At 64.1% G+C, this 214276-nt stretch carries 218 protein-coding genes, 1 tRNA gene, 1 rRNA gene and 1 other RNA gene; 109 read left to right on the forward strand and 112 right to left on the reverse strand.

What is annotated here, in order from left to right; genetic code table 11:
• Together Q0603_RS12705 and Q0603_RS12710 are read right to left on the reverse strand one after the other, a co-directional pair.
• Positions 1-329: ribosomal RNA gene (locus Q0603_RS12705) — 16S ribosomal RNA — on the reverse strand; the annotation flags it as partial.
• Between the two features lie 444 nt (positions 330-773).
• On the reverse strand, positions 774-1070 hold the full coding sequence (locus tag Q0603_RS12710) for a hypothetical protein (protein WP_298726203.1): 297 nt from the start codon (positions 1068-1070) through the stop codon (positions 774-776).
• Positions 1071-1238: 168 nt separating this feature from the next.
• Between Q0603_RS12710 and Q0603_RS12715 the strand changes: the two genes are divergently transcribed.
• A complete protein-coding gene (locus Q0603_RS12715) occupies positions 1239-2615 on the forward strand; it encodes a peptidoglycan DD-metalloendopeptidase family protein (RefSeq protein WP_298726204.1) in 1377 nt (458 codons plus the stop codon).
• Positions 2616-2621: 6 nt separating this feature from the next.
• On the opposite strand, the gene gcvA (Q0603_RS12720) is transcribed toward Q0603_RS12715, so the two are convergent.
• Positions 2622-3542: a transcriptional regulator GcvA gene (gene gcvA, locus Q0603_RS12720; protein ID WP_298726206.1), complete on the reverse strand. Its 921-nt coding sequence runs from the start codon at positions 3540-3542 to the stop codon at positions 2622-2624.
• Between the two features lie 128 nt (positions 3543-3670).
• Here gcvA (Q0603_RS12720) and Q0603_RS12725 point away from each other — a divergent pair, with 128 nt between their 5' ends.
• Genes Q0603_RS12725 through Q0603_RS12735 form a run of 3 tightly spaced genes read left to right on the forward strand, consistent with a single transcriptional unit; the run spans position 3671 to position 6110 of the window.
• Complete coding sequence (locus Q0603_RS12725) at positions 3671-4144, forward strand: rhodanese-like domain-containing protein (protein ID WP_298726208.1); 474 nt, start codon at positions 3671-3673, stop codon at positions 4142-4144.
• Positions 4144-4749, forward strand: coding sequence for a glutathione S-transferase family protein (locus Q0603_RS12730; protein ID WP_298726210.1), 606 nt, complete (start codon positions 4144-4146; stop codon positions 4747-4749). Before Q0603_RS12725 ends, Q0603_RS12730 begins: the two co-directional genes overlap by 1 nt.
• A 59-nt stretch (positions 4750-4808) precedes the next feature.
• Positions 4809-6110, forward strand: a complete 1302-nt coding sequence (locus Q0603_RS12735; RefSeq protein WP_298726213.1) for a cystathionine gamma-synthase family protein — start codon at positions 4809-4811, stop codon at positions 6108-6110.
• A gap of 301 nt (positions 6111-6411) precedes the next feature.
• Here the strand turns inward: Q0603_RS12735 and clpB are convergent, their stop codons facing one another.
• The 3 genes from clpB to Q0603_RS12750 all read right to left on the reverse strand — a co-directional run bounded on the left by clpB (position 6412) and on the right by Q0603_RS12750 (position 10901).
• Positions 6412-9024 (reverse strand): ATP-dependent chaperone ClpB, encoded by a 2613-nt coding sequence (gene clpB / locus Q0603_RS12740; protein ID WP_298726215.1) that lies wholly within the window; start codon positions 9022-9024, stop codon positions 6412-6414.
• 555 nt (positions 9025-9579) lie between these two features.
• On the reverse strand, positions 9580-10458 hold the full coding sequence (locus Q0603_RS12745) for a pirin family protein (RefSeq protein WP_298726217.1): 879 nt from the start codon (positions 10456-10458) through the stop codon (positions 9580-9582).
• 50 nt (positions 10459-10508) lie between these two features.
• Positions 10509-10901: a nuclear transport factor 2 family protein gene (locus Q0603_RS12750; protein WP_298726219.1), complete on the reverse strand. Its 393-nt coding sequence runs from the start codon at positions 10899-10901 to the stop codon at positions 10509-10511.
• Positions 10902-11165: 264 nt separating this feature from the next.
• On the opposite strand from Q0603_RS12750, the gene Q0603_RS12755 reads away from it, so the two are divergent.
• From Q0603_RS12755 to Q0603_RS12780, 6 genes are all read left to right on the forward strand, one after another.
• Positions 11166-11558 (forward strand): hypothetical protein, encoded by a 393-nt coding sequence (locus Q0603_RS12755; protein ID WP_298726221.1) that lies wholly within the window; start codon positions 11166-11168, stop codon positions 11556-11558.
• A gap of 173 nt (positions 11559-11731) precedes the next feature.
• On the forward strand, positions 11732-12916 hold the full coding sequence (locus Q0603_RS12760; protein ID WP_298726224.1) for a glycosyltransferase: 1185 nt from the start codon (positions 11732-11734) through the stop codon (positions 12914-12916).
• 3 nt (positions 12917-12919) lie between these two features.
• On the forward strand, positions 12920-14866 hold the full coding sequence (gene asnB, locus Q0603_RS12765; RefSeq protein ID WP_298726226.1) for an asparagine synthase (glutamine-hydrolyzing): 1947 nt from the start codon (positions 12920-12922) through the stop codon (positions 14864-14866).
• A gap of 275 nt (positions 14867-15141) precedes the next feature.
• Positions 15142-15891 (forward strand): electron transfer flavoprotein subunit beta/FixA family protein, encoded by a 750-nt coding sequence (locus Q0603_RS12770; RefSeq protein ID WP_298726227.1) that lies wholly within the window; start codon positions 15142-15144, stop codon positions 15889-15891.
• Position 15892: 1 nt separating this feature from the next.
• Positions 15893-16828: an FAD-binding protein gene (locus Q0603_RS12775; protein WP_298726229.1), complete on the forward strand. Its 936-nt coding sequence runs from the start codon at positions 15893-15895 to the stop codon at positions 16826-16828.
• Between the two features lie 29 nt (positions 16829-16857).
• Positions 16858-17730 (forward strand): 3-hydroxybutyryl-CoA dehydrogenase, encoded by an 873-nt coding sequence (locus Q0603_RS12780; RefSeq protein ID WP_298726231.1) that lies wholly within the window; start codon positions 16858-16860, stop codon positions 17728-17730.
• Positions 17731-17819: 89 nt separating this feature from the next.
• Here Q0603_RS12780 and Q0603_RS12785 read toward each other — a convergent pair whose 3' ends face one another.
• Positions 17820-18371: a TlpA disulfide reductase family protein gene (locus Q0603_RS12785; protein WP_298726234.1), complete on the reverse strand. Its 552-nt coding sequence runs from the start codon at positions 18369-18371 to the stop codon at positions 17820-17822.
• Positions 18372-18384: 13 nt separating this feature from the next.
• Between Q0603_RS12785 and argH the strand changes: the two genes are divergently transcribed.
• From argH to Q0603_RS12810, 5 genes are read left to right on the forward strand one after another with little or no spacing between them, the layout of a single operon-like run.
• Positions 18385-19830, forward strand: a complete 1446-nt coding sequence (gene argH, locus Q0603_RS12790; protein ID WP_298726236.1) for an argininosuccinate lyase — start codon at positions 18385-18387, stop codon at positions 19828-19830.
• On the forward strand, positions 19820-19966 hold the full coding sequence (locus Q0603_RS12795; protein ID WP_298726238.1) for a hypothetical protein: 147 nt from the start codon (positions 19820-19822) through the stop codon (positions 19964-19966). Before argH ends, Q0603_RS12795 begins: the two co-directional genes overlap by 11 nt.
• A 19-nt stretch (positions 19967-19985) precedes the next feature.
• Complete coding sequence (gene lysA, locus Q0603_RS12800; RefSeq protein ID WP_366132673.1) at positions 19986-21278, forward strand: diaminopimelate decarboxylase; 1293 nt, start codon at positions 19986-19988, stop codon at positions 21276-21278.
• Positions 21254-23746, forward strand: a complete 2493-nt coding sequence (locus Q0603_RS12805; protein ID WP_298726240.1) for a TIGR02302 family protein — start codon at positions 21254-21256, stop codon at positions 23744-23746. Before lysA ends, Q0603_RS12805 begins: the two co-directional genes overlap by 25 nt.
• Positions 23747-23790: 44 nt before the next feature.
• Complete coding sequence (locus Q0603_RS12810) at positions 23791-24192, forward strand: VOC family protein (RefSeq protein WP_298726242.1); 402 nt, start codon at positions 23791-23793, stop codon at positions 24190-24192.
• Positions 24193-24213: 21 nt separating this feature from the next.
• Here the strand turns inward: Q0603_RS12810 and Q0603_RS12815 are convergent, their stop codons facing one another.
• On the reverse strand, positions 24214-24573 hold the full coding sequence (locus Q0603_RS12815) for a response regulator (protein ID WP_298726244.1): 360 nt from the start codon (positions 24571-24573) through the stop codon (positions 24214-24216).
• Positions 24574-24806: 233 nt separating this feature from the next.
• Positions 24807-25832: an MJ0042-type zinc finger domain-containing protein gene (locus Q0603_RS12820; RefSeq protein WP_298726246.1), complete on the reverse strand. Its 1026-nt coding sequence runs from the start codon at positions 25830-25832 to the stop codon at positions 24807-24809.
• A 64-nt stretch (positions 25833-25896) separates the two neighbouring features.
• On the opposite strand from Q0603_RS12820, the gene ftsE reads away from it, so the two are divergent.
• Genes ftsE through Q0603_RS12850 form a run of 6 tightly spaced genes read left to right on the forward strand, consistent with a single transcriptional unit; the run spans position 25897 to position 30378 of the window.
• Positions 25897-26565 carry a cell division ATP-binding protein FtsE gene (gene ftsE, locus Q0603_RS12825; RefSeq protein WP_298726248.1) on the forward strand — a complete coding sequence of 223 codons (669 nt, stop codon included), beginning with the start codon at positions 25897-25899 and terminating at the stop codon, positions 26563-26565.
• Positions 26562-27458, forward strand: coding sequence for an FtsX-like permease family protein (locus tag Q0603_RS12830; protein WP_298726250.1), 897 nt, complete (start codon positions 26562-26564; stop codon positions 27456-27458). Before ftsE ends, Q0603_RS12830 begins: the two co-directional genes overlap by 4 nt.
• Before the next feature lie 10 nt (positions 27459-27468).
• Positions 27469-28038, forward strand: coding sequence for an HAD-IIIA family hydrolase (locus Q0603_RS12835; protein ID WP_298726252.1), 570 nt, complete (start codon positions 27469-27471; stop codon positions 28036-28038).
• Complete coding sequence (locus Q0603_RS12840; protein ID WP_298726254.1) at positions 28038-28757, forward strand: YdcF family protein; 720 nt, start codon at positions 28038-28040, stop codon at positions 28755-28757. Before Q0603_RS12835 ends, Q0603_RS12840 begins: the two co-directional genes overlap by 1 nt.
• Positions 28754-29485: a lysophospholipid acyltransferase family protein gene (locus Q0603_RS12845; protein ID WP_298726255.1), complete on the forward strand. Its 732-nt coding sequence runs from the start codon at positions 28754-28756 to the stop codon at positions 29483-29485. Before Q0603_RS12840 ends, Q0603_RS12845 begins: the two co-directional genes overlap by 4 nt.
• Positions 29482-30378, forward strand: a complete 897-nt coding sequence (locus tag Q0603_RS12850) for a GNAT family N-acetyltransferase (RefSeq protein ID WP_298726257.1) — start codon at positions 29482-29484, stop codon at positions 30376-30378. The genes Q0603_RS12845 and Q0603_RS12850 overlap by 4 nt, the downstream gene beginning before the upstream one ends.
• A gap of 18 nt (positions 30379-30396) precedes the next feature.
• Here the strand turns inward: Q0603_RS12850 and Q0603_RS12855 are convergent, their stop codons facing one another.
• Positions 30397-31509: an NADH:flavin oxidoreductase/NADH oxidase gene (locus tag Q0603_RS12855; RefSeq protein WP_298726259.1), complete on the reverse strand. Its 1113-nt coding sequence runs from the start codon at positions 31507-31509 to the stop codon at positions 30397-30399.
• A gap of 348 nt (positions 31510-31857) precedes the next feature.
• On the opposite strand from Q0603_RS12855, the gene Q0603_RS12860 reads away from it, so the two are divergent.
• The 3 genes from Q0603_RS12860 (at position 31858) to Q0603_RS12870 (ending at position 36553) form a co-directional block, all read left to right on the forward strand.
• Complete coding sequence (locus tag Q0603_RS12860; protein ID WP_298726261.1) at positions 31858-34200, forward strand: adenosylcobalamin-dependent ribonucleoside-diphosphate reductase; 2343 nt, start codon at positions 31858-31860, stop codon at positions 34198-34200.
• A gap of 113 nt (positions 34201-34313) precedes the next feature.
• Entirely contained in the window at positions 34314-34988 is a 675-nt protein-coding gene (locus tag Q0603_RS12865) for an HAD-IA family hydrolase (protein WP_298726262.1), read from the forward strand.
• Positions 34985-36553, forward strand: coding sequence for a class I adenylate-forming enzyme family protein (locus Q0603_RS12870; RefSeq protein ID WP_298726264.1), 1569 nt, complete (start codon positions 34985-34987; stop codon positions 36551-36553). The genes Q0603_RS12865 and Q0603_RS12870 overlap by 4 nt, the downstream gene beginning before the upstream one ends.
• Positions 36554-36609: 56 nt before the next feature.
• On the opposite strand, the gene Q0603_RS12875 is transcribed toward Q0603_RS12870, so the two are convergent.
• On the reverse strand, positions 36610-37224 hold the full coding sequence (locus tag Q0603_RS12875; RefSeq protein ID WP_298726266.1) for a gamma-glutamylcyclotransferase: 615 nt from the start codon (positions 37222-37224) through the stop codon (positions 36610-36612).
• A 1-nt stretch (position 37225) separates the two neighbouring features.
• Positions 37226-38125, reverse strand: coding sequence for a DMT family transporter (locus Q0603_RS12880; RefSeq protein WP_298726268.1), 900 nt, complete (start codon positions 38123-38125; stop codon positions 37226-37228).
• A gap of 98 nt (positions 38126-38223) precedes the next feature.
• Here Q0603_RS12880 and Q0603_RS12885 point away from each other — a divergent pair, with 98 nt between their 5' ends.
• Positions 38224-39255 carry a DUF2125 domain-containing protein gene (locus tag Q0603_RS12885; RefSeq protein WP_298726270.1) on the forward strand — a complete coding sequence of 344 codons (1032 nt, stop codon included), beginning with the start codon at positions 38224-38226 and terminating at the stop codon, positions 39253-39255.
• Between the two features lie 21 nt (positions 39256-39276).
• On the opposite strand, the gene Q0603_RS12890 is transcribed toward Q0603_RS12885, so the two are convergent.
• From Q0603_RS12890 to pheA, 3 genes are read right to left on the reverse strand one after another with little or no spacing between them, the layout of a single operon-like run.
• Positions 39277-40206 carry a prephenate/arogenate dehydrogenase family protein gene (locus Q0603_RS12890; protein ID WP_298726274.1) on the reverse strand — a complete coding sequence of 310 codons (930 nt, stop codon included), beginning with the start codon at positions 40204-40206 and terminating at the stop codon, positions 39277-39279.
• Positions 40207-40211: 5 nt separating this feature from the next.
• Positions 40212-41303: a histidinol-phosphate transaminase gene (gene hisC, locus Q0603_RS12895; protein ID WP_298726276.1), complete on the reverse strand. Its 1092-nt coding sequence runs from the start codon at positions 41301-41303 to the stop codon at positions 40212-40214.
• Positions 41304-41333: 30 nt separating this feature from the next.
• Positions 41334-42197, reverse strand: a complete 864-nt coding sequence (gene pheA, locus Q0603_RS12900; RefSeq protein ID WP_298726278.1) for a chorismate mutase — start codon at positions 42195-42197, stop codon at positions 41334-41336.
• A gap of 184 nt (positions 42198-42381) precedes the next feature.
• On the opposite strand from pheA, the gene Q0603_RS12905 reads away from it, so the two are divergent.
• Together Q0603_RS12905 and metW are read left to right on the forward strand one after the other, a co-directional pair.
• Positions 42382-43557 (forward strand): homoserine O-acetyltransferase, encoded by a 1176-nt coding sequence (locus Q0603_RS12905; RefSeq protein WP_298726280.1) that lies wholly within the window; start codon positions 42382-42384, stop codon positions 43555-43557.
• Positions 43554-44213, forward strand: a complete 660-nt coding sequence (metW, locus tag Q0603_RS12910) for a methionine biosynthesis protein MetW (RefSeq protein ID WP_298726282.1) — start codon at positions 43554-43556, stop codon at positions 44211-44213. The genes Q0603_RS12905 and metW overlap by 4 nt, the downstream gene beginning before the upstream one ends.
• On the opposite strand, the gene Q0603_RS12915 is transcribed toward metW, so the two are convergent.
• Positions 44193-44945 carry a methyltransferase domain-containing protein gene (locus tag Q0603_RS12915; protein ID WP_298726283.1) on the reverse strand — a complete coding sequence of 251 codons (753 nt, stop codon included), beginning with the start codon at positions 44943-44945 and terminating at the stop codon, positions 44193-44195. The genes metW and Q0603_RS12915 overlap by 21 nt on opposite strands.
• A gap of 50 nt (positions 44946-44995) precedes the next feature.
• Here Q0603_RS12915 and gloB point away from each other — a divergent pair, with 50 nt between their 5' ends.
• Positions 44996-45769: a hydroxyacylglutathione hydrolase gene (gloB, locus tag Q0603_RS12920; RefSeq protein WP_298726285.1), complete on the forward strand. Its 774-nt coding sequence runs from the start codon at positions 44996-44998 to the stop codon at positions 45767-45769.
• Between the two features lie 7 nt (positions 45770-45776).
• Here gloB and recR read toward each other — a convergent pair whose 3' ends face one another.
• The 4 genes from recR to ffs all read right to left on the reverse strand — a co-directional run bounded on the left by recR (position 45777) and on the right by ffs (position 48655).
• Positions 45777-46370, reverse strand: a complete 594-nt coding sequence (gene recR, locus Q0603_RS12925; RefSeq protein ID WP_298726286.1) for a recombination mediator RecR — start codon at positions 46368-46370, stop codon at positions 45777-45779.
• 19 nt (positions 46371-46389) lie between these two features.
• The gene (locus tag Q0603_RS12930) at positions 46390-46713 is read right to left on the reverse strand and encodes a YbaB/EbfC family nucleoid-associated protein (RefSeq protein WP_298726288.1); all 324 of its coding nucleotides are present in this window, start codon (positions 46711-46713) and stop codon (positions 46390-46392) included.
• Between the two features lie 15 nt (positions 46714-46728).
• Positions 46729-48504 (reverse strand): DNA polymerase III subunit gamma/tau, encoded by a 1776-nt coding sequence (locus tag Q0603_RS12935; protein ID WP_298726290.1) that lies wholly within the window; start codon positions 48502-48504, stop codon positions 46729-46731.
• Between the two features lie 52 nt (positions 48505-48556).
• Positions 48557-48655: signal recognition particle sRNA small type (ffs, locus tag Q0603_RS12940), an RNA gene on the reverse strand.
• A gap of 192 nt (positions 48656-48847) precedes the next feature.
• On the opposite strand from ffs, the gene nudC reads away from it, so the two are divergent.
• Positions 48848-49849, forward strand: a complete 1002-nt coding sequence (gene nudC / locus Q0603_RS12945) for an NAD(+) diphosphatase (protein WP_298726292.1) — start codon at positions 48848-48850, stop codon at positions 49847-49849.
• Between the two features lie 69 nt (positions 49850-49918).
• On the opposite strand, the gene Q0603_RS12950 is transcribed toward nudC, so the two are convergent.
• The 4 genes from Q0603_RS12950 to meaB form a co-directional block, all read right to left on the reverse strand.
• Positions 49919-50317 (reverse strand): type II toxin-antitoxin system death-on-curing family toxin, encoded by a 399-nt coding sequence (locus Q0603_RS12950; RefSeq protein WP_298726294.1) that lies wholly within the window; start codon positions 50315-50317, stop codon positions 49919-49921.
• 15 nt (positions 50318-50332) lie between these two features.
• Entirely contained in the window at positions 50333-50557 is a 225-nt protein-coding gene (locus Q0603_RS12955) for an AbrB/MazE/SpoVT family DNA-binding domain-containing protein (protein ID WP_298726297.1), read from the reverse strand.
• A gap of 292 nt (positions 50558-50849) precedes the next feature.
• Positions 50850-51860 carry an alpha/beta fold hydrolase gene (locus Q0603_RS12960; RefSeq protein WP_298726299.1) on the reverse strand — a complete coding sequence of 337 codons (1011 nt, stop codon included), beginning with the start codon at positions 51858-51860 and terminating at the stop codon, positions 50850-50852.
• Between the two features lie 12 nt (positions 51861-51872).
• Positions 51873-52877, reverse strand: coding sequence for a methylmalonyl Co-A mutase-associated GTPase MeaB (gene meaB / locus Q0603_RS12965; RefSeq protein WP_298726300.1), 1005 nt, complete (start codon positions 52875-52877; stop codon positions 51873-51875).
• A 181-nt stretch (positions 52878-53058) separates the two neighbouring features.
• Here meaB and Q0603_RS12970 point away from each other — a divergent pair, with 181 nt between their 5' ends.
• The 7 genes from Q0603_RS12970 (at position 53059) to rplS (ending at position 58532) form a co-directional block, all read left to right on the forward strand.
• Complete coding sequence (locus Q0603_RS12970) at positions 53059-53592, forward strand: hypothetical protein (RefSeq protein WP_298726303.1); 534 nt, start codon at positions 53059-53061, stop codon at positions 53590-53592.
• A gap of 222 nt (positions 53593-53814) precedes the next feature.
• Positions 53815-54711 (forward strand): DUF3108 domain-containing protein, encoded by an 897-nt coding sequence (locus Q0603_RS12975; protein ID WP_298726305.1) that lies wholly within the window; start codon positions 53815-53817, stop codon positions 54709-54711.
• Positions 54712-55003: 292 nt separating this feature from the next.
• Positions 55004-56377, forward strand: a complete 1374-nt coding sequence (gene ffh, locus Q0603_RS12980) for a signal recognition particle protein (protein ID WP_298726307.1) — start codon at positions 55004-55006, stop codon at positions 56375-56377.
• A 60-nt stretch (positions 56378-56437) separates the two neighbouring features.
• Entirely contained in the window at positions 56438-56815 is a 378-nt protein-coding gene (rpsP, locus tag Q0603_RS12985; RefSeq protein ID WP_298726308.1) for a 30S ribosomal protein S16, read from the forward strand.
• Between the two features lie 8 nt (positions 56816-56823).
• Positions 56824-57378 (forward strand): ribosome maturation factor RimM, encoded by a 555-nt coding sequence (gene rimM, locus Q0603_RS12990; protein ID WP_298726310.1) that lies wholly within the window; start codon positions 56824-56826, stop codon positions 57376-57378.
• Positions 57375-58112, forward strand: coding sequence for a tRNA (guanosine(37)-N1)-methyltransferase TrmD (gene trmD / locus Q0603_RS12995; RefSeq protein ID WP_298726312.1), 738 nt, complete (start codon positions 57375-57377; stop codon positions 58110-58112). The genes rimM and trmD overlap by 4 nt, the downstream gene beginning before the upstream one ends.
• 36 nt (positions 58113-58148) lie before the next feature.
• Positions 58149-58532 carry a 50S ribosomal protein L19 gene (gene rplS, locus Q0603_RS13000; protein ID WP_298726314.1) on the forward strand — a complete coding sequence of 128 codons (384 nt, stop codon included), beginning with the start codon at positions 58149-58151 and terminating at the stop codon, positions 58530-58532.
• Between the two features lie 126 nt (positions 58533-58658).
• On the opposite strand, the gene Q0603_RS13005 is transcribed toward rplS, so the two are convergent.
• Complete coding sequence (locus Q0603_RS13005) at positions 58659-59321, reverse strand: hemerythrin domain-containing protein (protein WP_298726316.1); 663 nt, start codon at positions 59319-59321, stop codon at positions 58659-58661.
• A 25-nt stretch (positions 59322-59346) separates the two neighbouring features.
• Entirely contained in the window at positions 59347-60603 is a 1257-nt protein-coding gene (locus Q0603_RS13010; protein WP_298726317.1) for a hypothetical protein, read from the reverse strand.
• Positions 60604-60999: 396 nt separating this feature from the next.
• Between Q0603_RS13010 and Q0603_RS13015 the strand changes: the two genes are divergently transcribed.
• Together Q0603_RS13015 and Q0603_RS13020 are read left to right on the forward strand one after the other, a co-directional pair.
• The gene (locus Q0603_RS13015) at positions 61000-61650 is read left to right on the forward strand and encodes a glutathione S-transferase N-terminal domain-containing protein (RefSeq protein ID WP_298726320.1); all 651 of its coding nucleotides are present in this window, start codon (positions 61000-61002) and stop codon (positions 61648-61650) included.
• Between the two features lie 120 nt (positions 61651-61770).
• Positions 61771-62175, forward strand: coding sequence for a DoxX family protein (locus tag Q0603_RS13020; RefSeq protein WP_298726323.1), 405 nt, complete (start codon positions 61771-61773; stop codon positions 62173-62175).
• A gap of 52 nt (positions 62176-62227) precedes the next feature.
• Here the strand turns inward: Q0603_RS13020 and gcvA (Q0603_RS13025) are convergent, their stop codons facing one another.
• Positions 62228-63145 carry a transcriptional regulator GcvA gene (gcvA, locus tag Q0603_RS13025; RefSeq protein WP_298726325.1) on the reverse strand — a complete coding sequence of 306 codons (918 nt, stop codon included), beginning with the start codon at positions 63143-63145 and terminating at the stop codon, positions 62228-62230.
• A gap of 169 nt (positions 63146-63314) precedes the next feature.
• Here gcvA (Q0603_RS13025) and leuC point away from each other — a divergent pair, with 169 nt between their 5' ends.
• The 4 genes from leuC (at position 63315) to Q0603_RS13045 (ending at position 67378) form a co-directional block, all read left to right on the forward strand.
• Positions 63315-64727, forward strand: coding sequence for a 3-isopropylmalate dehydratase large subunit (leuC, locus tag Q0603_RS13030; protein WP_298726327.1), 1413 nt, complete (start codon positions 63315-63317; stop codon positions 64725-64727).
• Positions 64728-64744: 17 nt separating this feature from the next.
• Positions 64745-65374: a 3-isopropylmalate dehydratase small subunit gene (gene leuD, locus Q0603_RS13035; RefSeq protein WP_298726329.1), complete on the forward strand. Its 630-nt coding sequence runs from the start codon at positions 64745-64747 to the stop codon at positions 65372-65374.
• Between the two features lie 109 nt (positions 65375-65483).
• A complete protein-coding gene (gene leuB, locus Q0603_RS13040; RefSeq protein ID WP_298726330.1) occupies positions 65484-66596 on the forward strand; it encodes a 3-isopropylmalate dehydrogenase in 1113 nt (370 codons plus the stop codon).
• A gap of 149 nt (positions 66597-66745) precedes the next feature.
• Positions 66746-67378, forward strand: a complete 633-nt coding sequence (locus Q0603_RS13045; protein ID WP_298726331.1) for a glutathione S-transferase family protein — start codon at positions 66746-66748, stop codon at positions 67376-67378.
• Here Q0603_RS13045 and Q0603_RS13050 read toward each other — a convergent pair.
• A complete protein-coding gene (locus Q0603_RS13050; RefSeq protein ID WP_298726333.1) occupies positions 67375-67881 on the reverse strand; it encodes a 2'-5' RNA ligase family protein in 507 nt (168 codons plus the stop codon). The genes Q0603_RS13045 and Q0603_RS13050 overlap by 4 nt on opposite strands.
• A gap of 19 nt (positions 67882-67900) precedes the next feature.
• Here Q0603_RS13050 and Q0603_RS13055 point away from each other — a divergent pair, with 19 nt between their 5' ends.
• A complete protein-coding gene (locus Q0603_RS13055; protein ID WP_298726335.1) occupies positions 67901-68536 on the forward strand; it encodes a LysE family translocator in 636 nt (211 codons plus the stop codon).
• Here the strand turns inward: Q0603_RS13055 and Q0603_RS13060 are convergent.
• The 4 genes from Q0603_RS13060 to Q0603_RS13075 all read right to left on the reverse strand — a co-directional run bounded on the left by Q0603_RS13060 (position 68520) and on the right by Q0603_RS13075 (position 71214).
• The gene (locus tag Q0603_RS13060; protein WP_298726337.1) at positions 68520-69128 is read right to left on the reverse strand and encodes a 2-hydroxychromene-2-carboxylate isomerase; all 609 of its coding nucleotides are present in this window, start codon (positions 69126-69128) and stop codon (positions 68520-68522) included. The genes Q0603_RS13055 and Q0603_RS13060 overlap by 17 nt on opposite strands.
• 12 nt (positions 69129-69140) lie before the next feature.
• Complete coding sequence (locus Q0603_RS13065; protein ID WP_298726338.1) at positions 69141-70058, reverse strand: glutathione S-transferase family protein; 918 nt, start codon at positions 70056-70058, stop codon at positions 69141-69143.
• A 63-nt stretch (positions 70059-70121) separates the two neighbouring features.
• Positions 70122-70682, reverse strand: coding sequence for a TetR/AcrR family transcriptional regulator (locus Q0603_RS13070; RefSeq protein WP_298726340.1), 561 nt, complete (start codon positions 70680-70682; stop codon positions 70122-70124).
• 49 nt (positions 70683-70731) lie between these two features.
• The gene (locus tag Q0603_RS13075) at positions 70732-71214 is read right to left on the reverse strand and encodes a nuclear transport factor 2 family protein (RefSeq protein ID WP_298726342.1); all 483 of its coding nucleotides are present in this window, start codon (positions 71212-71214) and stop codon (positions 70732-70734) included.
• 376 nt (positions 71215-71590) lie between these two features.
• Between Q0603_RS13075 and Q0603_RS13080 the strand changes: the two genes are divergently transcribed.
• Positions 71591-72616 (forward strand): aspartate-semialdehyde dehydrogenase, encoded by a 1026-nt coding sequence (locus Q0603_RS13080; RefSeq protein WP_298726344.1) that lies wholly within the window; start codon positions 71591-71593, stop codon positions 72614-72616.
• Positions 72617-72695: 79 nt separating this feature from the next.
• Here Q0603_RS13080 and pdxY read toward each other — a convergent pair whose 3' ends face one another.
• Positions 72696-73550 carry a pyridoxal kinase gene (gene pdxY, locus Q0603_RS13085; RefSeq protein WP_298726346.1) on the reverse strand — a complete coding sequence of 285 codons (855 nt, stop codon included), beginning with the start codon at positions 73548-73550 and terminating at the stop codon, positions 72696-72698.
• A gap of 137 nt (positions 73551-73687) precedes the next feature.
• Here pdxY and Q0603_RS13090 point away from each other — a divergent pair, with 137 nt between their 5' ends.
• The 8 genes from Q0603_RS13090 (at position 73688) to Q0603_RS13125 (ending at position 82048) form a co-directional block, all read left to right on the forward strand.
• Positions 73688-74566 (forward strand): CoA ester lyase, encoded by an 879-nt coding sequence (locus Q0603_RS13090; protein ID WP_298726350.1) that lies wholly within the window; start codon positions 73688-73690, stop codon positions 74564-74566.
• 93 nt (positions 74567-74659) lie between these two features.
• On the forward strand, positions 74660-75718 hold the full coding sequence (locus Q0603_RS13095; protein ID WP_298726352.1) for a MaoC family dehydratase: 1059 nt from the start codon (positions 74660-74662) through the stop codon (positions 75716-75718).
• A gap of 90 nt (positions 75719-75808) precedes the next feature.
• On the forward strand, positions 75809-77056 hold the full coding sequence (locus Q0603_RS13100) for a GGDEF domain-containing protein (protein WP_298726354.1): 1248 nt from the start codon (positions 75809-75811) through the stop codon (positions 77054-77056).
• A gap of 179 nt (positions 77057-77235) precedes the next feature.
• The gene (gene sdhC, locus Q0603_RS13105) at positions 77236-77622 is read left to right on the forward strand and encodes a succinate dehydrogenase, cytochrome b556 subunit (protein WP_298726356.1); all 387 of its coding nucleotides are present in this window, start codon (positions 77236-77238) and stop codon (positions 77620-77622) included.
• Between the two features lie 8 nt (positions 77623-77630).
• Positions 77631-78029, forward strand: a complete 399-nt coding sequence (sdhD, locus tag Q0603_RS13110; RefSeq protein ID WP_298726358.1) for a succinate dehydrogenase, hydrophobic membrane anchor protein — start codon at positions 77631-77633, stop codon at positions 78027-78029.
• 3 nt (positions 78030-78032) lie between these two features.
• Positions 78033-79820: a succinate dehydrogenase flavoprotein subunit gene (gene sdhA, locus Q0603_RS13115; protein WP_298726360.1), complete on the forward strand. Its 1788-nt coding sequence runs from the start codon at positions 78033-78035 to the stop codon at positions 79818-79820.
• A gap of 27 nt (positions 79821-79847) precedes the next feature.
• The gene (locus Q0603_RS13120; RefSeq protein ID WP_298726362.1) at positions 79848-80639 is read left to right on the forward strand and encodes a succinate dehydrogenase iron-sulfur subunit; all 792 of its coding nucleotides are present in this window, start codon (positions 79848-79850) and stop codon (positions 80637-80639) included.
• Between the two features lie 59 nt (positions 80640-80698).
• The gene (locus Q0603_RS13125) at positions 80699-82048 is read left to right on the forward strand and encodes a pentapeptide repeat-containing protein (protein WP_298726364.1); all 1350 of its coding nucleotides are present in this window, start codon (positions 80699-80701) and stop codon (positions 82046-82048) included.
• A 53-nt stretch (positions 82049-82101) separates the two neighbouring features.
• On the opposite strand, the gene zapE is transcribed toward Q0603_RS13125, so the two are convergent.
• The 3 genes from zapE to Q0603_RS13140 form a co-directional block, all read right to left on the reverse strand.
• The gene (zapE, locus tag Q0603_RS13130; protein WP_298726366.1) at positions 82102-83232 is read right to left on the reverse strand and encodes a cell division protein ZapE; all 1131 of its coding nucleotides are present in this window, start codon (positions 83230-83232) and stop codon (positions 82102-82104) included.
• A gap of 68 nt (positions 83233-83300) precedes the next feature.
• On the reverse strand, positions 83301-84800 hold the full coding sequence (locus tag Q0603_RS13135; RefSeq protein ID WP_298726368.1) for a CoA-acylating methylmalonate-semialdehyde dehydrogenase: 1500 nt from the start codon (positions 84798-84800) through the stop codon (positions 83301-83303).
• A gap of 116 nt (positions 84801-84916) precedes the next feature.
• On the reverse strand, positions 84917-85975 hold the full coding sequence (locus Q0603_RS13140) for a nitronate monooxygenase (RefSeq protein WP_298726370.1): 1059 nt from the start codon (positions 85973-85975) through the stop codon (positions 84917-84919).
• 132 nt (positions 85976-86107) lie between these two features.
• Between Q0603_RS13140 and Q0603_RS13145 the strand changes: the two genes are divergently transcribed.
• Both Q0603_RS13145 and Q0603_RS13150 read left to right on the forward strand, forming a co-directional pair.
• Entirely contained in the window at positions 86108-86746 is a 639-nt protein-coding gene (locus tag Q0603_RS13145) for a TetR/AcrR family transcriptional regulator (protein WP_298726372.1), read from the forward strand.
• A gap of 26 nt (positions 86747-86772) precedes the next feature.
• Positions 86773-87249, forward strand: coding sequence for a DUF4442 domain-containing protein (locus Q0603_RS13150; protein ID WP_298726374.1), 477 nt, complete (start codon positions 86773-86775; stop codon positions 87247-87249).
• Between the two features lie 5 nt (positions 87250-87254).
• Here Q0603_RS13150 and Q0603_RS13155 read toward each other — a convergent pair whose 3' ends face one another.
• The 3 genes from Q0603_RS13155 to Q0603_RS13165 form a co-directional block, all read right to left on the reverse strand.
• On the reverse strand, positions 87255-87578 hold the full coding sequence (locus tag Q0603_RS13155; RefSeq protein WP_298726376.1) for a hypothetical protein: 324 nt from the start codon (positions 87576-87578) through the stop codon (positions 87255-87257).
• 26 nt (positions 87579-87604) lie between these two features.
• On the reverse strand, positions 87605-88372 hold the full coding sequence (locus Q0603_RS13160; protein WP_298726377.1) for a hypothetical protein: 768 nt from the start codon (positions 88370-88372) through the stop codon (positions 87605-87607).
• 218 nt (positions 88373-88590) lie between these two features.
• Positions 88591-89004: a four-helix bundle copper-binding protein gene (locus Q0603_RS13165; protein WP_298726379.1), complete on the reverse strand. Its 414-nt coding sequence runs from the start codon at positions 89002-89004 to the stop codon at positions 88591-88593.
• A 204-nt stretch (positions 89005-89208) separates the two neighbouring features.
• On the opposite strand from Q0603_RS13165, the gene Q0603_RS13170 reads away from it, so the two are divergent.
• Together Q0603_RS13170 and Q0603_RS13175 are read left to right on the forward strand one after the other, a co-directional pair.
• A complete protein-coding gene (locus tag Q0603_RS13170) occupies positions 89209-89901 on the forward strand; it encodes a DJ-1/PfpI family protein (RefSeq protein ID WP_298726381.1) in 693 nt (230 codons plus the stop codon).
• 112 nt (positions 89902-90013) lie between these two features.
• A complete protein-coding gene (locus Q0603_RS13175) occupies positions 90014-90574 on the forward strand; it encodes a DUF4142 domain-containing protein (protein WP_298726383.1) in 561 nt (186 codons plus the stop codon).
• 82 nt (positions 90575-90656) lie between these two features.
• Here the strand turns inward: Q0603_RS13175 and Q0603_RS13180 are convergent, their stop codons facing one another.
• The 3 genes from Q0603_RS13180 to Q0603_RS13190 form a co-directional block, all read right to left on the reverse strand.
• Positions 90657-91382: a CBS domain-containing protein gene (locus tag Q0603_RS13180; RefSeq protein ID WP_298726385.1), complete on the reverse strand. Its 726-nt coding sequence runs from the start codon at positions 91380-91382 to the stop codon at positions 90657-90659.
• Positions 91383-91456: 74 nt separating this feature from the next.
• Positions 91457-92344 (reverse strand): helix-turn-helix transcriptional regulator, encoded by an 888-nt coding sequence (locus Q0603_RS13185; protein ID WP_298726387.1) that lies wholly within the window; start codon positions 92342-92344, stop codon positions 91457-91459.
• Between the two features lie 27 nt (positions 92345-92371).
• Positions 92372-92794 carry a hypothetical protein gene (locus Q0603_RS13190; protein WP_298726389.1) on the reverse strand — a complete coding sequence of 141 codons (423 nt, stop codon included), beginning with the start codon at positions 92792-92794 and terminating at the stop codon, positions 92372-92374.
• A gap of 192 nt (positions 92795-92986) precedes the next feature.
• Between Q0603_RS13190 and cysG the strand changes: the two genes are divergently transcribed.
• From cysG to Q0603_RS13245, 11 genes are read left to right on the forward strand one after another with little or no spacing between them, the layout of a single operon-like run.
• Positions 92987-94402: a siroheme synthase CysG gene (gene cysG, locus Q0603_RS13195; protein ID WP_298726391.1), complete on the forward strand. Its 1416-nt coding sequence runs from the start codon at positions 92987-92989 to the stop codon at positions 94400-94402.
• Between the two features lie 11 nt (positions 94403-94413).
• Complete coding sequence (locus Q0603_RS13200; protein WP_298726393.1) at positions 94414-94713, forward strand: DUF2849 domain-containing protein; 300 nt, start codon at positions 94414-94416, stop codon at positions 94711-94713.
• Positions 94714-94725: 12 nt separating this feature from the next.
• Positions 94726-96384: a nitrite/sulfite reductase gene (locus Q0603_RS13205; RefSeq protein ID WP_298726395.1), complete on the forward strand. Its 1659-nt coding sequence runs from the start codon at positions 94726-94728 to the stop codon at positions 96382-96384.
• Positions 96371-96880, forward strand: coding sequence for a DUF934 domain-containing protein (locus Q0603_RS13210; protein WP_298726397.1), 510 nt, complete (start codon positions 96371-96373; stop codon positions 96878-96880). Before Q0603_RS13205 ends, Q0603_RS13210 begins: the two co-directional genes overlap by 14 nt.
• On the forward strand, positions 96877-97620 hold the full coding sequence (locus tag Q0603_RS13215) for a phosphoadenylyl-sulfate reductase (RefSeq protein WP_298726400.1): 744 nt from the start codon (positions 96877-96879) through the stop codon (positions 97618-97620). The genes Q0603_RS13210 and Q0603_RS13215 overlap by 4 nt, the downstream gene beginning before the upstream one ends.
• Positions 97621-97630: 10 nt before the next feature.
• Complete coding sequence (cysD, locus tag Q0603_RS13220) at positions 97631-98428, forward strand: sulfate adenylyltransferase subunit CysD (RefSeq protein ID WP_298726626.1); 798 nt, start codon at positions 97631-97633, stop codon at positions 98426-98428.
• A gap of 15 nt (positions 98429-98443) precedes the next feature.
• Positions 98444-100354 (forward strand): adenylyl-sulfate kinase, encoded by a 1911-nt coding sequence (gene cysC, locus Q0603_RS13225; RefSeq protein WP_298726402.1) that lies wholly within the window; start codon positions 98444-98446, stop codon positions 100352-100354.
• Between the two features lie 56 nt (positions 100355-100410).
• The gene (locus Q0603_RS13230; protein WP_298726404.1) at positions 100411-101427 is read left to right on the forward strand and encodes a sulfate ABC transporter substrate-binding protein; all 1017 of its coding nucleotides are present in this window, start codon (positions 100411-100413) and stop codon (positions 101425-101427) included.
• Entirely contained in the window at positions 101428-102285 is an 858-nt protein-coding gene (gene cysT / locus Q0603_RS13235; protein WP_298726406.1) for a sulfate ABC transporter permease subunit CysT, read from the forward strand.
• 1 nt (position 102286) lies between these two features.
• Positions 102287-103159 carry a sulfate ABC transporter permease subunit CysW gene (cysW, locus tag Q0603_RS13240; RefSeq protein WP_298726408.1) on the forward strand — a complete coding sequence of 291 codons (873 nt, stop codon included), beginning with the start codon at positions 102287-102289 and terminating at the stop codon, positions 103157-103159.
• A 6-nt stretch (positions 103160-103165) separates the two neighbouring features.
• Positions 103166-104215, forward strand: coding sequence for a sulfate/molybdate ABC transporter ATP-binding protein (locus Q0603_RS13245; protein WP_298726410.1), 1050 nt, complete (start codon positions 103166-103168; stop codon positions 104213-104215).
• A gap of 15 nt (positions 104216-104230) precedes the next feature.
• Here the strand turns inward: Q0603_RS13245 and hspQ are convergent, their stop codons facing one another.
• Together hspQ and Q0603_RS13255 are read right to left on the reverse strand one after the other, a co-directional pair.
• Positions 104231-104563, reverse strand: a complete 333-nt coding sequence (gene hspQ / locus Q0603_RS13250) for a heat shock protein HspQ (protein ID WP_298726412.1) — start codon at positions 104561-104563, stop codon at positions 104231-104233.
• A gap of 46 nt (positions 104564-104609) precedes the next feature.
• Entirely contained in the window at positions 104610-105362 is a 753-nt protein-coding gene (locus tag Q0603_RS13255; protein WP_298726414.1) for an SDR family NAD(P)-dependent oxidoreductase, read from the reverse strand.
• 103 nt (positions 105363-105465) lie between these two features.
• Here Q0603_RS13255 and Q0603_RS13260 point away from each other — a divergent pair, with 103 nt between their 5' ends.
• On the forward strand, positions 105466-106062 hold the full coding sequence (locus Q0603_RS13260; RefSeq protein WP_298726416.1) for a DUF924 family protein: 597 nt from the start codon (positions 105466-105468) through the stop codon (positions 106060-106062).
• Here Q0603_RS13260 and Q0603_RS13265 read toward each other — a convergent pair.
• Entirely contained in the window at positions 106037-106771 is a 735-nt protein-coding gene (locus Q0603_RS13265; RefSeq protein WP_298726419.1) for a winged helix-turn-helix transcriptional regulator, read from the reverse strand. The genes Q0603_RS13260 and Q0603_RS13265 overlap by 26 nt on opposite strands.
• Positions 106772-106973: 202 nt before the next feature.
• On the opposite strand from Q0603_RS13265, the gene Q0603_RS13270 reads away from it, so the two are divergent.
• Complete coding sequence (locus tag Q0603_RS13270) at positions 106974-108128, forward strand: acyl-CoA dehydrogenase family protein (RefSeq protein ID WP_298726421.1); 1155 nt, start codon at positions 106974-106976, stop codon at positions 108126-108128.
• A 40-nt stretch (positions 108129-108168) separates the two neighbouring features.
• Here Q0603_RS13270 and Q0603_RS13275 read toward each other — a convergent pair whose 3' ends face one another.
• Positions 108169-108786, reverse strand: coding sequence for a DNA-3-methyladenine glycosylase I (locus Q0603_RS13275; RefSeq protein WP_298726423.1), 618 nt, complete (start codon positions 108784-108786; stop codon positions 108169-108171).
• Positions 108787-108805: 19 nt separating this feature from the next.
• The gene (locus tag Q0603_RS13280) at positions 108806-109675 is read right to left on the reverse strand and encodes a folate-binding protein (RefSeq protein ID WP_298726424.1); all 870 of its coding nucleotides are present in this window, start codon (positions 109673-109675) and stop codon (positions 108806-108808) included.
• 110 nt (positions 109676-109785) lie between these two features.
• Between Q0603_RS13280 and Q0603_RS13285 the strand changes: the two genes are divergently transcribed.
• The 3 genes from Q0603_RS13285 to Q0603_RS13295 are packed head-to-tail and all read left to right on the forward strand — an operon-like array spanning position 109786 to position 112849.
• Entirely contained in the window at positions 109786-110745 is a 960-nt protein-coding gene (locus Q0603_RS13285; protein WP_298726426.1) for a glycosyltransferase family 9 protein, read from the forward strand.
• A gap of 3 nt (positions 110746-110748) precedes the next feature.
• Complete coding sequence (locus Q0603_RS13290) at positions 110749-111507, forward strand: glycosyltransferase family 2 protein (RefSeq protein WP_298726428.1); 759 nt, start codon at positions 110749-110751, stop codon at positions 111505-111507.
• Between the two features lie 4 nt (positions 111508-111511).
• Positions 111512-112849: a dihydroorotase gene (locus tag Q0603_RS13295; protein WP_298726430.1), complete on the forward strand. Its 1338-nt coding sequence runs from the start codon at positions 111512-111514 to the stop codon at positions 112847-112849.
• Between the two features lie 20 nt (positions 112850-112869).
• Here the strand turns inward: Q0603_RS13295 and Q0603_RS13300 are convergent, their stop codons facing one another.
• Together Q0603_RS13300 and Q0603_RS13305 are read right to left on the reverse strand one after the other, a co-directional pair.
• The gene (locus Q0603_RS13300; protein WP_298726433.1) at positions 112870-113436 is read right to left on the reverse strand and encodes an SIS domain-containing protein; all 567 of its coding nucleotides are present in this window, start codon (positions 113434-113436) and stop codon (positions 112870-112872) included.
• Positions 113437-113534: 98 nt separating this feature from the next.
• Complete coding sequence (locus tag Q0603_RS13305; protein WP_298726434.1) at positions 113535-113828, reverse strand: Usg family protein; 294 nt, start codon at positions 113826-113828, stop codon at positions 113535-113537.
• Between the two features lie 310 nt (positions 113829-114138).
• Here Q0603_RS13305 and Q0603_RS13310 point away from each other — a divergent pair, with 310 nt between their 5' ends.
• From Q0603_RS13310 to Q0603_RS13330, 5 genes are all read left to right on the forward strand, one after another.
• The gene (locus tag Q0603_RS13310; protein WP_298726436.1) at positions 114139-115305 is read left to right on the forward strand and encodes an acetyl-CoA acetyltransferase; all 1167 of its coding nucleotides are present in this window, start codon (positions 114139-114141) and stop codon (positions 115303-115305) included.
• A 123-nt stretch (positions 115306-115428) separates the two neighbouring features.
• Entirely contained in the window at positions 115429-116415 is a 987-nt protein-coding gene (locus Q0603_RS13315; protein ID WP_298726438.1) for an MDR family oxidoreductase, read from the forward strand.
• Positions 116416-116575: 160 nt separating this feature from the next.
• A complete protein-coding gene (locus Q0603_RS13320) occupies positions 116576-118408 on the forward strand; it encodes a feruloyl-CoA synthase (protein ID WP_298726440.1) in 1833 nt (610 codons plus the stop codon).
• Positions 118409-118478: 70 nt separating this feature from the next.
• On the forward strand, positions 118479-119039 hold the full coding sequence (locus Q0603_RS13325; protein ID WP_298726442.1) for a periplasmic heavy metal sensor: 561 nt from the start codon (positions 118479-118481) through the stop codon (positions 119037-119039).
• Positions 119040-119112: 73 nt separating this feature from the next.
• Entirely contained in the window at positions 119113-119763 is a 651-nt protein-coding gene (locus tag Q0603_RS13330) for a hemolysin III family protein (protein WP_298726444.1), read from the forward strand.
• 15 nt (positions 119764-119778) lie between these two features.
• Here Q0603_RS13330 and cysQ read toward each other — a convergent pair whose 3' ends face one another.
• Both cysQ and Q0603_RS13340 read right to left on the reverse strand, forming a co-directional pair.
• Positions 119779-120564 carry a 3'(2'),5'-bisphosphate nucleotidase CysQ gene (gene cysQ, locus Q0603_RS13335; protein ID WP_298726445.1) on the reverse strand — a complete coding sequence of 262 codons (786 nt, stop codon included), beginning with the start codon at positions 120562-120564 and terminating at the stop codon, positions 119779-119781.
• A gap of 7 nt (positions 120565-120571) precedes the next feature.
• A complete protein-coding gene (locus tag Q0603_RS13340; RefSeq protein WP_298726447.1) occupies positions 120572-120757 on the reverse strand; it encodes a DUF3553 domain-containing protein in 186 nt (61 codons plus the stop codon).
• A gap of 95 nt (positions 120758-120852) precedes the next feature.
• On the opposite strand from Q0603_RS13340, the gene Q0603_RS13345 reads away from it, so the two are divergent.
• Positions 120853-121470, forward strand: a complete 618-nt coding sequence (locus tag Q0603_RS13345; protein WP_298726450.1) for a histidine phosphotransferase family protein — start codon at positions 120853-120855, stop codon at positions 121468-121470.
• A gap of 60 nt (positions 121471-121530) precedes the next feature.
• Here Q0603_RS13345 and ctrA read toward each other — a convergent pair whose 3' ends face one another.
• Positions 121531-122247 carry a response regulator transcription factor CtrA gene (gene ctrA, locus Q0603_RS13350; RefSeq protein ID WP_298726452.1) on the reverse strand — a complete coding sequence of 239 codons (717 nt, stop codon included), beginning with the start codon at positions 122245-122247 and terminating at the stop codon, positions 121531-121533.
• Between the two features lie 212 nt (positions 122248-122459).
• Here ctrA and fliI point away from each other — a divergent pair, with 212 nt between their 5' ends.
• Together fliI and Q0603_RS13360 are read left to right on the forward strand one after the other, a co-directional pair.
• Positions 122460-123773 carry a flagellar protein export ATPase FliI gene (fliI, locus tag Q0603_RS13355; protein ID WP_298726454.1) on the forward strand — a complete coding sequence of 438 codons (1314 nt, stop codon included), beginning with the start codon at positions 122460-122462 and terminating at the stop codon, positions 123771-123773.
• A 13-nt stretch (positions 123774-123786) separates the two neighbouring features.
• The gene (locus Q0603_RS13360; RefSeq protein WP_298726456.1) at positions 123787-124224 is read left to right on the forward strand and encodes a flagellar FliJ family protein; all 438 of its coding nucleotides are present in this window, start codon (positions 123787-123789) and stop codon (positions 124222-124224) included.
• Positions 124225-124227: 3 nt separating this feature from the next.
• On the opposite strand, the gene Q0603_RS13365 is transcribed toward Q0603_RS13360, so the two are convergent.
• From Q0603_RS13365 to Q0603_RS13425, 13 genes are all read right to left on the reverse strand, one after another.
• On the reverse strand, positions 124228-125121 hold the full coding sequence (locus Q0603_RS13365) for a DMT family transporter (RefSeq protein ID WP_298726457.1): 894 nt from the start codon (positions 125119-125121) through the stop codon (positions 124228-124230).
• Between the two features lie 66 nt (positions 125122-125187).
• The gene (locus Q0603_RS13370) at positions 125188-126819 is read right to left on the reverse strand and encodes a hypothetical protein (protein ID WP_298726459.1); all 1632 of its coding nucleotides are present in this window, start codon (positions 126817-126819) and stop codon (positions 125188-125190) included.
• Between the two features lie 366 nt (positions 126820-127185).
• Entirely contained in the window at positions 127186-128016 is an 831-nt protein-coding gene (locus Q0603_RS13375) for a MinD/ParA family protein (protein ID WP_298726461.1), read from the reverse strand.
• Positions 128013-129086 (reverse strand): hypothetical protein, encoded by a 1074-nt coding sequence (locus Q0603_RS13380; protein WP_298726463.1) that lies wholly within the window; start codon positions 129084-129086, stop codon positions 128013-128015. The genes Q0603_RS13375 and Q0603_RS13380 overlap by 4 nt, the downstream gene beginning before the upstream one ends.
• A gap of 20 nt (positions 129087-129106) precedes the next feature.
• The gene (flhA, locus tag Q0603_RS13385) at positions 129107-131236 is read right to left on the reverse strand and encodes a flagellar biosynthesis protein FlhA (RefSeq protein WP_298726465.1); all 2130 of its coding nucleotides are present in this window, start codon (positions 131234-131236) and stop codon (positions 129107-129109) included.
• A gap of 33 nt (positions 131237-131269) precedes the next feature.
• Positions 131270-132643 (reverse strand): sigma-54 dependent transcriptional regulator, encoded by a 1374-nt coding sequence (locus tag Q0603_RS13390; RefSeq protein WP_298726467.1) that lies wholly within the window; start codon positions 132641-132643, stop codon positions 131270-131272.
• 39 nt (positions 132644-132682) lie between these two features.
• Entirely contained in the window at positions 132683-132967 is a 285-nt protein-coding gene (gene fliN, locus Q0603_RS13395; protein WP_298726628.1) for a flagellar motor switch protein FliN, read from the reverse strand.
• A gap of 98 nt (positions 132968-133065) precedes the next feature.
• Positions 133066-133719, reverse strand: a complete 654-nt coding sequence (locus tag Q0603_RS13400) for a FliH/SctL family protein (protein ID WP_298726469.1) — start codon at positions 133717-133719, stop codon at positions 133066-133068.
• 22 nt (positions 133720-133741) lie between these two features.
• Positions 133742-134758 (reverse strand): flagellar motor switch protein FliG, encoded by a 1017-nt coding sequence (gene fliG / locus Q0603_RS13405; protein WP_298726471.1) that lies wholly within the window; start codon positions 134756-134758, stop codon positions 133742-133744.
• Positions 134759-134781: 23 nt separating this feature from the next.
• Positions 134782-136428: a flagellar basal-body MS-ring/collar protein FliF gene (gene fliF / locus Q0603_RS13410; protein WP_298726472.1), complete on the reverse strand. Its 1647-nt coding sequence runs from the start codon at positions 136426-136428 to the stop codon at positions 134782-134784.
• Between the two features lie 176 nt (positions 136429-136604).
• Positions 136605-136931, reverse strand: a complete 327-nt coding sequence (locus Q0603_RS13415) for a DUF1153 domain-containing protein (protein ID WP_298726473.1) — start codon at positions 136929-136931, stop codon at positions 136605-136607.
• Positions 136932-137030: 99 nt separating this feature from the next.
• Complete coding sequence (locus tag Q0603_RS13420) at positions 137031-138131, reverse strand: FlgD immunoglobulin-like domain containing protein (RefSeq protein WP_298726475.1); 1101 nt, start codon at positions 138129-138131, stop codon at positions 137031-137033.
• Between the two features lie 20 nt (positions 138132-138151).
• Positions 138152-139900 (reverse strand): flagellar hook-length control protein FliK, encoded by a 1749-nt coding sequence (locus Q0603_RS13425; RefSeq protein WP_298726477.1) that lies wholly within the window; start codon positions 139898-139900, stop codon positions 138152-138154.
• 217 nt (positions 139901-140117) lie between these two features.
• Between Q0603_RS13425 and Q0603_RS13430 the strand changes: the two genes are divergently transcribed.
• Positions 140118-141887: a tetratricopeptide repeat protein gene (locus Q0603_RS13430; RefSeq protein WP_298726479.1), complete on the forward strand. Its 1770-nt coding sequence runs from the start codon at positions 140118-140120 to the stop codon at positions 141885-141887.
• Between the two features lie 9 nt (positions 141888-141896).
• On the opposite strand, the gene Q0603_RS13435 is transcribed toward Q0603_RS13430, so the two are convergent.
• The 3 genes from Q0603_RS13435 to Q0603_RS13445 all read right to left on the reverse strand — a co-directional run bounded on the left by Q0603_RS13435 (position 141897) and on the right by Q0603_RS13445 (position 143522).
• Positions 141897-142286, reverse strand: coding sequence for a response regulator (locus tag Q0603_RS13435; protein ID WP_298726481.1), 390 nt, complete (start codon positions 142284-142286; stop codon positions 141897-141899).
• A 143-nt stretch (positions 142287-142429) separates the two neighbouring features.
• The gene (locus tag Q0603_RS13440; protein WP_298726483.1) at positions 142430-143212 is read right to left on the reverse strand and encodes a class III extradiol ring-cleavage dioxygenase; all 783 of its coding nucleotides are present in this window, start codon (positions 143210-143212) and stop codon (positions 142430-142432) included.
• A gap of 67 nt (positions 143213-143279) precedes the next feature.
• A complete protein-coding gene (locus Q0603_RS13445) occupies positions 143280-143522 on the reverse strand; it encodes an RSP_7527 family protein (protein ID WP_298726485.1) in 243 nt (80 codons plus the stop codon).
• A gap of 110 nt (positions 143523-143632) precedes the next feature.
• On the opposite strand from Q0603_RS13445, the gene Q0603_RS13450 reads away from it, so the two are divergent.
• Positions 143633-144556 carry a LysR family transcriptional regulator gene (locus tag Q0603_RS13450; RefSeq protein ID WP_298726487.1) on the forward strand — a complete coding sequence of 308 codons (924 nt, stop codon included), beginning with the start codon at positions 143633-143635 and terminating at the stop codon, positions 144554-144556.
• A 54-nt stretch (positions 144557-144610) separates the two neighbouring features.
• On the opposite strand, the gene Q0603_RS13455 is transcribed toward Q0603_RS13450, so the two are convergent.
• From Q0603_RS13455 to Q0603_RS13465, 3 genes are read right to left on the reverse strand one after another with little or no spacing between them, the layout of a single operon-like run.
• Positions 144611-145642: a low specificity L-threonine aldolase gene (locus Q0603_RS13455; protein ID WP_298726489.1), complete on the reverse strand. Its 1032-nt coding sequence runs from the start codon at positions 145640-145642 to the stop codon at positions 144611-144613.
• 15 nt (positions 145643-145657) lie between these two features.
• Positions 145658-146107, reverse strand: coding sequence for a M67 family metallopeptidase (locus Q0603_RS13460; protein ID WP_298726491.1), 450 nt, complete (start codon positions 146105-146107; stop codon positions 145658-145660).
• Positions 146108-146109: 2 nt separating this feature from the next.
• Positions 146110-146457, reverse strand: a complete 348-nt coding sequence (locus Q0603_RS13465; RefSeq protein ID WP_298726493.1) for a hypothetical protein — start codon at positions 146455-146457, stop codon at positions 146110-146112.
• An 11-nt stretch (positions 146458-146468) separates the two neighbouring features.
• Here Q0603_RS13465 and Q0603_RS13470 point away from each other — a divergent pair, with 11 nt between their 5' ends.
• Both Q0603_RS13470 and rpoH read left to right on the forward strand, forming a co-directional pair.
• A complete protein-coding gene (locus tag Q0603_RS13470) occupies positions 146469-147482 on the forward strand; it encodes an RluA family pseudouridine synthase (RefSeq protein WP_298726495.1) in 1014 nt (337 codons plus the stop codon).
• Between the two features lie 315 nt (positions 147483-147797).
• A complete protein-coding gene (gene rpoH, locus Q0603_RS13475; RefSeq protein WP_298726496.1) occupies positions 147798-148694 on the forward strand; it encodes an RNA polymerase sigma factor RpoH in 897 nt (298 codons plus the stop codon).
• 83 nt (positions 148695-148777) lie between these two features.
• On the opposite strand, the gene Q0603_RS13480 is transcribed toward rpoH, so the two are convergent.
• The 9 genes from Q0603_RS13480 to mutM form a co-directional block, all read right to left on the reverse strand.
• Positions 148778-149227: a chemotaxis protein CheW gene (locus tag Q0603_RS13480; RefSeq protein WP_298726498.1), complete on the reverse strand. Its 450-nt coding sequence runs from the start codon at positions 149225-149227 to the stop codon at positions 148778-148780.
• 2 nt (positions 149228-149229) lie between these two features.
• Positions 149230-151047 carry a methyl-accepting chemotaxis protein gene (locus Q0603_RS13485; protein WP_298726500.1) on the reverse strand — a complete coding sequence of 606 codons (1818 nt, stop codon included), beginning with the start codon at positions 151045-151047 and terminating at the stop codon, positions 149230-149232.
• On the reverse strand, positions 151044-151286 hold the full coding sequence (locus Q0603_RS13490) for a hypothetical protein (protein WP_298726502.1): 243 nt from the start codon (positions 151284-151286) through the stop codon (positions 151044-151046). Before Q0603_RS13490 ends, Q0603_RS13485 begins: the two co-directional genes overlap by 4 nt.
• 371 nt (positions 151287-151657) lie before the next feature.
• Positions 151658-152350, reverse strand: a complete 693-nt coding sequence (locus tag Q0603_RS13495) for a hypothetical protein (RefSeq protein WP_298726504.1) — start codon at positions 152348-152350, stop codon at positions 151658-151660.
• 172 nt (positions 152351-152522) lie between these two features.
• Entirely contained in the window at positions 152523-153815 is a 1293-nt protein-coding gene (locus Q0603_RS13500; protein WP_298726506.1) for an adenylosuccinate synthase, read from the reverse strand.
• 84 nt (positions 153816-153899) lie between these two features.
• The gene (locus Q0603_RS13505; protein WP_298726508.1) at positions 153900-155066 is read right to left on the reverse strand and encodes an ATP phosphoribosyltransferase regulatory subunit; all 1167 of its coding nucleotides are present in this window, start codon (positions 155064-155066) and stop codon (positions 153900-153902) included.
• Between the two features lie 33 nt (positions 155067-155099).
• Positions 155100-155876 carry an enoyl-CoA hydratase gene (locus tag Q0603_RS13510; RefSeq protein ID WP_298726510.1) on the reverse strand — a complete coding sequence of 259 codons (777 nt, stop codon included), beginning with the start codon at positions 155874-155876 and terminating at the stop codon, positions 155100-155102.
• A 25-nt stretch (positions 155877-155901) separates the two neighbouring features.
• Complete coding sequence (locus Q0603_RS13515; protein WP_298726512.1) at positions 155902-156291, reverse strand: hypothetical protein; 390 nt, start codon at positions 156289-156291, stop codon at positions 155902-155904.
• 136 nt (positions 156292-156427) lie between these two features.
• The gene (gene mutM, locus Q0603_RS13520) at positions 156428-157252 is read right to left on the reverse strand and encodes a bifunctional DNA-formamidopyrimidine glycosylase/DNA-(apurinic or apyrimidinic site) lyase (RefSeq protein WP_298726514.1); all 825 of its coding nucleotides are present in this window, start codon (positions 157250-157252) and stop codon (positions 156428-156430) included.
• A 63-nt stretch (positions 157253-157315) separates the two neighbouring features.
• On the opposite strand from mutM, the gene ubiE reads away from it, so the two are divergent.
• Both ubiE and ubiB read left to right on the forward strand, forming a co-directional pair.
• Entirely contained in the window at positions 157316-158056 is a 741-nt protein-coding gene (gene ubiE, locus Q0603_RS13525; protein WP_298726516.1) for a bifunctional demethylmenaquinone methyltransferase/2-methoxy-6-polyprenyl-1,4-benzoquinol methylase UbiE, read from the forward strand.
• Positions 158057-158087: 31 nt separating this feature from the next.
• On the forward strand, positions 158088-159623 hold the full coding sequence (ubiB, locus tag Q0603_RS13530; protein WP_298726518.1) for a 2-polyprenylphenol 6-hydroxylase: 1536 nt from the start codon (positions 158088-158090) through the stop codon (positions 159621-159623).
• An 87-nt stretch (positions 159624-159710) separates the two neighbouring features.
• On the opposite strand, the gene Q0603_RS13535 is transcribed toward ubiB, so the two are convergent.
• From Q0603_RS13535 to Q0603_RS13545, 3 genes are all read right to left on the reverse strand, one after another.
• The gene (locus Q0603_RS13535) at positions 159711-160934 is read right to left on the reverse strand and encodes a porin (protein ID WP_298726520.1); all 1224 of its coding nucleotides are present in this window, start codon (positions 160932-160934) and stop codon (positions 159711-159713) included.
• A 309-nt stretch (positions 160935-161243) separates the two neighbouring features.
• Positions 161244-162446: a porin gene (locus Q0603_RS13540; protein ID WP_298726522.1), complete on the reverse strand. Its 1203-nt coding sequence runs from the start codon at positions 162444-162446 to the stop codon at positions 161244-161246.
• Between the two features lie 300 nt (positions 162447-162746).
• A complete protein-coding gene (locus Q0603_RS13545; protein WP_298726524.1) occupies positions 162747-163637 on the reverse strand; it encodes a methyltransferase domain-containing protein in 891 nt (296 codons plus the stop codon).
• Positions 163638-163757: 120 nt separating this feature from the next.
• On the opposite strand from Q0603_RS13545, the gene Q0603_RS13550 reads away from it, so the two are divergent.
• The 4 genes from Q0603_RS13550 to holA are packed head-to-tail and all read left to right on the forward strand — an operon-like array spanning position 163758 to position 168552.
• Positions 163758-164351: a DUF3576 domain-containing protein gene (locus Q0603_RS13550; protein WP_298726526.1), complete on the forward strand. Its 594-nt coding sequence runs from the start codon at positions 163758-163760 to the stop codon at positions 164349-164351.
• A 49-nt stretch (positions 164352-164400) separates the two neighbouring features.
• A complete protein-coding gene (gene leuS / locus Q0603_RS13555; RefSeq protein ID WP_298726527.1) occupies positions 164401-166968 on the forward strand; it encodes a leucine--tRNA ligase in 2568 nt (855 codons plus the stop codon).
• The gene (locus Q0603_RS13560) at positions 166955-167539 is read left to right on the forward strand and encodes a hypothetical protein (RefSeq protein WP_298726529.1); all 585 of its coding nucleotides are present in this window, start codon (positions 166955-166957) and stop codon (positions 167537-167539) included. The genes leuS and Q0603_RS13560 overlap by 14 nt, the downstream gene beginning before the upstream one ends.
• Positions 167536-168552 carry a DNA polymerase III subunit delta gene (gene holA, locus Q0603_RS13565; RefSeq protein WP_298726531.1) on the forward strand — a complete coding sequence of 339 codons (1017 nt, stop codon included), beginning with the start codon at positions 167536-167538 and terminating at the stop codon, positions 168550-168552. Before Q0603_RS13560 ends, holA begins: the two co-directional genes overlap by 4 nt.
• Here the strand turns inward: holA and Q0603_RS13570 are convergent.
• The gene (locus Q0603_RS13570; protein WP_298726533.1) at positions 168549-169583 is read right to left on the reverse strand and encodes a WD40 repeat domain-containing protein; all 1035 of its coding nucleotides are present in this window, start codon (positions 169581-169583) and stop codon (positions 168549-168551) included. The two genes, holA and Q0603_RS13570, sit on opposite strands and share 4 nt — an antisense overlap.
• A complete protein-coding gene (locus Q0603_RS13575) occupies positions 169576-170679 on the reverse strand; it encodes a GTP-binding protein (protein ID WP_298726535.1) in 1104 nt (367 codons plus the stop codon). Before Q0603_RS13575 ends, Q0603_RS13570 begins: the two co-directional genes overlap by 8 nt.
• A 92-nt stretch (positions 170680-170771) precedes the next feature.
• Between Q0603_RS13575 and Q0603_RS13580 the strand changes: the two genes are divergently transcribed.
• The 4 genes from Q0603_RS13580 to Q0603_RS13595 all read left to right on the forward strand — a co-directional run bounded on the left by Q0603_RS13580 (position 170772) and on the right by Q0603_RS13595 (position 173857).
• Positions 170772-171320 (forward strand): methylated-DNA--[protein]-cysteine S-methyltransferase, encoded by a 549-nt coding sequence (locus Q0603_RS13580; RefSeq protein WP_298726537.1) that lies wholly within the window; start codon positions 170772-170774, stop codon positions 171318-171320.
• A 94-nt stretch (positions 171321-171414) separates the two neighbouring features.
• Positions 171415-172116, forward strand: a complete 702-nt coding sequence (locus Q0603_RS13585; RefSeq protein ID WP_298726539.1) for a dienelactone hydrolase family protein — start codon at positions 171415-171417, stop codon at positions 172114-172116.
• A 50-nt stretch (positions 172117-172166) separates the two neighbouring features.
• Positions 172167-173141, forward strand: coding sequence for a quinone oxidoreductase (locus Q0603_RS13590; protein WP_298726541.1), 975 nt, complete (start codon positions 172167-172169; stop codon positions 173139-173141).
• 26 nt (positions 173142-173167) lie between these two features.
• On the forward strand, positions 173168-173857 hold the full coding sequence (locus tag Q0603_RS13595; RefSeq protein ID WP_298726543.1) for a DUF2470 domain-containing protein: 690 nt from the start codon (positions 173168-173170) through the stop codon (positions 173855-173857).
• A gap of 70 nt (positions 173858-173927) precedes the next feature.
• On the opposite strand, the gene Q0603_RS13600 is transcribed toward Q0603_RS13595, so the two are convergent.
• From Q0603_RS13600 to Q0603_RS13620, 5 genes are read right to left on the reverse strand one after another with little or no spacing between them, the layout of a single operon-like run.
• A complete protein-coding gene (locus Q0603_RS13600) occupies positions 173928-174728 on the reverse strand; it encodes a MetQ/NlpA family ABC transporter substrate-binding protein (RefSeq protein WP_298726545.1) in 801 nt (266 codons plus the stop codon).
• Between the two features lie 40 nt (positions 174729-174768).
• A complete protein-coding gene (locus tag Q0603_RS13605; protein WP_298726547.1) occupies positions 174769-175422 on the reverse strand; it encodes a methionine ABC transporter permease in 654 nt (217 codons plus the stop codon).
• Positions 175391-176449, reverse strand: coding sequence for a methionine ABC transporter ATP-binding protein (locus Q0603_RS13610; RefSeq protein ID WP_298726549.1), 1059 nt, complete (start codon positions 176447-176449; stop codon positions 175391-175393). Before Q0603_RS13610 ends, Q0603_RS13605 begins: the two co-directional genes overlap by 32 nt.
• Before the next feature lies 1 nt (position 176450).
• The gene (locus Q0603_RS13615) at positions 176451-176720 is read right to left on the reverse strand and encodes a hypothetical protein (protein WP_298726551.1); all 270 of its coding nucleotides are present in this window, start codon (positions 176718-176720) and stop codon (positions 176451-176453) included.
• 2 nt (positions 176721-176722) lie between these two features.
• On the reverse strand, positions 176723-176935 hold the full coding sequence (locus Q0603_RS13620; protein ID WP_298726553.1) for a hypothetical protein: 213 nt from the start codon (positions 176933-176935) through the stop codon (positions 176723-176725).
• 650 nt (positions 176936-177585) lie between these two features.
• Between Q0603_RS13620 and Q0603_RS13625 the strand changes: the two genes are divergently transcribed.
• Positions 177586-178050 (forward strand): PAS domain-containing protein, encoded by a 465-nt coding sequence (locus Q0603_RS13625; protein ID WP_298726555.1) that lies wholly within the window; start codon positions 177586-177588, stop codon positions 178048-178050.
• Between the two features lie 21 nt (positions 178051-178071).
• Here the strand turns inward: Q0603_RS13625 and Q0603_RS13630 are convergent, their stop codons facing one another.
• The 5 genes from Q0603_RS13630 to rho form a co-directional block, all read right to left on the reverse strand.
• The gene (locus tag Q0603_RS13630; protein ID WP_298726557.1) at positions 178072-178479 is read right to left on the reverse strand and encodes a DUF2000 family protein; all 408 of its coding nucleotides are present in this window, start codon (positions 178477-178479) and stop codon (positions 178072-178074) included.
• A 35-nt stretch (positions 178480-178514) separates the two neighbouring features.
• The gene (locus Q0603_RS13635) at positions 178515-179366 is read right to left on the reverse strand and encodes an AraC family transcriptional regulator (protein ID WP_298726559.1); all 852 of its coding nucleotides are present in this window, start codon (positions 179364-179366) and stop codon (positions 178515-178517) included.
• 52 nt (positions 179367-179418) lie between these two features.
• A complete protein-coding gene (sodC, locus tag Q0603_RS13640) occupies positions 179419-179958 on the reverse strand; it encodes a superoxide dismutase [Cu-Zn] SodC (RefSeq protein WP_298726561.1) in 540 nt (179 codons plus the stop codon).
• Between the two features lie 163 nt (positions 179959-180121).
• Positions 180122-181231 carry a copper-containing nitrite reductase gene (gene nirK, locus Q0603_RS13645; RefSeq protein ID WP_298726564.1) on the reverse strand — a complete coding sequence of 370 codons (1110 nt, stop codon included), beginning with the start codon at positions 181229-181231 and terminating at the stop codon, positions 180122-180124.
• A gap of 188 nt (positions 181232-181419) precedes the next feature.
• Complete coding sequence (rho, locus tag Q0603_RS13650; protein ID WP_298726566.1) at positions 181420-182742, reverse strand: transcription termination factor Rho; 1323 nt, start codon at positions 182740-182742, stop codon at positions 181420-181422.
• A gap of 574 nt (positions 182743-183316) precedes the next feature.
• Between rho and Q0603_RS13655 the strand changes: the two genes are divergently transcribed.
• From Q0603_RS13655 to Q0603_RS13670, 4 genes are all read left to right on the forward strand, one after another.
• Positions 183317-183736 carry a DUF2946 family protein gene (locus Q0603_RS13655; protein WP_298726568.1) on the forward strand — a complete coding sequence of 140 codons (420 nt, stop codon included), beginning with the start codon at positions 183317-183319 and terminating at the stop codon, positions 183734-183736.
• A gap of 43 nt (positions 183737-183779) precedes the next feature.
• Positions 183780-184364, forward strand: a complete 585-nt coding sequence (locus Q0603_RS13660) for a copper chaperone PCu(A)C (protein WP_298726570.1) — start codon at positions 183780-183782, stop codon at positions 184362-184364.
• A gap of 24 nt (positions 184365-184388) precedes the next feature.
• Positions 184389-186440, forward strand: a complete 2052-nt coding sequence (locus Q0603_RS13665; RefSeq protein ID WP_298726572.1) for a TonB-dependent receptor — start codon at positions 184389-184391, stop codon at positions 186438-186440.
• Between the two features lie 132 nt (positions 186441-186572).
• Complete coding sequence (locus Q0603_RS13670; RefSeq protein ID WP_298726574.1) at positions 186573-188306, forward strand: ABC transporter ATP-binding protein/permease; 1734 nt, start codon at positions 186573-186575, stop codon at positions 188304-188306.
• 27 nt (positions 188307-188333) lie between these two features.
• Here Q0603_RS13670 and htpX read toward each other — a convergent pair whose 3' ends face one another.
• Complete coding sequence (gene htpX / locus Q0603_RS13675; RefSeq protein ID WP_298726576.1) at positions 188334-189323, reverse strand: zinc metalloprotease HtpX; 990 nt, start codon at positions 189321-189323, stop codon at positions 188334-188336.
• 114 nt (positions 189324-189437) lie between these two features.
• On the opposite strand from htpX, the gene Q0603_RS13680 reads away from it, so the two are divergent.
• From Q0603_RS13680 to Q0603_RS13690, 3 genes are all read left to right on the forward strand, one after another.
• Complete coding sequence (locus Q0603_RS13680) at positions 189438-189665, forward strand: succinate dehydrogenase assembly factor 4 (RefSeq protein ID WP_298726577.1); 228 nt, start codon at positions 189438-189440, stop codon at positions 189663-189665.
• A gap of 134 nt (positions 189666-189799) precedes the next feature.
• Entirely contained in the window at positions 189800-191020 is a 1221-nt protein-coding gene (locus tag Q0603_RS13685; protein ID WP_298726579.1) for an argininosuccinate synthase, read from the forward strand.
• 262 nt (positions 191021-191282) lie between these two features.
• A complete protein-coding gene (locus tag Q0603_RS13690) occupies positions 191283-191501 on the forward strand; it encodes a hypothetical protein (protein ID WP_298726581.1) in 219 nt (72 codons plus the stop codon).
• Between the two features lie 41 nt (positions 191502-191542).
• Here Q0603_RS13690 and Q0603_RS13695 read toward each other — a convergent pair whose 3' ends face one another.
• From Q0603_RS13695 to Q0603_RS13715, 5 genes are all read right to left on the reverse strand, one after another.
• Positions 191543-192451, reverse strand: coding sequence for an RNA polymerase sigma-70 factor (locus Q0603_RS13695; RefSeq protein ID WP_298726583.1), 909 nt, complete (start codon positions 192449-192451; stop codon positions 191543-191545).
• A gap of 16 nt (positions 192452-192467) precedes the next feature.
• A complete protein-coding gene (locus Q0603_RS13700) occupies positions 192468-193013 on the reverse strand; it encodes a hypothetical protein (protein ID WP_298726585.1) in 546 nt (181 codons plus the stop codon).
• An 83-nt stretch (positions 193014-193096) separates the two neighbouring features.
• Entirely contained in the window at positions 193097-194389 is a 1293-nt protein-coding gene (locus tag Q0603_RS13705; protein ID WP_298726587.1) for a PepSY-associated TM helix domain-containing protein, read from the reverse strand.
• Between the two features lie 27 nt (positions 194390-194416).
• Positions 194417-195100, reverse strand: a complete 684-nt coding sequence (locus tag Q0603_RS13710) for a Fe2+-dependent dioxygenase (protein ID WP_298726589.1) — start codon at positions 195098-195100, stop codon at positions 194417-194419.
• A 99-nt stretch (positions 195101-195199) separates the two neighbouring features.
• Positions 195200-197392: a TonB-dependent siderophore receptor gene (locus Q0603_RS13715; RefSeq protein WP_298726591.1), complete on the reverse strand. Its 2193-nt coding sequence runs from the start codon at positions 197390-197392 to the stop codon at positions 195200-195202.
• 309 nt (positions 197393-197701) lie between these two features.
• Between Q0603_RS13715 and Q0603_RS13720 the strand changes: the two genes are divergently transcribed.
• From Q0603_RS13720 to Q0603_RS13730, 3 genes are read left to right on the forward strand one after another with little or no spacing between them, the layout of a single operon-like run.
• The gene (locus tag Q0603_RS13720) at positions 197702-198832 is read left to right on the forward strand and encodes an efflux RND transporter periplasmic adaptor subunit (protein ID WP_298726593.1); all 1131 of its coding nucleotides are present in this window, start codon (positions 197702-197704) and stop codon (positions 198830-198832) included.
• 13 nt (positions 198833-198845) lie between these two features.
• Positions 198846-200837, forward strand: a complete 1992-nt coding sequence (locus tag Q0603_RS13725; protein ID WP_298726595.1) for a MacB family efflux pump subunit — start codon at positions 198846-198848, stop codon at positions 200835-200837.
• A 6-nt stretch (positions 200838-200843) separates the two neighbouring features.
• Positions 200844-202331, forward strand: coding sequence for an efflux transporter outer membrane subunit (locus tag Q0603_RS13730; RefSeq protein ID WP_298726597.1), 1488 nt, complete (start codon positions 200844-200846; stop codon positions 202329-202331).
• 9 nt (positions 202332-202340) lie between these two features.
• Here Q0603_RS13730 and Q0603_RS13735 read toward each other — a convergent pair whose 3' ends face one another.
• The 8 genes from Q0603_RS13735 to Q0603_RS13770 form a co-directional block, all read right to left on the reverse strand.
• Complete coding sequence (locus tag Q0603_RS13735; protein ID WP_298726598.1) at positions 202341-203705, reverse strand: adenylate/guanylate cyclase domain-containing protein; 1365 nt, start codon at positions 203703-203705, stop codon at positions 202341-202343.
• A gap of 178 nt (positions 203706-203883) precedes the next feature.
• Positions 203884-204339 carry a hotdog domain-containing protein gene (locus Q0603_RS13740; RefSeq protein ID WP_298726600.1) on the reverse strand — a complete coding sequence of 152 codons (456 nt, stop codon included), beginning with the start codon at positions 204337-204339 and terminating at the stop codon, positions 203884-203886.
• 10 nt (positions 204340-204349) lie between these two features.
• The gene (locus tag Q0603_RS13745; protein ID WP_298726601.1) at positions 204350-205162 is read right to left on the reverse strand and encodes an amidohydrolase family protein; all 813 of its coding nucleotides are present in this window, start codon (positions 205160-205162) and stop codon (positions 204350-204352) included.
• A gap of 1 nt (position 205163) precedes the next feature.
• Positions 205164-206054, reverse strand: coding sequence for an alpha/beta fold hydrolase (locus Q0603_RS13750; protein ID WP_298726603.1), 891 nt, complete (start codon positions 206052-206054; stop codon positions 205164-205166).
• 78 nt (positions 206055-206132) lie between these two features.
• Entirely contained in the window at positions 206133-207077 is a 945-nt protein-coding gene (gene gcvA / locus Q0603_RS13755; protein WP_298726605.1) for a transcriptional regulator GcvA, read from the reverse strand.
• Between the two features lie 110 nt (positions 207078-207187).
• Positions 207188-208075 carry a bifunctional methylenetetrahydrofolate dehydrogenase/methenyltetrahydrofolate cyclohydrolase FolD gene (gene folD, locus Q0603_RS13760; RefSeq protein ID WP_298726607.1) on the reverse strand — a complete coding sequence of 296 codons (888 nt, stop codon included), beginning with the start codon at positions 208073-208075 and terminating at the stop codon, positions 207188-207190.
• A 5-nt stretch (positions 208076-208080) separates the two neighbouring features.
• The gene (locus Q0603_RS13765) at positions 208081-208416 is read right to left on the reverse strand and encodes a DUF167 family protein (protein WP_298726609.1); all 336 of its coding nucleotides are present in this window, start codon (positions 208414-208416) and stop codon (positions 208081-208083) included.
• A gap of 5 nt (positions 208417-208421) precedes the next feature.
• Positions 208422-208700 (reverse strand): YggT family protein, encoded by a 279-nt coding sequence (locus Q0603_RS13770; RefSeq protein WP_298726611.1) that lies wholly within the window; start codon positions 208698-208700, stop codon positions 208422-208424.
• A gap of 380 nt (positions 208701-209080) precedes the next feature.
• Here Q0603_RS13770 and Q0603_RS13775 point away from each other — a divergent pair.
• From Q0603_RS13775 to Q0603_RS13785, 3 genes are all read left to right on the forward strand, one after another.
• Positions 209081-209156: transfer RNA gene (locus Q0603_RS13775), tRNA-Ala, on the forward strand.
• 378 nt (positions 209157-209534) lie between these two features.
• On the forward strand, positions 209535-211070 hold the full coding sequence (locus Q0603_RS13780) for a hypothetical protein (protein WP_298726613.1): 1536 nt from the start codon (positions 209535-209537) through the stop codon (positions 211068-211070).
• Between the two features lie 128 nt (positions 211071-211198).
• Positions 211199-211657, forward strand: coding sequence for a MarR family transcriptional regulator (locus Q0603_RS13785; protein ID WP_298726615.1), 459 nt, complete (start codon positions 211199-211201; stop codon positions 211655-211657).
• A gap of 51 nt (positions 211658-211708) precedes the next feature.
• Here the strand turns inward: Q0603_RS13785 and vsr are convergent, their stop codons facing one another.
• The 3 genes from vsr to Q0603_RS13800 are packed head-to-tail and all read right to left on the reverse strand — an operon-like array spanning position 211709 to position 213953.
• Positions 211709-212122, reverse strand: coding sequence for a DNA mismatch endonuclease Vsr (vsr, locus tag Q0603_RS13790; protein ID WP_298726617.1), 414 nt, complete (start codon positions 212120-212122; stop codon positions 211709-211711).
• 10 nt (positions 212123-212132) lie between these two features.
• Positions 212133-212990, reverse strand: a complete 858-nt coding sequence (locus Q0603_RS13795; protein WP_298726620.1) for an NgoMIV family type II restriction endonuclease — start codon at positions 212988-212990, stop codon at positions 212133-212135.
• Positions 212991-213953, reverse strand: coding sequence for a DNA cytosine methyltransferase (locus Q0603_RS13800; RefSeq protein ID WP_298726622.1), 963 nt, complete (start codon positions 213951-213953; stop codon positions 212991-212993).
• A gap of 216 nt (positions 213954-214169) precedes the next feature.
• Between Q0603_RS13800 and Q0603_RS13805 the strand changes: the two genes are divergently transcribed.
• The coding region (locus tag Q0603_RS13805) for a transposase (RefSeq protein ID WP_298726629.1) at positions 214170-214276 on the forward strand (107 nt) is incomplete at its 3' end.

A 214276-nucleotide genomic window follows, 5' to 3' on the forward strand; every position in this document is an offset into this window, starting at 1 on the left:
TCCCCACTGCTGCCTCCCGTAGGAGTCTGGGCCGTGTCTCAGTCCCAGTGTGGCTGATCATCCTCTCAGACCAGCTAAGGATCGTCGCCTTGGTAGGCCATTACCCCACCAACTAGCTAATCCTACGCGGGCTACTCCTTCGGCGATAAATCTTTCATCCGTAGATCGTATCCGGTATTAGCACAAGTTTCCCTGTGTTATTCCGAACCGAAGGGCATATTCCCACGCGTTACTCACCCGTGCGCCACTCCCCTTGCGGGGCGTTCGACTTGCATGTGTTAGGCCTGCCGCCAGCGTTCGTTCTGAGCCAGGATCAAACTCTCAAGTTGACTTGAGAAATCCCGCTTACTCTAGACTTGGTTCTTCACAATCAGCCTTGCGGCTGGGGGTGTGAAAGAACCCGCATAGCGTCACCGATATCTTGCGATACCGATGCCTTACTATTCGATGCTTGAGCAAGCGAGTGTTGATCCCTGATCTCTAAGATCAGTGGATCGGCACCGCCGCCCACGCATCTCTTCCATCCGATTCACGATGTCCAACAACAAACCACACCAGCGTGTGGCAGCCGGGTCTCCCCGGTATCCCCGTCATCCACAGGGTTCGCACCCTTTAGAGACAGAAAAGACGCTGCCGTTCCTGTGTCCCGTACGCTACTCTTGGGACCACCGCCCGACCGCGTCGTGGGGCGGTTTATATTCAGATCACCCCTCCCCGTCAACGGCTTTTTTGAAAAATTTTTGGGGCCCTGCCTAATGGGGATAAGTATCGGTTTATCCACAAGATTTGGTAATCTCATTGCGCCATTTCAAGCTTGCGCGCAGCATTCGATACACATGCCGCGGCAAAAGCTTCGCCAGCAGCCGACATTTCCCGATGCGCCCGGGCAGGCTGGCAAAAAAATCTTCGCCGCCATCCGACTCAAGGGGCATCTTCAGGGCTATTCGACGCTCAAGAAAGACAGACTCCAGGCTTCCGATGACCGCCAGACGGCCCAACCCGCGCCAGACATATGGTCGCAGGCGCAACGGCCGATGAGCCGCCCTGACGGCATCGATGGCGCCGCTCAAGGCCCGGTTTTCCGGAAATTTCCTTGGCAAAATAGCGGGTTAGGTGGCGTTGGGGTTACGCTTTTTCTACCCGGTTGCGCTGCGATAATTTCTTGACCCCCGCGATTCTGCTGGGCGATAGTCTTCCCGCCCTTTGGGGGGCACCTTCGTTGGACGGGGGATTTTTGTTTGTCGAAGCGTAGCGATTCCAACCGCTTGGCCGCCAGCTCGGCCCTGCGGCCCGCAAAGATTCTACCGCTTGCCTTTGCGGCAGCCGGTTTGCTGGGCGGCGTGCTGATGCTGCAGATGAAGCAGCAGACGACCGAACCGGCGCAGAAGGCTGAAAAGGCGGTGGCGGAAGCTTTCCGCGTCGCGCCTACGCTCGAAGCCTTTGTCACGCAGCCCGATCTGTGGTGGCCGCAGGCCTTTGACGCCAGCGACCTCCTCCCCGCCAGAGTGCTCAAGAAGGTCGCAGTGGCGCCTGGCGACACGCTCATGCAATTGCTGACCGAAGCCGGCGCCGAGCCAAGCGAAAGCCAGGCGGCGATTTCCGCTTTGGGCGAGAAGTTCAATCCGCGCCGCTTGAAAGTCGGCCAGGAAATCACGCTGACATTCGAACGCAACGACGCCGACAGCTATCGCCTGTTCGAGCTGGCGCTGTCGCCCAGCATCGAGCGCGAAGTCTCCGTGGTGCGCAGCGACGACGGCTTCACCGCCAATGAAATCATCCGCGAATTCAACGTCGATCATGCGCGCGTTTCCGGCGAGATCGACGACAGCCTTTATAACGCGGGCCTCAATGCCGGCTTAAGCAACGGCCTGCTCGGCGAGTTCATCCGCATCTTCTCCTATGATGTCGACTTCCAGCGCGAGATCCAGCGCGGCGACCGCTTCGAGGTTTTCTTCGAGCGCCACTATGACGACAACGGCAACACGGTGAAGACCGGCCGCATTGCCGCTGCCTCGATAACGCTGTCGGGCCGCGAGCTGCGCTACTACTACTATCAGCCCTCTGACGGCGGCGATGCCGATTACTTCACGCCTGCCGGCCAGAGCGTGCGCAAGGCGCTGCTGCGCACGCCGATCGACGGCGCCAGGCTGACCTCAAAATTCGGCCTGCGCCGGCATCCGATCCTTGGCTACTCGCTGATGCATAAGGGCTCCGATTTCGGCGCGCCGACCGGCACGCCGATCCAGGCTGCCGGCGATGGCGTGGTCGAAGTCGCCGGCTGGAATGGCGGCTATGGCCAGTATGTGCGCATCAAGCACGCCAACGGCTATGCCACCGCCTATGCGCATATGAGCCGCATCGCCGTGAAGCCGGGCCAGCGCGTGCGCCAGGGCCAGGTGATCGGCAATGTCGGCACCACCGGGCGTTCCACTGGCCCGCATCTGCATTACGAAGTGATCGTCAACGGCAAGCAGGTCAATCCGGCAGGCATACGCTTCCCGTCGGGGCGCAAGCTGGAGGGCAAGGAACTCGCCCGCTTCCGCGAGCATATCGAGAAGATCGATGCCGAGATCCGCGGCACGCCGCAGCTCGCCATGCTCGGCAACGCCGAGTGATCACCGCTACTCGGCGTAGTCGTTGCCCGCGCTGGCCTGCTCCAGCAGCCAATCGACGAATGTCCTGACCAGAGGCCGGCGGAACTGCGCCGCCGGTGCCACGATGTGATAGGCCCAGTCGGCCTTCCACGACTGCTCGAACAGCCGCACCAGGCGGCCTTTTGCCAGATGCTCGCCCAGATGCGGCGCGCGGCCCAAGGCAACGCCCTGTCCGGCGACGGCGGCCGCAACCAGCACATTCGAGTCCGTGAAAAACAGGCCGCGCGATGCGGCCTTGGGATCGAGGCCCTCGCGCTCGAACCAGCTCTGCCAATGCATCCAGGGCTGGTTGGGCAAGGCATCGACATCGTGCAGCAGGATGTGATGCGCGAGATCCTCAAACCGGTTGAGCGGCTTGGTGCCATGAAGAAGCGCGGGGCTCGCCACCGGGAACAGCACTTCATCCAGCAGATGCACCGCTTCCAGGCCCTTCGTTGCGCCACGGCCGAAGCGGATCGCGATATCGACATCCTCGCGGGCGAAATCGACCAGATGGCGCGAGGTATCGAGCCGCAGGTCGATGCCGGGATAGCGGCGGCGGAAATCACTCAGGCGCGGCACCAGCCAGCCAGCCGCAAAAGAGGCCAGGGTCGTCACCGTCACCACGCCGCTGGCGCGGCCTTCCCTGACCTGCGCGGTCGCTGCCGCCAGACGATCCAGCCCGTCGCTTAAGCCCGGCAGATAGGCGCGGCCGGCCTCGGTGAGCTCCAGCCCGCGCGGCAGGCGGCGGAACAGCGGCAGCTTGAGCTGTGCCTCCAGCATCTTGACCTGCTGGCTCACAGCTGCCGGCGTGACGCCGAGCTCCGCGGCGGCAAGCGCAAAGCTGCCATGGCGGGCGGCGGCCTCGAAGGCGCGGAGCGAATTGAGCGGCGGCAGGCGGCGGCGCATGGGGGCAGTATGAAGGCTTAGATTTCCTAAGCCAATACCACAGAAACTCTGGTTTGATGCCAGGTTTCGATTAGGCAAAGCTGGCGCGCAACAAAAACCGCTCACAAAACCACCAGAAAGGATCAGCCATGCCCAGCCTTGTCGCCGCCGTCCCCGCCGCCGCCAGTGCCGAGGCGGTCCGCCATTTCGCCGCCAAGTTCACCTTCGAAACCGACTGCTGGGACGTGCATCACGCCCTGCAGAACGGGCTGCAGGATTTCGTGCTGCTCGACGTGCGCGGGCGGAATGCCTATGCCGAGGCCCATGTGCCGGGTGCGATCAGCCTGCCGCATGCCGACATCACCGCGGAGCGGATCGCGGCGCGCTGGCCTGCAGACACGCTGTTCGTCGTCTACTGCGCGGGGCCGCACTGCAATGGGGCCGACCGCGCCGCGCTGAAGCTGGCGTCGCTGGGCTATGCCGTGAAGATCATGATCGGCGGCATGACCGGCTGGGCCGATGAGGGTTTTGCCTTCGCGAAAGGCCGAGAGCCGGGCTCCGTGGACACGGTCTCTGTGGAGACAGCCTCTATAGGGACAGCCTCTATAGGGACAGCCGCCTGATGCTCACGCTTTACGACTATCTCGATTCCGGCAACGGCTATAAATGCCGCCTGCTGCTCGCCCAACTGGGCATTGCCTATGAGCGCGTGGAGATTGACATCGACAAGGGCGAGACGCGCAGGGCGGAGTTCCTCGCCAAGAATCCCAATGGCCGCATCCCGACCCTGAAGCTGGAGGATGGCACTTATCTCGCGGAATCGAACGCCATCCTCTGCTACCTCGCCGACGGCACCAAATATTGGCCGTCTGAGCGCAAGGAGAAAGCTCAGGTGCTGCAATGGCTGTTCTTCGAGCAATACAGCCACGAGCCCTATGTGGCGACGCCGCGCTACATCCTGCGCCATCTGGGGCGCAACCATCCGCGCATGGCCGAGCTGCCCGAGCGGCTGGAGCGCGGCCGCGCCGCGCTCGGCGTCATGGAGCGGCATCTGGCCGAAAACGACTTCTTCGCCGGCGGCCGCTACACGATCGCCGATATCGCCCTCTATGCCTACACGCACCGCGCCGATGAAGCCGACCTTGATCTGGCGCCTTTCCCGCGGATCAGGGCCTGGCTCGACCGCGTGGCGGCGCAGCCGGGCTATGTCCGCATGCTGCCGGACTGATTTGCTGCCCTCCTTGCGCCTCGCCCTATATTCCTCCTGATCCTGCATCAGGAGGAAACATGACCAAGCAGAACCCGAAGACACGCCAGACCCGAACCAGGGCCGGCCATCGCGACCTGCATCCGGAAACCCTGATGATGTCCTATGGCTATGACCCCTTCCTTTCGGAAGGCGCGGTCAAGCCGCCGGTCTTCCTTACCTCCACCTTCGCCTTCCATTCGGCCGAGGACGGCGCCGCCTTCTTCGACACGCTGTCCGGCCGCACCAAGCTGCCCCCCGGCGAGAAGGCAGGGCTGATCTACTCGCGCTTCAACCACCCGAATCTCGAGATTGTCGAGGACCGCCTCGCCCTGCTGGAAGGCGCCGAAGCCGCCGCCGTCTTCTCCAGCGGCATGGCAGCGATCAGCGCCTGCTTCCTCGCCTTCCTGCGCCCGGGCGATGCGGTGGTGCATTCCTCTCCGCTCTATGGCGGCACCGAAACCATGGTGCGCAAGATCCTGCCCGAATTCGGCATCGCCTCGAGCGAGTTCCATGACGGCCTCGATGCCGATGCGGTCCGCCGCGCCGCCGACCATGCCGCCGGGCGGGTGGGCATGATCTTCATCGAGACGCCGGCCAATCCGACCAACGCGATGGTCGATTTCGCCGCCGTGGTCGAAGTGGCCAACGAAATCGGCCAGCGGACCGGGCAGCGGCCATTGATCGTCTGCGACAATACGATGCTGGGGCCGGTCTTCCAGAAGCCCCTGCAGCAGGGCATCGACCTGGCCGCCTATTCGCTCACCAAATATGTCGGCGGCCATAGCGACCTGGTGGCCGGCAGCGTCGCCGGTCCGCGCGAACTGCTGACCAAAATCCGCACCATCCGCTCAGCCTTCGGCTCGCAGCTCGATCCGCATTCGAGCTGGATGATCGCCCGCTCGCTCGAAACGCTTGTGCTGCGCATGACCCGCGCCGCCGAGTCAGGCCGCAAGGTGGCCCAATGGCTGGCGGAGAATCCGCATGCGCCGGTCACCGTGCACCACCCGGAACTCAACAACGATCCGCGCTATGCCGCCGTCTACAAAAGGCAATGCACCGGGCCGGGCTCGACATTCTCGTTCACGCTCAACAATGCCAGCCGCCAGCAGGCCTTCAAGCTGATCAACGCGCTGCAGCTCTTCAAATCGGCGGTGTCGATGGGCGGCACGGAATCGCTGATCTGCCATCCGGCCTCGACCACGCATTCCAGCGTCGGCAAGGACGTGCTGGATACCTTGGGCGTCACCGAAGGCCTGATCCGCGTCTCGATCGGACTGGAGCATCCAGACGATTTGATCGACGACCTGGATCACGCGCTGAAGGAGGCGTTTGGGAAGTAACGGCACGCCTTTTCAATTTGGTCGGGCCACGGCTTGGTCGTGGCATCCACGCGCTCCTTTTTCAGCAGACGTGAAAAAGAAACGCATGGATGGCCCATGTAAAGCCGGTCATGACAAATCATGCGAACGAGAACAACCCCTCACTCGTCATGCCCGGGATTGACCCGAGCATCTTGCGCCAACCGGCACAAGATCCTCGGGTCAAGCCCGGGGAGGACGAAGATGGTACCGGCGACCAAAACGGCGGCCTGATATCGGCGCGGCGTGAGGGGGCGCCGCCGGTGCCGCCGTCTTACGCCCGCTACTCCGCGGCCAGGTCCACCTCGCGGCCCTGGATGATCAGGCCTTTGGGGCCGGCGGAGACGTTGACCGTGGTGCCGTCGGCGATCTGGCCTTCCAGGATCATGCTGGCGAGCGGGTTCTGCAGCGCGCGCTGGATTACCCGCTTCAGGGGCCGCGCGCCGTAGACCGGATCGTAGCCGGCATCGCCAAGCCAGTGCTTGGCAGCATCGTCCAGCTTGAGTTCGATCTTGCGGTCGGCCAAGAGCTTGCGCAGGCGGCCGAGCTGGATATCGACGATGCCGGTCATGTTCTCGCGGCTTAAGCGCCGGAATAGGATGATCTCGTCCAGGCGGTTGAGGAATTCCGGCCGGAAATTGGCGCGGACCACTTCCATCACCTGATGACGCACGGCTTCGTCCAGCTCATCGCCCTTGTAAGAGGCGAGATATTCGCTGCCCAGATTCGAGGTCAGGATGATCACCGTGTTGCGGAAATCCACCGTGCGGCCCTGTCCATCCGTAAGGCGCCCGTCATCGAGCACCTGCAGCAGCACGTTGAAGACATCCGGATGCGCCTTTTCGACCTCGTCGAACAGGATCACCTGATAGGGCCGGCGCCGCACCGCTTCGGTGAGCGCGCCACCCTCCTCATAGCCGACATAGCCCGGCGGCGCGCCGATCAGGCGGCTGACGGCATGCTTCTCCATGTATTCCGACATATCGATGCGCACCATCGCGGTATCGTCATCGAAGAGGAATTCTGCCAGCGCCTTGGTCAGCTCGGTCTTGCCGACGCCGGTCGGGCCGAGGAAGAGGAAGCTGCCGATCGGCCGGTTCGGATCCTGCAGGCCGGCACGCGCACGGCGCACCGCATTGGAAACCGCCACCAGGGCCTCGTCCTGGCCGACCACGCGGGTCGCCAGCTTCTGCTCCATGGTAAGCAGCTTCTCGCGCTCACCTGCGAGCATCTTGTCGACCGGGATGCCGGTCCAGCGCGACACCACGCCGGCGATGTCGTTATCGGTGACCGCCTCGCGCAGCATGGCCGGCTTCTGGCCATCGCCGGTGCCGCTCTTCTCGGCTTCCTTCAGCTTGCGCTCCAGATCGGGGATCACGCCATAGGACAGCTCGGACGCGCGGTTCCAGTCGGCCTTGCGCTGCGCCTGCTCCAGATCGAGGCGCGCCTGATCAAGTTGCTCCTTCAGCTTCTGCGCATCGCCAAGCTTGGCCTTCTCCGCCTGCCAGGCAGCGGTGAGCGCATTCGACTGCTCTTCCAGATCGGCGAGTTCCTTTTCCAGCTTGGCCAGCCGGTCCTTGGAGGCGTTGTCGGTTTCCTTCTTGAGCGCCTCGCGCTCGATCTTCAGCTGGATGATGCGGCGGTCGAGCTCATCCACCGCTTCCGGCTTGCTGTCGACTTCCATGCGCAGGCGCGAGGCCGCCTCGTCGACCAGGTCGATCGCCTTGTCGGGCAGGAAGCGGTCGGTGATGTAGCGGTTGGACAGCGTGGCGGCCGCAACGATGGCGCTGTCGGTGATGCGCACGCCATGGTGCATCTCGTACTTCTCTTTCAGGCCGCGCAGGATGGAGATGGTGTCCTCCACGCTCGGCTCGCCGACGAAGACCGCCTGGAAACGCCGCGCCAGCGCCGCATCCTTCTCGATGTATTTGCGATACTCGTCCAGCGTGGTGGCGCCGACGCAATGCAGCTCGCCGCGCGCAAGCGCCGGCTTGAGCAGGTTGGAGGCATCCATCGCGCCATCGGCCTTGCCGGCACCGACCAGCGTATGCAGCTCGTCGATGAACAGCACGATCTGGCCTTCGGCGGCGGTGACTTCGGCCAGCACCGCCTTCAGGCGCTCTTCGAATTCGCCGCGGAATTTCGCGCCGGCGATCATGGCACCGAGATCGAGCGCCATCAGGCGCTTGTCTTTCAGGCTTTCCGGCACGTCGCCCTTGGCGATGCGCAGCGCCAGGCCTTCGACGATGGCGGTCTTGCCCACGCCCGGTTCGCCGATCAGCACGGGATTGTTCTTGGTGCGCCGCGACAGCACCTGGATGGTGCGGCGGATTTCCTCGTCGCGGCCGATCACCGGATCGAGCTTGCCGCTTTCGGCCGCCTCGGTGAGGTCGCGGGCGTATTTCTTCAGCGCATCGTAGCCCTGCTCGGCAGAGGCCGTATCGGCCTTGCGGCCCTTGCGCATATCCTGGATCGCCTTTTCAAGCGATTGCGGCGTGACATTGGCGGCCTTCAGCGCATCGGCAGCCGGCGTGCCAGCCGACAGCGCGATCGCCTGCAACAGGCGCTCGGCGGCAACGAAACTGTCGCCCGCCTTCTCGCGCAGCTTCTCGGCGGTCTCAAAAAGGCGCGCCATTTCGGGCGCGAGATAAAGCTGCCCCGCGCCGGCGCCTTCCACCTTCGGAATCCGGGCCAGCGCTTCTTCGTTCCTGGCCTTGGCAGTCTCGGGCTGGCCGCCCGCAGCCCGCACAAGACCGGCGGCCATGCCTTCCGGATCGTCCAGCAGAACCTTCAGAAGATGTTCGGGCGAGAAGCGCTGATGGCCGCGGGCGAGCGCCATGGTCTGGGCTGCTTGCAGGAAACCGCGGGCGCGTTCGGTGTATTTTTCGAAATCCATGTCGAACTCCTTATTCGGCAGCCCTTTATGGAACGACCCCCGGCAGGCGGCAGATCGACGACGGGCCCCATGGCCGAAATGTGGGAAGCCCGCGGAGTTCTACAAGGGCAGGCACAGGGTTTTTCGGCACATTTGCATGCGCGTCATGCCATGACCTCGCCCTCCCGCCGCTGCGCGCCGGCCCCTCCCTCTGCCGCTGACGCAAGCGAGGGAAAGCTGACGTTGCAGCGGCTCCTTAACAGCGGGAGCGGGATCACGGATAGCCCGTCGTCACGCCCAGGCCTTTCGGTATCGGGGCCGGGCAGGCCGATGTCAGGGCAGATCGATGTCAGGGCAGATCGATGCCAGGGCAGATCGATGCCAGGGCAGATCGATGTTGGTGCGATCGAGATGTTGGTGCGATAGGGGCTGGCGCGGCCGGGGATGATGGGCTCGCGGGGCCATCGGCGGGCCATCGTGAAGTGGGCCTGCATATCTTGCTGCCGAAGCCATGCCTTCCCGGCCAAGAGAATGGGAACGCGACAGGCATTATAGGAATATAAACGCGATTTGCAGCTAGATCCGCAGATCACCCATCTTGCCGGTCTGGTAGTCCTGAATGGCCTGCAGGATTTCCTCGCGCGTATTCATCACGAAGGGGCCATGGGCGACGACGGGCTCGTTGAGCGGTTCGGCATGGCCGAACAGGATGACCGCGTCGGTGCCGGCCGCGATCTCCACGCTGTCGCCGTCATTGTTCAGTTCGACCAGGTGATGCGGCCTGGCCGGCTGGCCGCCGACCTCAGGCGCACCGCTGACGACATAGAGAAAGACGTTGCGGCCCGCGGCCACCGGCAGGGACAGGCGGCCGCCGGGCGCAAAGCGCAAGGTCGCCATGAAGAAATCGAGCAGCGGCTGGATCGGGCCCTTCTGCTCCTGCCAGCTGCCTGCAATCAGGTTGAGCGTGACCTTGCCGTCATCGGCTGCGATGGCGGGAATATCCTCGCCCTGCAGGCCGACATAACGCGGCGCAGTCATTTTCAGCCGGGCGGGAAGATTGACCCAGAGCTGGAGGATTTCCAGCGGGCCGCCGGAGCGCTTGAAGGCGGCGGACGAGAGTTCCGCATGGACGAGGCCGCGGCCCGCCGTCATCCATTGCACGCCGCCAGCCCGGATCACGCTTTCATGGCCGCCGGTATCGAGATGGGCGAGTTCGCCGTCCAGGATGAAAGTCACCGTCTCGAAGCCGCGATGGGGATGCGGGCCGAAAGGCAGGCCGCGATTGTTGGGCGGATAGACCTGCGGGCCGTGATGATTGAGGAAAAGAAAAGGATCGAGCTGATCGAGCGCCGGGCCGGGCAGCGGGCGGCGGGTGACAAGATCGCCGATATCGTCGCGATAGGCGGGATGCAGGCGTTTGATCGTGCGGGAGGGCATGGGCGTGGGCATCGGCATGGACATTGGCATGGACATTGGCATGGACATTGGCATGGACATGGACGGCGTCACCGCTTCAGGGCGGCGGCAAAGGCGGCGGTATCGGTATAGACCCGGTATTCGGCGATCCGGCCCCCTTCGATGCGGAAGGCGTTGGTCATGCTGGCAGCGATGTCGCGCTCGGTCGCCCGCGCCCGCCAGGCGCCGCGTCCGAGCACCACGATCCAGTCGCCCTCGGCAATCACCGCCTCCTGGACCACCTCGACGATCTCCAGATGCTCGCGCACCAGGGTGAGGAAGCGCTGGTACGCGGCAAAGCCACGATGCACGCCGCCCCAGGGCAGCAGGCCTGGCGGGCCGTAATAGCGCACGCAGATATCGGGCGTCAGCAGACGCTCCAGCGCGGTAAAGTCGCCGGCTTTCAGCGCGGCATAGTAGGACTCCAGTATCGCTTTGCCCAAGCCGGCCTCCTATCGTCGAGCCCTCAAGCCTTACGCTTAAGGAATCCATCGGTAAATAACCGCCGTCACAGGGCAGAGCGACTGGCGACGTGCGGACGGGCGACGTGCGGACGGGTGAAGTGCGGACCGGCGACGTGCGGACAGGCGACGTGCGGACAGGCGACGTGCAGACTGGGCGGAAGGTTGGGGCTGCCCGTCTGGGGGTGTTTTTCGCGGCCATTATCCGCTAGGGTCACCGCAGCCGGATTGTGCAAGGAATTCAAGTTGAAACGACTTTTTGCCATAGGCGTGTTGGCAATCCTCGGCGGCTGCAGCAGCTCGCCGCTCGACCCCTACTATGTAGGGCGCTGGACATCCGAGGACAGTAGAGACGACTACGCGATTTTACCGAATCTGCCCATGAGCGAGCCGTCGACCGGCCGCCCATACCTGCATGTCTGCTATAACAAGCTCTTTCATGATGAGATGAAGATTCAGAAACTCGTAGCCCAGAACTGCACCAACGGAGAGCTGGTCGACAACCGAAGCGATCTCTATACCTGCTCGCTGTCCGCCCCCATCCGTGCGACCTGGCGATGCGATAGTCTCAGCCGCGCTGCGAGTGAAGCCCGGCCTCTGTTGCGCGTTCCTCGGCTCTCTCGCGACATCTCCAAGTAGCACTATCCTCTTGTTGCATCCGCGTCCAAAGAGCCGCAACAGGAGAAACGCACTGGTTCGATGCATGCTCACCTGTCGTGTCGCTCAGTTCTGGAAGATACCGGCCTGCACTTGAGCACTGCATCACATCATGGCGCATTCAATCCGCTTGCGCCTAACAACTGCATGAGTTCATGACGATCAAGATTCTCCACGTGATCACAGGACTGGGCACAGGCGGGGCTGAGCGGATGCTGCAGAAGCTGGTCTGCGACCTGCGAGCGCGTGGCCATGAGAATCATATTGTGAGCCTCACCAGCATCGGGCCGATCGGACGGCAACTGATGAAGGTCGGCTTTAAAGTTGATGCGCTCGGCATGACCAGCGTCCTCCACCTGCCGGCAGCCATCACGCGGCTTGGCCGAATTCTGCGGCAAACGAAGCCGGATATTCTGCAGACATGGCTTTATCATGCCGATTTGACCGGCTGCCTGGCGCATTGGTGGAGCCGCTCGCCGGCAACCTTGATCTGGAATCTGCGTTGCTCTGACATGGAGCTTGGCAATTATGCCCTTTCAACGCGCCTTGCACGGCGCATGGCGATCTGGCTTTCACACCGCCCCTGGGCGATGATCACCAATTCAGTGGCGGGACAGCGCCACCACGCTGCCCTGGGCTACCGGCCGCCGCGCTGGGAATACATCCCGAACGGCTTCGATCTTTCCATCTACCGCCCCATGCCCGGCAGCCGGACCATACAGGATGAGATCGGCCTCCCATCCGACGCCTTCCTGGTCGGAATGGTGGCGCGCCATGACCCGATGAAGGATCACGAAGCATTCCTGCTGATGGCCAAGCTGGTGCTGACAAAGCGCCCGCAGACCCATTTCGTCCTTATCGGCAAGGGCTGCACCATCGAGACGCCGATCTTTGCCAAGGCCGCAGAGCAGCTCAAAGGCCATCTGCACCTGCTTGGCGAGCGCAGCGATATCGATCGCCTGCTGCCCAGCCTGGACCTTTTCGTGCTCAGTTCCGCCTATGGCGAGGGTTTTCCCAATGTCCTTGGTGAGGCACTGGCCTGCGGCCTGCCCTGCATTGCCACCGATGTCGGCGATACGGCAGCGATCCTTGGCGATTGCGGCATCTGCGTGCCACCGCGCGATCCAGCCCGCCTGGCGGACGCTGTCCTCACCCTCATTGATGCTCCGCCGTCCACGCTGCAAGAGCTCCGGCAGAAAGCCCGCCGCCGCGCCGAGGACCATTTTGCCCTGGAAGCCGTAGGTGATCGATATTGCCGGCTGTACCAGGAGGCGATTGGCGACACTTTCCAGCAGCCCCCGCCCTTCGGCGCAAATCCTTCTCCCGGTGGAGGCCTGTAGTTTATGTGCGGCATTGCCGGCATTCTGACCTGGCGGGGCCTGCCTGCCGATCTGCTGAGCCAACGGGTGAAGGCGATGACTGACGCCATCGCCTATCGCGGGCCGGATGCCGATACGCGCTGGGTCGATGCGCCGGCGGGACTGGCGCTGGGCCATCGCCGGCTGGCCATCGTCGATCTGACCGAGACCGGCGCCCAGCCGATGCACAGCGCCAACGAGCGCTTCGTCATCTGCTATAACGGCGAAATCTTCAATGCCGCCGAGGTGGCGCGCGATCTGCCCGAAATCAATTTCCGCGGCCATTCGGATACCGAAGTGCTGCTGCAAGCCTGCGCGGCCTGGGGCGTGGAAACAGCGATCAAACGCTTCATCGGCATGTTCGCCTTCGCGCTTTGGGACCGGCAGGAACGCTGCCTGTGGCTGGTGCGCGACCGGCTGGGCATCAAGCCGCTCTACTGGACGATCCAGGATACCGCAGAGGGCAGGACATTATTGTTCGGTTCGGAGCTGAAGGCGCTGACTGCTTATCCAGGCTGGCAGCCAAGGCTCGACCGCTCGGCGCTAGCTGAGTACCTGCGGCTGTCCTACGTGCCGGCACCGCATTCGATTTATGCCGGCGTGCGCAAGCTGTTGCCTGGTCATATCCTGCGCATCGGTCACGATGGCCGTGAAACACTGAGCTGCTTTTGGGATCTGCGCCAGATTGCCGCGCAAGGCCAGCGCAACCGCGATCAGCGCAGCGAGGCCGAGCAGAACGATGCATTGCATGATCTGCTCACCGATGCGGTCAAGCGCCGCATGATGGCAGATGTGCCACTTGGCGCATTTCTGTCCGGCGGCCTCGATTCATCGACCGTCGTGGCGCTGATGCAGGCGCAGTCGTCGCGGCCGATCAAAACCTTCTCCATCGGTTTTGACGAGGATGAATTCAGCGAAGCCCATCATGCAGCCGCTGTGGCCCGGCATCTGGGCACCGACCACACCAGCATGCTCGTCACGCCAAAGCAGGCGCATGCAGTAATCCCGCAACTGCCCGACATTTACGACGAGCCCTTTGCGGATTCGTCGCAGATTCCGACCTTCCTGGTATCGCAACTGGCTCGCCGCGAGGTCACCGTGGCGCTGTCGGGCGATGGCGGCGATGAGGTCTTTGCCGGTTACGTGCGCTATTGGGGCATCAGTCGGCTATGGCCATGGCTGGCCCCCTGGCCCCGGGGCCTGCGGGCGGCAGCCGGTCGGATGTTGCGCATGCTGTCGCCGGCAGAGTGGGAGAAGCTGCTTTCACCGCTGCCGCAGAACTCCAGGCCGCGCCAGCTTGGCGACAAGATCCATAAGGCGGCGACGATTCTTGCCGAGGCCGATGCGGATCGCATGTATGAGCGGCTGATCTCGCTCTGGCCCGATGCCGCGGCGATGGTGCGCGGCGCTGCGCCGGATGCACCATACGATGCGACGTTATCTTCCGATCTGCCCGAAGTCGTAGCGCGGCTGCGCTATCGCGACATGACAGGCTACCTGCCCGACGACATCCTGACGAAGGTCGACCGCGCGAGCATGGCCGTCTCACTGGAAGCGCGCGTGCCGCTGCTGGATCACCGCGTGGTGGAATTCGCCTGGACCTTGCCGCCGGACCGGCTGCTGAAAGGCGGCCAGGGCAAACGCATTTTGCGCAACGTGCTGTATCGTTACGTGCCGCGCGAGATGGTGGAGCGGCCCAAAACCGGCTTTGGCATTCCGCTCGGCGACTGGCTGCGCGGGCCGTTGCGCGACTGGGCGGAGGATCTGCTCTCAGAGCAGCGTCTGCGCGCGGATGGACTGATCGATCCAGCCCCCGTGCGGCAGCGCTGGCAGGATCATCTGAGCGGCCGCCGCAACGGCCAGCATGCCTTATGGACCGTTCTGATGCTCCAGGCCTGGCGGGCGCGCTGGCCCGGTGTCGCTTTGGATTGAACGCAGCAGACTGGACGCAGCAGGCTGGACGCAGCAGACTGAACGCAAGGGGTTGCCGCAGCGTTTTCCGCGACGCGTAAAAGGCGAATTCTCTTCAGCATTGCAGCACGTTACGGGGTGCTGACGAAGCGGAAACATCCGGTTGCGGTTCGTTGACAGCCTTACCTGCGGGTTATAGTGTGCAGCGCGAAAAAACGCAGGCGCCCGCCCGATCCGGGCCGCGGCCCGTTCGTTTGGCTAGCCGTTTCGCGAAGCAATCATAAGGTTGAAGGTCCATGAAGGTTCTGGTCGCGGTCAAGCGCGTGGTGGATTTCAACGTCAAGATCCGGGTCAAGCCGGATAAGACGGGTGTCGACCTCGCCAACGTGAAGATGTCGATGAATCCATTCGACGAAATCGCCGTCGAAGAGGCCGTGCGGCTGAAGGAAGCCGGCACCGCGAGCGAAGTCGTCGTCGTCTCGATCGGCCCGACGCAGGCGCAGGAGACGATCCGCACCGCGCTGGCGATGGGCGCCGACCGCGGCATCCTGGTGAAGACCGACGCCGAAGTGCAGCCGCTGGCCGTGGCCAAGATCCTGGCCAAGATCGCCGAGGCTGAGCAGCCGCAGCTTGTCATCGTCGGCAAGCAGGCGATCGACGACGACAGCAATCAGACCGGCCAGATGCTGGCCGCGCTGATGAACTGGCCGCAGGGCACCTTCGCCAACAAGGTGACGCTGGCCGACGGCAAGGCGACCGTGGTGCGCGAAGTCGACGGCGGCCTTGAGACCGTGGAACTGAAGCTGCCGGCGGTGGTGACCACCGACCTGCGCCTGAACGAGCCGCGCTATGCCAGCCTGCCGAACATCATGAAGGCGAAGAAGAAGCCGATTGACGAAAAGACCCCGGAGGATCTGGGCGTCGATATCGCGCCGCGCCTGAAGACTCTGTCCGTCGACGAGCCGCCGAAGCGCTCCGCCGGCATCAAGGTGCCCGATGTGGCGACCCTGGTGCAGAAGCTGAAGACCGAAGCGGGAGTGATCTGATATGAGCTGCCTCGTCATTGCCGAACACGACAACGCCTCGCTGAAGGCTCCGACGCTGAACACCGTCACCGCCGCCACCAAGATCGGCGGCGAGGTGCATGTGCTGGTTGCCGGCGAGAACTGCGGCCCCGCCGCCGAAGCCGCCGCCAAGATCGCTGGCGTGGCCAAGGTCATCCAGGTGGAAGCGCCGCATTATGCCCATGGCCTGGCCGAGGCGCTGGCGCCGCTGGTGGCCGGTCTGGCCAAGAACTACAAGGCCGTGCTGGCGCCTGAGACGACCTCGGGCAAGAACGTGATGCCGCGCGTCGCCGCCCTGCTCGACGTCATGCAGATCTCGGGCATCATCGAAGTGAAATCGGAAGATACCTTCGTGCGTCCGATCTATGCCGGCAACGCCATGGCGACCGTGCAGTCGACCGACCCGATCAAGGTGATCACCGTGCGCGCCACCGGCTTCCAGGCCGCCGCCGCGGAAGGCGGCTCTGCCGCCATCGAGAAGGGTGAAGCCGCTGCCGATCCGGGCCTGTCGAAGTTCATCGGCCAGGAACTGCAGAAGTCCGACCGTCCGGAACTGACCTCGGCCAAGATCGTCATCTCCGGCGGCCGCGGCATGGGCTCGGGCGAGAATTTCAAGCTGATCGAAGCCGTCGCCGACAAGCTCGGTGCCGCCGTCGGCGCCAGCCGCGCTGCGGTCGATGCCGGCTTCGTCCCGAATGACTATCAGGTCGGCCAGACCGGCAAGATCGTCGCACCGCAGCTTTACATCGCCGTCGGCATCTCCGGCGCGATCCAGCATCTGGCTGGCATGAAGGACAGCAAGGTGATCGTCGCCATCAACAAGGACGAAGAGGCGCCGATCTTCCAGGTCGCCGATTACGGCCTGGTCGGCGATCTGTTCAAGATCCTGCCGGAACTCGAAGCCGAGCTGTCGAAGTAAGCGTGTAGGCCATAGAGGACCCGTACCGCATGATCAAGACCATTGGGGTGATCGGCGCCGGCCAGATGGGCAATGGCATTGCCCATGTCTGCGCGCTGGCCGGCTATGATGTCCTGCTGCAGGATATCAACCCGGAGCAGCTCAAGAAGGCCATCGAGACGATCACCACCAACCTGCATCGCCAGGTGGCACGCGGCAAGATCACCGAAGCCGACAGCGCGAAGGCGCTGTCGCTGATTCGGACGACGACCGACATCAAGGATTTCGCCCAGACCGATTTCGTGGTCGAGGCGGCGACCGAGAATGAAGGCGTCAAGAAGAAGATCTTCGCCGATCTCTGCCCGGTGCTGAAGCCCGAGGCGCTGCTGGCCACCAACACCTCGTCGATCTCGGTGACCCGGCTGGCCTCGGCCACCGACCGGCCCGAAAAGTTCATGGGCATGCACTTCATGAACCCGGTGCCGGTGATGCAGCTGGTGGAGCTGATCCGCGGCATCGCCACCGATGAGGAAACCTTCCGCCAGGTGCGCGAACTGACCCTGAAGCTGGGCAAGACTCCGGCCAATTCGGAAGACTTCCCGGCCTTCATCGTCAACCGCATCCTGCTGCCGATGATCAACGAGGCGATCTACACCCTCTATGAGGGCGTCGGCTCGGTGGAAGCGATCGACACGGCCATGAAGCTGGGCGCCAACCACCCGATGGGCCCGCTGCAGCTGGCCGACTTCATCGGTCTGGACACCTGCCTGTCGATCATGCAGGTGCTGTATGAGGGCCTGGCCGACAGCAAGTACCGCCCCTGCCCGCTGCTGGTGAAGTATGTCGAGGCCGGCTGGCTTGGCCGCAAGACCAATCGCGGCTTCTACGATTACCGCGGCGAGCATCCAACACCGACGCGCTGAGCGGGACGGCGATCCGAATGCAAAGGGGCCACACGGCCCCTTTTCTTTTGCCTCTACTTCTTCTTTTGCCTCTATTGCCCTGCTGGCCGTTATTTTTCAGCGATCAGGGCGTCGATCAGCTTCAGCGCATCCGCCTGGTCCCATTCCGCCGCGCCATAAAGGCGCGCCACCTCCCGGCCCTGGCGGTCGATCAGGATGGTGGCGGGCAGCCCCGCGGCGCCCCAGGTCCGGCCGGATTTCATGGTGGGATCGAGATAGGGCGTGAGCGTGGTGGCGCCGATCTCGGTGAGGAATTTCTCGACCTTGGCGCGGCCACCGCGATCCTGCGCCACGGCAACGACCTGGAAATCCGCGCCGCCGCGCTGCGCCTGCAGGCGATCCAGCGCCGGCATCTCCTCCCGGCAGGGCACGCACCAGGTGGCCCACAGATTGAGCAGCACGATCTTGCCACGGAAGGCCTCCAGCGTGACCGGCGCGTCCTTTTCATCGCGGAATTCGGCAGCGGCGACTGGCTTCCGCTCGGCCGAGACGCTAAGTTTGCGCATCTCGCCTTCGAGCGGCAGCCCGGCTGCACCGGCATCCCATGCGGCCGCAGCCAGGCTCAAGCAGATCAGCGCGACACCCTTCAGAAACCGCATCATTCCTCTATCGTCCATGTCCGCACGCAAATCATCAAATAAGCCGGCGACCAAGGCCAAGCAAGCCAACAGCATGTGGGGCGGGCGTTTCGCCGCAGGCCCGGCGGCGATCATGACCGAGATCAATGCCTCGATCCGCTTCGATAAGCGGCTGTACCGGCAGGATATCGCCGGCTCGATCGCGCATTGCCGCATGCTGGTGAAACAGGGCCTGATTTCCGCCGCCGATGGCAAGAAGATCATTGCCGGCCTGGAGACAATTCTGCGTGAGATCGAGGCCGGCAAGCTGAAGATCGATCTGGCGCTGGAAGACATCCACATGCATGTCGAGGCGCGGCTGAAGGAGCTGATCGGCGAACCGGCCGGACGGCTGCACACCGCGCGCTCGCGCAATGATCAGGTGGCGACCGATTTCCGCCTCTGGGTGCGCGATGCCATCGACCGCATCGATGCCGGCCTGCGCGATCTGCAGGAAAAGCTGCTGGCCCGCGCCGAGGAATATGCCGCGACCGTCATGCCGGGCTTTACCCATCTGCAGGCCGCCCAGCCGGTCACTTTCGGCCACCACCTTCTGGCTTATGTCGAGATGGTGGGGCGCGACCGCGGCCGCCTGAAGGATGCGCGCGAGCGGCTGAACGAAAGCCCGCTGGGCGCGGCGGCGCTGGCCGGCACGTCGCTGCCCATCGATCGCGAGAGCACGGCCAGGGCGCTGGGCTTCCGCGCCCCGATGGCGAATTCGCTGGATGCGGTCTCGGATCGCGACTATGCGCTGGAATTCCTCTCCGCGGCGGCGATCTGCGCCGTGCATCTGTCGCGCCTGGCGGAGGAGATCGTCATCTGGACCTCGGCGCAGTTCCGCTTCATCACGCTGTCGGATGCCTTCACCACCGGCTCGTCGATCATGCCGCAGAAGCGCAATCCCGATGCGGCTGAGCTGGTGCGCGGCAAGGTCGGGCGCATCATCGGCGACCTCAATGCCCTGCTGATCACCATGAAGGGCCTGCCGATGACCTATGGCAAGGACATGCAGGAGGACAAGGAGCCGACCTTCGACGCGGTCGACAACCTGGAACTCTGCATCGCCGCCACGGCGGGCATGATCGCTGACCTCAAGGCCAATGCCGACCGCATGCATGCGGCAGCCGGCGAAGGCTACACCACCGCCACCGATCTGGCCGACTGGTGCGTGCGCAAGCTCAATATGCCCTTCCGCAACGCCCATCATGTCGCCGGCCGCATCGTCCGCCTGGCCGAACAGCAGGACAAGCCGCTGGAAGCTTTGAGCCTCAAGGAGATGCAAAGCGTCGAGCCGCGCATCACCAAGGAGATCTTCGCCGTTCTTGGCGTCGACAACTCGGTGAAGAGCCGCGTCTCCTACGGCGGCACCGCGCCGGCCAATGTGAAGAAGCAGATCGCGCGCTGGCGCAAGCTGCTGGCGAAGGACGGCAAACATGCGCGCTAAGGCCTTTGTCATGCTGCTGCTGCTCGGCGTTGCCGGTCTTGCCGGCTGCGGCCGCAAGGACGTGCCGGATTATCCGCCCGATGTGATCGAGCGCCCCGGCACCGTGCGCGGCCAGCGCGAACCCGTCCGCTACTGACTGACCTGAAGAGTTTCCGATGACTGGATTGCCCTGGTTCGCCTATCGCGACGGACAGCTTTGCGCCGAAGGCGTGCCGCTGACGAAGATCGCCGCGGAAGTCGGCACCCCGGCCTATGTCTACAGCCGGGCAGCGCTGGACGACCGCTACAAGACGCTCGCCGAAGCCTTTGCCGGCCTGCCGGTGCTGATCGCCTATGCGGTGAAGGCCAATGCGAGCCTCGCCGTGCTGCGCCGCTTTGGCGAGCTGGGCGCAGGCGCGGACGTGGTGTCGGGCGGAGAATTGCAGCTCGCCGTCAAGGCGGGCATCGCGCCGGGCAGGATCATCTTCGCCGGCGTCGGCAAGACGCGCGAGGAAATGGCGCTGGCGATCAAGGCGGGCAATACCGGCATCGCGCAGTTCAACGTGGAATCCGAGCCGGAACTGCAGGCGCTGTCGGATGTCGCACAGAGCCTGGGGGTGCAGGTACCGGTGGCGATCCGCATCAATCCCGATGTGGATGCCAAGACGCACAAGAAGATCACGACCGGCAAGGCCGAGAACAAGTTCGGCATCCCGCATAGCCGCGCGCTGGACGTCTATGCTGAAGGCGCCAGGCTGCCCGGCCTGAAGATGACCGGCGTGCATGTGCATATCGGCAGCCAGCTGACCGATCTGACGCCCTTCGCCGAAACCTTCGAACGTGTCGCGGATCTGGTGAAGAGCCTGCGCGCGGCTGGCCATGACATCCGCCGCGTGGATCTCGGCGGCGGCCTCGGCATCCAGTACAACGACGAAACGCCGCCAGATGTGCGCGCCTATGCCGATCTGGTGCGCAAGCATATCGCGCCGCTGGGCTGCGAGATCGCGCTGGAGCCCGGCCGCTTCCTGGTTGGCAATGCCGGCCTGCTGCTGACCCGCGTCACATTCGTAAAGCGCGCAGAAGAGAAAACATTCCTGATCCTCGATGCCGGCATGAACGATCTCGTCCGCCCGGCCATGTACGAGGCCTATCACCGCATCGTGCCCGTAAAAGCGCCAAATCCCGATGCGCCGCTGATGCCGGTGGATATCGTCGGCCCGGTTTGCGAAACCGGCGACACCTTTGCGCAGGCGCGGCCGATGCCGCCGGTGGAACAGGGGGATTTCCTCGCCATTCTTTCCGCGGGCGCTTATAGTTCCTCCATGGCCTCGATGTACAACGCGCGGCCGCTGGCTCCGGAGGTGATGGTCCATGGCGACCGGTTTGCCATCACACGCCGACGCCCTAGCATTGAAGACATGACGGCCCTGGAGATTGCGCCGGCATGGTCAAGCGAGGCGAAAGCGTAACGTCCCCCAACGAGTCCATCCCGGCCTTGCCGCCGGCGCTGGAGCGCCGGCTGATGCTTGCCCGCACGGCCGCCTTCTGGGAGCGTTTCTGGCCCGGGCTGATGCCCGCCGCCGCCGTGGTGGCGGTGTTTTTCATCCTGGCGGGCTTTGATGTCTGGCGCTTCCTGCCGGTCTGGCTGCATTGGCTGATCCTGGCCGGCTTCGCCGCCGCCCTTCCCGCTGCTTTGTGGTATGGCCTGCGCGGCCTGCGCTGGCCCAGCCATGCGGATGCCATGCGGCGCCTGGAGCGGGTCAATCTGCTGCAGCACCGTCCTCTGGAAGCGGCGGCCGATACTCTGGCCGCCGAGCAGCAGGATCCGATCGCGCAATCGCTGTGGGAACTGCATCGCCGCCGCGCGCTTGAGCGCCTGGCCATAGTGCGCGTCGGCACGCCCGAGGCCGGCTGGTGGCGCCGTGACGTCTGGGGCCTGCGCGCTGCGCTGGGCCTGCTGCTGGTGGTGGCCTGGGCCAGCCCCGGCGAGGATCGCGCGCTGCGGCTGCTGGATACGCTCAGTCCCGGCACCGCCCTGCCGCCCGGCACGAGCCTGGCCCTGGATGCCTGGATCACGCCGCCGGCCTATACCGGCAGGCCGCCGATCTTTCTCAGCCGGGACGGCAAGCCGGTGGCGAGCATCGATCCGGTCAATGTGCCAACCGGCAGCCAGCTCAAGCTGCGCGTCGGTGCAGCGGCTGGCAATTTCGAATTGCGCCTTGGCCAGTCCAGCCACGATTTCCGCCGCATCGACGAGCGCAATGCCGAGCTCGACATCACGCTCGATCTGGCGCATGGCGAGACGCCGCGTCTGGCGCTGCTGCGCCGGGACAAGACCTTCGCCGAATGGCCGCTGCATATCCTGCCCGACAATCCGCCGCAGATCTCATTCGCCGCGCCGCCGAAGGTGGCCAGGCGCAGCGAACTGGAAATCGCGTTCAACGGCCATGATGATTATGGCATCCAGCAGCTGCGCATCGAACTGCGTCATGCCGATGCGCAGCAGGTCGCAACCATCGACTGGCCGGTGCCGCCATCGGGTGCGGGTGCGGTCAGCGACAAGCGGAATTTCGATTTTACCGCGCATCCCTGGGCCGGACTGGATGTCGAGATGACCCTGGTCGCCAGCGATGCCATCGGCCAGACGGGACGCAGCGAGCCGGTGATGGTGACCCTGCCCAGCCGCCGATTCAATCATCCGGTGGCAAAAGCCGTGATCGAGCAGCGCCGCGCGCTGGCGCTCAAGCCCGATCAGTGGCAGCGGGTGACGACCGCCTTGCGCGCGCTGGCGCTGGCGCCGGAAACCTATCGCGACGACGTCACCGCGCATCTGGGTCTGCGCATGTCGGCCGCCCGTCTGACGCTGAACCGCAAGCCGGATTCGCTCGCCGCCGTGCAGGACCTGATGTGGGAAACGGCGTTGCGCATCGAAGACGGCCGCCGCAGCCAGGCAGATCTCGATCTGCAGGCGCTGATGGACCGCCTGCAGGATGCCATCGACCGCAATGCCGATGACGAAGAAATCCAGCGCCTGATGGACGAAGTCCGCGAGGCGATGAACCGCATGCTGGAAGAGATGATGCGCGATGCGTTGGAGCGGCTGGCGCGCGGCGAGGAACTGGAAGAACTGGGCGAGGATGAGGAGGCCCTGTCCGGCGAGGATCTGCAGGACATGATGGACCGCGCGCAGGAGATGGCCCGCCAGGGCGACCGGGAATCGGCCCGCGACATGCTGCAGCAGCTGCAGCGCATGATGGAGGCGATGAAGAACGGCCGCATCGCGCGCCTGCCGGAGGGACGCCAGCGCGGCCAGATGGGCCAGCGGGGCCAGATGCCGGGCGGGCAGATGATGCAGGAGCTGAACGAGATGATGCGCCAGCAGCAGCAGTTGCTGGACCGCAGCTTCCGGCGCAGCCAGCAATATGGCCGCGGCAATAACGGCCAGCAGCGCGCCGAGAACGAAGCCGATGCCCGCGCGCAGGAAGAACTGCGCCGCCGTCTGGGCGAGATGATGAACCGCCTGGGTGAACGCGGCATGCAGAACCTGCCCGAGCAGCTCGGCCGCGCCGACCGCTCGATGCGCGATGCGCGCGAGGCGCTGCGCCGCGGCGAGCCGGGCGAAGCGATGCAGGGCCAGAACGACGCGCTGGAGCAGCTGCGCCAGGGCCTGGACCAGATGCGCCAGGCGCAGCGCGGCAATCCCGATGGCCAGGCGCCGTCTGCCGATGCGCGGCAGAACCAGCGCAACCCGGACCGCGATCCCTTCGGCCGCAATCTGGGCGGCTATGACGACAATGCGCGCGGCGACGCCGTGCCCGACCTGATCCCGCAGGAACGCGCCCGCCGCATCCTGGAGGAACTGCAGCGGCGCTCGGGCAACCGCGAGCGCAGCCCGCTGGAACTCGAATATCTGGAACGGCTGCTGCGGCGGTTCTGAAGGACGGGTTCGCCCCCTTCCGCCGGCAGTGCTATTCTCTTTGCATGCTCGATTCGCTCGACCACCTCGTCCTCACCGTGCAGGATATCGGCGCGACCGTCGCCTTCTATGAACGCGTGCTCGGCATGAAGGAGACGCGCTTCACCACCGCCGACGGCACGACGCGGGTCGCGCTGGCTTTCGGGCGGCAGAAGATCAACCTGCATCAGGCCGGCAAGGAATTCGAGCCGAAGGCGCTGCGGCCAGCGCCGGGCAGCGCCGATCTGTGTTTTTTGACCCGCCAGCCGCTGGAAGCGGTCATAGCACGCATCAAGGCCAGCGAAGTCGAGATCATCGAAGGCCCGGTGCGGCGTACCGGCGCAACAGGGCCGATCCTGTCGGTCTATATCCGCGATCCGGACGGCAATCTTCTGGAAATCGCCAATCAATTGGCGGCGAACGACTAGGCCGTTGCCAGGGCCGCGCGCTTATCGCGCCGGCGGCCTGGCCAGCGCGGCTTCGACGGCCTGGTTGAGATCCACCATGCTGAACGGCTTGGCCAGCATGCCAGTGGCAAGCTGGCTTAAGCCTGAAGCGCGTTCGCGCTCGGCAGTGAAGCCAGACATCAGGAGAATGCGCAGATCGGGCCAGTCGCGGGCGACCTTGAGCGCCAGTTCCACGCCATCCATGTTCGGCATGACGATGTCGGTCAGCAGCAGATCGAAGGAGCCGCGGCCCAGCCGCAGCACCGCCTGGGCACCATCGGCCACCGCCACCACTTCGTGACCGCGCTGCTCGAGGACCCGCCGGATGAATTCGCGGACCGGGGCCTCGTCTTCAACAACCATTATCCGCGCCATGCCGCTCCGCCGATGGCTGCCCCTGGGCGGCATATTCTGGCCGCAGGCAGCCCGCATTCTGTAATCAGCTTTGGTGTAACCGCATCTTGCGATGCGTCAGCCCATGACGAACCCTAACACCGGAGCATCCGGCGACAAAGAGAATAAATTCAGGGCTCAAGCAACCAGCAAGTGCACAGCACTGAATGCGTGTTTGACCTCAGCCTGCGGGCCCTGGCGTTTTACTGCTGGCGCGGATCGGCGAAGGCCACTTCGAGGTCGGTGACCTCTTCATTCGGCGCCGGCAGCTTGATGTCGAAGGCCAGCTTGTCCTCGGCAGCGATGCGGGTCTGCTCCAAGGTGACGGTATAGGCCGCGAGCTCCTGGCCGTTGCCGCCGCGCATGCTGACGCGGATGGCAGGCACGCCGCGCTCATCGCCGCCGACATTCACCACCTCGCCGGTGACCGCGATCTTGGTCTGGCTGCCGTCGAGCACGGTCGCCGAACGCAGATTGTGCAATTCAAGGCCCAGCCATTCGGAGGCTTCCACCGGAATGCCGAGCTGCTCATAGAGCACGGCGAGCGGCGGATAGAAGGCGATCAGTTCGGCGCGCTTCTCATAGCCGCCGCCGATCAGCGCGCCCAAGACACCGAGCAGCAGCAGCCAGCCCATCCAGGCCAGCGAACGGCGCGGGCGCGGCGGCGGGGTCGGCGCGCGATGCACACCGGCCTGCGCCAGCCTCTCACGGCGGCGGCGCAGCACGGCATCGGGATCGTCGTCGGCATCCGAGGGCGGCTCGTCGAGCGGCGGATGCAGCGGCGGGCGATCCTCGGTCAGGATCAGATCGTCATCGTCGTCGTCGAAGCCGGTGATGCGCGGCGGCGCCGGAATGGGATCGTCGTCCCGTCCCGAAAGCGGCATCGAATCGGGCCGCAGCCCGCCTGCTTCCGGCGGCGGCGGGGGCGGCGGCGCAACCACCTCCGGACGCGGCGGCGGTGGCGGCGCGGGCGCTGGATCGGCCTCGGGCTTTGGCGCAGGCTGGGCGGAAGGCGGCGCCGGCGGCTCCCAATCCTCGGATAGAGGCTCCTGGAGCCAGACATGGCGGCAGCGCGAACAACGGACTTTGCGCTTCGCCGGGCCGAAAGCCTCGTTCTCGACAAAGAACCGGGTCGCGCATGCGGGGCAGGTGAGAATCATGCCAAAGAACTGGCCCTTTTGCGTTTCCGGATTCTTTCCCTTATAGGACGGACGGGGCGGGCGAAGCAAGGCTACACCTGTCAAAGCACTGATCCACAAGGGATTGGTGCCCTGGCATGCAGGAGATTGGGGCTTGGTGCGGTTTCAGAACGTCGGAATGCGATACGGCCCTGGGCCGGAAGTGCTGCGCGACGTCAATTTCGAACTGTCGGCCGGCTCGTTCCATTTCCTGGCGGGCCCCAGCGGCGCCGGCAAGACGTCGCTGCTGAAGCTGCTGTATCTCGCCCACCGGCCAAGCCGCGGCCTGATCACCATGTTCGGCCAGGATGTCTCCACCGCCAGCCGCGCCGCCCTGCCGATGCTGCGGCGGCGAATCGGTGTCGTGTTCCAGGATTTCCGCCTGCTGGATCACCTGACGGCGCTGGACAACGTCGCCCTGCCGCTGCGCATTGCCGGGGCGGACGAAAAACGCACCCGCGAGCATGTGGTCGAGCTGCTGACCTGGGTTGGCCTGGGCGACAAGCTGGATGCGCGGCCGGCGACGCTGTCGGGCGGCGAGAAGCAGCGCGTGGCGATCGCCCGCGCCGTGATCGCGCGGCCTTCTTTGCTGCTGGCCGACGAGCCGACCGGCAACGTCGACCCCGAAATGGCGCAGCGCCTGATGTATCTGTTCGTCGAGCTGAACAAGCTCGGCACCGCCATTGTCTTCGCCACCCACGATACCCATCTGCTGCAGCGCTTCCGCTTTCCCGTCATCCGCCTGCGCAACGGTCAGGTCAGCATCGACAGGAATGCCGCATGAGCGCGCGCACCGCCTCCCAGCGTCCTGCCTCCGATCTGCAGCTGGAAGCTGACGGCACCGGCCGCTTCCTGCCCTGGGCCCTGGCGGTGATGGTGTTTCTCGCCGCGCTCGCCTTGGCCGGCGCGCTCGCCCTCGATGGCAGCATCGAAGGCTGGCGGCGCGGCGTGTCGTCGAAACTGACCGTGCAGATCGCCGACCGTCCCGGCGAGCCGCTGGCGCCGCGCATCGAAAAAGCCCTCGACGTGCTGCGCGGCATTCCCGGCGTGGCGGCAGCCGAGCCGCTGGAGCGCCGCGCGGTGGAAGCCCTGCTGGAGCCCTGGCTGGGCAGCGATGCGCTGCAGGCCGACCTGCCGCTGCCAGGCCTGATCGATGTGACGCTGGCCGGCAACAACGCGCTGTCTGTCGATGCGCTGGCGGCGCGGCTGCAGGCCGCCGTTCCGGGCGCGCGCATCGACGATCCGAAACCCTGGCTGGATCGCCTGATCCAGCTTGGCCGCCTGCTGCAAACGCTGGGCGGCGGCATCGTGCTGCTGGTCGGGCTTGCCTCGGCCGCGATGGTCATCTTCGCCACCCGCGCCGGACTGGCGGCGCGGCGCGATACCATCGAGCTGCTGCATCTGATCGGCGCGGAAGACGGCTATATCGCCAAGCAGTTCCAGCGTCATGTGGCGCGTCAGGCCATTCGCGGCGGCATTGTCGGCGGCGTGATTGCCGTACTGGTGCTGCTTGCGATCCAGCTGCTCGCCAGCCGCGTCGGCGCCGGCCTTCTGCCGGGCCTGGCGCTGGCCTGGTGGCACTGGCTGGCCTTGATGATCCTGCCCATCGCAGCAGCCTTGCTGGCGATCTTCACGGCGCGGCTCACCGTTCTCGGTGAACTGCGCGCGATGCTGTAGAGGCGATCTGATGCTTGTCCTGCTCGACCGCGATGGCGTGCTGAACCAAGACCGCGCGGATTTCGTCAAGACGCCGGACGAACTGGTGATGATTCCGGGCGCCGCCGAAGCCGTGGCGCGCATCAATGCCATGGGCTGGCCGGTGGTGGTCTGCACCAACCAATCCTGCATCGGCCGCGGCATCATCAATGAAGAACGGCTGACGCTGATCCACACCCATCTGCGCGATCATCTGGCCCGGGCCGGCGCGCATCTCGACGACATTCTCTTCGCACCCGACCCGCCCTGGGCGGAGACCGAGCGCCGCAAACCCGGCGCCGGCATGCTGCGCGAGGCGATGGCAAAATACCGCGCCAGCCCTGAGGACACCGTTTTCATCGGCGACGACATTCGCGACCTGCAGGCGGCTGCCAAGGCGGGCTGCCGCCGCATTCTGGTACGCACCGGCAAGGGCGCTGCAGCCCAGGCCAAAGGCTTGCCTGCGGAAGTTCTGCCGGTCACCGTAGCGGAAACGCTGAACGACGCCGTCGACCGTCTGCTGGCTGCGTCGCAATCCCCGACCAGTTCCACGGAGGCCTGATGGCGCGTAGCAGTTACACCGCCACCCCGATCACGACCCGCGTGAAGCGCTGGCTCGGCCTGCTGCTGGCCGTGCTGCTGCTGTGGCTTGGCGGCGCGCTGACCTATTTCAACCGCGCCGAAACCACGCCGCCTGCCGGCGACGAGCGCACCGATGCGATCGTGGTGCTGACGGGCGGCGCTGCGCGTCTGGCCACCGCCTTGCGGCTTTTGAACGAGAACAAGGCCGACCGCCTGCTGGTTTCCGGCGTCGGTCCGACCGCGACCAAAGCCTCGCTGCTGCAGGCCGTGCTGCCGAGCATGCCGGATGCTGCGCAGGCTGCGAGCGACGGGGAAGGCATCGATCTGCAATCTTTGTTCGAATGCTGCGTCGATCTCGGCTTCGAAGCCACCGACACGGCCAGCAATGCCGTTGAAACCGCGGCCTGGGCGAATGCGCGCGGCTACCAGTCGATCCGGCTGGTCACCGCGAATTACCACATGCCGCGCAGCCTGGTGGAATTCCGCCGCCGCATGCCGGAGGCAACCATCCTGCCGCATCCGGTGCGCTCGGATGCGATGCGCGTGGAAGACTGGTGGCGGCGTTCGACCAATGCGGCCTTCCTGATGGGCGAATATACCAAATATGTCGCTGCCTTGCTGCGCGCGCGCCTCGGGCTTCTCATCGCCGAGGCCCTGCGCGGCAATGTCATCGCCGCCAAGCCGGAGCGCCTGCAATGATCTGGCTCCGCTCGCTGCTTTTCCAGATCGCCTTCCTGGGCTGGAGCACTCTGGTCGCGCTCTACAGCCTCGTTCCGCTGGCCCTCAACCGGCGGCAGCATATCGTCAGCATCGGCCGGATGTGGTCGGCCAGCATCAACTGGATGCTGCGCTGGATCACCGGCATCGAATGCGCAATCGAGGGCCGCGAGCATATCCCCGACGGCGCCGTGATGATCGCCGCCAAGCATCAATCGCTGTGGGATACGTCCATCGTGCTGGGGCTGTTCCACTGGCCCGCCGTGGTGATGAAGCAGGAATTGCTGCGCATCCCTATCTATGGCGCGCTGTGCCGGGCGCAGGAGATGATCGCTGTCGACCGCGAAGGCGGGGCGAAGGCACTGAAATCCATGCTGCGCGACGCCCGCAAGGCGGCGGAAGCGGGACGCAACCTGATCATTTTCCCGCAGGGCACGCGCACCCTGCCGGGCGAGCAGCAGCCCTACCAGCCCGGCGTTGCAGCGCTGTATCGCGAATTGAAGATCCCGGTGGTGCCGGCGGCGGTGAATTCCGGCTTCTTCTGGCCCAAGCATGGCATCCGGCGGCCGCCGGGCACCATCGTGCTGCGGTTTTTGCCGGCGATCCCGCCGGGCCTGAGCCGCGACGATTTCATGCGCGAGCTGGAAAGCCGCATCGAAACGGCGCAGGCGCAGCTTGAAGCGGAAACCCGCGCCAAGCTGCAGGGATGAGCGCGGATCTTATTTTCCGCAGCCATTATGCCGCCGATCCCGCCGGCCGCGCTGCGTTGGCCGATCTGCTGCGCGAGATCTTCGATCTCGATCTGACGCCATTGAGCCGGCTCGGTGACAAAGAGATGGGCGGCTGGGATCCAGGCTGCACGCCCTTCTCCTACTTCAGCGACGATGGCCGCTGCATTGCCAATGTGACGGCTTTCGCCATGCCGTTGATGCTCAACGGCCGTCGCATCAAGGCCTGCGGCGTGCAATCAGTGGCGGTGCGCAAAGCCTGGCGCGGCAAGGGCCTGTTCCGCGATCTGATGCTGAGGGCATTGGCCTGGTGCGATGCGCGCGGACCGCTGACGCTGCTGAGCAGCGCTGCACCGGAGCTTTACACGCCTTTCGGCTTTCGCTGCTACGCCCAGCACAGCGTCATCGGCCCGCCTCCGGCGGCATCGCGCCGGGCCGCAACGGCACGGCCATTATCGCTGCAGCGGGACGAAGACATTGCCCTGCTGCGCCGCCTGCTGAGAGGGCGCGCGCCGGTGTCGGAGACATTCGGCCTGCTGGATCAGGCGGCAATGGTGCTGCTGAATGCCGCTGCGATGCAGGATCGCGTGCAGCTCTTTCATCTGCCTGAGCAGGATGTGGCTGTCGCCATCGAGCAGCCGGCGGAAGGCGGCTTCCGCCTGCATGACGTCATCGGCGCGAACATTCCAGGCCTGGCCGAGATTCTGGCCGCGCTCGATCTACAGCCCAATGAAGTGCAGGTCTGCTTTCCGCCGGACCGGCTGGGCTGGACGGGCACGCCGCATCCGGTGCGCCAGCGCACCCTGCTGATGGCGCGGGGACCGTTTCTCGATCCCGCGACGCCCTTCATGCTGCCGCCGCTTGCCGCCTTCTAGGACTGCAAGCGGCTTAAATCAGCGCACCGCCTTGAGCTGCACCTCGCGCGGCGTATCGACGCCGCGCTGGCGGCCGCGCAGGTATTGCGGCGGGACATGGACATCGCCGCCCAGTTCGTCGGCTGCGCGCCAGGCCCAGAAGGGATCGTTCAGCAGCGCCCGTGCCATCGCCACCAGATCGGCGCGGCCCTCGCGGACGATTTCTTCGGCCTGTTTCGGCTCGGTGATCAGGCCGACCGCCATCGTCACCATGCCGGTGGCCTTCTTCACGGCTTCGGCGAAATGCACCTGATAGCCGGGGCCGGTGACGATCTTCTGCTGCAGCGAGATGCCGCCGGAGCTGACATCGACGAAATCGCAGCCGCGTTCCTTCAGCGCCGCGGCGAAGATCTTGGCATCCTCGACCTCCAGGCCTTCGCTGCCCATCCAGTCGCTGCCGGTAATCCGAATGCCAAGCGGCTTGTGCTGCGGCCATACCGCCCGCACCGCATCGAAGACCTCCAGCGGAAAGCGCATGCGGTTCTCCAGCGAGCCGCCATATGAATCGTTGCGGCGATTGGAGATCGGCGAGAGGAACTGGTGCATCAGATAGCCATGCGCACCATGCAGCTCGATCACATCGACGCCGGCACGGTCAGCGCGCTGCGCGGCTTCGGCGAATTCCCGGATGACGCGGGCGATGCCCTCCTCGTCCAGCGCCGCCGGCATATGCCAGCCGTCGCCATGCGGCAGCGCGCTCGGCGCCTCGGTCAGCCAGGCGGACGGTCCTTCCAGCGGCTTGCCGCCGCGCCAGGGGAAATCGGTGGAAGCCTTGCGGCCGGCATGGGCAAGCTGAATCGCAAAGGGCGTCTTGCCGAAAGCCTTCAGATCGGCCGCGATGGCGGCAAGGCCTGCTTCCTGCACGGCGTTGTAGAGCCCAAGACAGCCCGGCGTGATGCGGCCGCGCGCGCTCACATGGGTCGCCTCGGCGATGATCAGGCCAAGCCCGGCCGCGGCATAGCGGCCAAGATGGATGCGGTGCCAGTTGGTCGGCACGCCGTCGATGGCACTGTACTGGCACATCGGCGACAGCACGATGCGGTTGGGCAGGGTGACGGAGCGAAGCGTAAGCGGCTCGAACAAAGCTGACATGGTTTTCCGGGAAGCTTGTGATGAACGGTGTGGTGACGGATGCAGCGTCGATGACAAAGCCCAGCCAATGTCGGGCGCGGCACCGGCAGGGTCAAGATGCACGGCACCTGCCATCTGTGGATAAGCCTGGGGAGAACTGCCTCTGCCCTGCCTGCGGATAACGGGGATAAGCAGGATTTTCCATGCCTTACAAGATATTGATCCGCAGGGGATGGTTGATCAACCTGTAGAAACTTTTCAAGAACATTGCACTGGACTCGGGCCTTAAGGGCGATAGAGTCGATAGGCTGTCCGGAGCCCTCTCCGGGCAGAGTCCAATTGTCATTTCCCAGCGTTCAGGATTGTCCAATGTCGCCCATCGCGCCGATCTCGCAGCAAATCTGGGACATGAAATACCGGCTGAAGGGGCCTGACGGCACGCCGGTGGATCAGTCGATCCCAGATACCTGGCGGCGCATCGCCAAGGCCCTGGCGGCGCCGGAGCAGAACCCGGCCGAATGGGAAGGCCGCTTTTTGGAGGCGCTGGAGGATTTCCGCTTCCTGCCGGCCGGCCGCATCGTCGCCGGCGCGGGCACGGCACGCAAGGTCACGCTGTTCAACTGCTTCGTCATGGGCACCATCCCCGACGACATGAGCGGCATCTTCGAGCATCTGCGCGAAGCGGCGCTGACCATGCAGCAGGGCGGCGGCATCGGTTACGACTTCTCGACATTGCGCCCGCGCGGCGCGCCGGTGAAGGGCGTCGGCGCCGATGCCTCCGGGCCGCTGAGCTTCATGGATGTCTGGGATGCCATGTGCCGCACCATCATGTCAGCCGGCAGCCGGCGCGGCGCGATGATGGCGACCCTGCGCTGCGACCATCCCGATATCGAGGCCTTCATCGAGGCCAAGCGCGAGCCGGGGCGTTTGCGCATGTTCAATCTGTCGGTGCTGGTCACCGACGATTTCATGCAGGCGGTGAAGCAGAACCAGCCCTGGGAGCTGAAGTTCAACGGCACGACCTATCGCACGGTGCAGGCCCGCGAATTGTGGGACAAGATCATGCGGGCGACCTACGCCTATGCCGAGCCGGGCGTGATCTTCATCGACCGCATCAACAAGCGCAACAACCTGCATTACTGCGAGACGATCAGCGCCACCAATCCGTGCGGCGAGCAGCCGCTGCCGCCCTATGGCGCCTGCCTGCTGGGCTCGATCAATCTCGCCCGGCTGGTGAAGAATCCCTTCGAGGCGGATGCCGCGCTGGATCTGGACGCGCTGGAGGAGCTGACCCGCACTGCCGTGCGGATGATGGACAACACCATCGACGTGTCCAATTTTCCGCTGGAGGCGCAGGCGCAGGAAGCGCGCAGCAAGCGCCGCATCGGGCTTGGCGTCACCGGCCTTGGCGATGCGCTGATCATGGTGGGCGCGCGCTATGGCTCGGCCAGATCGGTGGAGCTGATCGAGCGCTGGATGAAGCGGCTGCAGCGTGCGGCCTATCTCGCCTCGGTCGATCTGGCCAAAGAGAAAGGCGCGTTTCCGCTGTTTGACCGCGACGCTTATCTGTCCGGCGAAAGCATCCGCGAACTCGATGACGACGTGCGCGCCGCCATCGCCCGGCACGGCATTCGCAACGCGCTGCTGACCTCGATCGCGCCGACCGGCACGATCTCGCTGTTCGCCGACAACGTTTCCTCCGGGCTGGAGCCGGTTTTCAGCTTCCACTACACCCGCAACGTGCTGATGCCCGATGGCAGCCGCCGCACCGAGGAGGTGAGCGACTATGCCTATCGCCTCTACCGGCAGATCAAGGGCGAGAACGCGCCGCTGACCGAGGCCTTCGTGGATGCGCAGACGCTGAGCCCGGCCGATCATGTGCGCGTGCAGGCCGCCGTGCAGAAATACGTCGACAGCTCGATCTCCAAGACCATCAACGTGCCCGAGGAGATCGACTTCGACGCCTTCAAGGACGTCTACCTGATGGCCTACGAACAGGGCTGCAAGGGCTGCACGACCTACCGGCCCAACGAGGTCACCGGCTCGGTGCTGCAGGTCAAGAAGGACGAGAAGAAGGCCGAAGCCGAGGCGCAGCCGGAATTGCCGCTGGTGCCGACCGCGCGGCCGGCCGAGACCGCCAAGTCGCGTGACCCCTACGCGGCCGGCGGCATCGTCTACATGACCAAGCCGCTCGACCGTCCCGAGGCGCTGCCCGGCCGCACCTACAAGATCGTATGGCCGGAATCCGAGCATGCGATGTACATCACCATCAACGACATCATCCAGGACGGCCGCATCCGTCCCTTCGAGGTCTTCATCAACTCGAAGAATACCGAGCATTACGCCTGGACGGTGGCGCTGACGCGCATGATCTCGGCCGTGTTCCGCCGCGGCGGCGACGTCTCCTTCGTGGTGGAGGAGCTGAAGGCGGTGTTTGATCCGCGCGGCGGCCACTGGATGGGCGGGCGTTACGTGCCGTCGCTGCTGGCCGCCATCGGCGAGGTGATCGAGCGGCATCTGATCGAGATCGGCTTCATGGCCGATCCGCATGGCCAGCGCGAGGAAAAGGCGATGATGGCCTTGGCCGCCAATGCCGAGACGCCGCGCCCGGCTTCCGGCCTGCGGCAATGCCCGAAATGCGGCCAGCCCTCGCTGATGAAGCTCGAAGGCTGCGATACCTGCTCGTCCTGCGGCTACAGCAAATGCGGCTAGGCCGCTAGCGGGAGCACTCACCCGGCGGCAGGCGCCGCCGGGCTTTCCTCCCCTCGCCTTCCCTCGGGGCAGGGCTTGCAGCGGCCACAGCATCTGCGGCTATACTGGCTGCAATGAACCGAGGAAACGCGACCCCAGATACGGGCATCAAGGCAGTTTTGTGGGATTTCGGCGGAGTGATCCTGTCCAGTCCCTTCGATGCCTTCCGCCAATATGAAGAACGCTGCGGCCTGCCGCGCGATTTCCTGCGCAAGGTCAACGCGACCAATCCGCATACCAATGCCTGGGCCTGTTTCGAGCGCGGCGAAATTGACGCCGAGCGTTTCGGCGAGATGTTCCTGGCCGAAAGCACGGCTTTGGGCTTTCCCGTGCATGGCCGCGACCTGCTGCCGCTGATCTCGGGCGAAATCCGCCCGCGCATGGTGCAGGCGCTGCGGCAGGTGAAGGCGCGCTACAAGATCGCCTGCCTGACCAACAACATGCCGCTGGGCCATGGACCGGCGATGGCGATTTCGCCCGAAAAGGCGAAAGCGGTGGCCGAGGTGATGGCCCTGTTCGACTGCGTGGTGGAATCGAGCAAGGTCGGCGTGCGCAAGCCGGAGCCGGCTTTTTATGAGCGGGCCTGCAGCCTGCTCGGCATCCAGCCATCCGAGGCCGTGTTCCTTGACGATCTTGGCATCAACCTCAAGCCCGCCGCCGCGATGGGGATGAAGACCATCAAGGTGGAGGATCCTGATACGGCGCTGCAGCAGCTTGGCGCCATCATCGGCATGGAGTTTGCGGCATGAGTAAAGCATCGGCCACAGCAGCGGAATTGCTGGCGCGCGAGGATTTCGGCACGCTTTCGGAAATGGTGGCAGCCCATGCGGCCGAGCGGCCCCAGCATGCCGCCGTGATCCAGGACGGCAACACGCTGACCTACGCGCAGCTTGATGCCCGCGCCGACCGCGTCGCCGCCGCCCTGCAGCGCGATGGCGCCAAACCCGGCGGCAGCATCGCCATCGTGAGCGCGACATTGCCCGATTACGTCGCGCTGTTCGTCGGCGCCCTGCGCGCCGGCGTGGCGGTGGCGCCGCTTCCGCCTTCGGCCACGCCCGAGCAGATCGTCGGCATGGCACAAGATTCGGATGCGCAGCATCTGTTCTGGGATGGCGCCAACGAAGCCGCCCTGGCGGCTCTGGCCGATCGGTTGCCGAAACGGCGCATCCGCATCGACACGGATGCGCTAAAGCAGTGGCTGGCGCCGGAATGCACCGAGCCCGAAGCGGTGGCTGTGACGCCGGACATGCCGTTCAACATCATCTATTCGTCCGGCACCACCGGCATCCCGAAAGGCATCGTGCAGCCGCACAGGATGCGCTGGCTGCACATGCAGCGCGCCAATGCGCATGGCTATGACAAGCATACGATCACGCTGATCTCCACGCCGCTTTATTCCAATACGACGCTGGTGAGCCTGTTTCCGACACTGGCGGCCGGCGGCACTGTGGTGCTGATGGCGAAATTCGATGTCGTCCGCTATCTGGAGTTGGCTGAGAAACACCGCATCACCCACACCATGCTGGTGCCGGTGCAATACCAGCGGATCATGGCGCATCCGGATTTCGACAAATACGACCTGTCGTCCTTCCGCGCGAAATTCTGCACCAGCGCGCCGTTCAGCGCCGCCCTGAAAGCCGACATCCTCAAACGCTGGCCCGGCCGGCTGGTGGAATATTACGGCATGACCGAAGGCGGCGGCACCTGCGTCCTTCTGGCGCATGAGCATCCCGACAAGCTGCATACCGTGGGCCAGCCCGCGCCGGGCCACGATATCCGCATCATCGACGAACAGGGCCGCGAATTGCCGCCGGGCGAGGTTGGCGAGGTCGTCGGCTCGTCCGGCGCCATCATGACGCATTACCACAAGCAGCCGGGCAAGACGGCGGAAGCCGAATGGTACGATTCGACCGGCAAGCGCTTCATCCGCACCGGCGATATGGGCCGCTTCGACAAGGACGGCTTCCTGCAGCTGATGGACCGCCGCAAGGACATGATCATTTCCGGCGGCTTCAACATCTACCCCAGCGATCTGGAAGCCGTGCTGCGCCAGCATGAGGCGGTGGCTGACGTCGCCGTGGTTGGCGTGCCCAGCGAGCAATGGGGCGAAACGCCGGTGGGCTTCGTGGTGAAGAAACCCGATGCTTTGATCAGCGAAGCCGAGTTGCTGGCCTGGGCCAATGGCAAGCTGGGCAAGACGCAGCGGCTATCCGCAATCGAGTTCCGCGATACCCTGCCGCGCAGCGCCATCGGCAAGGTGCTGAAGCGCGAATTGCGCGACGACTACGCCGCGCGGGCGAAGCAGACGGCCTGACCGGCCCATCGTCCTGCCACAGATCCGCGGGTCATGCCCGCGGATGACGACATGCCTTAAATTCCCGGGCAGCGTTCCCGCACCCGCGCCAGCAGATGGTGCAGCGGGCCGTCGACGATCCCGAGTTCGTCGAGATGCGCCACAGTATTGGCGAGATAGGCCGCGTTCAGGCCGCGCTGGCCGCAGCAGGTGGCGATCACCTCCACCACCTGATCTTCGGTCAGATGGCCGGCATATTGCGCATGATGCGGATCGGCGACGAAGGCCATGACCTTCACCGGCTTGCCGTCGATGCGCGCGATATGGAAGCCCGGCTTGTAGACGCCGGTGACCATCTCGCGGCGATAGAGATAGTCGATGACGGCTTCTTCATCGCGCTTGCGCACGCGAAAGGCCCGCCCCTTGCACGAGCCGCCGGGCATCAGGCCCAGCACCAGGCCCGGCTTTTCCGGCGTGCCGCGATAGCGATGCGACCAAACACAGAAGCCGCGATGATGGCCCCACAGCTTTGCCACCTTCACTTCCACGAAGGGAAAACCGGGATCCCACATCAGCGAGCCGTAGCCGAAAACCCAGAGCGGCTCGCCCTTCTCCGGCCGGATCTGCGGAAATGGCGGCGCGCTCTGCCCCGGCAGGGGTTCTTCATGATCGAAGGGAATCCGCGGCCCCATTTCACCGCCTCACCGGATTGAGATTGACCAACGCCACGCCCGCCATGGTGGCCGCCATACCGATCATGGCCAGCAGGCTGAGCTGCTCGCCGAACAGAAAATAAGCGACCAGCGCCGTGCAGGGCGGCACCAGGAAGAACAGGCTGGAGACCTTTGCCGCAGCGCCGCGCCGGATCAGGATGAACAGCAGCGAAATCGCGCCCAGCGACAGCACGATGCAAAGCCAGCCCAGCGCGAAGAGGAATTCGCCGCTCCAGGTGATCTGGCGGCTCTCGAACAGCAGCGCAAAGGGCGCCAGCACCACGGTGGCAGCGGCGAACTGGATCGCACTGCCGCTGCGCAGATCAAGGCGCGGACAGAATTTCTTCTGATACAGGGTGCCGATGGTGATGCCGAGCAAGGCGATCACGGACAGCATGTAGCCCCAGAGCGAACCGACACCGATGCCAAGCTTGGTCCAGACCACTAAAATGACACCGGCCAGCCCCAGCGCCAGGCCGAGCCACTGGCGCGGCGTGACCCTCTCGCCCAGGAAAGGCCCGGCCGCGGCCGCGACCAGCAGCGGCTGGATGCCGACAATCAGCGCAGAGACGCCAGCCGGCACGCCATGGAAGATGGAAGCGAAGACGCCGCCGAGATAGACCGCCTGCAGCAGCAGCCCGGCGACGGCGATATGGCCCGCTTCCCGCAAATCTGCCGGCCAGGGTGCGCGGGTCGCTGCCGCAAACAGGGCCAGCAGCACGGTGACCAGGGCAAAACGCAGCACCAGGAAGGTCTGCGGCTCGGCATAAGGCAGGCCGAGCTTGGCGCCAATGAAGCCCGTCGACCACAGCAGCACGAACAGCCCCGGCATGACAGCCAGGGTAAGCGACTGAAAGGGACTTGCGGAGGACGCGGTCATGGAGGCGAGAGGCTTTTGCCCACTATCGGACGATTGCCTGGTTCCTGCAAGTTATGTCGCAGCCAACTGAAGAGAGGCCACCAGTGGAGATGAGGGGCATGGCCTGCTATATCGGGTCCATGCGTTACCTTGTGCTTGCCGGTCTCATCCTGGGCGCCCTGCTCGGCTATTACGTCCTCTGGTCGCATCTGTCGGATCAGGTGGCGGCCGAGGCCAATGCCTGGATGGAAGCCCAGCGCCGTCTTGGCCGCACCGTCGCCCATGACGGCCTGCGGCAATGGGGCTTTCCCTATCGCCTGTCGCTGACCTACCAAAACCTGCGCTGGCACGATCCGCAGAGCATGGCGGGCTGGCGGCTCGAGGCCGATGAGGTCAATGCGCATCTGCAGCTTTGGAAGTTGGATCACGTCATCTTCGATCTGGTCGGCCCGCAGCGGATCGGCTGGAAGGAGGGCGACGTGGAACAGCAGGCGACGCTTTCCACCGAGCGTTTCCGCGCCAGCCTGGTCATCGACGGAGCCGGCAACTGGCTGCGTGTCGCGGCCGATCTGAATCAGCCGCGCCTGAGTGGCGCGCTGAATGACTGGTCCGCCGGCAAGCTGCTGCTGCATGCGCGCCGCGCCGGCAACGTGCCGCCCAGCGCCGATCTCGCGGTCCAGGCCGAGCACCTGACGCTGCCGCCAAACCTGAGCGCCGGTCCGCTTGGCCGCGAGATTGCATCGCTGAAGCTGGTCGGCACGCCGCGCGGCACGGCTTTTGGCAAGACGCCGGAAGAACTGCTGGCAAGCTGGCGCGATTCCGGCGGCGTGGTGGATTTCGAGACCATCGCGCTGCAATGGGGCGCCTTGCGGCTGAACGGCGACGGCACGCTGACCCTGGACAAGCAGTTCCGCCCGCTCGGCGCGCTATCCGGCCAGATGCGCGGCGCCGATGCCGGCATCGATGCTTTGGCTGCTGCCGGCAAGATGAAGCCAGAGGAAGCCGCGGCCGCGAAAGCCGCACTCAGCCTGATTGCGCAGCGCGACGACAAGGGCGAAAGCTATCTGCCGGTGCCGCTGACGGCGCAGGATGGCCGCCTGTTCCTTGGCCCGGTTTCGCTCTTCAGCCTGTCGCCGGTATTGCCGCGCTAGTCTGCCAGGCGACGGCAGACCTCAATCCTGCGCGTCGCCCTTGGCGGCTGCCGGCGTGCGGCCGAAATCGGGCGCGGCGGTTTCCTGGCCCGCATCGATGATGGCGCGACGGATGGCGCGCGTGCGGGTGAACAGGTTGAACAAAGTGTCGCCCTCGCCCCAGCGGATCGCGCGTTGCAGCGCGATCAGATCCTCGGTGAAGCGGCCAAGCATTTCCAGCACCGCTTCCTTGTTGTTGAGGAAGACGTCGCGCCACATGGTGGGATCGGAGGCGGCGATGCGGGTGAAGTCGCGAAAGCCGCCGGCGGAATACTTGATCACTTCGCTTTCAGTGACGGTTTCCAGATCGTCCGCCGTGCCGACGATGTTGTAGGCGATCAGATGCGGCACATGGCTGGTAATCGCCAGCACCAGATCGTGATGCCGCGGCTCCATCAGCTCCACCTTGCTGCCGAACGCCGTCCAGAAGGCTTTGACCTTCTCGATGGCCGCCGCATCGGTGCCGGGCGGCGGGGTGAGGATGCACCAGCGGTTGTTGAAGAGTTCCGCAAAGCCGGCCTTGGGGCCGGAATGCTCGGTGCCGGCAACCGGATGGCCGGGCACCAAATGCACCCCGGCCGGCAGATGCGGCTGGGTGTCGCGGATCACGCTCTGCTTGCACGAGCCGACATCGGAGACGATCGCGCCAGGCTTCAGGACCGGCGCGATATGCGCCGCCACGGCAGCGAAGGCGCCGAGCGGAATGCAGAGCATGACGAGATCGGCATCCTTTGCAGCCTCCGCCGCATCGGTATGCACCTCATCGCCCAGCTTCAGCGCCCTGGCCTGTTCGCGATGCTGTTCGGAGGCATCGGCGATGGCGATCTGTTTCGCCAGGCCGTGCTGACGCGCGGCGCGCGCGATCGACGAGCCGATCAGGCCGATGCCGATGATGGCCAGCCGCTCGAACATGCGCGTTAAGCCTTCGCCATGAACTCGGTGAGCGCGGCGATGACCAGATCGTTCTCTTCCACCGTGCCGATGGAAAGACGCAAGGATTCCGGCAGGCCGTAAGCGCCCATGGCGCGCAGGATCAGCCCCTTGCCGCGCAGGAAGTCATCGGCCTTCTTCGACTGCTCGGGCCCGCCGGGGAAGCGGATCAGCAGGAAATTGCCGACGCTGGGCAGCACATGCAGGCCAAGCCTGGACAGCGCATCGGACACGCGCGGCAATTCGATGTCGTTATGGCTGCGCGCCTTGTCGAGCCAGGCGACGTCTTCCAGCGCCGCAACGCCGGCCGCCTGGGCGGCAGAGTTGACGTTGAACGGCCCGCGCACGCGGTTCAGCACCTCGACGATGTTGGTCGGGGCATAGGTCCAGCCAAGGCGCAGCGCCGCCAGGCCGTAAATCTTGGAGAAGGTGCGCGTCATGATGGTGTCGTCGCGCTCGCGCACCAGTTCGGCGCCGTTGGAATAATCGTTACGGCTGACATATTCGGCATAGGCCGCGTCGATCACCAGCAGCACGCCGGCCGGCAGACCCTCGCGCAGGCGGCGCAGCTCGGAGGCCGAGATGTAGCTGCCGGTCGGATTGTTCGGATTGGCGAGGAAGACGATCCTGGTCTTCGGCGTCACCGCCTTCAGCAGCGCATCGACATCCGCGGTGTAATTCGTCTCCGGCGCGGTGACCGGCGTGGCGCCGCGCGCCTTCGCCGCAATGGCATACATCAGGAAGCCATGCTGCGAATACAGGACCTCATCGCCCGGACCGCAATAGGCGGCGCAGATCAGCGAGATCATCTCGTCCGAGCCGTTCGAGCAGACGATATTCTCGACTGGCAGGCCATAATGCTTGGCGAGCGCGGTGCGCAGCGCATCGGCGCCGCCATCGGGATAGCGATGCAGCTCGGCCGCCAGCTTCTGATAGACAGCTACCGCCTTCGGGCTCGGACCGATCGGGCTTTCGTTCGAGGACAGCTTATGCACCTTGGCGACGCCCGGCACGCTGCCCTCGCCACCCTTGTAGGGAGCGATGTCGAGAATTCCAGGTTGCGGCTTCGGCGCGGTCACGGCGGCTACTCCTCTGACACTCTTTCAGACTTAGGCTTCGGCGACCGGCACAGGATAGGCGCCGATCACGACGACATCGACAATCAAATTGGGCTCGGCGGCCCGCAGCGCGGCAAGACGCTCATCGCCATCGACCAGGAAGCCCGGAAGCTCAATCAGCATGCGCGTCTCGCCGTCCGGGGTGCAATGCTGCGCCAGGAAGTGGCCCTCCAGCCCCACCTTATTCAGCAGGCCCGACAGGCGGGTGATGCTGGGGGCGGCATCGGCGGTCACCACCACGACCAGCGTGCAGTCGTCGCCGGATTCCTCTGGCGGCGTGCGGGCAACTACAAAAGCGCCCAGTTCGGCGAGGCGACCGCGCGGATTGGGCACGAAGGGCAGACGGGCAACGATGCGGGGGGTATCTTCAGCGCGGCCAGCCAGCGCCGGCCACCAGGATTCCTTCTCGCCGTCTTCCGGCAGGGCCATGATGCCAAGCGTCGCCGGCTCGGCCGAGATGGCCCGCATGACCGCCGTGGCAGTGGTGCAAAGCTGCATTGGCGTGGTCGAGCCATAGAAATCCCGCGCCAGGTCCAGGCGCGCGGCCGACTTGTTCGGCGCATGCACAGCAACCTTGAGCGGCGCCTGCAGCTCATACAGCGAAGAGATCATCTCGCGCCAGATCCGCACCAGGGCCGCCAGCGGCAGGCCGCTGCGATGGCGCTCCATCAGGCGGCGCAGGATCTGCGCTTCGCGTCCGGGTCGCAGGAAAGTGCCGCGCTCACCACTGTGTGCCTTGGTGACGGCAACGCGCTGCACCGCCTCGGCACGGCGGCGCAGCAGGTCTTGGATCTGGTCGTCCAGGACGTCGATCTCGCGCCGCAGGTCGGCCAGACTGGGAATATGCTCGCTCATGAAGGGACTAAGTTATAGGGGCAGGAAAAAGCCGCATAGTCTTAGGGCCTTCGCCAGCGGATTGCAAAGCCCGGATAGGGCAGGAAAACATTGACAGTACGGGCGGGGGTCCGTAAGCACTGTGGCCCCGGCCGGGAGATCATGGTTTCCGGCGGCTCCTCCCGTCTTGAGAACGACTCCGATTATGAGCGCAGCCACCCCCCGCCTGCATAGCCTGGATCCCATCGGCCCCGGCCATCGGGTGACGCTGGGGGAAACCCTGCCGCTGAAGCTCGATTGCGGGCTGGATCTCGGGCCCTACCAGGTTGCCTACACCACCTATGGCCGGCTCAATGCCGACAAATCCAATGCAATCCTGGTTTGCCACGCGCTGACCGGCGATCAGCATGTCGCCAACACCCATCCGGTGACCGGCAAACCCGGCTGGTGGGTCAGCATGGTGGGCCCCGGCAAGGTGATCGACACGGATCGCTATTTCGTGATCTGCACCAATGTGCTGGGCGGCTGCATGGGTTCGTCCGGCCCGGCAGAAATCGACCCGAGCAGCGGCAAGCCCTATGGCCTACGCTTCCCCGTCATCACCATCCGCGACATGGTGAATGCCCAGGCGATGCTGCTGGATCATCTCGGCATCCATCAGCTTTTCTGCGTCATCGGCGGCTCGATGGGCGGCATGCAGGTGCTGCAATGGGCCGCGAGCTATCCCGAGCGCGTCTTTGCCGCCATCCCGATTGCCACCGCGGCGAAGCATTCGGCGCAGAACATCGCCTTCCATGAGGTCGGACGCCAGGCGATCTATGCCGATCCCAACTGGAACAAGGGCGACTATTTCGATCATGGCGTGATCCCGCGCAACGGCCTTGCTGTCGCACGCATGGCCGCCCACATCACCTATCTGTCGGAAGCAGCACTGCATCGCAAATTCGGCCGCAACCTGCAGAACCGCGAGCGCATCACTTACGGCTTCGAGACGGAATTCCAGGTCGAAAGCTACCTGCTGCATCAGGGCTCGACCTTCGTCGACCGCTTCGACGCCAATTCCTATCTCTACATCACCCGCGCGATGGATTACTTCGATCTGGCCGCGCAGGCGGGCGGCAATCTGGCGGCGGTGTTCCAGGGCACCAAGACGCGCTTCTGCGTCGTTTCGTTTACCTCCGACTGGCTGTTCCCGACCTCGGAGAACAAGGAAATCGTGCGCGCGCTGAATGCGGCGGCGGCGAATGTCAGCTTTGTCGAGATCGAGACCGACAAGGGCCATGACGCCTTCCTGCTGGACGAGCCGGAGATGTTCCGCACCTTGAAAGGCTTTCTCGACGGCTGCGCCGAGGTGCGCGGCCTGAACGGATCCCAGACATGAACGACCGCGCTTTGACGCCGCCGTCGCAGAAGAGCGGCGGCCACAAGGATATCCGCCGCGACCTGCTGCTGATTGCGGAGATGGTGGCGCCGAAAAGCCGCCTGCTGGACGTTGGCTGCGGCGATGGCGCATTGCTGGAATATCTGGCGCGCGAAAAGGATGTCGACGGACGCGGCATCGAAATCCGCCAAAGCGGCGTGAATGCCTGCGTGGCGCGCGGCTTGAGCGTGATCCAGGGCGATGCCGATACCGATCTGCCGGATTACCCGGATGCCGCCTTCGATTACGTGGTGCTCAGCCTGACGCTGCAGGCCACCAAGAATCCGCGCAAGGTGCTGCACGAGATGCTGCGCATCGGCCGGCGCGCCATCGTCTCCTTCCCCAATTTCGCCTACTGGCCGGTGCGGCTGCAGCTGCTGCTCGGCGGCCGCATGCCGATGACGGCGGCGCTGGACGATCCCTGGTACGACACCCAGAACATCCATCTCTGCACGATCCTCGATTTCGACGACCTTTGCGCCAGGGACGGCATCGTCGTCGAACAGCGCATCGCAGTGGACGGCAAGGGCAACCGCGAGGGCTGGAAGCTGCAGGGCAATCTGGCGAATATCTTCGGCGCCCAGGCCGTCTATCTGTTACGCCGGCGCGGGGCCTGAACCGCCCCAGACGGGCGCCGTCGGCTTCAGCACGAAAGTCTTCTGCTTGACCTTCACCGGCTTCAGCGGCGCTGCGGCATAGACCTGCTTTTCGGCTTCCAGCAGCAAAACGCCGGAGAAGCGGTTCCACAGGATTTCGCCGGTGCGCTCCCAGGCAAAGGCGGCACGCACCACGAAGGCGCGATTGGCCGGCGGCAGCCATAAAGCCGATTGCGCCTGCGTCGGCGAAAACAGCGAATCGCGCATCAGCCGCGTCAGTTGCGGCGGCGTATAGGGCCGGCCCTGACCGAAGGGCGTCGCCTCGATATGCGCCCACAGGCCGCGGCGGTTCGGCACCACGGCCAGGAGCCGCCCCTGCGGCGTAAGCACGCGCCAGACCTCGCGCAGCAGCGCGCGCACATTCTCGGAATTCTCCAAAGCGTGCATCAGCAAAAGGCGGTCCACGCTGGCATCGGGCAGCGGCAGCTCGTCTTCATCGACCAGCATCACCCGGCCCGGCAGGCCGCGCGGCCAGCGCACCACGCCCTGCGGCCCCGGCATGGCGGCGATCACCCGCTCGGCCTCGGCTTCAAAAATGCGCAAATACGGTGTCGCGTAACCCAGCCCCATGACGCGCAGGCCGGAAACATCGGGCCAGATGGCGCGCAGGCGCAGGCGCAGCAGGCGGCGCACGGCCTGGCCCAGATGGCCGCTGTAGAATTCCCGCAAATCGATGATGTCCGGACGCAGCATCGCGCTATGTTAGCATCTGGTTGGAACGAACGCTTCGGTTAGAATTGGCCATGCCCCTCGATATCGTCCAGATTCCCGTCCTGAACGACAATTACGTCTATCTCGCCCGCGATCCGGCGACCAATGCCGTCGGCGCGGTCGATCCCGCGGTCCACGAACCGGTGCTGGCCGAACTCAGCAAGCGCGGCTGGACCCTGACCCATATCCTCAACACCCACCATCATCCCGATCATGTCGGCGGCAATATGGCGCTGAAGGAGGCGACCGGCTGCCAGATCGTCGGACCGAAGGCGGATGCCGAACGCATCCCCGGCATCGATGTCGCGCTGGCCGATGGCGACCGCTGGTCCTTGGGCAGCGAGGAAGCCGTCATCTTCGACGTGCCCGGCCATACGCGCGGCCATATCGCCTTCTGGTTTGAAAAGAGCGATGCGCTGTTCTGCGGCGACACGCTGTTTGCGCTGGGCTGCGGCCGGCTGTTCGAGGGCACGCCGGCGCAGATGTGGACGTCTTTAAGCAAGTTCCTGAAGCTGCCCGACAGCACGCGGGTCTATTGCGCGCATGAATATACCGAGTCGAATGCGCGCTTCGCCGTCACCGTCGAGCCCGGCAACGAGACGCTGCAGCTGCGCTACAAGAAGATCAGGGAGCTGCGCGAGAAGGGCCTGCCAACCGTGCCGTCCACCATCGGCGATGAGCGCGCCACCAATCCCTTCCTGCGCCCGATGAGCGAAAACCTGCGCATGACGCTGGGATTGCAGCATGCCGATGACGTGGCAGTTTTCGCGGAAACGCGCCGCCGGAAGGATAGCTTCCGCGGCTGACACGCCGCTAGAGCGGGCGCCTGGCCTTCAGCGCGGCACCCAGAGTGCCGTCGTCGAGATAGTCAAGCTCGCCGCCGACCGGCACGCCATGGGCCAGACGCGTGATCTGCACGCCCGATGGCGACAGGCGATCGGTGATGTAATGCGCCGTGGTCTGGCCTTCGACGGTGGCGTTGGTGGCGATGATGACTTCGCGGGTCTTGCCCGCCTGCACGCGGCCGATCAGGCTGTCGACATTGAGGTCGCTGGGGCCGACGCCGTCGAGCGCCGAGAGCGTGCCGCCCAGCACATGATAGCGGCCCTTGAACACGCCCGCGCGTTCCAGCGCCCAGAGATCGGCGACGCTTTCGACCACGCAGATCAGCCCCTCGTCGCGGCGCGGATCGCTGCAGATGGCGCAAGGATCGCGGCTGTCCAGATTGCCGCAGGTCGAGCAGGCATGCACGCTGTCGCCCACTTCGCGCAAGGTGGCGGCCAGCGGCACCAGCAGCGCATCCTTCTTCTTCAGAAGATGCAGCGCCGCGCGGCGTGCCGAACGCGGCCCCAGGCCCGGCAGACGCGCCAGGAGCTGGATCAGCCGCTCGATCTCAGGACCGGCCATGATGGTTAAATGACGCCGATCAGAACGGCAGCTTCATGCCAGGCGGCAGCGGCAGACCCGCGGTGAGCTGCTGCATCTTCTCCGCCATCTCGCGCTCGACGCGGGCCTTGGCATCGGCATGGGCGGCCTTGATCAGGTCTTCCACCACTTCCGCCTCTTCCGGCTTGAGCAGCGAGGGATCGATGCGCACGCCCTTCAACTCGCTCTTGCCGTTGAGCGTCACGGTGACCATGCCGCCGCCGGCCGAGCCCTGGACTTCCTGGGCTTCCAGCTCGGCCTGCATTTCCTGCATGCGCTGCTGCATGGCCTGCGCCTGCTTCAGCATCTGGCCCAGATTCTTCATTACTTGGCTCCTTACTCAGTCGAGTTCGTCGAGCGGATCGACATCGTCCGTCATATAGGCCGGACCTTCGGCATCGTCATCGGCCTCGATCTCGGGCGCCGGCGGCTGCAGCTCGCGCACGCTTTCCAGCACCGCGCCGGGGAAGGCGGTCAGCACCGCCTGCACCAGCGGATGCGCCTGGGCATGGGCGCGGCGCCTGCTTTCTTCGGCCTGCTCCTGCTCGGCCAAGGTCGGCTCGCCCGGCAGCTTGCTCAGGCTGACCACCCAGCGCTGGCCGGTCCACTGCTTCAGCTTCTCGATCAGCCGACCGGGCAGATCGTGATGCGCCTGCGCGGTCAGCCGCATTTCGATGCGGCCCTGCTCGAAGCTGACCACATGCACGTCGTTGTAAAGCTCGGCCGCCAGCAGGCCTTCGCGCATGTCGCGCGCAAGCTGCACCAGGGCGGGGAAGGTCGTTGGCATCGCCGCATAAGCGACCGTCTCGCCCGGCTGCGGCTGGGCTGACGGCATCATCGCGGGCTGCGTCTGCAAGGCAGCAGACGCCGCGCCGCCGCCATTGCCCGCAGCAGCGCCGCCGCCGCGCGACACGGGCGTCATCGCCGGACCGGCGCCGCCGCCCTTTTCCTTCCATTCCTTCACCAGATCGGCGGGGCTTGGCAGATCGGCGGCATAAGCCAGACGCACCAGCACCATTTCGGCAGCGGCCAGCGGCACGGGCGCAGCGCGCACTTCCTGCAGGCCTTTAAGCAGCATCTGCCAGGTGCGCGCCAGCACCGGCATGCCGAGCTTGGCGGCGAGTTCCTTGCCGCGGTTGCGCTGGGTCTCAGGCAGCGTGACGTCATCTGGCGTGCCGCCGATGACTTTGACCCGCGTCAGCCAATGGGTGAGATCGAGCAGATCCTGCATCACCACGGCGGGATCGGCGCCGAGATTGTATTGCTGCTGCAGATTTTCCAGCGCCTCGGGCAGCTTGCCGTGCAGCAGCAGATCGAGCAGCGCGAAGACCTGGCCGCGGTCGGCCAGACCAAGCATGTCGCGCACCAGTTCCGCATTCACCTGGCCGGCACCATGGGCAATGGCCTGATCGAGCAGCGACAGGCCATCGCGCACCGAGCCTTCGGCGGCGCGGGCGATCAGGGTCAGCGCGTCGTCATCGACCTGCGCCTCTTCCTGCTTGGCGATGCGCTTGAAATGCTCGGTAAGAACGCTGATCTCCACGCGCTTGAGGTCGAAGCGCTGGCAGCGCGACAGCACGGTGACCGGCACCTTGCGGATTTCGGTGGTGGCAAAGACAAATTTCACATGCGGCGGCGGCTCTTCCAGCGTCTTGAGCAGGCCGTTGAAGGCCGCCGTCGACAGCATGTGGACTTCGTCGATGATGTAGACCTTGTAGCGGGCCATCGACGGCGCATAGCGGACCGCCTCGATGATCTCGCGGATGTCGCCGATGCCGGTGCGCGAGGCGGCGTCCATCTCGAAGATGTCCGGATGGCGGTCCTCGGCGATGGATTTGCAGTTGTCGCATACGCCGCAGGGGCTGACCGTCGGGCCGCCATTGCCGTCCGGCCCGGTGCAGTTCAGCGCGCGGGCGATGATACGCGCAGTGGTGGTCTTGCCCACGCCGCGCACGCCGGTGAGGATGAAGGCCTGGGCGATCCGGCCCGTGGCAATCGCGTTGGTCAGCGTGCGCACCAGCGCATCCTGGCCGATCATCTCGGCGAAGGTGCTGGGCCGGTATTTGCGCGCAAGGACGCGATAGGGGGCTGGAGCGGCGGAAGCGGCGTTGCTCATCTTGGAAAGACTAGTCGCCCCCACCAAAAAGATCGACAGGCGAAAGGAGGAAGGTGGGAGGCTGGACAACGACCCGAGCGGAAACTCGTTACGGCTGCTTCCTTCCGGACCTGACCGGGTTGGCGAGGCGCCCGTCCGCCGCCAACCTCCCGGGGCCTTATATCGTTCATTGGCCCGGGCAATTCAATGGGCAGGCAATTCAATGAGTAGCACCGGTCTCCGCTCAGGCCTGTGGATAGTTTGCCGATTCGCCCGATTTTCCGTACCGTTAAGCCGCGCCTGCTGCTGCACCGCCGCATAGCAGTCCGTAGACGTCCTGCGCTGCCTGTGCCAGCCTTCGGCCATGGACACGCCCGCTTCCGCCGCACGCCCGCCTCGACCGATTGGTTTCACCGGCTCGCATCTCGACCGCGCCGGCAATCCGCGCCGCAATGCCGCCTGGCTGAACGGGCAGCGCAATCTGCCCAATGCCCGCTTTCTGGTGATGCGGGAATTGAAGGCGCTGGTCGATATTACCGCCAGGCCGGCGCAGATCGCCTGGCAGGACCGCGCCTGGGCCGATGCGCATGCCGCGCTTCCCTGCGTCTTTCTCGGGCTCGCCGAGGGCATTCCGTATTTCGCCATCGATGCCGATCAGGCCGAGGATGCCGCCGCCCTGCATGGCGAGCGGACCAAATACATCGACGTGCGCTCCATCGCGCCGCAGCTTGCGCCAGAGGAAGCCGCGATCCTGGCGCAGGCGCGCAGCCTGATCGACTGGCATCAGCGGCATGGCTTCTGCGCCCAATGCGGCAGCAAAACGGACCTGGCCGAAGCAGGCTATATGCGCCGCTGCACCAGCCAGGCCTGCAACGCGCAGCATTTCCCGCGTACCGATCCGGTGGTGATCATGCTGGCCGTGCGGCGCGATCCGCAGACCGGCGAGGACATGGTGCTGATGGGCCGCCAGTCGCGCATGCCGCCGGGCATGTATTCGGCGCTCGCTGGTTTCATGGAACCGGGCGAGAGCATCGAAGAAGCCGTGCGCCGCGAGATCATGGAGGAATCCGGCGTGCCGACAGGGGCCGTGCGCTATCTCTGCTCGCAGCCCTGGCCGTTCCCCTCCTCGCTGATGATCGGCTGCATTGCCGAGGCGATAGATGCGACGATCACCGTCGATCCGCATGAGCTGGAGGATGCGCGCTGGTTCAGCCGCCGCGAGGTGGCCGAGATGCTGGAGCGGGGCAAGCAGCGGCTGGCGCCCAGCGACCCGCCGCCGGCCAACAATCCGCAGAACGAGCCCTGGATGCCGCCGCCGCTGAGCCTGGCGCATCAGATTGCCAAACGCTGGCTGGCGGGCGCGTAAGCGCAGAAACAGCCCTTTCAGTTGCGATCCAATTGCAGCCCATTCACGCCAATTGGAAAAGATCCCGGTTCAGGGCTGGGGCAATTCATAAGGTTGAAGATGCGCACGAATCCACGCTGCGAAATCTTCCTCACTGAGGCTGCCTTCAGCCAAACGCAGCATGATGCTGATATGCTCAACTTCGTCGGCGACGAAATCCCATCCGTTCAGGCGCAGAAATAGCTTCGCAGCAACAAAGGCTGATCGCTTATTACCATCGACAAACGGGTGGTTGCGCGCGATGCCGTATCCGTAAGCTGCAGCTAGGCTTGCGGCATCTGGTGTGCCATAGGCGGCCAGGTTGATAGGGCGGGCCAGCGCTGACTCCAGCAGCCCGGCATCGCGCAGCCCGCTGCTGCCGCCATGCTCGGCAAGCTGGGTGTCATGTACCGCCATAATCACAGCAGCATCGATCCAGGCCCAATCCATGGTCGGCGCTAATGCCTACTTCGCAAGCTCTCGCAGCACATCGCGGTGCTCTTTCATGATTTTGCGCGCCATTTCCATCTGACGTTCGAATTCGGGGTTGTATGGCGTCAACCGAAAACCGTCGGGCGTCTCCGTCAGGTAAAGCGTATCGCCTTTCTCCACCTTCAGCCGCGACAGCGCATCCTTAGGCAGAACCACGCCGGTGGAATTACCGACTTGCGTCAATTTCAGCGCGAACATGATCAGCTCTTGCGTTCTAACAATTGTTAGAAACAATATGTTGGTGCAGCCGGAAAAACAATCCTGAAAAATTGAACTTGTTATTTATTTAATATCAAAGGCTTAACCATCTAAAAGCCTGCAAAACGCCCCCTTTTCACTTTAGGGCAACGAATATAAGCCCCCAGTCTTTTCCGATCGTCGCCCCGCGTAGAAACATTCAGCCCCTTGCGTACACAACATGAAGAATTGCGCCTGAATTTCCGGCTTTCTCAGGAATGAGTGAAAAAAAATCATGCATTCTTTGCCCTCGCTAAACCAGCCAGCGCCGCACCTGCGCCTTGATGAAGGCTGTGTCTTCCGGGTTTAGCGCCGGATTGCCGGCGCGGTGGCCCCAGATGCTGGGGATCGGGCAGAGTTCGGCGTCGCGCAGATAAGGCAATTCGGCTTCGTTGTCGGCGACGCGGAAATAAAGGTCCGTCTCGCCCGGCATCAGCAGCACGCGCGCCTTGATGGCGCGCAGGGCGGCAGCGAGGTCGCCGTTGTATTGCGGATTGGCGCTGATATCGCCAGCATGCCAGCAGCGCAGTTGCGCATAGAGATCGGCAGCGGCGCGGCGGCCGAACCGTTCTTCCCAATCGGTGCGCAGAAAGGTTTCCAGGTCCGGCGCCTTCAGTGCCGAAAGATGCAGACCGGCACGATAGAAATCCTGGCTGAGCGCCCAGGCCGCATAGATGCGGCCGAAAGCGCGCATCGCCGCTTTGGGCTGGCTGCTGAACCGGCCATTGCCGAGATGCTCGGGCGCGGCTTCGAGCGTTGCCATCAGGCTGAGCAAAAACACCTTGTTATGCACGGCCGTGCGCGCCGAGCCGCAGTTGACCACGATGCGCGCGACCTGATCGGGAAACAGCGCGGCCCAGTGATAGGCCTGCTGCGCGCCCATCGACCAGCCATAGACGCAGGCGAGGCGCTCGATGCCGAACTGCTCGGCCAACAGGCGGCGTTGCGCCTGCACGTTGTCATAGGCCGTGACCAGCGACGGATAGTTTGGATTGTTCGACGGGCTGGAGGACAGCCCGTTGCCGAACATGTCCGGGATGACGATGAACCAGCGCGTGGGATCGAGCACGCCGTCCGGATGGATCAGCCATTCCAGATCCGGATGCTGGGCGCCATAACTGGTCGGATAGAGGATGACGTTGTCGCGCGCGGCATTCAGCCTGCCATGCGCTTTCCAGCTTAAGACTGCGTCCGGCAGGATTTCGCCGGACAGCGTTTTCACATCACCGAGTTTGAACTGACCGCTTCGCTGATCCCAGGTCATGCGCCGCGTATCCTATCGCCGCAGCATGGCGAGCAGCCTGCGCGCGGCAGCCGATGGCGTCGTCTTCCCCGCGCCGACCGCCTTCTGCAGTTTCGGCAGTTCCTGTGCGATCTGCGGATCGCTTTGCAGCAGATCGAGCAGGCCGTCCTGCAATTCGCGCATCAGCCAGGCTTCGGCCTGGGCGCGGCGCTGGGCCTGCCATGCGCCGGTCTTTTCCAAAGCGGCGCGGTAGTCGCCAATGACGGACCAGACCTCATCAATGCCTTCATTCAGCAAGGCAGAGGCAAGCCGCACCTGCGGCATCCATTCGGCATGGCGGGGCCGCATCAGATGCAGCGCCATGCGGTAATCGGCGGCGGCAAGGCGCGCGGGCTTGAGCAGATCGCCATCGGCCTTGTTGATCACGATGAGATCGGCCAGTTCCATGATGCCGCGCTTGATGCCCTGCAGATCGTCGCCGCCGGCCGGCGCCAGCAGCAGCAGGAAGATGTCGACCATGCCAGCCACCGTCGTTTCCGACTGGCCGACGCCGACGGTTTCCACCAGCACGACATCGAAGCCGGCTGCTTCGGTGAGCAGCATCGCCTCGCGCGTGCGGCGCGCCACGCCACCCAGCGAGCCGCCGGACGGCGTGGGCCGGATGAAGGCATTCGGATCGCGCGCCAGTTTTTCCATGCGCGTCTTGTCGCCCAGGATCGAGCCGCCGGAGAGCGTCGAGGACGGATCAATTGCCAGCACGGCGACGCGATGGCCCTGGCCGGTGAGATAGGTGCCGAAGCGTTCGATGAAGCTGGACTTGCCCACGCCGGGCGTGCCGGAGATGCCGATGCGGATCGCCTTGCCGGTGGCGGGCAGGATCTGCTGCAGCAGGGCTTCGGCGGCAGCCTGGTCCTGCGGATGCCTGGATTCGACAAGCGTGATGGCGCGGGCCAGCGCCCGGCGATCCCCGGCGATCAGGCGCTCGGCCAGTTGGGCGGCATGGGCGGCGGGATCGGCGGGGCGGCGGGCGAAAGACATGGCCGGACCTTAGCGAAGCGCCCAGCCAAGTGCCACAGGCAGCCAGTGCCACTGGCGGTAGGCCCTGATGAGCCGCTCCGCACGGCAAGGGCCGGATGAATCTGACCAATTCTGTCAGTCGTCCGGACTGGACGTTAACATCGATTGACAGCGGCTCTTCCGGATTCGTATCGATAGAGCCATGACGAATCGGCTGGACCTCCCCGTCGAGAGTAACCCTCTGCGCGCGCTGGAAAAAGCGCGGGCCGATCTTGCGCGCGGTTCGCACAGCGATGCCGGCCAGACGGCCGAGGACCATCCGGCAGATGCAGAGACCCGCCCCGTCTTCGTGACCGAAATGCAGGAACAGGCCCTGTCCGAGGCATTGGCCGCCCGGCTCGATCTGCTGCGCGCCCGTCTGACGGCGGCGCGGGAGGATCCGGTTTCGGCGCTTCTATTCTGCGGCGATGCCGAGCAGGATTGCCGGGCCTTGGCGGAAATCTGCCATCAGGCCGGCTGGAAGATGACCGGCACCGGGGTTGCGCTGCTGAGCGATTGCCTGCGCCGTGTGGTGCCCGCGGAAGAACACCATCTGGAGCTGGTCGGCCTGCTGATCGATGCGCTCTATGCCCTGCGCCGCACCGAAACCCGCGCCGACATGACCCAGGCGGGCGAAGAGCTGCTGCGCGGCCTGCAACTGGCGGTGGGCCGCGAACTGGGCCGCATGGACGCCTGAGCCTCAGAGGCGCACCGCTGAGCCACAGAGGCGCACCGGGGGCGAGCCGGCTGGCTGGGCTGTATCGGCGTCCCAAGAATGGCCGCATAAAAATCCCTCTGGATTTTGCCGATTCGGCCTTACATTAGGGCCATGCGGAAGATGGTTTCGTCCTTCGCAAAGCGGCCCGTACAAACCGCAAAGGCCGCCTGCCCCGGCAGCCCGAAGTCGGCCCGGCGGCTGTTGCCTCTTCCAATATTGCCCCTGCTGGCGCTGCCCTTCCTGGCATTCACGATTTGCGACACCCGCGCCGAAACATCCGGCACGGAATCCAGCAACGGCGCGCGTCAGCCCGTGCATAGCGCGGAAGTGACCTTCGGCGTCTATGCGCTGGGCTCCAAGGGCGTCGAGATGCGGCTGGCGACGAAGCGCGGCGAAAGTGCCGTGCAGGTCGATACGGCGATGAAAACCGCCGGCATGCTGGACTGGGTGATGAGCTTCACCATGACCGGCCAGGTGGTTGCCCGCATCGACGGGGCGCAGCTGCGGCCGATGCTGTATGTCACCCAGAGCGACGGCAACTGGTCGAAGCGCGCCACCCGGATGACCTGGGAAAAGGACGGCCAGCCGATCATCGACATGCTGGAGCCGCCGAACGAAACCGACGACCGCGAGCCGGTGCCGGAATCCCTGCTGCAAGGCACCTCTGATCCGACCACGGCGATGATCGCCCGGGCGCTGCGCGGCGGCGCCGAGCCGCCCTGCACCGGCATGGATGCGATCTTCGACGGCCGGCGGCGCTACAACATGCATTTCACCCCCATCGGCCCCGACTGGGTGAAGCCGCATAACCGCAGCGCCTATAGCGGCCCGGCCTTCAAATGCCAGGTCAAGATCGAGCCGGTGGCCGGCTATACCCGTACGTATCTGGCGGAATGGAGCGAAAAAGACGAACAGCCGACCCTGATCTGGCTGGTCCAGCCAGACGGCATCGACGCCTGGATCCCGGTGCAGCTTGAAGGCGGCTTCCGGCTCGGCTCGGCGATGGGCTGGATTTCCGGCGCCAAGCTGAACGGTAAGGAATGGCTGGCGCCGCTGGGCCTGATCCGGGCTGAGATTCCGCGCGACCCTTCCCCGTAAGCCTTTGATAAGTCTGTCTTTCTGGCATACGGCACGGTATGCAGGCCCCAGATATACTGCCTCAGGCGCCGCATAATCCGGACAAGCGGCCCTGGGTCCCGCGCTTTCGCGGGACGGATGGGTGAGGATGCCTTGACTTCCCCCCACCAAACCGCTTTATTCCGCCCGCTTTCCGGTTTTGGGAGCTGTATCCGGTCCGAGGATCGCCGTCCGTCCGCGAGTTTCGCGCACGGGCGCCGTTTCGTTTTGCGACTATATCAGCCTCACCAGCTGGAAACGGAGCAGAGGAATCATGTTTGAGTCGCTGAGCGGCAAACTGGGTGAGGTTTTCGAGCGGCTGCGCAAGCGCGGCGCACTGACTGAATCCGATGTTTCGGAAGCGCTGCGCGAAGTGCGCGTGGCGCTGCTGGAAGCCGATGTCGCGCTCCCCGTCGTCAAAAGCTTCATCGACGGCGTGAAGGCCAAGGCAGTTGGCCAGGAAGTTCTGCGCTCGGTCACGCCGGGCCAGATGGTCATCAAGATCGTCCACGATCATCTCGTCGAGATGCTGGGCGGCGCCGGCGAGGGCGAGGAAATCAGCCTTGCCGCCGTGCCGCCGGTGCCGGTGCTGATGGTCGGCCTGCAGGGGTCGGGCAAGACCACCTCGACCGCCAAGATCGCCCTGCGCCTGCAGAACAAGGAACGCAAGAAGGTGCTGATGGCGTCGCTCGACGTCTATCGCCCTGCCGCGCAGGAACAGCTCAGGATTCTCGGCGAGCAGACCGGCGTTGCAACGCTGCCCATCGTGCCGGGCCAGATGCCGGTCGACATTGCCAAGCGCGCACTGCAGGCCGCCAAGCTCGGCGGCTTTGACGTGCTGATGCTGGATACCGCCGGCCGTCTGCATATCGACGAGCCGCTGATGCTGGAAGTCGCAGCGGTGCGCGATGCCGTGCAGCCGCATGAGACGCTGCTGGTCGCCGATGCGCTGACCGGCCAGGATGCGGTCAACGTCGCGAAGAGCTTCAACGAGCGCGTCGGCATCACCGGCATCGTTCTGACCCGCGTCGATGGCGATGGCCGCGGCGGCGCAGCATTGTCGATGCGCGCCGTCACCGGCAAGCCGATCAAGCTGATCGGCGTGGGCGAAAAGATGGATGCGCTGGAAAGCTTCCATCCCGAGCGCATCGCGCAGCGCATCCTCGGCATGGGCGACATCGTGTCGCTGGTCGAAAAAGCCGCCGAGACGATCGAAAAGGAAGAAGCCGAGCGCCTGGCCGCCCGCGTGCAGAAGGGCCAGTTCGATCTCGACGACATGGCCTCCCAGCTCAAGCAGCTGCGCAAGATGGGCGGCATGTCGGGCGTGATGGGCATGCTGCCGGGCATCGGCAAGATCAAGCAGCAGCTGGCGCAGGCCAATATCGACGAAACCATCCTGAAGCGTCAGGAAGCCATCATCGGCTCGATGACCAAGGAAGAGCGCAAGAATCCGAAGCTGATTCACGCCTCGCGCAAGAAGCGCATCGCGGCCGGCTCGGGCACCTCGGTGCAGGACGTCAACAAGCTGCTCAAGCAGCACATGCAGATGGCCGACATGATGAAGCGCATGTCGAAGCTGGGGCAGAAAGGTTTCATGCGCAGCATGGGCGCGATGCTGCCGGGAATGCCCGGCATGCCCAAGCTGTAAGGGTGCAACAGTTCAGTTTCACAGTTTTTGAGTTTTCACGGTTTAACGAAAGGAAGTTCAATGTCAGTCAAGATCCGCATGACCCGCGGCGGCGCCAAGAAGCGTCCGTATTACCGCATCGTGGTTGCCGATTCGCACAGCCCGCGCGACGGCCGCTTCATCGAGAAGGTCGGCTCCTACGACCCGATGCTGCCGAAGGACAAGCAGCGCGTGCAGCTTGATGTCGACCGCATCAAGTACTGGCTGGATTGCGGCGCGATTCCGTCGGACCGCTGCGCCCGCTTCTTCGCCGAGGCCGGCCTGATGAAGTGGCAGCACGGCAACAACCCGATCAAGGGCAAGCCGAAGGCCAAGGCGCAGGAGCGTATGAAGGCTGCCGAGGAAGCCGCCAAGGCTGCGGCTGAGGCCGCCGCAACGCCGGCCGGCGACGCCGCCTGATCGAAAGCATGACCCGCACGGTCATGCTGGGCGTCGTGATCGGCGCGCAAGGCATCCGCGGCGAGGTGAGGGTCAAGACCTTCACCGCAGAGCCGGAAGCGATCGGGGATTACGGTCCCCTGCAGGATGCCAGCGGCCAGCGGCGCTTCAAGCTGACCGTGCGGCGGGTAAGCAAGGGTGACGTGGTGATTGCCAGCATCGAGGGCGTGACGGACCGCAACGCAGCCGAGGCGCTGAAAGGCACCGAGCTGCATGTCGAGCGCACCGCCCTGCCGCAGGCCGAACCGGGCGAGTACTACCACGCCGATCTGATCGGGCTGCAGGCCATCACCGTTACCGGCCGCGTTCTGGGCCAGGTGGTCGCGGTGCATAATTTCGGCGCCGGCGACATGCTGGAGGTGCGAACCGAAGGCGGCCGCTCGGCCATGGTGCCGTTCACCGACGACGCGGTGCCGGAAGTGGACATCGCCGGCGGCAAGCTGCTGGTGGAACCGGCTTTCTGGCTCGGCGACGAGAGTAAAGGCGACGGGCGTAAAGAGGACGGCCGGAAGGTCGAAGGATGAGCAACGCTCCGGTCCGGCCGTGGACTGCCCGGGTACTGACGTTATACCCGGCGATGTTTCCCGGCCCGCTGGGGCAGAGTTTGGCAGGCCGGGCGCTGGCCGAGGGTGTGTGGGCGCTGGGAGTGGTGGACATCCGCGACTTCGCGCGCGATAAACACCGCACCGTCGACGACACCCCCTTTGGGGGCGGGCCCGGCATGGTGATGCGGCCGGATGTACTGGCGGCGGCGATCGACTCCGTACGGGAGGACGAGGCAGCCAAGTCCCAGCCGCTGATATACTTTTCGCCGCGTGGCCGGCGCCTGGATCAGGCCCTGGTGCACGAGGTCAAGGCGGCAGGCGGCGTGACGCTGATCTGCGGCCGGTTCGAAGGGGTGGACGAGCGGCTGTTGCAGGCGCGCCCCGTCGTCGAGGTCAGCCTCGGCGATTTCGTCCTCTCGGGCGGCGAGATCGCGGCCTACGCGTTGATCGACGCGGTGGTGCGGCTGCTGCCCGGGGTCATGGGTGCCGAAGAGTCCGGCACCGAGGAGAGTTTCGCGGACGGCTTGCTGGAATATCCCCAGTATACCCGGCCGCAGATGTGGGAGGGCCGCAGCGTGCCGGACGTGCTGCTGTCGGGCCACCACGAGAAGATCGCAGCCTGGCGGCGCGCGATGGCGGAACAGATCACCGCCGAACGCCGGCCGGACCTGTGGGAAGAATACCGGCGCCGCAAGGGCGGTGGCGGAACGTGAAACGAGTTTTGACTTTTTGAAGAAAGGCGGTTGGCCATGAATCTTTTGCAGCAGATCGAGAAGGAGCAGTCCGACGCTTTGGCGGCTGCGCGCGCCGTGCCGGATTTCGGTCCGGGTGACACGCTGAAGGTGAACGTCAAGGTCATCGAAGGCGGCCGCGAGCGCGTGCAGGCCTATGAAGGCGTGTGCATCGCCCGCTCCAACCGCGGCGTGAACTCCTCGTTCACCGTGCGCAAGATCTCCTACGGCGAGGGCGTGGAGCGCATCTTCCCGCTCTATTCGCCGCGCATCGAATCGATCGTCGTGGTCCGCCGCGGCGACGTGCGCCGCGCCAAGCTCTACTACCTGCGCGGCCGTACCGGCAAGGCGGCCCGCATCACCGAGAAGCGCGACTACCAGGGCGCTGCCGACAAGGAGTAACGGGATCGGGCACCTCGGCGCCCGGGACCGCTTGAATCAGAACCGCCTGCCGGTTTTCACCGGCAGGCGGTTCGTCGTTTTCACGATGGACAGACCAGCGCCTGTCCGGCGCGTCCCATCGTCCGGTCAGGCCCTGCTGGTCATCTGCATCAGCAGTTCCAGCTTGCGCTCCATGAGCTCGCGGCCCATTTCGTGCAGGTCCAGATCACTTTGCTGCAATTGCGGGAAGAGCTCGTTTTCCTCTTCCTTGACGTGATGCTTGACGTATTCGCCAAGCACCTTGACCTTGGCGTCGTAGAGATCCTCGCTGGGCTTCATCTTTTCGATCTCGGCGATCAGCTGCTTGGCTGAGGCATGCTCGACGATGGCCTCGTCGACAAGGTCCTCCTCCACCGTATCGCTCTCGTCCTGAGCAGCGGGATAAAGCAGTTCCTCCTCGATCTTGGCATGCACCTTGAGCATCAGGCAGATCTTGGCCGCCATCGCCGCCTTCTCCGCATTGCTTTCCAGATGCTCGAACTGCTCGAACAGCGCCTCCACCTCGCGGTGATCCTGCTTCAGCAGCGCGATCGCATCGGCCGGAACCGTCTTTTCCGACATCATCTGGCTCATCTCGCGGGCGACTTTGCGCATCGCCGGCGTGATCGTCAGGCGGCTGCGGCGGCCGGGGCGGGATGTGCTGCGCCGCGCGGTCGAGCGGCTGGACGTCTTGCGCCGCGCCGTCGTGGCCGTGCGTCCCTTGCGCGTGCTGGAACTTGATTTTCTTTTCGTCTGTGTACGCTTAGCCATGCTGGTTCTCTCCTCCGTTTAATCCTTACGCCACGAGCCGGCTGGCGTAGCCGGTGGTGGCGTTCTTGCGCTCGCCGTCGCGCCGCAGGCCCGGCGTCGGATGCGGCCCCTCGGTCTCCAGGCGGTATTCGCCGCCGTCCGCGCGGGCCTGTTCGATCACCTGCTCGCTGGGCACGCCGCCTTCGTTGACCACCTGCTGGTAGGCGAAGTAGCGGTGATCGTCCGGCAGGTCGCTGATCGGCACGAATTTCTCTTCCTTCGACGTCAGGTCGATCTGATCCTTCAGCACCTGGCGCACGTAGTCCTTGTTTTCCTGGAAGAGCAGCGGCTGCTCGAGGCTCTTTGGCAGCATCTCGGCGGGATCGCGCTTTTCGATCTGCTTCATCATCTCGCAGGCGAGCCGCAGATGCTCGATCTCCATGTTCAGATGCAGCTCATAGAGCGCCTTTACGCGCGGATCGGGCTCCTGCTCCATGAAGGACCAGTAGAGCCAGCATTCGTTGTATTCATGCATGACCAGATTGGTCAGCCAGGAGGCGGTCGGATCGAGGATCGACTCATAGTGACTGACATGCTGCTCTTCAATCTCGGCGATCTCGGCATAAAGGCCGCGCGCCAGCATTTCCTGCGGCCGGTTGCCGATGGTCATGTAGAAGTTCATCGTCTGCTGCTCGGCCGCCATCACGGTCAGCGCGTTCAGGATCGATTGCGGATCGGCGGCCAAAGCCGTCATCGGCCGGCGGATTTCGTCGCGGGGATCGCGATGCTCGAAGATGGTCGGGCGCCCCGGCATGATTTCGGTCAGTGCGCCGACGATCTTCTCAGCCTTCTTGTCGCTTTCGATCAGCCCCATGAGGTTGGCGTAGCGATAGAGGTGATCGAAATCCTCCAGCAGGCCGAATTCGTAGACCTGCTTCAGATAGGCGTCCGGCTCATGCTGGGCGACCCAGGCGGTGAGGTCGACGGCGACCTGCTCGTAGCCGATGGTCACCTCCAGGGTCGATTCATTGCCCGGGATCAGCCAGTTGATCGCCTTCTGCTGCTGCGCCTCGGCGCGGCGCACCAGCGCGAGCTGCTGCTTCACCTTCGGGTCCGCGGTATGGCGCGCCATGGTATGCGAGAACATCACCGCTTCGACCTCGATGCCGTTCATCACGATGCCGCGGCAGCGGCTGTAGGGATGGACGGTTTCCTTGTCGTAGGGTTTGACGTTGAGCTCGGACCAGTTGCGAAATTGCCGTTCGATGGGGATGCCGCGCTCTTGCAGCGGATTGAATGCCATGGGGCTCCTCCAGTGGCGGTATGCGATGGACCTTGCCGTGCTGGCGGCGAGGATGCCGAGACCTGCCCGGCGGGTGTGTTCACAACGACACCGTCCATTGGTTGTTCCGTTCCGGCCTGCGTATTTTTGAGCGAGTCAAGAACGCGAAGGCATCATGCGCCTTCATTCCGGATTGAATTCGTTGCGGACATAAATGCGCCAATGCGACACAGGTGCGACATAAACGCGCCCGCATTCACCGCTTACATGACATTCTGCCGTCGTTTCAGCGGCCGCCGTCCGGGCGGTATTTCTGGTAAGTATCGGAGCGGATGGTGCCTTCTTGCAAAACAGCGGGGCGATGGCATATGCCTCGGTAGCGGCTGTTCTGCCGTTCTCAAGGAGGAAATGTTCTCAATGCCCAAGATCGACTTCTATTTCTCTCCCGGCGCCTGCTCGCTGGCGACGCATATTGCGCTGGAAGAAGCCGGCGTTTCGTTTACCCCCAAGGTAACCTCCACCCGCAAGGGTCAGACCCGCTCGCCGGAATATCTGGCAGTGAACCCGAAGGGTAAGGTTCCGGCGCTGGCGATCGACGGCAAGGTGCTGACCGAAAATGTCGCCATCCTGTCCTGGCTGGCGAAGACTTATCCCCAGGCCAGACTGCTGCCGGCCGGCGATCCGCTGAAGGAAGCCGAGGCGCTGTCCTTCCTTGCCTGGTGCGCCTCCGGCGTGCATCCGGTCCTGTCGCGCTTCTTCGGCCCGCAGCGTTTCTGCGATCTGCCCGACAGCGCCGACAACATCAAGAAGCTGGCCACCGAGCAGAATGCCGCCAACTTTGCGCTGATCGAAAAGGCGCTGGAGGGCAAGGAATGGCTGTTCGGCGACTGGTCGGTTGCCGATGGCTATATCTTCGTCTTCTTCAACTGGGCCAAGAAGCTGGGTCTCGACGTTTCCGCCTATCCCAACTACGCCAAGCATTTCGAGCGCATGCAGCAGCGTCCGGCTGTGCAGCGCGCGCTGGCGCGCGAGCAGGCTGCGCAGGCCGAACTCGACAAGGCGGCGTAAATCCCGTCATCCAAATCTAGTCACTATAAGTGTAGCCGCGGCCATGGCGAATGCCCTTCGCCATGGTCGTTATGCTATAAGGATCTGCCGTAAGAGGCGGAAACACAAAGGAAGACAGCGATGTCACTCATCGAGAAACTTGGTCCCCTGGTGGGCCGCATTCTGATCGCGCTGCTGTTCATCCCGGCGGGCATCGGCAAGATTTCGGGCTTCGAAGGCACGGTCGGCTATATCGCTTCGAAGAACTTGCCTTTGCCGGAGGTTGCCGCCGTCGGCACGATCATCGTCGAAGTGCTCGTCGCTTTGGCGCTGCTGATCGGCTTCAAGGCCCGCTGGGCTGCCCTGATCCTGGCCGCCTTCACGGTCGCCGCCGCGGTTCTGTTCCACAATTACTGGGCGATGAGCGATGCCGCGATGGCCGGCACCAACAAGATCATGTTCTACAAGAATCTCGCAATCACCGGCGGCCTGCTATTCATCGCCGCCTTCGGTCCCGGTCCGCTGTCGTTCGACCGGCGCCGCTGACACCGCTTTGATCAACCGGGCCGGGAAACCGGCCCGGTGTTGAGGCGAGCGGTCAGGCCGCCTCGTCCTTCTTCTTGGAAACGTCTTCCACCAGCCAGTCGCGCATCGCCTTGATGCGCGGCGCATCCGCCATGTGCTGCAGGCAGACGAACCAGTAGCCGTTGGTCAGCGCCAGCGGCGTGGTGTCGAACAGGGTCTGCAGCCGTCCGGCGGCGATCTCCTCGGCCACCAGTTCCGGGTCCATCACCGCAACCCCCATGCCCTGCACGGCGGCCTGGATGGCATAGGAGCGCGTTTCGAACATCGGCCCCACGGTGGGGTCGATCGCCTTGTCCTTCACCCCGGCGGCATTGAGCCAGATACGCCAGTCGTCGCGCCGGTTCTGCGAATGCAGCAGCTTCTGCCCCTTCAGGTCTGAGGGGGTCTTCAGCATGGCGGCCAGCTTGGGCGCGGCCACCGGCACCAGCGATTCCGAGAACAGCCGGGTGGCGTTCAGGCCGGGCCAGTCGCCGTCGCCATGGCGGATGGCGCAGTCGATCCCCTCGCGTTCCAGATCGGCCGGCTTGATCGAGGTGGTGATGCGGACCTCGATATCCGGGTATTTCTCCTGGAACCGCGGCAGGCGCGGAATGAACCAGCGCATCGCAAAGGTGGACAGCATGGACACCGTCAGCGTGCCCTCGCCGCGCCGCGCTTCCAGCTTGGACAGCGCGCTGGCCAGATGGTCGAAGCCCTCCTGCACGTCGGGCAGGATGAGCTGCCCCTCGGTGGACAGGACCAGGCCCTTCTTGGTGCGGTGGAACAGCGGCACGCCCAGCAGTTCCTCCAGCTGGCGGATCTGATGGGAAATCGCCGACAGGGTGACCGACAGTTCCTCGGCCGCAGCGGTGAAATTGAGGTGCCGGCCGGCCGCCTCGAAGGCTTTCAGGGCATTGAGGGGCAGCAGACGGCGGCTGGGAAGGTGAGGCATGGAAATTCTTTTAAGCCGGAGGCGAATTTAAATCCACCGGATGCCACGGAAATCAGACTGGACGCGGGCGGGGCGGTCGGCTTGAATTCTGGCCCCTTGGGGGAATGCCCTATTCCAGGCCACAATACAGTTCAAGACAATTGGACAGTTCAAGAAGATCGGACCAGCCATGACCGCGCCGCGCACGTTATACGACAAGATCTGGGACAGCCATCTGGTCGATATGGACGACCAGGGGAACGGTCTCCTCTATATCGACCTGCATCTGGTTCATGAAGTGACCTCGCCGCAGGCCTTCGCCGGCCTGCGCGCCGCCGGCCGCAAGGTGCGCCGCCCCGACCGCACGGTGGCGGTGCCCGATCATAACGTGCCGACCACGCCGGACCGTGCCAAGTTCGTCTTCGAGGACGAGGAGGCCAGGATCCAGGTCGAAACCCTGGATCGGAATGCCAAGGAATTCGGCGTCAACTACTACCCGATGAACGATATCAACCAGGGTATCGTCCATATCGTCGGCCCCGAGCAGGGCTTCACCCAGCCGGGCATGACCATCGTCTGCGGCGACAGCCATACCTCGACGCACGGCGCCTTCGGCGCGCTGGCCTTCGGTATCGGCACATCGGAGGTTGAGCATGTGCTGGCGACCCAGACGCTGCAGCAGCGGCGCGCCAAGAACATGCGCATCGACATCGACGGCACGCTCGGCCCGGGCGTGACCGCAAAGGACATCATCCTCGCCATCATCGGCAAGATCGGCACCGCCGGCGGCACCGGCTATGTCATGGAATATACCGGCAGCGCCATCCGCAGCCTGTCGATGGAAGGCCGCATGACGGTCTGCAACATGTCGATCGAAGCCGGCGCCCGCGCCGGCCTGATCGCGCCGGACGAGGTCACCTTCGAATACGTCAAGGGCAAGCCGCATGCGCCCAAGGGCGCCGCCTGGGAACAGGCGCTGGCCTGGTGGAAGACCCTGCCCTCCGATCCGGGCGCGCATTACGACATGGAGGTCTTCCTCAAGGCCGAAGAGATCGCGCCGCATGTCACCTGGGGCACCAGTCCGCAGGACGTGGCCCCGATCACCGGCGCCGTGCCCAATCCGGCCGAGATCAAGGACGAGACCAAGCGCGCCGCGCTGGAACGCGCCCTGAACTATATGGGCCTGAAGCCGGGCGAGAAGCTGGAGGACGTGGCGATCCAGCGCGTCTTCATCGGCTCCTGCACCAATGGCCGCATCGAAGACCTGCGCGCCGCCGCAGCGATCGCCAAGGGCCGCAAGGTCGCCCCGGGCGTGCAGGCGATGGTCGTGCCGGGCTCGGGCCTGGTGAAGCATCAGGCCGAGGAGGAAGGTCTGGACAAGATCTTCATCGAGGCCGGCTTTGAATGGCGCGAGCCGGGCTGCTCGATGTGCCTGGCGATGAATGCCGACAAGCTGAAGCCGGAAGAGCGCTGCGCCTCCACCTCGAACCGCAATTTCGAGGGCCGCCAGGGTCCGCGCGGCCGCACGCATCTGATGAGCCCGGCCATGGCCGCGGCGGCTGCCGTCACCGGCAAGCTCGCCGATGTGCGCAAGTTCATTTGAGCGGGGAGACTGACGTCATGGATAAATTCACCACCCTGACCGCCGTCGCGGCGCCGCTGCCGATGATCAATGTCGATACCGACATGATCATCCCCAAGCAGTTCCTGAAGACCGTCGAGCGCACCGGCCTTGCAAAGGGCCTGTTCTTCGAACTGCGCCAGGACAAGGACGGCAACCCGGTGCCGGACTTCTTCATGAACCAGCCGCAATACAAGGGCGCGCAGATCCTCGTGGCCGGCGAGAATTTCGGCTGCGGCTCGTCGCGCGAGCATGCGCCCTGGGCGCTGCTGGATTACGGCATCCGCTGCGTCATCGCGCCAAGCTTTGCCGACATCTTCTACAACAACTGCTTCCAGAACGGCATCCTGCCGATCAAGCTGCCGCAGGAAGACGTCGACAAGCTGATGGACGACGCCAAGCGCGGCCAGAATGCCCGCATCACCGTCGATCTGGAGAAGCAGGAGATCCGCGGCCCCGATGGCGGCGTGATCAAATTCGAGATCGACGCCTTCAAGAAGCATTGCCTGCTCAACGGCCTCGACAATATCGGCCTGACCCTGGAGAAGAAGGCGAAGATCGACAGCTTCGAGGCGAAGCAGCGCGGCACCCAGCCCTGGCTTTATGCCGCCGCCGGACGGACGGCGTAGCAGGCCTGATCGTCATGCCCGGGCTTGCCCCGGGCATCTCTTGCGACTTTGAAAAAAGACCCTCGGGTCAAGCCCGGGGGTGACGTTTTGTAGAGAAGGAAAGAACCAAATGGCTTCCAACCGCACGATGCTCATGCTGCCCGGTGACGGGATCGGTCCGGAGGTGATGGGCGAGGTGCGCCGCGTCATCGAATGGATGGACAAGCGCCGCCACGTCTCGTTCGACGTCAAGGAGGATCTGGTCGGCGGCGCCGCCTATGAGAAGCACGGCACTCCGCTGGCCGACAAGACCATGCAGGCGGCGCTGGATTGCGGCGTGGTGCTGCTCGGCGCCGTCGGTGGCCCGCAATGGGACAACCTGCCCTTCGACAAGAAGCCCGAGCGCGGCCTTCTGCGCCTGCGCAAGGAAATGGACCTGTTCGCCAACCTGCGCCCGGCGAAGTGCTTCGATGCGCTGGTCGACGCCAGCAGCCTGAAGCCGGAACTGGTCAAGGGCCTCGACATCATGATCGTGCGCGAGCTGACCGGCGGCGTCTATTTCGGCCAGCCGCGCGGCATCGAGACCCTGCCGAACGGCGAGCGCCGCGGCGTGAACACCCAGGTCTACACCACCAGCGAAATCCGCCGCGTCGCCGCTGTGGCGTTCGAACTGGCCAAGAAGCGCCGCAACAAGGTCACCTCGCTGGAAAAGGCCAACGTGATGGAATCCGGCGTGCTGTGGCGCGAAGAAGTCACCAAGCTGCATCAGGAGCAGTACAAGGACGTGCAGCTTGAGCACATGTATGCCGATAACGGCGCCATGCAGCTCGTGCGCAACCCGAAGCAGTTCGACGTGATGGTGACCGACAACCTGTTCGGCGACATCCTCTCAGACGAAGCGGCCATGCTGACCGGCTCGCTCGGCATGCTGCCGTCGGCTTCGATCGGCGCCGCCGATCCCACCACCGGCCGCCGCATGGCGCTGTTCGAGCCGGTGCATGGCTCAGCGCCCGACATTGCCGGCAAGGGCATCGCCAATCCGCTGGCGACGATCCAGAGCTTCTCGATGGCCCTGCGCTATGCCTATGACCTCGATGCCGATGCCGATCTGATCGACAAGGCGGCCGAGAATGTGCTGAAGGCCGGCGTGCGCACCGCCGATCTGGGCGGCGGCACCACCAAGGTCGGCACCAGGGGCATGGGCGATGCGCTCATCCACGAACTGGACAAGCTGGCGGCGTAGTTACGACACCATACGCGTCATGGCCGGGCCCGACCCGGCCATCTCCAGCAGGAATGAGCGAAAGGCCGCAGGGCACATCCTTGCGGCCTTTTCTTTTGCTTGCACCGCCGCGCCACATTGGCGAGTGTTGCTCCCACGGAGGAAATGCCATGCTGCTGATCGGCCGCAACCTGTCGCCCTATTCGCGCCGCGTCGCCATCGCCATGACGATGCTGAACGTGCCGCATGACCGCGAATATCTTTCAGTGACCGCCAATCCGGAACGCGGCCTTGAGGTCAATCCGGTGGGGCGCGTGCCGGTCCTGATCCTGGACGATGGCGAGCGGCTGACCGAATCGAGCGCCATTCTCGACTACCTGATGGAACTGGTCGGACCGGCGAAAAGCCTGATCCCGCCGCATGGCAAGCCGCGCCGGGACTGCCTGCAGCTCATGGCGGTTGCCTGCGGCACGCTGGATAAGGCCGTAGCCGCGATCTATGAGCAGCGCCGCCGTCCGCCCGAAAAAGTGCACGAGCCCTGGCGCCAGCATCTGCTGACGCAGGTCGCCGGCGGCCTGAAGGCTTTGGAAGGGCGCGCCGCTGAGCTGCCCGAAGGCAGCAATGACTGGCTGCTGGGCAAGCATATCAGCATGGCCGATATTACGCTCGGCGTGATGGTGAGCTTCCTCGGCGTCTATCTGCCCGATACCATTCCAGCCGGACGCTATCCGGCGCTGATGCGGCTGCGCGAGCGCTGCGAGGCCCTGCCTGCCTTCCAGGCGCATCCGCTGGAGCAGCCTTAACCCGAAAGCGGATATGCGGCGCATTTGCGGATCGCGCCACTTTCGATTGCAAGCAGCGTCAGCGAAGCGATGCGGCCATGGATCGGCGCGTCCAAGCCGCCAAGCTGCCGCTTTAGGGCCTTGGCGCTGAATATTGCGCCGAAGCGGGCCAGTGTCAGATGCGGGCGATAGGACGCATCATTGCCGCCCAGCATCCGGTACAGCGAGACCAGCGGCATGGCGCTTGCCTCATCGGCCAGCAGCACATTGAGATAGCGGTATTTCGGATGGTAGGCATCCTCCATCCGCTCCAGCCGGTCGAATGAGACCGCCAGCGGGGCTGCGGTGGCCGCAATCGAGGCAACATGGCCGGAAAACCAGTCGGGATCGGCGACGGCCTGCGGAAAGGCCAGCGTCACATGCGCGGGCACGCGGTCATATTGCGGATCATGCGCGCGGCGCAGCGCATCGATCCAGGCGGCCGCGCCGACATCGAATTCAGGTATCGCAATCACCGCCAGCATGGGATTAAGCTTACCCGCGATGGACCTGTCGCTCTACTTCGCTGCGGCGCTGGCCGGCGCCGCCTATACACTCACCCCCGGACCTGCTTTCCTCGCCCTCCTGGGCATCGGCGCCGGCCAGGGCCGCCGCGCCGGTTTCAGCTTCCTGGCCGGACATTTCGCCGGCGACATCCTCTGGGCGATTCTGGCGCTGACCGCCATCATCGGCTCAGCCAGCCTGGGCAGCTTCGTCTTCGACCTGCTGGGCATGGTCTGCGGCATTTATCTCTTCTGGCTCGGCTGGCGCGCGGTGACAGTAAAGCGGCGCGAGGATGGCGGACTGAACAACATCATCGCGCATCCCCTGCGGCGCGGTCTGGCTTTCGGGCTGACCAATCCGAAAAGCTATGCCGTGGCGGTGGCGATGTTCACCGCGCTGCTGGCGGCGCAATCGGCGCAACTGACCTGGGCCAGCCTGCCGCCGCTGCTGCTGGCGGCCTGCGGCGGCTTCGTCATTGCCGATGCGATCCTGATCTTCATCATCGGCGCAGCGCCGGTGCGCAAGCTTTATCGCCGCCACGAACTCTGGATCACGCGCATCTCCGGCATGATCTTCATCGGCTTCGCACTGCAGGCGCTGTGGCAGTCTGCGCCGGGCCTTATCCGGCGCGTCTGAGCGCCTCGCGCACCAGCGGCAGACGGTCGTTGCCGAAATACATGTCGGTCTCGTTCACGAAGATGGTGGGCGAGCCGAAGCCGCCGCGGGCGATCACCTCATCGGTATTTGCCTTCAGTTGCGCCTTGATCGCCGGATCGTTGACCGCCTGCGCCAGGCGCGCAGCATCGAGGCCGGCGCGGACGGCGGCCTCGGCCAGCACGTCGTCCTGGCTGATATCCCTGTCTTCACCCCAGTAAAGTTCGAACAAGGCTTTCGCCAGGGCGATCTGCCCGCCCTGCTCTTCCGCCCACAATAAAGCGCGCAGGCCTTTTACCGAATTGACCGGAAACACACTGGGCGGAAACTTAATCGTGATGCCGGCGAGCTCGGCCCAATCCTGCATGTCCTTCAGCGCGTAGGCCGCCTTGGCGGGCACGGGATTTTCGCGCTGCTGATAGACGCTGGGATTGATCGTGTTGAACACGCCGCCGACGAGGAAGGGCTTATAGATAACCTCAGCGCCCTCTTCCTTCGCCAGCGGCTGGATATTGGTGAAGGCGAGATAGGTCCAGGGCGAGGAGACGTCGTAGAAGAATTCGATCTTCTTCATCGCAGACCTCCCTCACACCTTGGCCGGCACCAGGAAGAAACCGGCGCGCGGGAAATGCACATGCACAATGCCGGTCTCAGGTGTTTCGCGGCGGATGGTGACGCTTTGCGCGTCCAGCGCGATCAGTTCGCCGATGGTGGGATCGCGGCCGCTGTCGTCCGGCGTGACGCTGACCATCGCGCCCGCCTGCAATCCCAGCGCGTTGGCGGCAACGCCGGATATCGCCGCAGGCTCGGCCGCCTTGGCGATCGCCAGCGCGTCCTTGGCCTCGATATTGCTGCGTGTGCCATGGCCGAAAGCCTTCATGCGGTCGGCCCAGGCATTCAGCGCGGTGTAATCGGCCAGCACCTCGGATTTCGCGCGGTCGCGCACGAACCAGACCCCGTGATAGACAGCGAGATCGGCCAGGCTGGGCGCATCGCCAAACAGGAAGCTGCGGCCATCCGAAAGCGCCTGCTCCACCCAGCCCAGATGGGCGCGCAGGGGCCCTGTCATCATGGCGGCCTGCTGCTTGAGCTTGGCGCGGTCGATGCTGCGGCCGGAGAATTTCGCACGATCCTCCAGGAAGGCATCCGGCATCTGCTCGCCCATGATGCCAAAGGCAATGGCAACGCAGGCGTTGAAAAGCTGGTGATCGGCCCAAAAGGCGACGCCTTCGGCCAGGCCCTTCGCCAGACCATGAAACAAGCTCGGCGTTGGATGACGGCGCTCGATCTCGCGCAGAATGATTTGTGTGTCGCAATAGATATCGGCACCGATCTGCATCACCGGCGTCTTGCGGTAGCCGCCGGTGAGCGGCAGCAGGTCCGGCTTCGGCATCATCGCCGGAACCGTCACCGAGTCCCAGGCAATGCCTTTGATCCCGAACGCAATCCGCACCTTCTCGGAAAACGGCGATGTGCCGTAGTGATGCAGGATGATCCCGGCCATCTTGTTTCCTCCGGTTTGTTTTTCGCCGATGGTCCGGCCGAGGATAGGCGTTATGCCGCAGCGTCAGGCAAGCGCCGTGTTCAGTCTCTGGCGCCATTGCGCAAGCTGGCGCTTGAACAGTCCCGGATCGCTGAGCGCGCGGCTGAGCACCAGCGCGCCCTGGATGCCGGCGACAACCTCTTCCGCAAGGGCATGGGCATCGTGCGCGCCGCCGCGCGCTAAAGCAGCGGCCAGGGCCTCGATCCAGGCGGTGAAATAGCCCTGCACTTTGGCCGCGAAACGGTCGCGCGTTGCATCCAGGGCGAAAGCGCCGACAAGGCAGATGCGGCGACCGGAGCGGAAATAGTCTTCCACTGCATCGAACATCGCGGCAATGGCGCTGCGCGGATTGCCGGCTTGGCGCAGCGGCGCGTAGATCCGTGCCTCGAACCAGGCATCGATATGGGCAAGCACCTCATCGCCCATCTGATCCTTGCCGCCGGGGAAGTGATTATAGAGGCTGCCCTTGCCAAGGCCGGTGGCCTCGGTGATCGCGCTCAGGGACGTGCCCGCGAAGCCGTATTCGCGGAAGACTTCCGCGATGCGGGCGATGGCGTCTTCGCGGCTGAGCAAGGCGGCGGGCACTCTTTACTCCTTCATAAAGCGTCGCTCTCGGACATGACGCATGTGGAACCTATAATCCCAGTTCCGTCAGCCCGGGATGATCGTCGGGACGCCGGCCCAGCGGCCAGTAAAATTTGCGGTCGGCCTCCGAAATCCGCACGTCGTTGATGCTGGCCTCGCGGCGGCGCATCAGGCCGCGCTCGTCAAATTCCCATTGCTCGTTGCCATGGCTGCGATACCAGTTGCCGCTGTCGTCATGCCATTCATAGGCAAAGCGCACGGCGATCCGGTTGCCGGTATAGGCCCAGACCTCCTTGATCAGCCGGTAATCCAGCTCGCGCTGCCATTTGCGCGTCAGGAACTCCTCGATCCGGGCCCGGCCGGAGAAGAATTCGGCCCGGTTGCGCCATTGGCTGTCTTCCGTATAGGCCAGCGCCACCCGCGCCGGATCGCGGCTGTTCCAGGCATCTTCCGCCATCCGGGCCTTCTGGGCGGCGGTTTCGGCGGTAAATGGCGGCAGCGGCGGCCGGTTGGCAGGGGATTGGACGGTCATGGCGGGCCCCAGGTTTGTACCGATTGGTACAATAGCGGAGCGACCCGGGAAGGCAAGCCCGAAGACCTGCCCGTCACCCCGGCCAGGCGCTTACGCCGCGCGAGCCGAAATCCCTTTTGAGCCTGCCGGAGGGAAATCCCGGCCTTGCGGCACACTACGGCACACTACGGCACACCACCGCCGCACCGTGCCCGGGATGACGGCGAAAAGCCCGGGCAGCAGGACAATCGCCACAATTCCCTGCTTGATTGGCGTCTTATCCGGTCCTAATGTCCGCCGGCCTGCCGGGTGATGACCTGCCGGGCACAGACATTGTCCTCATGTTTCGACCGTCCGCCGGGTGCCGACCTGCCGGACGAGAAAAGGAAGGTATCAGATGGCCTATAAGGTCGCCGTCGTCGGCGCCACCGGTGTGGTGGGCCGCGAAATGCTCAACATCCTCCACGAGCGCAATTTCCCCGTCTCGGAAGTGGTGCCGCTTGCCTCGCGCCGCAGCATCGGCAAGGACGCCCATTTCGGCGACAAGAAGATCAAGGTGAAGGCGCTCGACGATTACGATTTCAAGGGCGTCGACATCGCGCTGTTCTCGGCCGGCGGCGCCACGTCGAAGGAATGGGCGCCGAAGGTTGCCGGCGCCGGTGCGGTGGTGATCGACAATTCCAGCCAGTGGCGCATGGACCCCGACGTGCCGCTGATCGTGCCCGAGGTGAATGCCGATGCGCTGGCCGGCTATACTAAGAAGGGCATCATCGCCAATCCGAACTGCTCGACCGCGCAGCTCGTCGTCGCGCTGAAGCCGCTGCATGACCGCGCCAGGATCAAGCGCGTTGTGGTGTCGACCTACCAGTCCGTCTCGGGCGCCGGCAATGACGGCGTCGTTGAGCTGGAGCGCCAGACCAAGGCGATCTTCGTCAACGATCCGGTCGAGAAGCGGAAGTTCACCAAGCAGATCGCCTTCAACGTCATCCCGCATATCGACGTCTTCCTGGACGATGGCTATACCAAGGAAGAATGGAAGATGACGGCGGAGACGAAGAAGATCCTCGATCCGAAGATCAAGCTGACCGCCACCTGCGTGCGCGTACCGGTCTTCATCGGCCATTCGGAAGCGGTGAATATCGAATTCGAAGAGCCGCTGTCGGCTGAAGAGGCGCGCGAGATTCTTGCGCAAGCGCCGGGCGTGCAGGTTCTGGATCGCCGCGAAGACGGCGGCTATATCACGCCGCTGGAATGCGCCGGCGACTACAGCACCTTCGTGTCGCGCATCCGCGAAGACATCACGGTGGAAAACGGGCTCGCGATGTGGGTGGTCTCCGACAACCTGCGCAAGGGCGCAGCTCTCAATGCCGTGCAGATCGCCGAAGAACTGGCGGCGCGCCACCTGAAGAAGCAGGCGGCGTAACGGTCCCGCACGTCAACCCGCTTATCAGTCCGCTTTAACGACGGGCGCCGATCTTTCGGCGCCCGTTTCGTTTGCCTATTCAGCGCACGCGCTCGATATCGGGCAGATGGCTGGGCTGGTGCAGCTCATTCTGGGCCGTGACCAGCCGCATCTCGCCCGCCTTGTTCGCCACCGCATCGCGCAGCAGGCCATAGGTGCCTGCCATCGCGAAAAGCAGTGCCTTTTTCGGCGTGCGCCCTTTGACCAGACGCGCGAGAAACAGCGAAGCAAAAATGTCGCCAGCACCTTTGGGCAGCTCCTGTCCCAGATCGGGCACGCCGCAGATCCAGGCGCCTTCGTCGTTGACCAGCAGCGCCTCCACCATGCCCGCGCCGCCATCGCGGCGCTTCAGCGTGGTGGCGATGACGGTCTTCGGTCCCTGGGCGCGCAGCTTGTCGCAGGCCGCAAGCGCAGAAGGCAGGTCTTCCACCTTGTCGCCCAGCAGGTATTCCAGCTCGAAGCCGTTCGGCGTGACGATGTCGGCTTTCGGGATCAGCTGCTCGCGGATGAAGGGCGGCAGGGCCTTGTCGACATAAAGGCCGCAATCGCTGTCGCCCATCACCGGATCGCAGAGAAAAACCGCATCCGGATTGGCAGCCCTGGCGGCCAAGGCCGCACGCGCCGCAGCCTCGGCCGTGCGCGGATTGCCCAGCCAGCCGAGCAGGATCGCGTCAATCTGCTGCCATTCCGGCCGCGTCTGCAGCGCCATCATCCAGCTATCCATCTCCGATGGCTCGGTGGCGCGCATGGCCGGCGGGCCGTAGGAGGGATTGAAGGCCAGCACGGCGGTTGGCACGGCCCAGGTTTCGACTCCCTGCCGCTGCAAGGCAAAAGCGCCGGCCGAATTGCCGACATGGCCGTAAATCACCTGGCTTTGGATGGCGAGCACACGCATGGCATCGTCCTGTTGGCGGTCTTTCCCGGCCGCATCGCGTACGACCAAATCATGACCTGGGGGAAACTTGCCACGCCCCTGCCCCTGTTTATAGTGGCGCCAACGATAAATATTGCATCGCAGCATTCGGAGGATCCATGGCCGCCCCTGTTCGCCCCCGCCGCAGCGTTCTTTACATGCCGGGCTCGAATGCCCGCGCGCTGGAGAAGGCCAAGACGCTGGCCGCCGATGCGCTGATCCTCGATCTGGAAGATGCCGTGGCGCCCGACGTGAAGGCGGCTGCGCGCGAGCAGGTCTGCAAGGCGGTGACCGAGGGCGGCTATGGCGGCCGCGAACTGATCATCCGCACGAACGGCCTGGATACGCCCTGGGGCAAGGACGACATCATCGCCGCCGCCAAGGCCGGACCGGATGCGGTGCTGCTGCCGAAGGTGGAAAGCGCCGCCCAGGTGCAGGCAGCCGAAGCCCTGCTGAAAGCCAATGGCGCGCCGGAGAAGACCGCCATCTGGTGCATGATGGAAACCCCCAAGGGCATCCTGCATGCGGAAGAGATCGCCTCTGCCTCGCCGCGGCTCGGCGCGCTGGTGATGGGCACCTCCGATCTGGTGAAGGATCTGAATGCGCATCACACGCCGCTGCGCCTGCCGGTGATCACCGCGCTGGGCCTGTGTCTGTTGGCTGCGCGCGCCTATGGGCTGGCGATCCTGGATGGCGTCTATCTCGATCTGGAAGACGATGCGGGCTTCGAGGCCTCGTGCAGGCAGGGCCTGGAGCTTGGGTTTGACGGCAAGACGCTGATCCATCCCAAGACCATCGACACCGCCAACCGCGTCTTCGCGCCGAGCGCGGAGGATGTCGCGCGCGCGCATAAGATCATCGCCGCCTTCGAGGAAGCCTCCAAGCAGGGCAAGGCCGTGGTGCTGGTGGACGGCAAGCTGGTCGAGAACCTGCATGTCGAGCAGGCCAAGCGGCTGGCGGCTTTGGCCGCGGCGATCGAGAAATTGCAGACGGCGTAACGCCCCCGCCCTCCCGCCGCTTCGCCGCAGCCCCCTTGCTTTCCCGCTTGCGGAAGAGGGGCCGGGGATGAGGGTGTAACCAAGGATCGAACGATGAGCGACAAAACCAATCCCGGCAATTTCTTCGAGGATTTCCGGCTCGAGCAGGAACTTCGCCATGCCACGCCGCGCACGATCACGCAGGGCGACGTGGCGCTGTACACCGCGCTCTACGGTCCGCGCTTTGCCGTGCAGTCGGCCGACAGCTTTGCAAAGGCGATCGGCCTGAAGGCTGCGCCGGTCGATGATCTGCTGGCCTTCCATGTCGTGTTCGGCAAGACCGTGCCGGATGTCTCGCTCAATGCGGTGGCCAATCTGGGCTATGCCGAATGCCGCTTCCTCGCGCCGGTCTTTCCCGGCGACACCATCAACACGGTGTCGCGCGTCATCGGCCTGAAGGAGAATTCGAACAAGAAGACCGGCGTGGTCTATGTGCGCAGCCAGGGCTATCGCAATGGCAGCGACCTGGTGCTGGATTACGTGCGCTGGGTCATGGTGCGCAAGCGCGACGAGAGCGCTGCCATCGCCGAAGAACGTGTGCCGCAGCTGAAAGATCGCGTCGCGCCGGAGGAACTGGCCGTGCCCGCCGGGCTCGATTTCAGCCGCTACGACTGGGCCCTGGCCGGCAGCCCGCATGGCTGGGAGGATTATCAGCCCGGCGAGAAGATCGACCATGTCGATGGCATGACCATCGAAGAAGCCGAGCATATGCTGGCCACGCGGCTGTATCAGAATACCGCGAAGGTGCATTTCGATCAGCACCGCCAGGGACAGGAGAAGCTCGGCCGCCGGCTGATCTATGGCGGCCATGTGATCAGCCTGGCCCGCGCGCTCAGCTTCAATGGCCTGGCCAATGCCGCCTTCATCGCCGCGATCAATGGCGGACGCCACGTCAACCCGACGCTGGCCGGCCATACGATTTACGCATGGTCGGAGGTGCTGGAGAAGGCCGAGATCGCCGGCCGCAAGGATGTCGGCGCCTTACGTATCCGCACGATTGCAGCAAAGGATCAGCCTGCCACCCAGCATCCCGACAAGGATGCCTCCGGCAAATATCCGGATACCGTCGTTCTTGATCTCGATTACTGGGTGTTCATGCCGCGGCGCGGATGATCCGCATCGCCTCATAATCGAAAAATAACCCTACTGTCGCCCGGCGCGGCTGCATAGTTTATTGTTCGTCGACTTTGCGGACGGGCGACAATGACCTTCGACATGGGCACCGCGGTGTTCTTCATTGGCCTGCAGGCCGTGCTCGCCGCACTTGCCCTCGGGGCCGCCTGGCGCATCCATCACCATGAGCGCGCCGCCACCTACTGGGCGCTGGGCTACAGCGTCATGGCGCTGGGCATCGTTTCCTTCCTGCTGCGCAGCAGCTGGCCCGGACCTGTCATCGTCATCCTCGGCAACAGCATGGTGGTGGCTGGGCATTTCCTGCTCAACATCGCTTTCGCCACCTTCGTCCGCCGCCCGCCGCCCTGGCATATCTTCCTGGCGGCGAGCCTGATCGCCCTGGCCGGCACTGCCTATTGGACGCTGGTCGATCCCGATGCGCGGGCACGGCTGGTGCTGGTCAGCGGCGGCATCGTCCTGTCCTGCGCGCTCATCATGCGCGATCTTCTGACCGGCCGCGCGCCACTGCGCACCATCCAGCAGGGCCGCCAGATCGCCCGGCTGACGCTGGCAGGGGCCTATGGCCTGCATCTGTGCATCAACCTTGCCCATATCGCGCTGCTGTTCGGCGGCCCCGAGCTGCCGGCTTTCCTGACCGGCGGCGAATTGCGCAAGACCTGGATTGTCTGGGACACCGCCGTGCTGTTCCTGTTCCCGGTGGGCATCGTGCTGCTGACCAGCGAAAGGCTGCTGGACCAGCTGGACCGGCTGGCCAGCCATGACGAGTTGACCGGTCTGCTCAACCGCCGCGCCTTCAACCAGCGGCTGGCTGAGGAGCATTCGCGCGCCCGCCGCGCCCGCCAGCCGATCGCCGTGCTGATGCTCGATATCGACCACTTCAAGGCGCTCAACGACAATTACGGCCATGGCGCAGGCGATGCGATGCTGCAGGCCGTGACCGGCACCATCGGTGGCCTGCTGCGGCGCGAGGACATTTTCGCCCGGCTAGGCGGCGATGAATTCTGCATCCTGCTGCCCGGCACCAGCGGCGCCGGCGCCATGCGGGTGGCCGAGCGCGTCCGCACGGCCATGGCGGCCCTCAGGGTGCCCTATGGGAAGGTGGAGCTGCAGCAGACCCTTAGCATCGGCGTCGCCATCATCGGCATGGCGGAATCCGATCCGGCGGTTGCCCTGCAGGCCGCCGATGCCGCGCTGTACCGTGCCAAGGACCGCGGCCGCAACGCCACCGTGATGGCCGAATGCCTGGTACCGCCCCAGGCGGTGCCGCCCCTGACCGCACCGGCAGCGCAGCCGATGAGCGCGCCGCCCGTAGCCTGACGCCGGAATGATCGCGGGCGGATGGCAATTTGCCTTGCGGACGGGGCGCTTAGATCGTTAAAAACAAGATGTCCAATCGTTGACTGGGCAGGCCTGCGGACTAGTATCGGCCCGTTTTTCGGGTGCCGTGCGCTGCGGCGCCCCCATACCCTTTCGAAGGCCCCACTCGAAGGCGAAACATGGCGAACGTCGAACGACCGCTCTCCCCGCATATTCAAGTCTGGCGCCCGACCGTCACCATGGTGACGTCGATCACGCACCGCATCACCGGCGGCGCGCTGGGCGTCGGCACCCTGCTGCTGACCTGGTGGCTGGCTGCCGCCGCTGCCGGCCCGGAGCATTACGCCACCGTGCAGGCCGTGCTCGGTTCCTGGTTCGGCCGCCTGGTCCTGTTCGGCTTCACCTGGGCGCTGTTCTACCACCTCTGCAACGGCATCCGGCACCTTTTCTGGGATGCCGGCTATGGCTTCGAGGTCAAAACCGCCGCCAAATCGGCCTGGGCGGTCATCATCATCTCGGTCGTGCTGACGCTGCTGGCCTGGATCCTGGCCTACGCGGTGAACTGAAGGAGCGCATGATGAGCAAGACTGTGAAAAGCATGCGCACCCCGCTTGGCCGCGTCCGCGGCCTGGGCTCGGCCAAGGAAGGCGTGCAGCACTGGTGGCTTCAGCGCGTTACCGCCGTGGCGCTGGTGCCGCTGATGCTGCTGCTGGCCTGCGCGATCATCAAGCTGGCCGGCAGCGACCATACAGCCCTCGCCGAGACCTTCCAGAACCCGTTCTTCGCGATCATCGTGCTGCTCGCCGTGCTGGCGGCCTTCTGGCACCTGAAGCTGGGCGCGCAGGTGATCATCGAGGACTACATCCATAGCGAGGGCGCCAAGGTGGCCACCCTGCTGGCCGTCACTTTCGCCATCTACCTGGTCGGCGGCATTGCCGCGATCTCGGTGCTCAAGCTGTTTTTCGGAGCGTGATCCATGCCCGCTAGCTATCAGGTCAACGATCATTTCTACGACGTCGTCGTTGTCGGCGCCGGCGGCGCCGGCCTGCGCGCCACCATGGGCATGGCCGCTGCCGGCCTGAAAACTGCCTGTATTTCCAAGGTCTTCCCCACCCGCAGCCATACCGTTGCCGCCCAGGGCGGCATCTCGGCCGCGCTCGGCAACATGGGCGAGGACGACTGGCGCTGGCACATGTACGACACCGTCAAGGGCTCCGACTGGCTCGGCGACCAGGACGCGATCGAATATATGTGCCGCGAGGCGGTGCCTGCCGTCATCGAGCTGGAGCATTTCGGCGTGCCGTTCAGCCGCACTCCGGAAGGCAAGATCTATCAGCGCGCCTTCGGCGGCATGACCAAAAATTACGGCGAGAGCCCGGCCCAGCGCACCTGCGCCGCCGCTGATCGCACCGGCCATGCGATGCTGCATACGCTGTATCAGCAGTCGCTGAAATACGACACCGAGTTCTTCATCGAGTATTTTGCCCTCGACCTGATCATGGATGACGAGGGTGTCTGCCGCGGCGTCATGGCCTGGAACCTGGCCGATGGCAGCATTCACCGCTTCCGCGCCCATATGGTGGTGCTGGCCACCGGCGGCTACGGCCGCGCCTACTTCTCCTGCACCTCGGCGCATACCTGCACGGGTGACGGCGGCGGCATGGTGCTGCGCGCCGGCCTGGCGCTGCAGGACATGGAATTCGTGCAGTTCCACCCGACCGGCATCTACGGTGCCGGCTGCCTGATCACCGAGGGCGCCCGCGGCGAAGGCGGCTATCTGGTGAACTCCGAAGGCGAGCGCTTCATGGAGCGCTACGCGCCGTCGGCCAAGGATCTGGCCTCGCGCGACGTCGTCAGCCGCGCCATGACCATGGAGATCCGCGAAGGCCGCGGCGTGGGCAAGAACAAGGACCACATCTACCTGCACCTGGATCACCTGGATCCGAAGATCCTGCATGAGCGCCTGCCGGGCATCTCGGAGAGCGCCAAGATCTTCGCCGGCGTGGATGTGACCAAGCAGCCGATCCCGGTGCTGCCGACCGTGCACTACAACATGGGCGGCATCCCGACGAACTATCACGGCGAAGTCGTCACCCTGAAGGACGGCAACCCGGATCATGTGGTGCCCGGCCTGATGGCGGTGGGTGAAGCGGCCTGCGTGTCGGTGCATGGCGCCAACCGCCTGGGTTCGAACTCGCTGATCGACCTCGTGGTGTTCGGCCGCGCCGCCGCGATCCGCGCCGCGCAGATCGTCGAGAAGGGTGCCAAGCACAAGGACATGCCGAAGGCCGGCGAAGAGGCCATCGCGCGCCTGGACCGCTTCCGCCATGCCAATGGCAGCGAGCCGACCGCCCGGATCCGCGAGAAGATGCAGCGCACGATGCAGAACAACTGCGCCGTCTACCGCACCGGCGAGGTGCTGAAGGAAGGCGTGCAGCTGATCGACGAAGTCTACAAGATGATGCCGGATATCCGCGTCACCGACCGTACGCTGGTCTGGAACTCGGACCTGGTCGAGACGCTGGAGCTCGACAATCTGATCCGTCAGGCCGTCGTCACCATGCATGGCGCGGAAAACCGCAAGGAAAGCCGCGGCGCCCATGCCCGCGAGGATTATGCCGAGCGCGACGACGTGAACTGGATGAAGCACACCCTGTCCTGGCTCGAGCCCAACGGCAAGGTGGTCATCGACTATCGTCCGGTGCATACCTACACCCTGACGAACGAAGTCTCGTATATCGAGCCCAAGAAGCGCGTCTATTAAGAGCCAGAGCCCCAAAGGACTGCCACGATGGTTGCCTTTTCGCTGCCGAAGAACTCCCAGATCACCGAGGGCAAGACCTACGCCCTGCCGCCAGCCAAGCCGGGTGAGCAGCGCAAGGTGAAGCGGTTCCGCGTCTATCGCTGGAACCAGGAGGATGGCCAGAACCCGCGCATCGACACTTACGAAGTCGATATGAACGATTGCGGCCCGATGGTTCTGGACGCGCTGATCAAGATCAAGAACGAGATCGATCCGACCCTGACCTTCCGCCGCTCCTGCCGAGAGGGCATCTGCGGTTCCTGCGCGATGAACATCGATGGCGGCAACACGCTGGCCTGCACCAAGGCCTGCGATGACATCGAAGGCGACGTGAAGATCTATCCGCTGCCGCATATGGCGGTGGTGCGCGATCTGGTGCCGGATCTGACCAACTTCTACGCCCAGTACGCCTCCATCGAGCCCTGGATGAAGACCCAGAGCCCAGCGCCGACGCGCGAGCGCAAGCAGTCGCCGGAAGAGCGCGCCAAGCTGGATGGCCTTTATGAGTGCATCCTGTGCGCATGCTGCTCGACCTCTTGCCCCAGCTATTGGTGGAACAGCGACCGTTATCTCGGTCCGGCGATTCTGCTGCAGGCCTATCGCTGGATCGCCGACAGCCGCGATGAGATGACCGGCGAGCGGCTCGACAATCTGGAAGATCCCTTCCGGCTGTATCGATGCCACACCATCATGAATTGCGCGCAGACCTGCCCGAAGGGCCTCAATCCCGCCAAGGCGATCGCCGAAATCAAAAAGCTGATGGTGGAACGGCGCGGCTGACCCCGGTAGAGTAGTGCGGCTGAATCGTTCGTTGTTTCATCTGTAAGGCCGCACATCGTATGGGCGACTTTTCACGCGGGGCCCCCACGCATCTGACCAAGGTAGGCGCGGAAAAGCTGCGCGATATCTTGCGTGAACATGAAGCCCATCTTGCCGGCAAGACCGACGCCCGTCCGGCCGCGCTAGCCTTCACCGATCTGTCCGACGCCGATCTGACCGGCGCCAATCTGACGCTGGCCGATCTGACCGGGGCGCGGCTGCACCGCGCCCGGCTGGACGGATCGCGGCTGTCGATGTCGAAATGCGGCGGTGCGGATTTCCGCAATGCCACCCTGGATGGCGCTGATCTGCGCTGGGCCGATCTGCGGGGCGCCTGCCTGCGCGCCGCCGGCCTGAACGATGCCAACATGGCCGAATCGAATGGCGCCGAGGCGCTTACCCCGGTCTACGACGCGGAAGGCCGCATGTCCGATGGCGGGCCGACCAAGCGGGCGATCGATCTGTCCGGCGCCTCGGTGCAACGCGCTGATCTGTCCGGCGCCCAACTGCCGCTGGCCTTCGCCCTGCATGCCGATTTCGCCGATGCCAATCTGGGCGACAGCAACCTCGCCGGTGCCGATCTGCGCAAGGCGCAGATGATGTCGGCGCGGCTGGAAGGCGCTGATTTGCAGAACACCGACCTGTCTGGTGCGACGCTGACCGGTGCCAGCCTGACTGGCGCGCAGATCAGCGGCGCCAATTTCACCGGCACCGATCTGCGCGGCGCCATCATCGATGCCAGCCTGCGCAGCAGGCCGGAACTGGCCGCAGCAATCTTTGCGGCTGCGTCGCGCCATGCGCCGGAGGATCTGGGCGAGGTGCTGCGCCAGCATGAACTGTGGGTGCGCTCCGAGGGCCGCCAGGGCCAGCGCGCGGATCTGAGCGATTTCGACTTTTCCGGCCGCGATCTGCGCGGCGTCAACCTGATGGGCGCGCTGCTGGAACGCGCCTGCTTCAGTCAGGCTCTGCTGGGCCAGGCCAATCTGGCGCTGGCGCGCATGAATTTCGCCGATCTGCGCAATGCCGAACTGGTGAAGTCGAACCTGCGCGGCGCCAGCCTGACGCGCGCCATGATGGACGGCGCCAATCTCAGCTATGCCAATCTGGCGGCAATCAAGGACGATGCGCCCAATATCCGCGCCGCGCGCACCAATCTTGGCGCGGCCAAGCTGAAGAAAGCGGTGCTGGTGGGCGCGAATCTGAGCGGCGCGAGCCTGGTGGCCGCCGATCTGCGCGAGGCGGATTTGCGCGAAGCCAATCTGACCGGCGCTGATCTGACCGATGGCCGCTTCGACGGCGCCAATCTGCTCGGCGCCCAGATGACCAATGCGCGTCTCGATCGCGCGCGGGACCTGCTGCTGCCGAACTGACGCACAGCGTTATCCCCGGACTTCATCCCAAAATCTTCGCCCGACCTGAGCATCTACGGGCTGTGCTCCAGCGCGCGGTAATCCTCGCTTTGCATCTCGTTAAGCCTTGAGACGCAGCGCTGGAATTCGAAAGCGCCGTCCCCGGTGGGATAAAGCGTTTCCGGCGGCGCCTCGGCGCTGGCCAGCAGTTTCACCTTCGCCTCATACAGCGTGTCGATCAAGGTCACGAAGCGCTTGGCTTCGTTGCGCTTGGCCGGGCTCAGCGTCGGGATGCCGTCGATCATGACGGTGTGGAAATGCCGCGCGATGGCAAGATAATCCGCCGGCCCCAGGGCCGCCTCGCAGAGATCGGCAAAAGCAAAGCGCGCCACCCCGCGCGCCTGCCGCGGAATTGCCAGCTTGCGGCCAAGCACTTCGAGCGAACCCGGCTCGCCCCTGGCATCATCGGTGAGCAGGTTCCAGGCGCGGTCGAGCGCCGCGTCGGATGCCGGCCCAAGCGGGCTGAACCAGACCTTCTCCCGGCTCAAGCGCTGCAGGCGGTAGTCGCGCTGAGCCGCGAGATGCAGCACATCGAGCTTTTCCTTGAACAGCGCGATGAAGGGCAGGAAGAGCTGCCGGTTCAGGCCGCCCTGGTAAAGATCGTCCGGCGCGCGGTTGGACGTCGCCACAACCACGACGCCGCGGTCGAACAGCTTCTCGAACAGCCGGCCCAGAATCATCGCATCGGCCACGTCACTGACCTGGAACTCGTCGAAGCAGAGCAGCCAGGCCTGTCGGGCAATCTTCTTGGCGGTTGGCTTGATCGGATCGTCGCCGCCTTTCTTCTTTTCAGGATTGTCGCTGGGCAGCTGGCGGTAGCGGAAGATTTCGGCATGCACGTCCTGCATGAAGGCATGGAAATGCACCCGGCGCTTCTGCTCGACGGGTGCCGCCTCGAAGAACAGATCCATCAGCATGGATTTGCCGCGGCCGACCTCGCCGTAGATGTAGAGGCCCTGCGGCGCCGGCTCGCGCTTGCGGCCAAAGCTCAGGCGCTGCAGCCAGCCTTCATCGCCGCCGCCCGGCTTGTAATGCTGCAGACGCCGGCTCAGCAGTTCGAGCTTTTCGGCTGCCAGCGCCTGGGCCGGATCGTTGGCCAGGATGCCGGAAGCGACTTTCGCGCGGTAGGTATCGAGAAGGCTCATCGCGGATTCTGGAAACGGAACGGGCGGCAGGTTACCCCGCCGCCCGCATGGATCATAGCGTCTGACGCTTACTTCATCGTCGGGATGTTGAACTCAGCGCCCGCGCGGATGCCGGTCGGCCAGCGCGCGGTCACCGTCTTGATCTTGGTGAAGAAGCGCACACCTTCCGGACCATGCTGGTTGGTGTCACCGAAAGCCGACTTCTTCCAGCCGCCGAAGGTGTGGAAAGCCAGCGGCACCGGAATCGGCACGTTGATGCCGACCATGCCGACCTGCACTTTGGCGGCGAAATCGCGGGCGGCATCGCCGTCGCGGGTGAAGATCGCCACGCCGTTGCCGAATTCATGCTCGGTGGGCAGGCGGGCGGCTTCCTCGAAGCTTTCGGTCCGCACCACCGAAAGCACCGGGCCGAAGATCTCTTCCTTGTAGATCCTCATCGACGGCGTCACGTTGTCGAACAGGCAGCCGCCCATGAAATAGCCATTCTCGTAGCCCTGCAGCTTCAGCGACCGGCCGTCGACCACCAGCTTGGCGCCTTCGCTCACGCCGATATCGACGTAGTTCTTCACCTTGGCGAGATGCTCCCTGGTCACCAGCGGGCCCATCTCGCTGTCCTTGTCGGTGCTGGGCCCGACCTTCAGCGCACGCACGCGCGGCGCCAGCGCTTCAACCAGCTTGTCCGCTGTGGCCTTGCCGACCGGCACGGCGACCGAAACGGCCATGCAGCGCTCGCCCGCCGAGCCATAGCCCGCGCCGATCAGCGCATCCACCGCCTGATCCATGTCGGCGTCCGGCATGACGATCATGTGGTTCTTGGCGCCGCCCATTGCCTGGACGCGCTTTCCATGCGCCGCCGCCGTGGCATAGACGTACTGCGCAATCGGGGTGGAACCGACGAAGCTGACCGCCTGCACGCGCGGATCGGTAAGCAGCGTGTCGACGGCTTCCTTGTCGCCGATCACGCAGTTAAGCACGCCGGCCGGCGCGCCAGCCTCCATCATCAGCTCAGCCAGGCGCAGCGGGCAGCTCGGGTCCTTCTCGGAGGGCTTGAGCACGAAGGTGTTGCCGCAGGCAATCGCAATGGCGAACATCCACATCGGCACCATGGCCGGGAAGTTGAAGGGCGTGATGCCGGCGACGACACCAAGCGGCTGGCGCATCGAATAGACGTCAATGCCGCGCGCCACGCTGTCGGAATACTCGCCCTTCAGCAGATGCGGAATGCCGCAGGCGAACTCGACCACTTCCAGGCCGCGCTGCAGGGAGCCCTTGGCATCGGAGAGCACCTTGCCGTGCTCGTTGGAGATCAGGAGCGCGAGTTCATCGGCGTGCTTCTCGCAAAGCTCCTTGAACTTGAACATGACGCGGGCGCGCACCAGCGGCGAGGTAGCGCTCCATTCGGCAAAGGCGCGCTGGCTGTCGGCGATGACGGCTTCGACTTCCGCCTTGGAGGCAAGCGGCGCCTTGGCGCTGACTTCGCCCGTGGTCGGGTTGTAGACGTCGAGGAAACGGCCGGATTGACCGGGAACCTTCTTGCCGCCGATGAAATGGTGCAACTCTTTCGCCATGTCGTCTCACTCCCTGATGCCGCTTGACGGCCGCCCTTTTACGATAAGGCCCTGACTTTACCGGGCGACCGGGGGATGACAAGGGGCGGCAGCCGGTATTCCGCCGCGGTTATCCGCTACAGGCGCGGCAAGGCGGCTTTGGCTTCCGCCATCAGGCGGACGACGATGGCCGCCGCCGGTTCCGGCCGCGCCAGGGACGCCGCCTGCCCGGCCCAGAGCGAAAGATAATCCGCCCTGCCGGATTTCGCCGCGGCCGCGCGCATGGCGCGGCTCATGGCATTGGCCACCGGATAATCGGGAATCGCATCGTCGTGTCCCGCCATGCGGTCGAGGAAGGCATTGCGGATGCCGCGGGCATGACGGCCCGAAAAGGCGCGCGTCAGCGTTGTATCCTGCGCCGCCATGCTTTGCAGCGCTGCATGATAGGCATTGTTCAGCCCGGCTTCTTCGGCCAGCAGGAAGCTGGTGCCAAGCGCAGCCGCCTGCGCACCCAGACAGAGTGCGGCCGCCACGCCACGGCCATCGCCGATGCCGCCGGCGGCAATCACCGGCAGCTTCACCGCCGAGACGATCTGCGGCACCAAAGCCATCGTGCCGATAAGTGAGCGTTCGGCTGGCGCGAGAAAACTGCCGCGATGGCCGCCGGCCTCCATGCCCTGCGCGACGATGGCATCGACGCCGCCTTCTTCCAGCGCCTTGGCTTCCGCAACCGTGGTCGCGGTGCCGATCACCATGATGTTGCGGGCTTTCAGGGCCGCAATCTGCTCACGCTTCGGCATGCCGAAGGTGAAGCTGAAAACCGGCGGCGCTTCCTCGAGCACCACGGCGAACTGCTCGTCAAAGGATTCTTCGAACCTGTTCGGGATTTCCGGCTCATCGATGCCGAGATCGGCATGCGCCTGGGCGAGTGCTGCGCGATAGGCGGACACCTTGGCGGGCTCGGCTGCCCAGTTCAGCGGCATGAAAAGATTGATGTTGAACGCACGCTCGCAAGCCGCGCGGAGGGCGCGGATGGCGTCGCGGATCGCCTTCGGGGTCATGTAGCCGCAGCCGAGCGAGCCAAGGCCGCCCGCTTTTGAGACCGCGGCAGCAAGGGCCGGCTTGGCGGCCTCGCCCGCCATCGGCGCCAGCAGGATCGGATGCTGCAGATTGAGACGGCGACAAAGCTCGTTCATGGCGCTTCCTCTTCCCGTTTTTGCAAGCGGGTCTGGCCGCAGTCTGGCCCCCAGCCGGTCCTCTGCCAACGCACAGACAGAAATTAGAATTTTATTCTAGAATAATTTTCTAGAATCAGCTAAGACGCCTGCATGACCAAGACCGCGACCTCCCAGACCTCCCTGCGCGAAACCCGCGCCAGCCATAGCCGCCGGCGCGCCCTGGAGGCGGCGCTGGCTCTGGTCGATGCCCAGGGCGTAGCGGCGATGACCATCGAGGAGGTGCGCAAGCGCTCAGGCGTGTCGATCGGCAGCCTGTATCACCATTTCCGCAGCCGCGAGGGCCTGCTGGCCGGCCTGTATCAGGACCTGCTGGCTCGTTATCGTGCCGTGCTGTCGGCTGAACTTTTGCGCTGCGATGGCGCGCGCGCGCTGGTGGAAGGCTTCGTGCGCACGCATATCGCCTGGGCGGCCGCCAACCAGGCCGCAGCGCGTTTCCTGATGGAGTACCGGCACGATCCGGCCATCGTCGCCGCTTCGGAAGCTGAATTGCAAAGCAGCACGGCCGAGTTCATCAGGCCGATCCTCGCCAGACTGAAGCCGGCGATGACGGCCGGCGAGGTCCGCGACCTGCCTGCGGAATTGCTGCTCAGCCTCGTCTTCGGGCCGGTGCAGGCCTGGCTGAAGTTATGGCTCAACGGCCATAGCGGCCTGAAGCCCGACGCTGCCGCCGAGCGCCTGATTGAACTGATCTGGGCCGCCCTTGCAGCACCAACCCGAAACACGCCGTGAATGCCATGACCAACATGATGCAGGACATGTCCAAGAACACGCTGCTGCGGCAGTGGGAAAACATTCGCCGCCTGCCGCTCGGCCGCTGGCTGTTCAGCCGTCTGATCGGCTTCACCGTGCCTTATGCCGGCACCATCGGCGCGCAGGTGCTGACGCTTGCACCGGGTTATGCGCGGGCACGCATCGCCGATCGCCGCCGCGTGCGCAATCATCTGCGTTCCATTCATGCGGTCGCGCTGACCAATCTTGCAGAACTGACCGCCAATCTGGCGCTGATGAGCCGCCAGCCGGCCAAGGGTGCGCGCTGGATCGTCACCGGCCTGGACACCGAATATGTGAAGAAAGCGCGCGGACCGATCACGGCCTGCTGCGAGATGGCCGCCTTGGACTGGAGCCAAAGCCAGGACGTGCAGGGCCAGGTCGAATTGCGCGATGCCGGCGGCGATCTCGTCATGCTGGCCAGGCCGCGCTGGAGGATCGGGCCTGAGGCGAAACCGGCCTGACGTCACTAGCGCCGTTCCGTCACCGTCAGGCCAAAGCCATCGCCCTGGCGCGATCCGTTCGGATCTTCCTTCACGCCAAGCGCATCGCCCATGCCTTCCGTGGCCGGGCCTTGGCCAGGTTTCGTTTTCTTCGGACTGCCGGCCCGGGCAGACATCCGGCTTAGCCGCTCGGCCTCGGCGGCGCTGGCGAGATCAACAATCATGCCACGGCCGCCATCCAGTTCGATGATCTGAACCGCAATCAGCGCATTGGCACGGCCCAGCGCCGGTGCGGCTGGCGATGCCGCAGTCTTATCCTGATCAAGGCCGCGGACGCTGATCCCCTGCATGGCCGAAGACAGCGTTTCAGTCTTGGCTATCGAGACAGCAGCGTCATCTGGATGAACGCCGAGCGTCGCGGAGACCGATGGCCCGCCGAAATCCTGCGCCGGGGCAACGGAAGGCGTCGCAACAGAAGATGGCGCTGAAGCGGCAGAGTTCGAACCTGCACTGGAACTGCCTGCGGTACTGGAACTGCCTGCGGCACTGGCAGAACTGCTGCTGGCCGAACCGCTGCTCGCTGATCCACTGCCCGCTGATCCACTGCCGCCTGCACTGCCACCGGCTGAACCGCCACTGCTGCCCGCGCCGGCACTGCCGGAACCGCCTGCCCCGCCGCCGCTGGCCCCGCTGGAGCCCGCGCCTGCTGCACCACCACCGCTGCCACCACCGCCGCCTGCTGCACCACCACCGCTGCCACCACCGCCGCCTGCTGCAGCTCCGGCGGCTGCACCCGCAGAAGCGCCGGCTGCGGCTGCACCACTGCCTGCGCCTGCACCTGCACCCGCCCCCGCACCGGCCCCGGCAGCCGCACCCGCAGCGGCACCAGCGGCAGCGCCGGCCGCGGCCCCCGCCGCTGCACCAGCAGCACCCCCTGACGCCGCACCGGCGGCAGCACCAGACGCAGCTCCGGCCGCAGCGCCTGCAGCAGCACCGGCGGCTGCACCGGCAGCGGCCCCGGCGGCTCCGGCAGCACCGGCAGCGGCTCCGGCAGCCGCGGCCGCGGCACCGGCTGCGCCACCGCCGCCGCTACCGCCGCCTTTGGCGCAGAGATCGGCAGGCCATGAAAAGGACGTAAGGCCAAGGGTGAAGAGGCTTGTGGCAAGCAAGCTGGAGAGGTTCTGCATCCGGCTTCTCCTTCAAGCCCGCATGATCGCCGCTGGCGCGGCCATGCGAGCGTCATCCCACCCGCTTATTCGTCGCGTCAGCTGCCTAAGCCCCAAACGCGTTCAGCAACAGCAGCCCGGCCGGAGAGTTCCGGCACTGCGCATTGGTTACCGTATTGGTCACCCCCTGCGCGGGTTACTGCATACGCGGCGCAAGCGTTTTCGCCGCATCGCGGCAGAGCTGTTCGCAAGTGCGGCATACCTCCATGCAGATGCGGCAATGCTCGTGCCGGCCGGCATGCCGCGCGCATTCATTTGCGCACATCTGGCAGACCATGGCGCAGGCTTCGAGCATCTGGCGGATGCTGACCTCGTTCGAGCCGGTGCGGCGGGAGGCCACAGTAGCGGTCGTCACGCAGATATCGGCGCAATCGAGATTTAACCGGATGCACTGCACCAGCTCGTGGACAGCGGGCTCGCCGAGACAGGCATCAGCACAGGCCGTGCAGGCCTGTGCGCAATCGAAACATTCGTCGATGCAGTGAACCAGCGTGTCATTGGTGCCGCCGCGCACATGGGGATGAGTGGCAATCATCGAATATGTGTGCATCCGGGCCTCCTTTGCAGCATCCTTCGCCAATACGGGGCCAACACGGGCCCGGCACAGCAGTTCCACCAAGAGGCTTTGCGCAAGAAAATACAGCCGGAAGGGCGATTTTCTTTATCGTTCCCGCGTCATCCGCTGCATGTCATGATGCGGCCAGAGGCTTCTGCTCCGCGCCACCCTTTTACGCACCACCTTAAGGAGACGATCATGCAAATCGGCCTGCTGTTGTTTCCGAACCTGACCCAGCTCGACCTGACGGGACCGTTCGAAGTCGTTGCCCGCATGCGCGGTGCGCAAGTCCATCTGATCTGGAAGACGACGGAGCTTGTGACCTGCGATCGCGGTCTGACGATGCGCCCCAGTGTCGATTTCGCCCATTGCCCGCCGCTCGATGTCATCTGCGTGCCCGGCGGCCCGGGGCAGATCGATCTGATGGATGACGAGGAGACGCTTTCCTTTCTGCGGCGGCAGGCGGAGACGGCGCAATGGATCACCTCCGTCTGCACCGGCGCATTGGTGCTGGGCGCCGCCGGTCTGCTGAACGGCTATCGCGCTACGACGCATTGGGCTTCGCATGACCAGCTTGCGATGTTCGGCGCGATCCCGGTGCATGAACGCTGGGTGATCGACCGCAATCGCGTCACCGGCGGCGGCGTGACGGCCGGGATCGACTTCGCCTTGAAGCTTGCGGCCCTGATGCAGGGCGAAGCGGCCGCTCAGGCGATCCAGCTCGGCATCGAATACAATCCCGCACCGCCTTTTTGGGCCGGCTCGCCGGAAGGGGCCGATCCTGGCGTTGTTCAGGCAGTGGGCGAGGCGATGGCGCCGATGCTGCAGAAACGCCTGGCGGCATCGCAAAGGGCAGCCGCACGCCTGCGGGAATCAGCGACGCTTCAATAGCTTGCATTCGCCCTTCGCGACCTTTGGGGCCGGGTGGAACCTCCGGCGGGCCGACGTGTTGGCGTCGGACATCCCGTCTCGCCCTTAAACCGTCTGGTACGGAGGTTCTCGCATGACAACACGCACCCTTATCGCGGCGGCGATAGCCAGCTTTGCGATAGCTGGCATTGTACCCGCTGTTGCCCAGACCACCATGTCGCCGCAGCACAACGCCCAAACCATGGCGAAGCCGACCACGGCTGCGGCCTATGTGGCCACGGCGCAGCAATCGGATCTGTTTGAGATCGAAGCCAGCAAGATCGCCATGCAGCGCGCGCAGAATGCCAGTGTGAAAGGTTTCGCCCAGCAGATGGTCGATCACCATACCAAGGCATCGACCCGTTTTACCGCCAGCGTCCAGAATGCGGGCATTAACGCGACAACGCCGCAGATCGACGCCGAGCATATGAAGAAGCTGTCCGATCTGCGGAACGCGTCGGTCAATGCCTTTGACAAGATGTATATGAACATGCAGGTCGAGGGGCATCAGAAGGCGCTGAACCTGCATCAGAACTATGCGCAGAGCGGCGACAATGCCTCGCTGCGCACAGCAGCCGGCGCAATGGTGCCGATGATCTCGGAACATCTCGTCTACGCGCAGCGGATTTCGACGGCCCTGGTGGCGCAGCGCTAGATCGAAAGGCTGGGCTGAAAAACAAAGCCGCCGCCGGGCGATCCGGCGGCGGCTTTACTTTGCATTTAAGCAATTTTTACGCTTACGGCGCCTTTGGCGGCTCCTTGTCGGCAGCCAGATGCAGGCCCGACATCGGCTCAATCCAGATCAGGTGATCTTCCACAGCCTTGACGCCCGGCGCATTCTCGGCCGCCACGCGCAGGGCCTGACGCTCGCGTTCATCGAAAATGGTACCCCAAAGATGCACGACGCCATCGCGCACCACGATGTTGATCGTGCCGGTGGGTGCCCAGGCCTTGTCCTTCAGTTCCGCCAGCAGCTTCTCGCGGATCTCCTTGTCGCTGGCGGCAGCAGGTTTTGCTTCAGCCAGTGTGCTGGCGAAGGCATGCAGCAGATTGGCGCGGCTGACGATGCCGACCAGCTTGCCGTCGCGCAGCACCGGCACGCGCTTGATCTCGTGCTTTTCCATCAGGCGGACGATGTCATCCAGATCGGTATCCGCATCGACCGAGACCACATTGCGCGTCATCACATCGCTGACCATGCGCGCATGCGTCTGCACGTAATCCTGCGCCAGATGTCCGGGGCTGAGCAGCACTTCGAACCAGCGCGGACGATGGCGGGCGGTTCCGATCTCGTGGCGGCGCAGGAAGTCGCCTTCAGTGACCACGCCCACCAGGTTGCCATCGGCATCCACCACCGGCAGACCGCTGATGCGCTTCTGCAGCATGATACGGATCGCCTGCGCCACCGGCGCATCGGCACGTATCACCTCCACATGGGTGGTCATGATATCGGCTGCCTTCATAGATGCCTCCTGCCTGTCGGATGGAGGCATTCTCCCGCCTGCGGCGGCCGCTGTCCTTGATCTTTATCAAGTTGTCAGGTCCGGCTCGCCAGGTGACGCAGCGTGCGTTCGGTCGCCTCGTCGGCCGGCAGGAAGCTTTCGATGCGCAGATCCTGCAAGGTCACATCCTGCGGCGTGCCGAAGGTGGCGATCATGGTGATCAGATGCAGCGTCAGGCCATCCTTTTCGATCCTGAAGCCGATCACCGGGCGCGGCTCGCTTTCCCAGTCGAGGCCGCGCCACAGCGCATCGACATCGGGATAGGTCCGCACTTCCGCCAGCAGCGAAGCCGCCGCGGCATTGCCCAATGCCTCGCGCTGCAGCTGGTGCAGCATGGCGCCGGCGATTTCCGGCCAGTTCGCGATATAGGGCCGCGCGCCCTGCGGATGCAGCGGCAGTTTGATCAGGTTCACCGGCTGGCTGACATCCTCATGCGGGCCAAGCAGGAAGGCAACCATGCGCTGCGCTGCCTGATTGGCGAGCTGCATCGTCCATGTGCTGTCCACTACGACGGCGGGAAACGGCTCGTGCTGCCTGAGCAGCAGATCGAGCGCGCGGCGCGCCTCGGCCAGGCGAGGCTCGTCCAGCCGGCTTTCGCGATAGGCGGCAGCAAAGCCTGCGGCATGCAGCAGGCGGTTGCGCTCACGCAGCGGCAGATCGAGCAGTTCGCCCAGATGCAGCACCATCTGCCGGCTGGGACGCGCGCGGCCGGATTCGAGAAAGCTGACATGGCGCTGCGAGACGCCGCCATTCTCGGCCAGTTCCAGCTGGCTGAGGCCGCGGCGGCGGCGCCATTGGCGCATCAATGTGCCGAAATCGACATTGCTGTCGTCATGAAAGGCGGCGATGCCGGTCATGCCGTTGATCCTCCCGCCATTACTCTCGCCTGCGGGCAGGCCCCGGTCCAGCATCGCCGCATTCATCGCTCCACCTCCGTCCAGCCCTGCCCGTTACGCGACGGCTGCCCGCGGGGCACCGCGCAGGGCGCGCCATTTCAGAGCGCCGATCAGCGCCGTGTCGGCCGCGACCACGAGCAGCGCGACGCTGCCCCAAAGGCTGAAGGCCGCACCGAAAGCGATGAGCAGGATAAAGGTGCCAGCCACCCAGGCGCCGTCGGCCAGCACGGTGAAGCCGACAAAGCCGCGCGGCGACGCCGGGCGGAAGGACATGGCGAGCAGCAGCCCGGCATAGAGCGCCAGGGCGATGCCGAGCTCCAGCATGACGGTCGGCATGGGAAAGCCGAGCAGGCTGGGCTGGCCGGGCAGCAGGAAGCCGGCGAGCCAACCTGGCACCACCAGGCCAGCCAGGCCGCAGGCAAAACACAAGGCCGCATCGGCACGCAGATAGTTACGGATGGTTTGATCGGACACCATGGCGGGACCTCCTGATCACTGAGCCATGGGGGGATGATCGTTTCAGATCAGAGGCTTAACAATTACCTCACAGGTAATGAACCGCTTCTCTTATTTCACTGCATTTTTATGTTTATAAAGACAAAATCTCGCATATTTTAGTGTTATAGGATTGACTATCACTCGGTGCTGTTAAATATGGAGCCCTCGACAATGGTGCGAGGCGCGGCCATGCATACCTTCCCCAGTTTCCTGCGCTTAGAAGGTCGTCCGGTCCTGGTGATCGGCGGGGGAGAAAATGCGGCCCGCAAAATCCGCCTGCTGCTCAAGGCGCAGGCCGCCGTCACCGTCATCGCCCCTCAGGTCAATCCCGAAATCGCCGGCCTCGCTGCCGCCGGCCGCATCGCGCATCGGGCAATTCTCTTCTCCCCTGCCCTGCTGGACGATGCGCGGCTGGTGATCAGCGCGGCCGGCGATGCCCTTGATGAAGCCGTAGCGAAGGCTGCGCAGGACCGCGGTGTGCTGGTCAATGTGGTCGACCGCCCGGACCTGTCCGACTTCCTCGTGCCGGCCATCGTCGAGCGCGGCGACATCACCATCGGCATAGCCTCCAACGGCATGGCGCCGTTGCTGCTGTCGCGCATCCGCACACAGATCGAAGCCCTGCTGCCGGCGCGGCTGGGCGATCTGGCCGCTCTGGCGGGCGAGTTCCGCAGCGCCGTCGCGCGCGTGATCGGCGACGCCAGGCAGCGCAAGACCTTCTGGGAGCGCGTCTTCGACGGCCCGGTCGCCGCGAAGAGCCTTTCCGGAGACAAGGCCGGCGCGCGGCTTGCCATGATGGCCGCGCTGAATACCGCGCAAGTTCTTTCAGAAGGCGTCGTGCATATCGTTGGCGCAGGCCCGGGCGATCCGGATCTGCTGACCATCGCGGCGCAGCGCGCGCTGTCCCAGGCCGATATTGTGCTGCATGACGATCTGGTCGCGCCGGCAATCCTGGACCGCGTGCGGCGCGATGCCGAGCGCGTCTCTGTCGGCAAGCGCAAGGGCCGTCATGCCTTCAGCCAGGCCGAGATCAATGCCTTGATGGCAGAACAGGCGGCGATGGGCCGCCGCGTCGTGCGGCTGAAGGCAGGCGATCCCTTCGTTTTCGGCCGTGGCGGCGAAGAGGTGGAGTATCTAAAGGCGCGCGGCATCACGGTCAATGTCATTCCCGGCATCACTGCAGCCCTGGGCTGCGCCGCAGCCGCCGGCATTCCGCTCACCCATCGCGATCTCAGCCATGGCGTGACCCTGGTCAGCGGCCATCTGAAGGATGACGAGGATGCACTCTACTGGGCCGGACGGGCTAAGTTCGGCGAGACGGTTGTCGTCTATATGGGCCGAAGCCAGGCGGCCGCGATCCGGGATCGTCTGCTGCAGGCTGGTGTCGCCGCCAGCATGCCGGTTGCGCTGATCGAAAACGGCACGCGGCCCGATCAGACCGTCACGGCCGGCAGTCTTAAGCAGCTTCCATTGTTAGCCCAACAGCATGGCACGGGTCCTGTTTTGCTGGTGATCGGCAAGGTCGCCGCCAGGGCCCAGGCCGGCATCGCCATCCCGCACGCCCATCCGCAGCGGCGCCGCGCGTAAGGAGACTTCAAATGGCCAAGGCCCCCAAGCTGAACGACCGCCCGCATGTCGTCACCGCCAACCATCTTTCCACCGGCGACGTGGTCTATCTGACAGCGCAAAACGAATGGAGCCGCGCCATCGCCGATGCCGTGATTGCGCCCAATGCAGAAGCCGCCGCAGCCTATCTCGCCGAGGCGGAAGAACAGGCCCGGCGCAACATCGTCGTCGCGCCGTATCTGATCCCGGTCGATACGCAGGTTTCGCCCCCCAATCCGATCCAGTTCCGCGAGCGCATCCGCGCTTTCGGACCGACCACCGAAGCCGCCTAGTTGGAGGCAGCGATGTACAAGTACGACCAGCTTGATCAGACCATCGTCGAAGAACGTGTCGCCCAGTTCCGCGACCAGGTGGCGCGCCGCATTGCCGGCGAGCTGAGCGAGGATGAATTCAAGCCGCTGCGCTTGCAGAACGGCCTCTATCTGCAGCTTCATGCCTATATGCTGCGGGTGGCCATTCCTTATGGCGTGCTGTCGTCGCGTCAGCTGCGGCAACTGGCGCATATCGCCTGCAGATATGACCGCGGCTGGGGCCACTTCACCACGCGGCAGAATATCCAGTTCAACTGGATCAAGCTGGAAGAGGCGCCGGATGCGCTGGCCGATCTGGCCAAGGTCCAGATGCATGCCATCCAGACCAGCGGCAACTGCATCCGCAACACCACCACGGATCAGTTTGCCGGCGCGGCAGCCGACGAGATCGAGGATCCGCGCGTGTGGTGCGAGATCATCCGGCAGTGGTCGACCTTCCATCCGGAATTCAGCTTCCTGCCGCGCAAGTTCAAGATTGCGGTGACCGGCTCGCCCAACGACCGTGCGGCGGTGCGCGTGCACGATATCGGCCTGCGCATGCACAAGAACGCGAGGGGCGAAGTCGGCTTCGAGGTGATTGTCGGCGGCGGCCTGGGCCGCACACCCTTCATCGGCAAGACGATCCGCGACTTTCTGCCCAAGCAGCATCTGCTGAGCTATCTGGAAGCGATCCTGCGCGTCTACAACCAGTTCGGCCGCCGCGACAACATGTACAAGGCGCGCATCAAGGTTCTGGTGCATGAGATCGGCATCGAGGCCATGCGCGAGAAGGTCGAGGCCGAATGGCAGGCGATCAAGGATGGCGCGCTGCAATTGCCGCAGGATCTGGTCGACCAGATCGCCGCGCATTTCGCCCCGCCGCCATTCGAGACGCTGCCGGCCGGCATCGCGCCGGAATACGCCCAGGCCTTCCGCACCGATTTCGAGTTCGGCCTCTGGGCACGCCGCAACACCGCCAAGCACAAGCAGCCGGGCTATGCCATCGTCACCATCTCGCTGAAGAAGGAAGGCGAGGCGCCGGGCGATGCCTCGGCCGAGCAGATGCAGGCCGTGGCCGACATCGCCGACCGCTATTCCTTCGGCGAGATCCGGGTGACGCATGAGCAGAACCTGGTCCTGCCGCATGTGAAACAGGCCGATCTGCCGGCGGTGTGGAGGGCGCTGAAAGCCTATGATCTGGCGACGCCGAATGTCGGCCTTGCCTCCGACATCATCGCCTGCCCGGGCCTGGATTACTGCGCGCTGGCCAATGCGCGATCGATCCCGGTGGCGCAGCAGATCGCGCTGCGCTTCAAGAACTGGGAGCGCGCCCATGACATCGGCGAGCTGAAGATCAAGATTTCCGGCTGCATCAATGCCTGCGGCCACCACCATGTCGGCCATATCGGCATCCTGGGTGTCGATAAGGCGGGCGAGGAATACTACCAGGTCACGCTGGGCGGCTCGGCCGACCAGAATGCCTCTTTGGGCGATCTGATCGGGCCGGGCCTGGATGCGCGCCAGGTGGTCGATGCCATCGACGCCATCGTCGAAACCTATCTGCGTATCCGCCAGAAGGACGAGATCTTCCTCGATACCTATCGCCGCGTCGGCCTCAAGCCGTTCAAGGAGGCTGTCTATGCCGCTGCTTAAAGCCGGACAGATCGTTGACGATCCCTGGATCAGGGTGGCCGAGGATGCCGCCCTGCCGGATGACCAGCCGGTTCTGATCACGCATGCGCGCTGGGAAGCCGAGAAGGAAGCGCTGAGCCAGCGCAACGCGCCGCTGGGGATCATTCTGCCCAACAGCCTGGATGTGCTGGGCTTCGGCGCCGAGGCGGGCCGGTTCAGCGTGATCGTCCTGAGCTTTCCGAAATTCTCAGACGGCCGCGCCTATAGCCAGGCGCGCCTGCTGCGCGAGCGTTTCGGCTATATTGGCGAACTGCGCGCCAGTGGCGATGTGCTGCGTGATCAGTTGCTGCACATGCACCGCTGCGGTTTTGATGCCTTTGAGATCGCCCGCGCGGATGCTGCTGAGATTTTTGCCAAAGCACTGGCCGCCTACAGCGCCTATTACCAGCCGACCGGCAGTTCGCCGCAAACCGTCTGGGCGCAGCGTCTGCGGCAGCGGCAGGAGGCAGCGCAATGACCGCGCTGGCGCTGACCACCGTCGATCTGGGCGAATACGCCGCCTCGCTGAATGCGCGTCTGCAAGGCCGCAAGGCCGAGTCGATTCTGGAAATCGCCATCCGCGAGCTGTTTCCGGGCGAGATTGCGCTGGTTTCATCCTTTGGCGCCGAAGCCGCCGTGCTGCTGCATATGGTCGCGCAGATCGACCGCGCCACGCCGGTTCTGTTTCTTGATACCGGCAAGCTGTTTGATGAGACCTTGCGCTATCGCGACGAAATCGCCGCCAGGCTCAAGCTGGCGGACTTGCGGGTGCTGACGCCTGATCCCAAGGCGCTGGCCATCAACGATGACGGCGGCACTCTGTGGTTCCGCGACGCCGAAGCCTGCTGCCGCATCCGCAAGGTCGAGCCGCTGCAGCGCGGCCTGAAGCCCTTCTCCGCCTGGATCAACGGCCGCAAGCGCTTTCAGGCGGCGACGCGCAAATCGATTCCCCTGGTCGAGGCCGATGGCGCGCGGCTGAAATTCAATCCGCTGGCCGACTGGGGTCCGGCAAAGATCAAAGCCTATTTCCAGGCGCATGATCTGCCGCGCCATCCGCTGGTCGCGCAGGGCTATCCCTCAATTGGCTGCGCGCCCTGCACGCATCCGGTTGCGGAAGGCGAAGATCCGCGCTCCGGCCGCTGGCGCGGCCAGGACAAGACCGAATGCGGCATCCATGTCGTGTCCGCCATCGCAACACCTGCTCAAGCCGACGAGTAAGACCAAAGCCATGCGCGACGATCTCGACGCCTTGGAGGCACAAAGCATCTACATCCTCCGCGAGGCCTATAGCCGCATCAAGCCGCTGGCCATGCTGTGGTCGCTCGGCAAGGACTCGAATGTGATGATCTGGCTGGCCAAGAAGGCCTTTCTCGGCAAGGTGCCCTTTCCGGTAGCGCATCTGGATACCGGTCTGGAATTTCCCGAGACCTATGCCTTCCGCGACCGCTACGCCAAGGAATGGGATCTGGAACTGATCGCCGACGACTGCCCGCCGCTGGAGGCGACCGATCCGAGCCTGCCGCACAACTCGCGCATCGCCGCCCGCAAGACGCTGGGCCTGCGCCAGGCCATCGACCGCTACGGGTTCAAGGGCATCATCGCCGGCATCCGCCGCGACGAGCAGGCGACCCGGGCGAAGGAACGCGTCTTCAGCCCGCGCGCCGATGACGGCGCCTGGGACTTCCGCGACCAGCCGCCGGAATTGTGGGACCATTTCGCCGCCAGCCTGCCGCCGGGGGTCCATATGCGCATCCATCCCCTGCTGCATTGGACGGAACTCGACATCTGGCGCTACATCCAGCGCGAGGGCATTCCGGTCGTGCCGCTGTATTTCGCCAAGAACGGCAAGCGCTACCGCTCGCTGGGCGAGGTCGGCATCACCTTCCCGATCGACAGCAATGCCGCGACGATCGCCGAGATCATCGACGAACTGGAAGCGACCCGCGAGCCGGAACGCGCTGGCCGCGCCATGGACCATGATTCGGAGGATGCTTTCGAGCGCCTGCGCGTCGCCGGCTATATGTGAGCGGGGCTCGCTGCGATGACCGTCGTCGATCTCGCCATCCACCCCAAGGCCGATCTGAGCCGCCCCGGCCTGCAGCGCGGGCGCGCCTTTCCCATCGTCATTGTCGGCCATGTCGATCATGGCAAGTCGACTCTCGTTGGCCGCCTGCTGCATGACACGGATTCGCTGCCGGCTGGAAAGCTTGAGCAGATCAAGGCGGTTTCGGAAAAGCGCGGCCTCGGTTTCGAATGGTCCTTCCTGCTGGATGCGCTGCAGGTTGAGCGCGACCAGGGCATCACCGTCGACACGACGCAGATCTGGTTCACCACCAGTGCACGCCGCTATGTGATCATCGATGCGCCCGGCCACAAGGAATTCTTGAAGAACATGGTGACCGGCGCCGCCCAGGCCGATGCCGCGATCCTTGTGGTCGATGCAGCGCAGGGCCTGGCCGAGCAGACCAAGCGCCATGCTTATCTCTTGCATCTGCTGGGCATCCGGCAGGTTGCCGTCGCCATCAACAAGATCGACCTCATCGACAATGACGCGGCGCGCTTCCATGCCGTGGCCGAAGCCGTGCGCGGCTATCTTGCCGATATCGGCATCGAAGTCGCCGCCCTGGTGCCGGTCTCGGCCCGTCAGGGCGACAATATCGCGCAGCGCAGCGCCGCCACCGCCTGGTATCGCGGGCCGACCCTGATCGATGCGCTCGACGCCTTCACCCCGCGCGCTCTAGCACTGGAGCAGCCGCTGCGCCTGCCGGTGCAGGACCTCTACCGCATCGGCGAGCGCCGCGTGGTGGTCGGCCGCATCGAAAGCGGCCGCCTGAAAGTCGGCGATCGCGTCCGGTTTGCACCGATGGGGCGCGAGGCCACGGTGGCTTCGCTGGAAGCCTGGCGGGGGCCGGCGGCAACCAATGCGCCAAGCACGGAGGCTATCGCCGGTGATAGCGTGGCTTTCACCTTGGACGAAGACGTTTTCGTCGAACGCGGCGCCCTGATAAGCCTGCCCGATCAGAAGCCCCGCGAGGCCAACCGTATCACGGCACGGCTTTTCTGGCTGGACCGCGAGCCGCTGCGCCAAGGCGACCGCCTGACGCTCAAGATCGGCACGGCGGAACGCGAGGTGGAAGTCGAGGCGATCACCGAATCGCTGGATGTCGAAAGCCTCGACGCGCGGCCTGCGAACGAAATTGAGCGCAACGGCGTGGCGCGTGTGGTACTGCGCAGCCGCCGCCCCCTTGCCCTTGATCTATATGACGAACTGCCGCGCACCGGCCGCGGCGTGCTGATCCGTGGGCCGCAGATCGCCGGCGGCCTGGTGATCGAGCAGGCCCAATCGGTGACCAACAACATCGTCGCCGTGAGCCAAAGCGTAACCGCCGCCGACCGCGCGCGGGCCAATGGCCATCGCGGCGGCGTCGCCTGGCTGACCGGTCTGTCGGGCGCCGGCAAGTCGACGCTGGCCATGGCTGCCCAGCGTGAGCTGTTCAACCGCGGCCGGCAGGTTGTCGTGCTGGATGGCGACAATCTGCGCCATGGGCTCAATCGCGATCTCGGCTTCTCTGCGGCTGATCGCCTGGAGAATATCCGCCGCATCGCCGAGGTGGCCAAGCTGATGGCCAATGCCGGGCAGATCGTCATCGTCTCGGCCATCAGCCCATTGAAGCGGCATCGCGACCTGGCGCGCAGCATCATCGGCGCCGATTTCCATGAGATTCACGTGCATGCAGATCTCGCGACCTGCGAATCGCGCGATCCCAAGGGCCTGTATGAGCGCGCGCGGGCCGGAAAGATCGCAGAATTTACCGGCATATCCGCGCCTTATGAGATACCGGCGCAACCGGCGCTGGCAATCGACACCGCAACTCTGCCATTGCAAGACGCGGGGTCACTTCTGATAAACTACATCGAGGACAGGCTCGCCAGCGGTCCCGTGACAACCTGAGCCTGGTACAGGCCGGTTCCGTCATTCACGTCGCCAACCAGAGAAGGAGAGACGACATGAGACGCGTCATTGGGATCATTGCGTCCATCGCAATGGCGGCAGGGGCCGCCGCGCTGTCTCCCGCTGCCTGGGCGCAGAAGCCTCTGACGTTGCTGAACGTGTCTTACGATCCGACACGCGAGCTGTATCACGATGTGAATACCCAGTTCATCAAGGCCTGGCAGATGCAGACCGGCCAGAAGCTGACGATCCGGCAAAGCCATGGCGGTTCGGGCAAGCAGGCCCGCTCGGTGATCGATGGGCTGGAAGCCGATGTGGTAACCCTGGCGCTGGCTTACGATATCGACGAGATCGCGGCCCGCGGCCTGATCGCGCCTGATTGGCAGAAAAGGCTGCCGGATAATTCTTCGCCTTATACATCGACCATTGTCTTCCTGGTGCGCAAGGGCAATCCGAAGGGCATCAGGGATTGGGACGACCTGATCCAGCCGGGCGTGAAGGTGATCACGCCGAATCCGAAAACCTCGGGCGGCGCACGCTGGAACTATCTCGCCGCCTGGGGCTATGCCGAGGAGAAAGGCGGCAGTGCGGACGCCGCCCGCGATTTCGTGCAGAAGCTCTATCGCAACGTGCCGGTGCTGGATACCGGCGCGCGCGGCGCCACCATCACCTTCGTCCAGCGCGGCATCGGCGATGTTTTCTTGAGCTGGGAGAATGAAGCCTTCCTGGCGATCAACGAACTGGGCAAGGACAAGTTCGAGATCATTGTCCCGAGCATTTCGATCCTGGCGGAACCGCCGGTGGCCGTGGTCGACAAGGTTGTCGACAAGCACGGCAGCCGCAAGGCCGCTGAGGCCTATCTGAACTTCCTATACACGCCGGAAGGCCAGGAGATTGCAGCGAGGCACTACTATCGTCCGCGCAATGCCGAGGTCGCCGCCAGATTCGCCCATGTCTTTCCGAAGGTGAATCTGTTTACCATCGATGAGCGCTTTGGCGGATGGACCAAGGCGCAGCCGGAGCATTTTGGCGATGGCGGCACCTTCGATCGTATCTACAAGCCGAGCAACTAAGTGGCGTCGACTTTTCTCTCCCGTCTGCCTTTCCGGCCAAAGCCCAGTGTGATTCCCGGCTTCGGGATCACCCTGGGCCTCAGCCTGCTATGGCTCACCCTTCTTGTGCTGATTCCGCTGGCCAGCCTGTTTCTCAAATCGGCGACGCTGGGCTGGGAGCCGTTCTTTAACACCATCACTGCGCCACGCGTGCTGGCAGCGCTGCGGCTCAGCTTCGGTGCGGCGCTGATCGCGGCTGCGATCAACGGCGTTTTGGGCCTGCTGGTCGCCTGGGTGCTGGTCCGCTACGACTTTCCCGGCCGGCGCCTGGTCGATGCGCTGGTCGACATCCCCTTCGCCCTGCCGACCGCCATTGCCGGCATCGCGCTGACCACGCTGTGGGCCGAGAATGGCTGGCTGGGCGCTCTGCTGGCGCCGCTTGGGATCAAGGTTTCCTTCACGCCGCTCGGCATCATCGTGGCGCTGGTCTTTATCGGACTGCCCTTCGTGGTGCGGACCGTGCAGCCAGTGCTGCAGGATTTCGACAAGGAAGTGGAAGAGGCCGCCGAAAGCCTTGGCGCCTCGTCCTGGCAGATCTTCAGCAAGGTGATCTGGCCCAGCATCATGCCGGCGACGCTGACCGGCTTTGCGCTTGCCTTCGCCCGCGCACTGGGCGAATACGGCTCGGTGATCTTCATTGCCGGCAACCTGCCGATGGTGTCTGAGATCGCGCCGCTGCTGATCGTCATCAAGCTGGAGGAGTTCGCCTATGCGGAGGCCACGGCGATTGCCGCGATCATGCTGATCGCCTCCTTCCTGCTGCTTCTGGCGATCAACATCCTGCAGCGCTGGTCCGAGCGCCGCGAGCAACGAGGCTGACATGGCGGGTGCTGCATCGACTTTCCGCGGGACTGCGAAACCGGTGGAGCGGCCGGGCGCCTGGATCGGGCGCTGGCTGCTGATCGCGCTGGCGCTGCTTTTCCTTGGCATGTTCATCGTCCTGCCGCTGGTGATCGTCTTTGCCGAGGCCTTCCGGCAGGGCTGGATGGTCTATCTCGCGGCGCTGACCGAGCCGGACGCGCTGTCTGCCATCTGGCTGACCCTGCTGACGGCGGCCATCGTGGTGCCCTGCAACCTCATCTTCGGCCTGCTGGCTGCCTGGGCCATCGCCAAGTTCGAATTCCGCGGCAAGAGTTTCCTCGTCACACTGATCGACCTGCCGTTTTCGGTCTCGCCGGTGATCTCGGGCCTGGTCTTCGTCCTGCTGTTCGGTTTGCAGGGCTGGTTCGGCCCGTGGCTGCGCGAGCATGACCTGAAGATCGTTTTTGCCGTGCCCGGCATCGTGCTGGCGACGATGTTCGTCACCTTCCCCTTCGTGGCGCGCGAGCTGATCCCGATGATGCAGGAACAGGGCACGACGGAAGAGGAAGCCGCGATTTCGCTGGGCGCTTCGGGATGGCAGACCTTCTGGCGCGTCACCCTGCCGAATGTGCGCTGGGCCTTGCTCTACGGTGTGCTGCTTTGCAATGCGCGCGCGATGGGCGAGTTCGGCGCGGTGTCGGTCGTCTCCGGTCATGTGCGCGGCCTGACCAACACCATGCCGCTGCATGTCGAGATCCTCTACAACGAATACAATTTCGTCGCGGCCTTCGCGGTGGCGTCGCTGCTGGCGCTGCTGGCCATTGTTACCTTGGTGGCCAAGACGGTTCTGGAATGGCGCTTGTCGCGCGACATCAAGCACAAGGCGGGCTGAGACGCCATGCAGATCGAGATCGCCGGCGTTTCCCGGCAATTTGGCAATTTCCTCGCGCTGCGCAGCGTCGACCTGACGATCGGCAGCGGCGAACTGGTCGCCCTGCTCGGCCCCTCCGGCTCGGGCAAGACGACCCTGCTGCGTCTGATCGCCGGCCTCGACCGGCCGGATGCAGGCGATATCCGCTTTGACGGCGTGAGCACGGCACAGCGGCCGGCGGGCGAACGCAATGTCGGCTTCGTCTTCCAGCATTATGCGCTGTTCAGGCACATGACGGTGTTTGAGAATATCGCCTTCGGCCTGCGGGTTCGGCCGCGCAAGGAACGCCCCAGCGAAGCCGAGATCCGGCGGCGCGTGGAGGAACTGCTCAACCTCGTGCAGCTCGAATGGCTGGCCGACCGCATGCCCTCGCAGCTGTCGGGCGGTCAGCGGCAGCGCATTGCGCTTGCCCGCGCGCTTGCCATCGAGCCTCGCGTGCTGCTGCTGGACGAGCCTTTCGGCGCCCTGGACGCCAAGGTGCGCAAGGAATTGCGGCGCTGGCTGCGGCGGCTGCATGAACAGCTCAACACCACCTCGGTCTTCGTCACACATGACCAGGAGGAAGCACTGGAACTTGCCGACCGCGTGGTGGTGATGGATCGCGGCCGGATCGAGCAGGTCGACAAGCCGGTTCAGCTTTACCGCAACCCGCGCACACCTTTTGTCAGCCGCTTCCTGGGTGACGTAAACGAGATCGACTGCAACATCATCGCCGGACGGCCGGTGGTCAGCGGCCTGGATACGACCGCGCTGGGAACCGTTCATCTGCCGAATGGCCCGGCGAAGCTTTATGTCCGGCCACACGACATCGCGATCAGCGGCAAGTCCGACGGGGCGGGGCTCGTCCGCTTCGTCTCGCCCATCGGCGCCGTTGTGCGCAGCGAAGTGGAACTACCGGATGGGCGGCTTATCGAGGTGATGCAGCTGCACGATCATTTCGAATTGCGTCCGCTGCAGCCCGGCGACCGCGTGGCCTTGTCGGCCCGGCGCGGGCAGGTCTTTTCCGTCACGCCCTGAACAGCTTAGCCGCTCCTACATCTTTGCCGAGCCGCGCCACTCGTAGCGGCCGTCGCGGAAGCTGCCGAAATATTTGCGGATATCGGGATGCTTTACCGGCCCGGCCTCGGCATCGGGAAGCAGGTTCTGCTCCGAGACATAGGCGACGTAAGACGTCTGCGCATTCTCCGCCAGCAGGTGATAGAAGGGCTGGTCCTTGCGCGGCCGCATATCAGGCGGAATGGACAGCCACCATTCTTCTGTGTTGTTGAAGACGGGATCGACGTCGAAGATGACGCCGCGGAACGGAAACAAGCGGTGACGCACCACGTCGCCAATCGAAAACTTGGCTTCCCTCGCCTCAGCCATGGCCGGTCTCGCAATCAATCCTACTACGCAAATCCAATACTCGGCCTCAGTATGTAGCGCGGCCACCGCTCAAATCGAAGACCGCGCCGGTGGTGAAGGAGTTTTCCGCCGATAGCAGCCAGGCCACCATGGCGGCGATTTCCTCCACGGCCACGAAACGGCCGCGCGGAATCTTGGATAACATATAGTCGATATGGGCCTGCGTCATCTGGTCGAAAATCGCCGTCCTGGCCGCCGCCGGGGTGATGCAGTTGACGGCTATGTCGAGGCCGGCCAGTTCCTTGCCCAGGGATTTGGTGAGCGCGATCACGCCGGCCTTGGCCGCGCTATAGGCGGCCGCATTGGGATTGCCCTCTTTTCCGGCGACCGAGGCGACATTGACGATCCGGCCGTAATTCTGCTTCTGCATCAGCGGCACCACGGCGCGGCAGCAAAGGAAGACGCCGGTCAGGTCGATCTCGATCACCTGCCGCCAGGCGTCTACCGGATAGTCCGGCACCGGGGCATTGGGCCCGGCGATGCCGGCATTGTTCACCAGCAGATCGATGCCGCCCAGGCTGGTCACCGTTTCCGCCACCGCCTTCTCCACCGCGGGATAGTCGGTGATGTCGACCGCAACGGTCTTGACCTGGCCAAGGGCACCCAATTCCTGCGCAACCTTCGCCGCCAAATCCCCGTCGCGATCCCAGATCGCCACCGACGCGCCGGACCGCAGCAGGCGCTCGACCACCGCCCGGCCGATACCCTGGGCGCCGCCGGTGACGACGCCACGCTTACCCTTCAGGTCGATTTCGTTCATAAGCGCTCTCCTCCTGCGGACAGCTTAGCGGCTTCTGGCAGAAAACGCTGTTTTTTTATCGTGGTCGCCCCATCTGATAGGCCATAGGGCAGGAGAGTGAACCGTGAATGCCGAGTTGATTACCGCGGAGACGATTCTCGATTTCTGGTTTGACCGGCCGGGCTTTGCCGCCGCCGGGCAACCGCTGCGCCCAAGGCCGGAATGGTTCGAAAAGAACGAGGCCTTCGATGCCCTGATCCGCGGCCGTTTCGAGGATGCCGTGGAGGCTGCGCTGGCCGGCGGCCTGGCCGACTGGGAGGCGCAGGCGGAAAGTGCGCTGGCGCTCATCATCCTGCTCGACCAGTTCACCCGGAACATCTATCGCGGCACGCCGAAGGCCTTTGCCGGCGACGAGCGCGCCCGCGCCGTGGCCCATAAGGCCATCGGACGCGGCCTGGACATCAAGGTGCAGCCGGTAATGCGACAGTTCTTCTACCTGCCGTTCGAGCACAGCGAATTGACGACGGACCAGGATCTGGCCGTCCTGCTGTTCACGGCACTGGAGAAGGAATTGCCGGGTTACGACCTGCTGCTCTGGGCGGAGCGGCATCGCGACATCATCGCCCGGTTCGGCCGCTTCCCCCATCGCAATGCGATCCTGGGCCGGGACAACACGCCCGAGGAAATCGAATTCCTCAAGCAGCCCGGATCGTCATTCTGACCGGCTCCGGCGGATTGGTGACCGTGATGAAACGCGGCACGGGCGGATCGCTCAGGGCCAGCCGCTCCATGAAATAATCCAGTGCGGCCGGATCGCCATCGATCTCGATATCGCCCTCGCGGCGCGCCTGACGCAGGCTCACATGCCCGTGCACGACGCGGAAGAAGGCGAGCAAGTCAGCCTTCACGGTCACGTCGGGATCGAATCCCATATCGGTGACGCATAGCTCGATCGATCCGTCATGCAGGATCAGCCACCAGCGCCGGAGCTTATGGTCGCGCCGCGGCAGGTTGCGGAATTCGTAATGGATCACGATGCGGCGGCCATGCGGCGGTGCCACGCTGAACAGCCCGCGCATCGACCACATCAGATGGCTGACATTGCGGTCATTCTCATCGATATACGGCACGCGCCAATGCGTGCCCCAATAGCCAAGCTGATCGATCAGCGGCCGCAGCGCATCGCCCGCCGGGGTGAGGCGGTAGATATGGCCGCGCTGACCTTCGCGCCGGATGCGGATGATCAGGCCGTCGAGTTCCATCTCGCGCAGCCGCCGCGCCAGAAGGCTGCGCGGCATCAGCGGCACGCCACATTGGATTTCGCTGAATCGTTCGCTGCCCCGCATCAATTCGTAAAGAATGAGCGGAGTCCACCGTCCCGTGATTGCTTCGGCTGCTTTGGCAATCGGGCAGAATGAACCGTATCGCATGGCCATGCCGCCATGATAATCGCGGCCTCGGGCAGTCCCAAAGTTCTAATTTCGAACTCCGGCGTTTCGAACGCGCAGGCGCGATCTTGCGCCGCATACGGATAATCCAGGAAACGAGAAGGTTCTATTTTGGAACTTTAGCCGCAGGCTATCGGAGAGCATGGTGCGCCTCCCCCGATTTCATTTAACAGGAGGTTCCCCCATGAACGCGCCCCTCAAGCAACAAGACCGGGCCGCCGTGGCGTCGCAAAACCCTGAAACGCTGATCCAAGGATTGGCAAAGAACCTGGCCGCCCGCGCGGAAGAGTATGACAAGACCGATCGCTTCGCGGCGGAGAATTTCGCCGAGCTCAAAGCCGCGCGGCTTTTGTCCATCGGCGTGCCGGCGGAGCTGGGCGGCGGGGGCGCCTCGTATCTCGATCTGGCCGAGCTGCTGCGCGAACTGGCCAAACATTGCAGCGGCACGGCGCTGGCACTCGCCATGCACACGCATCCCTTGGCGATGACGGTCTGGCGCTGGCGCAATGACAAAGCGCCTGTGGAGCCGCTGCTCAAGCGTGTCGCTGCGGAAGAACTGATGTTTCTGTCGACCGGCGGCAATGACTGGCTGAACGGCTCGGGCGTGGCTGAGCCGGTCGAAGGCGGCTATCGCATCGCCGCACATAAGCGCTTCGTCAGCGGCTGCCAGGCCGGAGATCTGTTGATGACCATGGCGCGATGCGGCGATGAGGTCTTGCATGCGCCCATCTCGATGCGCAGCGAAGGCATCACCATCAAGGAGACCTGGCGGACGCTGGGCATGCGCGCCAGCGGTTCGCATGACGTAATCCTTGAGAACGTCTTCGTGCCTGAATTGGCTATCGTCGTGCGGCGCCAGGCGGGTGTCTGGCATCCCTTCTTCCACCTCGTCTCGCTGGTGGCCTTCCCTCTGATCTACGCCGTCTACCGCGGCGTGGCCGAGGCCTTGCGCGATGATGTCGTCTCGCTCGTCCGCTCCCGCTCCCGCGGCGTGCAGAATGACGCGCAGCTTCTGATCGGTCAGATGGAAGCGGCACTGGCGGGGGTTACTGCAACGCATGACCGGATGCTGGCTTTGGCCGACCGGGAGAAACCGGGTCCGGCGATGACGTCGACGATCATGACCCTGAAGCAGACGATGACCGGACATCTGCTGGATGTTGCTGCGCGCGCGATGGATGCGGCCGGCGGCGCCGCCTATTATCGCACGCATCGCATCGAGCGTCTGTTCCGCGATCTGCAGGCGGCCCGCTATCATCCGCTGACTGCGCTGCCGCAACAGCAGCTCGCCGGACGGATCGCGCTCGGACTGGATGCCGACGGCAAGGCAGCCGCCTAAAGCTAGCGGCACACCATTTGATGACAAAAAACGGCCGGCGTCAGCGCGCCGGCCGTTTCAGTTTCATCACCTGCTTATGCCGGAAGCAATCGATGGTGTGATCGTTGACCATGCCGACCGCCTGCATGAAGGCGTAGACGATGGTAGGGCCGACGAAGGTGAAGCCGCGCTTGCGCAGATCTTTTGAGATCGCCTGGCTTTCCCTGGTCTCGGCCGGCACCTGCTTCAGCGAGGCCCAGCTATTCTGCTTCGGCCGGCCATCGACATAGTTCCAGAGGTAATCGGCAAAACTGCCCTCTTCCTCCATGATCTTGAGCCAGCCGCGCGCGTTGGCGACGGCCCCCTCGATCTTGGCGCGGTTGCGCACGATGCCGGTATCCTGCATCAGGCTTTCCAGCTTCTTCGGCGTATAGCGGGCAATCTTTTCGGGCTGAAAGCCATCGAAGGCGCGACGGAAATTCTCGCGCTTGCGCAGGATCGTGATCCAGGACAGTCCAGCCTGGAAGCCATCGAGGATCAGCTTCTCAAACAGCGCGCGGTCATCCCATTCCGGCACGCCCCATTCAGTATCGTGATAGGCCTGATACAGCGGATCGGTCCCGCACCAGCCGCAGCGGCAGCGCCCATCCTCACCCGTGATGGTTGACGGCTTGCTCATTATTGCCCCCCGGAAACATCTAATCCCTGGCCGCAGGCGCGGCACCGGCATAGTCAGGGCGTTCGGCCGACAAGACAATGCCGCCCGCTTCCAGCTTCTTGCCGTCCGACTGCATTTTCGCCACCGCTTCCAGCCGCAGCAGGGCCAGGCCTTCGCCGCCCAGGCCGCTGCACATCACACCTGCTTCCTGGCCCTCCAGCATGAGGATCGTGCCGGGCGGCGGAACCGAGCCGCCTTCGGCGCTCACGCGATGAAGCTGCTTCTTCACGAGGCCACGATACTTGGTGCGCGCCGTCAATTCCTGGCCGATATAGCAGCCCTTTTTGAAGTCGACGCCGTTCAGGGCCTCGAAGTGATTCTCCAGCAGGATACCCTTCTCGATTTCGATATCGCGGACACCCTCCGGCACGCCGAGGCGCAGACGGTGACGTTCATACGCCTCCAGCGGCGCCACCTGCGGCAGAGGATAGGCAGCGCCCGGCGCCAGCCAAAGCCGCCAGCCCAAGGCCGCAAGGCGCGGATCGGCGAAGACCACGCCCTGTTCGGGCGCGGCCGGCGCCTCTGCATCGCCCCATAGCGCATAACCCTGCCAGTCCGGCTCGGACAGTTCGACCTTGGCCCGCAGCTTGTACATGGTCAGGCGTTTCTTCAGGTCAGCCAGGCGCTCGGCCGCGACATCCAGCAGCAGGCTGCCGTCTGCGTCGCGGGCGATCAGAAAATCATGCAGAAACTTGCCCTGGGGGGTCAGCAAGGCGGCATAGACGGCCTGCCCCGGCCGAGCCCTGGCGACATCATTGGATACCAGGGCGTTGAGGAAACTTTCCGCTTCCGGACCGGCAATCCGCAACAATGCCCGGTCAGTCAGGGCCACGCAGGTCAATTCGGACATTTTCATCCCAGATTGCTCGAATCGCTGCCTTTTCACCTATGGGAGCCAGGCGCGCTTGGCAAGACAGGACGGGCCGCCTATAACCGGCGCAATCCTTGCACCATTCACCGATGCGCATCCTTTTCATCACCGCCAACCGCCTCGGCGACGCCGTGCTTTCGACCGGCTTGCTGAATGCCCTGCTGACGCAGTTTCCCAAGGCCCGCTTCACCGTGGCCTGCGGGCCGGCGGCGGCTGGCATTTTCGCCGCAATGCCGAATCTGGATCGCGTCATCGTGATGCAGAAGCTGCCCTGGGCGCGGCATTGGTGGGAGTTGTGGAAGCAGGTCGCCACCACACGCTGGAAACTGGTCATCGATCTGCGTGGCTCGGGGATCGGCCAATTCCTGCTGGCGCGGCGCCGGCGCGTCTTCCATGGTTCCGGCTCGCGCATGCACAAGGTGATCGTGCTGTCGAACGTGCTGAAACTGCGCGAGCCAGCCGCGCCGACGATCTGGATCGACGAACAGCACAAGAAAGCGGCGGCCGAACTTTGGCCCAAGGATGGCATTCCAGTGCTGGCGCTTGGTCCCACCGCCAATTGGGGCGGCAAGATCTGGCCGGGCGAGCGCTTTGCCGAACTGGCGCAGCGGCTGACGGCGCCTGGCGGCATCCTGCCGGGCGCCCGCATCGCCGTGTTTGGCGGCCCGGGCGAGGAAGCGCTGGCGGCCGCCACGCTGGCCGGATTGCCGGCGGAGCGGCGCATCGATCTGGTGGGCAAGCTTGATCTTCTGACCATTTCGGCCGCGTTGCGGCGCTGCGCTCTCTATATCGGTAACGATAGCGGGCTGATGCACCTGGCGGCGGCCAGCGGCGTGCCGACGCTCGGTCTGTTCGGTCCCAGCCGCGAGGAGACCTACGGGCCGTGGGGCGAGAAAACCGCCGCCGTACGCACCGACCGCAGCTATGAGGAGATTGTCAAGGCACCGAGCTTCGATCATCGCAAATCGGACAGCCTGATGCTGGATCTGAGCGTCGACAAGGCGCAGCGCGCCGCCGAACATCTTTGGCGTTACGCCAAGGACGATTGAGCCATGACGACGCCGAAGCTTTCCGCCCTGGTGGTTGCGCATAACGAGGAGGCGCAGCTCGCCGACTGCCTCGAAACGCTTCGCTTCGCCGATGAGATCGTCGTGGTGCTGGATCGCTGCACGGATCGCTCACGCGAGATCGCCGCGCGTTATACCGACCGGCTGCTGGAAGGCGCCTGGCCTGTGGAAGGCGCGCGGCGCAATGAAGGCATTGCGTTTTGCAGCGGCGACTGGATTCTGGAAATCGACGCCGACGAGCGCGTGACACCCGCTTTGGCTGCTGAAATCCGCACGGCACTTGCCAATGCCAGGCCCGGCTATTTCATCATTCCCTTCCACAATTATGTCGGCGATCATCTGGTGCGGCATGGCTGGGGCGCCTATTGGGGCGTGAGCGCCAAGGCTGCGCTGTTCTCCAAAGGCATGAAGCATTGGGGCAGCCAGCGCGTGCATCCGGCAATCGAGATGCGCGGCGAGAAACAGATGCTGACCCAGCCGATACTGCATTACGTCGACCGCAACATCTCCGACATGATCCAGCGGCTGGACCGCTATACCACGGCGCGTGCTGCCGACTTACGCGAAAGCGGCGATATCGGCAGCCTGGGCGCCAATCTGCGCCGCGTCTTCAGCCGCTTTTACAAATGCTATATTCGCCGCAAAGGCTACCGCGAGGGGCAATACGGCTTGCTCATTGCGCTGATGGCTGGGCTCTATCCGATCCTGAGCTATCTCAAGGCCAATCTCGAAAAGGACAGTTAGCCCGATGCGCTACGATCTGGTCATCCGCAATGGCATGGTTGCCACACCCAATGGGATGGAAGCCCTCGATATCGGCGTCAAGGACGGCCGCATCGCTGCACTCGGCATGCTGACGCAGGCCGATGCCGCGGAGGTGTTCGACGCCAAGGGCCTGACCGTGCTGCCCGGCGTGATCGACACCCAGGTGCATTTCCGCGAACCGGGACTGGAGCATAAGGAAGATCTCGCCAGCGGCACGGCTGCGGCTGCCATGGGTGGCGTGACTGCCGTCTTCGAGATGCCGAATACCAAGCCCAGCACGGCGACGGCTGAAGAGCTGAACGACAAGATCAAGCGCGCCTCCGGCCGCGCCCATTGCGATTTCGCCTTCTATGTCGGTGCAACGGCGGAGAATGTCGAGCAGTTGCCGGAGCTGGAGAAGCTGCCCGGCTGCGCCGGCGTGAAGCTGTTCATGGGCGCCTCGACCGGCGATCTTCTCGTTGCCGACGATGCCACGCTGGAGCGCGTGCTGCGCCATGGCCGCCGCCGTATGGCGGTGCATTGCGAAGACGAATACCGCATGCGCGAGCGCAAGCACCTGACCGAGGTGGCCGGCGCAACCGCGCATCTGCATCCGGAATGGCGCGATGCCGAAAGCGCGCTGATCGCCACCCAGCGCCTGATCCGGCTGGCGCGCAAGGCCGGCCGCCGCGTGCATGTGCTGCATGTCACCACGGCGCAGGAGATGGCCTTCCTCGCCGACCACAAGGACATCGCCACGGTGGAAGCCACGCCGCAGCATCTGACGCTGGCAGCGCCGGATTGCTACGACCGGCTTGGCACTTTTGCGCAGATGAATCCGCCGATCCGCTCAGCAGAGCATCGCGCGGCGCTGTGGGAGGCCGTGCGCAGCGGCGTGGTCGATGTCATCGGCTCCGACCATGCGCCGCACACCAAGGAAGAAAAGGCCAAGCCTTATCCTCAGAGTCCCAGCGGCATGCCGGGCGTGCAGACATTGCTGCCGCTGCTGCTGGATCATATGAACCAGGGCAAGCTGAGCCTGCAGCGGCTGATCGACCTGACGTCTGCCGGCGCGCAGCGCGTTTTCGGCCTGGTTGGCAAGGGCCGTATCGCGCTGGGCTATGATGCCGACTTCACTGTCGTGGATCTGAAGGCAAAGAAGACCATCGAGGCTTCCTGGCTGAAATCGAAATGCGGCTGGTCGCCCTTCGAAGGCATGACCGTCACCGGCTGGCCAATGGCGACCATTGTGCGCGGCGCTTTTGCCATGCGCGATGGCGCATTGCAGGCGCCGCTGGGCAAGCCGCTGCGCTTTGGCGAGACACTGCAGCCCGCTGAATGACGCCGCGAAGTGAGCGGCTGTTAGCCCGCCAGCCGCTCTTCCACCTTCTGGCAAAGGTAATGGTAGAGGCAGGCGTGAATCTGCTGGATATGCGGGGTGTGGCGCGACGGCGCGTTCAGCAGGATGTCGCATAGCGGCGCCAGCTTGCCGCCGGTCTCGCCGGTCAGGCCGATCACCGTCATGCCTTTCGCCCGCGCCGCTTCGGCCGCCTTCAGCACGTTGGCGGAATTGCCCGAAGTGGAAATCCCCAGCAGCACGCCACCAGCGCGGCCATAGGCTTCCACCTGCCGGGCGAACAGACTGTCGTAGCCGTAATCGTTGCTCCAGGCGGTGGTAACCGCTGCATCGGCGCCAAGCGCGATGCAGTTCAGCCCCCGGCGCTCTTTCAGGAAACGTCCCACCAGCTCGCCCGCGATATGCATGGCATCCGCCGCCGAGCCGCCATTGCCGCAGACCAGAAAAGGCCTGTCCTCGGCCAGGGCATCCGCGATCCGAATAATCGCCTGGCCAAGGCGCGCCTCCATTTCGGGCGTGGCGGCCAGACGGATCAAATCGGCGGATTCAAAGAGATATTGGCTCAACGACATCGGATGCTCGCGGACGGCAGAAAACCGCGCGCACCCTAGCACAAAGCCCGGCCGCCTCCAGCCTCAGCACCCCGCCCGGCGGCCGTAAATGGACGCAATCAGTGCAGGTGATAGCTGGCCGCGGCCGCCCGATACTCCGCCGGGCTGACAAGACGGGCCGACATCACGCGGACCGAATGCAGCTTGCCGTCCAGCTTGCTTTCCCAGAAATCGAGGAACTTGCGCAAGCCGGGGAATTTCGGCGCCAGATCGTAATCCTGCCAGATGTAGCTCTGCAGCAGCATGGGATGATCCGGCATGTGATAGAGGATTTCCGCCGTCGTCAGGCGGTAATAGAGCAGCTTCTCGAAACGCTCTTCGAGAGCGTCGTCCTTGTGAGAGAGATCGGCCATGCTCGCCTCCTGCTTTCTGCGGAGCCGCGCCCGAACCGTCACCACCGACTGGCGGGCCGGCATCACAGCAACAATGCAAGCCTGCCGAACTTGTTCGACTCTTGGCAATAACTTTTTGGAAATAGAGCAAAAATTGGCACTCGCTTCGCTTCGCTGCTAACGCCGCGGAGCAGGCTCGGGAAGGCAGCAACTTGACTTTGATGCGGTGCCCCCTCTCTTATTTCCGACCGGGCGTTCGATTCAGTGGAGCCGGAGCCCAGGGAGTACCCGCTATCACGCAAGCAAACGGCAAGAGAAAAGGAAGAGAGCCATGACTGCCTGCATCGTCGGCTGGCATCACAGCAAATTCGGAAAACTGGACGGCCGGGACGCCGAGGACCTGATCGTTGAGGTCGCGGTCGGCGCCATTCGCGATGCCGGTCTGGAGCCCAAGGATATCGACGCCATCTATCTGGGCCATTTCAATGGCGGCCTGATCGAGCAGGATTTCTCCGCCTCTTTGGTGCTGCAGGCCGATCCGGCGCTGCGCTTCAAGCCGGCGACACGCGTTGAGAATGCCTGCGCCACCGGCTCGGCGGCGGTTTATCAGGGCCTGACCGCGATTGCCGCCAAGAAGGCGCGCTTCGTGCTTTGCGTCGGCGTGGAAAAGATGACCTCGGCCCCGAATGACGTGGTCGGCAACATCCTGCTCAAGGCCAGCTATCGCAAGACGGAAGTCTTCAACGAAGGCGGCTTTGCCGGCGTCTTCGACGCGATCCAGAAGCAGTATTTCCAGCGCTATGGCGACCAGTCGGATGCCACCGCGATGATCGCCGCCAAGAACCACAAGAACGGCAGCAAGAATCCGCTCGCCCATATGCAGCGGGATTTCGGCTACGAATTCTGCCGCACGGTCTCGGACAAGAATCCGCTGGTGGTCGGCGGCATGCGCCGCACCGACTGCTCGATGGTCTCCGACGGTGCCGCCGCGCTGGTGCTGACCGACGTGCAGACCGCGCTCGGCATGAAGAAGGCGATTGCCTTCCGCGCGGCCAAGCATGTGCAGGATTTCCTGCCGATGTCCAAACGCGACGTGGTGGCCTTCGAAGGCCCTGCCAAGGCCTGGGCCGACGCTTTGAGCGAAGCAGGCCTGAGCGTTTGGGATCTGTCCTTCGCCGAAAGCCACGATTGCTTCACCATCGCCGAGCTGATCGAGTATGAGGCCATGGGCCTGACCGAGAAGGGCCAGGGCGCGCGGGCGATCAAGGAAGGCTGGACGCAGGCCGATGGCAAGCTGCCGATCAATCCCTCGGGCGGCCTGAAATCGAAGGGCCATCCGATCGGCGCCACCGGCGTGTCCATGCATGTGATGGCGGCGATGCAGCTCTCCGGCACCGCCGGCGACATCCAGGTGAAAAACGCCAAGCTGGGCGGCGTCTTCAACATGGGCGGCGTTGCGGTTTCGAACTACGTCTCGATCCTCGAGCCGCTGCGCTGATGTATTTCAAGCCGTCATCCTTAGGTTTGACCTGAGGATGGCGCGCCGTACTCTTTGACATGCCCGGGCCACACCCGGGCATGTCGGTTTATACGTATCGGTTTGAAAACAGGGGATGGAAACATGGCCGAGACCTTCCGCGCCGTCGTCATCGAAGAGGTCGATGGCAAGCCGAAAGCCGCCTTCAAGGAGATCAGCAAGAGCGACCTGCCGCAACATGACGTGCTGGTGGAAGTCGCCTATTCGACGCTGAACTACAAGGATGGCCTGGCGCTGACCGGCGGACGCATCGCACGCAAGATGCCGCTGGTGGCTGGCATCGATCTGGCCGGCACGGTGGTCACATCCGGCAATCCCGCCTTCAAGCCGGGCGACAAGGTGCTGGTCAACGGCTATGGCCTGTCGGAGACGCAATGGGGCGGTTATGCCAAATTCGCCTCGCTGAAAAGCGAATGGCTGGTGAAGCTGCCCGATGCCTTCTCCATGCAGGAAGCGATGGCCATCGGCACCGCCGGCTACACCGCGATGCTCTGTGTGCAGGCCCTGGAAGACGCCGGCCTGAAGCCGGGCGGCGAAGTGCTGGTGACCGGTGCTGCCGGCGGCGTCGGCTCGGTGGCGGTCGCGCTGCTGGCGCGCAAGGGCTACAGCGTGATTGCCTCCACTGGCCGGCCGCAGACGCATGATTATCTGAAATCGCTGGGCGCCAGCGGCTTCATCGCCCGCGAGGAACTGGCACAGAAGGGCCCGCCCCTGGCGAAGGAGCGCTGGGCGGCCGCCATCGACAGCGTCGGCGGGCAGACGCTCGCCACCGTCCTGAGCCAGGTGAGATATGGCGGCTGGGTTGCCGCCTGCGGCCTGGCAGGCGGCACCGATCTGCCGGCCAGCGTTTTTCCCTTCATCCTGCGCAATGTCAGCCTTCTGGGCGTCGATTCCGTGATGGCGCCGATGGAGAAGCGCCAGCGTGCCTGGGCAGCCCTGGCCGAACTGCTGCCGAAGGACAAGCTGAACGCGATGACCGAGATGCACCCGCTGTCGAAGATTTTCGAACTGGCGCCAAAGATTTTGGCCGGCCAGATCCGTGGACGCGTGGTCATCGACGTCACCGCCTGAAAATTTTCGTCATCCTCCAGAGATCTCGGCGGCGCGGCCCTGCCCGCCGCCGGCACCGCTAGCGCCTCGAAACCCTCTTGAGCGCCGCCCGGCTTTAGGCCATGATCCTCAAAAATTGTAATGCTAGCGTACAAATTCGCACCGCTGGCAGGGAGGAAACATGATCCAGGGCGCCACGCTCAGCGCTGACAAGCCGCCTTTCAGCCCCCTTGCGCTCGCCCAGCCCCGGGTGCGGCGCACCGATCTTGGCAATGGCAGCTTCCTGCTCCAGTCCGAGGAAGCATTGGGCGACTATGCCGCCCATATGGGTCTGCTGCTGAAGCAGCAGGCGGCGGCGCAGCCCGATACGGTTTTCCTCGCCGAGCGCAACGGATCGGCAGGCTGGCGCGAAGTCACCTATGGCGAAGCCTGGACGGCCGCGCGCAACATCGCGCAGGCCCTGTTGGATCGCGGGCTGGATCAGTCGCGGCCTATTCTGATTCTGTCGGGCAACAGCATTGATCATGCCCTGCTGATGCTGGGCGGCTTCGTCGCTGGCGTGCCGGTGGTTCCGGTCAGCACCGCCTATTCGCTGATGAGCGGCGATTTCGCCAAGGTGCACCACATCTTCGACCTGGCGAAGCCGAAGCTGGTCTTCGCCGAGAAAGGCGCAGTCTTTGCCAAGGCTCTGGCCAGCCTGCCGCGCCGGGATATCGAGATCGTGGTGTCCGATGCGGCACCCGACGGTATCCAAGCGACACTGTTTTCCAGCCTGTTGCAGACCCGCGCCACCCAGGCCGTGGACGCGCGCTTTGCCGCCATCCAGCCGGACTGGGTGGCGAAATACCTGTTCACCTCGGGCTCGACCGGATTGCCCAAGGGCGTGATCAACACGCACCGCATGATGTCCAGCAACCAGCAGGCCATCGCGCAGATCTGGCCCTTCCTGCAGGAGAGCCGCCTGGTGCTGCTGGACTGGCTGCCGTGGAACCACACTTTCGGCGGCAACCACAATTTCAACATGGTGCTGCGTCACGGCGGCACGCTGTATATCGATGACGGCAAACCGGCGCCGGGCCTGGTGGAGAAGACGGTCGCCAATCTGCGCGAGGTCTCGCCCAGCATCTATTTCAACGTGCCGGCCGGCTACGCGATGCTGATCCCGCATCTGGAAAAGGACGATGCGCTTTGCCGCCGCTTTTTCCAGAACCTGAACATGATCTTCTATGCCGGCGCCGCCCTGCCCCCCGATCTCTGGTCACGGCTGGAAGCGCTGTCGATCAAGACGCTGGGCCATCGCGTCACCATGACATCCTCCTGGGGGTCGACCGAAACCGCGCCGCTGGCGACGGCGGCGCATTTCCCGATCGAACGCGCCGGCGTCATCGGTGTGCCGGTGCCGGGCGTGCAGCTGAAATTCGTGCCCAATGGCGCGAAACTCGAAATCCGCGTCAAAGGCCCGAATGTGACGCCCGGCTATCTCGGACAGCCGGAAACGACGGCCAAGGCCTTCGACGAGGATGGCTTCTACTGCATCGGCGACGCCTGCAAGCTGGCGGACGAGGCCGATCCGAACAAGGGCCTCGTCTTCGATGGCCGCATCGCCGAGGATTTCAAGCTCACCACCGGTACCTGGGTGCATGTCGGCGGCATTCGCGTCGCCGCGCTCGCGGCCTGCTCGCCATTGCTGCAGGATGCGGTGGTGACGGGACAGGATGCCTCCTATATCGGACTTCTCGCCTGGCCGACCGCTGCCGCAAAGGAATTGCCGCCTGAGGAGCTGGCGCGGCAGATTGCGGAAAAACTGCGGGCGCATAACGCAGCCCAGCGCGGCTCTTCGTTACAAGTGAAACGTGTCCTGCTGCTGAGCGAGCCGCCTTCCATCGACGCCAACGAGATTACCGATAAAGGCTATATCAACCAGCGCGCAACGCTGGAGCGGCGTCATGCGGATGTGAAGCGGCTTTATGCCGAACCACCCGGTGACGGCGTGATCGTCATCACCGACGCCTGAAGTTCCCTGCGCTACTCTCCATTCGCTGCCGGATCCACGCGACGGCGGCCCAGTCATTTGGGAGTGAGCGATGGCGCGGCGTTTCGTCGCCATAATCGCGCTCGGCCTGGCGTTCGGAACCGGCATGGCGCTTGGCACCATGTTGCGCCAAGATGTCGCAGCGACCGATTCACAGGATGAAGATTCCGCATCCGCGAGTACGGCGGTATTCTATCCACCCGACATGGATGATTTCGCCAGCGCGGAGCGCAATCTCTTTCCCGCGCCGCAATCCGCTTTGTGGCTGGCCGACGATCTGGCGCTGAATGCCGAACAGCGCCGCGAGCTGCACAACCTGCAGCATGCTACCGACAGCGAGATCACGGCGATTGCCCGGCGGCTGAACCGGGAAGAACGCCGCCTGGATCGCGCCTTTGCCGACGACAATATCGATGTTGGCCGCATCGATGCGCTGACCAGCCGGATCGGCGCGCTGCAGGCCCGCATGCGCGCCACCCGCCTGCGCGCGCATCTGACCACGCGCCAGTTACTGACGCCCGAGCAGCTGCTGCGCTATGCCGAGCTGCGCGGCTTCCAGCCGGCCCAGATCGACGACGCGGTCGACGAGCTTGATCTCGAAACCGGCCGCTGACGGGAAACCGTCTTACGCCGCTTTCCGGTTTCGTCTTCTTGATTTTGCCGCATTCGGATTCCACCGTCATGGCATGACGACGAAAGCCATCCGAACCTGCAGCCGCGCCGAATACATCGCCGATGCCATCGTGCATCTGGTCGGGCTGGCTTTTGGCATCGGCGCCTGCACGACCCTCGCCGTGCTGGTGATCCTCGATCCCGATCTGCCGCGCATGGTCAGCCTTGGCCTCTACGCCATGGGCCTGATGGCCATGCTGGGCTGCTCGGCCCTGTACAACATGTGCAGCCATGACACCTGGAAGGCCCTGTTCCGCCGCTTCGACCATGCGGCAATTTTCGTGATGATCGCGGGCAGCTACACCCCCTTCAGCCTGATCGTCATTGGCGGCCAATGGGGCACGGTGCTGCTTGCTGTCGTGTGGACCATCGCTGTCATCGGCGTGGTGCTGAAACTGTTCTGGCCATGGCGGTTCGAACGGCTGTCGCTGTTTGCCTATCTCCTGATGGGCTGGACGATCCTGGTTGCCTTCGGGCCGCTGATCGAAGGGGCGTCACCGGCGGGACTGGCGCTGCTGGTGATCGGCGGGCTGCTTTATACGGCGGGCGTGATCTTCCATCTGTGGGAGAGACTGCCCTATCAGAATGCCATCTGGCATATCTTCGTGCTGGCGGCCGCCATCTGCCATTTCTCGGCTATTCTGGTCGACGTCGCCATCGGCTGACGCGCCAGCTTCTCCTCAGACGGCGCCGCGCGCCAGAAAACCGGGATTGCGGAAGCCAGGCTTGCCATAGGTCAGGGGCGCCTCGTCCCAGGTCACCACAGCGCCGCCGGCGGCTTCCAGAACGGCCTGGCCGGCCGCCGTGTCCCATTCCGAGATGGATACGAACCGCGGATAAAGATCGGCCGCGCCTTCGGCGATGCGGCAGAATTTCAAGGAGGACCCAACCGTGACCGGCACCGCCATCTGCTGGCGCTGCAGCCAGGCTTCGGTTTCCGCATCGCGATGACTGCGGCTGATCAGCACCGTCGCGCCATTGTCAGGCACCAGACGGGCCTTGATCGCCTCGCCCGCCATGTCATCGCGGCCGCGATAGCGCCATGCGCCTTCGCTGCCCAGCCCAAGCCAGGCGATGCCGTCGCCTTGCGCCGGCGCCAGTACGATGCCAAGCCGCAGGCGGCGGTCTTCACCTACCAGCGCGATATTCACGGTGAACTCGCCGTTGCGGCCGAGAAATTCGCGCGTGCCGTCCAGCGGATCGACCAGCCAGAATGGCGAGTTGGTAATATCGGGAATGTCGCCCCGGGCGGACTTCTCCTCGGCAACGACGGGAATGCCGGGCGTCAGCTTTTCCAGTCCGGCGAGAATGATTGCCTCCGCCGCCTCGTCGGCATCGGTCACCGGGCTGTGATCGGCCTTGGTGCGGCTGGCAATGGGCGAGGCATAGACCTGCATGATCGCATCGCCCGCGTCACGGGCGAGCGCCAGCAATGCTGGACCAAGACGGCGAGGATCGAAATTCATTGCAGGATCACGCGTCGTCGCCGGGCTCGTCGATGGGCGTCAGCGCCACTTGGTCGGTATTGATCAGTCGTTTGCCGGCATGCAGGAAATTGACGGTCACGCGGGAGCCGATGGCGGATTGCACCTGCCCCGGACCCCAGTCAGGTTCGAGCGGGTTCTTCACCCAGTCGCCCGGTGCATATGGCGCCAGCATTATCGCTCCAGACCGTCTTCATGGTTGATCGCAGATCGCGTCCATTTTAGACAGGGCGGACCTGTCCCGCCACCACGTCACCAAAGGAAATCGAGATGTCTGCCGTTGAGGAGCTCGATCTGATCGCATTGATCTGCTCACGGCTTTGTCACGATCTGGCCGGCAGCATTGGCGCGGTCAATAACGGCGTCGAACTGCTGGCGGAGGAAACCGATCCCGTGATGCGCGAGGAAGCCATCGGGCTGATTGCGCAATCAGCCGGCGATGCGGCGCGGCGCCTGGCGTTTTTCCGTCTTGCTCTGGGCGCATCGGGCAGCACGGCGGACCCGATGGCGGTGGCGGAACTGTCACGCATTGCCACGCAGTATTTCTCTGGCGGCAAGGTCAGCGTCGCGCTGCCTGAAACAGGCACGGATCTGCCGAAATCGCTTGGCAAGGCCCTGCTGATCGGCCTGCTTCTTTCTGCCCAAGCCCTGCCGCGCGGCGGCAATGTGCAGCTTGCGCCGCAGGACGCCGGGTGGCGCATTACGGCACAGGGCGCGATGCTGCGCTGGCCAGATGCCGTGGCGGCCGGTTTGGCGCAAGATACCGGCTGGCCCCGCGAACCGCTGCCTGCCCTGGCCCGCTATGCCCGTCTGCTGACTGAAGGCTGCGGCCTGAAGCTGACTGCGGCGGTCAGCGAAACCGAGCTTCGCCTGGACTACGCGGGTTAAGCAAAAAACAGAAAAGCCGGCATGCGCCGGCTTCTCAGGAGATCGGATATCCCGTTCGCGCTAGCGGGTGCCGGTGCGCTTCTGCCCGGCCGCGACCGGCTCGACCTGATCGCGCAGCACATAGCCGCGTCCCCAGACCGTCTCGATGTAATTGTCGCCGCCGGTGGCTGCAGCAATCTTCTTGCGCAGCTTGCAGATGAAGACGTCGATGATCTTCAACTCCGGCTCGTCCATCCCGCCATAGAGATGGTTGAGAAACATCTCCTTGGTCAGGGTCGTGCCCTTGCGCAAGGAAAGCAGCTCGAGCATCGCATATTCCTTGCCGGTCAGATGCAGCCGGCTGCCGTCGACCTCGACCGACTTGGCATCGAGATTGACCGTCAGCTTGCCGGTCTGGATCACCGATTGCGAATGCCCTTTGGCGCGGCGGACGATGGCGTTGATGCGCGCGATCAGTTCGTCCTTGTTGAAGGGCTTGGTGAGGTAATCGTCGGCGCCGAAGCCCAGGCCTTTGACCTTCTTGTCGGCCTCGCCCATGCCGGACAGGATCAGGATCGGCGTATTGACCTTGGCCGCCCGCAATTTCTTCAGCACGTCATAGCCGTGCATGTCCGGCAGATTCAGATCCAGCACGATGATGTCGTAGTCATACAGCTTGCCGAGGTCTAAACCCTCTTCGCCGTATTCCGTCCGATAGACGTTGAACCCCTCATGACTGAGCATCAGCTCGATGCTCTTAGCCATTGCGGCATCGTCTTCAATCAGCAGCACCCGCATGGCACCCCCCGGCTTTGTCTGCCCGAATCGCCGGATAATTTACCATCGTTAACAAAGTAAGTTAACGTATTCTTGTGGATAAATGTTCCGGCGGGGCGGAAAACCGCCGATCCGGCCCGAAAGGACGAGGCCGGGCCGGGGGTTGGCCGAACTGCTTTACCCCCAATTAAGGCTCTGAGTTTAGGGTGTTTTCCGTTTCCTCAGAGGGCGCCATGCAAAGTCTGTTGATGGATCTGGAGCGTATCAAGGATGTGAGTTTCACTGGCCGGGTGACCTCCATCCAGGGCCTTCTGGTCGAGATCGCCGGGGTCGAGCGGCATCTTTCCATCGGCTCCCGGGTCCATGTCGCCACCCGTGACGGCCGCCAGGTCGAATGCGAAGTGGTGGGTTTCCGCCAAAACCGGGCGCTGCTGATGCCCTACGGCTCGCTGGAAGGCGTCGGGCTCGGCTGCCGTGCCACGGTGGGCGAGGACCAGCCGGTGGTCTACCCGGACAATACCTGGCTCGGCCGGGTGATCGACGGCCTCGGCCGGCCGCTGGATGGCGGCCCGCCGCTTGCCAATGGCACGAGCCCCTATCCGCTGCGCGCCAATCCGCCGCCGGCCAACATGCGCAAGCGCGTCGGCCCGAAGATCGATCTTGGCGTACGCTCGATCAACACCTTCATCTCCTGCTGCCGCGGCCAGCGTATGGGCATCTTCGCTGGCTCGGGCGTGGGCAAGTCGGTGCTGCTCTCGATGATGGCGCGCTATACCGAAGCCGATGTGAACGTCGTCGGCCTGATCGGCGAACGCGGCCGCGAGGTGCAGGAGTTCATCGAGGACGATCTGGGCGAGGAAGGCCTGGCGCGCACGGTGATCGTGGTCGCCACCTCCGACGAGCCGGCACTCGTGCGCCGGCAGGCCGCCTATATGACATTGGCTGTGGCAGAATATTTCCGCGACCAGGGCCTGCAGGTGCTTTGCCTGATGGATTCGGTCACCCGCTTTGCCATGGCACAGCGCGAGATCGGCTTGTCGGGTGGCGAACCGCCTACCACCAAGGGCTATCCGCCGACCACCTTTGCCGAACTGCCGCGCCTTCTTGAACGCGCCGGTCCGGGCACCGGCGAAGGCAGCATCACCGGCCTGTTCACCGTGCTGGTTGACGGCGACGACCATAACGAGCCGATTGCCGACGCCACCCGCGGTATTCTCGATGGCCATATCGTCATGGAGCGCAGCATTGCCGAACGCGGCCGCTACCCCGCGATCAATATCCTGCGTTCGATTTCCCGCACCATGCCGGGTTGCAATAGCGATGACGAAAACATGCTGGTTTCGCGCGCGCGGCAGCTCATGGCGACCTATGAGGACATGGCGGAGCTGATCCGGCTGGGCGCCTATCGCGCCGGCTCGGATCCCAAGGTCGACGAAGCGATCCGCTACCAGCCGCTGCTGGAGGATTTCCTCAGACAGCAGAAGAAGGAACGGGCCGATCTGGCCAGCGGCTATGCGCGGCTGGCCGAGATTTTCTCCGAAGGATAAGTAGGGCGAAACGATGCGCGGCGTGGGTGGCCTGATACGGCTGTGGAAGTGGCGGCTTGACGAGCGGCGGCGCATCGTCGTCGATCTGGAAGTCCTGCGCGCCGGCATCGAGCGGCAGATCGAGCGGCTGGACCAGGAACTTGAGCATGAGCGCAAGGTGGCTTCGCAGCACTACGAGGCCGGCTATGGCTTTGCCGCCTACCGCCGAGCCAACCGCGAACGCCGCGCCAATCTGGAGATGTCGCGCGAGGAAGTGATCGACCGTATCCGCGCGGCGCAGGAAGATGTCAACGACGCCTTCCGCGAACTGAAGAAATACGAACTGGTGCTTGAGAATTGGGAAAAGCGCGAGCGCCAGAAGCAGGAGCGCCGCGAACAGGCTGAGCTGGACGAAGCCGGCCTTGCCAGCTTCCGCCGTCGGCAGGAACAGCCGGACGGCCAGCCGGGCTAGTCTTCAGCGCCGCCGGAATAGCCGCCCATCGATTGCCAGAAGGCCCAACGCAATCGCCGCCATGCCGGCGAGATGGCGCAGTTCCAGGCTTTCGCCCAGCACCAGAACGCCAAGCAGAATGGCACTGACAGGCACCAGCAATGTCACCAGATTGACGTTGCTGCCGGCGCTGGCCATGACGCGGAAATAGATCACGAAACCAAGCGCGGTCGAGAACATCGCGAGCGCGACGATCGCGGCAATGGCCTGCCATGATGGCGGCGCAATCTGCCATGGCTGATCCACCAGCAGCGCTACTGGAATCAGGATTGCGGAAGAGGCAACGAATTGTCCACCCGCCACCTGCATGGGCGTAACTCCCAGACGCTTGAAGCGGCGACTGAACACGGCGCCGAGGGCATAGGACAGAGTGGCAAGCAGGCAGGCGCACTGGGCCAGCACGTTACTGCCAAGGCCGGATGTCAGGTCGGTGCCGATCATCACGGTAACGCCGGCGAAGCCGACCAGCACGCCCATGAGCCGGCCCGTCGTCAGCTTCTCATCCCTGGTCAGGATATGAGCAACCAGCACCGTGAAGATCGGTGTCATGGCATTGAGGATCGAGGCAAGTCCGCTCGGGATCTGGCTCTGGGCCCAGAAGAAGAGACTGAACGGCACCGCGTTATTGAGCAGACCGGCCACCAGGAAGGAGCCGATCATTCCGCGGTTCCGCGGCAGCTGCAGTCGCGACAGCCGGAGCACCAGCAGCAGGATCGCCGCGGCGAGAAGGACGCGGACCGCCGCAATGGTGAGCGGCGGAACTTCCGATACGGCAACGCCGACGAAGAAGAACGATCCACCCCAGAGAACGGAAAGAAAGAGTAAGCCCGCCCAGGCGCGGTTATCCATCTGAGTCATTGCTGACTTATAGGTCAGGCAGGGGGAAACCGCATCCTGCTTCTTGCGAAGATGTTGCCGGCCGGCCTATGCCTTTACCTCGGTGCTCGGCCCCGGCGCTTCCAGCTCCGGGCTGGGCCAGGCAAGCGGCGGCTCGCGGTCGCGGAACTGGATCGAGCCGGTCATGCCGGTGATCTGCAGCGCGTTCTCAAAAATCGCGCTTACATCGACGCGGAAGGCGGGGCCGAATTCGGTTTCGGACCGCAGGATCAGATCGAGCTGCTTGGCGCTGACGAAACCGTCAAACTGAATTGGCCCGGTGCTTTCCAGATTGAAATCGATGATGAAGCGGGTCTGCTGCTGTTTTTTGGCAGCGTCGCGGCGGCGGCGCATGAAGATCTGGATCGGTTCGACCCGTCCGCCAATCAGCATCGGCATCGTCAGCGCCTGCCATTGCTGATCGCCCTGGCGCTGATTGAGCCGTCCGAGTTCGGCAAAATCCTCATCCAGCTTGCGCAGCAGATCGCTGCGGCCGCTCTGCTCCAGCTTGCGGACGGCTTCGGCACCCAGCCAGGCTTTCGCATTGCCGATGGCAGCCGCCGCCATGAACTGCAGCGCGGTCGAAGCCAGCCGCGCATTCGGCTGCGGCAGCAGGTCGGACTGCAGACGCTGCGCCAGCGCGCCATCGGCGGCGCGCAGGGCATCGAAAGTCTGCTGCATTGCCGGCCAGGAGCCTTCCAGCCGCGTCAGCACGCCGCCTAACGGCGCCGAGCCGATGGGAGCCGGGGTTGCTGTGGCCGGCCGGGTGACTGAGGCGACTTCCAGCACGATCTGTGTTCCAGGCGGCAGGGCCTGCGGCAGGTTGAGCGCAAGAAGGCTTTGCGGCGTAAAGACCAGGACATGTCCCGCCTGCCCTTGTCCGGATACGACGCCCGTTATCAGTGAACCGACTGGCGAGAGGGTCGCCGCGGGAAGCGGATTTCCGGCTTGTGCAGCAAGCAAAGTGAAGGGTGCGGTTGGTGCCGTCGTAGCCGGCTGCGCGGCTGCAGGCATCGCAGGCGATGACGGCATCGATGCCTGAGAGGTCGGCGTCGCACCGCCCATTGCCGCCATCGTCGCGGACGGAAGCGGTGCGCCCTGAACCTGCGACGAATTGCCTGTGGTGCCCAGAGGCGCAGCGGATGCCGGCACTGCTGCCAAGCCGGCCGTATTCGGCAAGGTGGCGCTTTGCACCACCAGCTGAAGCTGACTGCCGGGCGGCAATGCAGCGGCGGCCTGTGCAGACAGAGCCAGCGCAGGCAAAGCCGCTCCTGTCGCTGCGGAAGAGGCCGAAGAGGCCACTGGCGGCGGCAGCACCATAGCCGTCAGCACCTGGCCTGGCTGCGGCAGGGCTGGCGGCGGCGAAGCAGCCGCAGCTGGCGGCGACTGGACCGCCGGCATGGCGAGTTGCGCGGCTGTCGGCGGCTGCGCGGTCGCAGCCAAGGCAGGCTGCAAGGCCACGCCATTTGCATGGGTCACCGTCGCCAGTTGCGGATTGCTCGGATTGAGCTGCAGCCTGACTGACGTGTTCAGCAGGACACCGATATTGGCCTGCTCCAGGGCAGCGGCAAGATTGTTGAGCGCCAAGGTGGTGCCGCTCGCGGCCCGCACCAGCAAGGCGGCGCCATCACGCGCCACGATCTGCGCCGAGAAAGACGCGCCATTCGCCAAGGCACGCAACGCTTCGGAGATTCGCGCGGCGCTGGATCCAAGGTTTGCGGCCGGCGCCGGTGCACTCTGAGAGGGCGCAGGCGCCGGGCCGGATGATGCCGGCTGGTCTTGTGGCGCCTGGCCTTGCGGTGTTGGCACTGAAGGCGCCTGGCCGGGCGTCGGCTGAGTTGATGCTGGCTGAGCCTGGGATGGCGGAGTCTGCGAAGGCTGCCCTTGAACCGGAGCCGTCGGGGTCTGCGGCTGTGGCGTCGCGGCCTGGCCGCCGGCACTGGTTGCAGGAACCGGTGGGGTTGGCGGAACCGAGCCGATCTCGCTCATCCCTTCCTCCTCCCCCGTTCAGCATCTTTCGTGGCGCAGTATCGCGCCACGACACCATCAAAGCGACGCGGCTTGCGGTGCGCGCATCAGATTGGCGGCAAGCGCCTCGACATCTTCGGCAGCTTCGCACATCGGATGCCGGGTCAGAAGCGGCATCTGATTGCGAATGGCATCGCGCACCTTGTCGTCGCGGCGGATGACGCCCGCCAGCGGCGGCGAGTATTTCAGGAAGTTTTCCGCCGCCTTGTTCAGCTTGGTATAGGTCCGCTCGCCCTCGCGGCTGGTTGGCGCGATATTAACCACGACCCGCACATCGGCGTTGCGGTCTGCCATGCGCGCCAGCTTGATATAGGCATAGGCATCGGTAAGCGCGGTCGGCTCGTCATTCGTCACCACCAAGGTGATGCCGGCAACCGCCGAGAAGGTCCGCACCACGCCATCGACGCCGGCGCCGAGGTCGATGATGACCCGGTCGTAGCTCTTGGCGAGCTGCATCAGCTCGTCGCGCAGATCGTTCAATGCCTGCTGATCCAGCGTCGCCAGCGAGGCCGATCCCGACTTGCCGGCGATGATATCGAAGCCAGCCTCGGACGGCATGACGGCATCCGCCAGGCTGAACCGTCCGGCGATCACGCTGCCCAGGTCGCGATCCGGCATCAGGCCCAGCTGGATATCGACATTGGCAAGGCCGATATCGCCATCGAACAGCAGCACGCGCTGGCCCTGCCGGGCGAAGCATTGCGCCAGCGTGACCGACAGCCATGTCTTGCCAACGCCACCCTTACCGGAAGCGATGGCAATGACGTTTGGCTGACGAAGCGCGGCCGCCGGGTGGCGGACCGGGCGATTGGAGGATGGTGGCGTCGGGGTCATGAGCGTCCCAGTCATTCGGCGGCTTTATGGGCTGCAGGTTTCACGGCAAAGATGTTCGATGGCGTTGTGTCGGCGGCGGCAAGCGCATCCGGATCGGCCAGCAGGCGATGCGCCAGGGCGAGCGCGTCCAGGCGCTCGAACCCCTTGCCGACGAAAGCGCTGGCGCCGGCATCGGCAAAGGCAAGGCCCGCCTGATCGGCGGCGGCGATCAGCGCGCCGAGGCGGCGGGCGGCATCGAGGCGCGTCGGGATGAAGCGGCGGGCACCCAGGGCGACGGCCTGCGCGGCCAGTTCACCCATTTCCATGGCGTCGCTGCCGGCGGCGAAGACCGCCAGCGGCTCGGCGCCGCTGGCCTGGATCAGGGCTTTCAGATTCCCGCGCTCGGATGCGGCATGCAGATTGATGCCCGCAGTATCGATCACCAGCTTGGCATCGGCGGGAGCCGCATCGATCGCCGCGGCCAGTTCGCGCGGACCTGACACATCCAGGAAAGGCGTGTTCATGACGCGGCAAAGCGTGGCCAGCTGCTCGCCGGCGGCGGCGCGGCTGTCGTCGCAGGAAATCACATAGACTGGCCGCCGCTCCATGACGCAGCGGGCGGCGATCTTGGCGCTGGCAATCGTCTTGCCGCTGCCCGGCGGGCCGATCAGGATCAGCGGGCGGTTGTCGCCGCTCAGGCCGGGGAAGCGATAGGTCTCGTCCAGCACCTCAGCCAGGGCGCCGATGGGATCGTCAAGCCCGACCTGCAGTGCCGCCTGTACCAGGCGCTCGGCGGTTCTGAACGGCACGCCATGCCAGGCCAGCGCGGCAGCCAGCGTCTCGGCGATATCCGCCGCCGGCTGCTGCTCACTGCCGAAATCCTCGTCCGGCACGAAGAGCCGGCCATTGCCCTGCCCGTAACGCAAGGCCTGCGCCTCGGGCGTGGCGAAATCATCCTCGGTATGCTGCTCGACTGCGGCAGTGATCTCGACGCCGCCGTTGCGGTGCGTGTAGGTCGAAACGATGATCGCCTCGTCACCCAAGGCCTGACGCACGAGGTTCATCGCCTCGCTCATCGTCGCCGCCTGGAAAGTTTTGAGCCGCATCGTCTCTTCGTCCTACGCCGTCAGATTTGCGCGACAGTGCGCAGCTTCGCCTTCGGATGGATTTCCTGCTGCGACATCACCACGGTGGCCGGCCGGAAGCGCTCGACGATCGAGCGGACATAGGGCCGGATGGCCGGGCTGGTCAGCAGCACGGGCACATGGCCTTCAGCCGCCATGCGCTCGAAGGTCTGGCGAACCTGCGTGATGAATTCCTGCAGACGCGAAGGCTGCATGCTGAGCTGGCGATCTTCGCCCTGGCCGACCAGCGCTTCGGCGAAATTCTGCTCCCATTGCGGCGACAGCGTTACCAGCGGGATGAAGCCGTCGGGGCTGGTATTGGCGTTGCAGATCTGGCGCGCCAGGCGCGTGCGCACATGCTCGGTGATCTGCGTGATGCTCTGGCTGTAGCCGGTCGCCTCGGCGATCGCCTCCAGGATGGTGGCGAAGTCGCGGATCGACACGCGCTCGGACAGCAGGTTCTGCAGGATGCGCTGGATGCCGTTCACCGTGATGCGGCTCGGCAGCACCTCGTTGACCAGCTTCTCGTTGGTCTTCTTCAGTTCCTCGATCAGCTTCTGCGTCTCGGCGAAGCTGAGCAGGTCCGGCATGTTGTCCTTGACCACCTCGGTCAGATGCGTGGTGATCACGGTGCCGGGATCGACCACGGTATAGCCGCGGAACATGGCTTCGTCGCGCATGCTCTCGTCAACCCACATGGCTGGCAGACCGAAAGTCGGCTCGATGGTCTCGATGCCCTGCAGCGCGATGCGCTCGCCGCGCGGATCCATCACCAGCAGCATGTTCGGCTTGACCTCGCCGCGCGCCGCCTCGACCTCCTTGACCCGGATGACATAGGTGGTACCGGGCAGCTGCATGTTATCCAGGATGCGCACGCTGGGCATGATGAAGCCCATGTCGATGGCGATCTGGCGGCGCAGCGCCTTGATCTGATCGGTCAGGCGATAGCCGCGCGCATCGTTGATCAGCGGCAGCAGGCTGAAGCCCAGTTCCAGACGCAGATCGTCGATGGCCAGCGCATTGGTGACCGGCTCATCCAGCGGATTGACCGGCGCCGGCGCCTCAGGCGGCGGCACGAAAGCCGCAGCCTGCGCCTTCTTCTCCTGCTGCCAGGCGAGATAGGCCAGGCCGCCGACCACGATTGCCAGGAAGACGAACGGCAGGAAGGGCATGCCCGGGATCAGCGCGAAGGCCAGCGACAGCACCGCCGACATGCCCAGGCCTTTCACCGAGGATAGCTGCGAGGACAGCGCCTTGTCGGTCGAGCCGGTGACGCCGCCCTTGGAGACCATGATACCGGCGGCAACCGAGATGATCAGCGCCGGAATCTGGGACACCAGACCGTCGCCGACCGTCAGGATCGAATAGGTATTCAGCGCCTGGGCAAAGCTGAGATCGTTCTGCGTGACGCCGATCAGAATACCGGCAATCAGATTGATGAAGGTGATCAGGATGCCGGCAACGGCGTCGCCGCGCACGAATTTCGAGGCACCGTCCATCGAACCGAAGAAGCTCGATTCATCTTCCAGTTCCTTGCGGCGGAGGCGCGCGGTGGCTTCGTCGATCAGTCCCGACGACAGATCGGCGTCAATGGCCATCTGCTTGCCGGGCATGGCATCCAGGGTAAAGCGCGCCGACACTTCGGCGATACGGCCCGAACCCTTGGTGATGACCACGAAGTTCACGATCACCAGGATCGCGAACACGATGATGCCGATCACCAGATTGCCGCCCATGACGAACTGGCCGAAAGCCTCGATCACATGGCCGGCGGCATCGGTGCCTTCATGGCCGCCGCCCAGGATCAGACGCGTCGATGCCAGGTTGAGCGCCAGCCGCAGCATCGTGGTGATCAGCAGCACCGTCGGAAACGAGCTGAATTCCAGCGGGCGCTGGATGAACAGGCAGGTCATCATCACCAGCACGGATGCGCTGATCGAAACCGCCAGCGCAATATCCAGCAGCCAGGTCGGCATCGGCAGGATGAGCACCGACAGGATGGCCATGACGCCAACGGCGAGCATGATGTCGCCATGGCTGCCCACCCTGCGCAGACGGTCGAACAAGCCGGGGCCACCGCCCCCGTTCGCGACCCCGTCCGTCGCCGCACCCACCGGTGCGTTCTCCGCCATAATTCTCTCCTTACCCCTGCGGAGCTAGGCCGTTCAGGCCGTCGCCCGCGCCCCCTCATTTGCCGCCGGAATGGCGACACCTTCGTCGGAATACTGCTTCAGCTTGTTGCGCAAGGTGCGGATCGAGATGCCGAGAATATTCGCGGCATGCGTCCGGTTGCCCAGGCAATGCTTGAGCGTGTCGATGATCAGATCGCGCTCGACATCCGCCACGGTGCGCCCCACCAGATTCGGCATCACCGGCACAGCCTCGCCGCCCGCCGCGGGCTGCGCGCTGGCCGGCTGGCTGATCGCATCGGCCAGCGCCGTGCCGTCCGGCAGCCGGATATCGGCCAGCTCGATCTGCGGCCCCATGGCAAGCAGCACCGCGCGATGCATGGTATTCTCCAGCTCGCGCACATTGCCGCGCCACGGCGCCTTGCGCAGCGCCTCGATGGTGCTCGGCGCCAGCGGGCGCTCCGGCACGCCATTGGCCTCTGCGTATTTCTTCACGAAATGATTGGCCAGCAATTCGATATCCGCCGGGCGGGTGCGCAGCGGCGGCAGCTTCAGATTGACGACGTTCAGGCGGAACAGAAGGTCTTCGCGGAAATTGCCCTTGGCAACTTCTTCGGCGAGATTGCGGTTCGAGGTGGCGATCACGCGGATATCGACCTTCACCGGCTTGGAGCCGCCGATGCGGTCGATCTCGCGTTCCTGGATGGCACGCAGCAGCTTGGCCTGCAGGCGGACATCCATCTCGCTGATTTCATCGAGCAGCAAGGTGCCGCCATTGGCTTCCTCGAACTTGCCGAGCCGGCGCGCCACGGCGCCGGTGAAGGCGCCCTTCTCGTGGCCGAACAATTCCGATTCCAGCAGCGTGTCGGGGATGGCGGCGCAGTTCACCGACACGAACGGCCGCTCGCTGCGCGGCGATTTCATGTGGATGAAGCGGGCCATCACTTCCTTACCGGTGCCGCTTTCGCCCGTGATCAGCACCGAGGCCGAGCTTGGTGCGATCTGCTCGGCCAGCTTGACGACCTGCGCCATCGCCGGGTCGCGGAAGATCATCTGATGGCTGTCTTCGGCCACCGCCTCAAGCACCGCCGCGATCAGATCGGCATCCGGGGGCAGCGGCAGATATTCCTTGGCGCCGGCACGGATCGCCGCCACCGCGGCCCGTGCGTCATTGCCGATGCCGCAGGCAACGACCGGCAGATTGATGCGCTCGGCCTTCAGGCTGTCCACCAGATGCTTCACATCGAGACTGACATCGATCATCGCGAGATCGGCGCCGCGGCCCGAGCGCAGCGCATTCATCGCCTGCGCGATATCCTCGACCTGCGACACTTTGGCGCCGCGCTGCAGCGCGATGCGCGTTGCCGCGCCGATCTGCCCGTTGAGCGTGCCGATGATGATCAGTCGCATAATCTACCCCAGACCCCTTTAGCCAAGCTCCGGCCGCGTTCAGCTGCTGCGGCCGCCCTTGATGATTTCCGTCATGGTCACGCCCAGACGGTCTTCCACCACCACGACCTCGCCGCGCGCCACCAAGCGGTTATTGACGTAGATGTCGATCGCCTCGCCGACCTTGCGGTCGAGCTCGACGACGGCACCGCGTCCCAGTTTCAGCAATTGGCTGACCTGCATATTGGCCTTGCCCAGAACCGCCGAGACATGGACGGGAATGTCGAACACCGCCTGCAGGTCCGCTGCCGTGCGGGCCGCATTCGGGTCCTCGTCATCCATCATGTCCGGGGTCTGGCCCAGGTCCTTCAGTTCAAGATCTTCGCCACCACCGTCTGCCATACTTCACTCCTTCGTCGCGGCGCCGCTCGCCGCGCCACGAATTATCCGTCGAGTTGCGCCAATTCCGCCTGCAATCCGGCGACGTAGCGCTCAACCGCCTGATCAACGTCCTGTTCCAACACCGCCTGCTTCCGCTCGGCCGAGCCATCGGCCCAGTCAATCCGGCAATCCGTCAGCGCCATCGTCTCGTCCGGCACCAGCACCAGCTTGCCGCCAAAGCCCGACTGCGCCATCAGCTGGTCGATGCGCTGATCGAGCAGCTGGATCACCGGCTCTGCCGCACGCACCACCAGACGCGGCTCGTCGCGCATATCGTCCATGCAGCGCAGCACCAGCGCCTCGATGCGATCGAGCGGCTGACGCTCAATCAGGCGGCCCGCGAGCTTGCGCGCGATCGCGGTCGCCACTTCCACCGCCTCGATACGGGCGGCGAGCTGCGAGCGCTCCTCGGCACCGGCCAGCTGCGACAGCTTCACCGCAATTCCCTGCAGCGCCTTTTCCAGCGCCTGCTGATGCTCGCCATAGGCGGCGGCGCGGCCGGCAGCCTCGCCTTCCGCATAGGCCGCGGCCTTGGCCGCCTCCAATTCCTCGGCAGAAAATTTCGGCGGCGGCGGCTTCGGGGCGTAACTCCGCTCCACCCGTGGCTTGCTGCCGTCGAAGGGCGTATCGAAAAGGAATTTCGCCTTGTTTGCCATAATCGTGCGCGGCTTCTCTGCCTCAGTAGATCAGTTCGTCTTCGCCCTTGTTGTCGGCCAGCATGATCTCGCCCTTGGCCGCCAGTTCCTTGGCTACGTTGACCATCATCATCTGCGCTTCGTCCACATCCTTTAGGCGGACCGGGCCCATCGCCTCCATTTCCTCGCGCAGCAGCTTGGACGCGCGCTCGGACATGTTGGAGAAGAACAGATCGCGCAGCGTCTCGGACGCACCCTTGAGCGCCAGGCCAAGCTTTTCCTTCTCGACATTCTTGAGCAGGGTCTGCACGCCCGAGGGATCGAGCTTGATCAGGTCCTCGAACGTGAACATCAACGCCTTGATACGCTCGGCGGCGTCGCGGCTGCGCTCTTCCAGAGCGGCCAGGAAGCGCGCCTCTGTATTGCGATCCAGGCTGTTGAAGATTTCCGCCATCATTTCGTGGGCATCGCGGCGGTTGGTGCGCGCCAGGTTCGACATGAATTCAGTGCGCAGGGTCTGCTCGACCTTGTCGAGCACTTCCTTCTGCACCGCCTCCATGCGCAGCATGCGCATGACCACTTCCATCGAGAATTCTTCCGGCAGCGCCGCCAGCACGCGGGCGGCATGCTCGGGCCGGATCTTCGACAGCACCACGGCCACCGTCTGCGGATATTCGTTCTTCAGATAGTTCGCCAGGACGTTTTCATTCACGTTGGCGAGCTTGTCCCACATGGTGCGTCCCGCCGGACCACGGATCTCTTCCATGATCTGGTTGACGCGCTCCGCCGGCAGGGCCTTCATCAGCAACCGCTCGGTGCTGTCGAAGGTACCGGTCAGCGAGCCGGTGGATGAGAAGTTGTTGACGAATTCCAGAAACAGCTTTTCGACAACCTCGGAATTCACAGCGCCGAGGTTGGCCATGTTCTGGGAGATTTCCTTGATCTCCTCGTCATCGAGCAAGGGCCAGATCTTGGCCGAATGCTCTTCGCCAAGGGCCAACATCAAGATGGCGGCCTTGTCGGGACCTTTAAGCTGGCGAAAGTCCTTGTCACCTGCCATGAGCCGTTCCTAACCCGCCCCCATCAAGCCGCTTGATAAAGCCAGTTGCGAATGATCGAGACCGCTTCCTCGGGGTGCTTGTCGACGATCTCGCCGATCTTCTTGAGCGACGACGCTTTCACCTGGCCTTCGATGCGGGCGATGTCGATCATCGATTCGATGCCCGGCGTGGGTGGCGCCATGCCAGCGTCGGGTGCAGCCGGCAGTTCGGCCACCGGCGCGCCGCCCACCACCATCGGCAGGCTCGGCATTGCCGGCGTCAGCATGCCCGGCGGCACTTCCTCGCCCTCATGCGAGGCTTCGAGGATGCGCCGGATCATCGGCCGCACGACCAGCAGCATGGCGAGCAGGCCCAGCAGCACATAGCCGGCGATCTCGCCGATGCGGAACAGATCCGCCTTGGTCAGGCCCATGAAAATCGGCAGGCTGTTCGGATCAACCTCTTCGGGAATGTCGCCCGGCTCGGCGAAGCGCATCGACACGACCTCGACATTGTCGCCGCGCTCCGGATTGTAGCCGATGGCATTGCGCACCAAGGCGGTGAGCTGCTGCAGCTCTTCCGGCGAGCGCGGCTGATAGGCGCGCTTGCCCTGGCCATCGACCAGCACGATGTGGTTGACCAGCACGGCGGCGGAGATGCGGCGCATCACGCCGGCTTCGCGCACCTGGGTGCGGACGGTCTTGGAGATTTCGTAATTGACCAGCTCTTCCGTGCGGTTCGCGCGCGAGGTCGCCTGGGCGCCGCCCTGGTTCTGCGCCTCGGGCAGGTTATTCGCCACGGTGACGTTCTGCTGGCCTTCCTGACTCTGATTCTCTTCGGTGATCGTCTGGGTCGAGCGCACCACCTGCTGATCGGGATCGAACAGCTCCTGATTCGTGGTGACGCGGTCGAAATCCATATCCACGGCCACTTCGGCGCGCACATTGCCGATGCCGACCGAACGCTCGAGCAGAGCTTCGATATTCTTGCGCAGGCGCTCTTCTGCCTGACGGCGCATCTCCTCCATGCGGGTTGCCGCCGCGGTCGCCGGATCGGGCTCTTCCTGCGTGCCGGCCAGCAGGTTGCCGCGATCGTCAACGACTGAAATGCGCGAAGGCTTCAGGTCGGGAACGGCGGAGGCGACGAGATTCTGAATCGCGCGCACCTGCGGCTGATCCAGCCGGCCACCCTTGGTCTTGATGATGATGGAGGCCGAGGGCTCGCGCTGATCGCGGCTGAATACCTCGCGCTTGGGCAGCACCAGATGCACGCGCGCGGACTGCACCTGATCGATGGCGCGAATCGTGCGCGCCAGTTCGCCTTCCAGCGCCCGCAGGTGATTGATGTTCTGCATGAAGTTGGTGGCCGACAAGGCATTCGTCTTGTCGAAGATCTCATACCCCATGCTGCCGCCGGACGGCAGGCCGGCTTCGGCGAGCTGCATGCGTACGCGCAGCATGCGGTCTTCCGGCACCAGAATCTGCGTGCCGTTGCTGCCGATCTGATAGGGAATGCGCTGAGCTTCCAGGCGGGTGACAATCTCGGCCGATTCCTGCAGATCGAGATTGCCATACAGCAGCACCATCTTGGGCTGCGTGACTTTTATCCCCAGAAAAACGAAAAAGCCGATCAGAACAGCCGCCGTCGCCGCCAACATGGCCAGGCGAGCGGGACCAATGTTCCGCAGCATATTCATAATTCCGTTCACGGCATCACCCCATGCACACGGCGCGCGTCTTGGCAGGCGCCTCCTGCCCTCGATGCCGAAAGTAGGAAGCTGGGATGAAAAAGAGGTTAACACCCCGGCAAATTTTGCCTACCGGAATGTTAACCCCGAACGGATTTCAGAAAAATCAGACGCTTAGGTCAGGCGCCCTCGGGAACCGCGTCAACCGGTCGCGGTGCGGCTGCGCGCAGCGTTCCGGGGCGGTAATCCTGCAGCCGGGTGGTGCGCAGGCCGGGCAGGCCGAACTGCTCGATGGCCCGCTGCCAGGAGAGGAATTCCTCCACCGTCAACGCATAGCGCTGGCAGGCGTCTTCCAGGGTCAGCAGCCCGCCGCGGACGGCTGCCACGACCTCTGCCTTGCGGCGGATGACCCAGCGCTTGGTATTCGGCGGCGGCAGGCTTTCAAGCGTAATACGCTGGCCTTCGGGGCCGACGACACTGGGTTGCGGGCTGTGCGAGGGCAGCATACGCGCTCGGGATGAGAAAGAATGAAGCTGTTCCATGCTAGTTTCCGCCTTTTAAAAAAGCCCTAAATGCGATGGTTAACGAAGCCTTTCCTCGGCCATTCAGTAGACCGCGATGACCCATGCGGGCGGCACGCCCAGGCCGCCGATCGAGAACATCGCCTGCATGTTCTCGAAGGCCACACTGTCGACCTTGCCGCGGCCCAGAACGTCCACGCCGACGGCCTGGTTGCTCGCCGACTTGGCTTCGATCTGGATCTTGTAGATCTCGCCTTCCTTGGCCGTGGTGCCGTCGCTCTTGACGCCATCCCAGGCAAAGTCGTGGCGGCCCTTGCTGGCGTCGCCGGTCGTCTCATGGACCAGGTTGTTGTTGGCGTCGTAGACCTTGATGGTCACCGTTTCGGCACCCGAGGCGACGCCATAGCTCCAGCGTGCATTGCCGTTCTGATAGACGGTGCTGGAGCCGTAGAACTCGACATCCTTGCCGATGTAGTTGACGTAGGAGCCGTTATCCTGCGGCGGCACCGGCGAGGTGGTCACGTTGCGCATCGACAGCACGTCGCCGACTGCCATGCGCTTGCCGCCCACCACGAGGTAATCGACGCCATCGACGCGCTCGACGCCATCGACGATGGCGCGCGTCTTGACCTTGACGTCCATCGTGTCGCCCTTGGAATCCTTGGCGACGACTTCAAGCGTGTATTCGCCGGCCGGCTTGCGGTCGCTGCCACCGTTGACGGTGCCGTCCCAGGTAAAGACGTGCTCGCCCTTGCCCTTCTCGATTTCCGCGGTGTGAACGACCCTGCCGTACTTGTCGACGACGCGGATCTGACCGCCGGCAGCATCGGCCGGCAGGTCGTAATACCAGACCGCAGCAGTCGAGTCGCCGAGCATGGCCCGGTTGGAATCGACGTCGACCTGCTTGCCGATGTAGTTGACCAGATTCGAGCTCTGCTGCGATTCGAACAGCGCAATCAGCTTCTCCAGGTTTTTGTTCTGGTTGATCTGCTGTTCGACCTGGCTGAACTGCACCAGCTGCGTGGTGAACTCCTTGGAGTCCATCGGATTGGTGGGATCCTGGTTCTTGAGCTGCGTGGTCAGCAGCGTCAGGAACATGTCGAAGTTCTTTGCCAGCGAAACGCCGGCATTTTCAGCGGCGCTGTTCGTCGTGGTGGTCGAGGTACTGCCGACGGAAGTGACCATGGCTATTCTCCCGGAAACCGTCAGATGCGGATATCGAGCCCGCCGCGCGCGGCAGCGGCGCGTTGGGCATTGGCGGCGGCAAGCTGCGCCGGATCGACGCGAAGGCTGCCGTCTGCGTATTCATCCTGGCCGGCGTCACCGCCATGTCCGGCCATCTGGCCGTCGCGGCTGCCGCGCTCGCCCGCCTGGTTCTGATCGCGCAAAGTGAAGCTCAGCGAGTTGGAATCGGCCTTCAGGCCGGCATCGCGCAGGGCCTGCTCAAGCTGGGCCGCATCCTTCTGCAGCATGGCGAGCGTGTCGGGCTTGTCGGCGGCAACCACCGCCATCAGGCGGCCGTCATGGCCAACTTCCATCTTCACCTCGACCTTACCGAGATTGCCGGGATCGAGCCGGATCGAGATCTTGTCATGACCATCGGCCACGCCGCGCTTGATCTGCACCGCGACCTGCTCGCCAGCCGGAATATGCTGGCTGAGTTGACGCGCAGCGACCTGCATGGCGGTGGCATGCTGCGCTGCCTGCGGCGCCGACGTCCCCGGATTGGCCAGCGGCGAAGCGGCCTGCTGGCTCAGATGCGCCGGGCTCTGGGTGGCAGCCTGGCTCTGCGGCAGCACGGCATCGCTGTTGGCCTGCAGCGCGGCGGCAAATTTGCCATCGGCCTGCGGCTGCGGTGCAAGCTGGGTCTGCAGCGACGACGGCTCCTCCGCCATCTCATCGCCCTGCATGGCCAGCAAGGCCGACTGATCCACCAGGGTCTTCGACGAAGCCGCAGCGGTGACGGTCTGCACCTGCAGGCTGCCGGTCTTGCCATCCCCGGCTATGGCCTGCGGCTTGGCGGCATTCTCTGCCACCGGCTGGCCAGATTTCTGCTGCTGCGTCAGCAGGGTCTGCTGGATCGCGGCGAAATCCTCAGCTGAAACGGCATCCTGCTCGACCAGCAAAGCGGCGGCGCTGGTCGATGTCGCCGGCGCGGCGGCGGCCTTTGGCATCTCGACCATCGCCTGCGGCTCGACCGGCGCCATCTCGGCGAGCGGAATGAGCGCGGGCTCAGCCGCCTCGGCCGGCGCCGCCGGCATGGGCGAAACCGGAGTCTGGGCGACCGCTGCCGCGGCCTTCTCAGCCATGGCCGGCAGAGTCGCCGGCAGGGCTGCCCCCTCTTCAACACTCACCGAAGCCGCGGCGGCATCGCCGTCCACAACCGGCATTTCCGGCGCTTCGCCTTGCAGCAGGGCCAGGATCACGGACGCATCCGGCGCGGTTTCGACCACGGTCGCCGGCTGGGCGGGCTGCGCCACGGCGTCGCTCTTTGGCAAGGTGTCCGCTGGCTGCGCGACAGCATCCTCGTTAACAGCAGTGTCCGTTTCCGAAGTCGCCGCAGTGTCTTCGCCAGCGGCCTTGTCAGCTTTGGGGGCGGCCTCGCGCGGCTTCGCCGCCCAATCGGCGGGCTGGGCCGAGGGCCGACGGGTTGCAGCCTGACGATCTGACGATTCGCGACTGGCAGGCGCAGATGCCGAGGCGTCGCGATAATTGGTGTTGGAGGCGGCATTGCGCGCCGGCTCGGCGGCCGGGCGGGTATCCTGGCGCCGGGCAGCCTCGGGCACACTGCGCTCGGCGCTCTGCGACACCGCCTTGGTGTTGGCGCCGAAAAAGGCGGATTTCAGCACCCGGGCGAATTGCTCGGCGCGGCTGCCAACCGGCTCGGGCAGAATTGGGCTGCTGGCCGGGGCGGCGGAAGAAGCGGGAGCGGAATTGGTCGAACCGACTTGCATGGCAATCCTCTGTCTCGCCCCAGAGGAAGCAAGCTGCGGGCCAACTCGCTTTGCACAAGAGAAGTTATTATTTCCAACGACTTACGGAACCACACCGCCAATGAGGCAGGGTTCACTCCCTGCCGGGCGGCAGTTTCTGCCGGGCGGCCGGAAGACCCGTGCCGGCTTATATCCGCCGGTCGCTTTCCCCGCCCTGACCGGGTATCGTCCCGGCCCCATGACGACGAATCCACTGCCCCCCGACGCCTTCCAGACCGCCCTGCAGCACCAGCAGGCAGGCCGCCTGCAGGAAGCGGCGGCCATCTATCAGGCCCTGCTGCAACGCGAGCCGAACCATCCGGGACTGCTGAACCAGATCGCCCTGCTGCACCATCAGGCTGGCCAGCCGGTCGAGGGTCTGAAATATCTGCGCCGCGCCGTCCAGCTCGCGCCGGAGCATGCGCCCTTCCATACCAACGCCGCCTCGCTGCTGCTGGCCGCCGGTCAGCCGGCGGAAGCTGCCATGGCCGCCCGCAAGGCGCTCGCGCTCAAGCCCGACACTCCGGAGGCTGCCAATAATCTGGGACTGGCCGAAGCGATGCTGGGCCATGCCGCCGAGGCAGAGAAGGCCTTCCGGCAGGCGCTGGGCTTGCGGCCCGGCTTCGTCGATGCGCGCTTCAACCTTGCCAATCTGCTGCGCGAGCAGAACAAGTTGACGGCCGCCATCGCCGAGTACCGCACCATCCTGCAGGCTGCGCCGCAATTCGCCGCAGCACAGGTCAATCTCGGCGTCTGCCTCGACATGGCGGGGGATCTCGATGGCGCAGCGCAAGCCTATCGCGCCGCGCTGGATGCCGAACCCGGCCTGCCGCCTGCCCATCGCAACCTGGCGCTGCTCAATCTTGCCCAGGTGCTGCAAAAGCAGAACCGCTTCCAGGATGCGGCAGCAGCCTTCCGCGCCGTGCTCAAGCAGGATGACAAGCTGTTCGCGGCACAGATGGGACTTGGGCAATGCGCCCGCGAACTCGGCGACACCGAGGAGGCCTTGGCCGCGTTCCAGCGTGCCGTGCAACTGGCGCCTGACAATGAAGAAGCCCGCGCCGCCCTATCAGGGCTGCTGAGCAGACTGATTCCGGGATGGCATCTACCGATGCTGGCCGATACCGCGCGCAACGAGGCTTTCGCGGCCGCGCTGCAGAAAGCCGTCCGGCCCAACATGACGGTTCTGGATATCGGCACCGGCTCCGGCCTTTTGGCCCTGCTGGCCGCGCGCGCGGGTGCAGAGAAGGTCATCGCCTGCGAGGCCCATCCGCTGATCGCAGCAACGGCGAAGGAAATCGTCGCCAAGAACGGCTACGAGAAGACGATCACGGTGATCGCGAAACGCTCGACCGAGCTCGATCCGGTGCAGGACATGCCGCAGCAGGCCGATCTGATGGTGGCGGAGATTCTGGATGCCGGTCTGATCGGCGAGGGCATGCTGCCGACCACACGCGATGCCTTGCGGCGTCTCGTTAAACCCGGCGCGCCTGTGATACCGGCCGCCGCGCAAGTCATCGCGCAGATCGTCTCATTGCCGCATCTGCGTGCGGTAAATCCCGTGCGCGAGATCTGCGGATTCGATCTTTCTGCTTTCGACAAATTCCGCAACCAGTCGACGCACGGCAATGTGCGGCTGGATCACGAGCCTTATCAGGCGCTGAGCGAAGCCCTGCCGGTGCTGCGCATCGATTTCGCGCAGCCGCCAGATTGGGTGCAGCCGCAGCGCATGACCTGGACCGCGCCGATTGCGACGGAGGGTCAGGCTCAGGCCGTGGTTTTCTGGTTTGACTTATGGCTCGACGACGAGATCATGCTGTCCACCGGGCCCGGCGGCGCGATGCGCCATTGGGGCCAGGCCGCTTGCTGGCTGCCGGCGGATCAAAACGTCAGGGCTGGCGACAAGCTGACCTTCGTCGTGATCCTGGCTGACAATTATTTCGACTTCAGGCTGGCGCAGGCCAGGTAGCGCGGCCGATTACATATCGGGCTCGGCCTGCTTCGGATGCAGCGCATCGCCGATCGCCTCGATCAGGGTTTCTTGCGTGAAAGGTTTTTGCAGAACCCGGCAGGCCCCCAGTACCTCGGCAACTGGCAGCATCTTCAGCGGATTGTCATAGACGCCGCCGCCCGACATGGCGATCACCGGCGTCTGCGTAAATGTCCGCAGCTGGCTGATCAGTTCCAGGCCATCGCCGTCCGGCATGTAGATGTCCGTGAGGATCACGTCGCTGAGCTGCTGGCGCAGCATCGCCAGAGCGACTTGCCCATTGGGCGCCTCGCGCACGTCGTATCCAGCATCCTGAAGCTGCAGGCTGAGAGCCCGGCGCACATTGACGTCATCGTCAACCAGCAGAATCTCGGTCATCCCCGCCCACTCCGCGTGTCATTGCTCTGGCCAAACGGCACTTGCCCTGAGGCGGGCACCCCACATTGGCAGCATCGTAGCATGCTGCGGCGGGACATGGCGGTGATCCTTATGCGACTAAGAGATGATCGAACGCAGCGCGATCAGGCAAACAGATAGCTGTCCATCGCCAGGCTGCCCATGGTGAAGCTGGCATGCAGGCGTTCGGCGGGTTTTTCGGGCGTGGCCGCCCCTAAGGCGACGAAGATCGGCAGAAGATGCTCGTCCGTCGGATGCGCCGCGACCGCATGCGGTGCCTGCCGGCGGTAGTCGATCAGCGCCGCATCGTCGCGGCTGGTGAGACGGTCATGCATCCAGTCGGCAAATTCCTGGGCCCAGGGCATCACGCCACTTTGCCCCCTCCAGTCGAGCAGGCGCAGGTTATGGGTTAGCGACCCGGAAGCGAAGATCAGCACCCCCTCGTCCCGCAGCGGCGCCAAGGCACGCCCAAGCGCGACATGATGGGCCGGCCCGAGCTGCGACTGCAGCGACAGCTGCAGCACCGGAATGCCGGCGTCCGGGTAGATCAATGTCAGCGGCGACCAGGCGCCGTGATCGAGGCCGCGTTCGGGATCGAGCGTGGATCTGAAACCGGCCTGATCCAGCAATGTCTTGATGCGCGCGGCCAGATCCGGCGCGCCCGCAGCCGGGTAACGCATCTGATAGAGCGCCGGCGGAAAGCCGTAGAAATCGTGAATGGTTTCAGGCCTGGCGGTGGCGCTGATTTCCGGTTCCGCCGTCTCCCAATGCGCCGACACGGCCAAAATCGCCTTCGGCCGCGACCAGTGACTGGCTGCCTGCCGCAGAAATTGATGGGCGGCGTGCTGCGGCTCAAGCGTCAGCATCGGCGAACCGTGGCTGACGAACACGGTCGGCAGCTTTGTCATGGCAACCCTCTGGGAGGAAGCGGATTTACCGCTTCACCTATGACAGCGCTGCCGACCCTGCAAGACGTTACTTGGCGGTCACCAGCTTGCCGCGCAGCACCGGCTGCCCGGAGACCGGCTGCCGGGAGGGGTTGCCGCGCAGAAGCGCAGCGATCCAGCCGCCCAGGCTGCCAATCGCCTGGCTCATGGCGGCGGCCCGCAGCTGAGCGGCGCGGTCGCGGTAGAAGTCGTACTCGGCCGGGCTGATATGCCGGGCGGGCGCCATCGTCGTGGCTTGGGTCGTAGTCTGGGTCGTAGTCTGGGTGCTCATGCTTGCCTTCCTCTCCAGGGTGGCTGAGAGGGAAGATAGACGCGAGACATTTATTCATTAATCACCTATTATTTCACGGATTGATGAATTCATTTCATGAATGAGGCCCCATGAGCCGTCTGAACGAAATGGAGGCCCTGGTCGAAGTGGTGGAGACGGGCAGCTTCACCGAAGCCGCCAAGCGCCTGCGCCTGTCGCCGTCCGCGATCAGCAAGCTGATCAGCCGCCTGGAAGACCGGCTCGGCACCCGCCTGTTGCAACGCACCACCCGCAAGATCGCGCTGACCGCCGAAGGCCGCGCCTATGCCGAGCAGGTTCGCGGCATCCTGGCCGAGATCGATGCGATCGAAACCAGCGTGGGCGGCGCCACGGCGGAGCCGCGCGGCCTGCTGCGCGTCAACGTCGCCCATGGTTTCGGAATGAGCCAGATCGTGCCGGCGATTCCGGATTTCATCGCCCGCTATCCGCAGGTCGATGTCAGGCTGACTTTCACCGACCACTTTGTCGATCTGCTGGCTGAAGGCGACGACATTGCCATCCGGCTGGGCGAATCGCGGGATGAATATCTGATCGCCCGCAAGCTTGCGGATTACACACGCATGATCTGTGGCGCGCCGGCTTATTTCGAACGCTATGGCATCCCCAAGACACCAGCCGATCTTGCAAATCATCGCGCCGTTCTCAGCAGCAACGTGGATCTCTTAAACACATGGCCGATGCGCTGGCCGGATGGCCGCAGGGAGCGCATCACCATGAAGGGCCATGTCATCTCCAATAGCGGCGACGCACTCTACCGCCTGGCTCTTGATGGCATGGGCCTGGGCTATACCGCGGATTTCCTCGTCTATGACGACATCGCCGCGGGTCGGCTGGTCGAAGTGCTGAGCGATTACCTCGACCGCCAGGTCTGGCCGATCTATGCGGTCTATCCGGCGCGCAAGCATCTGGCCGCGAAGGTGCGTGCCTTCGTCGACTTTCTGGTCGAGCGTTTCTCGCCTCATCCGCCCTGGGCGCAGTATCACGCCCAGTCCTGATGCCCCACCAGTCCTGATGCCCCAGTCGTGATATCTCAGTCTTAAGCGTCTGTTTTATCCGGCTGCTTCTTCCGCAGCCTTGAGCAATTGTGCGACGTCCTCCGGTCGCTTGTCGAAAGCACAGACAAAGCGGTACAGCGACCGCGCCGGATCCCAGACATGGAACAGCGCGCCACGCTGCTTCAGCTTCGCGACCATTGCCTCTGGCAGCACGGCAAAGACTTCATTGGCCTGCACCGGGAACGGCACGGAGATGCCCGGAATACGCTGCAATCCCTCAGCCAGTTCGCGGGCGCGGGCATTGGCCTCGCGCGCCAGCCTCAGCCACAGGCCGTCCTGCACCATCGCCAAAAGCTGTGCCGACAGGAAGCGCGCCTTCGAAAAAAGATGACCGGCACGCTTGCGCCGGAACAGAAAGCCTTCCGCCAGTTCAGGCTTGAAGAAGATCACCGCCTCCGCCGCCATGGCGCCGTTCTTGGTGGCGCCGAAGCCGAGCACGTCGACGCCGGCGCGCCAGGTCAGATCGGCCGGATGGCAATTCATGCCCGCCACCGCATTGGCGAAACGCGCTCCATCCATATAGAGATGCAAACCTTCCGCGCGGCCGATGGCAGCGATATCGGCAATCTCATCCGCGCTATAGACCGTGCCGTATTCGGTCGCCTGCGTGATACTGATTGCCTTGGGCTGCGGGTGATGCTGCACGCCGCTCCAGCCGGCCGTCGCCGCCGCTTTTAGGGCGCGCAGATCGATCTTGCCGGCCTCGCCGGGCAAGGTCACGAGCTTGGCGCCGCCGGTGAAGAATTCCGGCGCATTGCATTCGTCCACCACGATGTGGCTGTCCTGGTGGCAATAGATTGCGCCATGGCCGGGAGACAGCGATGACAGCGCCAGCGAATTGGCCGCCGTGCCGGTGGCAACGGGAAAGACGCGGCATTCGGTATCGAAGAGCGACGAAAAGACGGTATCGAGTTCGCGGCTCCAATCGTCGTCGCCGTAAGACGAAGCGCTGCCGTGATTGGCTTTAGCCAGGGCGGCCATGATCTCCGGCGCTGCGCCGGAGGTGTTGTCGCTGCGAAAATCCATGAAAAGCTTTCCTTGTTAGTTCTGCGGCAGTATTTCCACCGGCATTTCCTCAAAGCCGCGCTGCGCGCCATCGGACAATGGCCGCGGCTTGAATGCGCGCAAGCTGGCGACGCGCCCGGCCTCCACCGCCGAAATGACCCAGATCAGCCCGGGATCATGCACCATCTCGGCATCCTTCGCGGAGGGTTCGGGGCGGCCATTCGGATGACTGTGCCAATGCCCGACCAGGCGTTCGACGGCATTCGCCTCGCGCAGTCGCCGCAGCACGGCCACATGCGTGCTGGGGTCGAGTTCGAATTCGCAATCGGGCGAAGCAGCGACATTTTCAGCCGGCACGATCTCGACGATCTCGATCAGGCCATCGCCATGCTCGCGCCCGATCAGCAGGGCGCAGGCCTCGCGCGGAAACGCTGCCTCGGCCAGGGCATGCAGTTGCGCAACCTGTGCCGGCAGCAGCGACAGCATCGCTAACGCTCCACCTGAATGGTGACACTGCCGAGCAAACGGAGGCTTTCGCCATCCAGGGCATAAAGCCGCTCGGTGCCATCCGCCAGACGCACCCGCAGAACGATCCGGCTATTGGTCGCCAAGACCTCGGCCACGCGGCTGTTGCGAGGCAGAGTGATGCCGAAATCCTGCACGGCTTCCGCAGTGCTGGACGGCGCGGCTGCAGGCGCGCTGCGTTTGTAGCCGCCGGTCATGATCAGCACGATCAGCAGCACGGCCAGCCCGACGAAGATGACGCCGAGACCGATGACGACGGCCTTCAGCCACCGTATCCTCGGATCTGCCGCTTCCGCATCCTTGCTGGTCATGCCTTCATCCAATGACTGACGCCAAAACGATCCAGATTCTGCCGCCGGTCCCGGAAGAAGCGGCGGGCGAACGGCTCGACCGGCATCTGGCGGCATTGTTGAGCGGCAATGAAGAGCCGATCTCGCGGTCGCGCCTGAAGGCGCTGATCCAGGAAGGCCATGTCAGGCTCGCTCAAGGCGGCGCGACGATAACCGACCCGTCCCGCAAGATCAAACCGGGTGAGGTCTATGAAGTCGGCCAGCCAGCGCCGGCCGCCGCCGAGCCGGAGGCGCAGGCAATCCCGCTGACCATCGTCTATGAAGACGACCAGCTGATCGTCATCGACAAGCCGCCTGGCCTGGTGGTGCATCCAGCCCCCGGCAATCCCGACCGCACCTTGGTCAACGCCTTGCTGCATCATTGCGGCGACAGCCTGTCGGGCATCGGCGGCGTGAAACGGCCCGGCATCGTGCACCGCATCGACAAGGATACCTCCGGCCTTGTGGTCGCCGCCAAGACCGACCGCGCGCATCAGGCCCTGGCCGGCCTGTTCGCAAGTCATGACATCGAGCGCAGCTACGATGCCCTGGTCTGGGGCCACCCCAATCCGCCGCATGGCACCATCGAAGGGCCCATCGGCCGCGATCCGCGCGACCGCAAGAGAATGGCCATCGTCAGCAAGGGCGGGAAGCCGGCAGTGACGCATTACACCACGCGCAAGCTGATCTACGACCGGAAAGGCCGGCCCGTCTGCGCGCTGGTGCGCTGCGATCTCGAAACCGGCCGGACGCATCAGATCCGCGTGCATATGACCAGCCGCGGCCATGCGCTGATCGGCGACCAGACCTATGGCGGACGGCGCTCCTTGCAGCGCTTTACGCTTTCGGATGCAGCCCATGCGGCCCTGCGCGATTTTTCGCGCCAGGCCCTGCACGCGGCCACTTTGGGTTTCCGTCATCCGGCGAGCGGCGAGATGCTGCGATTCGAAAGCCCCCTGCCAAAGGATTTCGCCGCCTTGCTGGCCGCTCTCACCGAGACCCCTTAGACGGCAGGCTTCCAGGCGCCGGAACAGGTCATACCTCTATCTCATTGATATAATTAATTTTTTCAAAGTCCGATCGGAGTCATGCGCAGGCATGGCGAGTGCCGTTGAAAATCGGCAGATTGGTAACAATATATTGAAATATATGAACTTTCCTGAACGGACGGTGTTTGATCAGGATGTGATGGCCACTACAGGACGAAGATGCCTGCGCCCCACTTCCGCCGTATTCCGCCCCTCTCTTATTGATGTTGAGGTTCAGGCTTACCAAATATCTGTCTGTGCCGGGTATTCGCCCGGCCGGGGGAGTCCGAAAATATGAGTGTTGCCAGTTTACCTGCTCTTTCTGCGACTGAAGGGGGCCTTGCCCGCTATCTCGCCGAAATCCGCCGGTTTCCCATGCTGGAGCCGGAGGAGGAGTATATGCTGGCCAAGGCGTGGCGCGACCACGGCGATGTCGAGGCCGCCCATAAGCTGGTGACTAGCCATCTGCGGCTGGTGGCCAAGATCGCCATGGGGTATCGCGGCTATGGCCTGCCGATCGGGGAACTGATCTCGGAAGGCAATGTCGGCATGATGCAGGCGGTCAAACGCTTTGATCCCGATAAGGGCTTCCGCCTGTCGACCTATGCCATGTGGTGGATCCGCGCCTCGATCCAGGAATACATCCTGCGTTCCTGGTCGCTGGTGAAGATCGGCACCACCGCCGCGCAGAAAAAGCTGTTCTTCAACCTGCGCCGCCTGCGCGGGCAGATGAAGGCCATTGAAGGCGGCCAGCTCACGCCTGAGCAGGTCGAGAAGATCGCCAACCAGCTCGACGTCTCCAAGGAAGAGGTCATCACCATGGACCGCCGTCTGGCGGCGCCGGACCATTCCCTGAATGCGCCGCTGCGCGATGACGGCGATGGCGACGCCCAGTGGCAGGATTGGCTGGTCGATGAGACGCCGAACCAGGAAACCCGTCTGGCGGAAGGCGACGAGTTCGACAGCCGCCGGGCGCTGCTGACCCAGGCGATGGAGCAGCTCAACGAGCGTGAGCGCGATATCCTGGCGCAGCGGCGCCTGACCGAAGAGCCGACCACGCTGGAAGATCTGTCCGCCCGCTACGGCATCAGCCGCGAGCGCGTGCGCCAGATCGAAGTCCGCGCCTTCGAGAAACTGCAAAAGGCCGTGAAGGCAGCCGCGCTGCAGCAGGGCGTTGAAGCGCCGGCCTGACGGCTTCATTCAAATAGATTTCAAAAAAGAACGGCGGCGGTCGCAGGACCGCCGCCGTTGTCTTTTCAGACCGCCTGGCTGCGTCAAGCCGCGGCGTGTTCCAGGGCCAGCGCCCTGTCGCCTGCGATTTTCTGCAATGCGAGGAGCGGGACGAGCTGTTCGCCGATGGTAGCGATGCCGTCGATGATCCTCGACGACCATGCCTCGTCCTCGGTCGGATTGGTGATATGCGTCTCATCGATCTGCACGATGTCGGAGACGCCATCCACCAAGAGGCCCATCGGCTTGCCGTCCAGCACCGCAACCACGATCACGTCCTGTGGCCGCGGCTCCGGCGTCGGCTTGCCCAGAATGCGGCGGGCATCAAACACCGGCAGCACATGGCCGCGCAGGTTCAGCACGCCAAGACAGGCCGGATCGGTGTCAGGCAGGGCCGAAACGGGCGTCCAGCCGCGGATCTCCTGGATCTGCAGCAGAGGCATCGCATAGCTCTGATCCCCAACCTTGATCAGCAACGCATCGAAGCTGCTCATGATCAGAATTCCTGCCAGTCTTCCGCTTCCTCAGCCTTCACGGCGGCGGAACCGGTCTGCTTCAGCGCCGTCACCGTCTTCGGCTTGGCCGCCGCAGCCGGTGCGCGGCTGACCGTATTGGCAGGCCGCAGGGCGGAGGTCGACGCCGACAGCTGGCCGATCTTGAAGAAGCCGACCAGATCGCTGAGCTGGCTGGACTGCTGCGCCAGCGACTGCGCCGCCGCCGAGGTCTGCTCGACCAGGGCGCCGTTGCGCTGGGTGGTTTCATCCATCTGGCCCACGGCGGTGTTGATCTGCTCCAGACCCGTGGCCTGTTCGCGGCTGGCTGCCGTGATCTCGGCCACGATATCGGAGACCTTCTTCACCGCGCCGACAATGTCGGCCAGGCTGTTGCCGGCCTGGCTGACCAGCTGGCCGCCTTCGCGGACCTGGCCGTTCGACTCGGTGATCAGCGTCTTGATCTCCTTCGACGCATTGGCCGAGCGCTGCGCCAGTGCCCGCACTTCCTGTGCCACCACCGCAAAGCCCTTGCCGGCCTCACCCGCACGTGCGGCCTCAACACTTGCATTGAGCGCCAGCAGGTTGGTCTGGAAGGCGATCTCGTCGATCAGGCCGACGATGTCGCTGATCTTGCTGGCCGAGCCTTCGATGCGGCCCATCGCATTGACCACCTCGTTCATCACCGAGCCGCCCTTGTCGGCGGCATCGCGAGCCACCAGGGCGAGCTGGTTGGCGGCGGCGGCATTGTCGGCATTCTGCTTCACCGTCGTGGTGATCTCATGCATCGACGCCGCCGTCTCCTCGATCGAGGCCGCCTGGCTTTCGGTGCGCTGCGCCAGGTCCTGGCTGCCGGCCGAGATCTCGCCCGCCGCGTCCTTCACGGCACGCGCGCTCTCGTTCAGCTTGCCGGCGATGTCGCGCAGCTTGGCCGCCATCGCGTTGACACTGTCCTTCAGCGTGCCGAACACGCCCTGATACTCGCCGCGGATCGAGTTGGTCAGGTCGCCCTGCGCCATCGCCGCCGTGACCTGCGCGGTCTCGTTGGTCATCTTCTGCAGCATCGCGGTCAGGCCGTTCAGGCGCTGGCTGATCGCCAGCAGGAAACCTTCCTTGCCGTTCTCGTCGATCCGCATCGACAGGTCGCCGTCGACCGCCTTCTCGCAGAGCGCGGAGATCTCCTCGATCGCCTTGCGCTCGCGCGCCTCGCGGGCGCTGCGCTGCTCTTCGGCCACGCGGCGCTGCTCGGCGATCTCGGCCTCGGCCTTCTCGCGGGCAATCATGTTGTCCTTGAAGACCTGCACCGCACGGCCCATCTCGCCGATCTCGTCCTTGCGATCCAGGCCGAACACCTCGGCCTTCACGTCGCCGCTGGCCAGGATCTTCATGCCCTCAGACAGCCTGTTGATCGGACGTGTCAGCGTGAAGATCGAGATGCAGAAGCCGGTAATCAGGGCCAGCACGATAATGCCAATGGACAGCACGATCAGAAGCATGAGCTGCTCATCGTAGAATTCCGCAAGTTCAGCCTGAACCCGCTTGCCTTCTGCATCGTTGCGGGCAACCGCCTCGTCCAGCTCGCGGTCGACAGTGACGCGAAGATCACGCACTTCAGGACGATCGGCATAAGCACGCGCCGCAGCCATGCCCTCGGCTTGCGCCAGACGCGCGATTTCGCGGCGCTGCTGCACGAAGGTCTGCAGCCGCTGCTTGCGTCCCTGGAAAGCCGCCAGCCGATCTGCCGGCTGACTGGCTTCATACAGGGGGATGATCTTCTCGAGATCGCTTGCGACTTCGTTCAGACCGTCGATGGCGGATTTCATTTCGTCCGGCACTGCGCGAGAAAAATGGCGCGCATCCGGCTCACCGATTCGGCAACTTCCATATTGGCCATCAGGGCATAGGTTGCCCGCGCGTCCATGCTACGCAGTGAATCGACACCTTCTTCGTAGGTCCGCAACGCATTGATTCCCAGCAGCGCAACAGTCGCCAGCCCTAGGGATCCGAGGATAAGCACGCTTATGATGCGAAAACCAATCTTCACATTCGATAGGAAGTTCACTGGTAGACTCCTTCGTAGGACATCGTTTCTCGATGGGTTTAGGGAGCAAACGATCGCCCGAGGAATCCGCAGACAACCCTTTTTCGACTTTCAACCCAGCCTGTCAGCGGGATGCACAGTATTTCCACTCACGCGCTAGCGCAGCTTAACTTCCGATAACGGTATTTCGGTATGAATGCTGCGATTCCAGACCCGATGCGAAAAGAAAACCCGCGATCAGCACAGGCTGATCGCGGGCTTAGTCATTTTGGAGGAAACGCACGATAACAGGGAGAGGAAAGTACTGAAATCAGGAACGCACGCACTTTACGCTGTCAGAAAACGCCACGCACTTTGATCACTCTTACGCTGGTACTGGTACGCTAAAAAACTCAATGATCCTTTCGATCCCCGGCAGAGGGCTCCCATTCGTCTATGTCGAGATCGGCCGCCGGTGTCGGCTCCGGCAGACGGATTTCCGCTTCGGGCGGGCTCTGCAGCCATTTCAGATCCAGCGGCCGCGAACCCGGCAGGGTGATGTCTTCGGGCGAAGACCGCAGGAACGATGCCAGGGCGGACAGTTCCTCGGCTGCATATTCACGGCATTCGCGGCGGATCGTCGAAGCCAGGATCTGCGCCATCTTGCGCAGAAGGACGAGGTCGCGCTCACCCCACTCGCTGCTGTCGGCTGCGCGCTCGCAGCGGAAAACAGCGGTGGGGATATTCGTGTCGTCGACGATCAGCAGATCGATCTGGCGGCAGGTCTCACCGCTTTCCGCAGCCTGGCCCGGCTCCGCATCCAGGCTAGGCGCCTCTTCGGTCATCATCGAGGTAATGCCGGCGCGGGCTGCCTTGATGTAGGCTTCGGTAGCAGCCTGGGGGATGATGGCGCCCTGGCGCTGGATCCGCCCCTCGATGCCGTCGATCAGGTGCTGGCAGACCATGTCGCCATTGTCCTGGAAGAACCAGACGCTGGCACGCATCGCCGCGGTGACATCCAGAGCATCTATGCACATTGCCTCGCAGAGTTCTGCGATGCCCTCCGCACCGACGCCATACAACGCTGCTTCCTGGGTCCTGAGCATGTGCTCCTCCATCGGCGGCTGCCGATAGGAGCAATCTAAACCTTGGGCAGGCCAGTAAAAGTTACCGCTCGATAAGGTGGCATTACTTTTCGATAAGCAGCGCGCAAAGCAAAAAAACCCGCTCCGGCATCGCCGGAGCGGGCCTTTTCTCACGCCGCCTGACGAAGCGGCCTTAGTCTTCGAAAGGATCCTTCATCAGGATGGTATCGTCCCGCTCGGGCGAGGTGGAAAGCAGCGCTACCGGCGCACCGATCAGTTCCTCGATGCGGCGGACATATTTCACGGCAGTGGCCGGCAGATCAACCCAAGACCGCGCCCCTTGCGTGCTTTCGCTCCAGCCTTCCAGCGTCTCATAGACCGGCTTGGCGGCAGCCTGATCCGCCATCGCGGCCGGGAAGTAGTCCAGCGTCTTGCCGTTCACTTCATAGCCGACGCAGATCTTGATCTCCTTCAGGCCGTCCAGCACGTCGAGCTTGGTGAGCGCGATGCCATGGATGCCGTTCAGCTTCACCGTCTGGCGCACCAGCACCGCGTCGAACCAGCCGCAGCGCCGCTTGCGTCCGGTGACGACGCCGAATTCCTTGCCCTTCTCGCCCAGCCACTGGCCGATATCGTCGGTCAGTTCGGTCGGGAACGGGCCTTCGCCGACGCGTGTGGTGTAGGCTTTCACGATGCCCAGGATATAGCCGAGCGATCCCGGACCAAGGCCGGAGCCGGCCGCCGCCGATCCCGCCATGGTGTTTGATGAAGTCACATAAGGATAGGTACCGTGATCGACATCGAGCAGCGAGCCTTGCGCGCCTTCGAACAAAATGCGCTTGCCGGTACGGCGCGCTTCGTCCAGTTCATGCCAGACCGGCGCCGCATAAGGCAGTACCTGCGGTGCGATTTCTTCCAGCTGCTTGAGCAGTGCCGCACGGTCGACCGGATCGGCACCGAAGCCGCGGCGCAGGGCATTGTGATGCGCCAGCAGGCCATCCACCTTGCGGCCCAGCATCGTCTTGTCGGCCAGGTCGCAGACGCGGATCGCGCGGCGGCCCACCTTGTCTTCATAAGCCGGACCGATGCCGCGCCGCGTGGTACCGATCTTCACGCCCTCGGTCGCATCCTCGCGCAGGCCGTCCAGCTCGCGATGCAGCGGCAGGATCAGGACGGCATTGTCAGCCACCTTCAGGTTGGCAGGGCTGATATCGACGCCCTGGCCGCGCAGCTTTTCGATTTCGGCGATCAGCGCCCAGGGGTCCACCACCACGCCGTTGCCGATTACCGACAGCTTGCCTTTGCGGACGATGCCCGACGGCAGCAGCGACAGTTTGTAGGTGTTGCCGCCGATCACCAGGGTATGGCCGGCATTATGGCCGCCCTGGAACCGCACCACCACATCGGCGCGCAGGCTCAGCCAGTCGACGATCTTGCCCTTGCCTTCATCGCCCCACTGGGCGCCGACCACCACCACATTGCTCATGTCAAACGTCCTCTACGAAATTCCGCACGCATCCCGTCTCTCTCCCGCCCGCAGGAGATGGTGACGGAAGAGCGAGGGCTTTTTTTACGTTGCCTGAACGGCCTTGCCGTCCCACCAATGACTGCAGCCTGCGGCCTTGGCCGCCTTCCTGATGTCGCCCTCTTCCTTCTGCAGCGCGGCCCAGGTGTTGTGCCCCTCGCGCCGCAGCTTCGCGCCCTGGGAGCGCGGCGTGCCGAAGGGGAGATAGACCAGTTCCTGCGGCGGCTGCGGCGGCAGGGCGCGCATGACGCTGTCGAGATATAGCGTGAAGCCCGTCGCCGGCTCGCCCGCCGGCGTCACGTAACGGCCGCCGCGGCCGAGTTCGCCGCGCACATTGCGCGCGAACAGGGTGAAGGAAATCCCCATGTGATACTCAAATCCGCGGAATTCGCCGGGATCGAGCGTGACCAGAAGATCGGGCGCGGCTTCGCTGACCTCGCGCACCAGCGCATCCAGATCGGCAACGATCTGCGCGGCTTCAGCCGGCAGTTTAAGCGCCTTCAGGCCATCCACGGCGGCGCGGGCCGGACCGGCCAGTTCGAGCAGCTTCAGCAAGGTCGGCGCGGCATTGCCGCCAACCTGCTTCAACTCAGCCGCATCCTTGCGGTCCAGGGCACGGCGGGCGGCACGGGCCTGCTTGGCTTCCAGCCCCATCGCCTCCATGATCGCCGGCGCCAGCAGAGGCTGCGTGATATCGAGCGACAGCCCCGGCACACCCAGCACCGCCACAGCTTCCGCCGCCAGCACGGCAACCTCGACATCGGCTGCCAGCGCATCGGAACCGATCAACTCGAAACCGGCCTGGGCGAATTGCCGTTCGGGACGCAGCTGGCTGCCGCGCACGCGCAGGACCTGTCCGGCATAGGCAACGCGCAACGGCCGCACGGCATCGCGCAGGCGCGTCGCCGCGATGCGGGCCACCTGCAGCGTGATGTCGTTGCGCAGCGCCATCATGCGCTGCGACACCGGGTCCATGACGCGGAACATCTGGCTGGCGAGATCCTGTCCCGACCCGGCGAGCAGGGTTTCCTCGAACTCGATCAGGGGGGGCTTGACGCGCGCATAGCCGTGACGCCGGAAGCTGGCGAGCAGGCTTTCGCTGGCCTGCGCTTCCCATTCCGCGCGCGGCGGCAGCACATCGCGCAGGCCAGCCGGCAGCAATCCGGCCGCGGGCGTGAGGCCGGTTTCGCTGTCCGGGCTTTCGCTACGCATGCTGCGTCCGCGCGGTGGCATCGCTGCTGGTCCTTACTTGTGCTTGAAAACCGGTTTGCGCTTCTCGGCGAAGGCAGCCATGCCTTCCTTCTGATCCATCGTCGCGAAGGTCGAGTGGAAGACGCGGCGTTCGAACTTGATGCCCTCGGCCAGCGTCGTCTCATAGGCGCGGTTGACCGCTTCCTTGGCGATCATGACGATCGGCTGCGACAATTCGCAAATGCGGTTCGCCACCTTGAACGCTTCCTCCAGCAGCTGATCCTTCGGGATCACGCGGCTGACAAGGCCGGAGCGTTCGGCTTCCTCGGCATCCATCATGCGGCCGGTGAGGCACATTTCCATCGCCTTCGACTTGCCGACGAAACGCGTCAGACGCTGCGTGCCGCCGGAGCCGGGAATGGTACCCAGATTGATCTCAGGCTGGCCGAACTTGGCGTTATCGGCGGCGAGAATGAAGTCGCACATCATCGCCAGTTCGCAGCCGCCGCCCAAAGCATAGCCCGCCACCGCCGCAATCACCGGCTTGCGGCATCTAGCGACGCGCTCCCAGTCGCGGGTGATGAAGTCTTCCTTGAAGACGTCCATGTAGTTCTTCGGCTGCATCTCCTTGATATCGGCACCGGCGGCAAAGGCTTTTTCCGACCCGGTGATGATGATGCAGCCGATCGCATCGTCGGCTTCGAAAGCATCCAGCGCCTTGCCCATCTCCTGCATCAGCTGGGTATTCAGCGCATTCAAGGCCTGGGGCCGGTTGAGCGTGATCAGGCCGACGGGGCCGCGCGTCTCCACCAGGATGTTCTCGTACGCCATGACGGGCTTCCTCTTCGCTTGGATTTTATGGGTTGGGTAACAGCTCGAACCGCACGGTGACACCCGCGCCGTTGCGAGCAGTGATTGCGATCCGCAGCTGCTCGGCCTCGCGGCGGTACTGCTCGGGCCCGACCGGCTTCCAGCCAAGCTGCGGCAGGGTCGCCGCATAGAATTGGCGCACCGCCGCAGCCGTGACCGTGCCCTTGGCCTCGGTACTGGCGATCCGGCCCGACGGCTTGTCGAAGACCGTTGCCGCCTCCGGGTTCTCGGTAAGGCCGGGCATCAGCGGGACATCTTCCGCGATCGACAGAAAAGCCCCGCCAGCATGGGTATTTAGGCTTGCACAAGTCCCTGCCAGCGCCATCAGGGCGGCCAGCATGAGGCTGCGGAAACGACTCCAGCCGGGGCTGAACATGGCCGGGACTTTGGCAGTTTGAGGTCAGTTTTGGAAGGCCCTGCCCCCAGATTCGTGATCCCCCGGTCCGGCCGGGGTATCCCTTTGAAATACGAGGGCAAGCGATCCGCAGATCGCCTCCGCAATGGCGGCGGCGTCATTTCTGGCAGGAACCGCAGTAGAAGGTCGACCGTCCGGACTGCACGATCCGCTTCACCGGCCGGCCGCAGACCGTGCAGGGCTGGCCCTCCCGGTCATAGACCCGGAAACGGGTCTGGAAGTAACCCAGCTCGCCGTCAGATTGCACATAGTCGCGCAAGGATGAGCCGCCGGCCGCCACCGCCTCGCGGAGCACCGCCTTGATCGCCGGGACGAGCTTGTCCAGGCGCTGCGGACTGACGGTGCCGGCCAGCCGCTTGGGACTGATCCCGGCGCGGAACAGCGCCTCGCAGACATAGATGTTGCCCAGGCCGGCCACCACGGTCTGATCCAGCAGGGCGGCCTTCATCGGGGTTTTCTTGCCCATCAGCGCCAGGTGCAGCACGGCGGGCGTGAATTCGTCGGCAAGCGGCTCAGGCCCGAGGCCGGCGAGCAGCTTATGATCTGCGAGCTTGGCGGCTGGAAACAGGTCCATCATGCCAAAGCGGCGGGCGTCGTTGAAGGTAACCGCCCAGCCCTCTTCGGTGGCGAAAATCACATGATCATGGGGGCCGATATCGTTGGGCCAGGCCGGCCGCATCACCATGCGGCCCGACATGCCGAGATGGATCAGCCAGACAAGATCGCCTTCCAGCCGGATCAGAATATATTTTGCCCGCCGCTCCAACGCCTCGACCCGGCGGCCGCGGATGGTTTTGGCGAAATCCTTCGGCAGAGGAAACCGCAAGTCGGGGCGGCGCGCCTCGATACGAACGATTCGCCGGCCTTCCAGTTTTAGCGCCAGCCCGCGGCGCGTGGTTTCCACTTCGGGCAGTTCGGGCATCGCCCTGTCTATACCGTGGCGGGGCGGTTTCGGCTATGGTCAATGCCATATGAGCGGATTGTCATGAGCAACGATACCCATTTCGGTTTTCGGACCGTCCCCGAGAGCGAAAAGGCGCGGCTGGTGCGCGGCGTCTTCGAATCGGTGGCCAGCCGTTACGACCTGATGAACGACCTGATGTCCGGCGGCGTGCACCGGCTGTGGAAGGCGCAGATGGTCGATTGGCTGAATCCGCGCGGGCCGATCCGGGTCCTGGACGTTGCCGGCGGCACTGGCGATATCGCATTCCGCATCATGGATCGCGCGCCGCAAGCCGACATCATCGTGGCCGATATCAATCCGGCCATGCTGGAGCAGGGGAGGAACCGCGCCATCGACCAGGGCCGGCTGCGGCGCCTCGCCTGGGCCTGCATGGATGCGGAAAAGCTGGCGCTGCCCGACCGCTCGGTGGATGCCTATACGATTGCCTTCGGCATCCGCAACGTCACCCATATCGACATCGCCCTGAAGGAAGCCTATCGCGTGCTGAAGCCCGGCGGGCGCTTCCTGTGCCTGGAATTCTCTTCCGTGCGGCATCCGGCGCTGGCCTCGCTCTATGACGCCTACAGCTTCAATATCCTGCCGAAGCTGGGCGCCATTGTTGCCAACGACGAAGACTCCTACCGCTATCTGGTGGAAAGCATCCGGCGCTTTCCCAATCAGGAAAATTTTGCGGCCATGATTGCCGAGGCCGGGTTCCAGAATATCCAGGTGCGCAACCTCACGGGCGGCATTGCCGCTCTTCATTCCGCTCGGCGCATATGATGCAATTCCCTGTAAGCCCGTGCTGACCGACTTGCGCCACCTCCTTCGTCTTTTTGCCATCGGCCGCTGCTTCGCACGGCACGATGCGCTGTTCGTTTTGCGCGACGCGCCGCTGGGGGGGTTGGGCCGCAGTGCCGTAGGCCTGTTCCAATTGCTGTTCGGCCGACGGCGCCGCGACCTGCGCGAAGGCGAACGGCTGGCCAATGCCTTAAGCGACCTGGGGCCCAGTTTCATCAAGCTTGGCCAGGTGCTGTCGGTGCGGCCTGATCTCGTCGGCGCTGCATTGGCCGATGACCTGGGGCGGCTGCGCGATCGCTTGCCGCCTTTCCCGTGGACCGCGGCCAAGGCCAGCATCGAAGCCGAGCTGGGCAAGCCTTTGGATGCTCTATTCAGCGGATTTGAACCCGAGCCTGTGGCGGCGGCCAGCATCGCCCAGGTGCATTTCGCCGAAACGACTGAAGGCAAGCCGGTCGCGATCAAAGTGCTGCGTCCTGATGTGGAAGCAGCCTTCCGACGCGATCTTGCTCTTTTCGCCTGGCTGGCCGATGCCGCCGAGCGCCATATCGCAGGCATGGACCGCCTGCGGCCGCGCGACGTGGTGGCCACTTTACGGGAATGGGTGGCGATCGAGCTGGATCTGCAGCTGGAGGCTGCGGCAGCATCGGAACTGCGCGACAATTTCCGCGACGATCCCGATGTCGTAATTCCGGCGGTGGATTGGCAACGCACCGGCCGGCGCGTTCTGACAGTTGAGCGCATTGCTGGCATACCGATTGAGGATCGGGCCGCACTTTTAGAGGCCGGCATCGACCTTTCTGCGCTGGCCGCGCGGGTGATCCGCATCTTCCTCAAGCAGGCGCTGCGGGACGGCTATTTCCATGCCGACATGCATCACGGCAACATTTTCGTCGCTACGGACGGCCGCATCGAACTGGTGGATTTCGGCATCATGGGACGGCTCGACCTGCCGACCCGATGCTTCATGGCCGAGATGCTCGGCGCATTCCTGTCCGGCAACTGGCGACGGGCGGCAGAAGTGCATTTCGAGGCCGGCTATGTACCGGCGGACCGGTCGGTGGAGGCTTTTGCCCAGGCCTGCCGGTCGATCGGCGAACCGATCCTGGATCGCCCCGTGACCGAGATTTCGATCGGCCGCCTGCTCGCCCAGCTGTTTCAGATCACCGATACCTTCGGCATGCGCACGCAGCCGCATTTGCTGTTGCTGCAAAAGACCATGGTGACGGTGGAGGGCGTGGCGCGCAGCCTCGATCCGAACATCAATTTCTGGGAAGCGGCACGGCCTGTCGTCGAGGACTGGGCCCGGGAGAATATGGGGCCGGAAGCGCGGCTGCGCGAGGTTGCGGGCAATGTCGCGGAGGTCGCGCGAAGGCTCCCCGCCATCGCGCGCGGCCTGGAGGCACTGGCCAGTACCGTGCAGGCCGATGGCCTGCGCTTGAGCGACAGCAGCCTGGCGGCTTTGGCCGATGCGCAACGCCGCGCGAGGCGGCCTCTGCTGTGGGCCTTATGGGCCATCGCGGCATTGCTGGGCTTGTCGCTGTTTTTGTAGCGCCGCCCTCCTGAGCAACTTCGTCAGGCACAAAAGAAAAGGGGCCGGTTTCCCGGCCCCTTCCTGTATTCCAGTGATCTGCCAGGATTAGAAATCGAGGCGGATACCAGCAACGCCGAACACGGCATCGGCTTCGTCAGCCGCAGCCGAGGCGTGATCTTCATATTCGTAGTAGCCGACACCGGCGAAGGTCAGCACGCCGCGGGCGAGCTGATAGGTCACACCAGCGGAGTACCAGGTGAACTTGTCTTCGCCGCCGACGACGGCGCCGTTGACATTACCCTGGTCAGCCTTCGTGAGAGCGTAATCAACACCGATACCGACCGACCCCGGCGCCACGCCGTTGGTCAGATAACGAATGCCCGCGGTGTAGACGTTGCGATCATCGCTGCCAAAGGAGCCCGTTTCTTCGAACTTGTAGGCGCCGCCGATCTGCACGGACGAGCCGTCACCCACGTTGTAGGTGAGCGTGGTGCCGAAGGCAAAACCTTCGATACCGCTTTGCCCCCGAATCTGCGCCGCATTACCCTCGGTCGGGATGACGTTTGCTTCGATATCGGCATTCATGTACGCGCCAAAGAGGGCCACATCGACCGGACCAAACGACTCGATGTAGTTGGCCGCCACGGTGTAGACCTTGGAATACTGACCTGGGTTGTTGGTCGCACCGAAACCGCCGCCGCAGCCGTTGCTGCCCGAGAAGTCCTCGCAGCCATCCGGCGTGTACGAGAAGCCGAGCTGCAGGCCCTTGCCCGCCTTCGAGCCGAAGTAGCGGTTCGACGACGTGTAGAGGTTGATGCCCTCGCGGTCATCGATGCCGCTGAACTTGGTCAGGGTGTTGCCGGTGCGGGCGCCAGTGGGGGCGTTGGTCACCGCGAGCGAGCCAACCGGATCGATGGTGCCATAACCCGGAATGGCGGTCGGCGCACCATAGACCATCTTCGACGAAGCGCGGTCGGCTGAACCGATCTCGACACGGCCGACATCGCTGCGCTCGATGAACATGTAACGCTCATCGATCTGGTCGGCATCGGTCGCCGCTTCCAGCTCGACGCGGCCGCCGATGACGGTGCCGTCGTTCAGGACGCCGCGGATGTTGAAGTAGATTTCAGCATCCTGGCTCAGAGCGGTCGAATGCCGGTTCGGCTGGCCGGCGACGTTGTCGCGGTCCTGATACTTGAAAACCTCGGTGAAGTAGCCGCCGACCGAAACGCTCAGCGGCTGGGCCTTGGTCTGGGCGCTGGCAATGTCGGCCACAAACAGGCCGGCAGCCGCAACCAAGGCGGTCTGCAGGAGAAGGGTCTTCTTCATCTCTTGGGTCCTTCCGTTAAGTGACGTGTCAGCGTCGATGGACAACCCGGGTGCATCGCCCGGACGCACGATAAACGCTGCGGAAAGACAAGTCAGCGGCAGACCGACGACAACCGCATGACAAAGCGTGATGGCCGACACAGTCGCGAAAACGCAACGTCAAGCGTTGCAAGAATGCAACAGATCATCGGGTGAGCTAATCGCGCTAAGCGGCCGTCACGCCCACCAGCTAATCGCGTCAAAAGAGCCGCGCAAAAGAAAAGGGGCAGGTCACCCTGCCCCTTTCCCCTAACCGATCGACAGATCGGATTAGAACGTCAGACCGATACCGACAACGCCGAAGGTCTGCTTGATGTCGTTCGCCGAGCCCGGAACATCCAGATCGGAAACACCGACACCAGCGAAGGACAGCACGCCAGTGGCGAGCTGATAGGTCAGGCCGAGCTGATAGTAATCAAGCTCGTTCTTGCCGGCGCCGAGGGTCCGCGTATCTTCGCGGTTGTAGTATTCCACACCGATACCCACCGAACCCGGAGCGGCGCCATTGGTCAGGTAACGGAGACCCACCGAATAAGCCTCGCGGTCTTTGATGACGCCGAGGCCCTCACCCGTAGCATCACGACCCACGTCTTCATTCGAATAACCGCCACCGAACTGAATCGCCGAGCCGTCGCCAACGTTATAGGCGAACTGCGCGCCAACCTGCCAGCCGTCCTGGCGACGATCGGTCACACCTGCACCGAGCGTACCTTCCAGGTGGACGGTGTTCCACGAACCATACAGAGCCACGTCAACCGGGCCCAAGGTCTCGAGGTAGTTGGCTGCGACCGAGTACTGCTTGGACAGCTGACCGTTATTAGCCGTACCACCGAAGCCCGGACCGCAACCCGGATTATTACCCGAAGCGGACGAGAAATCCTGGCAACCATCCGGCGTGTACGAGAAGCCAAGCTGCAGACCCTTGCCAACCTTCGAGCCGAAGTAGCGGTTCGAGGCGGTGTAGATGTTCAGGCCTTCGGTGTCGTGGTTGTTATTCGCAAACCACATCAGCGGCGTGCCGCCATTGCCCTGGGCCGAGCTATATTCCGAATGCACCGTGGTGCTGTGGCCCGGCAGAACGGTCGGGGCGAAATACAGCATCTTGCCATGGACGCGGTCGGTCGAGCCGATTTCGATACGGCCAATATCGGCGCGCTCGATGAACATGTAGCGTTCGTCGATCTGGTCGCCATAGGTCGCGGCTTCGAGCTGGATCTGACCGCCGATCACGGTGCCATCATCCAGCACGCCACGGATGTTGAAATACACCTCAGCGTCGCTGGCCGTGCCAACAGAATGCTGATTCGGCTGGCCCGCAGGAATGTCCTTGTCCTGGAACTTGACGAACTGGGTCCAGAAGCCACCCAGGGTGATGGCCAGCGGCTGAGCCTTGGTCTGGGCGTTCGCGACATCGGCCAGCATCATGCCGGCAGCCGCCACGAGCGCGGTTTGCAGAAGCAGCGTCTTCTTCATTTTTCCTCTTTCCTCTCCCACCGGGATTTGGGTTGCAGTGCTTGCGTCCAAGCAGAGAATCACAAGCAATGAACAATCAGCCGCATGGACTGAATGATCGTCAGGGATGAAGCCACCGCGACCCCGCAAGTGTCAATAAAAGCAGCATTTTCCCCGATGCTTTTGCGGCCGGTGTTGCAAACGGGCCACACACTAACCGCCGCCAAGCCATTCACGCATATAAAATCAATGGGATAGGGCGAGAACGCCGCCCCTCTCCCCGGTTGCCGGAGGCGGGTACCGATCCGGCGCCATCGAGCGTTATTCGATTCGAATCAGCCGATAGGCCCGGCCGGGTTCCGGCTGATCCTGCTCCGCCCGCAGCACATCGTCATGGGTCGCGGCCACCTCAAAGCCAGCCTTTGCCGCGACCTGCCGGATATACGCATCCGTCTGGCGGAACCGGCCGGTTTGCCGCAGCTCCACCGGCTGCTCCCCGCTGCCAAGCTCAATCGTGCAAAGGATCTCACCGCCCTTATTAAGAGATTGACATGAAAGAGAAAATATCTCTTCCAACTGCCCGATATAGATAAAGACGTCAGTGGAAAGGATAGCGTCGTATCGCACTGGCGGCCGGCGCAAAAAGGCATGGGCTTCGGCTTGGTAAAGATGGTCATAGCCACCCCGGCGGGCCGCCTGGCGCAGCATGCGCGGGGCCAGATCCACGCCGTCCAGCCGGCTGGCATAGGGACGGAAGAGCGGCGCATTAAGCCCGGTGCCACACCCCAGGTCTAAAATTACCCGGCTTTTATTCTTCTCCCAGACTGATTCGACCAGATGGGCAATCATCTGGGGCCCGCGATAGCCCAGCGCCGCCAGATGGGCATCGAAGGTTTCCGCATGCCCGTCGAAAACCCAAAGGACATAATCATCCGGTGCCCGGTCCGGGACCCTGTCCCCGGCCAGCATGTCGACCATATGTCGGATCGCACCCGACTGCGGCAGCAAGGCCGATGCCCTTCGGAAGGCATCCAGCGCCTTGGCCTTCTCTTTGCGCTCAAGATGGCATTGCCCCAGCCCGAGCCAAGCCGAAGCATGCTCGCCTCGTTTTAAAATTTCGCGATATAGCGCCATCGCCTGTTCGGGGCGTCCCGCCGTCTGGGCGGCCCAGGCCTGCTGGAACAGAATATCGGTGGAAAGCGGTGCGCTCATGGGGGCGGCTTACGGTGTTTCGCGGGTGCTGGCAATCCCCGGCCCTAGCCCCGGAGATTGGCCTCGCAGTATAAACTATGCTATCCACCGCCCATTCTGCGTCTCAGGAGGATAGCCGTCATGGCTGCTCTGCGTCCCGTTTCGTCTCGGACCGGTCCGTCCATCAGTTTGCGTGCCCGCTGGACCGCGCTGATCGGGGCCGCCCTTCTGCTTCCGCTGGGGGCTTGCACCGCACCGGGCGACGGCGAAACCCAGACCTATTTTCCGGAGAAGAATCAATACGGTACCTACGATCCGGCCCCGTCAGGCCAGCGTCAGACCGTGTTCGGCGATGGTGGCCTCAACCTGTTCGGGGGCAGCAAGAAGCCCGAGGATCAGGGCGGCAGCGGCATCGGCGTGAACAGCTATCTGTGGCGGGCCACGCTGGATACCCTGTCTTTCATGCCGCTGGCCTCGGCTGATCCCTTCGGCGGCGTCATCATCACCGACTGGTACGCGCCGCCGCAGACGCCCGACGAGCGCTTCAAGGTGACCGTCTATATTCTGGATCGTGCCCTGCGGGCTGACGGCCTGCGGGTCAGCGTCTTCCGTCAGATGCGCCAAGGCGACACCTGGGTGGATCAGGCCGCAGCGCCAAGCACGGCGACGAACATGGAAAACGCCATCCTTCAGCGCGCCCGGGAATTCCGCATGGAGGCTGAAGCCCGGCGCTGACCCATCGGCATTCCGCCCGGTGGTATTCACTTAAGAATTGGATAAGTCGATGTCCCGCTATAACGCCAAAGCGGTCGAAGCGAAATGGCAGAAGATCTGGGATGAGCGGCAGGCCTTCCGCGCCTCCACCGATCCCAGCCGCCCGAAATACTACGTCCTGGAGATGTTTCCCTATCCGTCGGGACGCATCCATATGGGCCATGTGCGCAACTACACGCTGGGCGACGTCGTTGCGCGCTACAAGCGCGCCCGCGGCTTCAACGTGCTGCATCCGATGGGCTGGGATGCCTTCGGCCTGCCGGCGGAAAATGCCGCTCAGGAGAAGAAGGTTCATCCAGCCGCCTGGACCTACGACAATATCGCCAACATGCGCGCCGAATTGCAGCGCATGGGCCTGTCGCTGGACTGGAGCCGCGAATTCGCCACCTGCCACCCTGGCTATTACAAGTATCAGCAGAAGCTGTTCCTGGATCTGCTCAAAGCGGGTCTGGCCTATCGCAAGGAAAGCTTCGTCAACTGGGACCCCGTCGATCAGACGGTGCTTGCCAATGAGCAGGTGATCGACGGCCGCGGCTGGCGCTCGGGCGCTTTGGTGGAGCGGCGCAAGCTGTCGCAATGGTTCTTCAAGATCACGGCTTATGCCGACGATCTGCTGCAGGCCCTGGGCGATCTCGACCGCTGGCCCGAGCGCGTGCGGCTGATGCAGCAGAACTGGATCGGCAAATCCGAAGGCGCGCGTTTCTCCTTCGCGCTGAAGGACCGCCAGGACAAGATCGAGGTCTATTCGACTCGCCCCGACACGTTGTTCGGCGCGAGTTTCGTCGCGATCGCCGCGGATCATCCTCTGGCTGCCGAACTGGCCAAACAGGACGAAAAACTTGCCGCCTTCATCGAGGAATGCCGCAAGACCGGCACTGCCGAGGCCGAATTGGAGAAGGCTGAGAAGAAGGGCTATCTCACGCCCATCCAGGCGCTGCATCCTTTCGATGCCAACTGGACTTTGCCGGTTTACGTCGCGAATTTCGTCCTGATGGAATACGGCACCGGCGCCATTTTCGGCTGCCCGGCTCATGATCAGCGCGACCTGGATTTCGCCCGCAAATACGGCCTGCCGGTCAAAGCTGTCGTCGCTCCCAAGGGCCAGGGTACGGTTGAAATCGCAAATGAGGCCTATCTGGAAACCGAGAACACGGTCGCCATCAATTCCGAATTCCTGAACGGTCTCGATGTCGCCGCGGCAAAGCGTGCTGCGATTGCCAAGCTGGAAGAGCTCGGCGTCGGAAAAGGCACCACCACCTATCGCCTGCGTGACTGGGGCGTTTCGCGGCAGCGCTATTGGGGCTGCCCGATCCCGGTGATCCACTGCGATGCCTGCGGCGTGGTGCCGGTGCCGGAATCCGATCTGCCGGTGCTGCTGCCCGACGACGTCACCTTCGACAAGCCCGGCAATCCGCTGGACCATCACCCGACCTGGAAGCATGTCAGCTGCCCAAGCTGCGGCAAGCCGGCGCGGCGTGAAACCGATACCTGCGATACCTTCGTCGACTCCTCCTGGTATTTCGCGCGCTTCTGCAGCCCGCGGGCCGATGCGCCGATGGAAAAGGCCGATGTCGATTACTGGCTGCCGGTGGATCAGTATATCGGCGGCATCGAGCATGCCATCTTGCACCTGCTCTATTCGCGCTTCTTCACCCGCGCACTGCGTGATACCGGGCACCTGTCCTTGAAGAGCGGCGAGCCTTTTGCGGGTCTGTTCACCCAGGGCATGGTCTGCCACGAAACCTATCGCGATGCTTCCGGCGCTTGGCTGTTCCCTGCCGACGTCAAGAAGGACGGCAATCAGGTGGTGCATGTGCGCACCGGTGAGCCGGTGACGGTTGGACGCGTCGAAAAGATGTCGAAGTCCAAGAAGAACGTCATCGATCCTGGACTGATCATCGACACCTACGGCGCCGATACTGCGCGCTGGTTCATGCTGTCGGACAGCCCGCCGGATCGTGACCTCGAATGGACCGAATCCGGCGTCGAAGGCGCCTGGCGCTTCACGCAGCGCCTGTGGCGTCTGGTCTCTGAGCCGCGCGGGCCGATCGCACCCAAAGGCGCCGCAGCCCCGGCGGAATGGCCGGAAGCCGCGCAGCAGCTGCGCCGCGCTCTGCACAAGACCATCACCGCCCTGACCGGCGATCTGGAGCAATTCCATTTCAACAAGGCGGTAGCCCGCATCCACGAATTCGCCAACCTGCTCGAGGCAACCAAAGGCGACGATGCCGCAACCGCCTGGGCGCGGCGCGAAGCTTTGGAGACGCTGGCCAAGCTCATTGGCCCGATGGTGCCGCATCTGGCCGAGGAGATCTGGCAGGCTCTGGGTCACGAGGGATTGCTGCTTGACCAGCCCTGGCCGGTTGCCGATGAAGCGCTGGCGCGAGACGAAACCGTGAGGATCGCCGTGCAGGTGTCGGGCAAGCTGCGCGCGACCATCGAAGTGGCGCGCGACATGGCCCAGAGTGAGCTGGAGAAGCTGGCCCTGGCCAACGACAACGTGAAGCGGGCTATCGACGGCAAGCCGGTGCGCAAAGTCATCGTCGTGCCGAACCGGATCGTCAATGTCGTGGTTTAGCTGCAAAGCTGCAGCGATCTGCCTGATCGTCGCCCTGGCGAACGGACTGGCAGGCTGCGGCTTCAAGCCGCTATACGGAAGCAAGGGCGGCAGCGCATCTGTGGTGCCGGAATTTTCTCATATCTCCATTGCTCAGCCCGAGGACCGGTCCGAACAGGTGCTGCGCAACACCTTGCTCGATCTGATCACCCCGCGCGGCGCACCAGAGCGACCGCGCTATCTGCTGGAATACCGGCTGCATGAAACGCTTGGCTCCGTCTTCGTTACCCGTTCGGAGGAAATCACGCGCAGCAACCTGCAGCTTACAACCCATTTCTATCTGCGCGACTACGAGAACGGCCAAGTCGTTTCGTCCGGCTACATAAACAGCCAGGCTTCGTATAATCAGACGCTCAACGACTACGCCAACCTGGTTGCCGAGAAGAACGCGCGCGAGAGGGCATTGCGCGACACGGCTGAGCAGATTCGCATTCGGCTGGCCAATTACTTCGACGGCTGGCGGCAACAGCAGAATGCCCGGACGCCGCCGCGACAGCCGCAGCCGATGCAGCCCCATCCCTTGCTGCAATGAAGCTGCAAACGCGTGACGTCGAGGCTTTTGTCAAACGGCCAAGGCCGGATATCCGCGCAATATTGCTTTTCGGCAGCGATGCCGGGCTGATCCGCGAGCGCGCCAAGGCAATCGCGCAAAGCGTGGTTGCCGATTTAAGCGATCCTTTCCGCGTTGCCACGCTCACAGGCGCGCAATTGCAGGAGGACCCGGCGAAATTGGCCGATGAAGCCGCCGCCATCGCGCTGACCGGCGGCCGCCGCGTCGTCATGGTCTCTGGCGCCGGGGACCGCAATGCCAAGCTGTTCCAGAGTTTTCTTGATGAGCCTTCCGGCGATGCGCTGATCGTGGTCGAGGCCGGCGAACTCGCAGCGCGTTCATCCCTGCGCGGAGCTTTCGAGGATTCCAATGTCGCCGTCGCCATCGGCTGCTATGCCGATGATCAGCGCTCCCTGCACAGCCTGATCGAAGACATGGCGCGCGAAGCCGGCAAGAAGATCTCGCCCGAAGCCATGGCTTATCTGACCGACAATCTCGGCACCGACCGCATGGTCAGCCGCGGCGAGATCGCCAAGCTGCTGCTTTACAAGGGCGACGATCCCACGCCGGTCAGCCTGGAGGATTGCGAGGCGGTGGTCGGCGACAGCGGAACCTTGTTCCTCGACGATGTCGCTTTCGCTGCCTTTGGCGGTGATTTCTCGGCCCTGACCGACGCCTTGACCCGCTGCGAAAGCGCCGGCGAGTCGCCGGTAGCCATCCTGCGCGTGGCCCAGAAGCACGGCCAGAAGCTGCATCTCGCCGCGGCCCAGCGAGAAGCTGGCAACCGCGTCGATCCGCAGCGGCTGGGCGTGCATTGGACGCGCCGCGATGGCTTTGAACGGCAGGCGCGCCAATGGTCGAGCGACCGCCTGATGCGGGCGCTGGAAATCCTCACCGATGCGGAACTGATGGCCAAGAGCACCGGCATGCCGGCAGCAGCCGCCTGCGGCGACGCGCTGCTGCGCATCGCCCGGGCAGCACGCCTGCCACGCTAGCTGCCTGCCTCGAAATCGAGGATGCCCGCAGCGCCTTCCTCGCCGCCGGCCAGCAGGTAGCGGCCATCCGCCGTCCAGTGCAGCGCCGTGATCGGTGCCGTTCCAACCCGCTCGAGATCGATGCTGGAATTATCGGCGATGCGCCCCAGCTTGAGCTGGCCATCGGCATGGCCCGACGCCACCAGGCCATGGCGCGGATGGAAGGCAACGGCCGTGACCAGTTCGCCCTGGCTGAGTTCTTCCGGCTTGCTGCCCATCGGGCCCTTGCCCTTGCAATCCCAGACCACCACCACCTCGGCGCCGCTGGTCGCCAGCCAGCGCCCGTCGCGCGACCAGCTGAAGCTTTTCGGCTTGGCCGGATAGCCGCTCATCCGCATATCGGCAGCGTCGGACAGCCGCCAGCCATGCATCTCATTCTCCTGGGTCGCGGTCATGATGAACTTGCCGTCCGGCGACCAGGTGACCGTGAGATGCGAGCTTTTCCAGTTCAGGCGCTTGGGCTGCTGCGCCTCGGCCTTCACCCACCACAGGCTGACGCCGCCATAATGCGACACCGCCAGACGCTTGCCTTTCGGATTGAAGGCAAGTCCGGAGACGGTGCTGGGATGATCCTCGAATATGGCGATTTGCTGCCCTGCGCTGCTGAGCAGACCGACGCGCTTGCCCGCGCTATAGGCGATCGCGCTGCCATTGTCGGCCACTACGACCTGCTCGATCCATTTGCGCGGCACGGCGGCCAGCTCACTTGCCTCGCCTTCGACGGTCGACAGGATGAGCCGCCCGTCATCGCCGCCGGAGATGAAGCTGCTGCCGTCCGGCCCCGCCGCCATGCAGAGCAGCGCGGCATCCGCATGCACGATCAGGCGCCGCGTGCTCGGCGCTTGCGGATCGTCGAAGGGACGCAGGGCAATGGAGCCATCGCCCAGGCCGAAACCGGCAACGCCGGCTTGCTCCGCCGCAGCGACGGCAACGACGCCGGACTTGAACTGCCAAAGATAAGCGCGAAAACCGATCTGAGTGGCTTCAGGCACGGCAGGCCTCGAACCCTTTCTGCAGAGCCTCGGCATCCAGATCGCGGCCGATGAAGACGATGCGCGAGACGCGCTTCTCATCGCCGCGCCAGGGCCGCTGGAAATCGCCATCCTTGATCATATGGACGGCCTGGAAGACGAAGCGCTTGTCGCTGCCCTTCAGATCCAGAATGCCCTTGCTGCGCAGGATGTCCTGCCCCTTGGTGGCCAGCAATTCGCTGATCCAGGCGTCGAATTTGCGCGCATCCAGCGGCGTATCGGCCGACAGGGAAACGCTGTGCACCGTGGTGTCGTGGATGTGATCGTGGCCGCAATGCTCGTCATGCACATGGCCGGGTTCGCCATGCGGCGGATTGTGGTGGTGATCGTGGTGATGATCATGATGATCGTGGCCGCAATGTTCGTCATGAACATGACCCGGCTCGCCATGGGGCGGATTCGCCTTGAGGAAATCCGGCTCCAGATCGAGGATGCGGTTCAGATCGAAGGCGCCGCGGTCCAGCACCTTATCGAGCGGCACGTCGCAGCGGGTGGCACGATGGATCTGCGCAAAGCGGTTGACGGCGCGGATCCGCGCCTCCACCTCGGCCAGCTCTTCCGGCGTGACCAGATCGGTCTTGTTCAGGATGATGACATCGGCGAAGGCAATCTGCTCTTCGGCCTCGCGGCTGTCTTTTAAGCGCGCCGGCAAATGCCGGGCGTCGACCACGGTGACGATGGAATCCAGCTTGGCGCGGCGGGCGACATCCTCGTCAACGAAGAAGGTCTGCGCCACCGGCCCGGGATCGGCCAGGCCGGTCGTCTCGACCACGATGGCGTCGAACCGGTCCTTGCGCTTCATCAGGCCGTCGATGATGCGGATCAGGTCGCCGCGCACCGTGCAGCAGATGCAGCCGTTATTCATCTCGAAGACTTCTTCGTCGGCATCCACCACCAGGTCGTTGTCGATGCCGATCTCGCCGAATTCGTTGATGATCACGGCGTATTTCTTGCCGTGCTGCTCGGTCAGGATGCGGTTCAGCAAGGTGGTCTTGCCGGCGCCGAGATACCCGGTCAGCACCGTGACCGGCGTCTGCGTCTCGAATGACTGCGACATTAGCGGATACTCCGAAGGGATCGGCTGTGTTATGTGAGATGGCGTAACCATAGTGAGCCCAGGCCTCAAGTCCAGCCCCAAAGGTCGCCGTCATGCCGTCCAGCGCCAGCTTGCTGAAAATCGACCATCCTGCAGCCGCAACGGCCCGGATCTGCGTCTTCTCGCCGCTCGGCCCGCTCACCGTCACCGCCACCGAAGAAGCCATCGTTTCGCTGGATTGGGGTGGCAAGCCCGAGCAGAACCGGGCCGCCACGCCTTTGCTGGCGGAGGCCGCGCGCCAGCTTGCGGCCTATTTTGCCGACGGAAAAACGCGCTTCCATCTGCCCCTGGCGCCGAAGGGATCGGATTTCCAGCGTGCGGTATGGGAATTCATGCTGGCCATTCCGGCAGGCAAGACCCGCACCTATGGCGAGGCGGCTGCCGCCATCGGCGGCGCAGCGCGATCCGATGCCCGGGCGGTCGGCGCAGCCTGCGGCGCCAATCCGATTCCGGTGATCATCCCGTGCCACCGCATTCTCGCCGCAGGCGGAGAAGCGGGCGGATATTCGGGCATGGGCGGCCTTGAGACCAAGCGCTGGTTGCTGCGCCATGAAGGCGCCTTCGTGCCGCCCCTGCAGAACGATCTTTTCGGCGCCGCGTAATCGCCGCTACTTCCTTCCCGGTTACCGGTTGCTTGGCGGTTGATACCAGCTGCTTTCCGCCGCTAGAGTTTCCGCCTTCAAACAGGAGGAAACCATGGCGAAGGAAATCACCATCCAGGCATCTGACGGCAGCGGCAGCTTCATGGCTTATCTGGCCGAGCCGACCAGCGGCAAAGGCGCCGGCATCCTGGTGATCCAGGAGATTTTCGGCGTCAACCAGGTGATGCGCGAGATCTGCGAGAACCTCGCCGCCCAGGGCTATTTTGCGCTTTGCCCCGACCTTTTCTGGCGTCAGGAAGCGGGCGTCAACATCACCGACAAAAGCCAGGCCGAATGGGACAAGGCCTTCAAGCTGTTCAACGGCTTCGACCTCGACAAGGGCATCGACGATCTGAAGGCTTCGCTCGCCGTGCTGCGCAAGCTGCCCGGCTGCACCGGCAAGGCCGGCACGGTCGGCTACTGCCTGGGCGGCCGCCTGGCCTACCTGATGGCCTGCCGCAGCGATGTGGATGCGGCGGTCGGCTATTACGGCGTCGCGCTGACCGACCATCTGTCGGAGATCGGCAATATCCGCAAGCCGCTGATGATGCATATGGCGAACAAGGACAAGTTCGTGCCGAAGGAAGCCCAGGATCAGATCAGGACAGCCTTCCAGAAGCAGCCGCTGATCACGCTGCATGAATATCCTGACTGCGATCATGCCTTCGCCCGCGTCGGCGGCGAGCATTTCGACAAGAATGCGGCCGATCTCGCCAATCAGCGCACGGCCGAGTTCTTCGGAAAACACCTCGCTTAAACCTTCCCAGCAACAGCAAGTCTCTTAAAGACAACAAAAGGAGCGCGCAGATGGCGCATGCAATCCGTATTCATCAGGTCGGCGGCCCAGAGGTCATGAAATGGGAAGCGGTCGAAGTGGGCGATCCCGGCCCCGGCCAGATCCGCATCAAGACCACGGCGGCCGGCCTCAATTACATCGACACCTATCACCGCAGCGGCCTGTACAAGATGCCGCTGCCGCTCACGCTCGGCATGGAAGGCGCGGGCACGGTCACTGCCGTTGGCGCCGATGTCACCGATATCAAGGTCGGCGACCGCGTCGCCTATGCCTCGGCGCCGCTCGGCTCCTATTCGGAAGAGCGTCTGATGCAGGCCGATCGCTGCGTCGTGCTGCCGGATGGCATCAGCGATCAGCAGGCAGCCGGCATGATGCTGAAAGGCATGACCACCGAATATCTCGTGCGGCGTACCTATGCGATCAAGCCCGGCGATACCGTGCTGTTCCACGCTGCCGCCGGCGGCGTCGGCCTGATCTTCGGCCAATGGGCGAAGGCGCTGGGCGCCACCGTGATCGGCACCGTCAGCTCGGAAGACAAGGCCAAGCTCGCGCGCGAGCATGGCTATGATCATGTGATCAACTACAAGACGGAAAACTTCGCCGAGCGGGTGAAGGAAATCACCAAGGGTGAAGGCGTGCCGGTGGTCTATGACGGCGTCGGCAAGGATACCTGGAACGGCTCGCTCGACTGCCTGCGGCCGCTTGGCCTGATGGTCAGCTTCGGCAATGCTTCCGGTCCGGTACCACCCATCGAGCTCGCCACGCTGTCGGCCAAGGGCTCGCTGTTCGTCACCCGGCCCACGCTCGTGACCTACACCGCCAAGCGCGCAGATCTCGTGGGCTCTGCCAATGCGCTGTTCGACGTGGTCAAATCCGGCAAGGTGAAGATCGAGATCAAGCAGACCTACGCCTTGAAGGATGCCGCCAAGGCTCATGAGGACCTGGAGTCGCGCAAGACCACCGGCTCCACCCTGCTGCTGCCGTAAGCACCATGAGCAACCCGACGCCAGCCATGCAAGCCCGCGCTGTCGCCCGCGCCTGCCGCACGGCGACACTGGCAACCAGCATGGCTGGCGATCCGGGACAGCCTTATGCGTCGCTCGTTCTGGTCGCCTTCGATCTCGATGCCACGCCGCTGCTGCTGGTTTCGACCCTGGCCGACCACACCAGGAATATCGCCGCCGACAACCGCGTCTCGCTGCTTTGCGACGGCACCTTAGGCCATGACGAGCCGCTGACCGGACCGCGCGTCAGTCTGCTCGGCCGCGCCGAAAAGACGGATGAGCCGCGCCATCGTGCCCGCTATCTCGCCCGGCATCCTTCCGCTGAGGGCTATGCCGGCTTCAAGGATTTCGCTTTCTACAAGATCATTGTCGAGCGGGCGCATATTGTCGCCGGCTTCGGCAGGATTCACTGGTTCGATGATTATCTGCTGCCGGCACCGCAGGCGCTGATCGATGCCGAAGCCGGCATCCTTGAGCATATGAATACCGATCACGCCGATGCCGTGCAGCTTTATGCCAACAGGCTTCTGGGCAAAAACGGCGATGGCTGGCGGCTTTGCGGCATCGATCCGGAAGGCTGCGACCTGATTTGCGGCCACGAGCTTGCCCGCCTGCCCTTCGATACGCTGGTCCAGGATGCCGAAAGCGCCCGGGCCGAACTGGTCCGGCTGGTGAAGCAGGCCCGCGCCGCTGGATAAAAAAAGCCCGTCAGCATTGCTGCTGACGGGCTCGGCCGCTCGTTCCGGGGAGGACTTGATTGAACGGCAATTACCAGGCGGTGACGATCGCCTTCTGATACTTCTGCTCGACGAAAGCCTTCACTTCCGGCGACTGATAGGCCTTCACCAGCTTGGCGAATTCCGGACGATCCTTCTCCGCCGTGCGCACGGCAATGATGTTCACGTACGGAGCCTTCGCGCCTTCGCTGGCAATCGCATCCTTGGTCGGCGACAGGCCGGCCGGGATCGCATAGTTGGTGTTGATCGCGGCGGCATCGAGTTCGGCCAGCGCGCGCGGCAGCTGCGCCGCATCGAGTTCCACGATGCGGATCTTCTTCGGATTCTCGGCAACGTCGAGCGGCGAAGCCTTCAGGCCGGCGCCTTCGCGCAGCTTGATCAGACCGGCCGATTCCAGCACCAGCAGGCCGCGGGCGCCATTGGTCGGATCGTTCGGGATGCCGACGCGGGCGCCATTCGGCAGCTCGTCCAGCGACTTCACCTTCTTGGAATAAACGCCCATCGGGAAGTTCACGGTGTAGGCGATATTGGTCAGCTTGTAGCCACGGTCCTTGATCTGCGCTTCCAGATACGGCAGGTGCTGATAGGAATTCGCATCCAGGTCACCGGCATTGAGCGCCGCATTCGGCTGCACGTAATCGCTGAACTCGACGATCTGGATCTTCAGGCCGTCCTTCTCGGCCACCTGCTTCACCACTTCCATGATCTCGGCATGCGGGCCGGCGGTGACGCCGACCTTGATCGGCTTGTCCTGGGCCAGCGCAGCCGGCGAGGCAATGAGTGCAGCAAGTCCGAGGACGGCGAGACTGCGGCGGAAAAGCGAGAACGACATGGAATACTCCTTTTTATGGTCTGGAGAGGCTTAAACAAACTCAACGATGGCTGAGACGGCGCACCAGGCGGTCGCCCAGCGACTGAACGCCCTGCACGAAGACAATCAGCACCAGCACGACGGCCAGCATCACTTCCGGCAGGAAGCGCTGATAGCCATAACGGATGCCGATATCGCCCAGGCCGCCGCCGCCCACGGCGCCGGCCATGGCCGAGTATCCGATCAGGCTGACGAGCGTGATGGTGAGGCCGGCGACGATGCCGGGCAAAGCTTCGGGCAGCAGCACCTTGGTGACGATCTGCAGCGGCGTCGCGCCCATCGCCTGGGCCGCTTCGATCAGGCCGGCAGGCACTTCCCGCAGGGCGGTTTCCACCAGACGGGCGATGAAGGGGATCGCGGCGATCGTCAGCGGCACGATGGCCGCCGCGGTACCGATGGAGGTGCCGACCACCAGCCGCGTGAACGGGATGATCGCCACCATCAGGATGATGAAGGGCGTCGAGCGCGTGGCATTGACGATGATGCCGAGCACGCGGTTGGCCACCAGATTCTGCAGGATGCCGCCGCGGTCGGTGAGGATCAGGATGACGCCCAGCGGAATGCCGAACAGGGCTGCCACCCCGCCGGAGATGCCGACCATCACCAGCGTTTCGATGAAACCGTCAACCAGCAGCTCGATCAAGGCTGTGGACATGGCCCAGTTCCTCCACGTGTAACTTGCGATTGGTAAGATAGGTTTTCGCAGCAGCGATCTTGGCCGCGTCGTCGGGTACGCGCACGACCATCACGCCGAAGGGACGCCCCTGAATCTCATCGATCCGGCCATGCAGGATGTTGATGTCGAGATTGAGATTGCGGCTCAGCTCCGAGATCACCGGATCGTCGGCATGACTGCCGGTGAACAGGATGCGCAGCAGCCGGCCGCCCTTGTCCGCCGTATCATTGTCGGCGATGCGCTTCTGCAAGGCCGGCGGCAGGTCGAAACCGATCAGATCGGACACAAAGCTGCGCGTCGTTAAATGCTGCGGCCGGGTGAAGACATCGAAGGTATCGCCCTGCTCGATCACCTTGCCATGCTCCATCACGGCAACACGGTCGGCGATTTCCTTCACCACCGCCATCTCATGGGTGATCAGCACGACGGTCAGCTTCAGGCGGTCACGGATATCCTTGATCAGGGCAAGAATCTGATCGGTGGTTTCCGGATCGAGCGCCGAAGTGGCTTCGTCGCAGAGCAGCACCTTGGGATCGGTGGCCAGCGCGCGGGCAATGCCGACGCGTTGCTTCTGGCCGCCCGAGAGCTGGGACGGATAGCGGCCTGCCTTGTCGGCGAGGCCAACCAGTTCCAGCAGCGGATCCACCTTGGCCTTGATCGCCGCCCGGCCTTCGCCGCGCAGTTCCAGCGGCAATGCCACGTTGTCGAACACGGTACGTGAGGACAGCAGGTTGAAATGCTGGAAGATCATGCCGATCTCGCGCCGCGCGATGCGCAGGGCGGCCGCATCCAGCGACATCAGATCGCGGCCATCAACGAGAACCTGGCCCTCGGTCGGACGCTCCAGCAGGTTGATGCAGCGGATCAGGGTCGACTTGCCGGCGCCGCTGCGGCCGATGACGCCGAAAATCTCGCCCGCTTCGATTTTCAGCGAAACGTTGCTCAGGGCTTCGACCGAGCCGGTCGCGCTCGCGAAGCGCTTGGTGACGTGACGGAGGTCGATCATGTCAGCGCTCGAACGGCAAGAAGCTGAGGCTCAGCAGATCGCCGGGCGCATGCCAGTCGGGCGGCAGGGCCAGCGGATCGGTCAGCGAGGTGGCGCTATGGTCATTGGCCGGCGCCGGCAAAGCCGCGGCTTGCAGACGCTCCGGCGCGATGAAGGCCCCGAAAGCAGCCTGCAGGCGCTCGGTCAGGCCAACGCGGCGGCCGCGCTGGTGATGCGCGACATGCGTCGGCACCTCGGCGGCAAGGGATGGGGAAAGCGGCAGGTCGTGCATGATTACCTCCATGCTTTCTGGCGAAGATTGTCGTTGGCGCCAAAGGCGCGGCCGAGCGCGCGGGCGGCGCGTTCGGCATCCGCGGCCCGGCGGAAAAGCTGCTGCTCGATGGATTGGTATTGCGGCGCGGAGGCAAAGAAACGGAACCCGCCTCTTTCGCGGATGACCACGCCGGCGGCCTCGCCGGCCGCCTCGATCAAATAGGCTTCACTCATGGCTACCTCTATTGGCCGGCCAGGCCGGCAGTCGGATGTCGGATCAGGAACGCGGAAGACGGGCGTTCAGCGACAGCAACAGAGGCTGGTTTTGCAAAAAGCCGGCTTGCGGGAAGCCCGGTAGGCGGGAGGGTGGATGCGATCATGCGTCATGGGTCACTCCGTACACTTTTGTCGGGCCCACGACTTCCGCCGTGGCGCTTTAGCGTTGGTGACGCGGCGCAAGCTGCCCCTCAAATCCCGCGGTCCGGCGCTGACCGGACGTTGCCTATATTTCACACTGTAATATGCAAGTCAAGCAGAATTCACACAAACACATACAAAACCCCGCATAACGGGCATGCCCCGTCTGCATATCATCAGACAAGCTATTGACATATAATGTTTATGGAAATTCGGTCGGGGCCGGTCCGGCAATGCCCCATTGATGCCGGACCGGCCACGAACCCCCAACACGACCAGCAAGTGAGGAGGCCGACCTATAGGATCGCTTCAGAGCAGGGACGCCTGAGCGCGATTGAGTCTGATTATATGAGAATGATTTTCAATTACAAGTCATTTTTGAGGGCGCGCAGCAAATATTTGTCTAGCCCCTCAGCCCTTTACCAAAACCCGCTACTATCGGGTGGCCAAATCGCAAGCAGAGCCCGATGACCCGTCAAGTCGAAGCCACACCGGCCACGCTGCAGCGCCCCCGTCTGCAGCGTCTTCTTCAGTATTGGCATGACAAACGCGGCTCCCGTCTGATGCCGGCGCGCCGGGACCTTGACCCATTGGAATTGTCCTGGGTGCTGGGCGATCTCTCGCTCGTCGAAGTGCATCGCGCCGACCATGGCCGCCTGCGCTATCGCTTCCGCCTGATCGGCAGCCGCGTGGCGGAACGGCTGGGCTATGAAATGACCGGCAAATGGCTGGAGGATCTGCCCGAGCCGGCTTACCGCGCCTATCTGGCCGAGGCGTACGGCGAAGTGGTTGCTCGCGCCGTCCCGCTATCCGAACACCCGGACATGGTGATCGATCACCGCCTGCACCATTACGAGATTCTGCGCATGCCGCTGGCCAGCGACGGCCACCATCCGGACATGCTGCTGGTGGCAGTCGATTTCAACGACTGAGAGTTCAACGACTGCATCGTCTCAGCCATGCAGCGGCAGGCCTTTGACGGCCTTGTCGACGGCCTTGCGCTGGCCATGCAGCGCCAGTCCAACCCAGGGCTGGTTGTGCGGATCGCTTGCGCGGAAGACCTCGCGGTTGGCGGCGTCGTGGCCGGTGCTGAACATCGGCTCGACATAGGGCGCGATGGTCAGCCCGCGCTCAGATGCAGCGCGATGCACCTTCTGCAGCTGCTCCAAAGAGGCGGCGAAGATCAGGATCGGCTGGCCGATCATCGCCGTGTAGCGCTGCCCTGCTGCATCGACATAAGCCTCACCGATGCAGTCTGGATGCGCGGCGGCGATGCCGCTGGCAAGAAAGGCGGTCACATTCAGCTTCTGCCAGGCGGCAAGATCCTGGCGGACGATGATGGCGATCTTGGTCTCGAACATGCGCTTTTCTGTCGGTGACAGGAAGCAAAATGGGTTCAGGCCAACCGCGCGTCTGGAAGATTTGTGCAGGCTGCGCGATAGGCCGCAGGCGTCATGCCATAGGCGCGTTTGAACCAGCGGCCGAGATGGCTTTGATCGGCAAAGCTCAAGCCAGCTGCTACTTCCGCCGGCGTCATGCCTTTGGCCAGCCATTGCCGCGCCCGGCTGAGCCGCCGCTGCACCAGATAGGCGTGCGGCGGCAGGCCATAGGCCGCCTTGAAAGCGCGGTGCAGGCGGAAGCGATCGGCGGCACCGGCCAGTGCGACCAGGTCCTGCAGCCCGATATCCTGCTCGCAGAGCGCATCGATGGCGTCTTTCGCCCGCTGTGCCAGACGCGGTGCTGTCTCGCGCTGCGTCGCGGCGCCGAGAAAACGCTGCGACAGCAGCGCAACGACCTGATCCAGTGCTGCCTCGCGCGCCATGCGGCTGTCCGGCTGCGCGATCTGGCGATAGGCGGCAGCAATGGCCGCCGCCAGCGCCGGATCATCCGCCAATGTCTGTGGGAAATGCCACACGCCGTCGCTTTCGGCCCGGCCGGCATAAAGCGCCGCGTTCTGGCGCAGCCATGCCGGATCGAAATAGAGCATGGCGTAAACGAAACCGCTCGGCGCGCCGGCCTCGCCGTCATGGACATCGCCCGGCTCCATCAGAATGACGCGGCCAGGTGTGCTGCGATGCAGCTGGCGGCGGCAGCGGAATTGCTGCACGCCAGCCTCGGTCACGCCGACCAGCACCTGGTCGTGGAAATGCGGGTCATAAGCATGGCTGTGGAACTGCGCGCGCACGGCTTCGGTGCCGCTCTGCGCGTCGCGGGCGAAATCGAGCCAGTCCTCGCCATGGCCTGTCATCCTTCTATCGGATCATGCCAGGCCCAAGCCCGCAACCAGCTATTTGACGCCGCTACTTGATGACGCCGCAGGCGATGCGGCCGCCGCCGCCGCCCAGAGGCGCGGGCTCGTCGCTGTAATTGTCCCCGCCCGCATGGATCATCACGGCGCGGCCGGAAAGCTGGCTCACCTTCAGGCGCGGCGCGATCACCGGCAAGGTCGCCGTGCCGTCGTCATTGACGACCAGCGGCGGCAGATCGCCAAGATGCCCCTTCCGGTCATGCGGACCATGATGCATGCCCGCCTTATGCGGATCGTAATGCCCGCCAGCCGCCATGCCTGCCGCCATCTGGCCCTGCGGATTGCGGCCCGGACCGCAATCGGGCTTTTCATGCACATGGAAGCCATGCACGCCCGGCGGCGCCAGATTCCGCAAATCCGGCGTCAGCATCAGGCCTTGCGCGGTATCCTTCGCGCGGATCGTGCCGATGGCAGCGCCCACGCCTTCGGCCGAGATGGCGTGAATGGTGATGGTTTTCTCCGCTGCGAGTGCGGAGAAACCGCTGAATGCCAAACCGGCTGCCAATACGGTTGCCAATGCCAAACGCTGCATGATCCACGCCTCCTGACCTGCTGATCCTGGCAGGTGAATTAGAGGCCGCCGGAAACCGTGCAAGGGTAATGTGGCGAAATACCGGGGATAAACGCCAAACGAAAATGAAATGGCGAAACGAAATGGGCGGGATCGCTCCCGCCCATTCCCATGATCAGCAGCCCTAGTGCTTATGCGCCACGAGCTGCGGCTGTGCCTTCTCCACCGGCACCAGCGGCGCGGCTTCTGAGCTTTTCGCCGGATCGGCATTCTCCCTGAAGATGCCGGGATTCTCCGGCCCGGTGACATCGAGGAAGCCGACCAGGCCGCGCTGTACGCGGGACAGCGCATGATCGACCAGCACATACCGGCCGGGCACCTGCAGCTCGAACTCCACCGCCGCCGCGCCGCCCGGCGCGACGCTGATGGTCTGCACATCCTTATGGGCCGGGCCGGTCAGATCGCCCATGGCATAGACCTTGTCGAAGATCTCGCCGATCACATGGAAGGACGAAGTGTAGTTCGGCCCGCCAACACCGAAGAAAATGCGGACCGTCTCGCCGACCTTGGCCTTCAGCGGCTTCTGCTCGGTCAGCGCGCCGACCGCGCCGTTGAAGACGAAATATTCCGGCCGCTCGTCGAGCAGCTTGGTGAAGCTGGCCTCGACCTCGCCCTTTTCGCCCAGCGGCTGCTCGGTATAGATCTCGCCCTGCATCACATAGAATTCGTGATCGACCTTGGGCAGGCCTTCTTCGGGTTCGACCAGGATCATGCCGTACATGCCGTTGGCGATATGCAGCGCCGCGGGATGAACCGCGCAGTGATAGACGTAGAGGCCGGGATTGAGCGCCTTGAAGGTGAAGCTCTTCGCCTCGCCGGGATCGGCAGCAGTTGCCTCTGCCCCGCCGCCCGGGCCGGTGACAGAATGGAAATCCACATTGTGGATCATGGCGCTGTCTTCATGATTGGCGAGATTCACCGTCACCGTGTCGCCCACCCGCACGCGGATGAAAGGGCCGGGCACCTTGTTGTTGAAGGTCCAGTAGCTGAACGAGGTGCCATCGGCCAGCCGGCCCACCACTTCGGTGGTTTCCAGATTGACGGTCACATGGGCAGGCGCCCGGCGGGCCAGCGGCGCCGGCAGGTCCGTCGGCGCGCGAACGATATCGGTCAGCGCCGGCACCCCGCCGGCCATGGCCGGCAGCATCATCGGCGATACCAGCAGCGCGGCTGCAACGGCCGCACCGCTCAACAGGCGACGCATCGTGCTTTGGTTCGAAGATCCGGTCCGCATGGCAACCTCCTGGGTTTCAATGCCACGGGACCATCCTCCTCCATTTGCGGTTTTCCTTGTTGTTGCACCGCAAAGAGCCGCGCAAAGCAGGCGCGGCAGCTTGTCGCAGCGCCTGATTGCCGCCTGAAAAGCAAAACGGGCGGGAATTGCTTCCCGCCCGCCCGCGTAAGGCATCGCCTCAAAGGCGATCAGGTATTCATCGAGTCGAAGAACTCGGCATTGGTGCGCGAGGTGCGCAGCTTGTCGAGCAGGAACTCCATCGCATCCTGGCCGCCCATCGGCATGAGGATGCGGCGCAGCACCCACATCTTGGCCAGCACGCCCTTGTCGACCAGCAGCTCCTCCTTGCGGGTGCCCGACTTGGTGATGTCGATCGCCGGGAAGGTGCGCTTGTCCGCCAGCTTGCGGTCGAGCACGATTTCCGAGTTGCCGGTGCCCTTGAACTCTTCGAAGATCACTTCGTCCATGCGGCTGCCGGTATCGATCAGCGCGGTCGCGATGATGGTCAGCGAGCCGCCCTCTTCGATATTGCGCGCAGCGCCGAAGAAGCGCTTCGGACGCTGCAGCGCATTGGCATCCACGCCACCCGTCAGCACCTTGCCCGAAGACGGCACCACGGTGTTGTAGGCGCGGGCAAGACGCGTGATCGAGTCCAGCAGGATGACAACGTCACGCTTATGCTCGACCAGGCGCTTGGCCTTTTCCAGCACCATTTCGGTGACCTGGACGTGGCGGCTGGCCGGCTCGTCGAAGGTGGACGAGATCACCTCGCCCTTCACCGTGCGCTGCATGTCGGTGACTTCTTCCGGGCGCTCGTCGATCAGCAGAACGATCAGATAGACTTCCGGGTGGTTGGCGCTGATCGCATGCGCGATATTCTGCAGCAGCATGGTCTTACCCGTGCGCGGCGGCGCGACGATCAGCGCGCGCTGGCCCTTGCCCTGCGGCGCGATCAGGTCGATGACGCGGGACGAGATGTCCTTCTTGGGCATCGAAACCAGCTTCTCGCGCTTGGCGGCCTCGCCGCGCGACTTGATCGCCGGCGTGGGCTCATCGCTCGGCGGCATTTCCATGCGCAGCCGCTCGGTCGGATAAAGCGGCGTCAGGTTGTCGAAATGCACCTTGTGGCGGCTGGCTTCCGGATCCTCGTAGTTGATCGAGTTGACCTTGAGCAGCGCGAAATACCGCTCGCCGTCCTTCGGCGCGCGGATGGTGCCCTCGATCGTGTCGCCCGTACGCAGGCCGAAACGGCGGATCTGGTTGGGGCTGACATAGATGTCGTCAGGGCCAGGCAGGTAGTTCGCCTCGGCCGAACGCAGGAAGCCGAAGCCGTCCTGCAGGACCTCGAGCACGCCCTCGCCCGTGATCTCCACCTCTTTCTCGGCAAGCTGCTTGAGGATGGCGAACATCATGTCCTGCTTGCGCAGGGTGGAGGCGTTCTCGATCTGCAGTTCCTCGGCGAAGGAAAGCAGTTCGGTCGGGGATTTGGATTTCAGTTCCTGGAGATTCATCGACGGACTCGCGGACTCAAGAAGCGGCGTTGCTTGGGAGATTGGGCGCTACATCCGGCAGTCGGGCGCAGGCGCCAGTTGAGGAGGGATCGAACCGTCCGCGCGGGTTCCGCGATACCGATGACAAATCAAAATAAAGGAAGCGGAAAGGGCGCCGGATCGGCACCGGTCCAAAAGAATACGGGCCGGTTGTTAAGCGAGATAGCAACGAGGCCGGGGGAAGTCAAGGGTGCGAGACGGCATGGACTTGCGCCGCTTGTCGCCATGCCGGATGGAACGCCCTGGGCCGGTAAAGCCTATGCCGGATCCCCGGCGCCGGTGGCGGCTGCAGATCGGATGGCGGTAAAGCCGCGAAAACAGATCATCGGCGATGATCATCCCAGCGGCCACCGGCGGTGTCGTGGCGGCGTCGCAAAGTCTCGCGGCGCATGCGACGGCTCTGATATCATTTGCGTGCGGCATTTATGCCTGCCGCATCTGCGCCATGCAGCGGCAGTGCAGAAAGCACGATCCAGCGGAGCTGCGGCATCGATCCCCCTTGCCGCCGCAGCATCGGCGGGCTATGGCTTTCGTCATGCGTCGGGCTTCCATCATCGCCGCCATCGATTTGCGCCGTTTTGCCGCGGCGCTGGCCCTGCTGGCATTGCTGGTGCATGGCTTGCTGCCGCTGACGCAGAACGCCATTCAGCGCGTCCAGACCGCGCATGGCATCGAGCAGGTGGTGCTGTGTTCAGCACTCGGCTATCGCACCATCGCCCTGAAGGATGGCATGCCGGTGGATGCCGATCCGGCAAAGCCGCAGAAGATCAGCCAGAATTGCCCGGCCTGCCTGCTGCATAACCAGCTTGCGCAGGCTGTCCTGCCGGTGGGCGTGGCGCTGGCAGTGCCCAGCACCGCGATCACCATACTCTTTGGCGCTGCCTCTGACAGCACACCGGCGCAGGCCGGCTTCCTGCCGCCACAGGCCCGCGCGCCTCCCGTTTCCCTGTCCTGATCCAACCCATCCTTCTTCACTCAGGATTTACGGGAGTCGTCCCATGTCACATCGTCTTTCCGCGGGCGCCGCGGCGCTTGCCATCTCCGTCTTCGCCCAGTCCGTCATCGCGCTGCCTATCATCGCCCGGCCTGCCCTCGCCCATGACCACGGGCACCATGCTGCTTCGAGCCAGAAGGCCGCTGACCACCACCATGCCACGCCCGGCCATGCCGCGCCCGGTATGCAGGCAACCCAGAAGGTCGGCGATATCCAGATTCACCGGCCCTATGCCCGTGCCACGCCGGCCAAGGTCGGCGGCGTGTTCATGATCCTGCAGAATGCCGGCGGTGCAGCCGACAAGCTCATCAAGGCCGCCTCGCCGGTGGCTGAAAACGTCGAGCTGCATACCAATGTGAAAGACGGCGAGACCATGCGCATGCGCCAGGTCGAGGCGATCGAGATCCCGGCGCAGGGCAGGACCGAGCTCGCGCCCGGCGGCTATCACGTCATGCTGATCGGCCTGAAGCAGGCCCTGAAGGAAGGCGGCCAGTTTCCGCTGACCTTGACCTTCGAGAAGGCAGGCAGCGTGACGCTTGAGGTGCCGGTGACCAAGGCCGGCGCGTCCGGCGGCCATCACCACCACTAACGCGCCAGCCGACGGAGCTTCATCATGAAGATGACCGGCCTGCTTCGGGCAGGAACGGTGGCGCTTGGCCTGACGCCAGCCATCGCGGCGGCGCAGACCATCACCCCGCCCTTGAACGTTACCGCTTCACCGGATGTGCCATCGATGACCGTGCCCGATGCCGCAGAGGCGCGGCAGCGCATCGAGAAGACGCCGGGCGGCGTCGCTCTGGTGCCCGCCGAAGACGTCCGCGACGGCCGCGCCAACACCGTGAAGGACATCCTCGACTATGTGCCCGGCGTCTTCGCGCAGTCGAAATACGGCCAGGAGGATTCGCGGCTGGCGATCCGCGGCTCCGGCCTGTCGCGCAATGTGCATCTGCGCGGCACCCGCATCCTGCGCGACGGCATCCCGGTCACCGATGCCGATGGCGCCGGGGATACGATGGAGATCGATCCGCTGGCGGTGGATTATACCGAGATCTACAAGGGCGCGAATGCCCTGCAATACGGCGCATCCCTGCTGGGCGGCGCGGTGAATTTCGTCAGCCCGACCGGCCGCAGCCAGCCCGGTTTCCTGCTGCGCCAGGAACTTGGCAGTTTCGGCGCGCTGCGCAGCCAGTTCGGCGCAGGCGGCGTGCATGGTGATTACGATTACCACGTCACGCCGACCTACAGCCATTCGAACGGCTTCCGCGACCATACCGGGCAGTATTACCGGCGGCTCAACGGCAATTTCGGCTATCGCTTCGGCGGCGGGGCCGAGACCCGCTTCTTCCTCTTTGCCGCCGATATCGACCAGAAGACCCCAAGCGCGCTGACCAAGGCGCAGGCCTTGTCCAATCCGAAGCAGACCGCAGCCTCCAGCTTCCGGGGCAATACCAAGCGCAACATCGATGCGGTGCGCGGCGCCAACAAGACGACCTTCCTCACCGATACCGGCGAGATCACGGTGGGCGCCTTCCTGGCCAGCCGGAAACTCTTTCATCCGCTCTATGGCGGCTTCAACGCCGTGATCGACAATGACGAGATCAACGGCGGCGGCTTTGCGCGCTGGACCGATGAACAGCGGATCGGCGGCCATCGCAACGAGACGACGCTCGGCGTGAATTATTTCGCCGGCCAGATGGATGCCAGGCAGTTCGCCAATATTGGCGGGCGGCGCGGCAACCTGATCTCGGATTCCGATCAGATTTCGCGCAGCTGGGAAATCTATGGCGAGAATGCCTTCTACATTCTCCCTGAGGTCGCCGTGATCGCCGGGCTGCAGGGCAGCCTCGCCTACCGCGAATACGAGGATCATTTCCTTGGCAATGGCGATCAGAGCTTCCGGCGGCATTTCGACAGCATCAATCCGAAGCTCGGCATCCGCTGGGACGTCACGCCGCAGCATCAGCTCTTCGCCAACCTGAACTGGTCGAGCGAGCCGCCGCCCTTCTTTGAGCTTGGCACGACCACGGTGCAGCAGGATCTGAAGGCGCAGGAATCGAAGACGCTGGAATTCGGCGCCCGCGGGCGCAGCGGCGATCTCGCCTGGGATGCCGCGCTCTACCGCGCCTGGCTGGACAATGAGCTGCAGTACCAGACGATCGACAGCATCACCAATGTCTTCAACGCCGGCAGGACGATGCATCAGGGCGTCGAGCTCGGCGGCGCCTGGACCGCCCTGCGCGACAGCTTACAGCCGGGCGACAGAACCACCCTTCGCGCCGCCTATACCTTCAGCGATTTCCGCTTCGATGGCGATCCGGTCTTCGGCGACAACGACATCCCCGGCGCGCCGCGCCATTTCCTGCGTGCGGAACTGCGCTACACCCATGCGGACGGCTGGTATTTCGGCCCGAATGTCGAATGGGTGCCGCAGGGCTACTACGCCGACAATGCCAACACGCTGAAGACGGAGGCCTACGCCCTGCTCGGGGCGAAGGCGGGCTATGACTTCGACAACGGCCTGCGTATCTTCCTCGATGGCCGCAACCTGCTGGACAAGGCCTATATTTCCAACACCAATGTCGCAGCCACAGCGACGCCGGCCTCGGCCCTGTTCAATCCGGGCGATGGCCGCGCCATCTATGCCGGCATGGAGTTCCGCTGGTAGCGTCTTAAATTAATTTAACTCGGCGGCGAGCCGGGATTTCGCCATAGTGGTCGGGCCTGAAGCATATCGCTTCGGGCCCTTCCCGTTTTTTGCAGCCTCCAGTATTTGCGGTCTACAGTTTCTGAGGTCCGAATGTCGCGATTTGCCGCCTTCTTCCGCGCCGTCTGGTGTCTGGCCAAGCCCTATTTCCTCGATCCCCAGGTCCGCCTCGGCGCCTGGATGCTGCTCGTTGCCATCGTCGCGCTGAACCTGGCCAGCGTGGGCTTAAGCGTGTGGTTCAATTACTGGTACAACGATTTCTACAACGCCCTGCAGGAGAAGGATTTTGACAGCTTCAAGACCCTGCTGCTGTATTTTGCCGGCGTTGCCGCCGCCTTCATCGTCGTCGCCGTCTACAAATACTATCTGCAATCGCTGCTGGAGGTGCGCTGGCGCCGGTGGCTGACCGAGCATTGGGCACGCGACTGGCTGGAGGACAAGCGCTATTACCACATGCAGATGCTCGGGCTGGATACCGACAACCCGGACCAGCGCATTGCCGAGGATCTGCGGCTTTTTCCCGCCTATTCGCTGTCGCTGACGCTTGGCCTGCTCAATGCCGTCGTCTCGCTGGTTTCCTTCCTTGGCATTCTGTGGACCCTGTCGGGCGATTTCGCCATCGCCCTGGGCGGCACCGAATATCACATCCCCGGCTACATGGTCTGGGTCGCCATCGTCTATGCCGCCGCCGGCACCTGGCTGACCCATCTGATCGGCCGGCCGCTGGTGCGGCTCAATTTCGACAAGCAGCGCGTGGAAGCCGATTTCCGCTTCCATCTGGTGCGCATCCGCGAACATGCCGAAAGCATCGCCTTCCAGAATGGCGAAACGGTCGAGCGGGCCGGGCTGGAGCGGCGTTTTGCCGCGGTGTTCGACAATTTCATCGCCATCATGAAGCGCACCAAGCTGCTCATCTGGTTCACGTCAGGCTATGGCCAGATCGCCGTGATCTTCCCCTTCGTGGTCGGCGCGCCGCGCTATTTCAGCGGCGCTTTGCCGCTGGGCGGCCTGATGCAGACGGTTTCTGCCTTCGGCCAGGTGCAGGAGGCGCTCAGCTACATCATCAATGCCTATACCGAGATTGCCGAATGGCGCGCCGTGATCGAGCGTCTGACCGGCTTTCAGCGCGGCATGGAGAAGGCTCGCGCGCTCAGCGCCCGGTCGGCCATCGCGGTCTCACGCGAGGGCGACCGCATTGCGGTGAACGATCTCGCCCTTGGCCTGCCCGACGGCCGGGCGCTGTTGCAGGTGAATTCTCTTGCGCTGGCACCGGGCGAAAGCCTGCTGCTGCAGGGCCGCTCAGGCGGCGGCAAGACGACACTGCTGCGCGCGCTCGCCGGGCTGTGGCTGTTCGGCCGCGGCAAGGTGATGCGGCCTGCGGACGAGCAGAGCCTGTTCCTGCCGCAGAAACCCTATCTGCCGCTGGGAAGCCTGCGCGCGGCGCTCGCCTATCCACATGATCCGGCGCGTTTCAGCGAGGCGGATTATCGTGCGGCGCTGGAGGCACTTGATCTTGCGCATCTCGCGCCGCGTCTGGACGAGGAAGCGTACTGGACGCAGCAGCTTTCCGGCGGCGAGCAGCAGCGCGTGCAGCTTGCCCGCGCCCTGCTGCTGAAACCGCGCTGGCTCTATATGGACGAAGCGACGTCGGCGCTGGATGAGAAGACGGAAGCCAGGGCGCTGGAGGCGCTGCGGACCGGCCTGCCGGGTACGGCCATTCTCAGCATCGGCCATCGCCCGGCTTTGCGCGGCTTCCATCAGAAAAGCCTGGAGATCGAACCCGGCGCAGCGAAAACAGGCATCGCGCAGCTTATGGCTGCGACCTGACGCTTTAGCCTTGCCTTGGTCGGTGCTTCAGCCCCAGGGCCCGCGGCGGCGGGCATTGGCGGTACGGCCGCTGCGCGGCACCGAACCGGCGCCTCCCGCGCTCGCAACCGGGCCGGTCGACATATTCGCCGCCGCATAGGCCGGCGCGGGCCGGCTGCTGCCGCGCATGCTGGCGGCCAGCTGCATCAGGGCGGCGACGCGGTTCTCGGTACTTGGATGGGTCGAGAACAGGTTGTCCATGCCGCGGCCATGCAGCGGATTGACGATGAACATATGCGCGGTGGCCGGATTGCTCTCCGCCTGCTCGTTCGGGATGCGCTCGGCGCTGCGGCTGATGCGCTGCAGAGCCGAGGCGAGCCAGGTCGGATCGCCGGCAATCGCCGCGCCCTCGCGGTCGGCGGCATATTCGCGGCTGCGGCTGATCGCCATCTGCACCAGCATGGCGGCGATCGGCGCCAGGATCATGACCGCCAGCGAGCCGACGATGCCGAGCGGATTGTTGCGGTTGTCGGAATGGCTGCTCATGCCGAAGAACATGGCGAAATTGGCCAGCATGCCGATGGCGCCGGCAAGCGTGGCGGTGATCGTCATGATCAGCGTGTCGCGGTTCTTGATATGCGCCAGCTCGTGCGCCATCACGCCGGCGATCTCTTCGCGGCTCAAGCTGTGCAGCAGGCCGGTAGTGGCGGCGACGGCAGCATTCTGCGGGTTGCGGCCGGTGGCAAAGGCATTCGGCTGATCGTTGTCGATGACATAGACGCGCGGCATCGGCAGGCCGGCATTGCGCGCCAGCTCGGCGATCATGCCATAGAATTCCGGCGCGGTGCGCGCATCCACTTCGCGCGCGCCATACATCGACAGTACCATCTTGTCGCTGTTCCAGTAGGCGAAGAAGTTCATCACCGCAGCGACCGCCAGCGCGATGAGCATGCCGGACTCGCCGCCGATCAGAAAACCGACAGCGCCGAACAGGCCGGTCATCGCAGCCAGCAACAAACCTGTCTTCAGATAATTCATGCCTCAACCCTCGGTGCCGGACGGCCTTTGCAAGCCTGCTGGCGCACTATATGTAGGAAGGGACATAGTCCCTCCGCAAGACATCTCTTGCCGCTGCCGCCGGATGGAAAGCCTGTGACCGACAAACCTGTTTCTTCCTCTCAAGCGACCCTCGCCGAACTGGCCGAAGGCGGCAAAGCCGTCGACGACCGCCCGATCGACCCGGCCACCGGCAAGCCGCTGGCGCCGGCCCAGCCGGCGGTCAAGCTCACCCAGGCGCCCGGCGAGGAGGACGGTCCCAAAGGCCCGGAGCCGACCCGCTATGGGGACTGGGAGCGCAAGGGTATCGTCTCCGACTTCTGAGGCTGATTTTAGGCCCGATTAGGTCCGAATTGGGGCGGACAGCCCGCCACGGGCGGCTTGCGCCGCCCCGGCCCTTGCCTATACTCCGCCCGCTTTTCCGTTCCTTTTTTTGATTTCCCGACAGGAGTGCGCCGATGAGCGGCAGCAAGCGTGGCAGCGTCAAGAAGGTGGTTCTGGCCTATTCCGGCGGTCTCGACACCTCGGTGATCCTCAAATGGCTGCAGGAGACCTATGGCTGCGAGGTGGTGACCTTCACCGCCGATCTCGGCCAAGGCGAGGAGCTGGAGCCGGCCCGTCGCAAGGCCGAGATGCTCGGCGTGAAGCAGATCTTCATCGAGGACCTGCGCGAGGAATTCGTGCGCGACTTCGTCTTCCCGATGTTTCGCGCCAATGCCATGTACGAGGGCCTCTACCTGCTCGGCACCTCGATTGCCCGGCCGCTGATCGCCAAGCGCCAGATCGAGATCGCCCGCGAAGTCGGCGCCGATGCGGTCTGCCATGGCGCCACCGGCAAGGGCAATGACCAGGTCCGCTTCGAGCTTGGCTATTACGCGCTCAATCCCGACATCAAGGTGATCGCGCCCTGGCGCGAATGGGAGCTGAACTCGCGCACCGCGCTGATCGACTTCGCCGAGAAGCATCAGATCCCGATCGCCAAGGACAAGCGCGGCGAGGCTCCCTTCTCGGTCGACGCCAACCTTCTGCACATCTCCGCCGAGGGCAAGGTGCTGGAGGATCCCTGGCAGGAAGCGCCGGATTTCGTCTATTCGCGCACCGTCGACCCGGAGAAGGCGCCGGACAAGCCGGAATACATCGAGATCGAGTTCAAGAAGGGCGATCCCATCGCCATCAACGGCGAGAAGCTGTCGCCGGCTGCCCTGCTGACCAGGCTGAACGAGCTGGGCGGCAAGCATGGCATCGGCCGCCTCGATCTTCTGGAGAACCGTTTCGTCGGCATGAAGAGCCGCGGCATCTACGAAACCCCGGGCGGCACCATCCTGCATTACGCCCATCGCGGCATCGAGCAGGCGACACTGGACCGCGGCGCGGCGCATCTGAAGGACGAGCTGATGCCGCGCTATGCCGAACTGATCTATAACGGCTTCTGGTTCTCGCCCGAGCGCGAGATGCTCCAGGCGCTGATCGACAAGAGCCAGGAGAATGTCGAGGGTACCGTGCGGCTGAAGCTCTACAAGGGCTCCGCCAGCGTGGTCGGCCGCAAGTCGCCCAAGTCGCTCTACTCGCTCAGCCACGTCACCTTCGAGGCGGATTCGGTCTACGACCAGAAGGACGCGGCCGGCTTCATCAAGCTGAATGCGCTGCGGCTGCGGCTGCTCAACCGCCAGAAGAACTGAACGCAGCTCTCCCGCCAGACGGACTGCCATCGAAACGCGGGCCCAAAAGGCCCGCGTTTTTGTTAACCATCGTATTTATGTCACAGCGCGGGCCCAAACGTGCAGAAACGGGCCGAATATGTCACAGGCGGCCACGCGATGGTCGCAGCTCACGGTATCGGGTTCCGACTACACTGGCGGAAGTTCTGAAAGGGACTGCAGCGCCGCGTTCTCCTCCATGCTTTTCGCCAGCGGCCTGCCCCGTAGAAGACAGGAGGTCGCCATGGCAATCCGCAACGTCGGTCCGGTTGACGCCTACCGCCGCACGACCAATGCCACCGCACGGTGGCAGGAAGAATTGATCTGGCAGCGCGCCCTGCGCCGTCTGGATAAGCCCGGCCGCTCCCAGAAAACCAGGAAGAAGAGCATTACCAGCGTCTTCTCGCTGTTCCGCAACCGCCTGGGCAAGCATCTCGGCCGCCAGGTCGATATCTACGTCTGAATCTACGTCTGATCGTTAGTGTCTGATCGTAGTTACGGCCTCTACAGCACCGGCAGGCGCAAAAGCTTGTCGGGATTGCGCACGATGAAGACGTTGCGCACCAGCCCATCCGCGATATCCACCGCCATCGCCAGATACGGCGTTTCCCCCTGATAGAAGACCCAGCCCGGCTGGCCGTTCACCCGCGCCATGACGCGCCGCAGATCCCTGGGCTGCTTCGGCGCGATGCCAAGGAAGAAGCGTGCCACCTTGTCGGCGCCATGGATGACGTTCAGTGCAGCCTTCGCCTTGCCGCCGCCATCCGACCACAGCAGCACATCCTGGGCCAGCACGCCGGCAAAGGCCGCCGCATCGCCCGCCCGCGTGGCGGCGGCGAATTTCTCCGCCAGGGCGCGCGCGGCATTGCTGTCGGCGCTAAAGCGCGGCCGCTCTTCCCTGATCCGTTTGGCGGCGCGGCTGACGAGCTGGCGGCAGGCGGCCTCGCTCTTTTTCAGGATTTCGGCGATCTGCGGATAATCGTAATCGAATGCCTCACGCAGCAGATAGGCCGCGCGCTCGGCCGGACTTAGGCGTTCCAGCAGGACCAGCAAGGCCATCGAGAGATCGTCGGCCGTCTCGCCCGGCTCGGCGGCGACGTCGAGTTCGATCAGCGGCTCCGGCAGCCAGGTGCCGGGATACTGCTCGCGCTCCAGCTTGGCCTGGCGCAGGCGGTCGATGCAGATGCGGGTGCAGGCGGTCACCAGCCAGGCTTCCGGCACCTGGATCGCCGCCGTATCCGTGCGGTGCCAGCGCAGATAGGTGTCCTGCACGGCATCCTCCGCATCGCCCACCGTCGCCAGCATGCGATAGGCAAGGCCGAAGAGCCGCTTGCGATGCCGCTCGAAGATTTCGGCCTTGCTGTTCATCACATGACTGTCCATCACCAGGCTGTCCATCACCAGGCTGCCCATCGCCAGGCGCCCATCCTCAGGCCGCCTGCACGTTCACGAGGCTGCAGCTTTTCGCATAGCCGAGCGCGCGCTTCACCGCCGGATAAAACCGCGCAATGGCAATGCTGAACGCCAGTTCCATCATCGCAGCGCGCCCATACTGCCGCTCCAGGACAAGGCGCATATCTTCCATCTCCGGCGCATTGGCCGCAACCGCCCGCCCGAAGCGCCAGGCCAGCGCCAAAGGCTCGGGCAGCAATTCCGGCTTGCCATCGAGGGCGGCCTGCAAAAGACGCGGATTGATGCCGATGGCGCGGTCGATGTTCACATGGATCTGCACGCATTCGCCGCAATCCTCGGCCTGGACGGCGCCCAGCGTGGCGAAGGCGCAGATTTCCGCCGGCAGATTGTTCCCGGCATCGTTGCGGTTCATCATCGAGATGGCCTGCAGCTTGTCCAGAACAGGAGAGCCGAGCTCGGCCATCTCACGCATATAGTCGAGCCGCACGCCCAGCTGGCGTTCGGCCTCGATCACGCCGGCCATGGCCTTGGCCTTATTGTCGGAAAGAAAAGCTTGGGTCATTGCGATATCCTTCTGCTGCAAGGGATACCGCATAGACGGGCTGCCGGGCCTGCCCGTGACAGGCCCGGCAAAAAAATCGAAAACTATTCGGCGCTGACGGCGCGGCGCAGGGCTTCCTGCTTCGCCAGTTCGGTATTTCGCCGGTTCCGGCGCTTGATCCACCACATGAAGAAGCCGGTGACGGCGAAGACCGGCACGATCACGCCGGACACGAAGACGAGGAACTTGTACACCCCGCCCAGGCCGGTGCCGTAATGCAGCGCCCGCTGCCAGGCGACGATCGCCTCGCCGGCCGACATGGTCTTCGGATCGAAAACATCCATGACCCTGCCGCGCCAGGGGTCGATCAGCACGGTCACGATGGGCGCGCCGTCCTCATGGTCGCCGCGCACCATGCCGATGCGGATCGCCTGGGTCGGGCGGGTCGGCAGGAAGGCATTCAGGAAGCGGGCATCCGGCACGCTCTGCTGCGCCAGCTGGACGGCATCGCGCAGCGTCATCGGCATGCCGCCCGGCACCGGCTCGACGCGGGCCTGGAACATCGCCGCGCGCATGTCGCGGCTGGGGAAGATCGCACTGATGACGGCGCCGGTCTGCTGCGGGAAGGCGAGATAGACGCCGGTGAAATTCACCACCATGAACAGCAGCAGGGTCCAGATGCCGACCGCGCCATGCAGGTCGCGATGCAGCCGCAGGCCCTTCGCGCCCTTGCGGATGGTGAAGGCGGATTTCCACTGGCCTGGCCGCGGCCACCAGATGACGAGACCCGAACAGCCCAGCACCAGCATGGCGATGCCGAACCAGCCGACGATCTGCCGTCCCACCCCGCCGGAAATGAAGACATGGCCATGCAGGTCGTGGAAGAAGCGGACCCAGCCGCTCATCGCCTGCTGCGTCTCCAGCACCTGCAGCGATACCGGATCGAGCAGGATCTGCAGGCTGCCGGCAAAGGGGCTGACGGCGGGAACCGCGCCAGCGGCACCGCCGCTCTGACTGCCTTGGCCAGCCTGGTTTTGACCACCTTGCTGCGCGCCGCGGAAGGCCGGGCGCTCATTCGCCATGCCGGGCCGCGACAGGCGCACGGCGGCAGGCTCGCCCAGTTCGGCGGGCCAGCGCACGGCTATGGGAATGCGGCCCGGTTCGTTATTCGCCGCCACCGCCGCAGCCACCAGTTCGTCGGGCGAGCGCCACTCGCCTACCGTCGAGACACGCGGCTCGCCCTGGCCGAACAGATGCTCGATGTCATGCGCATAGACCAGGATGCTGCCGGTGATGCCCATCATCACCAGCGGCAGGCAAAGGATCAGGCCGACCCAGAGATGAATCTGCTGCAGCCAGTAGCGCAGGCCTTTGCGGGTTTTCGGTGACTTGGCCATTGAATGTCTCTTGTCTTCTTATGAGCCTCAGCTGTCGGCCCAGCGCCGCAGCAGGTTGTGATAGATGCCGGTCAGCTGGACCACCACCGGATCCTTGTGGGACTTCTCGGCTGCCAGTTGCTGGATCGAGCTATCGAGCTGGAACAGCAAGGTGCGCTGGCCATCGTCGCGCACCATGCTCTGCAGCCAGAAGAAGGAGGCAACCCGGGCGCCGCGAGTTACCGGCGCAACGCGGTGCAGGCTGGTCGAAGGATAAAGAACCATGTCTCCGGCGGGCAGCTTGACGCTGTGTTCGCCGTAAGTGTCTTCAACGATGAGCTCGCCGCCGTCATATTCCTCCGGTTCGGCCAGAAACAGCGTGCAGGACAGGTCCGTGCGGATGCGGAAATCGCCGCCGGCCGCCACACGGATCGAATTGTCGACATGAGTGCCGAACGTCTGGCCCTCGCCGTAGCGGTTGAACAGCGGTGGAAACACCTTCAGCGGCAGCGCCGCCGAGATGAAGAGCGGCGAGCGTTCCAGCGCATCGAGGATCACCTCACCGATCTGGCGCGCCGCAGGCGATCCTTCCGGCAGCTGCATGTTGTTTTTCGCCAGCGCCGACTGATATCCGGAGGTGGCGTTGCCATCGACCCATTCGGCGGCATCCATGATCTGACGGCATTGCGCCACCTGCTGTTTGGTCAGCACTCCGGGAATGCGCAGCATCATGGTTTCGACTCCCTATCGCGGTTTGCCGGAATGGAAACTGCCCCGCCCGGTATTGCCGGACGGGGCACGTATTTCCGACGCGGGTTTAGTAACGCGTACTCAGAACTTCACATTCGTCGTCAGCAGCGCCGTGCGGCCCGGCGCCACATAGGCAAAGCCGCCGCTGGTATGCGCGCTGTCATAATAGGTTTCGTCCAGCAGGTTGATCACGTTGAGCTGCAGCGACACGTTCTCCGTGACCTTGTAACCTGCCATGGCATCGAAGCGCCAATAATCCGGCAGCTCGCGGTCATTGGCCTGATTGGCATAGCGCTCCGACATGTAGAAGGCGCCGCCGCCGATCGTCCAGTCGCGGGTCAGGTCATACGTGGTCCACAGGCTGAAGCTGTGGCGCGGCACGTTCGGCATTTCGTTGCCGTCATTGGCTGCGTTCGGACCGTCATCGACGATCTTGCTGCGCATCAGGGTGTAACCGCCGAAAACTTTCCACTGCGGGGTCACACTGCCGCTGAAGCCCAGCTCGATGCCGTCGACGCGGGACTCGCCATCGAGGATGGTGGTGTTGCCGCCAAGATCGGCCACACGCGCATTGGTCTTTTCAGTGCGGAAGACCGCGCCGGTCAGCGACAGGCGCCGGTTGAACAGATCCCACTTGGTACCAAGCTCGTAGGTGGCGTTCTTCTCCGGATCGAGGTTGGCCGTGTTGGTATTGATCGACAAGCCCTCGGTGGACGGATTGAACGACGATCCATAGGAAGCATAGACGCTGCCATTCGGCGCCGGCTTGTAGACCACGCCCGCCTGCCAGCTCAGTTCGCTGCCATCGGAGGTCAGCTTCGGGGTCGCGTTGTTCTCGACCTCATAGCTGTCCCAGCGCACGCCGCCATTCACTTCGAACTGTTCGCTCAGCTCGATCGTATCGAAAGCGTAGACGCCGATGGTATCGGCCGTCGTCTTGGTGGTCGTTGTGCTGCGATAGGCGCCGGTATAGGGGTCATGCGGATTCGGATTGTGCAGATCCGCCGGGGGCGCATTGGTATAGGCCTGCTGGATGGTCTGCCCATAGGCGCCGGTCGCCGCATTGTTGAATTCGCGGCCGGTCGTCTTCGACTGCTCGCGCGTGACTTCGACGCCGGCGATCAGGCTGTGCTTGAGGCTGCCGGTTTCGAACTCGGACAGCAGGTCCGTCATGTTCGACAGGTAGGTGTTGACGCTGTCGCGCTGACGCACGTTACGGCGCACCTGGCTGTAGTCGTTGCCGTCGGGGTAGCCAGGCACGGTGACGACATAGTCGTTCTTCGATCGCGACAGGCGCAGCTGGTTGCGCAGCTGCAGCGAGTCGTTGAACTCATGCGTAAAGAGCGCCGTAGCGGAATCCGCTTCCATCTCCTGGAAGTCGCGGCCCAGAATGCCGTAGAAATTGTCACGGCTGACATTGACCGGCTTGCCGGTACGGGGATCGAAGGGATGGCCGTAATCGGGAATGCCGTCCGCCTCGAAATGGTAATAGCTGAGCGTCAGCTGGGTCGGCTTGTTCAGGCCGAAGGTCACCGAGGGGGCGAAACCCCACTTCTCCATCTCGACCGCGTCGCGGCCGGCCACTTCGCTGTCCTGATACATGGCGTTCAGCCGCAGCGCGACGCCGTCAGCCACAACCTGGTTGAGATCGGTGGTGACGCGCTTGGTCATGTCGGTGCCCAGCGTCAGGCTGCCGCCATAGGCATTCTCGGCCTTCGGCGTCTTGCTCACCAGGTTGATGCTGCCGCCTGTGGAGCCGCGGCCCGAATAGGCCGAACCGGCGCCTTTGACGATCTCGACCTGCTCCAGGTTGAAGGGGTCGCGGAACTGCGAGCCCTGATCGCGCTGGCCGTCGATGAAGATGTCGGACTGCGAATCGAAACCACGGATGAAGGGCCGGTCGCCATAGGCGATGCCGCCCTCGCCGGCGCCCAGCGTGACGCCCGGCACGGTGCGCAGCACCTCGGTCAGCGAGGACGAACCGCGCTCCTCGATCAGGCTCTGGGTGATCACCGTGACTGATTTCGGCGTATCCAGCAGCGGCGCGGTGAATTTCGGCGAAGCCGACTGGTCGACCTTGTAGTCGGTCGCCGGGTTGCTGATCCGCTGGCCTTCGACCGAAATGGTCGGCAACTGGGCCGGGGGTTCACTCGCCTGCTGGGCGGCGGCCGGGGAGGCGGCCACGCCGAGGGCGACGGCGGAGGCAAGGATGCTGGGCTTGGCCCGGCGGATCTTGAGCTGGCCAACGGTCGGTTGCGCAATAAAACTCATCATCCCCTCGAAATCAGGTTATGTCCTGGCTGGCTTTCCGGGGGAACCGGATGGCTGGCTTGGCGATGGCAGGAAACCGCTAATTTTTGAAGGAAGCCCGATGAAGACTGTCCGGTAGCGGACTATAACGAGTCGCAACTGGATTGCAACTCATTCTTAGTTAGATTTTCATCTCTGTGGCTTTCCGCCACGGACTCACATCTGCTTAACGCCGTGATGGCATATTCACGTCTTCACTGCGCAGGATATCGGCGCCTGCCCCGTTTGATTGAGTAAACCACCTGTGTCCGTATTCCCATGAAACGCATCACGATGACCCTTTCTGCCGCCGCCATCGCCCTCGCCCTGGCGGCAGGCGCCTGGTGGTTCTGGTCGGCCCGTGCCGATACCCAGCCGGCTTTCCGCACCCAGGTCGTCCAGCTTGGCAGCGTCGAGGATACGGTCTCCGCCGTCGGCACCCTGCAGCCGCTCAACTATGTCGATGTCGGCACCCAGGTCTCGGGCCAGTTGAAGACGATCTATGTCGATTACGGCGACCGCGTCGAGAAAGGCCAGCTTCTGGCCCAGATCGATCCGACCGTCTATGAGGCCCGCGTCGCCGCCGATGAAGCGAACCTGCTGGCCTTGCGGGCGCAGCGCAGCGACAAGCAGGTGCAGCTTGCGCTCGCCGAAAAGCAGTTCGAGCGCCAGCGCCGCCTGCTCAGCGAGCGCGCCACCAGCCAGGACCAGTACGACAGCGCCGATGCGAACCGCAAATCCCTGATAGCCCAGATCGCGGTGCTGGATGCGCAGATCCAGCAGGCCGAAGCGACGCTGAAATCCGACCAGGCCAATCTCGGCTATACCAAGATCTACGCGCCGATGACCGGCATCGTCGTCGACATCAATTCGCGACAGGGCCAGACCCTGAACGCCAACCAGTCGGCGCCGATCATCCTGCGCATCGCCGATCTCGACACCATGACGGTGAAGACCCAGGTCTCGGAAGCCGATGTGCCGAAGCTCAAGCTCGGCATGGAGGCCTACTTCACCACGCTCGGCCAGCCCGACAAGAAGCGCGTCGGCAAGCTGCGCCAGATTCTGCCGACGCCGGAAACCGTCAACAACGTCATCCTCTATTCGGCGCTGTTCGACGTTCCCAATCCCGATCTCGACCTGATGACGCAGATGAGCGCGCAGGTCTTCTTCGTCATCGCCCGCGCGGAAAACCTGCCGGTGGTGCCGATGTCGGCGCTGCGTCCGCTGCCCAATGGCGGCTATGGCCTGCGGGTGATGGAAAATGGCCAGCCGGTGCGCCGCAAGGTGGAGGTCGCCGCCAGCAACCGCGTCAACGCCGCGATCAGCAGCGGGCTTAAGGCCGGCGAGGAGATCGTCATCGATCAGGCGCCACGCGCACCCGGCGCCGCGCAGGCGAATGCGCCGCGCATGACGCCGCGCCTGTAAAAAAGCATCCGCCATGAACGTCCTTGCCCATCCCCAAAAGGTCCGCCTCGGCCAGGCTCAGGCAGCGGCGCCGATCATCGCCCTGCGCGATATCCGCAAGACCTTTCATCGCGGCGACATGGCGGTGGAGGTGCTGCACGGCATCTCGCTGGATATCTATCCCGGCGAATTCGTCGCCATCATGGGCGCGTCCGGCTCGGGCAAGTCGACCCTGATGAACCTGATCGGCCTGCTCGACCGTCCCACCTCGGGCAGCTACCGTTTCGACGGCGAGGAAGTCTCCTCGCTCGATGCCGATGGCCGCGCGCTGCTGCGCCGCCAGGCCTTCGGCTTCATCTTCCAGCAATACAATCTGCTCAGCACCGAAACCGCGACCGGCAATGTCGAGATGCCGGCGGTCTATGCCGGCATGCCGCGCAGCAAGCGCCTGGAGCGCGCCAGGGCGCTGCTGTCAAAGCTCGGCCTGGGCGAGCGGCTCGATCACAAGCCGAGCCAGCTCTCCGGCGGCCAGCAGCAGCGCGTGTCAATTGCGCGTGCTTTGATGAATGGCGGTGCCGTGATCCTGGCAGACGAGCCGACCGGCGCGCTGGACAGCAAAAGCGGCGCCGAGGTGATGCAGCTTCTGCATGAACTGAATGCTCAAGGGCACACGATCCTGCTGATCACCCACGATCACGAAGTCGCCGCCCAGGCCAAGCGCATCATCGAGATCAAGGACGGCATGGTCGTCTCTGACCGCGTGCAGGATTCCTCGCCGCCGCCGGTGGAACCGAAACGCCCTGTCCGTCCGGCCACGCGGCCGGGCTTTGCCGCCTTCGATCTGCTGGAAGCCTGCCGCATGGCGCTGCAGGCGTTGCGCAGCAACCTCTTGCGCACCCTGCTCACCCTGCTTGGCATCATCATCGGCGTCGCCTCGGTGGTCGCCATGCTGGCGATCGGCGAAGGCGCGCAGAAATCGGTGCTCGACCGCATCAATGCCATGGGCAGCAATCTTCTGCTGGTGCGGCCGGGCGCGCCGAATCTGCGACGCGTCGATGGCGTGACCGCCACCCTGGTCGCCGCCGATGCCGATGCGATCATGCAATTGCCCAATGTCGCCGCCGCGGTGCCGGAATATCCCGGCAGCGTCACCGTCCGCGTCGGCAACCGCGATTACGTCACCCAGGTCAACGCCACCACCGCGCCCTTCCCGCAGGCGCGCGACTGGCCGGTGGCGGAAGGCATCTTCTTCACCGACAACGACGTCAAGGACTATGCACCCGTCGCGGTGATCGGCCAGACGGTGCTGAAGAACCTCTTCCCCGATGGCGGCAATCCCATCGGGCGCTATATCCTGCTCAACAACATTCCCTTCCAGGTGATCGGCATCATGACGCCGAAAGGCGCCACGCCCTGGGGCGCCGACCAGGACGACATCATCTATGTGCCGCTGTCCACCGGCATGCTGCGGCTTTTCGGCCAGCGTTATGTGAAGACCATCACGATCGAGGTCGAAGATGTCAGCCGCATTGATGACACGCAGGAAGAGGTGCGCCAGCTTCTGATGGCCCGCCACAAGGCGGAGGACTTTCAGATCCGCAACATGGCCTCGATCATTGCCACCGCGATGGAAACGCAAAGCACCTTGACCATCCTGCTCGGCTCGATTGCCGCGATCTCGCTACTGGTTGGCGGCATTGGCGTGATGAACATCATGCTGGTCAGCGTCACCGAGCGCACCCGCGAGATCGGCGTGCGCATGGCGACCGGCGCGCGGCGCATGAACATCCTCACCCAGTTCAATGCCGAAGCATTGGCGATCTGCACGCTCGGCGGCCTGATCGGCGTGGCGCTGGGCCTTGCCGTGACCTGGACCTTCGGCTTCTTCGGCCGCCCGGTGGTCTTCTCGCCCGAGCCGGTTCTGCTCGCCTTCTTCTGCGCCTTCGCCACCGGCCTGCTGTTCGGCTACCTGCCAGCGCGCAAGGCTGCCGATCTCGATCCTGTCGTTGCCCTCGCCGCGGAATAAGCCTTCATGTTTTTCCCTCGCGCTATGACAGCCGTCGCTGTCGTCCTCTCGCTGAGCGCCTGCACGATGGTGCCGGACTATTTCAAGCCGGAAGTCGCCGCCCCCGCCGCCTGGGACAGCCGCGATGTCGGCCTCGGGCAATGGCCAGACGATAGCTGGTGGCGCAGCTTCGGCAGCTCAGAGCTGGACCGCTTGATCGCCGCCGGCCGCGAGAACAACACCGATCTGCGCGCTGCTGTCGCCCGCATCCGCCAGGCCGAGGCGCAGGCAAAGATTGCCGGCGCCGCACTTTATCCGACGCTTAGCATCGATGCCGGCGCCAGCCGCACCCGCCAGGGCACGGGCAGCAGCACTGGCAGCAGCACTGGCAGCAGCACGGGCAACCGCACCATCAGCAGCGGCCGCTCGGACCATACCGTGCGCAATTCCTTCTCCGGCACGCTTACCGCCGGCTATCAGGTCGATCTCTTCGGCGCCAACAGCGCCAATGCCAATGCGGCGCTGGCGCAGCTTGAGGCCAACCGCTTCGACCGCGAAACCGTGGCGATCACGCTCTATGCCGATATCGCCTCGACCTATTTCACGCTTCTGTCGATGCGCGACCGCATCCGGCTGGCGGAAGATACCTTGCGGGTGGCGCAGGAAGTGCTCGACCTGCTTGAGCGTCAGCGCAATTTCGGCATCTCCACCGATTACGAAGTGGCCCAGCAGCGCAGTACGGTGGCGAGCCAGCGCGCGACAGTGGCCGGCCTGCGCCAGACCGAACGCCAGACGCTTGATGCGCTCGCCGTCCTGCTGGGGCGCAATCCGCAGGGCTTTGAGGTCGAGACGCAAAGCCTCGCCAGCCTTACCCTGCCGCCGGTGCTGGCCGGCCTGCCGTCTGATCTGCTGCTGCGCCGGCCCGATCTGCGCCGCGCCGAAGCAAGCTTGCGTGCCGCCAATTTCGATATCGGCGCCGCCCGCGCCGCGCGCTTCCCGAGCCTCAATCTCACGGCCCGCGCAGGCACGCAGGCCGCCAGCACCGGCATGCTGCTCGATCCCGCCACCATGGTCTATTCGATTGCGGCCTCATTGACCGCGCCGATCTTCGAAGGCGGCCGGCTGGAAGGCGGCGAGGAATTGTCGCGCGCCCGCTATGACGAGCTGGTGGAAAGCTATCGCGGCGCCATTCTCTCGGCCTTCCGCGACACCGAGGACGCGCTCAGCGCCACCGGCAGCAGCACGCAGCAATATCTCTATGCCCAGGAAGCCTACGATCAGGCGCGCGAGGCCTATCGCATCATCGAAGCGCGCTTCCGCGCCGGCACGGTCGACTTCCTCGATCTGCTTGATGCCCAGCGCACCGTCTTCTCTGCCAATGATACGCTGGTGCAGGCGATGCTGGCCCGCTTCACCGCGATCGTCGATCTCTATCTGGCGCTGGGCGGCGGCTGGGACGGCAGCGTCATTGGCGTGGAGAACGCCGGAAGCACCGAAACCGCCCAGCGTCCGTAACGGCGGCCGTCACGCCGCCGAGGGCTTCACATCGTTGGAACGCAGCGGCCAGACGCAGATTTCGACCGCCTGCTCACGGCCATCGAGATGAACCGGCCCCAGCCGCTCGAAAGGCGGCAGGTCGCTGGCCTGCGCCTGGGCGGCCTTGAGGCAATCCATCGAGGTGGCGATGCGGCATTTCAGGCTGCGTGTCATCGTCTCCAGCCGGCTGGCAATGTTCACGGCATCGCCCACCACGGTGAATTCCAGCCGTGAATCGCTGCCGATATTGCCGACCACCACCTGCCCGCAGTGCACGCCGACCGCCAGCGTGATCTGCGCCGCGCCGCGGCCGCAGCGCTTGGCATTCCAGCGGTCCATTTCGGCCTGCAGATCGGCGGCGCAGCGCAGCGCGCGGGCGGCGGCATCCGGCATCTCGGTGATCGCGCCGAACGTCACCAGCAACCCATCGCCCAGATATTTGTCGATCGAGCCGCCATGGCGGAACACGACCTTGCAGCAGCGGTCCTGAAAGCTTTTCAACAACCGCACGACGCGGTCCGGTGACATGCGCTCCGACAGCCCGGTGAAGCCGACGATATCGGCAAACAGGATTGCCACCTGGCGCGTGTTCGGCGCGCCGAATTCCCGATCGGCCGTCATGATCGCGTCTGCGATATCGGGAGAGACGTAGCGCGCCAGATCGGCGCGCGCGATCTCGGCCCGCGTCTGGCGCAGCAGCATGGCGCGCGCCCGCCACACCGAGGCCGCCAGCACCGCCGTCAGAATGAGCGTCAGCACCACCTGATTGAGCAATGCAAAGATGCTGACGTGATAGGGGCTCGTTAATACGCTCAGCGCCGCGTCGATATCGTGATTGATGGGGGCGGTGAAATGCAGGGTATCGGGGCGCATGTAGAGCAGCAGTACCGCCGTCGACCACACCGCGACGACGCAGAATCCCGCCCAGACCACCTGCAGCGGCGAGTAGGACAATGCGGCGCCGACGATCAGCAGCACCAGATAGAGGAATTCCGGACCGCGGGCACGAAGCTGGATCGGCCAGCCGACATCGATCTGCATTGGCGGCGGCAGGATCACAACGGCGGTGACGAGGATGACATCGAGCAGCACGCAGATGAAGCGCACCGCAATGGCCTTGGGATGCCGGCGCAGCGCATGCGGCACCCAGCCCAGCAGCAGGAAGACGGCCGCCACGCCGAGATAGTAAAGCTGCCGCTCCGGTTCGATCACCAGCAGAAGCCACAGCATCACCGCAACCACGGCGATGATGCGCGCGCGGAAAGCGAACGTCAGGCCCGCCTGCTCTTCGGCGGCAAGCGCGTGACGAAGCCGGTCATTGAAACCCCACCGCGAGCTTAACCAGTCGAGCATGCGGCATCCCCGTTATTCTTCGGACTGAAATCCTGATCGGCCTCCCTGAAGGCCTGAGCGGAAAATCTAGCCCGGCGCGGTCTGGCGCCAAAGAATTCCTGCCATCCGATCCTGACATCAAAAGGGGATTTGTGGCAGCCGTCACGTTTTGCCGCCACAGGCGATACATGCTCGCCGCCTATGCCGGTCGCGCGAAAACCGGCATCACCATCGCCGTGCAGGTGGCGAAGGGATCAGCGCCAGCCGTCAGGCTGCCCTCGATGAAGGCGACATGGCGCGTCGTCCGGCTGGCCCAGGCGCGGAAGACCGGCATGGGCTTGATCGCCGCCAGACGCAGGAATTGCACCGAGAGATTGAGGGTTACCACCGTATCGGTTTCGTAATGCCCAAGCCCCGCCAGCACCACCGCCGCGTCGAAGCCGGCGGCGATGACGCCGCCATTGAGCGCTGCCTGGCCGCCATCGCCCAGCATGCCCGGCGGCAGGCGCGTCGGGCGGATGACGGCCTGCGCCGCTTCAAAGGCGCCTTCGAAGCCGAACCAGAGAATCTCGGCGCGCCCATTGAAAGACTGCAGCGCCTCGGCGCGCTGCGCGGCCGGACGGTGGAACGGTACCGCCAGGGCCGCGCTGCTCATGCCTGGCCGCTCACAGCCTGAAGATCCGCCTGGCATTGCCGCCGAGGAATTTCGCCTCGGCCTCGGGCGGCAGGCCAAGCTGCTTCACGCCGGCCACGCATTTGTCGAAGGGCAGATGCGGGAAATTGGTGCCAAACAGCACCTTGTCCTGGCCATAGCCCTGCATGAACTTCACCAGCGCCGGCGGATACATCTTCGGCAGATAGGCCGAGGTGTCGATATAGACATTCTCATGCTTCCAGCACAGCGCCATCATCTCCTCGGTCCAGGGAAAGCCGATATGGCCGCCAACGATGACAAGTTCGGGGAAGTCCAGCGCCACCTGGTCGATGTAAGGGATCGGCCGTCCCGTTTCGGAGGGAAACAGCGGCCCGGTATGACCGACCTGCGTGCAGAAGGGAATGCCGAGTTCGACGCATTTGACATAAAGCGGGTAGTAGCGCCGGTCTGTCGGCGGCAATTCCCAAAGCCAGGGAACGACGCGCAGCGCCTTGAAGCCAAGCTCCCGCACGGCGCGTTCGAGTTCGCGCACTGCCTGCATCGGATGATGCAGGTCGACGGCCGCAACGCCGACGAAGCGGTCGGGATAGGCGCGGGTGAAGACGGCGACATCGTCGTTGGAGATCACCCAGCGGCCGGGCCGGTGCCAGGCGCACAGCATCAGCTTGTCCACACCCGCCTTGTCCATCAGCGCGACCAGTTCGTCGGGGCCCAGCTTGCGGTCCAGCATCGCCGCCGTGCCCGACTGTTCGAACAGACGCACGACCTCCGGCATGCTTTCGCGCGCGTTGAAAACCGGTTGCGCCCAGGCATCCACAATCATCTTACGCCGCCTTCTCGTTGCGATTGGCCGCGGCCTGCTGCAGCCAATTAGCCACCTCATCCCACCGCTCGACCGGCATGCCGCGCTTGAAGAAGCCGAAATGGCCGATGCGCTGCAGACCCCAATCACTTGGCGCCACGTGCAGACGCTCGATCTTCGCATTGGGATAGAAGCCGGCCAGAGCATCGACGCCGCGCGCCGGACCGTAGACCGGATCATCGCTGAAGCTGATCAGCCTCATCCGCGCACGGACCCGGTCATTATAGGGCCGCAGCGGCCGGCCATTGTCGTCGATCAGGTAATGCCGCGAACGGCAAAAGCGCGCCCAGTCGCGCGCCACGCCTTCGGGCAGCGGATTGCCGCCGACGAAAAGCCCCGGCAGACGGCCGGTCGCCGCGGCCAGGCCCGGCACCATCACATACCACCAGAACGGCAGATACAGCCGGTGCGGCATCGACCAGTTGCGCCAGTAGCCATGCTGCGAACCGATCGTCACGGCTGCGGCGATCTCGTCGGCCTCCGGGATCAGGCCAAGCACCTGGCCGCCGAAGGAATGCGCAACAATGCAGCGCTGCAATCCCGGCCGGTTGCGCCGCAGCCAGGCGGAAGCGGCCGGAACGTCCTTCACGCCCCAGTCCAGCATGCGCGGCGGCGGCGCGCCCTCGCTGCGCGGCGAGGACGCGATGCCGCGGAAATCGAATGTCAGCACGGTGAAGCCGCGCTGCGCCAGATGCTGCGAGAAGGGCGCGTAATAGCGCGCGGGCACGCCGGTGGCGCCATTGATCTGCACCGACATGCCGTTCGGCTGGCGCGGCTCGAACAGATAGGCGCTCAAGCGCTGGCCATCGGCAGCGGTAATGGTGATCGGTTGCGGTTGGATCATCTCGGTCATGGTCTTCGACTCCCAGGACCGGAAATTACGTTTACGTAAACGGCAGGACAAACGCAAAGCGTCCGGCTTCAGATGAATCTATTTCACCCGAATCCGCTTGCGTCCGACAGCGCCCGGCGGCGCCAGGCGCTGCATGTCCGCATTGGCCTTGCGCATCAGATCGAGCAGCCATTGCCGCAACGCCTTCAGTCGCGGCTTGTCGGCTTCGGCGCGGCGGCAGACGAACCAGTAGCCATGCTCGGCCGGAATCAGCGGCGCGAACGGCATGGCGAGCCGGCCTTCGTCGAGCTTGGAGGCAATCAGCGGCGCCACGCCGAGCGTCACGCCAAGGCCGCGCTCGGCGGCATCGGTGGCCTGCGTGATGTTGTCGACCCAGATCTCGCGCTTCGGCTTCACGCCCGTCGCCCTCGCCGCCGCCAGCCAGCGCGGCCAGAGATCGGGAAAAGAGGTCAGATGGATCAGCGTCTGGCTGCGCAGATCGCGCGGCGACCGCAGGCCTGACAGCAGCTTGGGCGCGCAGACCGGCGCCACGGCAAGATCGGTCAGCTTCACTGCCGCCAGGCCCGGCCAGCGGCCATGGCCGTAGCGCACGGCGGCATCGACTGCATCGCGGGCGAAATCGGCATTGCGCTGCGTCGATTCCACAAAGAGGCGCAGGCCAGGCTGGCTGTCGAGGAAGCTTTCCAGATGCGGGATGATCCAGGCATTGGCGAAGTGCGGCACGGCGGACAGCCGCAGCTCGTCGGCTTGCGTCGGCAGCGCCAGCCGCGTCGAGGCCTGCACCAGCTGATCGAGGGCTTTGCGCACACTGCCGAAATAATCCTGACCCGCTTCGGTCAGACGGATCTCGCGATTAAGCCGCCGGAACAGTGGCAGGCCGAGATGCTTCTCCAGCAGCTTGACGCGATGGGAGATGGCCGATGGCGTCAGATACAGTTCCGCGGCGGCCGCCTTGAAGCTCATATGGCGGGCGGCCGCATCGAAAGCCTCTAGGGCAAGCAAGGACGGCAGGCGTTTGGCCATGCGCTCAGATTAGACCCGTTCAGGCGAAAAAGAAGCCGTGACGCGGCGGCAGATGCCGCGACGTCAGCCTAGACCTTGGTCGAGGGCGGTTTCTCTAACCTGTGAAGATGTCACAGACCGTTTGGATCGATCCCGCTCCGCCAGCAGGCGGCGGTCAGCGTATTCTGCAGCAGGCAGGCCGTGGTCATCAGGCCGACGCCGCCCGGCACCGGCGTGATCGCGCGCACCACCTCGGCGGCGGAGGGAAAATGCACGTCGCCCACCAGCTTGGTGCCGGCGCCGTCTTCCTTCGGCACGCGGTTGATGCCGACATCGATGACGACCGCGTTGTGCGACAGCCATTCGCCGCGCACCATTTCGGGCCGGCCGACGGCTGCGATGACGATCTCTGCGCGCTTGCACAGTTCGGGCAGGTCGCGGGTCTTGGAATGCGCCACGGTGACGGTGGCCGAGGCGCCGATCAGCAGCGCCGCCATCGGACGGCCGACCAGGATCGAGCGCCCGATCACCAGCGCATTGGCGCCGGCGACGTTCACGCCGGCCTTTTCCAGCATGATCATGCAGCCCTTCGGCGTGCAGGGCGTCAGCGCCTCGATGCCCTGGGCCAGCTTGCCCGCATTCACCGGATGCAGGCCGTCGACATCCTTGGCCGGATCGATCGCCTCGATGACCGCCTGCGTGTCGATCTGCTTGGGCAGCGGCATCTGCACCAGGATGCCGTCGACTTCCGGATCGGCATTGAGCTGGCGCACCACATGCAGCAGCTCGGCCTGGCTGGTGGTCGCCGGCAGGCGGATCTCGTCCGAGATCATGCCGGCTTCGCGCGTCAGCACGCCCTTGTTGCGCACATAGACCTGGCTGGCCGGATCGTCGCCGACCAGCACGACGGTCAGGCCCGGCAGGCGGCCGGTCTTGGCCTGGAACGCCTTCACCTTCGCCGCCACCTCGGCGCGGATTTCCAATGCGATGGGTTTGCCTTCGATGAGCGTTGCAGCCATTGCCTTCAGCCTTTCATGTCGAGCGTTGCGAGCCAGGGCCTGAGCGCCGCTTCCAGCGCGGCCGGATCGCCGTGGATGAGAATCTGCTTATGCCGGTCGGTCTCGCCGGCGACGATTTCGAAACGGCCGCCCGGCAGTTTCAGCGCCTTGGACAGAAGCTTGATCAGCGCCGCGTTGGCCTTGCCCTTTTCCGGCACGGCGGTGACCTTGGCCGCCAGTTCGGCGCCGCCGTCTGCGGTCGGCTTCAGCCCCTCGACGGCATCGCGGCCGGATTTGGGCGTCAGGCGGACGAACAGCCTGAGGCCGTCTTCCTGCAGGCTATAGGGACGCGGATCGGCCACGACCTTCAGATGGCGTATTCCCAGATCAGGTTGCGCACGAAGATCAGCAGCAGGATCAGCACCACCGGGGAAATATCGAGGCCGCCCAGATTGGGCAGGATGCGGCGGATCGGCCTCAGAGCCGGCTCGGTGATGCGGTAGAGAAAGTCGCCGACCGCATAGACGATGCGGTTGGAGGTGTTGACCACGTTGAAGGCGACCAGCCAGCTCAGGATCGCCGAGGCGATCAGCAGCCAGATATAGATGTCGATGACCGTGGTGATCAGGATTATCAGGGAATTCATCCGCCCTCCGGAGGCACGCTGCAGGCCGCGCCCGGCCGCGAGGCGGCTGGGAAGCAGGATCGGGCGGCGTCCTGGGCTCAGAGTGATAAAGGCAGGCGCTGCGAAAGGCAACCCAAGCCCGCCCTTGCGATAGCGAAGATCAGGCCAAAACCGGCGGCGAAGTGCGGAAAGTCACAAGTCGTACCCGCCGCCGACATCGCTCCGCCACAGGTCGCGCCACAGGTGCTTCACAGGATCGCGAGGCCGGGGCTGCCGGGCAGAAAACGGACCCCGAAAGGCCCCAAGGCAGTGGACAAAGCCGGGCCGCTTTGCTACTTGCTTCCCCGCCCGGCCGGGACCGTTGCGACGTCCCTTTGCATTGTCGGCCGGCGCACCGGCTTGGGGCCGTAGCTCAGATGGGAGAGCGCCTCGTTCGCAATGAGGAGGTCAGGGGTTCGATTCCCCTCGGCTCCACCAAATTCTTGGACACGCCTCAGGGCCCAACAACTTGCTGGTCTGATTGGGTAAAATTGTCTCGCTGCTCTAGTGGAACCCGAAGAGCGAAACATTCTCTCTCCGAACCAGCGATTTACTACGATGCGCTTAAGCGTCCGCATCCATGTGCTCTTCGATGAGCACCAGCATATGCCCGCCCTTGAACAGCAGCCGCCCCTAACAAGGGCTCACAGGCGAGCAGATCTAGCACTGATCGCCGCCTGAAACTTCGCAGCCGCGTTCGGCAATCTGCTTCCTTTCCAAGGCCCTTAATCCCGCCGCCTATTGGCCAATTGCGGGCCACAACCGCTCCATGTATCAAATGCGAAACATCCCGAGGCAGCGGGACAGGGAGGGGACATGACGTCAGGGTCGACTGGTGAGCTATCGACGCAGCTCGCGCTTCTCAAAGAACAGAACAGTAAAGCCTTTGAGGCAGTGAGTGCCATTGAAGCGGCCGGCGGCGCCCGCGTCGATACCGAGGCTCCCATTGCTCCGGACAGCCCGTCCATTGCCGAAACTCACGCAAAAATTCATGCACTCATTGGCTTGGTTGAAGGCGTCGTCGGGGCATCCCCTGACAAAGTGTCTCTAGTCCCCGCGACCCACATCAGCGGACTTCCGAAGGAGCTACAGCGGATAAGCGAAGCCTTCACCAGCCTGCTGGCGCACCTAGACACAGTTACCAAACAGCATGGCGGCTTTGGCAAAATCGACGCCAGTGGCTTCGTCATTCAGTCGCAGAACAATCAGGTGCCGACCAATCTAGCTGATGTGTACCGGAACATCGGGACGCATACAGATGCAGCGCTCGATCGGGCGCATCGTATACTCGCCATTGTCAGCCCTGACAGCTACGACGCCTTTGCTGGTGCGGTAGCCGATCTGGCCACCACACTCGCGAGGCTTTCGGATGCGCAGCAGGCGGCAGACGAGAACGTTAAACAAATTCAGGCTGCCGCGAAGGCGGCGGCTGATGACGCAAAGAAGGCTGCGGGTAGTGCGGGCGGTGCCGCAGCAAGCAAGCAGGCCGCCGATGAGGCGCTTACCCAAATCAAGCAGCATGCCGAACATACGGCGAAGTTGCTCAAGGACATTGAAGGTGCCTGCTCGCAGGCGCAGAACCTGAAGACGCAGGTTGACGCCTACCAGCAGAACTTCACAGCCTTCGAGGCAAAGCTGGCTGAACGGAGCAAGCAATTCGAGGCTGGAAAGAAGGCGCTGGACGACCTCATTGCGTCCCGAACGGCCGCGCTGGATAAACTGGTGAAATCCCTGACCGAAAAGGACATCACAGCCAATACCATTATTACAAATGCCAAAAACGCACTTGAATGGGGTACAGCTGAGGGACTGTCATCTAGCTTCGCCACCTCCGCGATGGAACTGGATAAGCCGCTTCGCTCCACAATGCGGTGGTTCGTCGCCTCAATTGTGCTGCTGGCGTGTTGGGTGTTCATTGTATTCATACTAGCCCCGTACCTCGATCCAGCTTTTTCAATGCTGAACGTCCCTACCGGCTCGGACGGACTGTCCGTCGGCGCCTACCTACTCGGCGCGGTTGCAGTCCGAATGGCCGTCATCGCCCCGGCCTTCATACTGGTCCTGTTCTTCAGCAGGAGATACCAAGTTCTATTCGCAGCGCGAGAACTTTACACCTTCAAAAAGACGGTGGCGGCATCACTTCCCGGCTTTAAACATACTGCCGCCGCACAAGATGCAGATGCACATGTAAAGGCGATGACCGCTGCAGCCTTCGAACGGTTGCTATTTAATCCCCGTGAGCAGGCCACTTCCGACTTGGGAGGCTCTCCGCGTGGCGGCCTCCTATCGCGGTGGTTGGCCGGGCTGATCAAGCAGGCATTTGAGGACAGTAAGAGGGCCGACACCAAGTAATGCACGTTTCTTCATAGCGACCAAGAAAACAATCGGAACGATCCCAAAAGTCCGGTAAATTGGAAAAATTTTCAGATACGCGGCCCAAGCGGCCCGAAAGGCCGCCCCCCGCATCCCCGCGCGCGCCCTTGCCCGGGCCGCTGGACGAGCAGCTTTGCTATTCGATCTATTCCGTCGGCATGGCGATCCAGCGCGTCTACAAGCCATTGCTCGACAGGCTAGGGCTTACCTATCCGCAATATCTTGTGCTCAACGTGCTGTGGCGGCAGGACAGACAAAGCGTCGGCGCCATCGCCGAGCAGCTCGCTCTGGAATCCAGCACGCTCACGCCCGTGCTGAAACGACTGGAAGCGGCAGGCCTCGTGCGGCGCCAGCGCAATCCCGCCAACGAGCGCCAAGTCGTCGTGGCGCTGACGCCGAGAGGTTTGGCGATGCGCAACGAGGCCGACTGTCTGGGACAGGCCTTGCTGGAAGCTTCAGGCGAGTCACCGCAGAAACTCGGCACGCTGAACCATGCCGTGCGCGATCTGCGCGACGCGATCTATGCGCATATCGGCGGGCGGAGCGTGGCGGCGGGGAGGAGATAGGAGAGAGGTAAAGAGCACAGCCTCCAATCATGCCCGCTCTAGGCTCAATACTTACTCCGATAAAAACCCGGCCAGCCTCTCCTTAACCAGGCTTTCGTCCTTCAATTCACATTCCCAAACCACTTCGACTAACCAGCCCGACTTCTGTAAGTCAGCCTGATTCCGCTGATCCCTTAATTTGTTTTTTTCTATTTTGGGCAACCAATATGGCTGATTAGATTTTGGTTTTCTTATGCCCTCTTTACACTCGTGACCGTGCCAGAAGCACCCGTTCACGAAAATAGCCTTCTTCTTTCCGATCCAAGCAAGATCGGGTTTCCCAGGCAACTCTTTGCGGTGCAGGCGGTAACCAGTAAAGCCAAGATCACGGACCAATTTGCGGACGGTTAACTCCGGAACGGTATGCCCGCTACGGATACGCCGCATATTTTCGCTGCGCGCAGTAATGCTGATTCTATCAGCCACTGGTCAATCTCTACACCGCCAAATCTAAGGGCAAATCCGATATATCCTTTAGGCGCTTCCCTTGAATCATGATGCGCAGCATATCCGATGCATCTTCTGCACCAGCACTTTCCACCGCAATCATCAGTTCATGGAGAGCAAAATGATAAACACAATCAATATCACCAGTTCCCAGCGCAATCGAAGCAAGCCTGGAAGGTAAAGGCTCCGCAGTCACAACAACGACATGCGGGAGATGCCCTTTCCGGTTCCTAATCAAATTCAAGGCTTCGGAGCGGCTATTTTGCGCTCTGTCCGACCGGATGGTCCACTTAGATGATATACTCGCCAGCAAAAGATTTTTTCCGCCGTTCCTTTGGCGGATTGCCGCCCGGGTGCTCACAGTGGCGTCAACAATTTCTCTTTCATTATTGATTTCGTGATCAGTGAGAAGCTCCCTTACGACAAGTATATCTGGAGCAATGGTGTAATCATTCCCAAGTGCGGCGGAAAGCTCCGGATTCTTTTTTGCAGCCTCACTTAAAGCGACTAAGTGAGCATATTGCTCGTACTCCGCAATGGCGAGGCGGCTTCGGCTGCCCACTTTTCTTACTTCCCACTTCCCAGGCCTGATATGCCCAAGGTTAGGAAAGGTCTTCTTCAGAAATTCAGCGGTTATGTCTTCAAACAAGCTGCCAGCTCTTTGCGCGTTCAACCGCTCGCCTGTTTCAGTTTCAAGTAAATTGGCAATGCCCCGGGCAATTTTAATTGAAAGCTTACTATCTTTATCCGCATTACTGGGAACGCCACGCTCATCAACGGTTAAAACCTCCCGTAAAAGGCGGGCGTGGTAAGCTTTCCGCTCTGCAGCAATAAGCGCACCGCTCATTTACGCCGCCTTTACAACCCTCACAGCGTGAGCGGATGCCTCTAACGCCAACTTAATCTGCGACGCCACTGCTGCCGCCACAGGCGGAGGAAATGCGTTACCGACTTGGCGGTAAGCATTCGTTTTCTTCCCCGCAAATTTCCAATCTGGCGGAAACCCTTGCAGGCGTGCGACCATGGGAACGGTAAGCCGTGGCATACCCCGGAAGTCAGGCCCTGGAGGTTCGTTCGCTATGGTAAGTCCGTCCACGCCGAGTTCAGCCCAAGCCTTACGAGCGCGCGTAGGGCCCAGATCAGGGCCACCGTGCTTTTTTGAACCGCCAACTATTGTGGGAGCAATGGTGTTCGCCCGTGCAGCCCACTTTTCCGCATCAGGCCATCCTCGTTCAGCCATAAAAGGCAGCAGCACTTCACCAACTGTTGGAGGATTGAAAGGCACAGGCCGCGGCCATTCGAAATGGTCAGCCGCCTCAGATTCCAGGGCAACAAAAACCACCCTAGGCCGAAGCTGGGGAACGCCAAAGTCGCTGGCATTCAGCAATTTCCAGTGAACCTTGTAGCCGCTTCCCTCCAGCCGTGTTTTAATTCTCGCCCGATAATCATCAAAAACCGGATCAAGCATTCCGCGGACGTTTTCAAACATGACGGCGCGCGGCTTGATCCGCTCCACAATATCGAGGCCGACTTCAAACAAATTACGCTCGTCTTTTTCGCCGAGCTGTTTACCTGCCACAGAAAACGGCGGGCATGGCAGTCCTCCCGCAAGGAGATCCACGCCTTTCCATGGGGAAGGGTCAAAATTGTTTAGAAGATCCTGCTCAAGGACATTCCACTGCGGCCTGTTCAACCGGAGCGTTTCGCAGGCCCAGCGGTCATTCTCAACTAGCCCGGTGTGATTGAATCCGGCCATTTCGACCCCGAGGGCCTGACCGCCCGCTCCAGCACAAAGTTCCAGCGAATCCATCACCTATCCCCCTGCTTTCGCCAGAGCGCCGCCGATTCGGTGGCACCCATGTTAAACATTGTTAGCCCCCCAAGCTACCGGAGCGTACGATCAAGAGCGCCAACTCTATACCCTTTTCATACCCCAAAAAGACGACTTATGTTCCTATTAGCAAGGGCATATTATACTTGACGTACCCAAACGGGGAGATTACATTGGGGTCATAAGGAGATACCCATGTCTAAGTCCATCCTCGACGCCAAGGTTTTCCACGATGAAGCCGCCGCCTATCGGTTCGTTGAGGAACGGGTTTGGCCGGAAGGGCCGGTTTGCCCCCATTGCGG

The organism is uncultured Ferrovibrio sp. (genome assembly GCF_937960835.1).
In the GTDB taxonomy this organism is placed as follows: Bacteria; Pseudomonadota; Alphaproteobacteria; order Ferrovibrionales; family Ferrovibrionaceae; genus Ferrovibrio.

Bases quoted from the DNA above. Each gene is read 5' to 3' on its own strand.
- gcvA (WP_298726206.1), bottom strand. From the start codon at position 3,542: ATGCGCCGCCGCCTGCCGCCGCTCAATTCGCTCCGCGCCTTCGAGGCC.
- Q0603_RS12725 (WP_298726208.1), top strand. From the start codon at position 3,671: ATGCCCAGCCTTGTCGCCGCCGTCCCCGCCGCCGCCAGTGCCGAGGCG.
- Q0603_RS12730 (WP_298726210.1), top strand. From the start codon at position 4,144: ATGCTCACGCTTTACGACTATCTCGATTCCGGCAACGGCTATAAATGC.
- Q0603_RS12735 (WP_298726213.1), top strand. From the start codon at position 4,809: ATGACCAAGCAGAACCCGAAGACACGCCAGACCCGAACCAGGGCCGGC.
- clpB (WP_298726215.1), bottom strand. From the start codon at position 9,024: ATGGATTTCGAAAAATACACCGAACGCGCCCGCGGTTTCCTGCAAGCA.
- Q0603_RS12745 (WP_298726217.1), bottom strand. From the start codon at position 10,458: ATGCCGATGCCCACGCCCATGCCCTCCCGCACGATCAAACGCCTGCAT.
- Q0603_RS12760 (WP_298726224.1), top strand. From the start codon at position 11,732: ATGACGATCAAGATTCTCCACGTGATCACAGGACTGGGCACAGGCGGG.
- asnB (WP_298726226.1), top strand. From the start codon at position 12,920: ATGTGCGGCATTGCCGGCATTCTGACCTGGCGGGGCCTGCCTGCCGAT.
- Q0603_RS12770 (WP_298726227.1), top strand. From the start codon at position 15,142: ATGAAGGTTCTGGTCGCGGTCAAGCGCGTGGTGGATTTCAACGTCAAG.
- Q0603_RS12775 (WP_298726229.1), top strand. From the start codon at position 15,893: ATGAGCTGCCTCGTCATTGCCGAACACGACAACGCCTCGCTGAAGGCT.
- Q0603_RS12780 (WP_298726231.1), top strand. From the start codon at position 16,858: ATGATCAAGACCATTGGGGTGATCGGCGCCGGCCAGATGGGCAATGGC.
- Q0603_RS12785 (WP_298726234.1), bottom strand. From the start codon at position 18,371: ATGATGCGGTTTCTGAAGGGTGTCGCGCTGATCTGCTTGAGCCTGGCT.
- argH (WP_298726236.1), top strand. From the start codon at position 18,385: ATGTCCGCACGCAAATCATCAAATAAGCCGGCGACCAAGGCCAAGCAA.
- Q0603_RS12795 (WP_298726238.1), top strand. From the start codon at position 19,820: ATGCGCGCTAAGGCCTTTGTCATGCTGCTGCTGCTCGGCGTTGCCGGT.
- lysA (WP_366132673.1), top strand. From the start codon at position 19,986: ATGACTGGATTGCCCTGGTTCGCCTATCGCGACGGACAGCTTTGCGCC.
- Q0603_RS12805 (WP_298726240.1), top strand. From the start codon at position 21,254: ATGGTCAAGCGAGGCGAAAGCGTAACGTCCCCCAACGAGTCCATCCCG.
- Q0603_RS12810 (WP_298726242.1), top strand. From the start codon at position 23,791: ATGCTCGATTCGCTCGACCACCTCGTCCTCACCGTGCAGGATATCGGC.
- Q0603_RS12815 (WP_298726244.1), bottom strand. From the start codon at position 24,573: ATGGTTGTTGAAGACGAGGCCCCGGTCCGCGAATTCATCCGGCGGGTC.
- Q0603_RS12830 (WP_298726250.1), top strand. From the start codon at position 26,562: ATGAGCGCGCGCACCGCCTCCCAGCGTCCTGCCTCCGATCTGCAGCTG.
- Q0603_RS12835 (WP_298726252.1), top strand. From the start codon at position 27,469: ATGCTTGTCCTGCTCGACCGCGATGGCGTGCTGAACCAAGACCGCGCG.
- Q0603_RS12840 (WP_298726254.1), top strand. From the start codon at position 28,038: ATGGCGCGTAGCAGTTACACCGCCACCCCGATCACGACCCGCGTGAAG.
- Q0603_RS12845 (WP_298726255.1), top strand. From the start codon at position 28,754: ATGATCTGGCTCCGCTCGCTGCTTTTCCAGATCGCCTTCCTGGGCTGG.
- Q0603_RS12850 (WP_298726257.1), top strand. From the start codon at position 29,482: ATGAGCGCGGATCTTATTTTCCGCAGCCATTATGCCGCCGATCCCGCC.
- Q0603_RS12855 (WP_298726259.1), bottom strand. From the start codon at position 31,509: ATGTCAGCTTTGTTCGAGCCGCTTACGCTTCGCTCCGTCACCCTGCCC.
- Q0603_RS12860 (WP_298726261.1), top strand. From the start codon at position 31,858: ATGTCGCCCATCGCGCCGATCTCGCAGCAAATCTGGGACATGAAATAC.
- Q0603_RS12865 (WP_298726262.1), top strand. From the start codon at position 34,314: ATGAACCGAGGAAACGCGACCCCAGATACGGGCATCAAGGCAGTTTTG.
- Q0603_RS12870 (WP_298726264.1), top strand. From the start codon at position 34,985: ATGAGTAAAGCATCGGCCACAGCAGCGGAATTGCTGGCGCGCGAGGAT.
- Q0603_RS12875 (WP_298726266.1), bottom strand. From the start codon at position 37,224: ATGGGGCCGCGGATTCCCTTCGATCATGAAGAACCCCTGCCGGGGCAG.
- Q0603_RS12880 (WP_298726268.1), bottom strand. From the start codon at position 38,125: ATGACCGCGTCCTCCGCAAGTCCCTTTCAGTCGCTTACCCTGGCTGTC.
- Q0603_RS12885 (WP_298726270.1), top strand. From the start codon at position 38,224: ATGGCCTGCTATATCGGGTCCATGCGTTACCTTGTGCTTGCCGGTCTC.
- Q0603_RS12890 (WP_298726274.1), bottom strand. From the start codon at position 40,206: ATGTTCGAGCGGCTGGCCATCATCGGCATCGGCCTGATCGGCTCGTCG.
- pheA (WP_298726278.1), bottom strand. From the start codon at position 42,197: ATGAGCGAGCATATTCCCAGTCTGGCCGACCTGCGGCGCGAGATCGAC.
- Q0603_RS12905 (WP_298726280.1), top strand. From the start codon at position 42,382: ATGAGCGCAGCCACCCCCCGCCTGCATAGCCTGGATCCCATCGGCCCC.
- metW (WP_298726282.1), top strand. From the start codon at position 43,554: ATGAACGACCGCGCTTTGACGCCGCCGTCGCAGAAGAGCGGCGGCCAC.
- Q0603_RS12915 (WP_298726283.1), bottom strand. From the start codon at position 44,945: ATGCTGCGTCCGGACATCATCGATTTGCGGGAATTCTACAGCGGCCAT.
- gloB (WP_298726285.1), top strand. From the start codon at position 44,996: ATGCCCCTCGATATCGTCCAGATTCCCGTCCTGAACGACAATTACGTC.
- recR (WP_298726286.1), bottom strand. From the start codon at position 46,370: ATGGCCGGTCCTGAGATCGAGCGGCTGATCCAGCTCCTGGCGCGTCTG.
- Q0603_RS12930 (WP_298726288.1), bottom strand. From the start codon at position 46,713: ATGAAGAATCTGGGCCAGATGCTGAAGCAGGCGCAGGCCATGCAGCAG.
- Q0603_RS12935 (WP_298726290.1), bottom strand. From the start codon at position 48,504: ATGAGCAACGCCGCTTCCGCCGCTCCAGCCCCCTATCGCGTCCTTGCG.
- nudC (WP_298726292.1), top strand. From the start codon at position 48,848: ATGGACACGCCCGCTTCCGCCGCACGCCCGCCTCGACCGATTGGTTTC.
- Q0603_RS12950 (WP_298726294.1), bottom strand. From the start codon at position 50,317: ATGGATTGGGCCTGGATCGATGCTGCTGTGATTATGGCGGTACATGAC.
- Q0603_RS12955 (WP_298726297.1), bottom strand. From the start codon at position 50,557: ATGTTCGCGCTGAAATTGACGCAAGTCGGTAATTCCACCGGCGTGGTT.
- Q0603_RS12960 (WP_298726299.1), bottom strand. From the start codon at position 51,860: ATGACCTGGGATCAGCGAAGCGGTCAGTTCAAACTCGGTGATGTGAAA.
- meaB (WP_298726300.1), bottom strand. From the start codon at position 52,877: ATGTCTTTCGCCCGCCGCCCCGCCGATCCCGCCGCCCATGCCGCCCAA.
- Q0603_RS12970 (WP_298726303.1), top strand. From the start codon at position 53,059: ATGACGAATCGGCTGGACCTCCCCGTCGAGAGTAACCCTCTGCGCGCG.
- ffh (WP_298726307.1), top strand. From the start codon at position 55,004: ATGTTTGAGTCGCTGAGCGGCAAACTGGGTGAGGTTTTCGAGCGGCTG.
- rpsP (WP_298726308.1), top strand. From the start codon at position 56,438: ATGTCAGTCAAGATCCGCATGACCCGCGGCGGCGCCAAGAAGCGTCCG.
- rimM (WP_298726310.1), top strand. From the start codon at position 56,824: ATGACCCGCACGGTCATGCTGGGCGTCGTGATCGGCGCGCAAGGCATC.
- trmD (WP_298726312.1), top strand. From the start codon at position 57,375: ATGAGCAACGCTCCGGTCCGGCCGTGGACTGCCCGGGTACTGACGTTA.
- rplS (WP_298726314.1), top strand. From the start codon at position 58,149: ATGAATCTTTTGCAGCAGATCGAGAAGGAGCAGTCCGACGCTTTGGCG.
- Q0603_RS13005 (WP_298726316.1), bottom strand. From the start codon at position 59,321: ATGGCTAAGCGTACACAGACGAAAAGAAAATCAAGTTCCAGCACGCGC.
- Q0603_RS13010 (WP_298726317.1), bottom strand. From the start codon at position 60,603: ATGGCATTCAATCCGCTGCAAGAGCGCGGCATCCCCATCGAACGGCAA.
- Q0603_RS13015 (WP_298726320.1), top strand. From the start codon at position 61,000: ATGCCCAAGATCGACTTCTATTTCTCTCCCGGCGCCTGCTCGCTGGCG.
- Q0603_RS13020 (WP_298726323.1), top strand. From the start codon at position 61,771: ATGTCACTCATCGAGAAACTTGGTCCCCTGGTGGGCCGCATTCTGATC.
- gcvA (WP_298726325.1), bottom strand. From the start codon at position 63,145: ATGCCTCACCTTCCCAGCCGCCGTCTGCTGCCCCTCAATGCCCTGAAA.
- leuC (WP_298726327.1), top strand. From the start codon at position 63,315: ATGACCGCGCCGCGCACGTTATACGACAAGATCTGGGACAGCCATCTG.
- leuD (WP_298726329.1), top strand. From the start codon at position 64,745: ATGGATAAATTCACCACCCTGACCGCCGTCGCGGCGCCGCTGCCGATG.
- leuB (WP_298726330.1), top strand. From the start codon at position 65,484: ATGGCTTCCAACCGCACGATGCTCATGCTGCCCGGTGACGGGATCGGT.
- Q0603_RS13045 (WP_298726331.1), top strand. From the start codon at position 66,746: ATGCTGCTGATCGGCCGCAACCTGTCGCCCTATTCGCGCCGCGTCGCC.
- Q0603_RS13050 (WP_298726333.1), bottom strand. From the start codon at position 67,881: ATGCTGGCGGTGATTGCGATACCTGAATTCGATGTCGGCGCGGCCGCC.
- Q0603_RS13055 (WP_298726335.1), top strand. From the start codon at position 67,901: ATGGACCTGTCGCTCTACTTCGCTGCGGCGCTGGCCGGCGCCGCCTAT.
- Q0603_RS13060 (WP_298726337.1), bottom strand. From the start codon at position 69,128: ATGAAGAAGATCGAATTCTTCTACGACGTCTCCTCGCCCTGGACCTAT.
- Q0603_RS13065 (WP_298726338.1), bottom strand. From the start codon at position 70,058: ATGGCCGGGATCATCCTGCATCACTACGGCACATCGCCGTTTTCCGAG.
- Q0603_RS13075 (WP_298726342.1), bottom strand. From the start codon at position 71,214: ATGACCGTCCAATCCCCTGCCAACCGGCCGCCGCTGCCGCCATTTACC.
- Q0603_RS13080 (WP_298726344.1), top strand. From the start codon at position 71,591: ATGGCCTATAAGGTCGCCGTCGTCGGCGCCACCGGTGTGGTGGGCCGC.
- pdxY (WP_298726346.1), bottom strand. From the start codon at position 73,550: ATGCGTGTGCTCGCCATCCAAAGCCAGGTGATTTACGGCCATGTCGGC.
- Q0603_RS13090 (WP_298726350.1), top strand. From the start codon at position 73,688: ATGGCCGCCCCTGTTCGCCCCCGCCGCAGCGTTCTTTACATGCCGGGC.
- Q0603_RS13095 (WP_298726352.1), top strand. From the start codon at position 74,660: ATGAGCGACAAAACCAATCCCGGCAATTTCTTCGAGGATTTCCGGCTC.
- Q0603_RS13100 (WP_298726354.1), top strand. From the start codon at position 75,809: ATGACCTTCGACATGGGCACCGCGGTGTTCTTCATTGGCCTGCAGGCC.
- sdhC (WP_298726356.1), top strand. From the start codon at position 77,236: ATGGCGAACGTCGAACGACCGCTCTCCCCGCATATTCAAGTCTGGCGC.
- sdhD (WP_298726358.1), top strand. From the start codon at position 77,631: ATGATGAGCAAGACTGTGAAAAGCATGCGCACCCCGCTTGGCCGCGTC.
- sdhA (WP_298726360.1), top strand. From the start codon at position 78,033: ATGCCCGCTAGCTATCAGGTCAACGATCATTTCTACGACGTCGTCGTT.
- Q0603_RS13120 (WP_298726362.1), top strand. From the start codon at position 79,848: ATGGTTGCCTTTTCGCTGCCGAAGAACTCCCAGATCACCGAGGGCAAG.
- Q0603_RS13125 (WP_298726364.1), top strand. From the start codon at position 80,699: ATGGGCGACTTTTCACGCGGGGCCCCCACGCATCTGACCAAGGTAGGC.
- zapE (WP_298726366.1), bottom strand. From the start codon at position 83,232: ATGAGCCTTCTCGATACCTACCGCGCGAAAGTCGCTTCCGGCATCCTG.
- Q0603_RS13135 (WP_298726368.1), bottom strand. From the start codon at position 84,800: ATGGCGAAAGAGTTGCACCATTTCATCGGCGGCAAGAAGGTTCCCGGT.
- Q0603_RS13140 (WP_298726370.1), bottom strand. From the start codon at position 85,975: ATGAACGAGCTTTGTCGCCGTCTCAATCTGCAGCATCCGATCCTGCTG.
- Q0603_RS13145 (WP_298726372.1), top strand. From the start codon at position 86,108: ATGACCAAGACCGCGACCTCCCAGACCTCCCTGCGCGAAACCCGCGCC.
- Q0603_RS13150 (WP_298726374.1), top strand. From the start codon at position 86,773: ATGTCCAAGAACACGCTGCTGCGGCAGTGGGAAAACATTCGCCGCCTG.
- Q0603_RS13155 (WP_298726376.1), bottom strand. From the start codon at position 87,578: ATGCAGGGGATCAGCGTCCGCGGCCTTGATCAGGATAAGACTGCGGCA.
- Q0603_RS13165 (WP_298726379.1), bottom strand. From the start codon at position 89,004: ATGCACACATATTCGATGATTGCCACTCATCCCCATGTGCGCGGCGGC.
- Q0603_RS13170 (WP_298726381.1), top strand. From the start codon at position 89,209: ATGCAAATCGGCCTGCTGTTGTTTCCGAACCTGACCCAGCTCGACCTG.
- Q0603_RS13175 (WP_298726383.1), top strand. From the start codon at position 90,014: ATGACAACACGCACCCTTATCGCGGCGGCGATAGCCAGCTTTGCGATA.
- Q0603_RS13180 (WP_298726385.1), bottom strand. From the start codon at position 91,382: ATGAAGGCAGCCGATATCATGACCACCCATGTGGAGGTGATACGTGCC.
- Q0603_RS13185 (WP_298726387.1), bottom strand. From the start codon at position 92,344: ATGAATGCGGCGATGCTGGACCGGGGCCTGCCCGCAGGCGAGAGTAAT.
- Q0603_RS13190 (WP_298726389.1), bottom strand. From the start codon at position 92,794: ATGGTGTCCGATCAAACCATCCGTAACTATCTGCGTGCCGATGCGGCC.
- cysG (WP_298726391.1), top strand. From the start codon at position 92,987: ATGGTGCGAGGCGCGGCCATGCATACCTTCCCCAGTTTCCTGCGCTTA.
- Q0603_RS13200 (WP_298726393.1), top strand. From the start codon at position 94,414: ATGGCCAAGGCCCCCAAGCTGAACGACCGCCCGCATGTCGTCACCGCC.
- Q0603_RS13205 (WP_298726395.1), top strand. From the start codon at position 94,726: ATGTACAAGTACGACCAGCTTGATCAGACCATCGTCGAAGAACGTGTC.
- Q0603_RS13210 (WP_298726397.1), top strand. From the start codon at position 96,371: ATGCCGCTGCTTAAAGCCGGACAGATCGTTGACGATCCCTGGATCAGG.
- Q0603_RS13215 (WP_298726400.1), top strand. From the start codon at position 96,877: ATGACCGCGCTGGCGCTGACCACCGTCGATCTGGGCGAATACGCCGCC.
- cysD (WP_298726626.1), top strand. From the start codon at position 97,631: ATGCGCGACGATCTCGACGCCTTGGAGGCACAAAGCATCTACATCCTC.
- cysC (WP_298726402.1), top strand. From the start codon at position 98,444: ATGACCGTCGTCGATCTCGCCATCCACCCCAAGGCCGATCTGAGCCGC.
- Q0603_RS13230 (WP_298726404.1), top strand. From the start codon at position 100,411: ATGAGACGCGTCATTGGGATCATTGCGTCCATCGCAATGGCGGCAGGG.
- cysW (WP_298726408.1), top strand. From the start codon at position 102,287: ATGGCGGGTGCTGCATCGACTTTCCGCGGGACTGCGAAACCGGTGGAG.
- Q0603_RS13245 (WP_298726410.1), top strand. From the start codon at position 103,166: ATGCAGATCGAGATCGCCGGCGTTTCCCGGCAATTTGGCAATTTCCTC.
- hspQ (WP_298726412.1), bottom strand. From the start codon at position 104,563: ATGGCTGAGGCGAGGGAAGCCAAGTTTTCGATTGGCGACGTGGTGCGT.
- Q0603_RS13255 (WP_298726414.1), bottom strand. From the start codon at position 105,362: ATGAACGAAATCGACCTGAAGGGTAAGCGTGGCGTCGTCACCGGCGGC.
- Q0603_RS13265 (WP_298726419.1), bottom strand. From the start codon at position 106,771: ATGCGATACGGTTCATTCTGCCCGATTGCCAAAGCAGCCGAAGCAATC.
- Q0603_RS13270 (WP_298726421.1), top strand. From the start codon at position 106,974: ATGAACGCGCCCCTCAAGCAACAAGACCGGGCCGCCGTGGCGTCGCAA.
- Q0603_RS13275 (WP_298726423.1), bottom strand. From the start codon at position 108,786: ATGAGCAAGCCGTCAACCATCACGGGTGAGGATGGGCGCTGCCGCTGC.
- Q0603_RS13280 (WP_298726424.1), bottom strand. From the start codon at position 109,675: ATGTCCGAATTGACCTGCGTGGCCCTGACTGACCGGGCATTGTTGCGG.
- Q0603_RS13285 (WP_298726426.1), top strand. From the start codon at position 109,786: ATGCGCATCCTTTTCATCACCGCCAACCGCCTCGGCGACGCCGTGCTT.
- Q0603_RS13290 (WP_298726428.1), top strand. From the start codon at position 110,749: ATGACGACGCCGAAGCTTTCCGCCCTGGTGGTTGCGCATAACGAGGAG.
- Q0603_RS13295 (WP_298726430.1), top strand. From the start codon at position 111,512: ATGCGCTACGATCTGGTCATCCGCAATGGCATGGTTGCCACACCCAAT.
- Q0603_RS13300 (WP_298726433.1), bottom strand. From the start codon at position 113,436: ATGTCGTTGAGCCAATATCTCTTTGAATCCGCCGATTTGATCCGTCTG.
- Q0603_RS13305 (WP_298726434.1), bottom strand. From the start codon at position 113,828: ATGGCCGATCTCTCTCACAAGGACGACGCTCTCGAAGAGCGTTTCGAG.
- Q0603_RS13310 (WP_298726436.1), top strand. From the start codon at position 114,139: ATGACTGCCTGCATCGTCGGCTGGCATCACAGCAAATTCGGAAAACTG.
- Q0603_RS13315 (WP_298726438.1), top strand. From the start codon at position 115,429: ATGGCCGAGACCTTCCGCGCCGTCGTCATCGAAGAGGTCGATGGCAAG.
- Q0603_RS13320 (WP_298726440.1), top strand. From the start codon at position 116,576: ATGATCCAGGGCGCCACGCTCAGCGCTGACAAGCCGCCTTTCAGCCCC.
- Q0603_RS13325 (WP_298726442.1), top strand. From the start codon at position 118,479: ATGGCGCGGCGTTTCGTCGCCATAATCGCGCTCGGCCTGGCGTTCGGA.
- Q0603_RS13330 (WP_298726444.1), top strand. From the start codon at position 119,113: ATGACGACGAAAGCCATCCGAACCTGCAGCCGCGCCGAATACATCGCC.
- cysQ (WP_298726445.1), bottom strand. From the start codon at position 120,564: ATGAATTTCGATCCTCGCCGTCTTGGTCCAGCATTGCTGGCGCTCGCC.
- Q0603_RS13340 (WP_298726447.1), bottom strand. From the start codon at position 120,757: ATGCTGGCGCCATATGCACCGGGCGACTGGGTGAAGAACCCGCTCGAA.
- Q0603_RS13345 (WP_298726450.1), top strand. From the start codon at position 120,853: ATGTCTGCCGTTGAGGAGCTCGATCTGATCGCATTGATCTGCTCACGG.
- ctrA (WP_298726452.1), bottom strand. From the start codon at position 122,247: ATGCGGGTGCTGCTGATTGAAGACGATGCCGCAATGGCTAAGAGCATC.
- fliI (WP_298726454.1), top strand. From the start codon at position 122,460: ATGCAAAGTCTGTTGATGGATCTGGAGCGTATCAAGGATGTGAGTTTC.
- Q0603_RS13360 (WP_298726456.1), top strand. From the start codon at position 123,787: ATGCGCGGCGTGGGTGGCCTGATACGGCTGTGGAAGTGGCGGCTTGAC.
- Q0603_RS13365 (WP_298726457.1), bottom strand. From the start codon at position 125,121: ATGACTCAGATGGATAACCGCGCCTGGGCGGGCTTACTCTTTCTTTCC.
- Q0603_RS13375 (WP_298726461.1), bottom strand. From the start codon at position 128,016: ATGACTGGGACGCTCATGACCCCGACGCCACCATCCTCCAATCGCCCG.
- Q0603_RS13380 (WP_298726463.1), bottom strand. From the start codon at position 129,086: ATGCGGCTCAAAACTTTCCAGGCGGCGACGATGAGCGAGGCGATGAAC.
- flhA (WP_298726465.1), bottom strand. From the start codon at position 131,236: ATGGCGGAGAACGCACCGGTGGGTGCGGCGACGGACGGGGTCGCGAAC.
- Q0603_RS13390 (WP_298726467.1), bottom strand. From the start codon at position 132,643: ATGCGACTGATCATCATCGGCACGCTCAACGGGCAGATCGGCGCGGCA.
- fliN (WP_298726628.1), bottom strand. From the start codon at position 132,967: ATGATGGATGACGAGGACCCGAATGCGGCCCGCACGGCAGCGGACCTG.
- Q0603_RS13400 (WP_298726469.1), bottom strand. From the start codon at position 133,719: ATGGCAAACAAGGCGAAATTCCTTTTCGATACGCCCTTCGACGGCAGC.
- fliG (WP_298726471.1), bottom strand. From the start codon at position 134,758: ATGGCAGGTGACAAGGACTTTCGCCAGCTTAAAGGTCCCGACAAGGCC.
- fliF (WP_298726472.1), bottom strand. From the start codon at position 136,428: ATGCTGCGGAACATTGGTCCCGCTCGCCTGGCCATGTTGGCGGCGACG.
- Q0603_RS13415 (WP_298726473.1), bottom strand. From the start codon at position 136,931: ATGCTGCCCTCGCACAGCCCGCAACCCAGTGTCGTCGGCCCCGAAGGC.
- Q0603_RS13420 (WP_298726475.1), bottom strand. From the start codon at position 138,131: ATGGTCACTTCCGTCGGCAGTACCTCGACCACCACGACGAACAGCGCC.
- Q0603_RS13425 (WP_298726477.1), bottom strand. From the start codon at position 139,900: ATGCAAGTCGGTTCGACCAATTCCGCTCCCGCTTCTTCCGCCGCCCCG.
- Q0603_RS13430 (WP_298726479.1), top strand. From the start codon at position 140,118: ATGACGACGAATCCACTGCCCCCCGACGCCTTCCAGACCGCCCTGCAG.
- Q0603_RS13435 (WP_298726481.1), bottom strand. From the start codon at position 142,286: ATGACCGAGATTCTGCTGGTTGACGATGACGTCAATGTGCGCCGGGCT.
- Q0603_RS13440 (WP_298726483.1), bottom strand. From the start codon at position 143,212: ATGACAAAGCTGCCGACCGTGTTCGTCAGCCACGGTTCGCCGATGCTG.
- Q0603_RS13445 (WP_298726485.1), bottom strand. From the start codon at position 143,522: ATGAGCACCCAGACTACGACCCAGACTACGACCCAAGCCACGACGATG.
- Q0603_RS13450 (WP_298726487.1), top strand. From the start codon at position 143,633: ATGAGCCGTCTGAACGAAATGGAGGCCCTGGTCGAAGTGGTGGAGACG.
- Q0603_RS13455 (WP_298726489.1), bottom strand. From the start codon at position 145,642: ATGGATTTTCGCAGCGACAACACCTCCGGCGCAGCGCCGGAGATCATG.
- Q0603_RS13460 (WP_298726491.1), bottom strand. From the start codon at position 146,107: ATGCTGTCGCTGCTGCCGGCACAGGTTGCGCAACTGCATGCCCTGGCC.
- Q0603_RS13465 (WP_298726493.1), bottom strand. From the start codon at position 146,457: ATGACCAGCAAGGATGCGGAAGCGGCAGATCCGAGGATACGGTGGCTG.
- Q0603_RS13470 (WP_298726495.1), top strand. From the start codon at position 146,469: ATGACTGACGCCAAAACGATCCAGATTCTGCCGCCGGTCCCGGAAGAA.
- rpoH (WP_298726496.1), top strand. From the start codon at position 147,798: ATGAGTGTTGCCAGTTTACCTGCTCTTTCTGCGACTGAAGGGGGCCTT.
- Q0603_RS13480 (WP_298726498.1), bottom strand. From the start codon at position 149,227: ATGAGCAGCTTCGATGCGTTGCTGATCAAGGTTGGGGATCAGAGCTAT.
- Q0603_RS13485 (WP_298726500.1), bottom strand. From the start codon at position 151,047: ATGAAATCCGCCATCGACGGTCTGAACGAAGTCGCAAGCGATCTCGAG.
- Q0603_RS13495 (WP_298726504.1), bottom strand. From the start codon at position 152,350: ATGCTCAGGACCCAGGAAGCAGCGTTGTATGGCGTCGGTGCGGAGGGC.
- Q0603_RS13500 (WP_298726506.1), bottom strand. From the start codon at position 153,815: ATGAGCAATGTGGTGGTGGTCGGCGCCCAGTGGGGCGATGAAGGCAAG.
- Q0603_RS13505 (WP_298726508.1), bottom strand. From the start codon at position 155,066: ATGCGTAGCGAAAGCCCGGACAGCGAAACCGGCCTCACGCCCGCGGCC.
- Q0603_RS13510 (WP_298726510.1), bottom strand. From the start codon at position 155,876: ATGGCGTACGAGAACATCCTGGTGGAGACGCGCGGCCCCGTCGGCCTG.
- Q0603_RS13515 (WP_298726512.1), bottom strand. From the start codon at position 156,291: ATGTTCAGCCCCGGCTGGAGTCGTTTCCGCAGCCTCATGCTGGCCGCC.
- mutM (WP_298726514.1), bottom strand. From the start codon at position 157,252: ATGCCCGAACTGCCCGAAGTGGAAACCACGCGCCGCGGGCTGGCGCTA.
- ubiE (WP_298726516.1), top strand. From the start codon at position 157,316: ATGAGCAACGATACCCATTTCGGTTTTCGGACCGTCCCCGAGAGCGAA.
- Q0603_RS13535 (WP_298726520.1), bottom strand. From the start codon at position 160,934: ATGAAGAAGACCCTTCTCCTGCAGACCGCCTTGGTTGCGGCTGCCGGC.
- Q0603_RS13540 (WP_298726522.1), bottom strand. From the start codon at position 162,446: ATGAAGAAGACGCTGCTTCTGCAAACCGCGCTCGTGGCGGCTGCCGGC.
- Q0603_RS13545 (WP_298726524.1), bottom strand. From the start codon at position 163,637: ATGAGCGCACCGCTTTCCACCGATATTCTGTTCCAGCAGGCCTGGGCC.
- Q0603_RS13550 (WP_298726526.1), top strand. From the start codon at position 163,758: ATGGCTGCTCTGCGTCCCGTTTCGTCTCGGACCGGTCCGTCCATCAGT.
- leuS (WP_298726527.1), top strand. From the start codon at position 164,401: ATGTCCCGCTATAACGCCAAAGCGGTCGAAGCGAAATGGCAGAAGATC.
- Q0603_RS13560 (WP_298726529.1), top strand. From the start codon at position 166,955: ATGTCGTGGTTTAGCTGCAAAGCTGCAGCGATCTGCCTGATCGTCGCC.
- holA (WP_298726531.1), top strand. From the start codon at position 167,536: ATGAAGCTGCAAACGCGTGACGTCGAGGCTTTTGTCAAACGGCCAAGG.
- Q0603_RS13575 (WP_298726535.1), bottom strand. From the start codon at position 170,679: ATGTCGCAGTCATTCGAGACGCAGACGCCGGTCACGGTGCTGACCGGG.
- Q0603_RS13580 (WP_298726537.1), top strand. From the start codon at position 170,772: ATGCCGTCCAGCGCCAGCTTGCTGAAAATCGACCATCCTGCAGCCGCA.
- Q0603_RS13585 (WP_298726539.1), top strand. From the start codon at position 171,415: ATGGCGAAGGAAATCACCATCCAGGCATCTGACGGCAGCGGCAGCTTC.
- Q0603_RS13590 (WP_298726541.1), top strand. From the start codon at position 172,167: ATGGCGCATGCAATCCGTATTCATCAGGTCGGCGGCCCAGAGGTCATG.
- Q0603_RS13595 (WP_298726543.1), top strand. From the start codon at position 173,168: ATGCAAGCCCGCGCTGTCGCCCGCGCCTGCCGCACGGCGACACTGGCA.
- Q0603_RS13600 (WP_298726545.1), bottom strand. From the start codon at position 174,728: ATGTCGTTCTCGCTTTTCCGCCGCAGTCTCGCCGTCCTCGGACTTGCT.
- Q0603_RS13605 (WP_298726547.1), bottom strand. From the start codon at position 175,422: ATGTCCACAGCCTTGATCGAGCTGCTGGTTGACGGTTTCATCGAAACG.
- Q0603_RS13610 (WP_298726549.1), bottom strand. From the start codon at position 176,449: ATGATCGACCTCCGTCACGTCACCAAGCGCTTCGCGAGCGCGACCGGC.
- Q0603_RS13615 (WP_298726551.1), bottom strand. From the start codon at position 176,720: ATGCACGACCTGCCGCTTTCCCCATCCCTTGCCGCCGAGGTGCCGACG.
- Q0603_RS13620 (WP_298726553.1), bottom strand. From the start codon at position 176,935: ATGAGTGAAGCCTATTTGATCGAGGCGGCCGGCGAGGCCGCCGGCGTG.
- Q0603_RS13625 (WP_298726555.1), top strand. From the start codon at position 177,586: ATGACCCGTCAAGTCGAAGCCACACCGGCCACGCTGCAGCGCCCCCGT.
- Q0603_RS13630 (WP_298726557.1), bottom strand. From the start codon at position 178,479: ATGTTCGAGACCAAGATCGCCATCATCGTCCGCCAGGATCTTGCCGCC.
- Q0603_RS13635 (WP_298726559.1), bottom strand. From the start codon at position 179,366: ATGACAGGCCATGGCGAGGACTGGCTCGATTTCGCCCGCGACGCGCAG.
- sodC (WP_298726561.1), bottom strand. From the start codon at position 179,958: ATGCAGCGTTTGGCATTGGCAACCGTATTGGCAGCCGGTTTGGCATTC.
- nirK (WP_298726564.1), bottom strand. From the start codon at position 181,231: ATGCGGACCGGATCTTCGAACCAAAGCACGATGCGTCGCCTGTTGAGC.
- rho (WP_298726566.1), bottom strand. From the start codon at position 182,742: ATGAATCTCCAGGAACTGAAATCCAAATCCCCGACCGAACTGCTTTCC.
- Q0603_RS13655 (WP_298726568.1), top strand. From the start codon at position 183,317: ATGCGTCGGGCTTCCATCATCGCCGCCATCGATTTGCGCCGTTTTGCC.
- Q0603_RS13660 (WP_298726570.1), top strand. From the start codon at position 183,780: ATGTCACATCGTCTTTCCGCGGGCGCCGCGGCGCTTGCCATCTCCGTC.
- Q0603_RS13665 (WP_298726572.1), top strand. From the start codon at position 184,389: ATGAAGATGACCGGCCTGCTTCGGGCAGGAACGGTGGCGCTTGGCCTG.
- Q0603_RS13670 (WP_298726574.1), top strand. From the start codon at position 186,573: ATGTCGCGATTTGCCGCCTTCTTCCGCGCCGTCTGGTGTCTGGCCAAG.
- htpX (WP_298726576.1), bottom strand. From the start codon at position 189,323: ATGAATTATCTGAAGACAGGTTTGTTGCTGGCTGCGATGACCGGCCTG.
- Q0603_RS13685 (WP_298726579.1), top strand. From the start codon at position 189,800: ATGAGCGGCAGCAAGCGTGGCAGCGTCAAGAAGGTGGTTCTGGCCTAT.
- Q0603_RS13690 (WP_298726581.1), top strand. From the start codon at position 191,283: ATGGCAATCCGCAACGTCGGTCCGGTTGACGCCTACCGCCGCACGACC.
- Q0603_RS13695 (WP_298726583.1), bottom strand. From the start codon at position 192,451: ATGGGCAGCCTGGTGATGGACAGCCTGGTGATGGACAGTCATGTGATG.
- Q0603_RS13700 (WP_298726585.1), bottom strand. From the start codon at position 193,013: ATGACCCAAGCTTTTCTTTCCGACAATAAGGCCAAGGCCATGGCCGGC.
- Q0603_RS13705 (WP_298726587.1), bottom strand. From the start codon at position 194,389: ATGGCCAAGTCACCGAAAACCCGCAAAGGCCTGCGCTACTGGCTGCAG.
- Q0603_RS13710 (WP_298726589.1), bottom strand. From the start codon at position 195,100: ATGATGCTGCGCATTCCCGGAGTGCTGACCAAACAGCAGGTGGCGCAA.
- Q0603_RS13715 (WP_298726591.1), bottom strand. From the start codon at position 197,392: ATGATGAGTTTTATTGCGCAACCGACCGTTGGCCAGCTCAAGATCCGC.
- Q0603_RS13720 (WP_298726593.1), top strand. From the start codon at position 197,702: ATGACCCTTTCTGCCGCCGCCATCGCCCTCGCCCTGGCGGCAGGCGCC.
- Q0603_RS13725 (WP_298726595.1), top strand. From the start codon at position 198,846: ATGAACGTCCTTGCCCATCCCCAAAAGGTCCGCCTCGGCCAGGCTCAG.
- Q0603_RS13730 (WP_298726597.1), top strand. From the start codon at position 200,844: ATGTTTTTCCCTCGCGCTATGACAGCCGTCGCTGTCGTCCTCTCGCTG.
- Q0603_RS13735 (WP_298726598.1), bottom strand. From the start codon at position 203,705: ATGCTCGACTGGTTAAGCTCGCGGTGGGGTTTCAATGACCGGCTTCGT.
- Q0603_RS13740 (WP_298726600.1), bottom strand. From the start codon at position 204,339: ATGAGCAGCGCGGCCCTGGCGGTACCGTTCCACCGTCCGGCCGCGCAG.
- Q0603_RS13745 (WP_298726601.1), bottom strand. From the start codon at position 205,162: ATGATTGTGGATGCCTGGGCGCAACCGGTTTTCAACGCGCGCGAAAGC.
- Q0603_RS13750 (WP_298726603.1), bottom strand. From the start codon at position 206,054: ATGACCGAGATGATCCAACCGCAACCGATCACCATTACCGCTGCCGAT.
- gcvA (WP_298726605.1), bottom strand. From the start codon at position 207,077: ATGGCCAAACGCCTGCCGTCCTTGCTTGCCCTAGAGGCTTTCGATGCG.
- folD (WP_298726607.1), bottom strand. From the start codon at position 208,075: ATGGCTGCAACGCTCATCGAAGGCAAACCCATCGCATTGGAAATCCGC.
- Q0603_RS13770 (WP_298726611.1), bottom strand. From the start codon at position 208,700: ATGAATTCCCTGATAATCCTGATCACCACGGTCATCGACATCTATATC.
- Q0603_RS13780 (WP_298726613.1), top strand. From the start codon at position 209,535: ATGACGTCAGGGTCGACTGGTGAGCTATCGACGCAGCTCGCGCTTCTC.
- Q0603_RS13795 (WP_298726620.1), bottom strand. From the start codon at position 212,990: ATGAGCGGTGCGCTTATTGCTGCAGAGCGGAAAGCTTACCACGCCCGC.
- Q0603_RS13800 (WP_298726622.1), bottom strand. From the start codon at position 213,953: ATGGATTCGCTGGAACTTTGTGCTGGAGCGGGCGGTCAGGCCCTCGGG.